Consider the following 230,686-nt stretch of genomic DNA (forward strand, 5'->3'; position numbering starts at 1 on the left):
GAGTCGTCGATCTACGGCTTTCTCAAACTCGTCGATACCCGCACGCGAGCAGTCGAGTCCTTCTTGTGCGAGGACCATGCGATCGGCCTGTGGGTCGACGTCTTCCCCCTTGAGCGCATCGATATGAGCACCCCCGGCATGGAACGATCGATTCGGCGGGCTCAGCGCCTCATCACTCTCCGCGGTCTGGCAGTCAGCACCCCGCGGTATGCGACGTCCCCCGCCGCTCGGATCCTCAAGACACTGCTGTATCCGTTCGTGCGCCTCCTCAACCCCTTCGCCATTGCGCGGCGCAGTGAATCATTAGCACTGCGCCTCAATACCGCTGAGGGCGCGACCGGGTCGACGATCCGCTATGCGCAGATCGTCGACGACGTATCGGATAAGACGTCGTTCACCCGCGAGCAGCTCTTCCCCCCGCGACGCGCATCTTTCGAGGGCGCGAGTTTCGCCGTGCCGCACCGCGCCGAGGAGGTCCTCGAACAATACTACGGGGACTGGCGCCGGGTTCCGCCCGCCCGGGAGCGCCCACCCGCTCATCTGCGATCGGTAACGTGGATCGACGGGGAGTGAGCATGTCTTCGGCACCGACCCTGTGCATCTTCACCCCCACCTACAATCGCGCCTACATCCTCGGGGTCCTGTACGAGACACTCCTCGCGCAGACGAACGGCGACTTCATGTGGCTGATCGTCGATGATGGGTCCACAGACGACACGGAATCACTCGTGCGCTCATGGATCGAGGAGAATCGGATCCGCATCGACTACATGAAGAAGGACAATGGGGGCAAGCCCCGGGCGATCAACACCGGCGTCGAGCGCTGCCCGTGCCCCCTCTTCTTCGTCGTCGACTCCGACGATCACCTCGTCCCCACCGCCGTCGAGCACATTCTCTCCGTCTGGTCCACGATCGAGGGCGACGACCGGTACGCGGGCATCGTCGCACTGCGGGGAACCGACGAGCACACGCCGATGGTGACGTGGATGCCGCCGGGCGCCCGCGACGTAAAATACTGGGATCTCTTCGAAACGATGGGGTTCGCCGGTGACACCTCCCTCATCCACCGCACGGAGGTGCTGCGGCGCTACCCCTACGATGTGGCGCCGGGGGAGATCTTCGTCGCTGAGACCAGCGTCTACTACCGCCTCGACGATGAATACGTGATGCTCGCCGATAATACGATCCTCACGATCTGTCACTACCTGCCGGACGGATTGACTCGTAACTTCTCAGCGAACGCGATGCGCAACCCTATCGGCTACTGGAAGCACAAGCGCTACTGCGCGAGCCGGGCGACCACTCTCACGAGCCGTGTGCGAGAGACGATCCTCTACATCGTCGGATGCAGGCTCGCCGGCCAGGGAGGAGTCATCGCAATGGCCCCCCATCGGGTCCTCGCGATATTCTGCTACGTACCGGCACTCATTGCGCGGTATACCCTTTTCAGATAGGACATGGAGTGAGTCGACGCGAAGGCCTGTCGCTGCGCGGCAACATGCTGTGGAACTCTGCGGGTTCGACGATTCGCCTCGTCTGCAACTACCTCATCACCATTGCAGTCGTCCGCCTCTCACACGGTTTCGACGCCGCGGGCACCCTGTCCCTCGCCATGTCGATCGCGAACCTCGTCCTCCCCTTCGCGGACTTCCGGCTCCGCACGCTGCATGTCACCGATGTCTCACAGGAGCGCTCCTCGGGAGCCTACGTCGGTCTGAGAATCCTCACCTCCGCGCTGTCCTTCCTCATAGGCGTCGTCTACTCCGCCGCGACGAACTCCCCCGGCTCCCTCCTCGTCATCTCCCTCTACCTCGTCTACTCGATCATCACGAACTTCATCGAAGTCTTCCACGCGATCGACCAGCGCGCCCTGAGGATGGACATCTCCGGCAAGTCCTACATGATGCAGGGCGCATCCAACCTGATCGCGTTCTCCGCAGTCCTGTGGCTGACCAATTCGCTCGTCCTCGCAGTGATCTCCCTGTCTCTGACGACACTCATGATCGGGCTCGTTTACGACATGCCGCGCGCGGCACGATTCGAGCCGATTCGTCCGATCGTCGAATGGCGACCCGCTGTCACGACCCTTGCCGCCCTATTGCCCCTTGTCCTCGCCCAAGTCGCATCAAGTGCTGTTCTCACCATCCCCAAGCAGCAACTCGCCCTTCTGGCGGGAGATTCCGCCCTCGGCATTTACTCCTCCGTCGCAGCCCCCGCCCTCATTGTGCAAATGGGGGCCACCTACGTCTACAGTCCCCTCATGGGGACCTTCGCGGAGCAATTCGCAACGGATAAGCGGGCCGCCGTGCGACTCCTCGGTAAGACGACCGCCGTGATCCTCGCAGTCACCGCGGCGCTGTCAGTCCTTCTCCTCCTCTTCGGCGGCCCCATTCTGCATCTCCTCTTCGGTCGCCAGATCCTCGAATACACGTATCTGCTCCAGCCGATGCTGTTGTGCACGCTACTCACCGCATTCGCATGGTTCATGAATGATCTGCTGCTCGCATTGCGCGATTTCAAAGCGAGTTTCTTCGGCAATATCGTCGCAGCCGCCATCACAGCCGCGGGATCGACGTATTTCGTCACGGCTTTCGGGATGAATGGTGTGAGCTGGGTGGGCATCGTGGCCTACGCCGTCGCCGTCGCGATCCTCGTTCTCTTCTTCATCCGCGACTACCGCAGACTCGACCGCTGAGCCCCTCGATCAGCCGCTGACGGTCTCAAGCGACGTACAACGATCGATGTCGACAGCAGTGCGAGTGCTTCTCCCCTCACCTCACGGCATCTTTGACGGCGAGGAGGAAAGTTCTCCCGAACTTCGTCGTCGGCTCGAGAATCGCACCCTCCGCCCATTCATTCCACGCGTTGATGAACACGATCCTCTCACTGCGCTCGCGCACCATGACGGAATTGATATGGGCTCCGAGCCATCGTCTGAATGTATACGGATTCGACCCGTACCAGACTTCGGGTTTCCACTGGCGCCGCGCAGTATTGTCGAAATTCACCATGACACCCGGGTAGCGGTCGTTGGCGCCCTCCCGCGCTTTGATGATCGATGCCTCGGCCGTCGCCTGGTAACTCATGAAGTTGCCCCTCCAACGAGAGTCGAAACCGACCGACTCCGCAGGTCCGGCAACCCAGGGGAGATTATGCGGCGGGAACTCCAGCGTCCCATCGATCTCATCGCGGGACTCTTTATCGACCGCGTCGAAATCCTGAGCGACCTCGACTGAAATCAGCAGGAGTTCACCGACCCCAGCTTCTCGGGCGCGTCGGCGCCATTCGTTGGCGACTGCGCCGAAATCCGCCATCTGCCCGGGGCGGTAGACCGCGAGCAGAGCCTGTCCATTCACTCTCATGTATCGAGGGTCGAGGAGGAACTCCATGATGTCGTCGATGAAGTCTTCTGCGGGAACCTTGTCGTAGTCCTGTCCGATGAGGATGTCCTGGGAGCGTCCGTCCCAGCGCCTCGTCCAGTTCTCATTGGCCCACATGATGCAGAAGGGGAAGTCGGTGTCAGACGCGAGCAGCGATTCGATGGGGACGTTGAGCAGGCGTTCTCCGGAGAACCAGTAGTAGTAGTACATGAAGCCCGCGATACCGTGCGAGGACGCGAGTTCCGCCTGCTCGCGGCGCACATCGTCGATCCTCAGATCGTAGAAGCCGAGGTCTGTGGGGATCTTGGGCTGGTAATGGCCCTTAAAGGTCGGCACAGCGCTGGCGACATTGGTCCACTCCGTGAAGCCCTTCCCCCACCAGATGTCATTGTGGGGCGAGGGGTGGAACTGGGGCAGGTAGAAGGGGACCACGCTGGCCCGCGGTTCCACCTGAGCCTCCGGCAGGAAGGACTCGATGAGCATGTCACGCCGATCGTCGAGCGGCTCGAGTTCATCGGTGCTCGCCATGCGCAGCCCCGCCTCGTCGGTAAGGATCCCGACGATCCTTTCAACGGCGTGAGCCGTTGTTCCATCGACTTGGCCAGCCTCTTCATCGAAGTCATCGGTAATGAGGCTGAGGCAGCGCAGCCCTTGGAGGACGAATCCCCTGCACCAGTACATCGACCCCGAGGGGAAGCGCAACTCGCTCGCAGTGACGCCGAGTTCGATCCTGCGCAGCAGTTGCCGCACGATGCGCTCGTCACCGCCCCAGAACTCTTTGCCCACGATCGAACCCGGGGCCGTGACGACGCCCAGATCGGGGTCATCGGCGAATGAGGCGATAATCCTAGCGATATTGTCCTCAGAAGCGAGGAGTGAGTCGAGGAACTCCCCCCTCCAGTTCTCCCCCGAACCGGACAGCTGCGCATGCTGTTCCCGCCAAGGGCTCTTCTTCGTATGGACCTTGAGGATGAGGTCGTACTGGTCGAGGACGCCGGAGTTGACGAGATGGATCATCGGGAGGATGTCGCGACCGCGGTTCTCACAGTCGACGACGACGCCGCGCCTCATATTCCCCAGGGTGGCGGGCAAGCGCACCTCCTGATCGGACACGTTCGTCACATACACGTCGAAGGGGATGGGGATGAGGCAGACCTGTTCGAGCAGTTCATCCATCAGGTCAACGTAGAAGCAATTGATGACTACGGCGATACGACTGGTCGTCCCCGTCTGCATCCAGTCATAGGTGCGCCACAGGTCGGGGAATCCGGAATCCTGCCGCCCGCCCTGGCGCGCGAGGTAGTTGACGAAATCAGCGCGGTGCTTGGCCCTAATGCCGTGAATACTCCCCGTCGTCAGTAGATCGACACCCATTTGACGAGCACGGAAGCCATAGTGCTTGGCACGGCGAATGGCCCCGTGAGCCGTAATCCTTCGCATTCTCTTTCCTACCATTCACGAATGTCAGTATGGAAACGTTGTTTGACGAATTGAATGACGGCAGGCGCCTGTTCGACCACCGCCGGATGCGTGAGCATCGTCCGCTTCACGAAGGGGATACCGGCTTCCACCAGTTCACGCCAGCCTTCGATAGTCGGATTGCCGTTCTCGAGCTTGAGCTCCGGCGCCGATACATATGAGTCCCAGGAGTACGCCTGCTCGAAGGCGTGTCGGCTCAATCCCAATTCATAGTTGATGACCACATCGTCCTTCGTCGGCTCGACGCGGATCTTATTGAAGAAGACGCGCCACGCGGCATCGTCGAGGATCCCATTGTGGAAGCACAAGAAGAAGCTCTGAAGGTGGCGGACGATCTGGTACGACGTCGTCATCGCTCGGATGTCCGGGCCGGGCGTGCACGCCCAGTCGAGAAGGAAGGCGATATCGGCGAAAGGCCCGAGCAATGAGTCATTCGTCAACAGGACGCGGTTGGCCCGACGGATCTGTGGAAAGGAGCCGAGGCCAGTCGCCCAGGAGCCGAAGTCGTAGCCGAGATTGGGGCGGCGCACGATGACCGTCGAGTCGGGCAGGCCGTAGGGGAATTCGAGGGGCTCGTCGGCTTCGCATGTCGAGATGATCACCGGGAGGAAGCCCGCTGCATCGAGTTGGTTCAGATACGCCGACAGGGACCGCGTCTGGGTCGCAGTTGTCGAGAACTGGGCGACGAGTGCCACCTTGTCGAGCCCCTTTAGCGGGATGGTTCCCCGCTCGGTGCGGATGTGGCCCTTGACGACATCCACGACCAGAGGACGGTCTCGAACTCCGGCGGTCATTGATTCCCTCTCGTTCCCAGACGGAGCGGCATGGTGACCCGCCATGACACGGAGTTCCTCAATGTGCGCAACTGATCCCACGACTCGTCGAGCTTGGTCTGCGTGATCGCGAGTGCCTCGTTCAAGCGCTGAATCTCGTGCTGTTTTGCGGCGATCTCGCGATTCGCGTTCCGCAATGCTGCGCGGAGGCGATGCAGTTCCATCTGTGCTGCGTCATGTTCGCTGCGTTCAGGCATGGTCGGCTCCATCGTGAGAAGACTTGCTGATGGCCGAGCCCGCCCAGACTCCCGGGGGGAGCGCAACGAGGCCGGGTTCGGTGATGACGTGGTCCGCGCGGACGATGAATTCTTCGAGTCTCTCCGCGTAGTCCAATGGACGGCCCGCGCGGTGGAGGGCACCGGTCATCCAATAGTGCCCCGGCTGGATGATGAGGTCGTCGATGCTGTAGTCAACTGCCCACGTGCCCGCGGGGAAATCGTACAAGACGCCGCCGTTCTTCGAATTCGGGCCCGCGACGACGACGCCCGCATCCGTGGCGAGGGCGATCCCGACCTCGACGCCGGACACATCCGCATAGGAATCGATGACGAGGCGAATCGTGGCGGGCTTCTTCGTCGACAGGAAGGACACTCGCTGTCCATTGGCGTCGTAGTATTCGACTCCCTGGATGCGACACTCCCCACTGCCCTGACGATTGTGGTAGTCGTCGGCGTTCCCCGCCGCGACCGCGTCGAAAGCAGCAACGCGCTTGGCGTTCTCCTGCTCGTTGACGTCCTCGAGGTAGGCGGAGACGACATCGCGCGAGGGGCCGATCTTACGGACCCTCCCGTGGTCGAACCACACGCACTCGTCGCACATGTCTTGCGCAATCGACAGCGAATGCGTGACGAGGGCGATCGTCGTGCCCTTGTCGCGCAGGACGCGCATGAACTCGAAGCACTTGCGCTGGAAGTTCTCATCACCGACGGCGATAATCTCGTCAACGATAAGGATCGTCGGAGTGACGGCGACTGCGACGGCGAAGCCGAGTCGGACCGCCATACCGGAGGAGTAGACCTTCACAGGCTCATCGATGAACGCACCGATGTCGGCGAAGTCGATGATCCACTCGAGGGAGTCGTCGATCTGCTTCTTCGTGCGCCCGAGGATCGCTCCATTGAGGTAGATGTTCTCGCGTCCGGTCAGCTCCCCGTGGAAACCGGCGCCCAACTCCAGCAGCGCATCGACTGAATTCGTCACATGGACGGCGCCGCTCGTGGGACGGTAGACGCCTGCGAGGATCTTGAGCATCGTCGACTTGCCGGAGCCGTTGTGTCCAATGAGGCCGAAGGTCGTCCCCTTGCGGATCTTGAAGGATACGTCGTCGAGCGCCTTGAATTCCGATGTCTTCTTCGAAAAACCTCGGACGAAGATCTCTTTTGCAGTCGAACGCTGATCCGAATGGACGCGGAATGCTTTGGAGACGTGCTCCACTTCAATGGCGTATTCGACGCCCTCTTCAGCCATCGCCACCATCAGATCCTTTCTCCAAGGTCGCCGCCCCATCGCCTGTTGACAAGAACAGCCGTGACGAGGGCGATCGCCGCCCACGTGAGGCAACCGATCCACAATGACGGGCTTCCCGCGGTGAGATCGTAGGTAATGGCCCTGAACAATGTGACGAACTGAGCCATGGGCATTGCCATGACGAGATTGTGCAACGGAATTCCGTAGAAATCCGTAGGAATGATCGACGGGTTGTAGATGATCGGGGTCGCATAGAACATCAACTGGAGGAATACTCCGACTAGATGCGCAAGGTCGCGGATGAAGACATTCCAGATCGACACGATCACCGCGAGGGAGCCGACGAATACGACGAGGATGGCGAGGACGACGGGGACGAGGAGCCATGTCCACGACACATTGCCGAGGAAGAGGAGCACCGCGAGCAGAATTCCGACCTCGATGAGGGATTGGACTCCGACTGCGAGGCTCGCGCCGAGGACCGGCGCATATGCGGGGAAGTACACCTTTTGGAGCAGGCCTCCGGTGCCCAGCAGGCCTGCGATCCCCGAATTGATGGAGTTCTGGAAGAAGCTCCAAATGGTGAGCCCGGCGAACATCCACACCGCGAAGATGCCGATGCCCGCGTGACGCGATGCGATCTCGGGGGGTGTCATCTTGAACAGCCCGCCGAATACGAGCGTATAGATCCCCAGCGTTGCCATGGGGACAACGAGGGACCAGAGCCAGCCCAGCGCAGTCCCATTGAATTTCGACTTGAGATCGCGCTGCCCGAAGGCGTTGATCAATGTCCATTGCTGACCGATGGGCTTGACGGGCCTCACGTTCGACCTCTGCGGTGCATCCACGTACAGTCCCCTTTCCTTGAAACGTATGCTAGCCGATCATCGGGGCACACCCCGCTATCGAACGCTCAAAACCCCTGTGCGGCCTCGACACCCGTCGACGATGCCATGCGCCATCATGCGGATGCGCTCCGTCCGCACATTGGCGAGCACGGCGTTGAAAGCGCAATACTTCATCAGCCACACCCCATAGCCAACGGTCCAGGCCGCCCCCAGTAGACCGGACTTCATGAGAAGGATCGTGTTGCGCGACAGGTAGTAGGTGCGGATGGGGCCGTGAACGTGGACGGGTTGTCTCCTCCCGGGCAGTAGAACGGTCTCGTCACCGAGGCTGTGACCCATGTGGATATCGGTCGCACAGATGAGCCCCCACCCGCGGCGGCGGGCGCGCAGACACCACTCGAGGTCGACATGGTCGATGAATAGGGAATCGTTCATCGGCCCGACATCGCTGATCGCATCCAGATCAATGAGGCACCCCGACGCGACGAGGAAGGCGACGGGCAGTGCCGACTTTTCGAGTTCGCTCGGGGTCGCCCGTCGCGGCCCCCATCGCCGAGCCACGTAGACGAGTTGGTCCCCCCCGGGCTTCAATTCGCCGACGAGCGGCCCCACCGCCGCCACCTTGTTGCCGCGTTGCTCGTGCCGCAGAGCATCGACGAGGCGGGGCACCATGTTGCCCGGCGGTACGGAGTCGTCATCGGAGAGCAGGGCGAGTGCGCAGCCGCAGTCGCGCGCGTAGTCAATGCCACGATTCTGAGCGTGCGCGATCCCCATGTTCGTGGGCAAGGGGATGAGATGAACGCCCTTCACAGTGCACGCACTCGTAATACGTGCCCGTGCCTCCGGCGCGGATCCATTGTCGACTACGACGACACGGTCGCACTGGGAGGCGAGGGTGGCGATGAGTTCGTCGATACCACCGGAGGTGTTGTAGGTGACGACGATTGCGCAGACCCGGTTATTCATGCCCGTCACTAACGGGGCATCACTGTTCGAGCAGGTCGAGCAGATACTGACCGTACCCGGACTTGACGAGAGGCTCTGCGCGCTGGCACAGACCCTCGTCGTCAATAAAGCCCATGCGCCAGGCGATCTCCTCGGGGGCGCCGATCTTCATGCCTTGGCGGGCCTCCACCGTTCGAACGAAATTCGTCGCGTCTGCGAGGGAGTCGAATGTGCCCGTGTCGAGCCACGCGGTGCCGCGGGGGAGCACTTCAACTTGAAGTTTGCCCGCTTCGAGATACGTGCGGTTGACGTCAGTGATCTCGTACTCACCGCGGGCGGAGGGGGTGAGGTTCCGTGCGATGTCAACGACGTCATTGTCGTAGAAGTAGAGGCCCGGAACCGCGTAGTGCGACTTCGGGTGCTCCGGCTTCTCTTCGATGGACAGCGCGGTGAAGTTCTCGTCGAATTCGACGACGCCGTATGCGCTGGCGTCGGACACCCAGTAGGCGAAGACTGCGCCTCCGTCGGGATTCGCGTGGCGGCGCAACTGCGTCCCCATGCCCGGACCGTAGAAGATGTTGTCGCCCAGGACGAGGGCGGCAGAATCGGTGCCGATGTGGTCCGCCCCAAGGACGAATGCCTGTGCCAGTCCATTAGGCACCACCTGCACCGTGTAGGAGATGGATACGCCGAGTTGTGAACCATCGCCGAGGAGGCGCTGGAAGTTGTCAGCATCGTGCGGGGTCGTGATGACGAGAACATCTTGAATACCTGCGAGCATCAGTGTCGACAGGGGGTAGTAGATCATCGGCTTGTCATAGACGGGCACGAGCTGCTTAGAAGTCCCAAGGGTAATGGGGTTGAGCCGTGTTCCCGCACCTCCTGCAAGAATAATGCCCTTCATATATTCCTCCCACGGGTGTCACCGATGCGAATGCTTCCAGTTCCACCATTATGCAGGGTATTAACCGATATGCGGGGCGAATGCCCGGCGCGGTTCTTCGCCCGGCGGCGATGGACATGCCACAGTGCGATGCTGCGGCGTTTCCCCCGCGTTCTACTACGATTGCCCGTGAAGTGATGCGCGTCGGCGCATGTCGCAGTCTGAGGGGGAACAGCCATGAGCACGCCAACTCCGAGGAAGAGTCTCGCCATCGAAGAGACGCCGATCCCCGGATTCTTGCGAATCGATCTGACGGTTCATGAAGACAACCGCGGCTGGTTCAAGGAGAACTGGCAGCGCGAGAAGATGATCGCTCTCGGGCTGCCGGACTTCGGCCCGGTTCAGAACAATATCTCCTTCAATGACGAGGTCGGGGTGACCCGCGGCATCCACGCGGAGCCGTGGGACAAGTTCGTATCAGTGGCAACAGGCAGCGTCTTCGGCGCGTGGGTCGATCTGCGCGAGGGCCCCTCCTTTGGAACGGTCTACACGACGATCATCGACCCCTCCGTCGCCGTCTTCGTTCCGCGCGGCGTGGGCAACGCCTACCAGACCCTTGAGCCGAACACCGCATACACCTACCTCGTGAACGATCACTGGTCGCCCGACGCACGGTACACCTTCCTCAACCTCGCCGATGAAACCGTCAATGTCCCCTGGCCGATCAGCCTCGATTCGGCGATCCTGTCGGACAAGGACGCCGCCCATCCGCGCCTCGCAGACGTCGTCCCCTTCGCAGCGCCCGAGGCCAGAGGCGCGCGCGTCCTCGTCACGGGCGCCAATGGCCAGCTCGGCCGCGAGTTGATGAGCCAGCTGCCCGCCGCGGGATTCACCGCAACCGGTGTCGACCTGCCCGATGTCGATATCTCCTCGCGCGAACAGATGGACCGCTTCGCCTGGTCGCAGTTCGACATCGTCATCAATGCCGCCGCATGGACCAATGTCGACGGGGCCGAGACGCCTGAGGGGCGCCGGGCCGCCTGGCGCGCCAATGCAACGGGGCCCGCGAACCTGGCGCGAGTGTGCGCCGATCGCGGCTTGACACTCGTCCACATCTCCAGTGAATACACCTTCGATGGAACGGCTCAGATCCACACCGAGGACGAAGACCCCTCCCCCTTGGGCGTATACGGCCAGTCGAAGGCGGGCGGCGACGCCGCCGTCGCCGCGACCCCGAAGCACTACCTGGTGCGCACGAGTTGGGTGGTCGGCGATGGGAAGAACTTCGCCAAGACGATGTTCTCCCTCGCCCAGCGCGGCATCAGCCCATCGGTGGTCGCCGACCAAACCGGTCGGCTCACCTTCACGAAGGATCTCGCCGCCGGGATCATCCACCTCCTGACATGCTCTGCCGAGTACGGGACGTACAACCTGTCCGGCGAGGGCCCCGTCGTCTCGTGGTGCGATGTCGCTTCCCGGGTCTTCGAGCTCGCAGGCCGCGACGCCACCGATGTGACACCCGTGTCCACCGAGGAGTACTTCGCGGGCCAGGAGGGGATCGCCCCCCGACCGCTCAATAGCGCGTTGGATCTGTCGAAGATCGAATCGACCGGCTTCACCCCGGGCGATTCCATGCAGCGCCTCGACGACTATGTTCGGACGTTGATGTGAGACTCCCATTCATGACCACCGATGACACAACCGCAATGCACTCATCGGACGCCGAGTCCGCCGTGTCGCCCGCGGCTGTGCCCCAGCATGCGGATCCCCGACAGTCCGGCGTGATCCGTTGGCTCTTGGGTGCCCTCCTCGTGTTGTCGACTGTCGTCGCCGGTCTCGGATGGGTGCTCGCCTCTCCCGTCGGGGGCTCTCCGGATGACGATTACCATCTCGCTTCGATCTGGTGCCCCCGTCCGGTGGAGGGGTCGTGCCGGACGCGGATCATCGACGGAGAGGTGAACGTCCTCGTCCCGGAGCCCATCGCGAAGGCCTCGACCTGCTACGCCTTCAAGCAGGAGGTGTCCGCAGCCTGCACCCTGCCGTATCTCAATGAGAACGACGGTTACACGCGCCGCTACGACGACGGCAACTATCCGAAAGGGTATTACCGCTTCCACCATTTGTTCATCTCGGAGAGCGTCAACCAGTCGGTTCTGCTGATGAGAACCGTCAATATGCTCATCTCCGTCGCCCTACTCGGCGCGATCGGGGCGCTCATCCCGGCACTGCAACGCCGGGGATACGCTGTGGCACTGCTCATCGCGTGGGTGCCCATGGGCATCTACTACGTGGCATCGAATAACCCCAGTTCGTGGGCTCTGACCGGAACCTTCGCCTTTGCGACGGGTATGCTCGGCGCCCTCAACTCGCGCGGGGTGCGCCGGTGGGTGCTGGTCGCCCTGGCTGCACTCGGAGGACTGCTGTGCATCTCCTCGCGCGGAGACTCGGCCTTCTTCTTGTTCGTCATCGCCATGGCGCTCGTGTTCGCCATTCAGTGGCGCCGCATGCTGTGGCCGTACATGGTGTTCCTCGCGGTCGCATCAGCGGTCGGCGTCTTTTCGATGTTCTCAACCGGACAGTCCACCGTTGTCACCAGCTCTGATGCGGAACTCGCGTTCACCCCGTCGGGCCCGGTGGAGACCCTCGTCCGAGCGACCCTGCAGGTCCCCCTCTATATCGCGGGCTTCTACGGTTACAACCGCGGTCCGGGGTGGTTCGACACTCCAATCAATGAACCCACCGTCCTCGTCATGCTCTTCATCTTCGGCGGCGCCCTCATCGTCGGACTCGCCGGGGGGACGTGGCGCAAATGGTTGTCCGCACTCATGATATTCGGCGCCCTCATCGGCGTTCCCATCGCCGTCACCGTTCGCGGCTACTACCCGACGCTGTGGCACTACCAGCCGCGCTATATGCTCCCGCTGCTCGCGGTGTTCCTCTTCATCCTCTTCGTCGTCGACTCACGCACACCGGCGGTGCTCTCGCGCGTACAGTCGGTCGTCGTCGGATTCGGGATCTCAGCCGCCTATTGCCTCGCCCTTCAAATGACCCTGTGGCGCTACACCGCAGGAGTCAACAGCGGAGACCCCCCGCTCAACCTCGACAGGTTCATGCAGTGGTGGTGGCCGATTCCGATGTCGCCGACAGTCGTATGGACGACGTCCTCACTGGCATTCGCTGCGACCGTCATCCTGGCTTTCGTCCTCACCCGTCCGCCCGCGCGCGAACCCGCCGACCGTTGACTCCCCAGCCCCGGCGCGCCCGCTCTTGCATCGGGTGCGCCAGTGGCGAGGCCGGTCACTCGGGCCGTATCGCTCGTCCCGTCCTAGCGGACTGCTGCATCGCCTCAACGACTCGCAGCACCGTGAGCCCCTCATCGGCCGAGACGTAGTCCGCCGTCTCCCCAGTGATCGCATCGCGGAAGCGCTCGTGCTCGATCGCGAGGGGTTCCCGCTTGACCAGCGCGTAGCGCGTCACCGTCCCCTCGCGCACGCCCCGCACATTGGCGATATGGTCCCAGGCGACCGGCGATGACCCGTTCTCGTAGAAGGTGAGATCGGAGAGCACAGTATCGGCGACGAGTGATCCCCTTTCCCCGGTGACGACCGTCACCCGCTCTTTGAAGGGGGTCAGCCAGTTGACGAGATGATTGACGAGGACGCCGTTGGACAGGCGCCCCGACGCGATGAGGACATCATCGTGTTCGCGCCCCGACTGGCACGCAGTCTGCGCGTAGATTGTCTCGTAGTCGCTTCCGGCGATCCATGCCGCCAGATCGACATCGTGGGTCGCCAAGTCCTTGATGACGCCCACATCTGAGATGCGCGCGGGAAAGGGCGACTGGCGCCGAGTCGCAATCTGGAAGACGCGTCCGAGCTGTCCGAGCTTGATCCTTCTGCGCATCTCCAATAGCGCCGCATTGCACCGCTCCACGTATCCGACGGCGCACACGAGTCCCGCGTCTGAGAATGCCCTGCAGATCCTTTCGCCCGAGGCGACGGACATTGAGAGGGGTTTTTCAATGAGGGCGTGCACCCCCGCGTCGGCGAGGGCGAGCGCCGCCTCCTCATGAAAGGCAGTGGGAGCGGCGACGATGGCGGCATCGATTCCCTGTGCCACGAGTTCGGCCACACCGGCGAGGACCTCGAGTTCGCCCGCGACGGAATACACGTCTCCCCTGGGATCTGCGACGGCGACAAGATCGAAGCCCTTGGTCGCGCGGACGTTGCGAACATGATGGCGGCCCATTGCCCCCAAGCCGAGGACACCGACGCGGATCGAGCCCATGATCACGCCCCCGCCCGGGCGATGGCGTTGACCGCTGTCACGATGCGCTCGAGGTCTGCCATTGTCAGCGCCGGGTGGACGGGCAGCGACACGACCTCACCAGCAGCCCGGTCAGTCTGGGCGAGATCCGCCGACGAGGCGAATCGCTGAAGAGGCAAGAGACGGTGAAGCGGGATCGGATAGTAGACGCCCGAGCCGATGCGCCACACATCCCGCAATTCCTCCACGAAACGATCGCGGTCACCTGCGCATCGGATCGTGTACTGGTGGAACACGTGGGCTGCTCCGGGCGCGATTGTCGGAGTGATGACTCCGCGCAGGTTCTCAGTCAAGAATGCCGCGTTTTCTTGACGCCGCCGCGTCCAGGCGTCAATATTCTGCAATTGCACACGCCCGATCGCCGCGTGAATATCCGTCATCCGGTTGTTGAGCCCGATGAGTTCATTCTCGTAGCGGGTCCGCATGCCCTGGTTGCGCAGCAGCCGCACCCGCCGGGCGATATCGGCGTCACAGGTCGATACCATTCCGCCTTCGCCGGAGGTCATGTTCTTCGTCGGATACAAGCTGAATGCGCCGAAGGCTCCGAATGATCCGGCTCGTCGGCCGTTGAGGGATGCGCCGTGGGCCTGAGCGGCGTCCTCGATGAGGAGCAGGCCGTGCGTCGCGGCGAGTGCCTCGAGGGCGTTCATGTCGGCGGGATGCCCATAGAGGTGCACGGGCATGATCGCACTGGTTCGGTGCGTGATGACCGCCTGTGCACTCGCCGGATCCATGCAGAATGTGGCGGGGTCGATGTCGGCGAACACGGGAGTCGCACCTGTCATGGCGACCGCATTCGCCGTCGCTGCGAAAGTGAAGGAGGGGACGATGACCTCATCGCCCGGCCCGATGCCCGCGGCGAGGAGACCAAGGTGAAGCGCGGAGGTTCCCGAGTTAACGGCGATGCACTCCCCCTGTCCGACGAGTGCGGCAGCGAACTCCTTTTCGAAGGCGGCGACTTCTGCGCCCTGGGTGAGCATTCCGGAGCGCAGTACGGTCGCCACCGCCTCGACTTCGGCTTCCCCGATGATGGGGTGCGCCGCGGGGATCATGTCGGGCATCGTCACAGATCCTTCACGAGGGTCTCGGAGTCGACAAGGCGGTACCGGGCGCCGGTTGTCGGGCAGGTGTAAAACTCGGGGGCGGCTTCGTCGCGAACGAGGGCGACTCCCGCTTCGCCGACCCACCCGATCCGCTTCGCGGGCACTCCTGCGACGAGTGCGTAGTCGGGGACGTCCCTCGTCACGACCGCCCCGGCTCCGATCATTGACCATGCGCCGATGCTCACCGGTGCGACGCACACCGCGTGGGCTCCGATCGATGCTCCCTCGTCGATGGTGACGCGCACCGGCTCCCAGTCCGCTGAGGATTTCAACGAGCCGTCGGGGGTGATTGCGCGGGGGTGATGGTCGTTGGTGAGCACCGCGTGGGGACCGATGAAGACGCCCCTGCCCACGCGCGCGGGCCCGTAGACGAGGGCGTAGTTCTGTACTTTGCACTGATCCCCCATATCGACGCCGACTCCGATATAGGCTCCGCGCCCGATGATACAGTCACGTCCGACTACGGCGCCGTCGCAGACCTGCGCGAGGTGCCAGATCGCCGTCCCCTCCCCGATGCGCGCGTCATCGCCGACATCGGCACTTGCATGGGTTCGTGTCATCGATCGATCTCCTTCTCGGAGGCAATCCTACGGCCTGGAATACTCCGACGGCCTCAGGCATCGCCAATGGGACGACGAGGGCGCTCTGTTATGATCGGCCCATGCACGACTACTCCGACACTTGGGCGATAATTCCCCTCTATAACGAGGCTCAAGTTATTGGCGACGTGGTACGAGATCTGCGAACACGCATCCCCAATGTTCTGTGCATCGATGACGGTTCGCGCGACGCCTCCGTCGAAGAGGCGAGAAAAGCAGGGGCGCATGTCGCTGTGCATCCCATTAATCTCGGCCAGGGCGCCGCACTGCAAACCGGATTCTCGTGGGTGCTCGCCAACACCGATGCGCGCTATGTCGTCACCTTCGACGCGGATGGACAGCATCAGAGCCAAGATGCGGCACATATGGTGGACGTCGCCCGCGAGGAGAACCTGGGATTCGTCCTCGGCTCACGCTTCATCGACGGGATGACCCTTGAAATGTCGGCAGCGAAAAGGGTCGTGCTCCACCTCGCGGCGACGTTCTCCCGGATGAGGTCGAAGATGAGCCTCACGGACGCGCACAACGGTCTGCGTGTGATCCGGCGCGACGCACTCGATAAGGTATTCCTCTCTCAGAATCGAATGGCGCACGCCTCCCAGATCATTGAGCAGCTAGGACAGACCGGGCTTGCGTGGCGCGAGGTCGGCGTCCACATCCGATACACCGATTACTCTCGCGCCAAAGGGCAGTCGATGCTCAACGCCATCAATATTCTCGTTGAATTGATGCTGGAGGACCGATGACAAGTTACTGGCTGATCAAGCTGATCCTGCTGATCCTGCTTCTCGGAATCGGTTATTGGATCATGCGCCCGGTTCACTCGCAGTCGCATCTTGCAATGCGCCGCCTGGGCATGTTGGCGCTCGTCGTCTTCTCAGCATTCGCCGTCCTATCCCCCAACATGCTCAATAGGCTCGCACAGTCGGTGGGCGTGTCACAGGGCGTGAACCTGCTGCTCTACGTCCTCTTCGTCGCCTTCTTCGCACAAGTCGTTACCGCCTATCGGCGCGAGGTCGCCATGGAGAAGAAACTGACGAACCTCGCACGTGCCATTGCGATCCAGAACGTGAAAGAACCGTTGAGCGCCGACGAGTCCGACGACGACTGAGGCTCCGCTGTTCTTCCGCTCATCGTCGTGCGGCACGATAGGCGGCGACGACTTCAGTTGCGATATCGGCGTATTGGCGCGCGCGGACCGGCCACGTCCACTCACTCATCATCGCCGCATCCGACTGTGCAGGGGGGTCGCTGAGCAGGTGCTTGAGCGCATCAACCACGGCGCCGACAGAACGCTCGGCGCAGATCATCACGGGGTGTCCCTGTGCGGCGAGCACTGATGCTCCGGGCACGTCGTAGGTGACGATTCTGCCGCCCTCCGCCAGCGATTCGAGCAAAGTCGTTTGGAATCCCTCGGACAGAGTCGTCGGATTGACGAGGGTCGCCCCGGCGAGGCTCTCTCGCACGCGGTCGGGCGAGACGCGCCCCCGCACTGCAACCGTCGAGTCGAGGCCGAGTTCTGTGACGCGATGGCGGGCCTCCTCTAGTTGCAGCCCCCCTCCCAGGAGTTCCCCCTCGACGCGGATGCCTTCAGCTGTGAGTCGTGCGATGGCATCGAGGAAGACGTCCCAGCCCTTGCCCTCGACCATCCTGCCGACGAAGACGAGCCGATGGGGCTGATCGGTGTGCTCTCCCGTTGACTTCGGCGGTGTGATCGCGTTGTAGAAGACGTTCGCGCCCCGAGCACCGAGGCGCTGAGCGAAGATGGCGGCATTCTCGGATACTGCGAGGACCTTGTTCGCACCGCGGAGGACGTATCGCCCGATCGTCATATCAACCATCCGCGAACCCGCGCTGATCAAGGGAGAGGCCGATGAGACATAGTCCGATCCGTGCTCGGTGTGGATGACCGGGATATGTGCCTTCTTCGCCGCCCGGAGCCCGACAAAAGTCATCGGGAAGAAACGAGTGTGAACGGATACGACATCGATCCGATTGGTTTCCAAGAAGGCTACGATCCTCCTGGTGGCACCGATGGTCGGGAAGGAGATGACATCGGCGATCGGACAGCACGACTTCGAGACGAGGACACGCACGCCGCCATCGTTACGCTGTTCCGGATGCTCCCCGATGGTCAGGACCCACACGTCGTGTCCGAGCTTGTTGAGCGATGATGCCAGATTCTGCGCATGGAACTCGACTCCGCCCTGGAGCGGCGGATAACGATTGACGATGATGGCATATCTCATGTGCGCCTCCTATTCGGACACTCATGCGCCCGGGGTGGCGCGCAACGATCGACACGTGACCATCGTGCGCGAATCCGGTGCGTACACGCTTCCAGCAGATATCGTACGGCCAGTGCGATGACTGAACGACGATTGCGCCGGGATGTCCGATTCAGTAGCCCTCGACTACATTGAGATCGGAGGGGGACACTGTTCCCGCGCGGACTTTCTCAAAGAACTCGGGGGCCGTGGTGTCCCGGAGCAGTACCGCCGAGCTTCCCGAATCCATCGTGTAGTCGAGGGACTCGATGGGCGGTGTGCCCATCAACCCGTCCGCACCCGCTGTGCGGAATGCGAGGACGAGCCTGACAACATCCGTGATCGACGAGTCGTCGTCGACGGTGAAGGCAGCAGAGCCCGCCCGTTCAAGTGTGAGGGTCTTCGACGGGTTGAGCAACGTCGACGGGGTCACTGCCTTCCCGATGACCTTCGAGATGACTTGCCGTTGGCGCAATGTGCGCCCGATGTCGCCCATCGGATCCGAGTAGCGCATGCGGGCGAAGGCGAGGGCAGTGTCCCCGTCGACATCGTGGCACCCGGCGGTCCATTCGAGTCCCGATAGGTCGTTCGTTACATCCGAGTCGTAGCAGACATTGATCCCCCCGATGGCGTCGACGATAGTGGAGACGCCACCCATGCCGACCTGCATGAAATGGTCGACTGTCAGGTCCGTCAGTCCTTCGACCGTGGCGACCAGCAGTTCAGAGCCCCCATAGGCGTAGGCGGAGTTGATCTTGTCCCATCCGTGACCAGGAATCTCGACATAGGAGTCGCGGGGGATCGACAGGGCGACTGTCTGGCCGTTGGGGGCGACGTGCACGAGCATGATCGAGTCGGATCTCTCCGAGTCATTGACGCCGTCCTGAACTGCGCCGTCGGCGCGCGAGTCGGACCCAGCGAGCAGATAAGTCGTTCCCGGTGTATTCGCAGCCCCGGATAGGGCACTGGTGCGTCCCAGATTCTGGTTGGCGTCCCACACCAGGAATACACCCCATGAGACGACGGCGAGGAAGCAGACGAGCAGCACGGTGATGATGGGACGCATGATCGAGCGCCTCCGTCTTTTCTTCGGTGCCGCCTCCGCCCGTTCGTGCACAGGTGGACGGGATTCTTGACGGGGAGGGAAAGCAGGTGGATGCGCCTGGGTTTCACCGGACATGGATGGCCTCGAAGCGCGCGTCGTCGGAGCGAAGGACGGCGGGACGGCTCCGCGCTGCTCATCCGCCCTAGGATGACGGGCAGAGTCTCTCCCCTGTCCCGCGTCGATATGCCATTGGCGCACCGATGCCTGATCCCGCGCGATGCCTTCACTCACGGGACGACGATCCGGTTGGGCGTCGCGCGGACGCCCAGATAGGGCCCTCCCCTTCAGCGGGGCCCTCGTCGAGTCCGATGCATGTGAGCCCTCGCCCATGTTCGAGGTGGTATGGATGTCGGCAGAGGATGGGCGGCGACGGGGCTGGTCGGGCTGGAACGACGGGGGTTGGGTGCTCATGATGTCGGCGGGCAGGTTTCGACAACGGGGGCGGCGGGCTCGGGTGCGACTTCGGCAGAGGTCGGACCCTGTCCGGGCGCATCTGCGGCGTCGCCGGATTGCTGGGCCTGGGCGGCCGCGATTTCAGCGGGGTCGGGTGCTACGAGGACGTTTCCCGTTCCGTCCGTGTATTCAATCCCAGCGGGCAGGTCTGCATCGTTCCTGAGGGAGAGCCACAATCGTGAGGCCATGGGCTCGCTTTCAATGACGCGGTTCTCGTCCCATGCGGGCGCTCCCCACGGCATTGTGACGAATCGGATGTTCGCCTTGTCGAGATCGAGCAGCGAGTACAACAGACCAGCGTCGGCGTTGATATCGGCGAGATTCGGTGAATAGTTCAGGGAGCTGATCGTCGCCTGGATGAAGGAGAGAAGCGCTGGGAAGTCAGTGAGGAAGTTCTTGGAGAGCACTTCGCGCAGCATCGCCGACACGAGTTGCTGCTGGCGCCCGATCCGGGAGATGTCGGATCCGTCGCCGACGTCATGGCGGGCGCGTGCGAAAGCGAGTGCCGTCGCCGAATCGAAGCGCTGGCACCCCGCAGGCACATTGAGACCCGCGTACTCGTCATACATGTCTTCGGGAACGTTGAACCATACGCCGCCGAGCGCATCGATCATGCCTTTGAATCCGGTGAAATCGACAACGACGAAGGCGTCGATGGTCAGGCCCGTCAACCGTTCGGCTGCGGCCTTCGTGCAGGCGATGCCGCCAGCGAGATTGTCGGTGACGGCCCCGGTGGAGAAGGCGGAGTTGAACATGCCCTCGTATTCGAAGGACTGGGAGCCGTCCGGGAGCGTACACGAGGGGATGTCTGTGATGAGGTCGCGGGGGATGGAGACGATGGTGATGGACGATCGGTCTGCCGACAGGTGGGCGATCATCGTGGTATCGGATTGGATCGTCGACAACTCATCGGAGGATCCGATACCCGTATCGTTTTGGTTGTAGCGCGAATCGACTCCGGAGACGAGGATGTTGATCGCCCGCCCCTCGAATTGGTCGATCAGCTCGACCGTCTTCCCCTCGGCAGCCGATTGAGGGTCGGTGGCGCCCAAACCGGAGATGTCGAGCGCCGACTCCCTCACCTGGGTCGCAATCGATTGGTAGACGAACCACGCCGAGGATCCGAAGAAAAGGACAACAGACATGAGCATTGCGAGTGCCGTCCGAAGAGCGCCGAACCGGAAGGGATTCGTCGCCGCGTGCTGGACCGGACGCAGCCCACGGCTGATTGCATATGTACTCATCGTCTTCGATCGTAGCGTGCGCGGAGACGAGAACCCCAGCGAACGCACGATGAAGTGACCATAGCAACGCGCTTCAGCCGTCTCGACGACCCCGATGATGCGGGGCCCATTCCCTATGGGAGTGGATCATCTCCACCCGTACGGGCCTATTGCTTGGGCACCTCGATGCGCCGCGGCCCTGCCTGCCAGCCCTCCCACGCGGAGTGGAGGATCTCCTCCACTCCGTTATTCGCCTTCCACCCTAGGTCGACGCCGATGGAGAGGGTGTCGCCGATGAGTTTGGGCGGGTCGCCCGCCCTGCGGGCCACAACATCGACGGGGAAGTCCCATCCGATCACTGTGCGCAGTCCGTCGATGATCTCGCGCACCGATGTACCGATGCCGGTGCCGACGTTGTAGGTGTGGTGGTCGGGCTGACGGCCCTCAGCCAGCACGTCCAGCGCGGCAATGTGCGCCTCGGCGAGGTCGAGGACATGGATGTAGTCGCGGATGCAGGTCCCGTCGGGGGTGTCGTAGTCGTCGCCGAAGATCTTCGCGGACTCCCCCTTCTCAATGCGGTCGAGGACCATGGGCACGAGGTTGAGTACCGCTCGATCTGCGAGGTCGGGCCATCCGGCTCCCGCAACATTGAAGTAGCGCAGACCGATCCACTTCAGATCCCATGCGACTTCGCAGTCCGCCATCATCCATTCGCCGATGAGTTTCGTCTCGCCATAGGGGTTGATGGGACGGCAGTCGATGTCTTCGCTGACTACTTCAACCTCGGGCATACCGTAGACGGCCGCCGACGAGGAGAAGATCATCTGGTCGACGCCCGAATCCCGCATCGCGTACAGGGTGTTTGTCAACCCGCCAATGTTCTGCTGGTAGTAGTACAGGGGATGTTTGACGGATTCGCCGACCTGCTTGCGCGCGGCAAAGTGGATGACCGCGGTGACATCCTCATCAACCATGATGTTGGCGAGTTCCGTTCGCGCGCTTTCGGCGGCGACATCCATCTCGACGAGATGCGCACCTGCGACTCGCGACGCATCGCCCGTCGACAGGTCGTCGACGACGACCACCCTGTCCCCGCGCTGGAGGAGAAGCCGGACCACATGAGCGCCGATGTATCCGGCGCCTCCACACACAAGAATGCTCATGCGGCCAGCATACGCGGTCACGTCCTCCAGGCACAGGGCCATTGTCATTGGGGAAACTGCGCGAAACGCCGCCGTACTCCCCCACTATGGCCGTATCCACGTGATCGGTCCCACTATGGACTGTCCGCCGATCGGACTACCGATGTGGTTGGGCGACCCTGTCGGCGAGGGCATCGCCCTTCGCTGAGGCCAGGTCTCTCAGGCTCTTCTGGAAGGAACGCATGCGGGTGCGCAACTCGGCAGCCTCATCGCCCTCGCCCGCACCGAGGATCCGCGCGGCGAGCAGGCCCGCGTTGCGGGCGCCCGCGATGGACACGGTCGCAACGGGAACCCCCGCGGGCATCTGCACTATCGAATGCAGAGAGTCGACTCCGTCGAGGTGCTTGAGGGGAACGGGGACGCCGATGACGGGCAACTCGGTGAGCGCAGCGAGCATCCCGGGCAGGTGGGCGGCTCCCCCGGCGCCCGCGATGATGACCCGCAGTCCCCTCGCTGAGGCGGAGCGTCCGTAGGCGACCATGTCTTCAGGCATCCGGTGGGCGGAGACGACTCCGACTTCGCAGGCGATGGAGAACTCGGCCAGAGCACTCGCCGCGGGCTCCATCGTCGGCCAATCCGAATCCGATCCCATGACTACTCCCACCAGGGGACGCTCCCCCGTGGCTGTGAGGCGGATGTCGAGGTCGAAGGTGTCGGTACTCATTCGAGTGTGCCTTTCAATAGGGGGATGTCGGTATCGCCGCGCAAGATCGCGACAACGGCTTCGGCCTCTTCGCGGGCGCGCGCCGCATCAGAGTCGACGACGGTGACGTGTCCGAGCTTGCGGCGGGGGCGTACCTCTTTGCCGTAGAGGTGGACGCGGGCGCGCGGATGCCCCTGGAGCGCCTGTCCGAGGGCGCGCGCCGGATCGGGCAGCGCCGACCCGAGGAGATTCACCATGACGGAGACGCTCCCCGGTGAGACGAGTCGTGTCGAGCCGAGGGGAAGATCGAGGACGGCCCGCACATGCTGTTCGAATTGGCTGGTGACGGCGCCGTCAATGGTCCAGTGCCCGGTGTTGTGGGGGCGCATTGCGAGTTCATTGACGAGGATGCGCTCCTCCTCGCCCACGACGAACATCTCCACCGCGAGAACGCCGGTGACGCCGAGCTCACTGGCAATGGTCTCCCCGATGCGACGCGCTTCAAGCGCCGTGTCCTCCCCGATCCCAGTGGCGGGAGCCGTCACGACCGAGCACACCCCGTCGACTTGTTCGGTGCGGGCGACCGGCCACGCCCGGATCTCCCCGGAGGGGCGCCGTGCGACGAGCGCGGCGATCTCACAGGTGAAGGGGACTTTCTCCTCCGCCAGGAGTGGGCCCGTGGCGAACCAGTCGGCGACCTCGTGGCTGTCGCCGACGATTTTCACGCCATGACCGTCGTATCCGCCCCTGGGCGTTTTGACGACGACGGGCCATCCGATGCGTTCACCGAAGGCGCACAGTTCGCCCTCGTGAGCGACTTCGGCCCACCTGGGGCATTCGATGCCGATCTCGGTGAGGCGTTCGCGCATGGCGAGTTTGTCCTGCGCGTAGAGCAGAGCGGATGCGGGGGGTTCGATGGGGATGCGCGGTGCGAGGAGATCGAGAAGGCTCGCAGGGATGTGCTCGTGTTCGAAGGTGAGGACGTCTGCGCCCTCGACGAGTTCCATGACGGCGTCGGTGTTGTGCGGCAGACCCACCAGCGCGGGGACGACGACTTGCCCCGTGGAGCCGTCGGCTGCTTCGACGAGAGGGCGCAACTCGACGCCGAGGGCGATGGCGCTCTCCTGCATCATGCGGGCGAGTTGGCCCCCACCAATGACTGCGACGACTGGACGATCTGTGCGCATCCGATCCATGGCGCTAACCTATCTCGTCCGCCGCTCCTCGGTGCAACTGTCCGCCTAGAAGCGGCGGGACCGGCGCCCCATGGACACGACCGGCCCTTGGGGCATCACCCTATCGGGGTCGAGGGAGGCGGGGATTGCAGCGAGGGAGACCGTGAATACCGGCGGGTGGTTGTTCGTCAATTCGAGGCGCCCTCCCATGGCTCCGGTCAGGTCTTTGGCGAGGGCGAGGCCGATGCCCGTCGATCCGTGTCCGGACACGCCCTTGACGAAGACGTCGGAGGCGATGTCGTCATTAATGCCGGGCCCCTCATCGGAGACGTCGATGAGCACTCCCCGCCGGTTCGCAGCCTTGCGCGCCACGACTCTCGTGGTACCCGCCCCGTAGCGCAGGGAGTTCTCAATGAGGGTGGCAAGCACCTGGGATAGTTTCCCGGCCTCTGCCAGGACGGGGAGTTCGGCCTCGTCGGTGAAAACGAGTTCGCGTCCTTCGGCCTCGAAAGCGGCTTCCCATTCTTCGCGCTGCGTATTGAATGCTTCAAGGATGTGGATCGCCTCTGTGAGCCCCGTCGCCCGGGCGCTGGCGTCGAGAAGATCGGTGACGACTGCGGTGAGGCGCTCGACCTGTTCGAGGCACGAGCGCGCCTCTTCTTGGACTTCCGGCTCCGCGGAGATGAGTTCGATTTCCTCCAGTCGCATCGACAGCGCGGTGAGGGGCGTGCGCAGCTGGTGGGAGGCGTCGGCCGCGAATTGTCGCTCCGCTGCGAGGCGGCCCGCCATGCGCTCCCCCGTTCGCACGAGTTCTTCTTGAACGAGGTCGATCTCCTCGATTCCCGAGGGTCGGACCTGAGCCCGCACCTGCCCCGACCCGACCTGTTCGGCCTGGGCCGCGAGGTAGATGAGGGGGGCGGACAGGTTGCGCGATAGGCGCATCGCCAATGCGGTCCCCACGAACATGCAGACGAACATCCCCGTGATGAATGCCGCGCAGACGATGATGACTTTTCGAATCGTGGGAGTCGCGGACACCTCCATGCGGACGGTAGTGCCGCTCGCTGAGGACGCCAGGGAGACGAGCGATGGCCCCTCGATGGGGTGTCCGACGGTGATGAGCTCTTGGTGGGCGACTTTGACGCGGGTGTGGGCGGGCAGCTGCGCGTAGCCCACGGGATCCGTCCAGATCTGCACGGATGCGGCGGTCACCGTCTCGCCCGCCTGATAGCGCCGGTCGATGTTGCTCAGGAGTGTCGCCGTACGCGAATCAAGACGAACCTGGTCGTCATTCCACGCGACATAGGAGGCCGCGAGTGCTCCGGGGATCCCCATGAGGAGGGCGACGACTGTCACCGCTGTGAGAATCATGCGGATCGCGCGTTTACGCATGGGGCGTCTGCCTTCCGGTGTCGATGGCGGTGGTCGCTGAAGAACACACTACCCGCGCGGCGCGGGGCCGTGCGGGTAGTGGAGGAGTCTATTGCGTAGGCGTCAACGCACTTCGAATCTGAATCCCATTCCCCTGACAGTGGTGATGTAATGGGGATTCGTCGCATCGTCGCCGAGTTTGCGGCGCAGCCACGAGACATGCATGTCGAGGGTCTTCGTCGAGCCCGTCGGATCAGAGCCCCAGACTTCGCGCATGAGGGTCTCGCGCTCGACGACCGAGCCGGCCTCGCGCAGGAGGACGCGGAGGAGGTCGAATTCTTTCGCGGTGAGCTGCAACTCCTTGTCGCCGGAGAAGGCGCGGTGAGCAGTGACATCGACACGCACATCCTGTGCGACGAGGTCGCCCTCTGAAGGATCGGTTCCTGTTCTGCGGAGCAGCGCGCGGACCCTGGCGAGGAGTTCAGCCAGACGGAAAGGCTTGGTTACGTAGTCATCGGCACCTGTGTCGAGGCCGACGACCATGTCCACCTCATCGGTTCTCGCAGTGAGGATGAGGATGGGAACAGTCCACCCGGAGCTGCGGATCTCGCGGGCGACGTCGAGTCCATCGATGTCGGGGAGTCCGAGGTCGAGGACGACGAGGTCGGCTCCGTCAACCTCTGCGAGGGCCCCGCGTCCGGTCCCGTGAGCACGCACTTCGTAGCCTTCACGGCCGAGCGCCCGTGCGAGGGGCTCGGAGATCGCAGGATCGTCTTCAACGAGGAGAACAGTAGTCACCGGGCAATCATATCCATTCAAAAGCAATCCTTGCACTTTTCTTGACCATCATGGGAGACGGAGGAACGTCTTTCAGGACAAGCACCTGCAGGACAAGCACCTGAGGAAACCGGATCGTGCTGGTCAATCCCTGACCGAGAGCACATACGGCGAGACCAAGCCGAATCCGCGCAGCTCAGCAGAGGGGAACTCCTCGAGGGCGTACCCCTCCCCTCCCTTGCCCGCGGCGATCGCCGCGGCGGTGGCGGGGTCGGTGAGGATCTGCCCCACGGGAGCGATGTCGACGAGGCGGGACGCGAGATTCACAGTCGGCCCGAAGACGTCTCCCGAGCGGGAGAACACATCGCCGCGGACGAATGAGGCCCTCACCGGGAGTATCCGATCATCGGCGTTGAGACGCTCGATGAGCGTGGTCGCCACCTGCAGTCCGGTCGCAAGGTCATCTGCGATGTACAGGACTGCGTCGCCGATGGTTTTAACAACTCGGCCGCCCGCTTCGCTGATCGCCTGGCGCGACTCTTCCTCGAATCTTTCGATAAGGTCGACGACACCGCCCCCAAGAATCGCTGAGGAGGATGTGTAGGACACCATGTCGACAAATCCAAGCGACCGGTTGAGTGGGAATCGCGCCTTCGCATTCTCATGTCCTCGCAGCGACACCTCGCGATCAAGGCGGGACAGGAGGGCCTCCATTTGGCGCCGCCAGGAGTGGAGGAACATGTTCTCGAAGGCGCTGACGCGCTCCCTCATATGGTCGAGGACGTACATGCGGGCGGTCGTATCATCTAATCCGAGCCTGCGCACGGCGTCTTCGACGAGCGCCTCGAACTGCCACAGGCTCAGCCTGTCCGCCAAATGAGAGTTCGCGCGCAGCAGGGACCTGCTGGTCGCAAGGTCAATGGCGCCCGACTCGACGAGCTCATTCCAGTTGCGGTACACATCGAGGTCGCGCTGGGTGAAGGCCAGGGCATCCGGTTCGGGGCGCTGGAAACCCATTGACGTCCAATAGTCGTTGACACACTCGAGAGTCGTGCCCGACTGGTCGGCGACCTGCCTGGCACTCAGCATCATCGGTCCGCCGAGGAGCCGGGGGGTGTAGCTGGGGACCGTTTCGAGCGCCGCCTCATTGGATGCGGCAGGTTCAGGGGAGGAAGCGTCGAGAGGATCAAAAGATACCAACGTCACCTCATCCTTTCCCTTGTCGGCTCTCATGCGGACGCGAAGCGGTCCCCATCGGGCAGGCTGCACCCATTGCCCGGTAAGGGACCGAAGACAAGTATAGTAGCGCACATCACGTTTGACAGATGCTTGATCACGATACTCGGCGTGCTCGGGCACAATTGACTCATGCGTTTCCTCCTCGCTTCGAAGTCCCCCGCCCGGCGCCTGACCCTCATCAATGCGGGTATCACTCCCCTCGTCCTCGTGTCGCACGTCGACGAGGGCGCCATCGTCGAGGCGCTTCATGCTGCCGGTAACCCGACGCCCGCCCAAGAGGTCGGAGCACTGGCCGCCGCCAAGTGCCGTGCCGTGGGAGGGCTGCTCACCAGCGCCGAAGGCGCCGAATCCATCCCCGACGATGACGAGTTGCTCGTCGTCGGCTGCGATTCAATGCTCGAACTCGAGGGGAGGATGCTCGGCAAGCCCCACACCCCCGCCCTCGCGAGAGAGAGGATCCGCCAGATGCGCTCCAAAGAGGGCGTGCTGTGGACTGGTCACTATGCGATGCGCCTGCGCCCGCTTCCCCGCCGTGAAGGCGGGCCCGCCTTCACGGCCGTCTCCGAAGCGGGGGCGAGCGCATCGACGACGGTGCGCTTCGGGGATATGAGCGACGCTGAGATCGACGCCTACGTCGATTCGGGAGAGCCTTTGAAGGTCGCAGGATCTTTCACCGTCGATGGCCTGGGCGGGCCGTTCATCACCAGCATCGACGGCGACTTCCATTCGGTCGTCGGATTGTCTCTGCCGCTGACGCGCCTACTCGCCGCTGAGCTCGGAGTGTTCTGGCCAGACTTGTGGGATCACCGCCGAGTGGCGGAATCGCGCTGACTCATCCGCCCCCGCCCTCTACAGTGAGATGCATGGATACGACGAAGGCTTGGGGCATCGGCCTCGCGACAGTGACGATGGACGGCGAAACCCTCGACGTGTGGTACCCGCGCCCCCACCTGGGCGTCATGCGTCCAAAAGACGATGCCGACCTATTGGAGACGCTGACGAGCATGCAGCGCCAGGATGATGCGCGGGGCGTGCGCACCGCGGTCGTCACCTGCAAATCGGATCTCACAGACCAGCCGAATTCGACGGCTGAGACCTATCTGCGCCTCCACCTGCTTTCCCACCGTCTCGTCCTACCGAATTCGATCAACCTAGACGGCATCTTCTCCCGTCTCCCCAATGTCGTATGGACTTCGCAGGGCCCATGCGCTGTCGAGGGTTTCGAAGAGACCCGCCTGCGCCTGCGCGCCGCCCTCGGTCGGCCCGTCAATGTCATCGGGGTCGACAAGTTCCCTCCCATGGTGAACTATGTCGTCCCCAAGGGCGTGCGCATCGCGGACGGAGCGAAAGTCCGGCTCGGCGCCTACCTGGCGGAGGGGACGACCGTCATGCACGCCGCATTCGTGAACTTCAATGCGGGGACCCTGGGACGCTCAATGGTCGAGGGCCGCATCTCGCAGGGCGTCATCATCGGCGACGGCTCCGATGTAGGCGGCGGCGCCTCAACCATGGGCTCCCTGTCTGGAGGGATGCTCCAGCGCGTCCGTTTGGGCGAGCGCTGCCTCTTGGGGGCGAACTCTGGTCTGGGGATCCCTCTGGGGGACGACTGCGTCGTCGAAGCGGGCCTGTTCCTCACGGCGGGCGCGAAGGTCGCCGTCCTCGAGTCGGGCGGCGTCGTTCCCGGGGCGCATGGCTTGTTCCGCGAACCGCGGACTGTTCCGGCGCGCGAACTCGCCGGAGCGTCGAATGTGCTGTTCCGCCGCAATTCCCAGTCGGGCCGAATCGAGGCCCTCGCCAGGGGTGGAAAGACCATGCGGCTGCCGTCGGATTCTGGAGCGTGACCGACGGCGCCACCCGGGATGCGGTCAATCCTCCCGGTGCATCATGGGGATGTAGTCGCGCTCGACCTCGCCGACGTAGACCTGCCGGGGCCTGCCGATACGGGTTGCGGGGTCGCGCGTCATCTCCACGTATTGCGCGATCCACCCCGGGAGGCGGCCCAGCGCGAATAGTGGCGTGAACATCTTCGTCGGAAAGCCCATCGCGGAGTAGATGAGCCCGGTGTAGAAGTCGACATTCGGGTAGAGCTTGCGCTCCTTGAAGTAGTCGTCCGAGAGGGCGATGTCTTCAAGTTCCATCGCAATGTCAAGCAGCTCGTCGCGCTTGCCGAGTCGGGACAGGACGTCGTGCGCGGTCTCCTTGACGAGGGCGGCGCGCGGATCGTAGTTCTTGTAGACGCGGTGACCGAATCCCATGAGACGCACGCCCTCGGTCTTCGCCTTCACCTTGTCGACGAACGACTGAACAGATTCGCCGGTGTCGCGGATCTGGTAGAGCATGCGCAGCACCGCCTCATTCGCCCCTCCGTGCAGGGGGCCCGCCAGGGCACCAACGCCGGATGCGACTGAGGCGTAGAGATTCGCCTGGGAGGATCCGACGAGGCGCACCGTCGACGTCGAGCAGTTCTGCTCGTGGTCGGCGTGAAGGATGAGGAGCATGTCGAGTGCCTTCACCAGCGCCGGGTCGATGTCGTAGACCTGGTAGGGCATCCCGAAGGTCATGCGGATGAAGTCCTCGGTGTAGGAGCGCTGCGAATCCGGATACAGCAGCGGCAGTCCCGCGGCCCGCTTGGCGATGTAGGAGATCATCGTCGGGACCTTGCCGAGCAATCGCACGAGGGCCGCGTCGAGTTGTTCGGGATTGCGGGGGTCAAGAGTCGACTCGTAGTAGGTGGCCAGTCCGGCGACACCCGCCTGGAGGATGGCCATGGGGTGGCCCTTGTGGGGGAAGGCGGTGAAAAATGCTTTGAAGTCTTCGTGGAGGAGGCGGTGATCCATCACCTCGTTGACGAAATGCGTGAGCTCCGACTGGGAGGGCAACTCCCCGTAGATGAGGAGGTAGGCGACTTCGAGGAAGGTGGAGTTCTTCGCGAGTTGTTCGATCGGGTACCCACGATAGCGCAGGATTCCGGCGTTGCCGTCAATGTAGGTGACCGCCGATTCGCATGATGCGGTGTTCGTGAAACCGGGGTCGAGAGTGACAACGCCGCCCTCGCCAAGCAGACGGTTGATGGCGATGCCGCCGGTGCCGACTGAGGCGGCGCGGCGCTTCAGGGCGAGTCGACGGTCGCCGACTGTCAAGAGAGCATCGGTGGTGGCTTGGGTGTCCGTCATGGCATCTCCTTCGGGTCGATGGCGCATTCACTCCTAGCGGGAGCCTAGCGATCATGGACGCGTGGTGCTGCGCGAGCCCACGATTCATTCATCGGCGAACGATGCCCCGGCAGCTTCGAGGCGCCGTGCTGCGGCCTCGATGCGCTCATCGGTTGCGGTGAGGGCGACTCGGACGCGGCCCTTGGCCGCCTCCCCGTAGAAGTCACCGGGCGCGACGAGGATCCCCTGGGCGGCGAAAGCGTCAACGAGCTTCCACGAGTCGGAGACTCCGGGGGCTGCGACCCACAGGTAGAGACCTGCGGCAGAGTCCGGGTCGTTGACGAGCCCGGCGGCTTCGATCGCTGTGAGCAGGCGTTTCCTGCGGGTCTCGTAGATGCGGCGCTGATGGTCGACGTGAGCGGGGTCGACGAGAGCGGCGGTCATGGCGTGTTGAACGGGGCCGGGCATCATGAGACCAGTGTGCTTGCGGATCTCGACGATGGCGTTGACGAGGGCCGGGTCCCCGTAGACGAGGGCGGCCCGGTATCCGGCCAGGTTCGACTGCTTGGACAGGGAGTACAAGACGAGTAGTCCCGTCGGGTCCGAGTTGCAGACCCTCTCGTCGAGGAGCGAGGGGACGCCGGAGTCGGTCCACGGCTCGTGCCAGGCGAGTTCGGCATAGCATTCGTCGGAGATGACGACGGCGTTGTGGGCGCGCGCCCATGCGACGACGGCGCGCAGTTCGTCGATGCTCATGACGTGCCCGTCGGGGTTCCCGGGGCTGTTGAGGAAGACGAGAGAGGCGTCGGGCCAGGTGTCCGGCCTCGTCGGGTCGACGGGAACGGGGATTGCGCCTGCGAGTCTGGCCCCGATGTCGTAGGTCGGGTAGGCGACGTTCGGGACGAGGACGGTGTCTCCGGTTCCCACCCCGAGCATGAGGGGGATCCACGCGACTGCTTCTTTCGACCCGATCGTGGGGATGATGCCCGTGGGGCCGACATCCACCATGGAGCGGCGTGCACCCCATGCGAGGATCGCGTCGCGGACCTCGGCAGTACCCAGGACAGTCGGGTAGCCGGGGGCGTCGGATGCTTCAGCGAGGGCGGAGCGGATGAAGGCGGGCGTGGGATCAACGGGGGTGCCGACCGACAGGTCGCAGATGCCCCCGGGATGCGTCTGGGCCGCGGCCTTCGCCGGGGCGAGAAGGTTCCAGGGGAATTCGGGCAGGGCGAGGGGCTTGGGCAGGCGGGGCATTGCGATGTGCTTTCGCTCAGTCGGCGTTCTGCGGGGGCAGGGCCGCGATCATCTCATCGTCGAAGTCCTGCGGCCCGGTCTTCTGGGCTCCGCCCGGGGAGCCGAGGGAGGAGAAGAAGTCGGCATTCGCTCGGAAGTAGTCGGACCATTCTTCAGGCAGGTCGTCCTCGTAGAAGATCGCCTCGGTGGGGCACACGGGTTCGCATGCTCCGCAGTCCACGCACTCTTCGGGGTGGATGTAAAGGCTGCGGACGCCCTCGTAAATGCAGTCGACGGGGCATTCGTCGACGCAGGCTCGATCCTTCACGTCCACGCACGGCTGCGCGATGACGTAGGTCATGGCTACTCCTCCAAGAGACGGGATGCGATTGAACTACCTCTATTATCGCTCTCATGAATTCATTCGCTCACCGTGCCGCTCCGAATGCGCCAGACGACGCGCGCGCTCTCTCCTCGCCCGGCGAGGAGACCCAGGCAGTGAGCGCGGGAATATCCCAAGCCCAGTGCCACGCAAATGCGGGAGGGGCCCCCCTCCCACCGCTTCCGTGGTTGGAGTGGACGCCGGGCGATCGGGTCGTCGTGAGGTATCGCCTCGATGATGGGCTGCACGATGCACTGGGGTATCTCGTCGAAACGGATGTGGACCATGTCGTAGTCGATACGCGCCGCGGAAGGGTGCGCATCGAGGCAATCACGATGGTAACCGGAAAGCGGGTCCCTCCCCCGCCCGCGTTGCTGTGATCGTCTGCCCACGCCCCTTCCATCAGCTTGAATACACATGCATTCACCCTCGGGCGTTCTGCCGGCGCTTCCTCCTCATCCCGGCTCCGTCGCAGGGCGTCAAGGAGTCCACTAGCCGTCGGCCGTTCACTGGAACCGCATATGGCCTCAGACGGCGGACCGCATAGAGGATGAGGCTCATGGCGTGTCCGCGGCAAAGCGCACGTCGGGCACGGCTCAGGGGTCAGGTGCCTGCGACCTCGTTCACCCAGACGATGAAGCTGGCCGTCCCATCGCCGCTGACCTCGGCCATCGTATGCCCCTGACCCACACGGTCGCGAAGTCGGCATCCGTGCCATCAGCGGCCGCAACAGCCAGCGCCCCCATCGATCCCACTAGGCCGATGCCGATCCATGCCGTACTCCCCCGTCGGACTCCATTCCCCACGCGATGCCATTTCGCGTCTCCTGCCCAGTCGGGCGGCGGTTGGAAACAGACTGTAGCGGGCTGGAACGGGCCGAGCGGCGAATGCGCCTGTGAATCTGCTGTGACTGTGAGTCCAGCGGAACAGGGAGGGCGCGCTCTCGCCATCGGGATCGGTGGGGACCTGTCAGAGTTGTCCGCGAGCACCCTGCAGCGGCTCAGGATTTATTCGCCCGGCGCTCGCGCGCCGCGATCTTGAAGCGCTCCTGCGCATCGAGGACGACCTTGCGGACGCGGACCGCTTCGGGCGTCACCTCCACGCACTCGTCATTCGCCGCGAACTCGAGTGACTCTTCGAGTGTGAGCTTGCGGGAGGGTGTGAGCGACTCGTACACATCCGCCGTCGCCGAGCGGGTATTCGTCTGCTTCTTCTCGCGGCAGATATTGACATCCATGTCCTCGCCGCGTGGGTTCTCGCCCACGACCTGCCCCTCGTAGACCTCCGAGGAGGGCTCGATGATGAAGGATCCCCGCTCTTGCAGGTTCGTCATCGCATAGGGGGTGGCCTGTCCGGCGCGGTCTGCGACGAGCGAGCCGGTGAGGCGCTGCTCGATGGTGCCCTGCCACGGCGCGTACCCATCAGCGATGGATGAGGCGATGCCTGTGCCGCGCGTTTCGGTGAGGAAACGAGTGCGGAAGCCGATGAGGCCGCGAGCGGGGACGACGAATTCGAGTCGGATCCACCCCGAGCCGTGATTCGCCATTGTCTCCATCCGGCCCTTGCGTGCGGCCATGAGCTGGGTGACGGAGCCGAGGTACTCCTCGGGGACGTCGATTGTCATGCGCTCCATCGGCTCGCTGCGCACGCCCTCGATATCCTTCGTGACGACCTGCGGCTTGCCGACCGTCAGTTCGAAGCCCTCACGGCGCATCTGCTCGACGAGGATCGCCAGTGCGAGTTCGCCGCGGCCCTGCACCTCCCATGCATCGGGCCGATCGGTCGGCAAGACGCGAAGGGACACGTTTCCGACGAGTTCGCGATCCAGGCGGTCCTTCACCTGCCTGGCTGTCATTTTCGCGCCCTTGACGCGCCCGGCCATGGGCGACGTGTTGATGCCGATCGTCATGGAGATCGCCGGATCGTCGACGGTAATGAGGGGGAGCGGTCGAGGATCGTCAAGGTCGACGAGGGACTCGCCGATGGTGATGTCCTCGATACCGGCGACCGCGACAATGTCGCCGGGGGCGGCGGACTCGGCTGCGACGCGTTCAAGACCCTCGGTGCGCAACAACTCGGTGACCCGGACTGGCTTGATCGTCCCGTCGTATCGGGCGAGCCCCACTGTCGCACCCTTGGTCAGCGTGCCGTTATGGATGCGCAGGAGTGCGAGGCGCCCGAGGAACGGGGAGGCGTCGAGGTTCGTCACATGAGCCTGCAGCGGGGCGTCCTCATTGTAGGAGGGGCCGGGGATCCTGGAGAGGATCGTCTCGAAGAGCGGTTCGAGGTTCTTTGTGGGCAGGTTGCCGTCCCCGGGGTTGTCCAGGGAGGACGCACCGGCCTTCGCGGAGGCGTAAATGACAGGGACATCGAGAAGGGAGTCGACGTCGGTGTCGACACCGTCATTCATGAGGTCTTCGCCCAGTGACAGAAGCAGGTCGATGGTCTCGGAAACGACCTCATCGATGCGTGAATCGGGGCGATCCACCTTGTTGACGACGACGATGACGGGCAGTTGTGCCTGTAGAGCCTTGCGCAGCACGAAACGGGTCTGGGGCAACGGCCCTTCGGAAGCATCGACGAGGAGGACGACTCCGTCGACCATGGACAGGCCGCGTTCGACCTCGCCTCCGAAGTCCGCGTGTCCGGGGGTGTCGATGACGTTGATGGTGACGCCCTCGGCGAGACCGAGAGCCTTCGCCGCCGGACCGCGGTAGTGGACTGCGGTGTTCTTCGCGAGAATCGTGATGCCCTTCTCACGTTCGAGGTCGCCCGAATCCATGACCCGCTCCCCCGTCTTCTCAACAGTGTCACGGTCGGAGAAAGCGCCGGACTGCCACAGCATCGCGTCGACCAGTGTCGTCTTGCCGTGGTCGACATGGGCGACGATCGCGACATTACGCAGGTCAGAGCGGATTGGCATAGGGGTACTCCTCAATTAGGCATCGGCCCGGATCATGACGTTGTACAACACCCGCGGGTCGCCGGACGCATGTGTGTCCGCTATTTCAGCGGTTTCCAGAATATCCGCTCCCCGGAAGCCCTCTGGGGTCCGGTCCTGCGAAGTTCGCCACGTTGACACCTGAAAGCGCCTGATCAAAATGATCGAATCCACACGAGGGGGCCATGCACTCGTACGATGCCCACAGGTCCACATTCGATTCGCCGCCTTCGCGCGGCACTCACCCCGGGGAGCACCATGCGCATCCGTCGCCTCATCGCCCAGACCTACTTGCGGTTCTCACGATGGACCTTCGTCTCAGAGCCGCTCGCCGACAAAACGATGGTGATTGGAGCGCCCCACACCTCGAATTGGGATGGTGTCTTCATGGCGCTGTCCTTTTGGAGCATTGAGCGCCCTTTTACCTTCCTTGTGAAGGATTCCGTCATCAACGTCCCCGTTTTCGGCTCCTTCATCAAATGGGTAGGGGGATTCGGCGTCGACAGGACGAAGTCCAATGGGATCGTCGGTCAGGTCGTCGACGCGGTGAAGGACTCGGATTCCTTCACCATTGTGCTGACTCCCAAGGGGACGAGGTCGCCCCGCGAGTACTGGAAGTCGGGCTTCTACCGGATCGCCCTGGGCGCCGATCTGCCCGTTCAACTCGGTTTCGTCGACGCGAAGACGCGCACCTTCGGGTGGGGTCCATCGATTCGCCTAACGGACGATATTGCGGCGGATATGGACAAGATCCGCCAGTTCTACGCCGATAAGGAGGGAGTCAATGCCGAAAAGGCGTCCGTCCCCCGTCTGCGCGCAGAGGACGAGGCTGACGACGAAACCCTATGACGGGTTCGGCCGCGTGCGCATTGCCCGCTTCAAACGCGATCGTTTGGACAGCGGCAGGGGCCTGTGAGCCAAAGTCCACAGCCAACTCGAATGGCTGGGACTCAGGCTCTTCGCTCTGCTTCGGGTCATGGGCATTCGGCTCGTCATTCGAATAGCAGAATCGTATTGATCGTGTCCGCCCGATTCGGCGGGCGGGATGCACCGTTGCCGCGCCCTCCCGGCGGAGAGTGCGACAACGACGCATAGAGATTCATGTCGGCCACCGTATTAGTCCCTGCTGAACATCCGCTGGGAGATTCCTCAAGGATCTGTGGCCGTCGGTCAGTGCTCGTCGCATCACCTGGGGCGCGGTCCTCCGATTCCCCCGGGTCCTCCCATGCGGCTGGCGATCTGATCGGCTGAGGTGATGTCCATTCCATTCGCCGTCACAGTAGCGCCGTCGAGTGTAACCTGGGCGTTCGCGTCGACCGCGTCGCCCTCGCCTGCCTGACCCGACCAGATGGTGATGGTCCCGCCGGTCAGAGCAATGGAGCCGTTCGAGTCGAGGCCGTCAGAGCCCGCAGTGATCGTCACTGTGCCACCGCTGATCGTGATGAGAGACCCGTCATCGTCTTCGGAGAAGGTGTTGTCGATGAACTCGGTGGCGTTGAGACCGTCATCGGATGCGACGATGTCGATGGTCCCGCCGGAGATGGTGAGCTGATGGGATTCGATGCCCTCATCAGACTGCGTGATCGCCACCGTGCCGCCGCTGATCTCCATCGCCTGTTCAGCGTCGATGCCATCGGATCCTGCGGCGATGGTGATGTCTCCGCCTCCGATGAGGACCCAACCGCGTTCAGCGTCCTCGATGTTGTCGGACTTGAGCCCGTCTCCTCCGGAGGTGGCGGTGATGGTCGCTCCGTCGACGACGATGTAGTCCTTGCCCCGGATCGCGTCGTCGACCGCGGAGACGGTCAGGCTGGCGGACGTGATGACGAGGCCGTCGGAGGTGTTGATCCCGTCATTCGTGTTGCCCGTGACGTTCAGCGCGCCGTCTCCGGCAATCGTGAGGTCGGACGCCGAGGAGATCGCGGCGACGGGCGTCGATTCCTCGTCGACCGTGTAGCCGCTTGCATCCGCGACTGAGTTCTCGGTGCCCGACTCGGTGTAGATCGTCACCTCATCAGCGCTGGTCACGGCGACGGCGGGGCCGGTGGATGAGGAGATGGAGACGCGGTCGAAGATGAGTGTGACGGTGTTGTCGTCAGGTGCGGACACAATGAGTCGCCCATCGGACAGCGAGCCCGAGATGCGGTAGACGCCGCCCTCGGTGATGGTCACCGTATTCGATGCGACCGTCACGCCCTCGGCATCACTGCTCGTTGCATTGTCTGCGAGGGTGATGACCCGCTCCTCGTTGCTCATCCACGTCAGGTCGTCCGTATCGAAGTGGGTGTCGTAGCCGGCGAGGGGGCTCGTCGATCCGACGCTTCGCCCCGTTCCGGATGCTGTGCTCGCGGTGGTGGCCGACTCGGGCGTTCGGGTGATCGGATCGGAGGATTCGGTGTTCGTGCTGCAGGCAGCGAGGACGATGGCGGTCAGTGCGGCGGCTGTTGTCAGCCGTGCGCCAATCGTGGTCTTTCCGGTGCGGATACTCATGGGTCTCCTTCAGTTGAGCGAGGCGTCTCCTCGTCGTCGGCATCTAATTCGACTCTGCCATCTTATGAATGCGCTGTGGAGGATCTGAAGGAGGGATATGGGAGGAGCGGATCGGGTCAGAGCCAGTGGACACGAAGCTCTTCGCTGGTCTTCGCCGACAGGTCGGCGAGGGTCACGTCGAAGACGGTGCGTGCGCCGACCTCTCCCCTGGCGGCCATCGTCGCAGCGGCGCGCCCCATGGCGACGACCACGGAGCCCGTGAATTCGGGATTGGAGTCGAGGTTAAGCTCGAAGTTGATCGTCTCCGCGATGCCCTCGGAGGTGGTGCCACGACGGATGACGGTACCGCCGTGGGGGATGCCCGAATGTTGCGAGGCCATGTCCTCTTCAGTGATGAAGGTGACGGTGGTGTCGTAGTCGGCGAAGTAATTCGGCATGGCCATGATTTCGCGCGTGATGCGTTCGCGATCCGCATCGGGCGCTGTCACAACATAACAGTCGCGCTTGTGCATGGAACGAGTCGTCAACTCGACGTCATCGCCGGTCTTCACTGCGGCAATGGTCTCTTCGACGGGAAGGGTGTACTGCTTCGCGTTGAGGACTCCGTCGATGCGGCGGAGGGCATCCGAGTGCCCCTGGGAGACGCCGGGACCCCAGAAGGTGGTGGTGGCGCCATCGGGCAGGACGGCATCGCCGAGAACCCGGAGCATGGAGAAGAGTCCCGGATCCCAGCCGGTGGAGATGAGGGCGAGGTGTCCGGCGGCGCGGGCTGCCTCGTCAACGGAGTCGAAGTAAGTGGGGATCTTCGCGTGCGTATCGAAGGAATCGACGGTGTTGAACAGGCGCGCCGCCTGGGGCCCCTGGGTGACCAGGTCGGTTGCCGATCCTCCGCAGTTGAGGCACACGTCCACCGAGTCGGCCCATTCGAGCATGTCGTCGATATGGGCGACGGGGGCTCCGAGCGTGGTTACTGTCTCCGGGTCCCGCCTAGTGAAGACGACGACCAGTTCCATATCGGCGTTCTTGATGATGGCCTTTTCAGCGCCTCGCCCGAGGTTGCCGTATCCATTGACCGCTACCCTGATCATGATCCACCTTTACCTGTCTTTTACATCTTGCGTCCGTCGGAATTGTGCACCGGTGGCGACTGCGTCTCTCGCGCATCTCATCTGGTGACACGCCGGCATCATGCCCGAGCGAGCGCCCCGAAGATGCCGTGGGAGACGATCTCATGAGCATCTGGCGATTCGGCGCGGACGATTCCCCCTCAATTCATCAAGCGCTCCCTCACCTCAGCGGGGAGACCAGCAAGGCATTCATCAACGGATGTCATGGCGTCAGCGTATTCGCCCGGTGTCGCTCCCAGCACGGTGTCGGAGATGCTCCACATACGGCATCAAAGTGCCGGAAATCGCTTGCGCGGGTGCGGAGGAAGGGGGTATGCTCCCCACATCACGGAAACTCAATAGGGAGTTTTTGGTTTCCACGAGGGGGTGGAGATGTCTCAAAAATCATCCGTTACCGCGCTCCGCGAGCGCTGTCTCAATGCCGCGATCGACCTGTGGACCGAACGGGGCATCCAATTCACCATGAGCGACTTGGCGACCCGCCTCTCCATGTCGAAGAAAACGCTCTACGTGCACTTCGATTCTAAGGAGGATCTGCTCGCCAGCGCCGTCGACTACTGGTTCACCCAGGTCAAGCAGGCGGAGCTCGACATCCTCGAGGACGACTCGCTCACCACCATCGAAAAAGTCCAGCGCATCATCATCGTGCAGCCGCCCGCACGACCCTCCATCGCCCGAGCCGACTTCCAATCCACCGCCGAGAAGTACCCGCGTGTGTACCGGAAAGTCCTCGACCATCTCGAATCCGGTTGGGAGCCGACTCTCGCCCTCCTCCAGCAGGCGATCGACGAGGGCGAACTGCGCACACTCGACCTCACCCTGGCCAGAAGCGTCATCGAAGGCGCTTTCGAGCACCTCCTCACCCGCCCCGAGGCCGCCCGCGACTGGAGCAGAACCCTGGAATCGATGATGGACCTGCTCATCTGGGGAATGGCCCCGAGGAATGAGCGATGACCCGAATCCCGTTCAACGACGGGTGGGCGTTCACACCGACATGGGACGACGCCCTCGTCACCGCTGACGGCACCGATGAACAGGAACTCACTGCAGTGCGACTGCCCCACACGGTCGCCCAGCTTCCTCTCAACTGCCTCGACGACTCCGACTACCAACTCGTATCCGGATACGTCCGCCGCCTCAATGCACCCGCCTCTTGGGAGGGCAAGACCATTCGCCTCACCCTCGACGGCGCCGCGCATCAGGCAGATGTCTATTGCAATGGCGTCCTCGCGGGGTCGCATTATTGCGGATGGACCGCAGTAACTGTCGACCTCAGCAAGCACCTGCACATCGGTGGCGACAATGTCATTGCGATCAGACTCGATTCGCGTGAAACCCTCGACCAGCCGCCCTTTGGAGGAGTCATCGACTACCTCACTTACGGAGGCCTCTATCGCGAGGCTCACCTCGACGTGACCTGCCCCTCCTATATCCGCGATGTGTTCGCGAAAGCGAATCATCTGGGCGGACTCGACACCGAAGTTCAGGTCGAAAGCGCGGCCCCCGGCCTCGTTGTGTGTGCCCGCGTCATGAGCGCAGACGGCGTCGAATGCGCGACGGCGACGGCTCCCGCCGACCACCCCCTCGTGCACCTGCACATGGATGTGCCCAACGCCCGCCCGTGGTCGCCCGACGACCCGGCCCTTCACGCACTCGTCGTCGACCTCGTTGACCCGGCACACGCGGATGAGCCGCTCGACGAATCCGCGACTCGCTTCGGATTCCGCAGCATCGACTGGCGATCCGACGGCCTCTACATCAATGAGCGCCTCACTCCCGTGCGCGGCCTCAACCGCCACCAGTCCTGGCCCCACCTGGGCTACGCCGCACCCGCGCGCGCCCAGCGCTTCGACGCCGACATCCTGCGCGACGAACTCGGCTGTACGATCGTGCGCACGAGCCACTACCCCCAGTCCCACCACTTCATCGACCGCTGCGATGAGATCGGCTTGCTCGTCATCACCGAGATCCCCGGGTGGCAGTACATCGGCGAAGGCGTGTGGAAGGACCGCGCCGTCGAAAACGCGCGGGATATGGTCGCCCAGTGGCGCAACCACCCCTCCATCATCGCGTGGGGCGTGCGCATCAATGAGAGTCCCGACGACGAGTTCTACGCCCGGACTAATGCCGTTGCCCGGGCGCTGGACGATACGAGGCCGACGACCGGGGTGCGCAACTTCGCGAAGTCGACTCTCCTCGAGGACGTCTATGCTTACAACGACTTCGTGCACTCCGGTGCGAACCGGGGAATCGACCCCAAAGCAAAGATCACGCCGGATACGTCCAAGGGTTACGTCATCTCGGAGCACACCGGGCACATGTACCCCACGAAGTCCTGCGACGACGAACCCCACCGCCTCTCCCAGGCGCTGCGCCATGCGCGAGTCCACGATGACGCCCAGGGCGCCGACGGCGTTGCCGGGGCGATCGGCTGGTGCTTCGCCGACTACCAGACGCACCGCGATTTCGGGTCGGGGGATCAGGTGTGTCACCACGGCGTCCTCGACATGTTCCGCAACCCCAAGCTCGCCGCCGCCGTCTACGCGAGCCAGGCGGAGCGCGACGTCCTCGTGCCCAGTTCGTCCATGGACATCGGCGAGCACCCCGGCGGGTTCATTGGAGATATCGCGGTGTTCACGAACGCCGATGAGGTCCGCCTCTACCGCGGCCCCGACCTCGTGGGGACCTACTCCCCCGACCGTGCGGTCTACCCGCACCTCGCCCACCCTCCCATTATCATTTCCGACACCGTCGGCGACCTGCTCGAACGCCATGAGGGGATGGATCGGCTCACCTCGCAATGGGTGAAGCAGATTCTGCGCGATGCCGCGAAGCACGGGGCGGCGGGGATGCCGCTCGCCACTCGCATCAAAGCGGGACTGCTCGCGGCAGCCAATCGCTTCGACTTCGACGACGCGACGCGCCTGTACAACACATGGGTCGCATCCTGGGGAGGGCAGGCGGTCGTCTGGCGCTTCGACGCGGTGCGGGGCGGTCGCGTCGTGGCTTCCATCGAACGCGCCCCGGGCAGGCGCTCCATCCTGCACGCTGATGTGGACTCGACCTGTCTCATTGACGCCGACACCTGGGATATGGCGAGCGTGCGCATCCGCCTCACCGACGAATACGGGGCGCCGCGCACCTACGCGCACAGGGTCATCCGCCTCGTCCTCGACGGGGACGCAGAACTCGTCGGACCGGATGTCATTTCCCTGAGCGGCGGCGCCACCGGCACCTATATCCGCACTCTGGGGCGCGCGGGCCACGCCCGGCTCACCATCTCGTGCGAGGGTGCAGACCCCGTCATCATTGACTTCACCATTGAGCGCGAGGAGGCGCCGACATGCTGAACCGGGCGACCCGAAGAATCGGATACGGTATGGGAGCCGTCGGCAAGGACATGGTCTACGCCTTCGTCTCGGGCTTCATCCTCTACTTCTACAACAATGTGCTGGGCGTGTCGGGAACATTCATCGGCATCATGATGATGGCCGCCCGCATTTTCGACGCAGTCAACGACCCGATCATGGGAGTCGTCGTTGAGAAGACCCGCACCCGCTGGGGACGATTCCGACCGTGGATCGTCACCGGCACCCTCACGAACGCCCTCGTCCTCTATGCGATGTTCGCCGTTCCCGAGGGTATGCAGGGCACGGGACTGCTCATCTGGCTCTCCATCTCCTATGTCGCGTGGGGCGTCACCTATACGCTCATGGATATCCCCTTCTGGGCGATGATCCCCGCCATCACCCGGCCGGGAAGAGACCGGGAGAATATGGCGGTCGTCGGTCGCACCGCCGCTGCAGTGGGTTTCGCGATCCCGACGATCGCAACGATGCTCGTCGTGGTGAGAGTCGTCTCCGGCGAGCGCGACGGATTCGTCCTGCTCGCCGCTGCGATCGCCGTGTTCTTCATCGTCGCGGAACTCATCATGGTGACCCTCGTCCGAGAGGACGACGGCGGCGCAGTCGCCCCCGAGCGAGCTCCGCGCATTTCGGAGATGTTCCGAGCACTGCTGGGCAACGATCAGGCGATGGTCGTCGTCATTGGGATCGTCGTCTTCAATGCTTCGCTGTACCTGACGACCCAGTTGGCCGTGTACTTCTTCAAGTACGACATGGGAAACTCCGACTTGTACTCCCTCTTCGGCGCGGTCGGCGGCGCCGGTCAGATCCTGTCCATGGCCTGTCTGCCCCTGCTGCGCACCACATGGACCTCCCGGCAGATCCTCACCGGCGCAATCTCGACGACGATCGGCGGATACGCGCTGCTGCTGGCCCTGTCCCTTGCAGGAGTCCACGCCGTCCCGGCGCTCGCTGTGTGTGCATTCATCATCTATATCGGCTTCGGCCTCGCGACTGTGTTGACGACCGTATTCCTCGCCGACACGGTGGATTATGGGCAGTGGCGTACGGGCAAGCGCAACGAAGCAGTCATCTTCTCCATGCAAACGTTCGTCGTCAAACTCGCCTCCGCATTATCGGTACTCATCGCAGGCATCGGCATCGACATCATCGGCTTGGATCCGGATGCCGCTTCTCAGAGCCGCGCGACCCTCATGGGGTTGCGCGTCCTCATGATGGTGGTGCCGGTCATCGGCTTCGTCTTCGCCCTCGTATTCCTGCGCCGCCGCTATATCCTCGATGAGGAGAAACTGGTTGAGGTCTCTGCGGCGCTCGTCGCGCAGACATCGTCCGCCCCCCGCACCCCGAATACCGGCACTGGCGTCTGAGGAGCCCATGATGAGTCGCGAGGTCGATGGAGTCTGGTGTGTGGAAACGCTCCGCTCGGGCTACTACCTCGCAGCCAGGGGCCGCTCGTTGAACACCTGCACTACGGGGCGCGAGTCTCACCGACGCTGGAGGCCATGCGCGCCCGCGTGGATGTCGCCATGAGCACCGATGTCGTCTACGACGAGGACACAGACCCCGCGCTGTCACTGCTCCACCTCGGCCTGGAGATCTCGCCCCTGGACAAGAGGGACTTCCGCGCGCCCGCGCTGATCATGAGGGGAGCCGATGGTAGTGGAATGCACGACCTGCGCCTCAATTCGATCGATGTCCTCGACGCCGCGCCCGACGCTGCGGGACTGCCCCGCGTTCACGGTGTCGGTCACACGCTGCGCGTGCAGACCGTTGCGGCCTCGGGCGTCGTGGTGGAGCGCTTCTACACTCCCCTGGACGCCTGCGATGTCATCGTCACGAGGACGCGCGTCACCAATGGGGGCGACGGGCCGCTAATGCTGGAGCGCATCATGTCCCGGCAGCTCGACCTGCCCGCAAGGGACTGGGACGTCGTGTCCTTCACGGGAGCATGGGCGCGGGAGATGACTCCGACCCGTCGGCGCGGGGGCGGTGGCCCTCGGGTCGCGCAGCGGCGTCTCCTCCCACTATTGCAATCCCTTCGTCTTGGTCTGCAACTCCGATACGTGCAAGACGCACAGTTCCGTCTACGGCTTCAACCTACTCTGGTCGGGCTCTCATACGACCGTCGTGGAGGCGGGCCCCTACTCCTCGACCCGCATCGTCAGCGGCATCCAGCCGGAGGGTTTCTCCTGGACGCTTGCACCCGGTGAGTCCTTCGACACTCCCGAGGCCGTGCTCACCTGGTCCGACACCGGTTTCGATGGCCTGTCAGCGCAGATGCACGCCCTCGTCCGTTCGCATGTGGTGCCGCAGCGGTGGGCGCGGGCGCCGCGTCCCATCCTCGTCAATAACTGGGAGGCGACGTACTTCGACTTCACCGAAAAGAAGCTCGGTGCCCTGGCGGGTGCCGCAGCGGACGTCGGCGCGGAACTCTTCGTACTCGACGACGGCTGGTTCGGGCGACGCACCAACGATTCACGTGGACTCGGGGACTTCGACGTGAATCAGCAGCGCCTCCCCCACGGGTTGGACGGCCTCGCCCGGCGCTTGTCCGCCCGCGGGTTGTCTTTTGTCCTGTGGGTCGAACCGGAGATGGTGAGCGAGGACTCCGCGCTCTTCGAAGCGCATCCCGATTGGATCCTCGCCTCCCCGGGCGTTCCGCCCTCGAAAGGCAGGCATCAGTGGGTGCTCGATCTGTCCCGCACTGACGTTCAGGACCACCTCATCGGCGCATTGACCGAGCTGGTAGGCTCCGCGCCGATCGCGTATGTCAAGTGGGATACGAACCGCCACCACACGGACCGGTGGAGCGCGAGCCTCGTCGAACAGGGGCGGCTCGACACTGCGTGGACCCTGGGACTGTACCGGGTGATCGACGCCGTTGTCCGCGCTCATCCGGATGTGCTCTTCGAGTCGTGCGCCTCAGGGGGCAACCGGGTGGACCTGGGGATGCTCGCCCACACGCCGCAGGTGTGGTTGAGTGACGACACGGATGCGTGGGAACGGGCGCGGATTCAGACAGGGGCGAGCTTCGGATACCCACAGAGCGTGCGGGGCTCGCATGCATCCGCCGTACCGAACCATCAGACTCTGCACGTGAGCCCGCTGAAGGCTCGATTCGATGTTGTCGCTTTCGGGCTACTCGGCTACGAACTGGATCTGTCAGCACTGTCCCCCGCTGAGCGCAGGGCCGTCGCCGCACAGATCGCGTTCTACCGCGAGCATCGCGAACTGTTGCAATACGGCAGGTGGCGCCACATGCGCGCCCCCTTCGACGGCGAGGAATGCGCGGGGATGATCGTCTCGCAGGACCAGTCCGCCGCAGCGGTAATGGAAATGGTGGGGCGCGTGACACCGAACTCGCATGAGGAGCCCTTGGTGCTGCGGGGCCTCAACCCAGGGTGGCGCTACCGGGTGTCGACCCGCGTCGAGTCCCTAGATCCGCGGATCTTCGGGTCGTTGATGAACGAGGCCCTGCCCGTGAAAGTGAATCCCGATGGGGCGCTGATCCGCACGGTGACCAGGCACAGGCTCTTAGCAACTGAGGCTTTCTCGGTGGAGGTCGCGGGGGATCTCTTGATGAGCGCGGGCTGCGACTCCCGCAGCGCTTCACCGGTACCGGCTGGGCGGAGGGTATGCGCGCTATGCCGGACTATTCGGCCAGGATTCATCTGCTTGAGCGCGTGTAAGCGGAGTGCGGCTCAATGGTGGGTAGAGCAAGGTTCGTGGCGTCCTACTCGTCGGCGCCCGTTGCTGTCACTGTGTCTGTGCCCGCTGTTTCGCACACAGTTTCTTGGTGCTGGTGTCCCGCTGATCCCACTTCTCCTATGGTGACCTGCATAAACGCGTGCGAGTGGTTGGTGTGTAACCGTGTACGATGGTGGAAACTGTGTGCGTTTATGCGGGCGTGGGGGTTATCCACAAGGGGGGTGGAGGGGGTAGCCATAGGCGGNACAACGACACGCTCACGGGCCTGGGGATCAAGGCGTCGACGGGGACCGTGGGGGATTCCTACGACAATGCGCTCGCCGAGACCGTCAACGGCTTGTACAAGACCGAGCTCATCTACACCGGGCAGTGGGAGTCCCTGGCCGAGGTGGAATTTGCGACCTTGTCGTGGGTGCACTGGTGGAACACCGCTCGCCTCCATCAGGCACTGGGCTACCAGACGCCCGAAGAGGTCATCCACACCTACAATCAACGCCGGACACCAACACCGGTGACCACCCACTAAAAGAAGCGGAACAAAACCTGGGGCGCTTCAAAGGTTCCTGTCCACGTGCATGAGCCGGAGCTTCAGTCCAATGCGTATACGTATTCGGCTTTTGGTGCAGAACAAGCCGCGAAGCATTACCTGGCGCTCATGGACTACGCGTGGGAGACCGGCGACACCACCTCTTTGAGAGAGTTTGTCAATACTGATGCGTGCATGCCGTGTGTTGAGTTCATTGAACGCATTGAAGACCTGTATGCATCTGGTGGGTGGTCGCATGGCGGCAAATACCGGGTCGTTAAGACACACGAAACGCTCGACGTGTCAGAGGTCACAGGTGTTCCCGACTCATTCGCTGTTCGGTTCACGGTCCAGACTGACGCGTATCAGACGTACCGAGATGGAGAGCTCAGCGACCACCCTGAAGTATCGTTCCTTCTTGATCTGTTGATGCAGTGGGATGGGCACAACTGGCACGTCTACGAACAGGAAGCATCCGATGTCCCTCAAGAGTAAAGCACTAACCGCCGCTCTCGCTGCTGCCACTGTCATTATGACAAGCCACGGAGCATACGCGAGTTCCGATACTGACTATGATTTTCGAACGAATACGAGCGGGTCAAACATCAACATGGATGCGTCTCGTACGACTGTGCAGGATTCTGGGGCGTCTGTTGATTCGTCTGTGGTTGAGTCGGGTGAGGTGCGTGTGGGGGTGGCTCCTGCGGTGGAGCGGAGGTTGTCGTGTTGGCAGAAGCGGGATGCGGGGAATTTGGATCTGGAGGATCCTACGTGCAAGAACGTGACGTGGACTGCGGGGGCGAATGGGGTTCCTGACGATAACCACGATCAGAGGATTCGCTTGCCTGTGCCCACCACTGATGAGGAGCCTGTTGACAGTGTTCCTGACGCTCGCGTGCTGTTGGAGTATGCGGTCGCCCGCGTGCAGGCTAGTGGCGCTGGCTTGGTGAAGCAGCCCACGTGGGACACGCTCATCGATGTGCCCACCCTGGTGTATGTCACTGCCCCGACGCAGACGCTGACCACCACCTTGTTCGGCGCACAGGTGACCCTCACCTTGGAGGCGACACGGTTCTCCTATGACTTCGGGGACGGGACTGCGCCGGTGGTGACCACAGACCCGGGTGCCCCGTATCCGGCCACGCGCGTGTATCACGTGTATCAGCGTAAGCAGCCGGATGTGGTGATCACGCTGACAACGACATGGCGGGGTAGTGTGACCAGTCCTTTTGACGGATCGACAGCCTCTTTGAATGGTGTGGTGACGACGGTAGAGTCCACACAGCCATTTAAGGTGTGTAAGGCGCATATTTACACGGTTCCTCTCCCAGAAGAACGCACCCGCGAAGAACAAGCCCACCTCGATGAGTTCGAGCGCCGCTCCACACAAGAATGCCACCTCTGGAACACCACCCCCACCCACTAAACACACACAACACAACAACAACCACACAACACAGACAACGGCTGCACCTGCATAAACGCACACAGTTTCTCCGTGCCTATCCCCCAACGCTTTCATCCCACCCGCGTGATCTGCGCAAACGTTTCTCACGGTTGGCGTGTAACGACGCGCGACGGTGAAAACTGTGTGCGTATTTGCGGCTGTCGAGTATGTCGCTGTCGAGTATGTTCCTGACTCGCACGGGAGGGAGTACCCGGTTAAGCGGCGGACAGGACGAGGTCGCTGACGCGTCGGTATTAGCCCCGTGCAGCTTTGAGGCGATTGAGCCGCTCCGTCATCACCAGACCGAGGATGGCGAGGACGAACAGGTAGTACGGCAACAGCCCCAGGCCCGTCCAACCGGCCAGTACGCCGAACAGCGGCGGCATCACGGTCGTGCCCGTATAAGCGGCGGCCATTTGGATGCCCACGATCGCCTGAGAGTTCTCGCGCCCGAAGTTCATCGGCGTGGAGTGGATGATCGCCGGGTACACCGGCGCAGCTCCGACGCCTGCGATGACGAAGCCCGCGAATGACACCACCGCAATCGGCACCGCCACGAAGACGGCACCGACCGCGGCGAGCACGAGGCCTCCTCGGATGAGCATGCGATCGCCGACCCTGTCGGCGGAGAAGCCGGAGAGGAAGCGCCCAGCGGTGAGTCCCAGAACGAAGAGCGCTCCGAAAGAGGCAGCGGACGACGGGTCGAATCCCCGGTCCGTGACGAAGAAGGTGGCGCCCCACAGCATCGCCGTCTGTTCGACGGCGCAGTACGCGAAGAATGCCAGAAGGATGAAAGGGACTCCGGGGATGCGGACTGCGGTTGTCAGCGGCACGTGCCCCCCGGGTGCAACCTCGTCGCAGGCGGCGCCGTCCGAGTCTCGCGACGACATCGCTGATACCTTGCGCCACATCGGCAGACTCGCGACGAGTGCTGCAGCTAGGACGATCTGCAGGATACCGATGGTCCGGTAGGCTGCGGGCCAGTCCCCTCCCAGGGTGAGCGCATAGCTCATGACGAAAGGGCTGATCGATACGCCCACTCCCCAGAAAGAGTGCAGCCAATTCATGTGGCGGGCGCTGTAATGCAGAGCCACGTAATTGTTCAGTGCAGCGTCGACGGCGCCCGCGCCCAGCCCGTAGGGCAGCGTCCATACGAGCAGCATCCAGAACTGGGTCGACACGGAGAATCCGAGGAGAGCCACCGCAGTCATCGCGACGGATACCGCTGTGACGAGGCCGGCACCGAAGCGGCGCGTGAGCCGTTCTGAGAGCAGGGAGGACACAATGGTGCCGATCGCGATGACGACAGTGACAATGCCCGCGAACGAGGTCGGCACCCCGAGGTCGACGTGCATGACCGGCCATCCGGAACCGACGAGGGAATCGGGCAGGCCGAGGCTGATGAAAGCCAGATAGATCACCGCGAGCAGCAGCATGTACATGGAAGACCTCTTCTGCAACGCAACTGGGAAAACGACACGAATCGTTCGGATACGAGGACCCTAACAGGCGGCTGGAATCGTAATCACGCCCGTCCGCCGTGGCTCTACAGCGGATGAGAGCGAAGCACAACGAGCCGGGCGTGCAAATGGGAGTGGCATATACGCATGTGGAGGAGCATGATGAGGTCATCGTCCTGATGAAGTGCGAGTTCATACTGACTAGCGTGAAGCATGTGGAGGTGCGACATGCGTCCGTGGAATGGAGGAATCAACCTGTGGGAGCCGCCTCAGAAGTGGTTCCGCCGCCACAAGCAATCGAAGGTCTACGCGGTCCGCGTTGTCTCCCAGCGCCACGTCATACGCCCGTAAGGGTGCGATGGAAGGCAGGGAGTGCGCGATCTCAAACATCGGCGAGGACGCACCCGATTGCATTCGTCATAGTGCGCATATCGGCGGCACAGGGGTCGCGCATCCGAAGCGAGGCTCGTCCTCGTTGTCGATCGAGGGCGACGGCTGGAACAGGCGAAGAGCTGTCAGCTTTCCCGAAGGATTCTCCATCGAGCGCCCTTTGGCGATCTCGTCGACGAGCTTGTCTAATTGGCGCACGAGTTTCATATCCGGTTCGTCGATATCTTGAATGCGTACGCCGCAGATGGAGCCGGTGATGAGGTTCCGATTCAGATTGAGGGCGGGCGCCGCGTCGAGGAACTCGCCGAGCGCGCGACCAGCCGTGTCATCAACGGCAGGACAACTGGTCGTTGCAACACTGGTTTGCTTGGTTGATTGTAGATACTCGTTGAAGGCTTCGGCTGGGGTTTTCCAGCCGAGGGTCTTGCGGGGCCTGGTGTTGAGGGCGTGAGCGACGGCGTCGATGTCTTGTGCCGCCCAGCAGGACAGGGTCTGTGCCTTTGGGGAAGTATTAGCGCAGTGTCAAGCCCTGGGTTTGATACTGTTGCTTAGACGCTATGACACCGCCGGTGCGCTGCGGCACTTTTATTTCTTATACGTAAGCCCCGTGCGGAACTCCACTGGGCCTCCAATAGATCTAGTTCCTTGTCACCGCGCCAGACGCATGCCCGCCGACTGGCGTCCACAAGCGGTCGATGGGGATCACATGCAGACGATCCTGGTAAGTATAGGAGCGCTTGCCTGCGGTCATCATGATGCCGCCCAGGAAACGGTCGCCGAGCAAATCACGAAGTTTGGCCATGCCGCGAAACTCCGACCCCGGCGCTCGCTCGCTCGCTTTGACCTCTATAGCCAGCACGCGTCCGTCATCACGCTCGATGACGAGATCGACCTCGTCGCCGTCACTGGTACGCCAATGCCCGAGCGCAACCGGCTCCCCCAGCCACGAAGCCTGTTTGCGGATCTCCCCCACCACGAACGTCTCCAGAAGATGACCGAAATCGGTCAACGCCGCCGGGTCGAGGCCTCGCAGCCTGTTGGGGGTGAGGCGAAGCAGCCGTGCGGCAAGTCCGGAATCGACGACGTGGGCCTTCGGCTTGACACTCACCCGGGAGCGCAGCGTCTTGCCCCAGGCAGGAAGCCGCACGACCAGGAACAGATCCTCCAACAGGCGCAAGTGATTCTCGGCGGTTGCCCTATTGATCCCCAGTTCCTCCGCTCCGGCGGAGACATTCAACAACTGCCCGGTCCGCGAAGCCACGTGACCCAGCAGATCGGCAAGGGCCTGACGCTCCCGAATTCGACTGAGCTCGACGGCATCGCGTTCGACGGAAGCACGGACGAAGTCGTCGAACCATCGCGCGCGCGACGCCTCGGTACGGCGCAGCGCTAACGGCATTCCGCCTGAGCAAACCCGATCCACATACTCGTCCCTAGAGGTCGTTGATGTGGGGAGCGCCGCCACCGTGTCCGCGACATCTGCGAGCAAACGCTCGAGGAAGTCCTCGCGAACGCCGACGATCTCCCCTTGCGACAAGGGCCAGATCACTTGCGAATGCAGGCGACCCGTGAGTGCTTGGGCCGTGCGCGGCAAGGCGTCTTGCCGCGTGGATCCCGTGATGACCGCAGTACCCGGGTTGCTTCCCTCTCGGTTCAGGCGCGCCTTGATCGCGTCCAGGACGTCCGGGAGGCGCTGGTACTCATCGACGCACAGCGTCGTAGCCGTCGATACAGCAGACGTCAGATTCCCTTCCACGGCCTCACGGACCTCGATATCGTCGAGGTCGATGACGCTACTGCCCACCTGCGCCGCGAACGCGCGCAGAACCGTCGATTTGCCGACCGATCGGGGACCGTGAAGTGCCACCACCGGCTCCACACGCACCTGTTCCACGAGGACCTCGCTCACCCGGCGCGGAACGACACTCGTAAGCTTCATGAACCTAACCTAGCATTCGCGAGCCGCTCTAGTAAGCAAACATGAGCACCTTAACAGAGCAAATATGATCGCTTGCCGACGCAAACAAACGCAGACCCTTCTAGCACACGCGGAACTCGCAGCCGAGGGCGGGTCCGGTCCCCGGGAGCTCGGGGAATCAGGCGCTGAGTTTGAGCCCCACTCCGTTCAATCTCTGCGACCTGCCGTAGCGTCACGCTATCTCGGACAAGGACTGATCCAGCGACACCACGACAAACTGGCGGAACCTCGCGAACCTGTCGGCGACCTAAGCGCTCTCCAGTTCACGATCAAGAGTCCTGCGACGATAGCCCTTCATCGTTTTACACTGCTATTCCCCGCTTTTCTCGCTACCGTTTTCAGATGTTCTTCGCTACCGTTTTCAGCTCTTATTCAGCATGATTCTCGCTGACAGGGGATTAATCCTTCTCTGTAGCACACCGGATGCGGAGGGGCTCCGTCTATTTCAGCTTCCGCTCTGTTCGACGCGAACCACCGAGCCCAGTCTCAGATGTGGAAGCGGATGTCGTTGAGCCTCGCATCCGACGCGATCCCCGGGTAGAGGCTGCGAAGATCCGCCTGATTGCGCGGATCGACCTCGGAGAGGAGAATCGGGGTGACACTGTCGATCACGCCCGGTACCGTGTCAAAGCCTCGCCGCTCGGCATCTTCGAGGACAAGAGTCGTCGGCCCGCATGTCACCGGATCGTGAGGGCGGAGGAGGCGGGCCCCGCGCCCAGCCAGCGCCTCATCGAGCTGGCGCCGGTCGATGCGCAGGAAACGGCGGGCATCCTCATCGGGCTGCAGGTATGAGTAGGGCAGGAGGCTGCAGATCGGCACCGATTCGATACCTCCGTTCCCGGCGTCGCCCGGGACGAGGACGCGGCAGTCGGGATGCTGGTCGAGGAGCACCTGACGGCACCTGCCGCACGGCGGGATCACTCCCCTGCCGCCGTCTCCGACGGCCACCATGGTCGCGATGGGGCCGACGTGCGCGCTCGCCGCCATTCCCAGCACGACCAATTCGGCACAGGGACCGCCGTTGAAGTGATAGTTGTTCACACCGGCGTGGATGGTGCCGTGAAGATCCATGGCCGCCGCCGCGACCGTGTGATTGGGATCCTTACCGAGAGTAGCGGCGAGTTCGGTAGCGGCGGCGATGATCGCATCATTGTTTGCCCAACCGGTCGGAGACGCCATAACGCAATACTCCCCGACTGGGCGGCGGCGTACAAGGTCGGCCACGAGGGTCGGACTCAATCGTGCGAAGTGCCCTGCCCTCGATAATCGAGGGCGGGGCACTTTCAGCCTCGTCGGTCTCACACGTTGAACTTCAACTCGACCTTGCCCGCAGATGCGCGTCAGGGCCAATCGCTGGCTACCTACCCTCCAGGGCGAGCCGATCTGCGTACCCAATAAGACTGGTCACGAGCATGAGGACTTGGACGCAGTTGCGCTTGTTGAACTGTCGCGAAGAGACGCCATGAACGCTCGTGTGACGTGAATAGTAGTACGGCACTTTGTCACCGTTTTTCTTCCAGAACTGCTCGTGGGCGTTCCAGATCGGAAGCCAGACAAATGCTTCGCGAACATCCATCTCGTCAATCACCTGCGGAACATCGGAGTCCCTCTCGCGATTAGTGATCGCGCACCGCTTACTGACGTCGGGGTTGAGCTACAGAATGAGAGAGTCCAGAGTCACGGTGAAGAGCGCTTGGGCCGACCGATAGTTCTCAGCCCGCATCGCGCCGATTCCGTCTCGAACGAACTCCACCACGTGGAGTATCTGTTCAGAGGACACCATATCGAGCATCACGGCACAGTCTTCGATAATAGTCGAATAGCAATTGCCAAGAATGCGTCGACGTTCTGCACGGTCATCAGCTCTCAGCAGCCGCAAGGCGGTTCGCCCGCGTGGCACAAGGTAAAGTGGGATGCCCTCTTCCTCGAGAAAGGTCCGCACCGCGCTGACGTCGATCTCGTCGGCTTGGTCACGCAGATTAGGAGGTAGGATCGAACGGTCGCTCCGCCGCAACAGCTCGGGATCAATGCCCTCCTTAAGCGCGGGCCCGTATGATGGCGACAACGGCCTTGCTCTGTTCCTGCGCCGACGTGACGGCCGCCTTTGCGGCCGAGCTGACGGGACTCAACCGCAACACGGTCAACCGCTACTACATGATGCTCAGGGCGAGGATCGCCGAGCTCTGCGAGCGGGACTCGCCGTTCAACGGCGAGGTCGACGAGAGCTCCGTCGGACCCAGGCGCGTCAGAGGCAGGCACGACCACGGCGCCGGGCGCAAGACGATCGTATTTGGCCTGCTCAAGCGGGGTGGCAAGGTCTACACACAGATAGTCCCTGACATCTCCAGGAGGACGTTGATGCAGGGCATCGAGAAAAAGGCGGACAAGTCGTCGACCATGTACACCGACGGCTTCAACTCCTCCGACGGCCTGGTCGACTGGGGCCACCATCACCACTACCGCGTGCACCACGGCGCGGACGAGCTCGTGGAGACGAGAACCCCCCGCACTCACATCAACGGCATCGAGAGCTTCTGGGGATACGCTACGAACCGGCTGGTAAACACCAGGGGGCTGCCAAGGAGGGCTTCCACCTCCACCTCACGGAGCGCGAGTTCAGGTCCAACACGCGCGAGCAGGACATGTACAGGTTCACGCTGAAGGAGCCTCGCAAGAAGGCACTAAACTAGACCAGCCCCTTAAAAAATACATATATAGAAGATTAAATCAGGCGTACCCGCCGGAGGCTGAAAACGCACTTTTCGTTGGAATTGCAGGAAAAACCGGGTACGCTTTTGCTTTTGCCCTGTTTCAGCCAGGCGGTGGCGCGCAACTTTACGCTTTCAGCCCGGCGTGGCATCGAGGCGGAACGAGACGGCCTCCCACGTAGCCCGGCGGCCCGGCTGGCTAGTCTTCCGCGCCTTCAGCGGGGCCAGCCGGACCATTACGGCGACGCGCCGGGGCATCATCATCATCGAAAGTCGTAATCAAGCTCGAATTGGAAAGGGGCATAAGGGCCCGGTACATTAAGCCATCGAGGAAACGTGCGCTGTTTGTAACCGAACCGCCCAACGCTCATCGTGATGGCTAGCTCTATCTCCTCGATCCATAACGGGCAGGAAACCCAAAACTCCACAGGTTCATTGGGAGCAAGATACTGTGGTTTGAATACGAATTCCTCATCCCGGATCTTTCGCTTACTGAGCGATCTCATCTCAGGGGCAGCGATTTGAGTTCGCCAGCCTTCGCCACCTTCGGGAATTTCTCGGGAGGCACGGGAGAGGGTAAGCACTGTTCACAGCACACGTCATGTACATACGCTCTCGCACTCGCGCTCTTCATCCACGCCTTTACCCAGCGGACACCGTCAGAATCAACCCAGTACTCTTCCATGAAGTCAACAAACGGCTTCTCCGGCAGCGCGGCGCGTCGCCTTATGAACCAGACAACCACCCCCACGACAACCGGGCCAACAACGAAGGGGAACCCAACAATCGTGGCTATAGCCGCCCAGTCCTGGAGCATTACTTCACCCCCAACGTTAATGCAGAGCGAAATTCGACTGTAAGTCCAATAGCCCTAGCCCCTTGACCTTGCACCTAACGTATGATCACCGATCATTATCCTCAAACGGGCGATGGGATAACATACAGACGAATCCGGAAAATTCAGAAACACAACCTGAACAAGAGGCACCGCGCATCATCGCCGTTTCTTCTTCGCCGTTTTACTTGCATTATGCGCGTTGTATTCAGCAACTGCTGCATCGACATCCAGTCCTTCATCCAACGCCCTGCGTGCGAGTTCTAGGGCACGAATGCTCAGCCCCTGCCATACAATGCTCTTTTTGGGGGTCACCTTGCACCTGTAACACGCCGGATCTGATTTAAGATCGAGGTGTTGAACCACGGCATACCCCTGGTATTGCGTTAGTCCGAGCTTCTCCCCAAATTTACTCAGCTTGATGGAGTACCGGTCGAAAGTATCTACTTCACGATAAGCAACAGCATCCTCCCCTTCGCGCGCCAGGCGGACAGGAAGGTCACCCCGTTTAGGATCAATCTTGAGACTTATCTCTTGCACTAGATCCGATGATTCGGAACCATCGGCGACACGGAGTCCGACCACACCCGGGAAAACCACCTTCCATTCTTTCCGTGCTTTGAGATCGTCCATCACCGTCTTGATTTCAGTTTCCGAAGGAGAGCCCTCTATCCCGCGTGCTGCACGATCTAAGGCCATAATGGGAAGAAGTCGGGCTCGCGCTTCAGCTCCGCGTCGCTTACTTGGTGTCAGCAATTCCATGATCTGTTCAACTTCCTTACCCACTACGAGCGCTACATCTGTCGGCGGCGTTGCCGAGACTGGAAGGACTCGTCCAGGCATGAGTTCGCCAAGGTCCTGTCCCGTCAGGCCGAGTAGAATTTTCCGGAAGATTGTGACGGCGGAGCGTAGCTGCAACCAGAGTACGTCATCACTAATCGTAATGAAGTCGTGGGTTGCATCGTTGCGCTCCTCCCTCAAGGTCCGTAGGACCACACAGTCACCTGCATCGATCACACCCAACCCAGACATGGCGACATCAATGCACTTACCAAGGCCGAAAGATCGGTCACCGCTCTTGAAACCCACCTTCTTCCGTTCCTCATAGATCACGGCTTTCAGCAGCATCTCAAAAGCATGCGCAGCCATCATCACAGTCGCATGCTCGCGGCCGAGCGGGCTAGGACGATTGAAAAGTTCAATTGCGAGCGTCAATGACTCAACGGCAGCATTGACGTACTGTTTCGTTTTTCGCGAAGTCATCTCACTCCTTCAACGGGCGGACGTCGATCTGCCACAAACACCTGCTTATTTGATGCCACATGCCACAGTCACGCACGAACAACGCCGCACGTCACCCAATGCGGCCCCCGTTAGTCAACCCTAGAATCGCGGCCCCCGTTAGTCAACCTTAAAATCTACGTGGCTGCTGCGTGTTATGCGCAGTCATATGGGCCGAGGAATCGTTCACCGTCGAGATGGATCATGTGCGTTGGGTCTGAAGCGCACCACGCTTCGGTCTCCCATGCGAGGTCAGCAAGGAACTTCCGCATGGTTGCCCTATCAGGGAAGCACGACACATAGACGAGACCAGCAGTGGAGCCGGAAAATAGCACTTGGAGTTCCCCATGCCGCTTTGCATCTACAGGCCCGTGGGTCGAGGCCGCTTCCATGAGGAACAACCAGTTCGTGCTCTTCTGATAAACAACGAGGTCTGGAAGCTTGCCATGGGTGTCAACCGTGACCCCGAGGGCGGCTAGTTTCGCCTCGTCGAAGTGCATGAGTTTCTCGTCAGCGTCGCCAATATAGAGCACTTCGCCACCGGGGATGAAGTAGGCGCAGAAGTCGTCGATCACCTGCTTGATGAGCACATTCTGACCACCGCCTCCAAGCGTGAGTTCTTGCCCTCCGGGAATACGCACTGGGATGCGAGTCAAGTCGCGTGCCGCTTGGTATTTTTCAAGCAATCCGGGTGCAACGGCTAGATAGTCACTGAGCGCCGTGTCGAAGCTCGGCGTGCCGTAGAGCCGAACAACTTTGAGCGCCTCCGGATTGATGCGGTAGTTATTCGCGGACGAATTGGTCGGGCGGGCGGGATTGTCGTCGTTGTAAATGACGAATCCCGCGTCGCGGAACTGGTGGAGGGTCTGACGGCGGTAGGTCTCTCGCGTATTCTCAGCGACATCGACACCAAGACGCTCTCGAATCCAGTCAAGAATGGCGCGCACTCCAAGCATCGGATTCACCGCATCGGCCCACTGCGACTGTTCATCGAGTTGCGTCAGCGCCAGCAGAGTGCGAGCCGCTCTCACATTGGTCCTGGCTTTGTCGAAGCCGAAAGCTTCGAGAATCTGCCGAGCTTCATCAAGACGTGTCATGCGCACACCGCCTCGCGAGTGAGGACACGCTCAACCAAGACATCGATATCCCGTTGATCGTCCACAGGGTTCTGGCCCAGTTCGCGGAGCTGTTCGAGCGACGGGAATCGCATCATCCGTAGATCCGTTGCATTGACTTGGGTGTGCCCAGAAAACACTCGGAAGTACTCATCAACCCGAGTCGAGTTTAGGAACAGGGCTAACCCAGCCGCGATTTCCGGGTCCAAGCCGTGCCCGTCGTGGTGTATGTAGTTGAGCTTGTTGTCAAAGGCGACGCTTCCCTCGGAACGCGATACCGCACTGACGATGCGGCGTTTCTCTTCTTTCGCCGAGAAACGTTTGACAAGCACATAGACCCCACCGGGAACCACAAGTTTCGCCATGGATTCCGGGGCGGAGTAGAACCACTCGGGCTTCTTAGTCCCGATTGGGTGGTGAACGACACCCCCGCGCAGGTGAGAGGCATTGACCATGGGCACCGCCCCTGTGACAGGTTCAAAGTGAAGCATTTCGCGCGAGCGGAAGTCCACCACACGGCCAGTCGAAACGGTCAGTCCGAGGTCGGCCAGCGTCGAAGTGACATACGTTGTCATCCACGCCACGGCCTCAGCATCTTTCTCCGTGGCAGGGACATGTATGAAGTCAGGCGTCACGATCTCTGAGTAATCCACGTGTCGCGACGACGGCTCGGCATTGTGGTCATACGACGCTTGAACCAGCACTTTGTCCGGGAAGGTTCCGCGAGTTGCGGCGACGATGATGGACTCCTGTAGCACTCCCAGGTCACCGAACACCCGAGAGCGACTCTCAAAGGTGTAGATCGCATCGATTCCAGCTTCACGGACGAACGCGTGACGGAAGTCTGAGTAGTAGGTGCCGTTCATCCATGAGCGGGGCGTGATCGCCACTTGCTGTCCACCCGGAACGAGTAATCGCAGGCCGAGAGCAAGAAAAGCGGTGTAGACATTCGGCACTTGGATGCCGTTTTCGCGCAGGAGCCATTGCGCCTCACTACCTGATCGGAGCTTCGCGTATGGCGGGTTCTGGACAACGATGTCAAAGCGCTCATCAGTTGAGAGAGCCCAAGGCAGGAAGTCCGCATCGATAAGCTCGGTCGTGACTCCCTCCACAACTCCGAGCTCAGCGAGCATCTCTGACAATGCAGGGTACAGGTGAGGGTCGTTCTCGACGGCCACGATATGAACTTCAGCATCAGGACACTCGATACGGAGCCGATCTACGAGTGCCGCCGAAAGTATGCCACTCCCAGCTCCGGGATCGAGCACGCGGATGGACCGACTTTCAGGCACTCGGAAGAGGCCTGCGATAATGCGAGCTACCGAACGCGGGGTGAAATACTGTCCTCGTTGAGCCCGGCTCTCAGCGTCGATGCTTGCCAGAGCCGCTGTTCGGCGCTGGTCAGCGGAGTCCAGAAGATGCAGGCTCATGGTTGTTACTTCTTGCCCCCAGACGTTAGTCCAGAGCGGAACTCCACGACATCGCCGTCGCGCATGATGTAGTCCTTGCCCTCCATGCGAACCTTCCCCGCAGCGCGGGCCTCCTGCATGCCGCCGAGTTCGACGAGGTCGTCGTAGGAGACGATTTCCGCTTTGATGAACCCCCTCTGGAAGTCCGTGTGGATGACGCCAGCCGCCTGCGGCGCCGTGTCGCCCTGGTGGATCGTCCAGGCGCGAGACTCCTTGACCCCTGCGGTGAGGAAGGTCTGCAGCCCCAGCGTGTTGAAGCCGACTCGGGCGAGCTTGTCGAGGCCGGATTCGCTCTGGCCAGATTCCTCCAGCATCTCGCGGGCATCGTCCTCGTCGAGTTCAACGAGTTCGGCCTCGAATTGGGCGTCGAGGAAGATCGCTTCAGCGGGGGCGACGAGGTCGCGAAGCCGCGCCTGCATCTCCTCATCCTCCATGCCCGCGCTATCCATGTTGAACACGAAGATGAACGGCTTCGTCGTCATGAGCTGGAAGGACTTCAGCGCATCCTGATCGAGGTCGGCCCCGGCAGGTCCGGAGAGCAGCTCCCCGCGCTCGAGTACCTCCACTGCTGCCTTCGCCGTCTCCAACACGATCGCCTCGGTCTTCTTGCCGCGCACTTCCTTCTCCAGGCGCGGGATCTGCTTCTCCAGGGTCTGCAGGTCCGCGAGGATCAGTTCGGTCTGGATCGTCTCGATATCGGAGGAGGGATCGACTCTCCCATCGACGTGCACGACGTCGGGGTCTGCAAATGCCCTCGTCACCTGGCAGATCGCGTCGGCCTCTCGAATATTCGCGAGGAACTGGTTGCCCAGGCCCTCGCCCTCGGACGCGCCGCGCACGATGCCCGCGATGTCCACGAAGGACACCGTCGCGGGGATGGTCTTCTCCGACTGGAACATCTGCGTCAAGACTGTGAGACGCGGATCGGGAAGCGGGACCACACCGACATTCGGCTCAATCGTAGCGAAGGGATAGTTCGCGGCGAGCACAGTCGCGCGAGTCAGGGCATTGAACAGGGTCGACTTGCCGACATTGGGCAGTCCGGCGATTCCGATGGTAAGAGACACGCCTGTCATTCTACAGACGCCACACACAGCCCACGCGGCGCGCCCGCGCCCTCAGCTCGTGTGATCGGGTCCGGCTGTACGCGGCGCGTGGGGGCGTGCGTCGGCAAGGCCGCGCGCGGTCAGTTCGGTCCTCAGATTACGGGGCAGGGCGAAAGTGGTCGTCTCGGTCTGCGTGCGCACGACCTCCACATTTGGAAAGCCCCGCCCCCCCAGCCAGTCGATGACGTCTTTGACGAGGATCTCCGGCACCGATGCGCCAGAGGTCAGGCCGACGGTCGCCGCCCCCTTGAACCAGGATTCCTCCAACTCGTCCGCCATGTCGACGCGGTGCGCCGCTCCTGCGCCCGCCTCGAGCGCCACTTCGACTAGGCGCACGGAGTTCGACGAGTTCGCCGACCCGACGACCACCATGACGTCGACTGACGGCGCGATGGTCTTCACGGCGACCTGGCGGTTCTGCGTCGCATAACAGATGTCATCCGAGGGCGGGTCGATGAGATTGGGGAATCGCCTGCGCAGGCGGTCGACTGTTTCGCGGGTCTCATCGACGCTGAGAGTGGTTTGGGAGATCCACACGACCCGATCGGGGTCTCGCACGACGACGGAGTCGACCTCGTCAGGAGTGCCGACGACTTGGATATGCGCGGGCGCCTCGCCGAAAGTCCCCTCGACCTCTTCATGGCCCTGGTGCCCGACGAGGACGATGTCGTAGTCCTCCTTCGCGAAGCGCACGGCCTCGCGGTGGACCTTGGTGACGAGCGGGCAGGTCGCATCGATGGTGGCGAGACTGCGCGACTCGGCGGCGGCGCGCACCTGCGGGGACACGCCGTGGGCGGAGAAGACGACGCGCGCCCCCTCGGGGACTTCGTCGGTCTCTTGAACGAAGATCGCTCCGCGCTTGGTCAGGGACTCGACGACGAACTTATTGTGAACGATTTCTTTTCGCACATACACGGGGGCACCGTACAGGTCGAGGGCCTTTTCGACGACGTCCACCGCCCGGTCCACTCCGGCGCAGTATCCGCGCGGCGCAGCCAGGAGGATGCGACCGCCCTCTGCGGAAGTCATGGCCCCGGCGATGGCATCGGCCGTGCCGCCGCGAAGATCCGACTTGTGTTCGCTCATGCCTTCAGCGTAGTGGGATTCGAGGGCGAGGGCGCGCTGTGGCATCATGTCCAGGTGTCAGCATTTCAGCCCAGCTCCGCAGCCCGGCAGCCCTCAGGCCCCGCCATTGACGCCGCACGACCCGCGCAGGCCCCGGCGGCGAAGGCCGCGGACACCACTCGGGAGAATCCATGGCCGCTGCGACGGCTGACGGAGAACATCAAGATCTACGTCGACCGCATGTCGATGCTGTGGGTGGAGGGCCAGGTCGTCGAGTACAAGCCCCGCCCCGGCACGAAAATGGCGTTCTTCGTGCTGCGCGACGTCGAGACTGATACCTCGATGACGGTCACCGCTTGGCCGGGGATCCTCACCGGTGCCGGTCCCGGCTTCGAAGAGGGCGCCCGCGTGGTCATGCGCGTCAAACCGGTGTTCTGGGAGCGGCGCGGCACCCTCAACCTCAAAGCCGAGGAAGTACACGTCGCGGGCATCGGCGACCTCTTGACCCGCATCGAGCAGGTGCGCCAGCGTCTGAGCGCTGAAGGGCTCTTCGATGCCGAGCGCAAGCGGCCCCTGCCCTTCCTTCCCCGCCGGATCGGCCTCATCTGCGGGCGCAATGCGAAAGCGAAGGATGATGTGCTCGTCAACGCTACGACGCGCTGGCCGACTGCCGATTTCGAAGTCCGCGAGGTCGCAGTCCAGGGGGAGCGCTGCGTCGCTGAGGTGACGCGGGCGCTCGCCGAGTTGGACTCGATCGACGAGGTCGACGTCATCATCATCGCCCGCGGCGGCGGCTCCGTCGAAGACCTGCTGCCCTTCTCCGAGGAGACGATGGTGCGGGCCGCTGCGAATGCGCACACGCCGATCGTCTCTGCGATCGGGCACGAGGGCGATGCGCCGCTATTGGACCTGGTCGCCGATTATAGGGCGTCGACGCCGACGGATGCGGCGCGCCGCATCGCGCCCGACTACAACCAGGAGATGGACGGGATCACCCGAGCGGTCCGATCTATTCGCACCTCCCTCGCCGCGCGAATCACCCGCGAGGAGCAGACTCTGCAGATGCTGGTCTCCCGCCCGGTCTTCCAGAGCCCGAGCGCTGTTGTCGACTCCCACCGGATGGTGATCGACACTGAAGTAATGCAGATGCGCCGCCATATCGAGCGGCGGCTCGCCCACGAGGCGCAGATGCTGAGCGAAGCGCGTGCCTCCCTCACCGTACTGTCCCCGCAGGGGACGCTCGACCGGGGGTATGCGATGCTCAAACTCCCCGACGGCACGCTCGTGCGCGATGCTCAAGACGTGGCGAAGGGCTCCCTCATCGAGGGCATCCTCGCGCGCGGCAGACTCGTCGCCCAGGTGGTCGGCTCAACCGCTTCAGCCCCTTCCGCTTCGGGTCGCGCGGACCCGTCGCCCCGCTCATCCGACGCCGACTGAACCTTCGCCCTCATCCCCACCGAACCCGAAGAAGGACGCATGACCACCGATTCCGCATCCCCCGACGTGTCGACCCTCAACTATGAGGAGGCACGTGATGAGCTCATTGCGATTGTGAGGGAACTTGAAGGAGGACAGGCCCCCCTCGAAGACACCCTCGCCCTGTGGGAGCGCGGCGAGGCCCTCGCCTCCCGGTGCCATTCGATTCTCAACGCGGCGCAGACCCGTTTGGCGCGTGCAACCTCCCCAGAGGACACCGAGGCTGACTAACATGGTGAGTACTGTGACGCGCAGGAGCGTCGCCCCACAAAAGGATGCGCTATGAACGTTGCCACTGAGCCTCATATCCTCACCATTGGTGAGGCACTGATCGACATCGTCACTCCGATCGCCCACCCTGAGGACGCCCGGGAGATTCCCGGCGGCTCGCCCGCGAATGTCGCGATGACCCTGGGGCGCCTCGGACGACCCGTCGTCTTGCAGTCCTGGTTCGCTGACGACGCCAGAGGTGTAGTCATTCACGATCACTTCACCGCGTCGAATGTCATCATCACGCAGGCCTCGCACGGCGCGCATCACACGACCACCGCCAACGCGCTCATCGACGAGAAGGGCGCCGCCACCTACACTTTCGACTTCGATTGGAACCCGACCCCTCCCATTGAAGTGGGCGAGGCTGCGGCGATCGTCCACGCCGGTTCCATTTCCGCGGCGCAAAAACCCGGCGCGCTCACCGTGCTCGAAGCCCTCAAGGCTGCACGCCCGCACGCACTCATCACATTCGACCCGAATGCGCGCCCCGCGATCATGGGGTCGCCCGAGCAGGCGCTCCCCCTCGTCGAAGAGTTCGTCGCTGTTTCCGATGTCATCAAGGTGTCCGACGAGGATGCAGAATGGCTGACCAATGGAGCCGATATTGAGCAGACCGTTGCACGGTGGCTGGCGTTGGGCCCCAAGATGATCATCGTGACCCGCGGCAAGAAGGGCGGTCTGGCGATCACGGAGAATGGCCTGCGCGTTGAGGCGACTCCTGCTGATGTCACCGTCGTCGACACTGTCGGTGCGGGGGATTCCTTCATGGGCGGGGTCATTGACGGCATGTGGGCTCTGGGATTCCTCGGCGCCGAAGGGCGTGAGCGCCTCGCTTCGATCAGTGCCGACGAGGTCGAGGCGATCCTGACGAGGGCGTCGCGGGTCTCGGATGTGACGGTCTCGCGTGCGGGTGCGAATCCGCCGTGGGCGCACGAACTCGACTGAGCCCTCGGAATCATTGACGAGGCGGCCGTGTGGCTGTGTTGCGGCGCCTGCCACGTGGCAGGCGCCGCACTCATTTGCCGAGCCTGCGCTCACGCTGGGCGTAGGAGCGCAGTGCGCGCAGGAAGTCGACGCGGCGGAAGTCGGGCCAGTAGGCCTCGCAGAAGTAGTACTCGGAATGAACCGACTGCCAGATCATGAAGCCCGAGAGGCGCTGCTCACCGGAGGTTCGGATCACGAGGTCAGGGTCGGGCTGGTCCTTCGTGTACAGGTGGGCGGTAATATCGGCGTCGGTGAGCGTATCGGCAACCTCGGCGCAGGTGCACCCGGTTTCGGAAGCATCACGCAGGATTGAGCGGACGGCCTCGGTGATCTCGTGGCGGCCCCCGTATCCGACGGCGACATTGACCCTCATCCCCGCGACACCGGCGGTTGAGTCGACGGATGCGCGAATCCTCTCGGCGACGTCGGCGGGGAGCAGCCCGAGGTCACCGACAATGGAGAGCTTCCAGCGCCCGCGCGATGCCAGGGCATTGACGGCATCGACGATGATGCCGAGCAATTGGTCGAGCTCTTCACTGGTACGCGAGAGGTTCTCAGTCGACAGCATCCACAGGGTGACGATCCGCACCCCCAGTTCATCCGCCCATTCGAGGAATTCTGAGATCTTGTCGGCGCCCGCCCGGTGTCCCTGGGAGGCTGTGGTGCCGATGGCTTTCGCCCATCTGCGATTACCATCGAGGATGACACCGATGTGGCGGGGAATCGAGTCGGCGGGGATCTCGGAGCGCACTCGCTTCTCGTAGAGGTCGTAGAGCAGATTCCACCGCATTGCCGCGTCCTCCTGGGGGTCTTTTTTGACGTGTCGTCGTCCCGGATGGTGTACGGGTAAAAGGGTATCGTCACTGTAGCCCGCTGGTGTGGCGCACTGGGCATGTCGTCGATGAGAATTGAAGTTGTCGCATGCAGCGCCTTAACCTACGCTGGAGTAACCTACGGTAACGTAACTAACTTGGTTCGACACTCGGAGACATTGATGAAGATCGCATCGCTTCGCCCGACATCATGGGTCCCCAACCAGCTCGTCGCGATTAAACCCCACCTGCGCGGTTGGCTTCACCTCATTGCGGCCCCACTGTCCCTCGCAGCATCGATCGTCCTCGTCGTCCTCGCACCCACGACCACCAACAAGTGGGCATCCGTGGTCTACCTCGTCGCTTCCTTGTTCCTCTTCGGAATTTCGGCGCTGTACCACCGCTTCTATTGGGCGCCGAAGTGGGAGGTCATGTGGAGAAGACTCGACCACTCCAATATCTTCCTGCTCATCGCGGGCACGTATACGCCGCTGTCGATCGCGCTCCTCGAACGGCGCGATGCCACAATCCTGCTGTCCATCGTGTGGACGGGCGCCATTATCGGGATCCTCCTCAACCTGTTCTGGCCGACGGCCCCCCGCTGGCTTTCCACCCTCATCTACGTCGTTCTCGGCTGGGTGGCGATCGCCTATCTGCCGCAGTTGTGGTCGGCGGGCGGCCCCATCGTCGTGCTGCTCATCGTGGCGGGCGGGGTCCTCTACACGCTGGGGGCGGTCGTCTACGGGATGAAGCGCCCGAACCCCTCCCCCGCCTGGTTCGGCTTCCACGAGATCTTCCACGCCTTCACTGTCGCCGCGTGGGCATGCCAATGCGTCGCCGTCTACTTCGCAGTGCTCTAGCAGCCCCGCCGCCCGGTACACCGCGTCACGGCCGGGCGGCGCATCGGCTCGGGGTGTACCGCCGCCGCTGACTTTCGCGGTGCCGATAGGGACTCTCATTGCTACACTGGCCACAATTCGCGCGCCGGCACCCCGCGGTGCCGGCGCTTCTCATTGGAGGAACAATGGCTGATACCCAGTGGCTGACGCAGGCCCAATACGACCTGCTGACCGAAGAGCTCTTTGAGCGAATCAACGTCAAGCGCGTCGAGATCGCCAAGCTCATCGATGCGGCGCGCCAAGAGGGCGATCTTCGTGAGAACGGCGGCTACCACGCCGCCCGCAACGAGCAGTCGATGAACGAGACCCGCATCCAGGCCCTGCAGGAGATGCTGGAGCACGCCGAAGTCGGTGAGACCCCCGCTGATGACGGAATCGTGGAGCCCGGCATGGTCGTCACCGCAATCGTCGCGGGACGCGAACAGACGTTCCTTCTCGGCTCGCGAGACGCGGGCGGCGACCTCGGAGTTCAGGTTTTCTCTTCTCAAGCGCCGCTGGGAGCCGCAGTCGTCGGCCATAAGCCGGGAGACACCCTCACCTACGAAGCGCCCAATGGGCGAATGATCGAAGTCGAGATCGTCGCAGCGAAGCCCTTCTCCGGCTGAGCGGGCGGCTTACAGACGAGGACGGGAGCGCTGATGCGCTCCCGTCCTATCCATTATCTGCTGCCCGCGTCGTCTCCAGCAGAGCCGTCCTCGTCCTCGCCGGGTGATGCCGCCTCCGAGGGGACTTCAGGCGCATCGCCGGTCGTCGCCCCGTCCTCGCGCGTCCCCTCTCCCGCCGTTGTCATCGTGCCCGAGTAGGAGGCTCTCACAAGGTCATCGAGCATCCCCGGAGGACCGCCCGGGCGGTCCTCCTGTATGGCCAGCTCCGGCATCGGGTCGTAGCCGTGCAGGTAGAGGAACGTGGAGTTGAGGAACGCCGCGATCGGCACGCCGAAGACCGCTCCGGGAATACCCGCGACTGAACCCGCTGCTGCGACGACGAGGAGCACCGCCATGGGGTGGAGCGACACGGCGTGCGCCATGAGGAGCGGCTGAAGCAGATTCGATTCGATCTGCTGGACCACGAGGATAATGACGAGCATGATGATGCCCGCCGTCACGCCCTGGTCGACGAGGGCGACGAAAACGGCGATCGCCCCAGAGACGAGGGCTCCGACGATGGGTACGAAGGACGCGAAGAACACAACGACAACGATTGGCAGCACGAGAGGAAGACCGAGGAAGAAGGCGCCTAAACCGATACCGACGGCGTCGATTGCAGCGACTTGGATCTGAGTGCGCACGTAGGAGCCGAGGGTCACCCAGCCGCGGATCGCGGACTCGTGGAGCGGGGTGCGAGCGGGAGCGGGGAAGAGCCTGACGACCCACAGCCAGATCTGACGCCCGTCTTTGAGGAAGAAGAACAGACAGAATAAGGAGACGAGCACACCCGACACGATGGTTGCCAGTGAGGACGTGACCGACAGAGCGGTTGTCGCCAGAGTTGAGGAGTTCGTTGTCAGCCAGTTGGGGAGCTTGTCTCGAAGCGTCGTCGTGGCCTGATCGAGGAATGTCGTGTCAAAGGCGATGGGGCTGTCGGTTTTAAGCCATTGAAGAAGGGTGTCGACGCCGTCAGTGACCTTCCTGAACAGGTCCGGCAGCTGGGAGAAAATGCTACTGCCCGCTTGCGATAGGGATACGACGACGAGACCGAGGAGGAATAACAGGCCGAAGACGGCGGCGAGTGTCTGAGGGAGGTGGAGGCGGCGCACTAACCAGCCGACGATCGGTTCGATCAGCACAGCGAGAAGGAGTGCAACCGCAACGGGCATGACGACGATGTAGAGCCGGATCGCGACCCACGCGATGCCGGCGGCGGCGATGGCAATGACGATGAGCCGCCATGACACCGCGGCGCCGACGCGCAAAACCCACGGGACTGCCCGCACTGCATCCCGATCAGCATCAAGGGTATCGCCGCGTCTGAACTCCATCGACTCGCCGCCCGTGTCGGTGGGTCTGTCGCTCATCTGCGCGGTAATGCGGTCGAAGAGCTCAGCGAACGGCCACTTCGCGTCCGAGTTCATGACATACCTCCGTCGTGGTTCACTGGGTTCAGGCTACCCGAACAGCTCTCGTGGCACTGCAAACGCCGTGGCGCCACCGGAATGACAATGTGGGCGGATGTGCACTCCCCCAACCCGATCCCGTCACACGAATCCACTCCTGGTCTGCGCAATCGCGCCGCGCCCCCATTGGTGGTCCAATGGAGTCATGAAGTCTGTTTTCGGATCCTTGCGCGCCAAGAACTCCTTCCTGCCCACTCCTGCAGCGCTCAGCGCACCGATCGACACCGCCCCCGGCGAGGGCGAAGAAGTCATGTACTTAGCGGCCGGGTGTTTCTGGGGAGTGGACAAGGCCTTCTGGAATGCTCCGGGGGTCGTTGCGACGGCGACCGGCTACATGGGCGGCACCCTGTTGAATCCGACGTACGAACAGGTCTGCACGAAGACGACCGGGCACGCCGAAACCGTTCGCGTCGTCTTCGACACGTCCCTCACCTCGGCCGCCGAACTCATCGCCCGTTTCTTCGAAATTCACGACCCCACTCAGGCCGACGGGCAGGGCAATGATCTGGGCCCCCAGTACCGCAGCGCGATCTGGACGACGACCCCCGAGCAATTCGATGTCGCACTGCGCGCCCGCTCTGCCTACCAAGGGGCTTTGTCGGTGCGCGGCTTCCCCACGATCACGACATCTGTGGAATCCGCTGACGAGGCCGATCGCTTCTGGTATGCCGAGGAGTACCACCAGAAGTACCTGTGGAAGAACCCGAATGGCTACGAGTGCCACGCCCGCACAGGCATTCCCTGTCCGATCGTGTGAGGTATGTTCAACGCATGCGCTCAGGCAACGCCGAGAATGTCAGTGACGAAGACGAGGGTGTCCCCACCGCCGATTCCGGCCTGGGGGACTCCGCGTGAGCCATAACCGTATTCGGAGGGAATGGACAGCAGGACGCGTGATCCCACGCGCTGACCGACGAGGCCGTCATCCCAGCCGCGGATCACCATGCCGACTCCGATCTGGAAGGACAGGGCCTGGCCGCGGTCGTAGGAATTGTCGAAGACCTGGCCGTCGAAGACCTGACCCAGGTAGTGGCAGTGGATGGTGTCCCCCGCTTCGACGACCTGGCCGTCGCCCTCTTTCAGAACTTCGACGAGCAGTTCATCCGAAGGGGTGTTGTCGAATGCGAGAGCGGGCTTTCGGCCGAATTCACCGGTGACGGTAATGTTCTCCATCAATGATTCTCCTGAAGCGGATCGACGCTCAGTGACACGAGCACGGGGGCATCAACTGTTGCGGAATGCGGCGATGATGCGCAGGATCTCGAGGTACATCCATACGACGGTCACGAGAATGCCGAAGGCGCACGCCCATGCGTATACTGCGGGAACGCCGCGGGCGACGCCGGTCTTGGCCTGGTCGAAGTCCTGAATGAGGCATGCGGCCCCGACGAAGACGGCGACGACTCCGACGACGAGTCCGAGCGGGAAGCCCATGATGGTGATCGAGTCGAAGCCGCCCGCGGTCAACACCCCGGTGAGGGTGAGGATCCAGGACGCCAGCCTGTAGATGATGATGCCGACGAGTGCGATGAGGGTGAAGCGCATGAGCTTCGACGAATTGCGGATCTTGCCCGATGCGAAGAGGGCGAGGGTCACGCCGAAGACGGCCGCCGTCGCGAGGACCGCCTGAATGACGATGCCCGGGTAGATGAACTCGAAGGTCGCGGAGATCGCGCCGAGGGCGAGGCCCTCGAAACCGGCGTAGGCGAGGATCAGGGCAGGACGGATGGTCTTTGAGAACGAGTTCACCATGGCGAGGATGAATCCGCCGATGATGCCGACCACGGACAGCATCATGCCGAGCGTCGGCGCGGCCGCAACGGCGGTCCACGAGACGACGCCGCCGATGAGGAGGACGCCGAGGGAGATTCCGGTCTTCATGATGACGTCGTCGTATGTCATGACACCACGGTCGACCGCATCAGCCGCAGGAGCCGCATAGGCGGCCTCCATCTGCTGGTAGTAGGCCTGGTCAGCGGCTTGCGCCCCCGTTGCCGCCTGGGATGCGGCGCCATAGGGGTTGCGCGGATCGTAGGAGCCGCCCGCATACGGCGAATTCTGGCCCGCAGTGCCGACCTGGTAGCCGGGCATGGTCGGGTAGCCGTTGGGGGTGCGTTGTTGTGTCCACTCCGTTTCGAGTTTGTTGAATACGGGGTTCGACATCGGTGCCTCCTCGGGTCGTAGTGTCTTCCGTTTGCACCATTGTCCCACGGGGTGGCCGCCTTGTCCGTGTGAGGCCCGCCTCCGGCGTCCAGCACCAGTTGTGCTCAGCGGGACTTGAAGTAGTCGAAGAGCTTCTCCTCCCTCACGATGAGAGCAGTCGCCAAAGAGGCTGTGATGAGGCAACCGAGCCCCACCCCCAATTCGATCGCCGCAAGTCGCCACAGGGACACGTGGTCGGGGCCGGGAGCGCGAACAATGATCGCAGCGACGACGGGTGCACTCAGGACGAGCGCGATCCCTGCGACGCTCGCCGCCTGTATCGCGACCTTCGCCGCGAGATCCACGCGCCATACACCCGCATGCAGGTCGGACGCTATTTCGAGTCGCCTGCGCCAGACGGCGCCGATACCGATGAGCGCCCCGAGAGCAGCGAGGATCCACACGATCGGCGCGGTGAGCCGATCGCGGTAGAGCGCGGCCCCGCTGAAGGTCGTGCCGAGTGTCGAATTGAGGGACGACATGTCGACGCGCTGTTGGCCGTTGCCGTCCGGAATGACAGCGAGCCGCATGTACGCGTCGATATCGGCGTTCATCGGCCACATCCTCACCCAACATTCGTCGAAGACGCCGGACGGAGGAACGGGGGCGAGGATGGTGTAGGCGAATCCGGATCTGCGCCCGTCGTTCTCATCCCAGGAGTACACGTGCGCGAATGGCACCTCGTCATCGTCGATGAGGACCTCCGCGGCATCGGCGGCCCCTACAGACTCGGCGAGTCCCTGCGAGACGACGATCCCGCTGGCGGAGTCCCCCGCGCGCCCGGGGATGACGTCGCGGATGCCGGGTGTCGTCTCATACACGTCGAGGCTCGTCGACGGCAGGACATTCACTCTCACCCGGCTGGTGGTGGAGCGCACGGCGGCCGCTCCCCTGACGCCGGGCAGACGCGACAGCGCATGACACGATGCTCCATCGATCGCCCGATTCGTCTGAATGACGCGGATGTTGGATGCCGATTCCTGGTAGGCGCTGGCCGAGTCGAGTGCCCGTGAAATCACCGCGAGGTCGAGACAGACGGAGCCGCCGATGAGGAGGACGGTGACGATGACCCAGATGCCGGTCCATGCCGTCCCCGTCATCATGTCGCGCCACGTTTCGCGTGCCAGCGCTGAGACCGTCATCGCTGCGCGGACAGGTCGTCGGCGGGCGTCGCGTCGCCCTCGCTTCTTAAACATCTGCGTCCATTCCCGTGTGGTCGGCGAGGTCGATGACGCGCGTGCACTGGTCGCGCACATGGGGGTCGTGGGTCGCGATGATGACGACGATGCCTCGGTCCTTCAACGCGGTGAGGGCGTCCGCCACGCGGCGCGCGGTGCGCTGGTCGAGCTGCGCTGTCGGTTCGTCAACGAGGAGGACCGCGGGATCCGAGGCGAGACCACGGGCGAGGAGCATCCTCTGGGCCTCTCCTCCGGAGAGGGTGTGGAAGGGACGGTGGGGCAATGCGTCGAGGCCGAAGTCCGTGAGCAGCCGCAATGCGCGCGCATCAGCATCGGCGGGCGCGAGTCCTTGCGCAAGCAGTGGAAGGGCGACGTGGTCGATAACGCTGCGGTGCGCATTGCCATGCGGGTTCTGGAAAACCCACGCGACATCGGCGGCGTGGGAATCCGCCTCGGCGAGGGCGACCGAACCCGCAGCGGGGGCGAGCCAGCCGGCAATGATCGCGAGGAGCGTCGACTTGCCCGAACCGGATGGGCCGACGAGGGCGACCACTTCTCCGGGGTTGATCGTCTGGGTGACGCCGGTAAACAGCCACGGCCCGTGCGCGTACCGGTGGCCGACCGAGTCGAGCTTCACGGACATGACAGTCCTTCGACGACGAGGTCGACCTGGGTGAAATCGTCCTCGGATATCACCATAGTCTGTCCGAGTTGCGATGCGACGATCTGCACCGCATGCACCTGTCCCTCGTCGGCGATGCACGCCGTCGACCCGTCGACTCCGAAGAGCGCGGCGGGCGGGATGACGCGCACGTCAATGGGGTCGGCGAGCGCCCAGGGGACGGTGAGGAGGCGCCCGGAGTCTCCCCCGCCTCCCGAGGTCGTCGCGAGGTACTCCTGATACTGGGTGGATTCCTTGATCCGCGCGATGGTCTGCGCGTCGGTGAGGATCCCGTCCTCGGGCACATCGAAGACCCCTGTGCTCACCGTGATGCGCCTTGCTCCTCCGATCGCCTCTTCGGGGAGGGTGAGGCGGGCGATGGCATGGTCCGCACCCGCGGTGAACAGCGTCTGAGTGCCGTCGATCGTGTCGCCGACGTGAAGGGGGACGTCGGTGACGGTCACCGTTGCCGCCGGGATCCACAAGAAGAGCCCGGTGGGGATCTCCAATGGGACTCCCCCGTGTCCGTCGTCAATGCCGATGAGGTCGGCGGCTGCCCATCGGGTCGCCCAGTTCATGGTCCCGGTTGTAGTGATGTCGTAGCCGAGGCGGGCGAGTTCGTTCTGCAATGCGGTGACATCGGCTCCTGTCGCCCCGTCGGCGAGGGGCCTCCACAGGGGCGTCGCCGTGGCGAGGGCGACCATGCGCGTGTCGTCCACGTCGACAGCGGCCTCACCGGAGGACAGTTGTGCACCCGGGCTGACGCGGATCGCCGTCACGCGGCCAGACACGGAGGAGGCGATGCCCGTGGATGAGGGTTCGACGATGGCGAGGGGGATATTGCGCGAGTCGTCGACTGTGCGGACTCCGACGGGAACAGAGGTGATGGGCGCGGCGGACTCGAGGGATGCCGGAACGGGCGGGGCAACGACGTAGACGCCGATGAGGATGCCAACAGAGCATGCGGCGAGCGCGCCGACCGTTGCGAGTCCCGCCACTCGCATCGATTTCCTCATCCCCGTCTCCTTCGGCTCGGCGTCATAGCCCGTCCCTACCGCTGGGCGGCTTGTTTACTCGTTCCCCCTGATCCGCACGCGCGTATCGGGGGTCGATGCCGCATTCTTTGAGGATCTCGACCCCTTCGTCGGGGTCGATGGCATAGGAGAAGGTGGAGCCGGGCAGCTCGCCCGGTGTCTGCCCCTTCACCGACAGCCACTCCTCGAATTCGCGCTTGTACTGCTCGACGGAGTAGGTCGGGTCCACTGCCCCATTCCTCACCATGCAGTCGACGGTCAGTTCCAGCTCATCGACCTTGTTCGGGTTCTGTGCCGTGGCTCGATAGAGGGCGACGATGTCATGAAATCCGGTGTCGTTGCCACAGCGCTTGAAATCAGCGTCATACTGCGTCCGCTCTTTGCCGTCATCGCGCACGCCGAAGGATCCCCACATGTCGTCGAAGGTGACGTCGGAGTACCCCGCATCGGTGAGACAGGCGGCGAATACCTTCTGCAGTTCCAGAATCTCGGCCTCGGTTAATCGGTCGTCTTCCAGCATCGTCGACATCGGCTCGCGCCCCTCGAATTGCGTTTTCAGCGCATGGAAGTCCTCGGCGTAGAGTTCGGCCGTCGTGGGGGTTGAGGGTTGCGAGCAGCCCGCAACAACAAGGAGAGAGCAGAACAGAGTCGAGAGGACACGGCCTCTCACGCGCATATTCATCGATAAATCACATGCAACCATGGACCGTCTGACACATAACCCTGTGAGGAGTAATCGTAACTGTTACTCCATTGAAGTAGGCCTCTGCGCGGCGAACTTTTCACCGAAGAATAGTCGGAATAGAAATAAACTCGAGCAGTTGCCCAATGCCAGCGGACAGGGCTCATGGCGTAACACATCGACCAGAACTGACCACCACTCGCGCCCACCCCGCATCCAGGAGTAGCGAGCGCAGCGGCTTGCAGATTCGAATTCAATGCCGGCGCGGCTGTAAAACCAGCAGCACCAAGGGCGACAGTGGCGAGCAGCGCTGCAATCTTCTTCATGACCACTCCTTTGAGTCGCTATGACAGGAAGCAGGGATGTCGGCCGATAATTCGAAGGTAGGCGGTCTGCGTTCGCTTGTCTATCGAGGAATATCAACTATTCAGCCAGCGCAGTCGGTCGCGTTGCTCGCCCGTCCGCACGTACAATGCCCCGATCGGTCAAGTCCTTTTGAGTGGTGTAAGGGTCTTTTGGGTTGTTTGTGGGGTTAGGTGGTGAGTGTTGGGAGGGGCTCGGGGATGGTTTCGGTGTTGTTGGTGGGGACGAGGTGGAGGCGGCAGGGGGTCAGGACGTCGAGGCTGAGGTAGCGGCGTCCTTTGGTCTATTCGTCGGTTTGTTCGGCTAGGACGGCTGCGACGAGGCGGGTGATGGCGTCTGGGTTGGGGAAGATTCCCACTGAGTCAGTACGGCGGTGGATCTTCTTGTTGAGGCGCTCGTTGGGGTTGTTGGACCAGATCTAGTGCCACACGTCTTTGGGGAAGGTGGTGAGCCGGTAAAGCGCATGAATAGCGGGGGCTGTTACTTCTTCCGGGCGGCCGCTCCGCGTACTCGCACGCGCAGGCGCATCCGCAGCGCGAGGGCGCCAAGGACCGCCGAGGCGAAAGTACCGATGATGACGCCGAAACGGGCGTGGAAGACCCCGGCCTCGTCGGTGAAGGCAAGCCCGCCGATGAGCATCGCAACGGTGAAGCCAATGCCGGCCAGCAGAGCCATTGCCGCGACATCCGGCAGGTCGACGCCGTGCCCCAGGCGTAGCTTCGTCCAGCGTGTGAGCGCCGCCACGGACCCCCAGATGCCGAGGAACTTGCCCAGTGGGAGCCCGATCGCGACCCCGATCGTCACCGGATCCTTCAAAGCGCCGACGACCCCGCCCTCGGCACCCAGGACGGGCACGCCCGCGGCGAAGAAGGCGAACAGCGGCAGTGCGAGTCCCGCCGACCAGGGGCTGAGGACGCGGACGAAGTCATGGGTCATCTGCCCCTCGCGGGTGCGCGTCGCGGGGACGACGAGGCCGAGTGCCACGCCTGCGATCGTCGCATGCACCCCGGAGTTCGCCATGAACGCCCACGCGACGAGGCCGATCGGGATGAGCAGCCGGGGCGAGCGGATTCCGTGGTTCACGAGCAGCGCAAAGAGCCCGATCGCGACGAGGGAGGCGGCGAGGGCGATGACGTTCAGCCCCGAGGAGAAGAACACGGCGATAACGATGATCGCGAGGAGGTCGTCAACCACAGCCAGCGTCAGCAGGAATGTTCGGGCTGCGGGCGGTAGGCCGTGGCCGAAGATCGACAAGATGGCAACGGCGAATGCGATATCCGTTGCGGTGGGGACCGCCCACCCGATCCATGCGTCAGACCCGACGACGATCTGGATGAGCGTGTAGACGAGCGCAGGGCCGATCATGCCGAAAGCGGCTGCGATCATCGGCAGTGCCGCCTCTTTCATATCCCGCAATGCGCCGGTGACGAACTCGGTTTTCAGTTCCAGTCCGACGACGAAGAAGAAGATGGTGAGCAGGCCGTCTGCCGCCCACTCGTGAACGCTCAGGTGCAGTCCGAGCACAGAGGGACCGAATTCGAGATGGGAGAGGTACTCGTAGGCCTGTTGTAGCGGCGAGTTCGACACGAGGATCGCGACTAGTGCGATTGAAATGACAAGGAGCCCGGACTTCATGTCGTCGTCGAGGAACTCTCGCATGTCGTCAACCAGTCGTCGCGCCCGTCCGCGATCGGGGCGGTGGTGTCTCTTCTTCTGTGTCCCGTGGTCGGGCGCGGGGCTCATAGGAGCGTCCTTCCGTCAGGAGTATCCCCACAGGGAGAACAATATGGATACGATGTCATCCGGTGGCCGGTTCCCGGCCCCGCCCCCATAGCCCAATTGGCAGAGGCAACCGACTTAAAATCGGTGTGGTGTCGGTTCGAGTCCGACTGGGGGTACGGTGTGCACGACGCGCTCGCGCGTCATGAGCGCGGCGGTCGTGTGGTGGCGCGCGGAAGATTCTCAATGGTGATTTCCAAGTTGGCGTCCGGCGCGGCGGTCGCCGCCGAATGACCCTCGTCATCGTCGGTTTCTTGTTCTTCCGGCATCTGTTGGATGTAGGCATCACTGCCGTACCCGTAGGCACCGAATGGGGTCTTCGCCGTTGGTACGCGGTTGAGGACGATGCCCAGTGTCTTCCCCCCGGCCTGCGCAACGGCATCGAGGGCGAGCGCCATCTCATCGGTCTTCGTCTTACCGGAACTGACGACGAGCAGCATCCCATCGGCGATCCTCGACAGGATCGCTGCATCGGTGACCGGCAGGAGGGGCGGCGCATCGAAGATGACGATGGACTCGCGCGACAGCGCCTGCGTGAGGGCTTCCATGCGCTTCGAGCTGAGCAACTCCGACGGGTTCGGCGGCACATGACCCGCAGGAAGCACGAACAGTCCAGGCTCCTCGGTCGTCACGACCGCCTGTTCAACGGGAATGGTCCCCGCGAGGACCTGGGACAGGCCGATCGGCGACTTGATGTGCAAACAGGAGTCGACCGTGGGCCTGCGCAGATCCGCATCGACGAGGACGACATTCTCCCCGGAGGCGGCGAGGACCTTGGCGAGTTGGATCGCCACGGAGGTCTTCCCCTCGTTCGAATTAGGAGAGGAGACGACGCAGATCTTCAACTCATGGTCGACATTCGCGTACATAAGGTTCGTTCGCAGTTTCCTCAGCGCCTCTTCGGCACGGAAGTCACCATCCCCAGCGTCGAGCAGCTCGCGCCCGATCATGTCCGACTGCGGGAGCACTGCGACCAAGGGGACGGGCGAGTGGGCTTCGACGTCCTCAGGTGTGCGGATCCTACGGTCGAGGAGCGCCAAGAGGATGGTGATGAGATAGCCAATGAACAGGCCGCCCGTCGTTCCCAGCGCGAGGGTACGCATGCGAGAGGGGGTGACGATCACGGCGGAGAGTTCGGCAGACGACAGAAGACGCAGCTGGACCGGCGATTCGCCCCCCTCGAGCTCGTTGAGCTGTTCGGCTGCGACGTCGATGACGGCGTCGGCGATCGCCTTCGCCGTGGTCTCCGTGTCGAAGGTCGCCGTCACATTGATGGTGGACGAGTTCTGAACGGGAGTGGCTTTCACCTTCGATGCGACCTCAGAGGCGGAGGCGGACAGGTGCAGCCTGGTGACGACGCTATCTGCGACCGCCGTTGAGGTGATGACGGAAGAGAACGCCTGGGCCTTCTGATTGGCGAGCTGGGACGCCGTGTAGAAGCTGCCCGTGTTCGCCGAGTTGTCCTCCGCCACCCGGACCGACACATACGCACTCGATGACGCGGTGTACGACTTCGGCGTGAACTGAAGGACACCGATGGCGACGCCGAGTCCGAGTACGGTGCACAGGAGGATCAGGCCTATGCGCCGTCTCGTCAGCTGTATCAGATCCTGAATAGTCACAGTGCTCCCATTCGATTCGAGACTCTCCTCCACCGGAAAGTATTCACCATATGGCGATTTGTTGACATAGAACCGGTACGTGATGATTCACACTGTCGACGGGTCGGTCCTCACCGACGGGCGCCCTCGAGCATGTCCCGTGTGATGACGGTATCGGCGGGGATAGCACATGCGGCGCGCTGACCGATCACCAGATTGATGTCCTTCGGGGAGATGCCCACGCCCGGGCGTTTGTAGGTCAGCATCTGCTCACTGAGCTCCTCCCCCGCCGCGATGTCCACGGCGGAGACGATCGAGCGTCTCGCATTCATCCGCGCTGCGGACTCCGACTCGGTAAAGCGCAGGCCTCCCGAACCCAAGAGGGTATCGACGAATGCGACGCCGTCGAGGATCGTGCGCGCATCATCGGGATCCATCGCGTGATAGTGGTCATTTCCCGTGAGTGTCTTGTCCAGGGTGAAGTGTTTTTCCACGACGCGGGCGCCGAGGATGTACGCCGTCTTGATGACATCCGCCGAAGCGTCGGGCTTGCAGTGATCGGAGTATCCGAGGATGACATCGGGGAATTCCTCTCCCAGCGACGTGATCCTGCGCAGGTTCGCATCCTTATAGGGAGTCGGGTACTCGAGGACGCAGTGGCACAGCACAAGCGGCTGGGTGTTCACCTCGCGGACGGCGCGGACGGCTTCCCGCATCTCGCCGAGATCTCCCGCGCCGACGGACATGATGATCGGTTTGCCCTTGGCCGCTTGATAGCGGATGAAGGGGGTATTCGTCAGGTCCGAGGAGGAGATCTTGTAGACGCTCATCAACGGTTCGAGGTAGTCGGCGGACTCGAAGTCGAAGGCGGTGGAGGAGAATTCGATACCGAGGCTGTCGCAGTACTGTGCGAGTTCCGTGTACTCGGCCTCGCCGAATGAGTCGAATTTCTTGAAGAGTTCACGCTGGCTCGTCGTCGGCTCCTCTGAGGTGTCCCAATACGAGGGCGAGTCCTTCGCCGCCAGAGTCTCGGCCTTATAGGACTGGAACTTCACGGCGTGGATGCCTACGGCGGCCGCCTCGGCGCACATGAGCTTCGCGGCCTCCATAGTGGAGATGCCCTGCGATGCGGCGATGTCGTAGTAGTTGACGCCGATTTCCGCGATGAGGGTGAAGGCCCCCGATTCGATGCGTTCGATGAGGTTCGTCATCAGTTCTCTCCCAATACGATTCGTTTGACCCGTTGAATGCCCGATGTCAGGTCGATGGAAAGCATGAGGCTCCTCATCTCCCGTCGGATGGACTCGGCGCCGATCAGCCACGCCAGGGTGGCTTCGATGTCATCGTCGCTGACTCTCGACCCGAGGCCGAGATTGATGAAACCATTGTTCATCTGTGCGAACTCATGGAGCTGTTCGCGTTCGTTCTGTGCGAGGACGATGGTCGGCACGCCCATGGAGGCGAGTTCGAATGTCGTCCTGCCCTGTGAGGAGAAGGCCGCGTCGGCGACGCTCATATAGTCGCTCACCCGCACGACATCGCGCAGAACATCGATATCGAGGTCGGGAATGGGGACGAGGTCGTCGTGGGCGTAGCCGGGGCCGAGGATGAAGTCGAAATGCACCGGGGACGGGCCCTCGTTGAAGCGGACGGCGAGGTCGTAGATGCGCTTCGACAAGTTGAGCGGATCAGTGCCCCCGAACATTACGAGGATCCTCTCGACGCGGGGCGAGAACCCCCTGTCGCCCCGGACCGTCATGAATTCGTCCCGCAGGGTCTCATAGGCCTTCCCCGTGTAAACATTCGGATAGGGGGAGGCGCCCTCGTAGAGCGCGTTGATCACCGCGTCGGCCTCCCGCGCACCGTCGCCGAGGTCCTCGAAGGTGACGACGCGCCCACACAGGGGCTTCACCGTTCGGATGAAGTCGAGGCTCGTGTCGAGGCAGTCGTGCACGTACACGTCGGGGCGGTTGCCGTCCAGCCATCGGAAGAGTTCGTCGTCGTCTGCGATTTCGACGACCTTCATATTCGAGTCCTTGAGTTTGGCGATCCCCTCGCGCCTCGAGGCGTTCGAGAGGAACACGACCTCGTGCTCCGTCATGGCGTAGGCGAGAGTCAGCGCCCGATACACGTGCCCCATTCCCAACTCCCCGTACCCGTCGACGCGGAACGCGATCCTCTTCTTCGACAGGAGGGCCTCGCAGGCCACCCAGTCCGTCGAGGAGTCGATGTCGATAGCCTCATCGTGGGGGACCTCGAAGACGGAGACATTATCGCCCAGGCGCGACTTCTCAGTGACGCAGGAGCGACGGGTGATGAGGAACGCCCCGGTCTCGAGGTAGTTCGCGGGGAGCTGTTGTCGGTTGAGGCGCTCGGTGTAGGAGGGGACGATCCGCCCACCGTCCGAATGCCAGCTCAAGTGCGGGGCGTTGACGACGGAGATGAGGGAGTCGTAGCCGTCGGCGTGGAAGCTCGCAAGGGCGGCGCTCAGCGTCGCTGGGGTGAGCAACGGCGATGTCGCTTGAAGCGTGATGACGGTGTCGACGCTCGTCCCGCTGCTCTCCTCGGTGCGACGTACGGCGTCGTAGATCACCGGGTCCAAGGTGACGGCGTCCCCAGCGAGGGACGGGTCGCGTTCGAGGCCGATGACCCGCTCGTACTGGCCGACGAAGGACAGGATCTCAGCGGAGTCCGTTGATACGACGACCATGTCGATGCCATCGACCGCCAGGGCGTTCTCAATCGCATAGGAGATGAGTGGGAGGCCCTTCATAAGCCGCATGTTCTTCCTGGGGATCCCCTTCGAGCCTTCGCGCGCCGGGATTACCGCGATTGTCGTCATGTCATTCTCCTGTCGCGCAGATGTCAATGGTGATTGATTCATAATGTCTCCTGTTGCGGCCGCATACTCAGAAGATCGAGCGTCGGGCGATGACGCGACCGGCGACGAATACGACGATGAGGATCCCGACCGCCCACCTCACCAGTGCTGCGGCCGCGAGCGGGTAGTACGACAGGCAGGCCACCACCACGACGATCAATCCCGTCAGGTAGATTCTCGCCGGGTAGTTCCGATCCTCGAGGCGATAGCGGGCCACGAGGAAGTGGAAGACGAAGAGGCCCATATACGCAACCGTTGATGCGACGGCGGCGCCCATTTGCCCGAGGCGGGGAATGAGAAGGGCGTTGAGGGCGATGGTGAGGGCAGCCGCCCCGAGAGTCCCCGCCGCGATCGATCTGGTTTTCATGCGGAAGAATTCGTAGTTCACGGGGAAGGAGTACAAGAAGATGAAGTACTGGGAGATGACGAGGACGGGCAGCAGGGAGAGGGCCGACCAGTACTTCTCGGGGGCCATGAGAGTGAGCACTTCCGGGGCCATCATCACGAATGCACAGGTGATGAGGGTGAAGAGCCAGAAGTAGCGGGAGAAGCGGCGCGCCTTCACCACGGGAGTCGTCTTGCCCGCGAGGTCGTCGTACATGAAGGGGACGAAGGCATTGTTGAGGGCGTTGTACACGGAGTTGAGGACGGAGACGATGACGATGGCGATCGAGTAGACGCCCGCCGCCGCATCGCCCTCGGCGTGCTGGATTCCGATCTTGCCGGCTTGGGACAAGACGAGCTGGGACAGTCCGTGGAAGATGAGCGGGATCGTCAGGGCGAGGCAGAAGCGCCAGTAGCGCAGGCGCACCTTCGTCAGTGTCCTCCTCATGAGGCTCCCCGCGAGGATCGAGCCGATGAGGAGGTTGGGCAGGCACAGGCCGAGGATCCTGCCCATATGGGGGTCGTGGTCGCTGAAGGGCCCCAGGATCAGGATGATCGAGGCGAGTGTGGTCGCGACGCTCACCCCGATGGAGAGGATGAGGTTCTTGAGCGGTTCTTTGAAGAAGATGAAGCGCATGGAGAACAGGGAGATGATGAAGGACCCGATGGACTGCAAGAGCATGCAGATGACAAGGGTCGCACTCATGGAGAGCCAGCGGCTCACCTGTCCCATGAAGATGACGGACGCCAGGGAGATCGCCAGGAAGGAGACGAGTGCGAGGACCAGGATGGACACGTGGTAGGCGTCCTGCTCGTCCTCGTCGAGATTCGCCTTCGCGCTGCCGATCGACCCGTCTGCCTTGAATCCCACGAGGATGCTCGTGATTTGGACCCACGAGGCGTAGACATTGACGATGCCGTAGCCGGATGTGTCGAGCAGACGGGTGAAGAGGGGGATCGTGAAGAAGTTGATCCCCGTGATGACGATCGTCGACACGATGTTGTAGAAGACCGTCTTGTTCTCGGAGTACTTGGTCACGCCGCCCCCATGAGCGAGTACGCCGCCGGGACTCCCCTGCGGGCGCTCCGACCGGTGCTGCCCTTCTCGTTTCTCTGGCCGCTCCATATGGGCGGGAAGGAGGCTTCGGAGGGCTGGGCGAGGACGAATGCGAGCATGAGGAGGCTCTGGGTGATGAACATTTCGTGGAGGAAGACGCTGCCGAGCATGTATCCGCCGACCATTGCGAGGTCTTCAAATGACCGGGCGAATCGGGACAGGAGGACGGCGAGCGCTATGAAGTAGACGATTGTGAACGCGGCTCCCTCCTTCACGAGCATGTTGAGGACTTCCTGGTGGGGCTGTACGAGCCGGTAGATGCCATCGACGTAGAAGGTCGAACCCGCCCGCGTGTCGCCGATATTGATGCCGAGGACTTCGAAGATTCGCGCATCGTAGCCGTAGAACAGGAAATGCGGGTTGTCCGCCACATGTGTCGCGATGAAGTCGATCGACACCGTCCGCAGCGCATTGGAATGGTCGTTGAGGCCGGTCTTGTATTCCACGAGCCCCGTCGGAATGACCTCGCGGATCCAGTAGCGGCTGAACGCCACCATGAGAACCATTACCACGGCGAAGAAGGAGAAGAACCAGATCGGGCTGATTCTAATGGAACGCTTGTCTGCGGGGACGCCGAGTATCTTCGCGAGGACGAGGAGGACGACCACGACCGCCATCATCATGAGGTATTGGCGGCCCGCATAGACCGCCGGGTAGAGGAGGGATAACCCGATTCCGAGAAGCTTCTTCTTCTTGAGGGAGAAGCAGAAGTAGAGGAAGACGAAGAGCGCCGTCCGGTTCTTATCCGCCGCGCCGTACAGCAGTGGAGACAGATCGTCCGCTGTTCGCTGGACGCCGGAGAAATCCGCGAAGAAGTCCGGGTTCGCGACATAGACGAGGAATGTCGCTGCGAGAACGACGGAGGACACCGCGTAGAACACTGCTGCGCCGACTGAGGAGTCGTCGGGGTCGCACACGGTGAGGAGGACAGCGACGGCGCACAGCACCAGTGCCAGCTTGGTGGCGTTCGTCGCGCCGTAGGGGCTGTACAGGCGGATGAGGACCGCCATGACCGGGACGAGGAGGATCATCCCGATCTGCCCCAGGGTCAAGTCGATGGCTCGTCCGCCGACGATGAAGGCGAGTGCGGCGACGATGAGGATCGACGAGAAGGCGAGGATCGATGAGGACCCGAAGCCGATCGGCGTCAAGAAACCGAGGCACAGGTACACCGACGTGAGGAACCACGCGACCTGGCTCATTGTGGCCGCGGGTAATAAGCGAGTCGGCGGCATGCGATTCACAGCCATCGGGACACGAACTCCCGCGTCTCGTCCGCACTGGTGGCGACATGCACCCTGGACGGGTCGTCGTACAGGGTTCGAGCCATATCGACGGCGCTTTCCAAGGTGGCCCTCCTCCCCTCGTCGAGGTCATCGATGAGGGGGAAGAGGAAGAGGATGTGCGGCTCGTAGCTGTAGATGAGTTTCGGCGTGATGAGCGCGGAGGAGGCGACGGCGACTAGGAGTGCGTCTTCGTATCCTCTCGCGCAGTTGACCTCCCAGAGCCCGGACCCGCGAGTGCCGAGCGCGCGAAGCACGTCGGAGTGCTGCGTGGAGCGAGGGTGCTCGTAGACCGCGCATCTGCCGCCGACGGGTTCGAGCCCCGCGAAGACGGCGTCGACGGTCTCCGCCCCGGCGTCCTTCTCGCTCGCGGTCCTCACGGCGTCGAAGACGACGAGGCGGGGCTGACGGTCCCCTGTCGCTGCGGGCGCGTCGAAGACCTGTGATGCGATATCAATGGACTCGTCGTCCGCTTCTATGCGCTGCACGTCGAATCGGGGAGAGATGGTGAGCAGGCGTGGTTGGAACAGGTGGAAGGACGTGGGCCGATACGCGCTCCTGCCCCTGTTGAGCAGGCGGAACAACGCCCTCTCGGCGTCGACCGCGCGGATATTGGGGGGCGTTCCCTCGGGCGGGTCGTCGAGGTAGCAGGCGCTGCGGAACACGTTGCCGTTGTACGAGCCGTTACCGTCCTCGTAGAAGCGGGTGCGCACATGCAGGTTGCGTCTGCGCAGCACATTGAGGGTCTGCGTGGACATGATGGTCGGACACGATAAGTAGAAGTCCGAGTAGGCGATATCGCCCCGGAGCGCTCGTGCGATGGTTCCGCGATCGCCCAGGTGGGAGGCGAGGAGTTTGAATCTGCGATAGTGGGCTCCGTCGAGCGGCATGGGATCGACGACGACGACCTCGTTGAAGACGCCGGAGCGGCGCAGGCGCTCAATAAGCCGGTCGCAGTCGAATTGTGCGACGACGAGGCAGTCCGCATGTGCGTCAGGGGCGAGCATCTGGCGTCTGAGCAGGATCGCATTGAGCAGCTGCAGGGGCGTGTCGACGAAGAAGAGAGCGGGACCCGTCGTCATGGCGTCACCCCCTGTGAGCGCGCGGCGATGAGGTCGATGAAGCGCTGCGCCTGCACATCGAGATCGTAGTCCTTCGACAGGTGCGGATGGCGTCGATCGTGCGTCTGAGCATGGGTGATGGCGTCGAGCCACGCGCCCCTATCCTCTAGGTCGAAGAACTCACAGTTCCCGGAGATGTCGGAATCTGTGGAGATCCGCGAGGAGAGCAGGCAGCGCAGTCCGGCGCTCTGCGCCTCGATGATGGAGACGGGAAGGCCTTCGAAGAGGCTCGGCATGACGAAGAGGTCGAAGGCGGAGTAGCACGCGGGCATGTCCGTCGATCGGCCGACGAGGAGGGCACTGTCCTGGCAGCCGAGGCGGGTGATCATCCGCTGGAGGTGGTCGTGCAACTCCCCCGCTCCGACGATCACGAGCCTGTAGCGCTCATCTGCGGCCGCGAGCTCGGTGAAGGTCTCGAGGAGCCATTGGTGGTTCTTCTGCACATCGAGGCGCCCGACGGCTCCCAGGAGGATCTCATCCTCCTCGATCCCCCAGGCTGCGCGTTGCGCGAGGCGCGCCTCCTCGTCGTAGGCGTAGTCGCGATAGGCGATGGCGTTGTTGAGAACGGTTGTGTCGAGACCGTTGAAGAAGCCGTTACCGGATTGGGCGGAGCACGCCCACAGTTGTGTTGGGAGCGTGTGCACCTGCGGCCGGTTGAATCGGCTGAAGAGTTTGTGCCAGGGCTTGCCCGCGATCGTATCCATATGGGCGTGGAGGATCCGCTGGGGGATCTTATGCTTCTTCGCGAGGGCGAGCGCATCGAGGTTCGCCAGGTGGCAGACGTTGTCCCAGATGGCGTCGTATTCGTGAGCGTGGTCGGCGAAGAGAGCCCGCAGTCCCCTCTCGTAACGCAGAGGGTCGCGGGTCTTCTTTGGGATGATGAAGACCCGGTTATTCGCGCTCGCGCCCTCGACGAGGTCGGAGTAGTTCGTCAGCTCCTCGTGCACGAGGAAGTCGAAGTTGATTCTGTCCGCGACTGCGCGCGCATAGTTCGCGATCACCGACTCCACCCCTGCGCGGGCGTTGGAGAATCCAATGACGAGCACGCGCGGAACGCTCGTGGGCGACTGTGCGGATCCGCTGCAGCCGGGTCGCCCTTCAGTAGTGCCGACCACTTCAAGCCAGCCCCTTCTTGTTCTTCTCGTAGGCGCGCATGAGCCGGATGTAGAGCTTGGGGGAACGGCACATGATCGCGAAACGGATCTTCTGGATCGCCGAAACCCGCCGATCTGCGAGGACGGTGTTCAGAACGCGTCTCGACTCGAGGAGTATCGCCTTCCTGATGTCCTTGACCTCCTGATCATCACCGGACACCTTTTCGAGGAGTTGGATGAGACGGGCGTTTTCAAGGAGGAGGCGGTAGGCGGTGCCGTCGATCGAGCCGAAAGTGTCTTTGACGGGTTGGAGCATCTGCCGGATCGCCCATTGGAAGTCCCGGGCCTGCGCAATCGACGACTGTTTGCGGTGGGAGATCGATCCCGAGTGGAGGATGTACCCGTAGACCTCCCGATCCACAGCCGCAACGGACTCGAGGTTCGTCAGCCATTCCCCTGCGATGGCGACGTCCTCGTAGTAGCGCCCCTCGGGGCAGGGATGTTCGAGGAGGAAGGAGCGCCGCAGGAGTTTCGCGAAGGGGCCCTCGCTGATCTCGTCATACATGAGCCGGGTCGTCGCCTCTTCGGTGGTCAGCATGGTGATCGCACCGTCCCCCTCCCATACGATGGGCTGAGTCGATGCCGCTTCGGTGAGGATCTTCTGCCCGCCGAATGCCGCTTCGGCTCCGGTGCGCACCAGCGTCGAAATGAGGGTGTGCGCCAGGTGGGGCGCGAGGATGTCATCCCCGTCGGAGAAGATGATGTAGTCGCCCGTCGCCAATTGCACCCCGGCATTGCGCGCGGAGGCGGGTCCCCCGTTCTCCTTCGAATGCACTGTGACCCGGTCGATCCGGGAGAACTCGGCGAGGAGGGAGCCGGTATCGTCGGTGGAGCCGTCATCGACGAGGATGATCTCGTCGAAGGGACGGGTCTGGTTCAGGAAGGATGCGACGCCCGCTTCAACGAAGGGAGCGCAGTTGTAGAAGATCGCGACGAGTGAGACGCGCGGTTCAAGGCGAGGGAGTCCCATGATGGAGTAGGTGTCCTATTCGGTTCGACTATCGGTGCTCATCGTGACCCGAGCGGTCACGTGACGCCGATCTTTCGTTTCAGGAAGGTGAGGATCTTCCTCCCCCAGTGCTGGTTCTCGAGGTTGACCACGGGCATCTGCGTGTAGGCGATGCCATTCGTTTCGATCCACGGGTCGAGGAGGCGCTCAGAAATGAAGCCGAATACCCGCTGGTCGTAGGCGGAGTACTCGGAGATGTCGAGACGCCGCTCCAATTCGAAGAGGATGTCGAAGAGCCACTGGCAGTACTGATCGAAGTAGTCGCGGCGCATGACGAACATGTTGAAGCGGTGCCCGTGGGTGCGCGCCATGGACGCGTCATATGCCTCGAGGTAGTCCGGGTACTTCTCCTCGATGATCCGACGGGTCATGTCGAGATCGATCTCGTGATGGGCGTGCACGTATTGGGAGCGGTTGGTCTCGATGTAGTAGTTGCGCTCCGTGGGCAGGACGATCGGCGCTTTCGCCAGGGCCGCCCGCAGGTCGTCGCCCGTGGCGATCCGCCCCTTCTTGTGGCCGTGAACACGCACCGCGAAGTAGCGGCGGTAGTGGACCAAGCCGATGAAGTCCGCCTGCAGATTCTTCCACGCCCAGTACACTCCGGTCAGCTCACAGAAGTGGGGATTGAGTCGGGAGATGTTCTCCCCCTCGTCGTCGCGCTGGAAACCATCGATGACGTCCTCGCCCTCGGCGCCGACGTGCAGCGGGAGGTAGGCGGGATCTGCGGGCATCCAATAGGGCTTATGGGTGGCAACGAGTAGCGTCGGACTGGTGGTCATTCGGTTGGCTCTTACTTCCCCGTCTTCGAGACGAGTGCGGAGAAGGTCTGGAAGAAGATGCGGGCGTCCAATGCGGCGCTGGATTCGCGCACATACTTCAATTCGAGCGCCTGACGACCGCCGCTCTTGAAGTCGACCGAGTTGCGGGGGCCTGCCTGCCACAGTCCGGTAATGCCGGGACGGACGGCGAGCAGCTCCGCCTGCTGCTCCCCGAACCAGAACAGTTCACCGTACGACATGGCGCGGGGGCCCACCAGCGACATTTTCCCAGTGAAGACGTCGAGGAAATTGGCGAATTCGTCGAGGGATGTGGCCCTGAGGATGCGCCCCAGTCGAGTGATCCTCGGATCGTCGTCGACCTTCTTCTCACGCTGCCAGGCTTTGAGCTGCTCCGGGGTGAAGTACTTCTCGACGTTCTCGGCGTCCACGACCATGGTGCGGAACTTGTGGATCTTGAAGGGCTCGCCGTAACGCCCGACGCGCAGCTGCGTGTAGATCGCAGAGCCGCCTGTATCGAGGCGGATGAGGAGGGCGAGGATGAGCCCGGGGATAAATCCGAAGAGTATGATGGCTCCGGAGATGAGGATGTCGATCGTCCGCTTGGCGAAGCGGAACGCAAGGGAACGGCGGTCCGATCCGATCGACTTCTCGATGAACTCCGGTGCCCCGGGCTCATATTCGTAGAAGGGGAACACCGCGTTATCGCGTAGTTCCATCTCAAGTCGAATCCACGCGCTGAGCTCTGCTTGCTCCGATGTGTTGAGGGTATCGTTCATCGGCCTGCCCTTCTCTCTCGGTTGGTGACGTGATGGGTGTTCAGCGTATCGGGAACCGGGGCGGACCAGCGAATTTCACAGTCTGCCAATCGTTCACATTCCCTTCAACTATTGAACCCATCGGCCGCAAGCAACCCTAGTTGGGGCCTCAGTGGAGATTCAAGGCATCCGCGGGATGACCCCGACCACATATGACGATTGACAATAATTACTCAGTAATGCTATACTACCCGTTTACTCGTCACTGAACCGACCCTCACCCGGTGGGACCAGCCCGTGTCCCCCTGTCGAACAATGCGCGCAGTTGTCACCGCACCGCCCGCCCCGGTGAATCCCACATCATCAAGGTCTCACGATACGGACCGATTCTCTCTTCTTCTGCCCGGCCTCTCAGGCTCCCCCTCAGCGAATGCATCACATTCACCGGTAACCGCCTTGAAGGGATCCTCTGCGCCTTCATAGCCTGACAGCAACGAACCTGGCGCGCACAACACACCGACACCCAGGAGGATTCCCAGATGTACAACTGGACGAGCGACCCGCCGCCCGCTTCCTCAGGCTGCACCATCCTCTACGTCTGCACCGGCAATATCTGCCGATCCGCATTCGCCTCGGAGTATTCGCAACTCATCCGGCCCGACTCGCAGTACACATTCGCCTCCGCCGGAGTCGCGGCGCTTCGCGGGGCCCCCATGGACCCCGCCATCCTCAGCGCCGCCCGCACCGTCGGTCTCGACCACTCCGCCCACCGCGCCAGGCAATTGACGGGGCGACTCATGAAAGACGCCCGCACCGTCCTCATCTTCGACCGCGAGCAGCTCCAATGGATCGCGACCTACCTGCCCGAGCACATCTCCAAGACCTTCGCCCTCGGCCATGTTGCCCGCATCCTGAGCACGCTCCCCGATGACGCACGGGTCGACGCGGAGGATCTCCTCCCCCTCCTCGGCGCCACCCCACTCGATCCCACCATTGACTGGATCGAGGATCCCTATGGCCGCGGAGAGGAGGCGGCGCGACGGGCCGTGGACGATATCAGCCGGGCGGTCCGCATCGTCACCGCCAGACTCGCATGAACCCGACGGCGTCAGGCGATCGATAGGGCAATCCCGTCGAGGATGTCGTGCTCCGAGGTGATGACCTCGTCGAGGCCCCTGCCCTGTGCTGCGGCCTCGTCATCGATTCGGCGCACGATGCGACTCCAGATGAGGGCGCCCGCCGCGATGACGTCCTCGCGCCCCTCCGGCATGAATCCGAGAGCCGCTTTGACTGGGACCGGCTGATCCACCATGAAGCGGACAGCCCGGTCGATCTGCTCCGGGGAGAGTCGGGCGGCGTGGATGAGTTCCGGCTGGTAGCTCGTCAATTCGAGGGCCTGAGCAGTCACAGTGGTCACCGTTCCCGCAACGCCGACGAGTGTTGCGACGCGGTCGAAGTCCACGCTCGTACGTGCATGCTCGAGTTGCTCATCGATCCACTTCGCAGCGCGGTCCTGGGCGTCGGCGGGAATACCCGCCGCCGGGTCGCAGTCGGAGAAGAACTTCTCAGTGACGCGAACCGCCCCCATGTCAATGGAAATGGCTTGGCGGACACGGGTATCGCCGAGGACCAGTTCCGTCGAACCGCCGCCGATGTCGACGACCAGCATCGGCGCGGGCGTATCGGCATCGAGTCCGCACACCGCTCCCATGAAGGAAAGCGCTGCCTCTTCGGTTCCCTCGACGACTTCGGGATCGACTCCGAGGACGGTGCGCACGGCGTCGACGAATTCCAGCCGGTTACTCGCATCGCGCATCGCCGAGGTGCCGACGAAGCGCAGCGCTGTCGCCCCCAGGCGGTGGATCATCCGCTCATATTCGACGACGGCATCAATGGTGCGGTCGATCGCAGCGGGGTCGAGACGGCCCGTACGATCGACTCCCTGCCCGAGTCGAACGATCCGCATCTGCCGCGTAATATCGATGAGCGTCGTCGCGCCGTTCCCGTCGGTATGCGCATCTGCTACGAGGAGACGGATGGAGTTTGTTCCACAATCGATTGCTGCTACTCGAGTCACCCGTCTATTTTCCCACAGGCGCCCGTCGTCTTCGCCGATGCCCGGCCCATTGATGGGCGATTCTCCCCGTCGCCACGCTTCAGCAGGAGCAGCGGTCGACGCTCCACATACCGCGCTCGGCCATCACCGCAAGCGCGAGATCCCCGATGGGATTGACGCCGGGGCCCGCCGCGAGGGCGTGGCCGACGAGGGCGTGAAGGCATTTGACGCGCGTCGGCATGCCCCCGGCTGACACCCCCGCGATCTCGGGGACGTCTCCGAGTCGTTGGCGTCGGGCGATGTAGTCGCGGTGCGCGGACTCGTAGGCGGCGGCAAGGCGCTCATCGTTGAGAAGAAGCGCATTATACTCCTCCATGAGGTGCTCGGCCTCCAGGGTGGAGCAGGCGCGCACAATGGGCGGGCACGTGAGGTAGAAGGTTGTGGGGAACGGGGAACCGTCTTCAAGCCTGGGCGCAGTCGTCACCACTGTCGGACGCCCGCACACGCAGCGGGCGCCGATCGCCACGACTCCTCGGGGCACGCGGTCGAGCTGCTCGTGCAGCACCTCGATATCGGAGGCGGTGGGGGCAGCGGGGTCGCGGGGCACGGATGTCACGGGGTCTCCTCGGGGGTCAGTGTCCGGATTATTCACCCGATTGGGCCGCCGAGTCGACGCCGGACTGCACGCCCGACTGAGAGTCGGCGACGGCGAGCGGCGCCTCATCGGCTTCGCGCAACAGGATACCGACTACCTGCACCCACGGTCGTGCGGGTCCCCGCACTTCGGCGGCGCTCACCTGCGCCTGATCGAGGTAGTCGTCTCCCGGGTCGACAACCGTGTACTGGGTTTCGCCGGGCTTGACGTATCCCAGGCGGGCCCTCGCCTGGGAGGCGATGTACTCGGGGTCCTCCCACAGTTCGAGTTGCTCGCGCATATTCGCATTGCGCTGCTCGGCCGCCGCCACGCGCGCCCGGATATCGCGGTAGTCCTGTTCCTGGCGCCACCAGTCGTACAGGTTCGGCACGAGGAGGAAGGCGAGGACCCCCGCCAGGAGCACGGTGGTGAATAGCCTCGTAGAGATCTCCAGGCCGCCGATCGTGAAACTCTTCGAATCGTTGATGCGCTTGGCGCGAGCCTCGTCACGACCCGCATCGTGACCGAGACGCGAGGTCGAGGTTCTCGGCCGCGATGCCGAGCGCCCGCGGTCGCGTTTGGCGCCGGATGCGGATGACGCCGCGGTGCGCGTCTCGCGGCTGGTCCTGTGGCTCTTGGCCTTCGCATCTCCTCCGCCTTTGCCCGCAGCGGATGCGGAGCGACAAGCGGACGACCCCGTGGTGCGCGAGGGTCGTCGGGGCGCATGGGGGCGTCCTGGGCGCTCGTTGGAAGACATGCGTCAATCGTGCCCCAGTCGACTGTCCGCCGCTCGCCGATGCGGCGGCATGTCGAACCGAGCCCCTGTGATCTTGTCGTAGACGCGCCTCGGAATACGCGGGTGCCCCGGGCCAATCGGCCCGGGGCACCCAGTGGTTCACGCGTTGGGACGCGCTGTCCTCAGCGCGTCAGAAGGAGGCGCGAGGGAAAGACGAGCGGCCTGCGTAAACCGCTGCATCGCCGAGTTCCTCCTCGATGCGGAGGAGCTGGTTGTACTTGGCGACGCGCTCGGAGCGGGCGGGGGCGCCGGTCTTGATCTGACCGGAGTTGGTCGCAACCGCGAGATCGGCGATCGTGGTGTCCTCGGTCTCGCCGGAGCGGTGCGAGGTCATCGAGCGGAAGCCGCTTCGGTGTGCGAGCTCAACCGCGTCGAGGGTCTCGGTGAGGGAGCCGATCTGGTTGACCTTGACGAGGAGGGCGTTCGCGGCACCAAGCTCGATGCCCTTGCTCAGACGCTGCGGGTTGGTGACGAACAGGTCGTCGCCGACGAGCTGGACGCTCGAGCCGATCTGCGTGGTGAGAGCCTTCCAGGCATCCCATTCGTCCTCGGAGAGCGGGTCTTCGATGGAGACGAGCGGGTAGTCCGAAATGAGCTTCTCGTAGTAGGAGACCATATAGTCGGTCGAACGGCCTTCGCCCTCGAAACGATAGAGGCCGTCCTTGAAGAACTCGGAGGAGGCGACGTCGAGGGCCAGCGCGACATCCTGGCCGGGCTTGAATCCCGCCCTCTCGATGGCCTCGATGATGAGGTCGAGAGCCGCAGCGTTCGAGTCGAGGTTCGGGGCGAAGCCGCCCTCGTCGCCCAGACCGGTAGACAGACCGCGATCCTTGATGACCGCCTTGAGGACGTGGTAAACCTCTGCGCCCCAGCGCAGCGCCTCGCGGAAGGTGGGAGCGCCGAGGGGAGCGATCATGAACTCCTGGATGTCAACGTTGGTGTCCGCGTGGGAACCGCCGTTGAGGATGTTCATCATCGGGACGGGCAGAACATGGGCGTTCGGGCCGCCGAGGTACTGGTAGAGGGACAGGCCCGCGGAGTCGGCGGCTGCACGCGCGACGGCGAGGGAGACGCCGAGGATCGCGTTCGCGCCGAGGCGGCCCTTGTTGTCGGTGCCGTCGAGGTCGAGCATGGCCTCGTCAATGTGACGCTGGTCAGCAGCGTCCTCGTCAATAAGTTCGGGTGCGATAATGTCGGTGACAGCGTCGACAGCGTCCTGAACGCCCTTGCCGAGGTAACGGTCCTTATCGCCGTCACGTCGCTCAACGGCTTCGAATGCGCCGGTCGATGCGCCCGACGGCACGGATGCACGCGACAGGGTGCCATCCTCGAGAAGGACCTCAACCTCAACGGTGGGGTTGCCGCGCGAGTCGAGAATCTCGCGAGCTCCAATTGCCTCAATCCTTGCCACGTCATTCTCCAATCGATCAATTTCGTGGACCATGGGTCAAGTCTAACGGTAGTACCTCAACGGCCTTGAGGCCTAGCCTAGCCGTAAGCGTGAGTCATTTGACCGACTTTGAGTCCGCCGATGACACATTTCCCGCGCAGTAGACATTGGTCCCGGGCGCGTCACCACTGCTCGAGTCGTCGGTCACTTCCAGCGGGAGAGGGCATGCGGCGGTTCATCCGCGCTCCGCCGAGCGCTCACTCGCCCTCGGCGGCGCTGAGCGACGCGGAGTCGACGACATCTGCGAAGAGTGGGAGCAGATTCGCCCCGGTGGTGGGGTCGACGGTGCCGTAGCGCGGATTGATGACGACGCTCTGATTCGCCAGGATCTGCTCATACGCCTCCGAAATGGCGGGCGCGGCGGAGGCGCCGAGTTCATTGAACTGACTGACGGCGATGGTCTGACGGAAGATGTCGCGCATGACGGTGCCGAGTTCTTCTTCGGGCGCCACAATGCGGCCCGCATCGACCAGTGTCTGGACATAGGCGTCAACAGCCTCGTCGGAGATGTCGAGACCGAGTTCGCGCGCGAGGTCGATCTGACTCACAGCACCGGGGATCGCATTGGCGAAGGTGGGACGTTCGAGACGATTACCGGTGAGCTCCGCGTACTGCTCCACGCCTTCGGTGATATCGGCCTCCGAGTAGGCGACGCCGTTGACGATGACGGCCGCGCCGGGATGGGCTGAGCACGCTCCCAAACCGCAGACTACCGTTACGACTGCGGCGGCCACTGCCGCTTTCTTCACACTGAACACGTGGTTCCTCCCTCATGGCGGCCACAACCGGCCGCGTCCAGTCTAGTCCCCGATCCCGCTGCCGTGGTGGAGTGATCATCGGGGCGCCCACACGGGTGATGCATTCGGCGGGCTACTCGCCGAAGGGGACGAGGACCTTCGTCACGAGGGTCTCCACCCATTCGAGGAGAGCCTCATCGGTGAGGGGGGCGCCCCCGATCCGCGCAGTAGTCGGAACGGGTACGAGGACTTGGCGCACCGCAGCCTTGATGACGCTGCCCGGGTGGAGGCGCTTGAGCCTCATCACCTGGGAATCGCGCAACTCCACCGGGTTGATGCGCACATACTTACCCTGCGTGACGACCTCCTCGAGGCCTGACGCCCGAAGCGTGCGCCTCAGCCGGGCAACGGCGAAAAGCAACTCGACCTCGCGCGGCGGTGTGCCGTAGCGGTCGACGAGTTCCTCGCGTACATCGGCCTCCTGCTCAGGTGATGAGACGGCGGCGATCTTCGCATACACCTCCAGACGCAGTCTCTCCCCCGGCACATAGGACTCCGGAATATGGGCGTCGACCGTCAGATCGAGGCGCACATCCTTCTTCTCCTCGGGGGCCTCCCCCCTGAAAGCGGCGACAGCCTCAGCGACCATGCGCACATACAGGTCGAAACCGACGCCCTCGACATGGCCCGATTGGGCCCCGCCCAGGAGATTGCCCGCTCCCCGAATCTCCAGATCTTTCTGCGCGACTGCGAGACCCGCCCCCAGATCCGTATTCGATGCAATCGTGGTGAGGCGCTCATGAGCGGTCTGCGTCAACGTCTTGTCGCCCGGGTAGAAGAAGTAGGCGTAAGCGCGCTCGCGACCGCGGCCCACCCGTCCACGCAGCTGGTGGAGTTGGGAGAGCCCGAAGACATCCGCGCGATCCACGATGAGGGTATTCGCATTCGAAATGTCGAGCCCCGTCTCCACGATCGTCGTGCACACGAGGACGTCGAACTCGTGATTCCAAAAATCAATGATCACCTGCTCCAACTGGTGCTCTGACAACTTGCCGTGGGCGACGCGGACCCTCGCCTCGGGAACGAGGGACTGGACGTGAGCGGCCACCGAATTGATAGAGTCGACACGGTTGTGGACGTAGAACACCTGCCCGTCGCGCAGCAGCTCCCTGCGGATCGCAGCGCTCACCTGGGCGTCGGTGAAGGCTCCGACGAAGGTGAGGACCGGCTGGCGTTCCTCGGGCGGAGTCTGCAGGATTGACATCTCCCGGATCCCGGAGACCGCCATCTCCAACGTCCTGGGGATCGGCGTCGCCGACATCGACAAAACGTCGACATCGGTGCGCAACGCCTTGAGGGTCTCTTTGTGCTCGACACCGAAGCGCTGCTCCTCATCAATGACCACGAGGCCGAGGTCCTTGAAGGACACCGCACCCGTCAGAAGCGAATGAGTGCCGATGACGAGGTCGATGGCGCCCGAGGCGAGACCCGCCTTCACTTCCTCCGCTTCCTTAACGGTGGAGAAACGCGACAGGGAGCCGATCGTCACGGGGAATCCCGCGTAGCGCTCCGTGAAGGTCTCGACGTGCTGGGTGACGAGCAGCGTCGTCGGGACGAGGACCGCGACTTGCTTGCCATCCTGGATCGCCTTGAATGCGGCGCGCACTGCGATCTCCGTCTTCCCATAGCCGACGTCGCCGGTGAGGAGGCGATCCATCGGCGTGGGCTTCTCCATATCCGCCTTCACCTCGTCGATCGTCACCAGCTGATCGGGAGTCTCCACGTAGGGGAAGGCGTCTTCGAGCTCGTGCTGCCACGGCGTATCCGGACAGAAGGCGTGCCCCTTGGTCGCCTGACGCGCTGCGTACAGGCGGATAAGTTCCTTCGCGATCTCATTGACCGCTTTCTTCGCGCGGGCCTTCGTCTTCGCCCACTCTGCGCCGCCCATCTTCGTCAGAGTCGGCTGATCGGAACCCGTGTAGCGAGAGATCTGATCGAGGCTGTCAGTCGGCACGTACAGCCGATCGCCGGGCTGTCCCCTCTTCGAGGGCGCGTATTCGAGGACCAGGTAGTCGCGCGTCACCGCGGCATCGCCCCGCCCCATGGTCCGCGACGCGAGTTCGATGAATCGTCCAATACCGTGCTGATCGTGAACGATGTAGTCGCCCGGGTGCAGGGACAGCGGGTCGATCCCCTTGCGCCGCCTCGATGGCATGCGCCGCATATCGCGGGTCGACGCGCCTGAGCGCCCCGTCAGGTCGCCCTCTGTGAGGATCGCGAACCTGAGAGCGGGGGCGATGAAGCCGCTTCCCGACTGCGCGGTCGTCACGGTGACGACCCCCGGATCGGGCGCGGAGTCGATGTCGTCGACAAGGGACGTTGCGACGCCGACGTCGGTGAGGATGGAAGCGATGCGCCTGCCCGGACCGGGCCCCTCTGTTGTGACGACGAGGCGCCATCCATCGCGCGCAAGAGAGGCGAGGTCACGGCACGCGGCCTCGAAGTCCCCCCGATAGGGGCGCACGTCGCGGGCGCCTGCCTTCATGAGCGTGGAGGATACGACGATCGGTGCGGCGTCGGCGCCCGCATCCTCGTCGGTGTTGGACAGGGCGTCCGCCAATTCTGCGGGCGGCAGAGCCGTGACCTGCCACCACGGCCTCGAATCGGACTCCCACAGCTCGGCGAAGTCGAGGAAGGAGGCGTCGCCCGCCTCAATGGGGACATCCGCTCCCCCGGCGGCGGCCGACCATGCGGCTGTGAGGAACTCCTGCGTCGTCGCGACGAGGTCGTCGGCGCGAGCCCGGATCCTCTCCGGTTCGATGGCGATGATGGGCGATTCGGCAGGGATGAGATCGATGAGGCGCTCCATGCCGCGCGACAGCACCGGTGCGAGGGATTCGATGCCCGGGGCGGCGATCCCCTCCGACGCGAGCGACAGCATCTGCGCAGCGCCCGGGAGGGTGTCGACGAGTTCTCGCGCCCGGATCCTTACCGCCCTCGTCAAGAGGAGCTCGCGACAGGCGGTCGCCCACACCCCCTGGCGCACATCGCCCAGGGTGCGCTGATCCTGGATGGAGAATGCACGGATCTCGTCGACCTCGTCGCCCCACAGTTCGATGCGCAGGGGGTGGGCCTCCTGCGGGGGGAAGACGTCGAAGATCCCGCCGCGCACGCTGAACTGTCCACGTCCCTCCACCATGTCGGTGCGCGTATAGCCGAGGTCGGCGAGTCTTGCCGCGAGGTCGGGCAGATCCACACGATCCCCGACTCGCACCCGCACTGGTTCGAGGTCGCCCAACCCCGCGATGACGGGTTGGAGGAATGCGCGGATGGGCACGACGAGGATGCGGATCGGCCCCGCATGGGCATCCCCGGCGACCGGGTGGGCAAGTCTGCGCAGCACCGCGATACGGCGCGCCATCGTGTCGACCTGCGGGGAGAGGCGCTCATGCGGGAGGGTCTCCCATGAGGGCAACATGTCGACGCCTTCGCTCCACGACCGCAGGGCCGCCGTCAGCTGGTCCGCCTCGCGGCCGGTCGCCGTCACCACGACGAGGGGGGTGCATCCCGCATGCGCGGCGAGCGCGCTGATCGCAGCCGCCCGCAGGCCGACGGGGGCGACGAGGACGCCGGAGCGGCCCGAGGCGATGGATCCGCTCGCCCGGTCGATCGCAACATCGGATGAGATGAGTGCTGAGAGTCCTGTCAGTCTCACGGCTTATCGCCCCGCGTTCGCACTGTGGAGGGTCTGTTGGGCGGTGGTGAATCCGCCGGTCACGATGTCTTCAACGACATCCGCCGCCTTCTCGAATGTCACATCCCACTCAGCGCGGTCCTTCAGTCCGATCGTGGCGAGCACGAAGTCGGCAGGATCCTGCCTGCCCGGCGGGCGTCCGATACCGATACGCAGGCGGTGGTAGTCCTTCGTGCCGAGGACGTGTGAGAGGGACTTGAGACCGTTGTGTCCGCCTTCGCCGCCCCCCCTCTTGAGACGCAGTTCATGGGCGGGAAGATCAAGGTCGTCGTGGATGACGAGGAGGCGGTCGGGGGTGATCGATAAGAAGCGCATGAGTCGGCCGATCGGGCCGCCCGAAGTATTCATATAGGAGTCCGACACCGCGATGACCGCCTTAGGTCCGGGTACTCCGCCCGCTCCGACCCCCAGGCGGATGTCTGCGGTGTGCGTACCCGAGCCGTGCGCCCGCAGCGACGCGCTTCCTCTGCGCGCGAGGACGTCCACCGTCAGGCGTCCGACATTATGCCGGGTGATGGCGTAGTGGGCGCCGGGGTTCCCGAGTCCGACGACGAGCCAGGGAGACGATGCACTCATGGCGTCGATTCTGTCACGACTGCCGCCCCGAGTACCCCATCGGAGCAGGACACAGGGAGGAAGTGTGGGGCATGGCATCATCGGGCGCCGATCCGCACCTGTGTGCCGCTACGATGAACGGACGACGTCCCAGATGTGAAGGTGCCCGATGTTCCTCCCGCAGCGCATGCCCGGCCACGATTGGCTGGGAGTCGTCGTCGCCATCCCGGAGCCGTGGGTCACCGAGCTCACCGACTTGCGCCTGCGCCTGGGCGACCTGCAGGGGGCCATGGTGCCCGCTCATATCACGATCCTCCCGCCGACCTCGCTGCCCACCGATCAGCGCCCCGATATCATCCGCCACCTGCGTGAAGTCGCCAAGCATCATCGTCCGTTCCGCATCACCCTCAAGGGGGCGGACTCCTTTCGCCCCGTCTCGCAGGTCGCCTTCCTCGAGTTGTCCGAAGGAGCGGCGCAGTGCACGCAGCTCGCCGACGATGTGCGCACCCCTCCCCTCGACGACGTTCGGCGATTCCCGTACCACCCGCATGTCACCCTCGCCCAGGATGTCGACGACCCCGCCCTCGACCTCGCCGTCGATGTGGGCGAGCAATTCGAGGCGTCATGGATGGTCCCGGGGTTCAGGCTCGACCGCGTCGACGAGAACGGCATGTATCAGACGATGGCGCTCTTCGACTTCGAAGCTACGACGCCCTGAGCCGCTGTTACACTCCGACCATGCGAGCACGCGACGCCTCCATCGACATCGTCAGGGGTGTCGCCATCATCCTCATCGTCGTCGGCCATGTCCTGCGCGGCCTCGCCAATGCCTCGGTCTTCCCCTCTGACGCGCCCCTCTTCCTGACTGCGGACCGGGGGCTGTACATGGTTCACCTCGCCCTCTTCGCTTTCGCCGCGGGACTCATGGTTCCCGGGAGCCTGTCGTCGCGCACGCCGGGAGCGTATCTTCGTCGTCGTCTCGTCGAATTCGCGTGGATTTACGTACTCTGGTCCCTGATCCAGGGGCTCATGCAATATGCGCTCGCCGGGTCGGTGAACACGGAACGCTCCCTCGCCTCGGTGTTCATGCTGTGGAAGCCCGCGAATCAGATGTGGTTCATCCCCTGGATCGCGCTCATGAGCGTGGGAGCGGCGCTCATCCAGCCGTGGCGCACTCGAGGGCGAACGGCGGCGACCCTCGTCGCTGCGATCGCGGTCAGCCTAGCAATGTGGGGGGTCTTCGGGCCGTTCATCTTCGCCCAGGGGCTGGGGCTGACGATCTTCTATTCGGTCGGCGCCTGCACGGGACTCGCCGGATATGCGAAGGCCCGCAGGCGCATCGGCGTCGTCGGCATGCTCGTACTCTCAGCTATCGCGCTCACCGCATACATCGCGATCATCGTCGTGACGGTGCCGAGTGCGCCCACGACCTCGCACATCGATCGGACGCCGCAGTCAGTCATCCTCGGATTCGTCGCCGCATGGCTGGCAGTCATCGGAATCGTCGCAGCCTCGATCCTTATCGAGCCATTCGTGCCGCTCGCCCGTCCGCTCGCGTATTGCGGGCGCCAATCAATGGTGATCTTCCTGGCACACACGATGACGCTCGCCGCGACGCGGATAGTCCTCCTCCGCCTTCACATCGACTCCGCCGCCGCCCATATCGTCCTCGGCATTGCGGGAGGAGTTATCGGCGCAGTCGTGCTCCACTGGGCGACGAGACGGTGGCTCCCCTGGCTGTGGGCCGCGCCAAGGGCTCTCCACCGGACGCTGGATCGTTCAACGCGTTCTCAGAGTCGGTAGTCGACGATGACGGGTGCGTGGTCGGAGAAGCGCCTGTCGTACGAGTCGGCACGTCCGATGGAGTAGTCAAGCGCAGCGTCAGCGAGTCGGGGCGTCGCATAGTGGTAGTCGATCCGCCAGCCCGTGTCATTGTCAAAGGCCTTGCCGCGCCATGACCACCACGAATACGGCCCCTGCACATCGCCCGCGAGATCGCGGACCACATCGCGCCAGCCCGCATCCACCCAATCGTTGAGGAACACGATCTCTTCGTCGAGCACGCCCGCCCTCTTATTGTGGTTCGGCGTCCAATTCTTGATGTCAGCCCGCGAGCGCACAATATTGAAATCGCCGCAGACCAAGGATTGCACACCCGATTCGGCGTCCGTGTACAGTTCGCTCATGCGCGCCCCGATGCGCGGCAGGTGCGCCATTTTCGCGTCCTGTTTCGCACTGTCCTTCTCGCCGGAGTGGAAGTAGGCGGAGACGAGGCGAATGGTCTCGCCCTCGCCCATGCGGGCATGGGCCTCCGCCCAGCGCCCCGAATCGGCGTCGGTCTCCGCGTCATCGAGGCCGAGGCGAATCGAGGCGATCTCGACGGCACCCGAGCGCACTGCAATGGCGACGCCCGCTCGCCCCTTGATGCGGCTCGGTTCGGCGACGAGGTCCCACGCGCCGCCGAGGATATCCGCCGTGATCGACGGCTCGGCGCGCACCTCCTGCATGAGGAGGACATCGGGGGAGGCCTGGTCGATCCAGTCGAGGAAGCCGCGCCTATGAGCGGCGCGGATGCCATTGAGGTTGATGCTCGCGACTCGCATGATCACTCCTGAAGGTTCGCGTCGGCTGCGGGCGCATCCCGGGGGTCGGGGATCACCATCGTGCCGGTGCCCTCGTCGGTCATCACCTCGATGAGGACGGAGTGCAACTGGCGGCCGTCAACGACGTGAACGGCTCCCACTCCCCCGCGGATGGCTTCGGTGCACGCCTGGACCTTGGGGATCATGCCCGAGGAGATGAGATCTCCCAGCGCCTCCAATTCGCCCACAGTCGTGTGGTGGATGAGTGAATCGCGCTCCGGGTAGTTCGAGTAGATACCCTCAACGTCGGTGAGCATGAGGAGCTTCGACGCCTTGAGGGCGACGGCGAGAGCGGTTGCTGCGGCGTCGGCGTTAATGTTGAGGACGCCGTGGGGATCGTCCTCGTTAAGGGCGATCGACGAGATGACGGGGATGCGCCCGGCTGCCAAGAGGTCGATGACTGCCCCCGGATCGACACCGCTAATATCGCCGACGAGGCCGAAGTCGACCGCGTTCCCCTCCTCGTCGGAGCCGCAGCGCCTCTTCGCCCGGAAGAGGGCGCCGTCCTCTCCCGAGATGCCGACGGCGAGATTGTCGCGCTGATTGAGCAGCGAGATGAGGCGGCGCTGGACCTGCCCGGTGAGGACCATGCGGACGATCTCCATGGCCTCGACAGTCGTGACGCGCACGCCGTCCCTGAACGGCGTCTCAATGCCGAGTCTGGCCAGCATCGCACTGACCTGCGGGCCGCCGCCGTGGACAACGACGGGATACATTCCGACGTGCTGGAGGAATTGCACGTCGGATGCGAACGCCTGCTGAGCGAGCCCATCGCTCATGGCGTGTCCGCCGTACTTGATGACGATGATCTGACCGCGGAATTCGCGCATCCACGTCAGCGCCTCCCCCAATACGTGTGCGCGCTGTTCATCTGTGAGGTCGAGGGGGCGATCCGGGTTCATCTCGAAGTGTCTTTCCTGAGCGGTCAGTCGCCGAGGGTGGCGACCATGACGGCCTTGATCGTGTGCATGCGGTTCTCCGCCTGGTCGAAGACGATAGAGGCGGGGCTCTCGAAGACGTCATCGGTCACTTCGATGCCGTTCATCCCCGTCGCCTCGTAAAGCTGCTCGCCGATCGCGGTGTTGCGGTCGTGGTAGGCGGGCAGACAGTGCATGAGCTTCGCCTGGGGACCGGCCTTCGCCATGAGTTCGGCATTAACCTGGTAGGCGCGGAGCATGTCGATCCGCTCATTCCACACCTCGCGCGGTTCCCCCATCGACACCCAGATGTCGGTGTGGATGAAGTCGACTCCCCTGACGCCGGAGTCGATATCTGCGGTCAACGTGATGCGCGCCCCCGTCTGCTCGCCGATGCTGTGGGCCTGCGCGATGCACTCCTCATCTGGCCACAGTTCTTTCGGTGCGACGATGCGGACATCCGCGCCAATGAGGGCGCCGTTGACGAGGAGTGACCTGCCCATGTTGAAGCGGGCGTCGCCGATATAGGCATACGACACGTCGCCCAGCGGCTTGCCAGCCTGCTCGAGCATGGTGAGAGAGTCGCACAGCATCTGCGTCGGATGCCAGTCGTCGGTCAGCCCATTCCACACGGGGACTCCGGACAGCTCCGCAAGGATCTCCACCTTGTCCTGGTCGTCACCGCGGTACTCAATACCGTCAAACATGCGCCCAAGGACGCGCGCAGTGTCGGCGACGGACTCCTTGTGCCCCATCTGAGAGCCCGACGGATCAAGGTAGGTGGTGTGCGCGCCCTGGTCATGGGCGGCGACCTCGAAGGAGCATCGGGTGCGCGTCGACGTCTTCTCGAAGAGCAGTGCAATGTTCTTGCCTGACAGGTGGCGGACCTCGGTGCCGTTCTTCTTCGCCGCTTTCAATTCGGCGGCGAGGTCGATGAGCGACAACCATTCTGCGGGGGTGAAGTCGATTTCACGCAGGAGGTGGCGTCCGTGCAGGGGGTGGGTCATTGCAGTCCTTCCGTCTGGTTCTCGCCTCATGCTACAGGGCGACGCCTCTTCGGCACCCGGAGTGCCAACGCCGTGTGACGTGATCTATGGCGGGAGGCGAGTCAGCGGTCGGAAACGCATTGATCCCGGAGTTGCCTCAACAAACCCCGGGCGGACTCGCGAACATCGCGGCCTTCCGACAGGGCGGACACCGCTGCGCCGTCGACAACGGCAATCACCAGTTCGGGGGCGACCGCAATGCCCAGGTGGGCAAGCACGCGCCCTACTGCGGCGTTGAGACGGTCACGGCCGGTGCGGTATGCCCGCGACACCGAGGAGGAGTCCCCGACGCCGATCAATTGTCCGTAGTGGCCCGCCAGGGAGACATCGGCCGGGAGGGTCGCTGCGAGGATGTAGTCGATCGAGTCATCAGAGCCGACCGATTCCTCTCGCAACTCGACCTCTTCGGCGACCCGTTCCGCGCGCGACGCCCAACGGGAGATGTTGAGTTTGCCCGCCTGGAAGAGCAGATCGTCGAGACCCGAGAAATAGTACGTCGTCGCCGACAGGGAGCATCCTGCGCGTGCGGCAACGCTGCGATGACTGACCGCGGCGGGACCCTCCTCACAGATCAGTGCAGCAGCGGCCTCGATGATCTGGCGACGGCGCTCCTCACCACGCGCCGTCGTCGCAGTCGAGTCCGGAACGGCAACGATGTTCATCGTTCCTCCTGGCAATCATCGGATGTCTAGATTCTACGCATCAGCATCCCTCTGACAACGCATTTCATATCATGGTCGCTGCTCTTCTATTTGGCGCTCTAATGAATGCCGACAGTTCACCTCCGCTTTCACTCATGCGATCCGCAACTGTTGTCATCCACTGATATCGTTCATATCCTTCCCCGCGTTATCGCGTGCGCACAGCATGGCCCCGAGCGCCCCGATCGCAACGACCGTGAGATACACGGCGGGCGCGAGGCGCGAGCCCGTCACCTGGATGAGCCATGTGGCGACAACCGGAGCCGTCCCGCCGAGCAGCGCATTCGCGCCATTGAACGAGAGGGCGAAACCGGAGTATCGGACCTCCGTGGGGAATGATTCGGCGAGGAATGTGGCAAGGGTGCCGTCATTGAGCGTCAAGATGCACGCGAACACTATTTCGCACAGAAGAATGACAATGATGTACTTGCTATTCATGAATACGAAAACGGGAATCGTCAAGACGATGAATGCGACCGATGCCGCGACCAGCATCGTCCTGCGCCCGAGTTGATCCGAGAAATGCCCCATCATTCCGATTGCGATGATATAGACGACGAGAGTCGCCGAGGAGATCGCCGTCGAGACGGTCTCCCCGATTCCCAACTCCTCATGGACATAGGTCGGCATGTAGCTCAACAGCAGGTAGAACGCTACCGCGTTGAGCGATGCGACTCCGAAGGCGATGGCCACACTCTTGGAGTGGTGCTTCATGAGGTTCGTCAACGGCGCCCGACGCTGGTCTGAACGCGAACTGGACTTGAGCTCCTGGAAGACCGGAGAGTCCTCCAAGTGCACTCGAATATAGCGTCCAATGAAGCCCAGCGGCAGGGCGAGGAGGAAGGGGATTCGCCACCCCCACCCGTGCATCGCCTCAGCGTCGAGGAGGGCATGCAGCATGGTCACCATAACAGATCCGCCGAGCAGGCCTGCAGCCGTGGAGGCGGGAACGAGGGCCGTGTAGCGCCCTCTGTGGCTGCAAGGTGCGAACTCAGCGAGGAATGTGGCGGCTCCCGCGTACTCCCCCGATGCGGAGAAGCCCTGAATGATGCGCAGCAGCAGTAGGAGCAGGGGCGCCGCCGCTCCGATCGTCCGGTACCCGGGGAGCAGGCCGACGAGGAACGTTGACCCGGACATGATGAGGATCGACCACGACAGTGCCCAGCGCCGTCCGAAGCGATCCCCCCACATCCCCCAGATGACGCCTCCAATGGGGCGCAGGATGAATGACATTGCAAAGATTGCGAATGCCGATATCAGCCTGACTGAGGGGTCGGAGTCGGGAAAGAAGACGACTCCGATCACTGTGGCAAGATAACCGTAGGAGGCGTAGTCGAACCACTCGATGAAATTGCCGATGAAGCTCGCACCCGCCGCCTTCTTCAGGACAGGCGCTTGTTCAGGGCGTGTGTCGTCATCCGACGGGGTGGTAGTCGCGCTCACTGTGGGCACCTCTTTCCTCGTTCATCGCATCGGCATCGAGATCAGAGCGCACCATTATGCCCTCTTGTGGCGACGGAACGAATATCGGAGCGAGTCCGCCGACAATGATGAGGAGTCCCCCGATGCCCGAGACGACGTCAAGCGACTCGTTGAAGATCACGATTCCGCAGATGATTGCGACGACGCACTCCCAGTAGGAGATGGTCGACATTTCAACGGCGGGAAGGTTGCGCCCGGCGACCACCAGCCAGCCCAGGGCGAAGAGGCCGCACACGAGGAACAGGCCTACTGCCCACACCCAGTTCCCCGGTGTGAAGGTTGAGATCCCCTCCCAGGGGCGCAGAACGATCGACATCGTCAGTGCCGCGATCGCGGCCCACAGGAAGTTCCAGACTCCGCGCACCACTGAATCCATATCCTTGCGGTATCCGTAGAAGAACAGGGCGAGGCCGTAGAAAACGCCGGACAGGAGTCCGAGGAGGTCGCCGACGGGCTTCATCGGGTACTCGGCGGAAGTTGCGGACAAGTCCAGTCCGAAACTGAGCGACCCGTCCTTCCACCCGATGACGCCGATCGTCATGAGCATTCCGATGAACACGAGGAACAGGAAGAACGCCGCAATCGGGGAGACTCTCTCCTTGCGGAAGATGCGCGCCAGCAGCGTGCAGAACAGCGGGCCCGTGTAGATGAGGAATACCGCGTTGGCGATTGATGTGAGCAGCGTGGAGGAGATATAGCAGCCGAGAGACAGGCCGATGGAGACACCGCCGAGGATGACAGCGGGGGTGATCTTCGCGCGGAACACATCCGCGAGCTTCTTCGTCGCGAAAGCAATAAGCAGGAATCCGATGAGTCCCGCGCTCATGCGGCCGAATGCGAGGAATGAGCCGATGACGGCCTTATGTTCGGGGGTGAGGCCTGCGGTCGCACCGCGCGAGAAGGTGCCAACCAGACCCATGCCCGTGGCGGACAGGATCATGGCGATAGCGCCGAGCCTCTTGTTCATCGAGTAGGTGGTGGCAGAAGAGTCGGACATCATTGTCCCCTGTCTGATGCTAAGGAGGAGATGTGGGCGCGGGGCCGCGCCGAGTCGCTCGGCGCGGCCCCGGATTCATGGTCGAAGCGTCGCTGCTCAGACCAGCGTCGGATCGTCGACCTGGTTCGGGAAGTAGTCCTCGCAGCCTCCCTCGCGGTACACGTCCGCGGTCGCACAGTGCAGGGCACCGCCGAACGGGTAGGCGTCGCGGAACGGCACCGGGATGACATTCATCCCGAGCTTATCCATCTGCTCCATCTGATGGACTTCCGATGCCTCGCAGATCACCGTCTTGTGATCGAGAACGAGACAGTTCATCGACAACCACACCGACGAGTAGCACAGCGGCGGCGGCGTATCGTGCGCGGGCTGAGCGGCGTCGACGATCTGCCAGTCATTCGCCTCGAAGATCGCGCGCTGCTCTTCGGGCAGGCGGCGCTGCGGATTGTTGATGATGAGTCCGGGCCGTAGCGGCACGAAGGTCGCGTCGATGTGGATCGGGTAGGGGTCGCCGGGGAAGTTGACGGCGTGGACGCGCAGATCGGGGTAGTAGCGCTTGAACCACTCCATGGCGGTGCGGTTCGTCGTGAGCCCGTGCTGGATGAAGAGGTCCTTGCCCAGGCGTAAAACGTCGGCGGCGTCCCACATGGGCTCGACCTCGGTCGTCACGAAGTCCTTCGCGGCGGTGCGCTCGAGCCTCTCCTCCAAGGAGATGCGCTCGTCGTAGTAGTTGTGCTTGTAGGACTTGTCCGTCAGGCGCGGGCGTGGGGCCTGCGTCCACTTGAACTCGGGGTCCTCATCGAAGTACTGCTTCATCAGCGGCCAATAGGCGAGGTACTCGAAGTAACGGCAGCGGAACGAATTCGCCGACGCCATGATCTCATTGCCGATGGTGAGCAGGATGTCGCGGGGCGGCATGCAGGTCATCATCGAATCGGTACGGAAGTCGGGTGTGATGACCGGCTGATTCCACTGCAACGGGGTCGGCCGGTCGACCCTGACGCCGTGCTCCTCGAGGGTCTTGACGAGGAAGTCGAGCTGTGCTGCAGCCTTCTCGACCGTTTCAAGGGGACGCGGTCCCCACATGCCGCGCATCTCGGAATCGACCGGGACCTTCTCCGAGGTGGCCGGTTCTTCCGGGGGGATGACCGAGTTCTCGACACGTCCGACGATGACGTGCTTGAGCGGATCGAAATCATTCCATGAGTTGACGATCTTCGCCATTGTTCTCACTCCTTCGTGATGTTGTGCGTGTGGTGTCAGTAGTGATGGGGTGTCATGGGAGGGGCTGGAGCGGCATCATCTCCTTCTCGTCGTTTCTGTCCGCACCATCGCTATGCGTGACGGATGCGTGAATCGTGGGATTCGGGCAGCGGGGGGCGGATGTCGTCCGGTCCGCCGTAGTCGCCTCCGGCGGTGACGACTGTTCCGGCGGTGCCCGCGATGATGTCGACTGCGTCTTCGAGTCGACCGATCGCCGCCGTTCCCCCGGTGAGTTCGACGAAGCGGCAGACAGCCTCGACCTTCGGTCCCATCGACCCGGCGGGCAGGTTCATGCCCCGCAGGGAGGCCGGTGTCGCACGGCGGACGGCGCGCGCCTCGGGTGTTCCGAAGCCCTCATGAACCCCGTCAACGTCGGTCAGGATGAGCAGTGCGTCCGCGTCGAGGGATTCGGCGAGGACGGACGCGGTGAGATCCTTGTCGATGACCGCCTCAATGCCCTGCAGTTTGCCCTGCTCGTTGCGGATGACGGGAATGCCCCCGCCGCCCGCGCAGATGACCACCGCTCCGGCGTTGACGAGGACCCTGAGCATCCGGGTCTCGATGATTCGCTGCGGTTGGGGCGAGGCGATGACGCGCCGGTAGTGCTCGCCGTCGGCCTTGATCGCCCAGCCTTTCTCCTGGGCGAGTGCTTCAGCCTGCTCCTTCGAGTAGACCTCGCCGATGAACTTCGTCGGGCGGTCGAATGCCGGGTCTCCCGCCAGGACCAGCGTTTGGTTGATGAGGGATGCGACATGGCGTCCGGGGAGAGCGTTCTGGAGGGCCTGGAGGAGCCAGTAGCCGATCATGCCCTGCGTCTCCGCTCCCAGTGTGTCGAAGGGATAGCACTCCGTCAGTCTGGTGTCTTGGGCGCTTTCGAGGGCGAGCACCCCCACCTGCGGCCCATTGCCGTGGGTGATGATGAGCTCGTGCTCCTCTGCCAGTCGCGCGAGGTCTTGGGCGGCGCGCTGAACATGTGCGATCTGCGTCGACGCGTCGGGGATGTCCCCGCGCCTCAAGAGGGCGTTCCCCCCGAGTGCCACAACGATGCGCATATCAGCTCCCCAGGGTGGCGACCATGACGGCCTTGATCGTGTGCATGCGGTTCTCCGCCTGATCGAAGACGATGGAGGCTTCGGATTCGAAGACGTCATCGGTCACTTCGAGCCCGTCGAGGCCGGTGCGCTGGAAGATGTCCTCCCCGACCGTGGTGAGCCGGTCGTGGAATGAGGGCAGGCAGTGGAGGAACTTCGCCTGCGGCCCCGCCTTTGCCATGAGCACCGCATTGACCTGGTAGTCGCGCAGCAGCGCGATCCTCTCATCCCACTTCTCCTTGGGCTCGCCCATGGACAGCCAGATGTCGGTGTAGATGAAGTCGACGCCGGCGACGCCGGTATCGATGTCATCGGTGACGAGGACCCTGCCGCCGTTCGCCGCGGCGAGTTCGCTCGCCCTGACGACGATCCCGGGGTCATTGTGCAATTCGGGAGGGGCGACCATGCGCACATCCATCCCCATCATCGCGCATGACACGAGCAGCGAGTTGGCGACGTTATTGCGGGCATCGCCGACGTAGGCGATGGAGATGTCGGCGATGTCCTTACCCGATGCTTCGATCATCGTCATCTGATCGGCGAGCATCTGAGTGGGGTGCCAGTCATCCGTCAAGCCATTCCATACGGGGACTCCGGACAGTTTCGCGAGCAATTCGACGTGCTCCTGTTTGGCTCCGCGGAATTCAATGGCGTCGAACATCCGCCCGAGTACGCGCGCCGTGTCAGCGACCGACTCCTTGTGCCCCATCTGCGATCCCGAGGGATCAAGGTAGGTGACATGGGCTCCCTGGTCATGGGCTGCGACTTCGAATGAACACCTAGTGCGAGTGGAGGTCTTCTCGAAGAGAAGGGCGATGTTCTTCCCCTTGAGGTGTTGCGCTTCGTGCCCTTCGCGCTTCGCCGCCTTGAGGTAAGCGGCGAGGTCGAGAAGCGAGCGCCACTCCCGGGGAGTGAAGTCCACTTCCTTGAGGAAGTGCCGTCCTTGTAGGGCATGCGCCATGGTGGATCCTTTCAATAGTGCGGTTGGGTGTCAGTTGACTGGGTCGCGGACGATCGGGCAACTCATGCAGCGCGGGCCACCGCGCCCTCGTCCCAATTCATTGCCCGGAATGGCGACGACTTCGATGCCGTTCTCCTCGAGGAAGGAGTTGGTCGCCGTATTGCGCTCGTAGGTGACGACGACGCCGGGCGAGATCGCCAAGACATTCGACCCGTCATTCCACTGCTCGCGTTCGTTGGTCAGCGAGTCGAATGGCGGTTCGAGCACCCTCAGGGAGTCCAGGCCGAGGGCTTTGGCGATGACGACGTGCATCTCTTCGGGGTCGTTGATCGTCACGTCCAATTCTTTCGGAGTATCGCCGGGTCGGATCGTGTGCGAGCGCAGCATTCCCAGGCCGGGATATTTGACGAAGGTGTCTGCGTCCGCCATGGTCATCACCGTGTCGAGGTGCATCTGCGCCCTCGTCTTGGGCATTTCGACGGCGATGACCTGGTTGACGCGATTGGAGGAGAAGAGGCGCGCAGCCAGCCGCTCGACGCCCTGGGGGCAGGTCCGCTCACTCATGCCGACGAGTACCGCACCGTTACCGATGACGAGGACATCGCCGCCCTCCACGGTGGGCGTTCCCGCTTCGGAGCCGTTGGAGTGGATCCTCGGGCCGTATTGCGAGAATCGGGGGTGATGGCGGTAGAGGATCTCCCCATTGATGGTCTCCCGGCGCCTGGCGCTCTTTCGCATCGCCGAAATGGAGACGCCGTCGTAGATCCAGCAGGACGTGTCCCGGGTGAAGAGATGGTTGGGAAGGGGCGCGAGCACAAAGTCGTCGTCCGCGATGGTCTCCAGCGAGACGGAGCGGGTGTAGGGGACCCGTTCGAAGAGCTCCTTCTTCGTCATGCCCGCGATGAGCAGTTCTGCAAGGTCGTGCGCCTCGAGCTTCTCCGCGTAGGACACGATGGCGTCGATGGCGCCCAGGCCGCACAGCTCCTCGGTGAAGACTTCTGACAGCGCCTGGAAGCGGGCTCTCGGACTCTCCAGCGCCTCCCCCAGCATCTGTTTGAAGTCGAGGACCTCGACCCCGCGCTGCAACAGACTCTCAGCGAAAGCGTCATGCTCTTCCTGAGCGCGTTCCAGCCACAGCACATCATCGAAGAGGAGTTCATCCTTATTCGAAGGAGTGAGGCGCAGCATTTCATTGCCGGGGCGGTGAAGCATCACCTGCTTCAAGGCTCCGACCTCTGAAGAAACACATGGTTTCATCAAAGACCCTCCTGTATTACATCGTTGCGAACATCACATGTTCGAGATGCGTACGAGCGTACCAATAGCACGTTCGTACCAAAAGAGGTTTCGTGAATTTCCAGACATTTTTCAGCTAGTACACATGTACCTTAACAACTTCTTCCAGTAAGAGGTACTTCCCTAGCGCCTCACTGGCCGTCATCGAGCGGAGCAGGAGCGCGCACAATCGGGCACGTCATGCAGTGGGCGCCGCCGCGCCCGCGCCCCAGCTCGTTGCCGGGGATGGTCACGACATCGAATCCGAGGGAGGAGAAGTACTCATTCGACACATGGTTGCGCTCATAGGCCATGACGACGCCCGGTTCGAGGGCCAGCAGATTCGACCCGTCGTTCCACTGCTCGCGCTCGGCGGTCAAAGAATCCGTCGGCACCGTGATCACGCGGATAGCATCGACGCCCAGGGCGCGGGCGATGACGTCGTGCATCATCTCCGCATCGAAGACGCTGATGTCAAGATCGCCATCGTCCCCGGGGCGAATCACCTGGGTTCGGACCTGCCCGAGTCCGTGGTAGACGGTGAAAGTGCGCTCGTCGAGCATGGTGAAGATCGTGTCGAGGTGCATCTGCGCGCGCTTCTTCTCGATCTGCAACACGATGACCACCTTCGCCGCATCACCCGCGAAGAGGCGCGTGGCGAGGCGCTCGATGCCCTGCGCCGTCGTGCGCTCAGATGCGCCGATGATGAGGGCGCCGTTACCCGCATTGATGATGTCCCCGCCCTCGATCGTCGCGGATCCGTCGAGGGTCCCGTGCTTCCAGAAGGGGATGTCTTCGGAGGCGAAGCGCGGGTGGAGGCGGTAGACGATCTCCTGATTGATGGTCTCGCGCCTGCGCGCGGGCTTGCGCATCGAGGAGACGGCGACGCCCGAGGAGATCCACGAGGATGTATCCCGGGTGAACAGATGGTTCGGCAAGGGGGCGAGAATGAACTCGTCGAGACCCATGCCGGAGATCCACGCGGATCTCGGCTCACTCACCTGGTTGAGCAACTCCCGCTTCGTCAACCCCCCGATGAGCATATCCGCCAATTCGCGCGCACCCAGAGCCGCACCGAATGCCCGCAGCGCATCAAGGGCAGCAGGACCGACGGTGCGCTCCGTGAAGACCAGTTCGAGGGCCTCATCGCGGCCGCCGGGCACTTCGAGGGCCTCGGTGAGCAGCTCATCGAAATAGAGCACCTCGATCCCGCGGGCACGCATTTGATCCGTCATCGCGTCGTGTTCTTCTTGAGCGCGTTCCAGCCAGATGAGGTCGTCGAAGAGCAATTCTCCCATATTGGAGGGAGTGAGCCTGGACATCTCACTGCCAGGGCGGTGGACCAGAACGGTTTTCAGCGGCTCGACTTCGCTGACGACATGGGGCTGCATTGAATCCTCCTCACAAGTGGGGCGGGGCATCGCCACCGCCCCGCAGTGTCACTGCGCCGCGCGCTCAGCGGCTTCGACGACATTGGTGACGAGGAGCGCCCTCGTCATTGGGCCGACGCCTCCGGGGTTGGGGGACAGCCACGAGGCGACTTCGTCAACCCCATCGGCGATGTCGCCCATGAGGCGGGAGCGCCCGCCCTCCCCCACGACCCGACTGACGCCCACATCGAGGACCACCGCCCCGAGTTTGACCATGTCGGCGGTGATGAGGCCCGCCGTACCCGCCGCACCCACCACGACATCCGCGCGGCGCACGTGATCGGCCAGGTCGCGGGTCCCTGTGTGACACACGGTGACCGTCGCATTGACCTCTTTTCGCATGAGCAGCAGACCGATGGAGCGCCCCACCGTCACGCCTCGGCCCACGACGCAGACCTCCGCGCCTGCCAAGTCGATGCCGTGGCGCTCGACGAGTTCGATGACGGCGCGCGGCGTGCACGGGAGCGGAGATTCGATGGGCCCTGAGCCGCGCAGCACGAGCCGCCCGAGATTCGTCGGATGCAGCCCATCCGCATCCTTGGCGGGATCGATCCCCTCGAGGACCTCATTCTGATCGATGCCCGTGGGCAGGGGAAGCTGCACGATGTAGCCGGTGCACGCGGGATCCGCGTTGAGGCGATGCACTGCGGCCTCGACTTCTTCCTGCGAGGCGGTCTCGGGCAGGTCGATGCGGATCGACTCGATGCCGACCTCGGCGCAGTCACGGTGCTTGCCCGCGACGTAGGTCACCGAACCGGGGTCTTCGCCGACGAGGATCGTGCCAAGACCCGGGATGATGCCGCGCTCACGCAGGGCGGCGACCCGATCAGCGAGTTCGGCCTTGATGCGTGCGGCGGTCGCCGTGCCGTCGAGGACCTTCGCGGGTCCGTTCCAGGGGGCCCTCATTCGCCGAGTCCTGCGTAGAGCGGGTGCGCATTGGTGAGAGCGGCAACGCGACGGCGCAGCCGCTCGACGTCGACCGATCCGCCGGAGGCACCCTGAACAAGGGTCGTGCCGATGATGTCCGCGACCTCGGCGAAGTCAGCGGCGTCGAAACCGCGGGTCGCCAGAGCGGGGGTGCCGATGCGCAGTCCGGAGGTGCGCATCGGGGGGCGCGGGTCGAAGGGAACGGCATTGCGGTTGACGGTGATACCGACCTCGTGGAGGAGGTCTTCTGCCTGCTTGCCGTCGAGGACGGAGTCGACGAGGTCCACGAGGACGAGGTGCACATCCGTGCCGCCGGTGACGAGTTTGACGCCCGCCGCTTTCGCATCATCGGCGCCCAGGCGCTCCGCGAGGAGCTGTGCGCCCTCAATGGTGCGGCGCTGGCGGTCCTTGAACTCTTCAGTCTGCGCGACCTTCATCGCAATGGCCTTCGCCGCGATCGCATGCATGAGCGGGCCCCCTTGCTGTCCGGGGAACACCGCGGAGTTGATCCTCTTGCCCCACTGCTCGCCGCGCGACGACAGGATCATGCCCGAGCGCGGACCACCGAGGGTCTTGTGGACGGTCGTCGTGACAACGTCCGCATAAGGGAGCGGGTTGGGGTGGAGGTCGGCGGCGACAAGGCCGGCGAAGTGGGCCATGTCGACCCACAGGGCGGCGCCCACCTCATCGGCGATATCGCGGAATGCCTGGAAGTCAAGATGGCGCGGATAGGCGGACCAGCCTGCGATGATGACCTTCGGGCGTTCACGCAGAGCAGCTTCGCGCACCGCGTCGGGTTCGATACGCATGGTATCGCGGTCAACCTCGTAGGCGACGGCGCGGTAGTTCTTGCCGGAGAAATTGATGCGCATACCGTGGGTGAGGTGGCCTCCGTGGGCGAGGGACAGCCCGAGGATCGTGTCGCCGACCTCTGCCATCGCCATGAGGGCCGCGACATTCGCCTGTGCACCCGCGTGGGGCTGAACATTGACGAAGTCTGCGCCGAAGACCTGCTTGGCGCGCTCGATCGCAAGAGACTCCGCAACGTCGACCGCTTCGCAACCGCCGTAGTAGCGACGTCCGGGATAGCCCTCTGCATACTTGTTCGTCAGCACCGAGCCCTGCGCTTCGAGTACGGCGCGGGGCACAAAGTTCTCCGACGCGATCATCTCGAGGGTGGTGCGCTGGCGCTCCAGCTCTTGATCGAGGATGGCTCGGATCTCGGGATCCAATTGAGCCAGGGGCATGTTGTTAAGGGAATCCATCGGGTTCTCCTGTTTCTTCGAACTCACCGAGTCATCGGTCGGCACCACGGCCCAGGCGGGCGGCCGTCATGCCAGTTCATCGCTCCCCGGTGGTCGCCCACCTATTCGCCAGTCACGACGCAGCCACTGTATCGCGTCGCACCGGCATGTGCATCACCCGATCACGCGCCGGAGGACCCGCTCGTGATGCGGACCCCCAGAGGGGTTGGGCTTCCCATGGACTCGAGACGCGCGACCAGCGCAGAACCCTCGACGACGAAACGAAGAGCGTCCACCGTGTATCTTCCGATGAGTCGGCGCGGCTCGTGAGCGATCCGCCACGCCCACCCCAGGCGGAAACGATGGATCCACGCCGGGAAGTACTGCTCAGCGGCTGCGAATTGATCAATCCATCCGCCTGCCGTCATGACAGAGGCCCTGGGGAGCCATGCGCGGACGCCGACGGCAATCCGATCCTGCAGTCCCGCGCCCAGGCCGACGATAACGAGCCGGGGATCGAATGCGATGAGCTGACCGGGGTCGGCGCGAAGCTGCGCGAGCCCCTCATATCCGTCGATACACATCGTCTCGAAGTCGCCGAGGCGTTCAGCCGCCTTGAGCGCGACCCCCGGCCCAGCGCCGATAAGCGCGATTTTCGCGCCCTTGTCAAGCAGGCGGAAGACGTGCGGGGCGACGAGATCCGCCGAGGAGCGCTCAATGGAGTGGCCCGCGCGCGCGAGCGCCATCTGCAAGAGCGTTCCGTCGATCCCAACGAGGTCGACCCTTGCGAGCTGTTCCCAGTCGGCGTTCAGCAGCGAATAGTGGTTGAGCCAGGTGACGACCCGTCCGGGTTGCATCACCTGCCGGGCGCATTCTTCGAGGGGATCTTCATGAGCGGGGGCCGTCATGCGTTCACCATGTCACAAATCATGACCGTAGATTCGATCACTCGCGCGTGATGCTCACGGTCGCGTCGAATGTCATCGACGGCGTGGACCTGTAATTGAGGTGCTCCTCAACACTGATCCGGTTACTCCCCTCGCGAAGGACGGAGGCGGGGATCTTGATGACCAGAGGATCTGCAATCGCCTTCGCCGTCGAAATCGCCGCATTCGCGAAGGTCGAGTGCGTGACCGGCCCCTCGCTCATGCGTTGACGCCCGACTTCGACGCCATTGACATAGACCACTGCACCATCGTCGGCCCTCACGCTCAACGTCATGACCGTCGATTCCGTCAGATTCATCACTTCGACATCCCGGCTGAAGTAGTACGCGGCAGCACGGTCTGCGGATGGGATCGACAGCGGCGTCGCCAACTCCGCACTCCCCCACCCGATCGGAGTCTTCCCCCGCTCCCAGGAAGCGAGGTCGAACTCGGTCATCCAATCGGCGCTCGGAGCCTCCTTATTCGTCCAGTACGACCACACGTCTCCCGTCGAAATGATGTCCTCAGCGGGTTCTAGGGGCTCCTCGGGCGTCGGTTCCTCGGGCGTCGGCTCTTCAGGGTCGGCACCGATCGCATCATCAGGAACTTCGGTGATGCCGACGGTCGTCACCGTTGCCTGCATCGTCATCGAAGGGCTCGATCGATAGTTAACGTGGGTCTCCACCGCAATGGTGTTAGCGCCAGGGGTCAACAGGGAGGAGGCGACGACCACGGATGAGCGTTGAGCGCGGGCACGGGCGGTATTGACGGGCGCGTCGGCGTAGAAGCCGTGGTGGAGCTGCGCCCCCTCGGTCAGTCGCGTGCGCTGGACTTCTCGCCCGTTGATGTAGACGGCGGCGCCGTCGTCTGCGGTGTAGGAGATCTCCACACCACCAATCGATGATGGGTCGTCAACCGTGAAAGTCGTACGGAAGTACGTCGTCACCGGACGAGGCGCAATCGAGGAGGCGTCGATGAGCGTGTGGATCTGGGAAGCCCCGTAGCCGATCGGCGCTTTGCCCTGCTCCCATTGCGAATCGTCGTAGTCCGGGGTTGCCCATGACGCGTCAGGAGCCTCAGCAGACCACCGGAACTTCCAGGTTGCGGTGTCGGTGAGGAGTTCTTGGCTTTCGATGACCGGTCCGGGCATGTACACGGCCGTCGACGCGGACCTATTGCCCGCGGAGTCGACTGCTCGCACGAAGAAACGATTCGCCCCGCCCAGCGGCACCTCGACGGTGGTCGTTGCCGTCGATGCGATCACGCGGTCATCGCGGAGGATCTCGTACGATGCGGTATCCTCGGCGCCGCGCCATGTGAGTGTGACCGTGGTGTCGTCGACGCCGGTGGCGCGCAGTCCTGACGGCGCGGCGGGGGGTGTCGCATCCTGAGCGGGGTAGATCGCGAATCCGCCGTTCCACTGCGACGAGTACTTCGAGGTGAAGGACCTCGTGAAGTCACCGCCGACCCACAGGGCTCCGTTCGAGGAGAGTTTGAGGGCCCACGCGCCAGTCGAGCGCCGCGAGGACAGCCGGTAGGGTGTCCAGCCAAGATGCTCTCCGGTCACGGCATCCCATCCCCCCACCCAGAGGATCTCGTCGGCTCTGGTCCACCCCTCGCCGATGTAATCGAAGTTGTCGGCATCCTGGTAGGAATAATCCGAGCAGTGACACGACGCGTACAGAACTCCGTTGTCGGAGTGGGTGATCGCCTGGAGGTCGCCCCCATTGTTCAGCGTGATCGACGCGGAGGTCCGTCGATGCGAGGAGGTGTCGTATCCGAAGAGGTTGTGCTCGGATCCTCCGAAGTACACGCGGTCGCCCGCAACGTCCACCGCCTGTTGATACGTGCGCTTGACCGAGGATCCGACGAACTGGAATGAGGGGTCGAGCGCGGCGGTTTCGGTGGAGATGGCCGCCGCATTGTCGGCCCGACCGGTCGCCGTCCTGGCGAAGTGGCCGCCCGCATAGTAGTGCGAGGTCGCTGTGTCGACGGTGGAGGCGACGACGGTGCCGAAGAACTCGGGGTTCCACGAGCGGTCGGGTTTTCCGGTCATTGACACTCGGGCAGCGGCACGACCGTAGACCCTCATCGCGCCCTGCCCGGACAGGTGGGTGAATCTGCCCCCGAAGTAGATGAAATTACCATCCGTAGAGACGCTGGTGACCGAAACCCTCCCGTTCGACAGTCCGTTCTCGATGAGGAGGTCCCACGATTGGTCGATCGAACCGTCTGCAGGGTTGATGACGACTGTTCCGCTGTGTCGTTCGCCCCCCACCCGGGTGAAGTCCCCGACGACGAGGAGGCGCCCATCGGGAAGGGCGAGGAGATCCTTCACTTGGTTGTTGAAATCGAAGGTGAGGGAGGAGATCCATTCCCCCGAGGTCGCGTTGAACGCCGCGAGACCGGCACTCGGTTGAACGGCCCCGTTTGTGCCTCTCTTGACGCCGGTGAAGTTGCCGCCGACGAACATGGTGTCCCCCACCTGTTCAATGGCCTGGACTTGGATATTGCCCTCTGCCACCGAGCCGTTGAGGTTTCCCTCGACCCCCCAGCCCGTGCGCTGGGCGTAGGGGGAGACGGTGCGGGCGCCGACGGGCTCAACGGTTCCGGAGTCGGGGATGGGTGAGAATCCCGCGTCGGTCGATGTGATACGCGGGCGGACGTAGACCTCCGAATAGGGCATGTATCCGCGCCCGGAGTCGATGATGAACGAGGACGAGTGGAGACTGCCGGACACGTGGGCCTTGGAGCTGTAGGCGAAGCCCATCGCGTAGTTCTTCGACGCACTCGTGTGCATGTTGACATATTCGAGCCCACCCGGGCCAAAACCCGAGCGGATAATGCTGGTTCCCTGCCAGCTCCCATTGTTGAAACGGTAGGACACGGGTATCAACGACTTGAAGGGCCACGTCCAGTGCGGCATGATGTGCGGCTTGATGTCGACGCTCTGCCAGCTGGTGCCGTGCCTGTCGTAGGCTCGCACGACCCTGAATCCCTCGTCGAGCGCGGAAGGGGCGCCCCCGTTGAGGAGGGCGTCGATCGTTTCATTCGACAGCTGGACGGGATTGAAATCGTCGGGCGTGCGGTTGCGCGTGACGAGGGCGGAGGCCTCGCCTTTCCCGACGGACCATGTCTCCCACCCCTCGCGTCCGCGACCGATGAGGACCCAACCTCCCCCGTCCATTGTCTGATCGCAGAAGAACTGCTGCGGAGTCTCCATCTGGGGGGTGAGCAGCCAGTAGGCACCGTCTTCGGCAGCAGGGTTCTGCTCCTTGACGTCCCAGCATGAGGCGGCGGCTCTCGCCGCGGAGGACCCGTCGCGGACGCTCGAAACATCGGGGTCATCGGCCGTGGCGTCAGGCGCCCAGGGGAATCCGATCACAAGGGCCACAGCCAGCGACAGGGCACAGAGGGAGCGCAGTTTCATCGTCATTCTTTCACTGACCCGACGGGATGAGGGATAAATCGAAACAACCTAAACAATTCATTTAATCACACCGGTAGCGACTATCAAAAACTATTACCGCAGGACCTCGAGCCCCCTTCCCCGAATCGCACGGCGAACGAGGACCCGTCGTGAACGGCCGACGCGTAACGATAATGCTGCCGTCGATGACTGAGCGCACAGCAGTGGAGCTGGACAGTGCCTCCGCAGCCCCCGGACGCGTCAGCCCGGGTATTCGCTATCGCGTGATGCTCACGGTCGCGTCGAATGTCATCGACGGCGTGGACCTGTAATTGAGGTGCTCCTCAACACTGATCCGGTTACTCCCCTCGCGAAGGACGGAGGCGGGAACCTCAATGAGCAGAGGATTCTCACTCGCCTTTTGGGTCGATATCGGAGCAGTCGCATATGTCGAGTGGGTAACCGGCCCCTCGTTCATGCGTTGACGCCCGACTTCGACGCCATTGACATAGACCACTGCACCATCGTCGGCCCTCACGCTCAACGTCATGACCGTCGATTCCGTCAGATTCATCACTTCGACATCCCGGCTGAAGTAGTACGCGGCAGCACGGTCTGCGGATGGGATCGACAGCGGCGTCGCCAACTCCGCACTCCCCCACCCGATCGGAGTCTTCCCCCGCTCCCAGGAAGCGAGGTCGAACTCGGTCATCCAATCGGCGCTCGGAACCTCCTTAACCGCCCAATACGACCACTCGTCACCTGAGGAGACGAGGTTCTGAGCTCTCGGGTTCGGCGGTTCTATCGGTTCAGGTCGTCCGGAGTCGTCGGGTTGCACAGTACCGGGATCCGATGGCGTCTCGTCTACGGCAGCAGGAATCGCGTTGCCTGGCAGGGCGGCAGCGTCGATTGTCGTCACCGTTGCCTGCATCGTCATCGAAGGGCTCGATCGATAGTTGACATGGGTCTCCACCGCAATGGTGTTAGCGCCAGGGGTCAACAGGGAGGAGGCGACGACCACGGATGCGCGTTGCGTCCGCGCTTGAGCAGTCGTAACCGCCTTATTCGCGTAGAAGCCGTGATGAAGCGGAGCCCCCTCGGTCAGGCGCGTACGTTGAACCTCTTTGCCGTTGACATAGACGGCGGCACCATCGTCTGCGGTGTAGGAAATCTCAACACCACCGATCGCAGTGGGATCATCAACGGTGAATGTCGTGCGGAAGTAGGTTGCCACCGGACGGGGAGACAATGCAGAGGCGTTGATAACAGTACCCAACTGCGAATCCCCATAGCCGATCGGCGCCGCGCCCCGGTCCCACTGAGAATCGTCATAGCCGGGCGTCGCCCATGACGCGTCAGGAGCCTCAGCAGACCACCGGAACTTCCACGTCGCAGAGTCGGCCAGAAGCTGTGTGTCCGATGCGATCCCACCGGGAGTGAAGACCGGTGTCGACGCGGAGCGATTGCCCGCGGAGTCGACTGCTCGCACGAAGAAACGATTCGCCCCACCCAGCGGCACGCGAAGAGTCGTCGTATCCGCAGTGGCGATCGGACGATCATCGCGCAGGATCTCATATGCGACAGCATCCTCGACACCGCGCCAGTTCAACGTCACCCCCGCTGCGTCGATCGCGGTGGCTTTGAGCCCAGACGGGGCGATGGGGGGAGTCGTATCCCTGGCGGGGTAGATCGCGAATCCGCCGTTCCACTGCGACGCGTGCGTCGAGGTGAAGGACCTCGTGAAGTCCCCGCCCGCCCATAAGGCGCCATCTGCAGCGATCTTCAGGGCCCACGCGCCAGTCGAGCGGAGCGAGGACAGACGGTAGGGCGTCCATTCGAGGCGGTCCCCCGTTGCGGAGTCCCATCCGCCGACCCACTGGATCTCGTTGGCCCTGGTCCAGTTCTCGCCGATGCGATCGAAGTTATCGGCATCCTGATAGGAGTAGTCCGAACAATGGCATGATGCGTAGAGCACGCCGTTGTCGGAGTGGGTGATCGCCTGCATGTCGCCTCCATTCGTCATGGTGATGGAGCTCGAGATCCGTCGATTCGACGACGAGTCGTATCCGAAGAGGCTGTGTTGAGCACCCCCGAAGAAGAATCGGTTTCCAACGACATCAACGGCCTGCTGGTACTGACCTCTGTGCGAGGAGGGGACGAACTCGAACGATTGGTCGAGTCGCGCTGTTCGAGTCGAGAGGATTGCAGCATGATTCGCATAGCCCGACTTGGTTCTCTTAAAGTGCCCGCCCGCGTAATAACGCTCCGAATCGACGTCAACGTCGGCGGCCAGAACACTCCCGAAGACCTCCGGATTCCACGAGCGATCCGGTTTTCCTGCGAGCGAGACCCTTCCCGCACTCCTCGCATAGACGCGGTTGGCGCCCTGACCGCTCAAATGGGTGAAGCGCCCGCCGAGATAGACGAAATCCCCACCGAGGACAGCAGTCGTCACCGACATCGGCGAAGAGGCGATCCCCGACTCGACGTGCAGGTCCCAGTTCGGGTCGATCGATCCGTCCCGGGGGTCGATGACGACGGTGCCCGCATGGCGTTCGCCGCGCACTCGGGTGAAATCCCCGACGACGAGGAGACGCCCATCGGGAAGCGCGAGAAGATCCTTCACCTGGTCGTTGAAGTCGAAGGTGAGGGAGGACTTCCATGCGCCGCTCGACGCATCGAAGGCAGCGAGTCCAGCGGTGCGCTGAATAGCGCCATAGGCACCGTTCTGAACGCCGGTAAAATTGCCGCCGACGAACATGGTGTCACCCACCTGCTCAAACGCTTGTACTTGAATGTTGCCCTCTTTGATGGAGCCGTTGAGGTTCCCGGCGACGCCCCATGCGGTGCGTCTGGCGAATTCGGACACTGCGGTAAGTCCCGTCGAAGCCTGCGTCCCGGCATCGGCAATCATTGCGAATCCGGAATCGGAGGATATCCTCGGACGGATATAAGCCTCTGCGTAGGGCATGTAGACCCTGCCGGATCTGATGATGTATGAGGACGGTGAAGAACCGTGGAACGAGTTGCCCTTGCCATAACCGAATCCCAGTTTGTACCCCGTCAGATGGGACGACATCATGTTGATGCTGGTCCACGTGCCCGAGCCCAACCCATCGTCGATTATGCCCTCGCGCCGCCAGGAGCCGCCGTCGATGCGATACATCGCCGGCGTCAGCGATTTAAACAACCACGTCCAGGACGGCATGATCGACGGTTTGATATCGACGCTCTGCCACCTCGACCCGGAGGTGTCGTAGGCGCGGACCACGCGCAAGCCCTCCGCCAGCGATGCGGGAGCGGTATTGTTGAGCAGTCCGTCAATGGCGGAGTTCGAGAGTTGAACCGGATCGAAGTCGGCGGGCGTGCGGGTGCGGGTGGTGAGCTTCGCCGCGTCACCTTTCCCCTGCGACCATGTCTCCCAACCTTCGCGCCCCCGGCCGATGAGCACCCAGCCCCCGCCATCCATCGTCTGGTCGCAGAAGAACCGCTGAGGCGCATTCATTGCGGGGGTCTGCAACCAGTAGACGCCATCCTTCGACGAGGGGTTCTGCTGTTTGATGTCCCAGCACGACGCAGCCGCAGTCGCCGCACTCGAGCCGTTGTGAGCGCTCGGAGTCGCCGCGGGCTGCGCATTCGCAGCCGCCGGGATGACACACGCACCCAGAACGACGGCCAGAGCGACAACACCTGAACAGAGCGATCGAGGATTCATCTGCATTCTTTCACTGCTCGAGCGGGTCGCCCCGCAAATAGACATCGTCAAATTGAATCACAGCGACACCGGAAAGAAGAAATTCGCGCGATGTCTCATTAACGAGATCGGAAGAGTTCGCGCAGTCCTGACAAGTGGAGTGAACGCGCCATCAGTCGGCACATGAGGAGGAAGCCCACAACACCGAGTCCGATCCCCAGCCCCATGGCGACGAAAGAATCCCGGTTCAACCCCCAGGCGACGCCCCCCGCTGGAATGCCGACGAAGAGGAGCACGGACATCAATGGTCGGGCAACGTCTCCGATCCGTGGGGACAGACCGATGAACACCCTGACCTGGATGAGCGCCATGCCTGCATCAATCACCATGCAGCCCGCCCAAACGGCGGCGGCTGCGAGAATCCCCCAGCGGGGCACCAGGACGAGGTTCCCAATGGCGTTCAGCACGACGACGACGGTCTTGTTGAGGGCCGCCCACGTCGATCTGCCGCTCATGATGAGCAGTGAATGAATATTGCCGGCGCAGAACGTCACCGTTGCGCCTCCGCACAGGATGACGAGAACCCCTGCGCCGGACGCGAAGTCCTCTCCGAGGATCCTCATGAGTGCAGGAGCGAAGATCGCCATGAGTAGATGAATCGGTGTAGCGAAGAGCACGAGCCAGATGGTCGCCGTCGAATACAACGATGACAGCCGTTCGTGCTCTCCGAGGTGGAGCAGGCGTGAGAACTGTGGTGAGACGACGATCCTCAATGCGGTGTCGACGATCATGCCCGCTTGAATGAAGCGGATTGCACCCCCGTACACGCCCGCGGCGGCATTGCCGACGAGCATCCCCACGAGAAGCACATCGAGCCAGGTGAGCATCTGCTCCAAACCTGCTGACAGCGTCCTTGGAAGGGCGAAGGCAATGATGGAGCGCCGACGGTCTCGATCCGGCAGGAGTCCCGCCTGTTCATCAGCCTCGGGCAGTCGGGGAATGAGGAGGATGACGGCGGCGACGAAGGCGAGGAGGAAGGGCAGCGCCCAGGCGACTGCAGCGGCTGTGTATGACGTCGTGACGCCGATGATGCCCGCGACCAGGAGGAGACGGGACGTCGGCAGGAGAATGTTCTGCACGAATACGTAGTGGCGCATCTGCCCGACAGATCGCAGTGCCGCGGACACAATGAGGGACCCGGCGCCGATGGGCACAAACCACAAGACGATATTCGCCGCCTCGAGAACAAGGCGATTCGTCTCACCCCACACGAAACCGAGCGTTCCACGCACGACGAGCACGGCTGCCAGAGAGACACTCGCCGACAGCAGAATCATATATCTGAGAGAGGGGCGGATCGCCCGGGGAGCATCGATGCGCAGCCTCGGGAAGAGATAGATCGCGGTGGAATCGAGACCGAGTTTCGTCAATGCCATGACGAGAGCGAAGACGCCGGTCGCCTGGGTGACGACGCCCGCCCCCTCAGAACCGAGCAACCGCGCCAGCATGATCGAAAAAGCGAAGCCGAGAAGGGCGCTCGTCGCAGCACCCGCGAATCCGACGATGCCGCCTCGTGCGAGGCTCTTTCGCGGGAAGTCACCACTGGTCACTGCGTCTCTCCTGGAGTATTGTCGACAACTGCCCATGAATCCGTTGACAACCGTGTGAGGGTCGTATGGACACACACATCTTGCCCCGCCGCATCCAGCTGGCGATCGTTTCCGCGGGCGCACTCGTGCTCGTCGTCGGCGCTTCAGTGGCCGTGTGGGCGCTCTCGTCCGCACCCGCACAAGACGCCGCTGCACAGTCGGGCATGTCGTCGAGCGCCCAATCCGCAGTCGTCGCCGCACAGTCCGCTTCCCGATCCTCCGACCCGTCGAACGCGGTCGACGGGGGCGCCGCCGATGCGAGCGCACGGGTTGAAGCGGTATTGACAGCAATATCGGAACTGCTCGCCGATCCTGCCGCCGCCCGGAAGGCGGATGTTTCCACGATCTTGTCGGGATACGCCCTGGATGAGTTCAACGCCCAAGTCGACGAGTGGGAGAAAGAGGGGGTGCACCAGGAGGGCGTCGCCACTGTCGAGTCGGCAAAGATCGTCGAGTCGGCGGATGACGGCTCGTCCTTCGTCCTCGAGGCGTGCGTCGACTCCGCCGACGTGAGAGTCCTCAACGAGGCGGGGATGGATCTGCGCCACGACCAGACGACCCGATGGCTCACGGATTTCACCTTTGTCCGCGCCGACGGCGCATGGAAGCTTGACAAACAGTCCTTCCCCGACGATCCGACCTGCTGATCCTGCCCCATCGCCGCCTCACGCGCCCCGAGGGGGAGTCGCCGGTCGGCGGCGCGCGGCGCGCACGGCGCGCGCGTAGAGCAGCGGCCCTTCGAGGAAGCCCTTCACCTCGTTGCGCGTCAGCGACGCGGGGACGTCCTCGTCCGCACCTGCTGTTCGCTGCGATCCGGGCCGGATGCGCATGAGGACGCGCGGCACCCTCCCTGCGAGACTGAGCAGATTCGCCGGCCTGGTGATAACGGATTTCGTGAGCAATGCCGCCATTCCGGACCCATTGCCGCGGATCTGAGTCTCAAGCCCCGCCAGATCCACGCGGTGGCGGTGGAACACCACAGCATCGGGAGTGTGGATGATCGCGTAGCCCGCAGCAAGCATGCGGGCAAAGAGGTCGAGATCCTCGCCCCCGCGCGTTGGGGTACCCGCGCCGAGCGCATCATCGAAAGGGCCGATCTCGTCGAGGGCGGAGCGTCGGAAGGCCATACACACTCCGGCGCCGACGCGCGCCGTCGTCATCGGATACAGAGGGCCGCCCTCGACGCGCGATCCCAGTTCCGCGAGCGCCGACTCGGGCTCACCGGTGTACCACAGCTGCACGGACGTGCTCTTGGGGAATCCTCCTCGCGACTCGAACCAGCGTTGCGGTGCGAAGGACAGCTGGGAGGGCAGTGCGATACCTGTGGCGCCTCCAACGAGGCGGTGCGCGAGGATCGGGTCGATGAGGGCGGTGAGCCAGTGGGAGTCGACGCGCGCATCATCGTCGGTGAATGCGATGATCTCGCCGCGGGCCGCGCTGACGCCGCGGTTGCGGGCGCGCGACAGCCCCGGCTCCGGCTCGTCAACGATGGTGAGCCTCTGGTCATCAATGCCGTTCAGCGCCGTGCGGGTCAGGCCCGTTGCGGGGGCGTTGTCGACGACAACGACATCGAAATCGGCGTGATCCTGAGCGAGAACCGCTCTCACCGCGTCTGCGAGCAGTTCGCAGCGTCCAGTTGTGCATATGACGACAGTGGCGCTCGTACGAACTCCACCGCCCTCGACCCATGGGCGCGCCGGGGCCTCGGGGAGGGTCATCACCTGCGGTGCGCAGAGGGGAGCCGGAGTCGGGGCCGTCGTCACGATCCCGGCACTCCTCCCCCCGTCGGCGACGAGAACGAGTGCGCTCACATAGTCGGCGGGGCCGGAAATCAGGATTTCCTCGCCGCTCATGCGGTCGACGCGCCAGATGGCGCTCGCTCTAGGGTCGAGTCCAGATGCTCCTTCGTGTACGAGTGTTCCGGTGGTCATCGGATGCCCTCGTGGTGGGCGCGCACCCAGTCGATGCGCTGTCGAAGCCGGTTCTTGAGCAATGCCGTGGAGACTCCGCCGAGGGAGTCGATCCCGGGGGTGACGGCTGTGAGGAAGCGCTCAATGGCCTCCTCCTGGTAGGTGCGGGGCAATCCGGCGAGGCTGACCAGTCGATTGAGCCTCACCCCTGTGAGCGACTCGGCCAGATCCGCATAGGCCACGGCCTGATCCCCATCCGTCCATGAACGCGAGCGCCACAGCGGCGACGCGGAGACTTGAGTCGGATGGAGCCGGTAGACTAGCCCCCAGCGCCGAAGACGCCGCAACGCGACCCCACGAGTCGCGGCGCGGATCCACAGGTCGTAGTCCTCCGCGGGAACGGCCCTGTATCCGCCCAGGTCGTTCAGGACTTCACGGGTGGCGACCATGGTCGGGTGACACACCGGATTGGTGAGCAGAAGGTGCCACGGCATCTCCTGCGGCGTGATCGAGTAGGGCACGCGCGGCATCACACCGGCACCGACGAGTTCAATGATCTGCGTGAATACGATATCGTCGCCGCGATTGATGGAGCGCAGGGCGGCGGAGAATCGACCGGGCATCGAGACATCGTCGGCGTCCATTCTGCCGACGTAGCGCGAGTCAGATGCTTCGAGGAGCTGATTGAGGACTCGGCTCACTCCCCCCTCCCCCGGCTTCGCCTTCAACACCCTCAGGCGCGGGTCGAGCGCCCCATTGCGGGTCGCGCCCTCGAGCGCGCGTTCGGCGGTGTCGTCGGTGGAGCCGTCGTCGGCGACGATGAGTTCAGCGTCGGCGGACATGGCGGCCAATGTGGAGGATACGGCGCGCGCAATCGTGTCCTCGGCATTGCGCGCGGGGAGAATGACTGACAGCTCAGGCATGCGGAGTCTTCCGTGAAGCGGCATCCAGCGCCTTCAGGTCGCGGTATCGGCGCGTCAGCGACACTGAGGAGTGAAGAACGGCCACGACGGCGAGGAGGGTGTAGACGCCCGCGAAGACGGGGGCGAAGCCCCACAGGGCGAAGGACCAGCACAGGACGCCAGGGTCGGTGGGGAGCAGGATGAAGGACCTGAGCGTCCCCCCGCGGGTCTGGGCGCGCCCCGCTGCGCGGACGAATTGTTCGGCGAGGATCTGGGAGAGGAATTGGGCGGAGGTCACCCAGGCGTAAACGAGGGCGACGAGGGCGAGCCACGTCATGTCCGGGCGGTGCCACCACAGTGCTACGGCGGTGACGAGGTGGATGGCCGGGGAGCGGAAGGCGTCGGCGACGTGGTCCACCCATTCTCCGGTCTTCGAGGAGGCGTGGGTGACGCGAGACACCTGGCCGTCGGCGGAATCGAAAAGGAAGCCGAGGGCTAGGAGCAGCCCGACGCACAGTCCTCCGATCACTGACGGGGGCGCCGAGGCGAGGATGACGAGGCCCATGGCCGACAGGCAGACGGACAGGGTGGTCACCATATTCGGCGTCCAGCCGACGGCTGCGGCGAAAGCGGCAACGACGCGGGCCCCTCCCCTATTCACCCAGCGCATATATGCGGGGACGCCGCCGCCGGGCTTCTGCGCGGCATTGAGGCGCCGCAGATAGGTGGCGTAGCGCTGAGTCCATGTCCCCTCAATCTGGGGGGGAGTCGCTCCCCGTGTCACTGTGCCTCCTCGACATCGCAGAAGTCCTGGGGGGAGATGAAGCGCCGCAGCGCCGTCGACGAGGTCGACGGGGTGTAGGGAAGGTAGACGACTTGCGCGCCGACTTCAGCCATTTCGGCCTCGAGTCTGGCGCCCTTGTCCGTGCCCTTCCAGTCGTCCCCCTTGAAGAGGATGTCGAAGGGCTGAAGGCGCCACGCCAGGCGCTTGTCCTGGTCGAGGTCCACGACGACCGCGTCGACGAATCGCAGCGAGGAAATGAGGTCGCAGCGCTCTTTAAGGGGGATGACTGGCGGGCGACCCTTCATTCGGGTCAGTGCCTCATCGGTGACGACGCCGACGACGAGCCTGTCGCAGCGCTCGCGCGCTGCGCGCAGGATATTGAGATGCCCCTGGTGGAACATATCGAAACCGCCGGGAACGTATCCCGTCATCCGCTTACTGCAATCGCTGCTCATCTCCACCGCTCCAGTGTGCCAGACGGGATGCGGGAATCGAAAAACGCGTGACCGGTCAATCATCCGGAGAGGACCGGGATTTTCGTCAACGGTACTAGCGGGAGAAGACGACCGTCCTCGTCCCGTCCATGAGGACGCGGCGCTCGGCATGCCAGCGGACCGCCTGGGCGAGGACCCGGCGCTCCACGTCCTGTCCAAGCGCGACCATGTCCGGCGTCGAGTCGGCGTGGGTGACGCGGGTGACGTCCTGCTCGATGATCGGACCCTCATCCAGATCGGGTGTCACATAGTGGGCAGTCGCGCCGATGAGTTTGACGCCCCGGTCGTGTGCCTGGGCGTAGGGGCGGGCCCCCTTGAAGGACGGGAGGAACGAGTGGTGGATATTGATGACGCGCCCGGCCATCTCCTGGCAGACCTGTTCGGACAGGATCTGCATATAGCGGGCGAGGACGATCAATTCGACATTCTCGGAGCGCACGAGGTCGAGCAGTTCGGCCTCCGCCTTGTCTTTCGTGTCCTTCGTGACGGGGATGAGAAGGAAGGGGATCCCGTAGAACTGGGCGACGGGCGCCAGATCGGGGTGATTGCCGACGACGGCGACGACTTCGATGGGCAGCCCCTGGCTGCGCTGGCGGTACAAGAGGTCGGTGAGGCAGTGTCCCTCGCGCGACACCATGATGACGGTCCTCAGCGGGCGCCCCAGAGCATCGATGGCCCACGTCGCTCCGAAGCGCTCGCCCACCTTCGACAGGCCCTCCTCGACGGGGCCCCGCCCCACGGGGGAATCCACCTCGACCCTCATGAAGAACAGCCCCGAATCGGGGTCGCCGAACTGCTGGGATTGAATGATGTTGCCGCCGACAGAGCCGATCACACCGGACACGGCGTGAACGATTCCCGGCTGGTCCGGGCAGGACAGTGTGAGGACGAGTTTCGTCGTGGTGGCAGCTGCTTCAGTCATGGGGACAGGGTAGCCGAGTCCGGGCCGTCAGCGGTCCTCGGACCGTTTTCCGTGCTCGGCGAGGATCACGAGCGCCGCCTCCTCATCGATGATGAGTCCTTTCGCAATCCGACCCCGCAGCGACGCGTAGAGGGGGAGGGCCTTCGCCCCGCCCCAGCCGATCGCCACGCAGCGCTTCGCCGCGCGTATCGCATCGAGCGGGACTGCGATCGTCCTCGCCTCGAGCTCGGCCGACACCGGCTCCCCATTGATGTCGACGAAGTGCGAGAAGACGTCGGTGACCGCCCCCATCGAGCGGAGCCTCTTCAAACCGTTCTCAGTGAGGTACCCCGAACGGACCAGGACGGAGTTCGGCTCGAGGATGCCCGGGGAGAAGAGGAGGAGATCCGATCTGGGGCCCGCCGCGAGCGACCGGGCCACCGAGGGCTCGTGGCGCAGGCGTCGTCCCAATTCCGAATCCGTGACGATCGCAGGGGCGGGGAGCGTGTGTCCGATGCCCCTGCCCTTCCGGGCCATCAGGCCGATGGAATCGGCGACCTCATCATCATTCGAGCGGACCAGTCCGCCGTACATCTGGTAGATGTCAAGACTCAGCGTCCACCGGTCCGGCATCGCCCTGGCGATGGCTGTAAGGGTCCGCCCCCACGCGATGCCCATCGAGGAGGGGCGCGGGCGCAGCGACGTGATGTAATCCGCGGCGGATGCCGCGACGAGTGCCCCGGTGGCGGCATCCGACTCCTGCGAACTCATGACGATGATGGTGTCGATGCCGAACGCCGCTGCGAGCTGCTTCTCGAGCGGGCGGACGCGGGCCTGGGGATGGGTGATCGTGATCCGCACGATCCCCGACTTGCGCGCCTCCTCCAGGAGGCGCCCCACCGTCCAGCGCGTACACCCCATACGATCCGCGATCGCCCCTTGCGTGAGGTTCTCGTAGTAGTAGAGTTGTGCCGCGCGCAGGACCTGCGATTCGCGAGCGCCTTCCATGGAAATCCCCCGTGCTTCCTGTTGCGAGTCCGATTGAATCGGGCACCTCAGCGGCGGGCCAGCGCGTTCGCGCGGATCCTTTTGAGACGGTGCATGACGGCATCCTCATGACCGAAGTGCTCGTAGAGACGCGTGTACTCAGCGTAGAGTTCGTCGTATTCCGCGCTCGCCTCCGCCCGCGGTTCGTACACGGTCTGGGAGACTCCCGCCATCGCCCCAACCGCCGTTTCGACATCCGCGTAGACCCCCGCGGCGACGGCCGCGAAAATCGCCGATCCGTGGGCGCCCGCCTGCATGGTGCGGGCGGTGCGCAGCGGGCGGCGCGTGATGTCGGCGTACATCTGCATGAGGAACTCGTCCTTGAGGAGGCCGCCGGCGATGCGGATCTCCGTGACGGGGACGCCGTGCGCCTCGAAGTTCTCAATGATCCGACGCGCCCCGAAGGCCGTCGACTCGAGGTGGGCGCGGTACTGGTCCTCGGGTGTCGAGGCGAGAGTCTGCCCGATGATCATTCCCGTTGCCTTCGGATCCATGAGGATCGATCGATTGCCGTTCCACCAGTCGAGGGCGACGAGGCCGTGCTCGCCGATCCGCTGATCGGCGGCTTTGGCGCCGAGGATCCGGTGGACCGACACGTCCTGCGACCGCGCCTGTTCGAAGTAGTCGGCGGGGACGCAGTTGTCGATGAACCAGGCGAAGATATCGCCGACGGCGGACTGGCCCGCCTCGTAGGCCCATGCGCCGGCGCTGACGCCCCCGTCGACGACTCCGAAGACCCCGGGGACGTCCTCGAGAGTCGCCGACGGGAGGATCCAGCAGCTCGATGTGCCCAGGATGCCGGTGAGCTGGCCGGGTTCGACCGCTCCGACGGACACGCACTGCACGTGGGCGTCGATGTTACCGGTGGCGATCGCCACTCCGGCGGGAATACCGAAGACTGCGGCGTAGTCATCGGTGAGTCCGCCGATCCGATCCCCCAGCCGGGCGATCGGGTGGCTCATCTTCTCGACGAAGACGGAGCCGAATCCCGGGGCGAGCGCTTCGAGGAAGTCGGCGCTCGGATAGGCCCCGTCCTGATACATGCGCTTGTAGCCGGAGTCGGACGCCGAGTACGCGAGGGTGCCGGACAGTTCCCACGTGATCCAGTCGACGAGGTCGACGAACTCACCAGTCGCCGCATAGAGCCCTGGAGCCTTCTCGAAGGTCTCGAGGACTTTCGGGAGGAGCATTTCGGGTGAGAGGACGCCGCCGTATCTCGACAACCACCCCTCGCCCCGCTCACGGGCGAGGGAGACAATGCGGTCGGCCTGCTCAACGGCCCCGTGGTGCTTCCACAGCTTAAGGTAGGCATGGGGCTCATTGACGAACTCGGGGTATTCGCACATCGCAGTGCCCTGGTCATCGGTAGCGATCACGGTCGCCGAGGTCGCGTCGATGCCGATGCCGACGATGGAGGCGCCGCGCACGCCCGCCCTCTCGATGGCCGTCGGCACGGCCTCGCACATGGCGGCGAGATAGTCCCGGGGGACTTGGAGGGCGAAGTCGGGGGGCAGTGCCCGGCCGTCGCCGACAGTCAGGGAGCGATCCATGATGGGGGTCGCGTATTCGCTCACCGCATCGGCGATGACGCAGCCGTCGCTCACGCGGACGACGGCGGCGCGCACGGAGAGGGTGCCGAAGTCGAGGCCGAGGGTGTATGTCTGAGTGCGATCGTCATTGACCATGAGTCTTCCTTCATCAATGCCCCGGAGGGGCTCTTCCTGCATGCGCAGGCGGAGGGTGCGCTGTTGTGCGCCGTTGAGCGGGGCCCGTGGGCTCCGCTCGTATCAGGACTGTTCCGGGTGCGGGTGGGCGCCCCAGTAGCCGTCCGGGGCGAAGAGGCCGTCAACGACCTCCTCGAACATGCCCAGGTCGGTGAGGAGGTCGATGATCGTGTAGCGGGGGCGGATCATCTGAGCCTTGAAATGGGTCTGGCGGAAACGGTCCATATCGATCCCGATCATCTCGGGGTGATAGGGGGCTCCGACCGCTTTGAGGCGCGCCGCCGCCTCATCAGCGGTGATGAGCTGCGGGCGGACTCGTTCGACGATGCGCGGCCATGACTCACGGATCGCCCGCACGCGCTCACGCAGCTCATCGCCCGTGAGGTTCTTGAACACGGAGTGAGTGACCGCCTCCTGTGCGATCCGAGGGATGAGGAGGGCCCGCACGCGCGCCTCGATCTGCTCATCGGACTTCGCGGCGGCGACGATCGCCTCCGCGTCGACGGCGTCCATGTCGATGGCGAGTGCCCTCTCCCAGATCGCACATGATGCGACGGTGCCGATGCCGACCTTCATGCCGTGCGACAGGGGCGGCTCCCAGTCGAGGCCGTGACCCTCCATCTCCCACACGTGCGAGAACTGATGCCCCGCGCCCGAGGCGGGGCGCGACGATTGAGCCGCCTGCATTGCCAGGCCTGACATGATGTTGCCCTCGGCGAGGCCCCGGATCGCTTCGGGATCTCCCTCGCCGATCCTGCCCGGTTCTTTGAGCGCATCGGCGAGCGGGCCTTGCACGAGTCCCCACACGTAGTCGTCAATCGGTTCGATGCCCAGTTCATCGGCGATGATCCAGTCGGCGCCTGCGGGGATCTTCTCGATGAGATCGCCGTATCCGGTGGCGATGAGCCGTTTCGGGCAGGCTGCGATGACCCCCAGATCGGCGACGAGGGCGGCCGGGGCCGGGCAGTCACGCGTGATCTTGAAGCCGTCCTTGGAAATGGAGGCGCCGAAGGAGGCGTAGCCGTCGACCGAGGGCGCGGTGCACACATTCATATACGGGCGCCCCAACTCGCCCGAGGCGAGCTTCGCGATATCGTTGAGCGTGCCGGCCGCGATGGAGCAGACGACGGTGTTGTCCAGGGGGCGGATGTGCTCGCGCAGGATCTCGACATTGTCGTAGTCGGCGTACAGCGTCGGCGTCCCCGGGAAGATGTACGGCTCCTGCACCGACTCGACTCCCGCAGCCGCGAGCGAGGCGACGACTGCCCGGCCGGCGGCCGCGAATGTGTTGTCATCGGCAACGACCAGCGCCCTCGCTCCGGGGAACACCCGGGCGAACAGGTCGCCGGTCCGTTCGAGCACATTCATGCCGAAGATGATGTCCCTCGTGTCGGTCGCCGTCTCGAGGGCCCGTGTGATCAATGTACTTGACATGCGTCTTCGCCCCCCGTCACGCGACGTGATCGACCATCTCGTGGGAGAGGTCCCGCATCTGCGGGTACGTCTCCATGTACTTCTCGAAGTAGAACCGGTACTCCTCGTGGACATCCGCGCGTGGCTCGATGCGGTCCGTTTCACGCACCATGTACGCCGCCGCCTCCTGGATGCTGGAGTAGTGTCCCGCGCCGACCGCGGCGAGCATGCAGGATCCGAGGACCACTGCGTCGCCGACCTCGGTGAGTGTCACGGGCAGCCCAGTCACGTCGGAGTGCATCTGCATCCAGTCGCGGGACTTGGTGGCGCCGCCGCAGGCGACCAGTTCGGTCGATGTGAAGCCGGCGTCTTCGAAGGTCTTGAGCACGTGCGCGGTTCCGAAGCAGACTGCCTCCTCGATCGCGTGGTAGACCTGCTCCGGCGTGGTCCCCAGCGTAAGGCCCCACATGATGCCTCGGGCCTTGGAGTCGGTGTACGGCGTGCGGTTGCCCTGGAAGTACTCGTTGATGATGAGACCGTTCGATCCGGGGGGCATGTCGGCGACGCGTTCGTCCAAGATCTTGTAGGGGTTCATGCCGAGGCGCTCGGCTGCGCCGGTGAGATCGCGGCAGAAGTTGTCCTTGAACCATTTGAGCGTGGAGCCGGAGGATACGAGGCCGCCCTCGCAGGTGTACTGCCCGGGCAGGACGCCGTCGGTGTAGCCGCCGAAGAATCCCTCGCCGTGGAGGGGATGCGCGCTCTGACCGGTGATGACGTGGGAGGAACCGGTGATGATAGCGGTCTTGCCGGGCGAGACCACGCCGAGCCCGATCTGCCCCGCCCAGGCATCGGCGCACCCCTGTGCGACGGGTGTGCCGGGCAGAAGGCCGAGGTCGTGTGCGGCGGAGGGCGACAGCCCTCCGATCGGCGCGCCGAGGTCGACGACGCGTTCGGGGATCTTGTCGAAGACGTCGCCGCACCCGATGTGCTCGTAGAACTCGATCGGCCAGCCGCCCTCATCGCGGTTGTAGTACATGCGCAGCGCGGCGGAGTTGATATTGGCGGTCCACTCGCCGGTGAGCTTGTAGGTCAGCCAGTCCGGGGCGTCGACGAGGCGGTGGGCCCTCCTGTAGGTCTCGGGGTCGTTCTCGCGCAGCCATGCGGCCTTGAAGGGGTACCATTCCGCGGTGGCGGGCATCGTTCCGCCGCCGTTGTACAAGCGCGCCCAGTGGTCGATGGTCTCAGCGCGGGCGACCTGCTCAGTCGCCCGCACATCCATCCACATGATGGCAGGGCGCAACTCGTGTCCGCTCTCATCCATGGCCACGACGGTCATGGTCGTGGCGTCGTAGGAGATGCCCGCGATCTCGTGCGGCGCGATGCCTGTGTCCTCGAGGACCTTGCGGCTGGAGGCGATGATGGCGTCCCACCAGTCGGTCGGACTCTGTTCGGCCCATCCCGGGCGCGGGTGGTGCGTCGTGTACGGGGTCGCCGCGAATGCGATGGGGTGTCCTGCGAGGTCGAAGAGCGCGGCTCGGCACGACTCGGTGCCGTAGTCGAATCCCATCAGATACGGGCCTTCGTAGCCGGGAACAACCATGAGTGATCTCTTTTCGTCGGGCCACTGCGTCGTGGCGAATCGAAGTGTTTCATCGGGAGGATCAGATGAGGGGGTCGTTGTCCTCGGTCCAGCCGAGCTCATCCCAGATCCTCTTCGGGATGAGTCGGTCGACGCGGTCGAGGACGTGTGTGGGTCGCTGGCCTTCGGGCAGCGCGAGTGCCTCCTCGAGGGTCGATTCACCGGTGAGGGGCATGGCGGAGAACATCCCTGTGTTCACGGCCATCCGGATGTCGGTCATGATCCGGTCGCCGATCATGATGCAGTTGCGCGGGTCGACGCCGGCAGTGCCGAGGGCGGCTTCGGCCATCACGGGATTCGGCTTGCCCGCGACCATCTCGCAGGTGGTTCCCGTGCACGCTTCGATCGCTGCGACGATGGACGCGCAGTCGGGCTCTCCGCGTCCGCCCGGGAAGGGGCAGAAGCGATCGGGATTCGTCGCCACGAGGATGGCCCGCTTGTGGAACCAGATGGCGTCGAAGGCGATCTGGAGCTTGCGATAGTCGAAGGTCCGGTCATAGGACGCGACGACGATGTCGATCGTCTCAGGGTCGTCGCTCATCGGAATGCCCGCCTCGGTGAACGCGCGGATGAGCGGCTCTTCGGCGATCGGGAAGACGACCTGCCCGGGTTTGTTCTCGGTGAGCCAGCGGGTCATCGTGACAACGGTGTTGACGATCTCCCCGATCGGCGTGGGCATGCCCAGTCTCGCCAGTTTCTCGACGTACTGGGCGGGGTCCCTGGTCGGGTTGTTGGACAGGAAGCGTACGGGGATCGACCGGCGCCGCAGCTCCTCCACCAGGCGCTTCGCGCCCGGAAGGATATGGTCTCCGAGGTAGACGGTCCCATCCATGTCGAAGACGTATCCGTCGTAGAGGCGTTCGGGCCATGCGGTGAGGGCGACTGCGGCGGTCATGTCGTTGCCTTTCAGCGGGAGTGCGGGTCAGGCGATGAGGATCGCGCAGGAGACGACGAGAGTGTTCATCAACCAGATGACCGCGGCGGGCGGATCAATGTGAGTATCGCCGTGGGCGTAGGCGAGTCGGGCTGCGTACTCGCCGGCGAACCCTGCGATGACGCCGAAGAGGGCTCCGACGAGGACGGCGATGAACCCGGAGCCGGTCGCATTGAAAAATAGGACGGCCGCCAGGCCCGCGGTAATGGTCATGTGGTGAGTGACCGGGAACTTCATGCCCATTGCTACGAAGAAGATGCACACTGCGGAGATCGCGAACGGAATGACCTGCGCATTGGCGACGATGGCGGCCGGATTGGCGGAGTTGGGCGCGACGTAGCCGACGAGCATTGTGGCGATTCCTGCTGCGAGGAGCCCCGAAAAGCCAGAGACTGCGAGCAGCTGGCCGGGCCTCTCCTGCCAGTCGAGCCAACGAGTCGTGCCCTCGGGCTCGGTGATCGAGTGGAAGACGCCCGTCTTGCCGAACATGATGCGCACGAGGATGCCGGAGCAGACGACGGTGAAGGCGACGGAATCGGTGTGAGACCCGAACCAGGGGATGAGCGCGACGAGCTTCTGGAAGATGTAGCCGCCTGCGCCGAAGGCAGCGCCGACGAGGAGGACATCCGGGCGTCCGAGGCCGGCAAGGGGGCTGTTGACGTCCTTGCCGCCCGCTGTGAGGTAGCCCTTCTTCGCGGCGTAGGCCGCTGCTGCAACGCCGCCGGCGAAGGCGATATGAGGGCCGAACACCGGTCCGAAGGACACGTAGTCGAGGGCCGCGGTGGATCCTGTCGCCGCTGCGACGCCGAATCCGAGGAGGATGGTGACGCCGGTGAAGGAGAATGCGAAATTCGCGCCGATCATAGCGCCGAAAGCGCCTCCGGCCAAGGCGAGCAGGAGCCAGAAGGCGTCCATATTCGCGAAGGTGATCAATGCATCAGGTGTCATGTCTTCGTCCTTGAAGATCGGGGCTGGGGATCGGTCCCATCAGCTCATTGGGATGGTGCGAGCCGTCCTCCCGCGGGAGGGGTCGGGCGCCGTCCGTGCTCGCATTACGAACGGCACCCATGATCAGGGTCCGTCAGCGGTCGACGGGCGAGGAAGGCGCGCGACCGGAGTCGTACGCATCGAGGGCGGCCACCTTCGGAGCGGACGGGGACGACGGATCGAACTCGTATCCGAGCCATTCCTTGGTGAGGCGCCGAGCGAGTTCGATGCCGATGACGCGCTGGCCGAAGGTGAGGACCTGCGCGTCATTCGACAAGACAAGTCGTTCGACGGAGAAGGAATCGTGGGCGACGGACGCGCGAATCCCGGGCACCGTGTTGGCGGCCATGGCCACGCCCATTCCCGTTCCGCAGACGAACAGGCCGCGATCGGCCGCCCCGTCGGCGATCATCCGGGCGGCCTTGACGGCGACGTGCGGGTAATCGATATCCTCGCCGGGGGCGACGCCCGCATCGATGACCTCATCGACACGGGGATCGGCCTCAAGGTCCTTCTTGAGTATGTCTTTGTAGTCCACTCCCGCAGAATCGGCTGCGACAACGATCCTGAATCCCATGGCGCCTCCTTGTCGGCTCGTGTCGCGAGCCGTTGGAATCCGGCTCGTCGTCACGCGATGACGTCCAGTCTTCCAAAGGAATCGGCGCCGACGAGTGCCGTGCACCCAGGTGCGGAGCGCACTCCCGCGCACTTTTGTTGCACGGTCGTACCGGGAGCGGAATGAGGCTACGCTGTGCACCCCGTGCGATCCCCTTCGCGTCCCCGCGGATCGCCGCTGCGGGCAACCGGGGCGCGGCGCCCTGCAGGCCGACGACCCCGGTCACGTAAATCAGTGAATGCGCAGGGGCCCCGCGGGTGAGTTCCCGCGGGGCCCCTGCGCCTCAATGCCGCCGCAGCGACTCAGGCCCGATTCACTTGATGAAGCCGAGCTCCTTGACAGCGTCGTACTCTTCCCGGAGGGCCTTGATGTTGTGGTCAATGCCGCCGCGGGTCGCCTCGGAGATCTCCAGTCCGTCGACGATCTGCCACTCGCCGCCGTCAGAGGTGACGGGGAAGCCGTAGCACAAGCCTGCGGGGACACCGTAGTGCGTACCATCGGACATGACGCCGGCGGTCACCCACTCGCCTTCGGACGTACCGTGAATCCACGAGTACATGTGGTCGATCGCAGCATTCGCAGCGGAGGCCGCCGAGGAGGCGCCTCGCGCCTCGATGATGGCGGCGCCGCGCTTAGCGACGACCGGACGATAGGTCTCGGTGAGCCACGCCTCGTCGACGAGCTCGGCGGCGGGTGTGCCGGCGACGGTCGCGTAGGACACATCCGGGTACTGGTCGGCGGAGTGGTTGCCCCACACGACGACGTTCTTGATGTCAGCGACGGCGGCGCCGGTCTTGTGGGCGAGCTGCGCGACGGCGCGGTTGTGGTCGAGGCGCATCATCGCGGTGAAGCGGCCTGCCGGGACATCCGGGGCCGCATTCTGGGCGATGGTGGCGTTGGTGTTGGCAGGATTGCCGACGACGAGGACGCGCACGTCATCCGCAGCGCCATCATTGATCGCCTTGCCCTGTGGGCCGAAGATGCCCGCATTGGCTTCGAGCAGGTCAGCGCGCTCCATTCCCTGGCGGCGCGGCATCGCACCCACGAGGTAGGCGACGTTGCTTCCCTCGAATGCCTTGGTGGCGTCGTCGAAGATCTCCACGCCTGCAAGGGTTGGGAATGCGCAGTCGTCGAGCTCCATTGCGGTGCCCTCTGCAGCCTTGACCGCCTGGGGGATTTCAAGGAGGTGGAGTTTGACGGGTACATCAGGACCGAAGAGCTGTCCGGATGCGATACGGAACAGCAGGGCGTAGCCGATATTGCCGGCCGCGCCGGTGACGGTGACGATGCGGGGTTCTGCCATGATGCGGCACTCCATTCATAGTGATCAACGGCGCCGGGCATCGGCGCCGACTAGTGGCGGTATCGACCGCTCACTGTTGTTCTAAGCCTAAAGCCGAGGGTGCCCGGGATGCACGGCTAGCAGTCCCAATGGCCATTAGTGCTGCGCGTGATCTGGGCCATGGTTAAAGTTGATCCATCTGCTCATATCATTCGCCGGGTTCTTTGAAGGGGCTGTCACATGGGCGCGAAGAAGGATCGTAAGAGGGCGAAGGCCGAAGAGAGGGCTCGTGCGAAAGCAATCGCCCGCTCGAAGAGGATCAGCGAGGATGCGCGGTCGTCCTCGAAGAAGCCGGGCGGCTGGATCCAAGATCCGCGCGAGGTGCTGTCCATCGGCCCCGACTTCACTCTCACCGGTTTCACGCGGGATGCGACACCAGGATGGTCCGGGTCTGAGAAGAAGAGCCTGAAGGTTCTCGCGGCGCGGGGAGCCGAGTTCTCCGAGCTTCAAGAGCGCCTCTACGCCGCATCCAAAGAGGGCGCATCCGATTCCGTCCTGCTCATTCTGCAGGGACTCGATACTGCCGGAAAGGGCGGTATCGTCCGCCACGTCATCGGGCAGGTTGATCCGCAGGGCATCGCCCTCGCCGCTTTCAAGGCTCCCAGCGAGGAGGAGCGGGCCCACGACTTCTTGTGGCGTATCCGCCCCCGCCTGCCCCGCGCGGGGTACATCGGCGTCTTCGACCGCTCGCACTATGAGGACCTCCTCGTGCCGACTGCGCTCGCCCTCACCGGCGAGGAGTCCGCGTTCATCGCCTCCGAGGACGAACTCAACCGCCGATACCACGATATCTACGAGATGGAGGCAGAGGCGACCCGTACGGGCATGAGGATCGTCAAAGTCTGTCTCGTCGTCTCCTACAGGGAACAGGGGAAACGCCTTGCCGAGCGCCTCGAGAGGGCGGATAAGCAGTGGAAGTTCTCAATGGGCGATCTCGATACGCGCACGCACTGGGATTCCTACCAGGAGGCGTATTCGGAGGTGTTGCGCCGCACATCGACCCGTGTGGCGCCATGGTATGTTGTCCCCGCGGATCACAAGTGGTACGCGCGCCTTGCAGTGCAAGAACTCCTCGTTCGCACGTTGGAGGACGTCGACCCGCAGTGGCCCGCAGCAGATTTCGATGTGGACGAGGCGAAGCGCCGCCTTGCGACCACGACCTCTCCCGAGGCGCTGCGCCTCCATTCCGATGAGCACCTCGCCGCAGCGCGGGTCGCTGCGAAAGGAGAGCGCGGCACGGACGATCACATCGCCGTCGAGGCGATGAGTCCCCTCACCGACTTCGTCCCCTGACGGGGCCGCGCGATCGCGGGCCCCGTCAGTTGATGAGTCAGGCGCGGTTGGCGCGGTAGAACTCGATGAGACTGCGCGTCGAAGAGTCCTGAGCGTCCAGCGCGTCTCCATTGCCCTCGATCGCAGGGAGGATCTGCTTGGCGAGGACCTTGCCGAGCTCGACGCCCCACTGGTCGAAGGAGTCGATGCCCCACACGGCGCCCTGGACGAAGGTGATGTGCTCATACAGGGCGATGAGTTGGCCGAGCACCGACGGCGTCAGACGGGCGGCCATGAGTGACGTGGTCGGGCGATTGCCGTCGAAGACGCGTGCCGCGACGATGTGCTCGGGCGTGCCTTCGGCGCGAACCTCGTCGGAGGTCTTGCCGAAGGCGAGGGCCTTCGTCTGCGCGAAGAAGTTCGACAAGAACAGCTCATGCATATCCGCGCCCCCATCCGACAAAGGCCACGTCGGATTCGCGAAGGCGATGAAATCGCAGGGGATCATCTTCGTGCCCTGGTGGATGAGCTGGTAGAAGGCGTGCTGACCATTCGTGCCGGGCTCGCCCCAGAAGACCTCGCCGGTGTCGTAGGTGACGGGGGCCCCGTCCCTGCGCACCGACTTGCCATTGGACTCCATGGTGAGCTGCTGGAGGTAGGCGGGGAAACGGTGGAGGTACTGCGAATACGGCAGGACCGCGTGGGTGTCCGCGCCGAGGAAGTTCGAGTACCACACGTTGATCAGGCCCATGAGGAGGGGAACATTGTCCCGGGCAGAGGCCTGGGCGAAGTGGCGGTCCATCGTGTGGAAGCCGTCGAGGAACTCGGCGAAGCGATCGGGTCCGATCGCCACGGCCAGCGATGCGCCGACCGCGGAGTCGACGGAGTAGCGGCCCCCGACCCAGTTCCAGAATCCGAAAGCGTTATCGGGGTCAATGCCGAACTCCGCGACCTTGTCGAGGGCGGTCGACACGGCGACGAAGTGCTTGGCGATCGCCTCCTTTACGCCCGCCTCATCGGCGATGATGCCACGGTCGCGCAGGACGGAGAGGAACCAGTCGCGCACAACCTTCGCGTTGGTAATGGTCTCCAGGGTCGTGAAGGTCTTGGAGGCGACGATGACGAGCGTGGTCTCGGGATCCAGGTCCTTCGTGGTCTCCCCGGCATCCGTCGGGTCGATATTGGAGATGAAGCGGCATTCGAGGCCGGAGCGCACATAGGGCTTGAGGGCCTCATACGCCATGACGGGGCCCAAGTCGGAGCCGCCGATTCCGACGTTGACGATCGTTGCCACCGGCTTGCCGGTGATGCCCGTCCACTCCCCCGAGCGGACGCGCTCGGCGAAGTCGTAGACCTTCGCGAGGACGTCGTGGACGTCCTCGATGGCGTCGTGTCCGTCAACGACGAGAGTGTCGTCGCTGGGGCGGCGCAGCGCCGTGTGCAGGACCGCCCGATCCTCGGTGACGTTGATGTGGGCGCCTGCGAGCATCTGGTCGCGCAATTCGAGCACCCGGGTCTGTTCGGCAAGGGCGAGCAGGTCTTCGAGGACATCCTCGGTGATGAGGTTCTTCGACAGGTCGACGTGCAGGTCGCCCGCAGTCCTTGTCCACTTCGCCGCGCGCTCGGGGTCGGCGTCGAACCATGCGCGCAGGTCGGGGTCGAATTCGTCGGCGTGTGTGTCCAGTGCCTCCCAGGCTGGGGTCATTGTCGGGTCGATCGCGGGGAATTCACTCATTATGCGTGTCTCCTTGTCAGTCAGCGTCTGTCACGCATCGGCGTCGGCGATAGAGATCGGTAGGGCCATTGTCCCACTATTGCGCATGGAGACAATCCGCTGGATCGGAGTGAGCTCGCGCCACCACTGGTCGAAGGGCCTGCGGTTGGAGATATCGAGGTCGTCGAACATGTTCTTCACCAGCCTGGCCTCGATCTTGTTGCGGACCTGTCCGATGTACACCCCCTCGGCCTCGCCGCGTGTGAACTGGTTCTGAAGGTGGTCGAGTGCCCGGTTGGCCAGCCGTGTGGCCAACAGGCGATCGAAGGGGCTCGGTGCGCCGCCCTGCTGGAGGTGCCCGAGGGCGGAGTTGCGCACGTCGTACTTGCCGTCGGCCTCGGCCTCGTACACGGAGGCGAGGAACTCCCTGTTGTAGAACTTCGACATTGCCTCGTTGACGAGGACGAGGAACAGCCTGCGGCCCTCATCGAAGCTGTCGACCATGCGGGAGGTGTCTTCCGCAATCTGCTCAAGGGTGACGTCGTCCTCGTTGAGGTACATGTACTCAGCGCCGGAAGCGAGGGCGGACATGAGGGTGAGGTAGCCGCAGCGGCGCCCCATGAGTTCGGCCACGAAACAGCGCTTAGTCGCAGCCGCGGATTCCTTGATCCTGTCGAGGGCCCACACCGCGTTGTTGAGAGCGGTGTCGGCGCCGATGGACAACTCCGATCCGGGCAGGTTGTTGTCGATTGACGCCGGGACGAGGACCATGGGGATGCGGAACGCGGGGTACCGGTCCCTTTCGGAGGTCATCGCATGAACCGCGAGGTAGGCGTTGAGACCTCCGATGACGATGAGCGCATTGATGTCGTTGCGCTCAATAGCGCGCCCGAGGGCGTAGAACTGCTCAATCTCGGGGACCTCCCTCTTGGTGCCGAGTTCCGCACCGCCCTTGAACGCCCATCCCTCGACGTCGCCCCAGGTGAGTTCCCGGACGCGGTTATCGGCGAGGCCCTTCCAGGACCCGTCGATTCCGAGCATCGTCCAGCCGCGGGCGATGCCCAGGCGCACGGCCGCCCGTGCGGCCGTATTCATACCCGGTGCGAGGCCGCCCGCGTGCAGGATCGCGATGCGCTGCGGGGTGCCCGAGGGTTCGGGAGTGAGTTGAGGAGGGGTGGAGAGGATGTCGTTGACTCCGACCATCGCGGAGAAGGAGGGGCCTCGGGATGCCTGAGCAGCGGAGAAGTCCCCGGCGGCGATGAAGTCCTTGACGGCGCGGGTATCGGCGACCGCCTTCATCAGTGGAATGCGGGTGACGCGGTTGTGGCGCACTCCGAGGATGAAGGGCACATCGTCGGCTGTACGGGTGAGGATCTCCTGGACGGCCGCATAGCCGAGCAGCGAGGACATCCACCGGTCGTAGGCAGAGGGCGAGCCGCCGCGCTGTACATGGCCGAGGATGGTGACGCGCGCATCTTCACCGGTCTTCTCAGTGATGGCGTCGGCGATGTGCTGAGTCGTGAGAAGGTTGCCGTCGCGGTCGGTAGCACCCTCAGCGACGAGGACGATCGACTCGCGGCGCCCCGCCTCGCGTCCGAGGCGCAGATGTTCGGCGAGGTCGTCCTCCCAGCCGGGTCCCGCGGGATTCTCGGGGGTGAAGACGTAGTCGGCTCCGCCCGCCACGGCCGCCATGAGCGGCAGGTATCCGCAGTGGCGCCCCATCACTTCAACGACGAATGTGCGCTGGTGGGATGCGGCGGTGGATGTGAGTTGGTCGAGGGCGTCGACGATGCGGTGAAGGGCGGTATCCGCGCCGATTGTCATATCGGTACCGACCATGTCGTTGTCGATGGAGCCGACGAGGCCGACGACAATGAGCGCGGGGTGTGCTGCTGCCTCTTCTTCGCTGATGACGCCCTCGTCGACGAGCTCACGCACGTGCTGGGGCCATTCCGTGCGGAACTCGTTGGTGCCGGAGAGGGAGCCGTCGCCGCCGATGACGACGAGCCGGTCTATTCCGTGTTCGAGCAGGTGCTTCGCCGCCGCGTGCCGCCCCTCGTATTCGCGGAATTCCGGGCAGCGGGCCGTGCCGATGACCGTTCCCCCTTCGGAGAGGATCGATGAGACGTCGGACCATCCGAGCTTCTTGACCGAGTCCCCGCCCTTAACGGCCCCTGCCCATCCTTCGAGGACGGCGTAGGGCTGGGCCCCGACGGCGAGCGCGGTGCGGACGACTGCGCGCACCGCTGCGTTCATGCCCTGTGCATCGCCGCCGGATGTGAGGACGCCGATCCGAAAGTCGCTGGTCGCGGTGAGTGTCGCTGGTATCGTCATGGGAAGTCGCTCCATTCTGCGAGTGCGCGCCCCCATGCGCGCACTATGCCCCTAGTCTATTGCGCTACGCTCACAGGTCCAGTGCCATATGCGGGTGCCCGGCTGCGATTGCAGCCGGGCACCCGGGAGTCTCACGGCATCGGGCACGACGTACCCGCTGTCCGCTGCCCTCTCATCGAAGGGGGATATCGACGAATTGACCCGTTTCATCGCCCACTCGCAATGCCGTGAATGTCTCATCGCGGGGCACCTCGTAGACGATGTTCCCGGTCACGCTCTGCCCGGGTGATATGACGGTGTCGCGCGCGAAGATGTCGTCGGGGCCCAAGACACTCGCGCTGCCTTCGAACCAGCCGCGGGTTGTACCGGATTCGGATACGAGGTCGAGGTCCATGGAGAGGTAGTTCCCGTTAGCCCCGCTGGTTCCCCGGTATGTCACTGTCAGGTGAACCATCGTGTAGACATTGCCGGTCCCCGCAGGCTCGTTCCCGACATAGGCGGCGGCCACGTCGGCGGTGGCGTCCGGCGTGTAACCGTCGACGTGCACCTCCCAATCTCCGACGCTGGCCGTCTGATCCAGAGAGATCTTCTCGCTGATCGAGGGCAATGCAGTCGAGGGATCAGTCGTCGACGGCGAGGTGGTCGGGGGGTTGGATGTGAAGGGATCAGTCGTGGTCTCGACTGCCTTCATGATCGAATTGACGACGAAGCCGAGCGCCACGAACCCGCCGATCAAGACCACTGCGACGGCGATCAGGATCCCGACAATCAGGCCCGTATTGCTCTTCTTCGCAGGAGCGGCTCCCACCGGCGGAACGACGCCCATCGGTCGCCCCTGCGCATGGGGCTGCTGGCCCTGAGCGTAGGGCTGTTGGCCGGGGAGCGGCACCTGCTGGGCGGAACCCGGGACGGGCGCCTGCTGAGCCGATGCGGACGACACCTGGGAGGGCTGTGCCCAACCGGGTTGCGGCACAGCATAGGGATTCGTTGGAACTGCGGGCTGCGATGACGGCTGCCCCGTCGGGGGTTGCATCGGTTGTTCGGGGGATGACACGGGTTGCGACCACTGCATCCCCTCTGGTCCTTGAGCGCCAGACTGGGAGCCGTAGCGCGGATCATTCGTCGACATTGTTTTCCTCATCTCGATCACAATTGACGCATCCCTACGATTATCCCTTGTCAAGGGGCTTTCCGGCTGCGATTCGGAACGCGCGATGTCCGGGTAGCACTCTCGGATGCGCCGACCGCCCCCGTTGCGCCTTCAACGGCGCCGAGGGCGGCGTGTGAAGCGGTCAGTCCGTCTGGTTCGCTGCCGCGGAGGCGGAGAGTTCCTCCTGGGAGACGACGCCCTCAACGGAGACCTTGTCGAGGTAGGCCATGCCGTCGAAGGAGAGCTCGCGGGTGTTCTCAGGATCTGCCTCTGCACCGATCTTGCCGCCGGCGAGACGATCGACGACGATTGCAATTGCTCCGTCGCCCGTGACATTGGTGGCTGTGCCGAAGGAGTCGAGAGCGATGTAGGTGGCGATCATGAGCGCGACCTGCGCATCGGAGAAGCCGAGCATGGAGGACAACAGGCCCGTTGCCGCCATAATCGCACCGCCGGGGACGCCGGGCGCGGCGACCATGGTGATACCGAGCATGAAGATGAAGCCGACCCACTGGACGAGGGAGACGTTGATCCCCTGGGTGAAGGCGATCGCGAAGGCGAAGGCGAAGATCTTCGAGGTCGAGCCCGCGAGGTGGATGGTGGCGCACAACGGAACCGTGAAGGATGCGACGGCGTCAGACACGCCGTTCTTCTTCGCCTGGCGCAGGGTGACGGGGATCGTCGCCGCCGAGGAGGATGTGCCCAGAGCCGTCAGGTAGGCGGGCATCATCGTCACGAGTGCCGTGAAGGGATTCTTCCTGCCGATCGCACCGGCCGTGAGGTACTGGCTGAGGAGGATGACAACCTCGAGAAGGAGGACGACCACGACGACACGGACCAGGGTCTTCATGATCTCCCACGCCTCACCGGTATAGGTGAGGTTGAGGAAGATGCCAAAGATGTGCAGCGGCAGGAGTGGGATGATGATGCGCTCAATGAGCTTCGTGATGATGGCGCGGAACTCGATGAAGCCCTTGCGCAGCACGCCGCGGGGCACCATGGCAAGCCCGATGCCGACAACGAAGGAGAGCAGCAGCGCCGTCATTACGGGAACCGCGGCCGGCATCTCCACCGTGAAGTAGGTGTCGAGAGCGGATCCGGGTTCTGCGACATCATCGAGAGTCGAGCCCGTCAACAGAACAGGAAAGACGGATGCGCACGCCAGGTAGGTGATGAAACCGGAAAAGAGGGTCGATCCGTAGGCGATCGCCGCGGTGACCCCCAGCCACTTGCCAGCGCCGCGACCGAGGTCGGCAATGGCGGGGGTGACGAGGCCGATGATGATGAGCGGGATCGAGAAGGAGAGGAACTGGCTGAACAGCGTCGAGAAGGTCGCGAAGACGCGCCCGACGGACTGCGGAACCAGATGGGTGTCCCCAATGGTGATCGAGCCGAGTACAAGGGCGAGGATGATCGCGGTCAGCACCCAGAAGAGAATGCCGGTCTTTTCGATAAACGTGCGCATGTGAAGTCCTTGCGTCAAAACGACGGATGGGTACGGTCAAGAATGCCTAATGTCCAAATTATGGCGCTAACGAGCCCACATCGCGGGCACTGGGCGCCCGTTCAACAGATGATGCGGGGTGCGGTGGGAGCCCACGGCACCCCGCATCACGCGGGCTCAGGCAAGTGCCGCCGCGAGGTTCTCGTCGAGAACGGTGAGGAACTGCTCGGTGGTGAGCCACTCGGTGTCGGGGCCGATAAGGATGGCAAGGTCCTTCGTCATCTGTCCGCCCTCGACGGTCGAAATGACGACATTCTCAAGGCTCTGGGCGAAAGCAGCGACCTCGGGGGTGTTGTCGAGCATCCCCCTGTGGGCGAGCCCGCGCGTCCACGCGAAGATCGACGCGATCGGGTTCGTCGACGTCGGGTTGCCCGCCTGGTGCTGACGGTAGTGGCGGGTCACCGTACCGTGGGCGGCCTCGGCCTCCATGGTGCGCCCGTCCGGCGTCACGAGGACGGAGGTCATGAGCCCGAGAGAGCCGAAACCCTGGGCGATGGTGTCGGACTGCACGTCGCCGTCGTAGTTCTTGCACGCCCACACGTAACCGCCCTCCCACTTGAGGGCGGAGGCGACCATGTCGTCAATGAGGCGATGCTCGTAGGTGAGGCCCGCCGCGTCGAAGCGCTCCTTGTATTCGCGTTCGAAGACGTCGGCGAAAATGTCCTTGAATGCGCCGTCGTAGGCCTTGAGGATCGTGTTCTTCGTCGACAGGTACACGGGGTATCCGCGTTTGAGGCCGTAGGCGAAGGAGGCGCGGGCGAAGTCGGCGATCGACTCGTTGAAGTTGTACATGCCCATGGTAACGCCCCCGCCCTCGGGAATGCGCACGACCTCGTGCTCGATCGGCTCGGACCCGTCATCGGGCGTGAAGGTGAGGGTGACGGTCCCTGCGCCCGGGACCTTGAAGTCGGTCGCCTTGTACTGGTCGCCGAATGCGTGGCGGCCCACCACGATGGGTTTCGTCCAGCCGGGGACCAGGCGGGGTACATTGCGCATGATGATCGGCTCGCGGAAAACCACGCCGCCGAGGATATTGCGGATAGTGCCATTGGGGCTTGTCCACATGCTCTTGAGGCCGAACTCTTCGACGCGCGCCTCATCGGGGGTGATGGTCGCGCATTTGATGCCGACGCCGTGCTCCTTGATGGCATTCGCGGCGTCGATCGTCACCTGATCGTCGGTGGCGTCGCGGTTCTGAATCGACAGGTCGTAATAGCGCAGGTCGATATCGAGATAGGGGTGGATGAGTCGCTCTTTGATGAACTGCCAGATGATCCGCGTCATTTCATCGCCGTCGAGTTCGACGACCGGGCCTTCAACCTTGATCTTCGACATGAGTCCTCCGCTGTGATCCGGGCGAGGGTCCGCCCGGGGCATTATTCGTCACTCGCAGAGTACTGGAAAGAGGCGCCGGAGGCTGGGCTCATCCATGATGCCGGGGCGACGATCAGGTGAGCCCCATCGTTGCCGTGTATTCGGCGAAGTACCAGATGAGCAGGGAGAGGGCCGTGTAGACGGCTGCGTCGAGGAGGCGATTGCGGGAGGCGAACCAGGGGCGGCCTGGGATTGCGAGGCGCGCGACGGCCAACACGATGAGAGTCCCCGAAATGACGAGGACCGCCCGGTGCGGGTGGTTAAGCGCCGCACTGATCGCAGCCACCGCGACTGAGACGACGGCGAGGACGAGCGTCGCCCAGTGCCACCACGGCGTCGGCGCTTCGACTGTGTTGTTGTCGCTCACGCATTCAAGGGTAGTTGTTGGGAACATTCATCACATCTCTGGCTGGCACCCGCGAGTCCCAGCAGCGTTACGATGTTCATGCGGCGAGACGAGCCGCGAACGTTTTCATCAAAAAGGAGCCTCCGTGACTTCCCGCTACATCGTTGTAGGGCCCGGTTCAGCTGATGCCGCACGCGCCTTCGCAGATGACCTCACTGAACTACTCGCACAGTCCGGCACTGTCGCCCGTCTGGGAGCCCTCGAGTCGCAGAGCGCCTCCGCAGTAGCGGCCTCTCCTCTCACTGCTCTTCCCGCGGTCCTCGAAGCCGTCCGCGCGGTCGATGCCGATGCAGTCGTCATTGACGGAGTGGACGAGATCGACGCTCGCACCTTCGACGCCATCGGCTGGGATCTCGATCTCGCAGCGAGCGCGCAGACGGGCGTGATCCTCGTCCTTGACGCCGAAGGCGTCTCCGCTGATCTCCTCTCCCACGAGATCAGCGTTTTTGCATCCCGCGCACGCGCACACGAGGCGACACTCAGCGCCGTCGCGCTCCCCCGCGCCATCGCCGGCCTCGTCGAGTCTGAGGTCCCGGTCATCGCATTGCCCGCCGACGACGCCCCCGCGATCCTCGCCGATGCTCCCAAGGCGCGCGCCGTCACTCCCCTCGCCTTCCAGGCGGACCTTATCGACCGCGCACGGGCCGACCGCAAGCGCATCGTCCTGCCCGAGCCCGAGGACGACCGGGTGCTCCTCGCCGCAGCCGAGGTGCTCGCCCGCGGCATCGCCGATGTCATCCTCGTCGGCGACGCCGATCAGGTGGCCGACCGCGCCGGGGAACTCGGCATCGATCTGAGCGCCGCGCGCATCGTCTCCGTCGACGACCCCGAGCTTCGCGTCAAGTACGCCGAAGAGTTCGCGCGCCTGCGCGCCAAGAAGGGCGTCACCCTGGAGCAGGCGCACGCCAAAGTCGCCGATGTCTCGTACTTCGGCACGATGATGGTGCATATGGGCGACGCCGATGGCATGGTCTCGGGTGCCGCGCACACGACAGCGCACACGATCGTCCCCTCCTTCCAGATCATCAAGACCGCTCCGGGCGTGTCGATCGTCTCCTCGATCTTCCTCATGCTCATGAAGGATCGTGTCTGGGCTTTCGGCGATTGCGCCGTCAACCCGAACCCGACGCCCGAGCAGCTCGCCGATATTGCGATCTCCTCGGCGAAGACCGCCGCCCAATTCGGCGTCGCCCCGAAGGTCGCGATGCTGTCCTATTCGACCGGCGACTCGGGTTCCGGCCCGGACGTCGACGCCGTCATCGAGGCGACCCGCCTCGCCCGGGAGAAGGCCCCCGAGCTCGCGATCGAAGGGCCGATCCAGTTCGACGCAGCCGTCGACGCAGCCGTTGCCGCGAAGAAGCTGCCCGACTCCGCGGTTGCCGGACGGGCCACCGTATTCGTGTTCCCTTCGCTCGAAGCTGGCAATATCGGCTACAAAGCGGTACAGCGCTCGTCCGGCGCAGTCGCAGTCGGCCCCGTCCTCCAGGGCCTCAACAAACCGGTCAACGACCTGTCGCGCGGCGCCCTCGTCGACGACATCGTCAACACCGTTGCCCTCACCGCCGTCCAGGCGCAGGGCTGACCGCCCGGCGGGGGCCTGGGCAGGCCCCCGCTCTTCCATCCCCTCGCTCACTCGTCCCGCTCTGAAAGGCCTCAGCGTGTCCCAGACCGTCCTCGTCATCAACTCCGGCTCCTCCTCCATCAAGTACCAGCTCGTCGACCCCGCGACCGGCGACGCCCTCGCCAAGGGTCTCGTTGAGCGCATCGGCGACCCGATGGGGGCTATCAAGCACGCCAATGGTGCATCTGTCACCGAAGAGGACCTGCCCGTTCCGGACCACACCGTCGGCATGCGAGAGGTCCTGCGCTGTTTCGACGAGCAGGGCCCCGCCCTCGATGAGGCGGGCATCGTGGCCGTCGGCCACCGCATCGTTCAGGGCGGCAAGTACTTCGACGGCCCCGCCCTCATCACCGATGAGATCCGCGACCGCATCGAGCAGCTCTGCCCGCTCGCCCCCCTGCACAATCCCGCCCACCTCAAGGGCATCGACGTCGCACGCGCACTCATGCCCGACATCCCCCACGTCGCCGTCTTCGACACCGCCTTCTTCCAATCCCTCCCGGACAGGGCCGCGACCTACGCGATCAATACCGAAGTCGCCGAGAAGTACTCGGTTCGCCGCTACGGCGCGCATGGAACGTCTCACCAGTTCGTGTCGAAGGAGATCTCGGCGATGCTGGGCCGCGGTGATCTCAAGCAGATCGTCCTCCACCTCGGCAACGGCGCCTCGGCCTCCGCGATCAAGAACGGCAAGGCCATTGACACGTCGATGGGCCTCACTCCCCTGGAGGGGCTCGTCATGGGCACCCGCACCGGGGATATCGACCCGGCGACGGTGTTCCACCTGGCGCGCCAGGCCGATATGTCCATTGATGAGATCGACACCCTGTTCAACAAGAAGTCCGGCATGAAGGGCATGACCGGTGAGTCCGATATGCGCTCCGTGTGGGCAATGATCGCCGACTCGTCGGATCCTCAGCGCCAGCACCGCGCCCGCGTCGCCATGGATGTGTACATCAACCGTCTCCTCAAGTACGTGGGCGCCTACACCGCTGAACTCGGGGGTCTCGACGTCATCACATTCACCGCCGGGATCGGCGAGAACGACTGGAGAGTCCGTCGTGAGCTCGCCGAAGCGCTCGCACCCTTCGGCGTGAAGATCGACGTGGAAAAGAACGAGGGGCGCATCGGCGAGCCCCGCATCGTGTCGGCATCGGATTCGACGGTGACGCTCGTCGTCTTCCCGACGAATGAGGAACTCGCGATCGCCCGCCAGGCCCTCACCCTCGTGTGAGCGCCCCTCGACGCGCTATTGCCCCGCCGCCCCCGCTGAGCGTCCCGCTTGTCGCGCAGTTCAGCGGGGGCGGTGGGCGATAGGGGCGAATCCTTCGCACACTGCCGCGTGCCTTTGTCGGCGATAATGGCACCGACCCCATGAGGAGGAACCGTGAACTTCCATTCGCTCTACGACCAGGGCTTCGCGCGCGTCGCCACCGCAACTATTCCCGTTCACCCTGCCCAGCCCGATCTCAACGCCCGCGAGGTGATTTCGGTGGCGCGCGAGGCCGATGAGTGCGGCACGGCCCTCGTCGTCTTCCCCGAACTGTGCCTGTCCGGGTATGCGATCGACGATCTCCTCCTCCAAGACGTCCTCCTCGACGAGGTCGACGCCGCGATCGGGCGGATCGCGGCCGCGAGCGCCGAGTTCGCGCCGATCCTCATCGTCGGCGCGCCGATCCGCCATGGCGGCGCCCTGTACAACTGCGCGGTGTCGATCCACCGCGGCCGGGTCCTCGCACTGAGCCCCAAGCTCCATCTGCCGAACTACCGGGAGTTCTACGAGAAGCGCCACTTCACCACCCCCGGCCCCTCCACCCCCGCCAGCATCGACGCCTCCGCGTGGAATCGCGCATCGCACGGCGCCGACGCTCCCATCCCCTTCGGCCCGGTTCTCATCGAGGCCGGGGACGTGCCCGGCCTCGTCATCTCCCCCGAGATCTGCGAGGACATGTGGGTGCCGGTGGCCCCCTCATCGATCGCGGCCCTGAGCGGTGCGACCGTGATCGCGAATCTGTCGGCCTCGCCCATCACGGTGGGAAGAGCGGAGGATCGCCGTCTCATGGTCCGCTCGGCTTCTTCGCGTCTTCACGCCGCCTACCTGTACTGCGCGGCTGGCGAGGGCGAGTCGACGACGGACCTGGCGTGGGACGGCCAGACGATGATCTACGAGTGCGGGGATCTGCTCGCCGAGGGAGAGCGCTTCGTCGCGGGGGCCCGCCAGATCACGATCGCGGATATCGACCTCGACAGGCTCGTATCCGAGCGGATGCGCCAGGGCTCTTTCTCAGACAATGCAGACCGCTTCGCATCTCGCACGACGGATGTTCCGGCGACGGTCCGCGTGCGGCTCGACCCGCCGCGGGGCGATCTGGGGCTCATGCGCCCCGTCGATCGTTTCCCCTTCGTCCCCGACGATCCCGAGCGCCTCGCTCAGGACTGCTTCGAGGCCTACAGCATCCAGGTTGCGGGCCTCATCCAGCGCCTGCGTGCGATCGGGAATCCGAAGGTGGTCATCGGCGTGTCCGGAGGCCTCGATTCGACCCATGCACTCATCGTCGCAGCCCGCGCCATGGACCTACTCGGCCGCCCTCGTACCGACGTCCTCGCGTACACGATGCCCGGATTCGCGACCTCGGACCATACGAAGTCCAATGCGCTCGCCCTATGCGAGTCCCTCGGCATCCCCTGCGAAACCATCGACATCCGCCCGGCAGCCCGCCAGCTCCTCGCCGATATGGGCCACCCCTATGCTGAGGGCGCCGATGTCTACGACGTGACCTTCGAGAATGTGCAGGCGGGCCTGCGCACCGACTACCTCTTCCGCATCGCGAATCATCGTGGCGGCATCGTCGTGGGAACGGGTGACCTGTCGGAGCTGGCGCTGGGCTGGTGCACCTACGGGGTCGGCGACCAGATGAGCCACTACGCGGTGAACACCGGTGTCCCGAAGACGATGATCCAGCACCTCATCCGATGGGTCGTCTCGTCGGGTCAGTTCTCCGCTCAGGCGGGCGAGGTCCTGAACCGGATCCTCGACCAGGAGATCTCCCCCGAGCTGGTCCCCGTCAAGCCCGGCGAGAAGATGCAGTCGACACAGGACATGATCGGCCCCTACAACCTTCAAGACTTCACGCTTTTCCACGTGCTGCGCCGCGGCGCGCGCCCCTCGAAGATCGCCTTCCTCGCCGAGAAGGCGTGGGCGGATGCAAGCAGGGGCGAATGGCCTCAGGGTTTCCCCGAGGCCGAACGGGTCTCCTACAGCCTGGAAGAGATTGTGAAGTGGGAGAAGCTGTTCCTCAGGCGCTTTTTCTCCCAGCAGTTCAAACGCTCCGCGTTGCCGAACGGCCCGAAGGTTATAGCGGGTGGCTCGCTGTCGCCGCGCGGGGACTGGAGGATGCCTTCGGATGCGTCGGCGAGCCGCTGGATTGCAGAATTGGAGGCGTCGCTCACGGGCGTGCCATCTTCTGGGATCGACGCACGCGATGAGGGGGCGGGCGCATGAGTCTGCTCGGAGTGCTCGGCGCCGTTGTTTTCACCGTCCTGGCACTTCTCAACGCCTATGCGGCGGTGGCGGGGCGCAATAGGAGGATGCCTCCGGGCTCGGTACTGGGGATGCGCTCCCCACGATTTCAGACCTCGCGTGAAGCGTGGGATCTCGCGCATGAGGCGGCGTGGCCGATTCATGCGATGGCGGCGGCCGTCGCCGCGTTCCATGCCCTGGGCTGCGTCATTGCGGGGGTCCTTATGGGCGCCGATGGCATCGCGTTCGTGAGGATCCTCGTCGTCATGGGGGCGCTTGTCATGATCCTCTTGCGCATTGTGGCGACGAGGGCGGCCACGGCTCAGGTGGCGCGTCTCGACGACGAGGACGAGTCCGCAGACGAGGAGGAGTTCTCAGGCTGATGCGCTGCATCGGAGGGGTACTGAGACTCCCACAAAGAGGCGTTCACACTGGTCACGCTCTATTTTGATAAACTTATCAGCACTTCGCCAACTTGATAAGTTTATCAAGGTTGCGTCATTTTGATAAACTTATCACCATGCGGCTTCCAATCGACTCGCCTTTCAGCCCCGGCTCCGACACCGTGCCCCTGGTCTGGGCGGGGCGCACCTCCCACCTCAGCGACTGGAGCGACATCCTGCGCCCCAGGCGACTGGCAGGAATCCACGAGAGGGGGCGCACCATCCTCGGCGAAGCAGGCTCGGGGAAATCCTCCCTCGTCCGCCGCATCGCCCGCGACGCGGCATCCCGCGGCGACTGGGTAACCCCTCAATTGCGCATCCCCACTGGAACCGATCCTCTCAAAGCGGTTGCGCGGGCGCTCCTCGATCTCGCCGATCGAGCCGGTCTCGCCTCGGCGAGGGAGGCCCGCATCGCGGAACTCCTCAACCGCGTGGAATCCGTCGCCGTATCGGGAGTCTCCATCGCCATGCGCGCCAGGAGCGAGGCAGAACCCTATGCGGCGCTTCGCGATGTGCTCATCGAAATCGGTCGGGTTGCGATGCACACCCCGGCGATGATGGTGCTCATCCACATCGACGAGGTTCAAAACATCACCGACTCATCGGCCCTGTCACAGCTGCTCATCGCATTGGGGGACGCCCTCGTCCACGAGGAGCCGGTCGAGGCGCCGGGCGGCATGCGGATCATCCGCGCCCTCCCCCTCGCCGTGTACCTCACCGGACTGCCGGAGTTCGCCGACATGGCGGGAGCGCGCAGCGGCGCGACCTTCGCCCGCAGATTCCAGGTGACGACGCTGCGCTCGATTGACGACGATGCTTTCCTCACCGCACTGCAGCCCTTTGTCACACAGGGTTGGCCGATCACCACTGACACCGGCGAGACCGAGCACATCGTGATGACCCCGGACGCGCAGCGGATGATCGTCGAGTTGGCGTGCGGCGAGCCCTTCCTCTTCCAACTCGCCGGGCAGAACGCCTGGTATGCGGGAACCGATAACACCATCACCGCCGAGCAGGTGAGAAAGGGCTGGCGACTCGCAGCGGGCGAGGCGGAGACGCACGTCCAGCGCATCCTCGACAGGCTGCCGACACGGGAGCGGCAATTCCTCGATGCGATGGCCGCCCTCGCCCCGAATGAGAGGACGCTGTCGACGATCTCCTCCGCAATGGGCTACCACAGCCCCACCGCCGCAGGAACGACTGCGCAGCGACTCGAACTCGCGCGCGGCATCATCGACAGGGGGCGGCTCTACTCCTTCACGAACCGCGCGGTCGAAGCGATGCTCACATCGGCGTGGCCGCACGTGGAGGGCTAGGCGCGTTCCCTGGGCGCCGTCAGTTCATCGGCGCGGACACAACCCCCGCATCGCCCAACGACGCCGTTTGCACGGGGACGATGGGCACCTGGGGCAGGACCTGGGGAGTCGCGGAGCGCGCGACAGCCCGGCGCAGGAGCACTTCGAAGGGGCCGCGCACATGGCCGCGCTTCTCCAACACCCAGCACACGACGACCGTTGCGCCCCAAACTCCGACGCCGATGAGCAGCCCCGCGACCGCTCCGACCTGTCGGACGCCCGCAAGCCCCGCCAGAGCGAAGATCGCGATGAACAGGATTGTCTGAGTGAGGTAGGCGGTCATCGACCGCTTCCCCACTGAGGACAAGAGGTGGCGTATGCCGGTGATCGACTCGCGCGGCGGACCCGCGAAAAGGACGAGGAGGGCGAGCCATCCTGCTGCGCCGAAGAGCCCGCCGAACTCGTGAAGGGCATGGGAGCCCAGGAAGTTCCAATCCGCGAGGCCCACGTCGGCGAGTGCCTTCGGTGCGCCCATTGCGGCCCCGAGGCCGAGGCCCGCAACGGCGACGATCGTCAAAGCGCCGCGGTGCAGATCGGGCCGCGACACGATGTCCGTTGCAGTGAGGCGCGCTCCGATGAAGGACGCGGGAAGAACCGTTGCGAGCAGGATCGTCATCACGGTAGAGGGGATCCATGAGAAGAAGGAGGCCAGTGGGTAGTACCAGCGGACGAGGCTGTTCAGACCGTAGGATATTGACGAGGAGCCGACCATGTGTTCGATGCTGTACTGCTGCCAGATCATCATGAGAATCATGACGACCGTCTGAATAACTCCGACGACGGCCATGAGTCTCCAGCGCCTCTTGGCGATGATTCCGGCGAAGATGATGCCGACGAGGGCGTAGGCGCCGATGATGTCGCCGAAGAAGAACAGGGCGTGCACCGCCCCGAAGAGCAGCATCCAATAGCCCCGACGGCGCACGAGTGTGCGGCCCGCCGCATATGCTTCCTCCTCGAAGCCCGCGAGCCACCCCTGGCGCGCTTGGGGGACGAGCCCGGGCGCCTTCGCATCCAATTCCGCGGTCCGCGTCGCGACATGCGAGTCGTGGCGCCGCATCACCATCGTCATGAGGCCGAAGCCAAAGAGCATGGAGAACAACGGATAGGCGCGGTGGTCGACGAAGAGGCTGCGGATGAGGATCCACACTCGGTCGGCCGTACTGGTATCGGCCGTGTCCGGGAACAGTTGGATCCAGATCGGCGCATTCGCCACTGCGATGAGCACGAGCATGAAACCCCGTGCGACATCGGGTGCGGGATAGCGCACCAAGTTCGAGCCTGTGAAGGATGCTGATGTCGACATGGGCTCATCCTAGTGCCGCCTTTCCCGACTCCTCCATGGCGGAACCACTGGGTGAAATCCGACTGCACTGGCATTCCACGGCCGTGTCAGGCTGTCTATATGTCACACAGGTGAGCCTTGTTGAAATGCGTGACACCATCGCGCGGTATTCCCCTCGTCTCGTCAACATCCGCTCGCCGCTGAGACCGCGAACTTCCCCACTCCCCCGCTCTTCAAGACCCGAGCAGCCCCCGTTCTTCCGCAGGATTTCAACGCAGCGCGGCGCCCATCGGGCTGAGAGCTAACGGGGTCGACGAGTGCGGGACCCCGGTCCCCGCGCACGGCCGACAAGGACTCTAACGTGACCGTGAATCAACCGATAGGCGAAGGAGCCCCACCGTGACCGAGTTCTTCTACGAGGACATGCTGCCTCTAGGCGACGACACCACCGAGTACCGTCTGCTCACCACCGAAGGCGTTGAGACCGTCGAAGGACCCGACGGCTCCACTTATCTCAAAGTAGCGCCGCAGGCCCTCGAACTTCTCGCCAAGACCGCCTACCACGACATCTCCTATTACCTGCGCACCGCCCACCTCGAGCAACTCGCATCAATCCTCGACGATCCCGAGGCATCCGCAAACGACAAGTTCGTCGCCCTCGATCTGCTCAAGAACGCCACTGTTGCCTCTGCGGGAGTCCTTCCCATGTGCCAGGACACCGGCACCGCCATCATCAAGGGCGAGCGCGGTCAGCGCATCATCACCGAGGGAGTCGACGAGCGTCCCCTGTCGCAGGGCGTGTACGAGGCCTACACGGAACTCAACCTGCGCTACTCGCAGAACACCCCCCTGTCGATGTATGAGGAGGCGAACACGGGGTGCAACCTCCCCGCACAGATCGAGCTCTACGCCGACACCCATGTCGGCCATGAGACCGACTACCGTTTCCTCTTCATGGCCAAGGGCGGCGGCAGCGCGAACAAGTCCTACCTGTATCAGATGACGAAGGCGATCCTCGATCCCGAGCACATGATGCAGTTCCTCGAGGAGAAGATCCGCTCGCTCGGCACCGCTGCCTGCCCGCCCTATCACCTCGCCATCGTCATCGGCGGGACCAGCGCGGAGTTCGCGCTCAAGACCGCGAAGTACGCATCCGCTCATTATCTCGATTCAATGCCGACCTCGGGTTCGCCGCTCGCCCACGGCTTCCGCGACGTCAAGATGGAAGGGGAAGTCCTCGACCTCACCCGCCGGATGGGCATCGGCGCCCAATTCGGCGGCAAGTACTTCTGCCACGACGTTCGCGTCATCCGCCTGCCCCGCCACGGCGCATCCCTACCGGTTGCCATCGCGGTGTCCTGCTCGGCGGATCGCCAGGCGAAGGCGAAGATCACTCCTGAGGGCGTCTTCTTGGAGAAGCTCGACACGAACCCGGGCCGTTTCCTGCCGGCCACCGATCCGGCGGAGCTCGGCGAAGACACGGGCGCCGTGTCGATCGACCTCAACCGTCCCATGAGCGAAGTCCTCGCCGAACTGTCCAAGTACCCGGTGAAGACCCGCCTGTCCCTCAATGGCACGATGATCGTCGCCCGCGACATCGCCCACGCGAAAATCCGCGAGCGCATCGAAGCGGGCGAGCCGATGCCCGAGTACATGCTCAAGCACCCCGTCTACTACGCGGGTCCGGCGAAGACCCCCGAGGGCATGCCGTCGGGCTCCTTCGGGCCGACAACGGCGGGGCGCATGGACGCCTACGTCGATCAGTTCCAAGCGCTCGGCGGCTCGATGATCATGGTCGCCAAGGGCAACCGCTCCCAGGCGGTCACCGATGCCTGCGCGAAGCACGGGGGCTTCTATCTCGGCTCTATCGGCGGTCCGGCCGCCGAACTTGCGGCGAATTGCATCAAGAAGGTGGAGTTGCTCGAGTATCCCGAGCTCGGTATGGAGGCCGTGTGGAGGATCGAGATCGAGGACTTCCCGGCATTCATCGTCGTCGACGACAAGGGCAATGACTTTTTCGCCGGCACGCAGGAGGTCACTTTGACGATCGGCAAGCGCCCCGGCCTGTGAGCCCGGTGCCATCGCGGCTCCGTTCGGTGGATGGATTCCGCTAGGCGGAGCCGCGTCATTCGCCGAGCCGTCCAGAGTCCATGACGAGGACGCGGTCCGCGAATCCGCGCGCCTCGTCGTCGTGGCTGACGACGAGGACGGCGGCACCCTCGTCGGCCGTGCGCCGCAGCAGCGACAGCACTGCGACCGCATTGTCGTCGTCGAGGCCGGAGGTCGGTTCATCGGCGAGGACGATGTCGGGGCTCATGATGAGTGCGCGGGCGACCGCCATGCGCCGCAGCTCGCCTCCCGACAGTTCCTGGGGCTTGGCCTGCGCTAGCTTCCCGATCCCGACCTCGTCGAGCAGTACTCCTGCCCGCTGTTCATCCGCCTCGTGGTAGAGGATCGAGGGCAGAAGGACGTTCTCGACGACACTGAGGCTGCGCAAAGCGGTGTGGCCCTGGGGGACAAGGCCGATGCGCTCGTTGCGCAGCCGCGAGAGGCGGGGCTCGTCGAGGAGTGCGAGATCGACGCCGTCGAGGAGGATGCTTCCGCGCGTGGGGGCGAGCAGCCCGGCGAACATGTTGAGCAGGGTGGACTTGCCCGAGCCGGATCTCCCGGTGATGACGGTGAGGCTCGAGGGCTCGAGCCGCAGGTCCACCGGTTCGACAGCCGTGAACACCGGGGTGGTCTTCGAGCGCTGGAAGTCCTTCGATGCGCCTGCCGACTCGATGGTCATGTCATTCCCCTTCCGTGAGGATCGCTGCCGCATCCGCCCGACGGATCCGCCCGATTGTGATCCATGATGATGCGGCGGCCACTGCAGCGGCACCGATCGCGGAGGCGACTGCGATGATGAGCGTCGTATACCAGGGCGGTATGATGAGGCCAACGCCCAGGCCCTGCCCGATCGCCGTTGCGAAGCCGAAGAGCAGTGCTCCCGAGGCGAGGATCCCCGCGCCCGCACCTACCCCGTTGACGAGGAGCGCCTCGTTCCCGACGATTCGCAGGATCTGTCGGTCGGCGGCGCCGATCGCCCGCAGCGATGCGAACTCCCACCTGCGCTCGTTCATCATAAGTGTGAAGATCAAGAGGATCATCGCCGCTCCGACCACCCACACGAGAGCGATGAAGAGGCCGATGGTTCGCGACGCCGAGTCGATGGTCGATGCGATCGACGAGACCATCGTCTTCGAGGTCGCGGCATTCACCCCGGCGACGCTGTTCTCGATGCGGGCCGCGACCTCGTCGACATCGGCACCGGGGCTCGTCTTGACCATCACGGAGGAGATGACCCCTCCCGTGTCGAACTCCCGGTACTGATTGAGGTTCTTCTTGAAAGAGGAGCGCAGCAGGGTCTTCGCCGTATCGAAGTCCATGTACACGGCATTGTCGAGGGTGGAGCCCGTCGAGTCGAATTGGCCGACGACCCGCAGTTCCTCGCCGAAGAGTTGGAAACGCTCGGTGTTGAACACTGTGACATTGGAGCCGACGATGACCCCCATGGATCCCAGGTCGACGGGTCCGACGGAGTCGGCGATCCACGGCTGGATCACGAAATCCGTCGCGGGGTCGAAGGCGATGATCTGGAAGCGGCCCGAGCAGCAGCTCGCCCTCGCCGATGCGAGGAAAATCTGCGGTGATGCGGTCTCAACCCCCTCGATCCCGGCGACCCGGTCGAGGATGCTCGACTCCATGTAGAAGTAGCTGGGCTCTGCTTCGATGAGGAATGTCTGGGCGTTGAATTCGTCAGCGGCTTCGATCGGGGTGACCATGATGTCGGCGCCGAGGCGGGCCTTGACGGTGTGCAGCCCGTGGCGCAAGCCCATGATGGTCATGGTGCCGCCGAAGGTCGCCACCGTCATGAGCGCTGCGACGAGCGCCAGCGCGATGGTCCGGCCCGGATACCCCTTCAGGTTCTTGAATGCGAGCGCATTGAGCGTCATTGGTTCCTCCTACACCATTGTCGGCGCGCGCCGCCGTGATCGTCCGTTGATCCTGTGTGCGGCGAGAGCCGCCGACGCACATCCGATGCCCACCGATACGAACCATGTCAGTCCCATGAGGAGCGCGGTCTCGGCGGTGTCGAGCCGCCCGAGGGAGCGGGGGGCTCCGAGTGCGAGGCCCCCCGTCCCGATGGCAATGCCAATGGCGGCGCCTGCTGCGGCAAGGATGAGCGCCTCGATGAGGACGAGCCGGGTGATGATGCGCCGCGACGCCCCGATCGCGCGCCAGATCTCGAACTCGTGGCGCCGTTCGTTCATGAGCAGCGTGTGGGCGGCCCCCAGCGCGATGAGCATGATGAGCCAGGTTCCCACTGCGATCGCGCCCACCGCCGTCGCATTAGACCCGATGGCCGATGCGGTTGAGGAGAGGGTGTCGGAACTGGTGACGGCGCTGACTCTGCGCACGTAGAGGTTGATCCAGTTCGCGACCGACACCGCCTTCGCGGGGTCTGCGACTCGGATGAGTGCTGCGGAGTAGTCACGATTCGGGTCGATCGAGGCGTAGTCGTTGACGCCGTGGGCGATGGAATCCTCGATGACGTCTGAGAGGGCGTCGATGGGGACGAAGACGGCGCGGTCGAGTTCGGAGCCGGTCTCCTCCAGGCGGGCCCCGACCCCGTGCTCCACTCCGAAGAGGACGACGCCGCCCGTATTCGATGTGTCGACTGCGCTTCCCGCGATGATCTGCCCATCGTTGAGGTCGAGGCTATCGCCTGCGCGCAGCCACGGGGTGATGGCGAAGTCGGTCGCCGGGTCGATGCCGATGATCCACTGCTCCGCGCCGCTCGGATGGGTCTCCTTGATGTAGATCTGGTAGCTCAGCGCCGCGATGTCCTCATTCGATTCCATGCGCGACGTGGTGGAACGCTGCCGATGGTGGTCGACGGGCGTGCCCTGCATGAGCAGGCGATCCTTATGGAGTTGGTTGAACCCCGCCGTGGGGTAGACGAGGATGTCGGCGCCGAGGCGCAGGCGCGCCTGGGCGAGTTCGCGGTTCATGGAGTCGACGATGATGATGCCGACGATGACGCTCGCGGCGTGCGCGATCATCACGATGACGAGGATGAGGGAGCGCACCGGGTGCGCCCGTATCGTCATCTGCGGGATGCGTCCGAGTGTGGGAGGACGCATCATCGGCCCCGCTCCGGCGCATCAAGTGAGATCCACAGCGCCGGGCGCACCCCGTATTCGGCGTCGACATTCGCGCCCGTGGTGAATCGATCGCCCTCGGCGGTCATGAATTGTGCGGTGAACTCGTACGTTCCGGGGCTGCGCAGCCACCAGTCGACCTTTTCTGAGTCGTCGACGCGCAGTGCGCCCGCGGCTCCAACAGCGCTCACCCCTGCTTTCGCGATGAGTTCACGGTCGATGGCGTCTCGGATGTACACGGTCGTCTCCGTTTCGGACAGGGCGAAGACCCGGTCACGGGTTGCGGGACCCGCGGGCGTGGCCGCGATCGACTGTTCGGCGTTCTCATTGGTGACGATGGGGATGATGCCCCGCTGGGCGGGTGTGAAAGCCTCGTTGAGGAACTCGGTGTTCATCCATGCGCGCAGGTCGGAGCGCTCCCAGGTGATCGGTTCGAACGGCTGGGCGTGGTAGGGGCGCGAGGCGAGGCAGTCGACGGCGAGGAGCAGTAGTTCGTCGTCGATCCTGTCGAGGACGATCCAGCGGATGTCCTCGGAGCCGTTGGAGGGGTCCCCGTCCTGCTCGAAGGCCCCGAAGACGACGACATCGCCCTTGTGTGCACCCCGGTAGGGCAGCGCGGGGTCCGCATTGACGAGGGCGTCCGCCCGGGAGGCGGCGTCGGCGTAGCTGCCGGACGCTTGGAAGCGCTCGTAGGCGCCGTAGGAGTCTCCCGACTGTTCCAGCCGGATCGCTTCGTCGTAGGCCGCCTTCGCCCTCGCATGGGTGAGCGCGGTGACGGTCGCGACTGCAATGCCGATGAGGAAAAGTGCGACAGCAACGATGCGAAGTACTCGATGACGGTGGATGTCGCCCATTGCTCAGGCGTCGACCGGCTTCTTCTTCACGGAGGCGACGATGGCGCCGATGCCCCCTGCGGCAATGAGCGGGGTCATGATTCTCACGAATGGCTGGAAGACGGTGTAGCAGCGCATGGTCCGCATCATGCACATGGGACAGAGCCCGCCGGGGATGAAGAAAACGATGATGGAGGCGAGGACTGCGAGGACCTGGAGTGCAATCCGCGTCGGGCGATTCGTGATGAATGCGGAGGCGGCGAGGGCGGCGGCGATGCCGACCCCACTGGCGACGACGGTGTTCTGGCACTGGTGGCAGTGCATCCAGGTTCCGTCGGGCCGCTGGTCGCAGGCGGAGAATGCGGTCGCCGCGCCGACGACGAGCAGTGCGCTGAGAGCCGCTGGAACGAGTGGCACGATGATGGTGCTCTTCGACATGTAAGTGTCCTCACTGAACCTACTGAGTAATGATGACCGCAAATAGTTAAGTCTAACCTTACTTAATAGTCAAGCGGTGAAAACGCCGATCGTGGAGTGATGATAAGGGGTTCAGCCCTGCGTCTCGGTTCACGCCCCCCGCAACGAAGAACCGCCCGCGGGGACACGGCGTTCCCCGCGGGCGGGATTACCTACGGACGGGCCCCGGTCGATCATGTGTGTGAGCACTCGATCAGCCGGGGTCCGCCTCGTCAGATGCCGATCGCGGCGGCGAACTCCGCTTTGATCCGCTCGAGGCGCTTCCGGGCCGCATCCCACGGCACGGGCTCGCCCTCATCGACCCCGAGGATCACCTCGAGGTAGCACTTGAGTTTCGGCTCGGTGCCCGACGGCCGGGCGATGACCCGGTCATTCGCCTCGGTCGTCACCATGATGGCGTTGGTTCCGGGCAGCCCGTCGTACCCATCCGACAGATCGACGACGGAGGCGACCGGTGAGCCCGCGAGTTCGGCAGGGGGCGCCGAGCGCAATCGCTCCATCCCCTGCCCGATGAGTTCAAGATTCTCGACGCGGAATGTCAGCGGCATGGTCTTGTACAGGCCATAGGCGCGCGCGAGGCGATCGAGTTCGTCGAGGCCGGTGCGCCCCTGAGTCTTGAGGGCGGCGAAGAGGGATGCGGCGAACACCGCCGTCGAGATCCCGTCCTTGTCGAGGACGTGGGCGGGGTCGGGGCAGTAGCCGATCGCTTCTTCGTAGCCGAAGCACAGGTCCGGCGCGCGGGAGATCCACTTGAAGCCCGTCAGGGTGTGGTGGTAGTCGAGGCCGTGCTTTGCAGCGATCGCCTTGAGCAGTCTGCTCGACACGATCGAGTTGGCGAGAGCCGTCCCCTCGGGCGCACGAGAGGCCGCGTACTCGCCAAGGATCGACCCCGTCTCGTCTCCCGACAATTGGCGCCAGCCCGTCTCAGATGACGCATCGGGGACCGCGAGCGCACACCGGTCAGCATCCGGATCGACAGCGATGATGAGATCCGAACCGTTCTGCCTCGCATGACGCATCGCGAGGTCAAGCGCGCCGGGCTCTTCCGGGTTCGGGAACGACACCGTCGGGAAGTCCGGGTTCGGCTCCGCCTGCTCGGCGACAAGTCCGGTGTTGACGAATCCCGCCTCGGTGAGGACTCTCCTGGTGAGAGCCCCCCCGACACCGTGCATCGCCGTGAGGGTGATGCGCAGATCGCCCTTCACCGCCTCAGTACCGCTGGCGAGGGCGACGGCGGTAGCGACGTAGTCGTCGCGAGGATCCACGTCGTCAATGCGCTCGCCGTCCTGGGGGATCTCATCGGCGGGCGGCATTGCCGCGATCGCCGCCGCGATCTCAGCGTCATACGGGGGCACGATCTGCGCGCCACAGCCGATGCCCGAGACGACGGTGCCACCGAGGTAGACCTTGTAGCCATTGTCCCGGGCGGGGTTGTGCGATGCGGTGATCATGATGCCCGCATCCGCGTCGAGGCTGCGCACCGAGAAGGACGTCAGCGGCGTCGGGTTCTTCACAGGCAAGGCGAGTGCACGGCACCCGGCCGCTGAAACGACGCGCGCGGCAGCTCGGGCGAAATCGACGGAGCCGTGCCTGGCGTCGCATCCGATGACGACGCGGGGGACGCGGGTCGCCCTCTCTTTGAGGAACGCAGCCAGTCCCGCAGTGGCGCGGATGACGACAGCGAGATTCATCCTCGATTCACCCGGTCCGATCTGTCCGCGCAGCCCCGCAGTGCCGAATTCGAGGGGACCGGACATAGCGGCCCTCACCTCGGACAGGGCTTGCCCGTCGCCATCCTCGGCCGCTGCGACCGCGTCGAGGAGGGCAGTGCGGGTGTGTTCATCAGGGTCGTGCTCGGCCCAGTGTCGAGCCTGTGAGAAGAGTTCGTCCCTCATCGGTCGAACCCGTCGAGGATGGCGAGGGTCGCCGAGACGCCGAGGCGGCTGGCACCGGCCTCGATCATGGCACGTGCGGTCTGCGCATCACGAATCCCTCCCGAAGCCTTGACTCCGAGGGCATCGCCGACGGTGGCGCGCATGAGTTCGACGGCGTGGACGGATGCTCCGCCTGCGGGGTGGAAGCCGGTGGAGGTCTTGACGAAGTCGGCTCCCGCGGCCATTGACGCCTTGCACGCCATGACGATCTCTTCGTCGGTGAGGGCTGCGGATTCGATGATGACTTTGAGGATCTTCGGCGCGGGGACCTCATTGCGCACGGCCCGAATCTCCGCCTCGAGATCATCGGCTCGACCCTCTTTGGCGAGCGAGATGTCAATGACCATGTCGATCTCGTCGGCTCCGTCCGCAATGGCGCGGGCGGCCTCGAAGGCCTTCACCTCGGGCTTGACCGCGCCGGAGGGGAAGCCGACGACGCACGCGACTTTGAGGCCCTCGGGGACGGTGAGCGGGAGCTGGGAGGGGGACACGCACACCGAGTAGGTGCCGAGCCTTGCCCCCTGCTCAACGAGGGCGGCGACGTCGGCGCGAGTGGCCTCCGGCTTGAGGAGGGTGTGGTCGATCATCTGGGCGACTGCTGCTGCATTCATCGAAATGTCCTTATCAGATCTGTGCGAGGGAGAGGGCGAGTTCCATCATCTGCGTGAAGGCCGTCTGGCGCTCCTCAGCGGTGGTCACTTCGCCGGAGACGAGGGAGTCGGAGACTGTGAAGATGCCGAGCGCTTCGACGCCCGCTTCAGCGGCGGTGGCGTACAGGCCCGCGGACTCCATTTCGATCGCGAGGATGCCCATCTTCTGCCAACGCTCATTGAACGTCGGATCGGCGTTGTAGAAGGTATCGGAGGAGAGGATATTGCCGACGTGGGTGGTGATGCCGTTCTCCTTGGCGCGCTCGCGGACCGCTTCGATGAGGCGATAAGAGCCGATTGGCGCGTATGTGCCGGGCAGGTTGTACTGGTCCATGAAGGAGGAGTTCGAGCAGGCGGCCTGCGCGATGACAACGTCGTAGAGGTTGATACCGGGCTGTAGGGCGCCGCACGTGCCGACGCGGATGAGCTTCTTGCATCCGAATACGTGGATGAGTTCCCAGGCGTACAAGGAGATGGATGGGATGCCCATGCCCGAGCCCATGACGGAGACTTCGGTCCCCTGGTAGGTGCCGGTGAATCCGAGCATATTGCGCACGGAGTTGAATTGGCGCGCGTCATCGAGGTAGTTTTCGGCGATGAATTTGGCTCGCAGGGGGTCTCCTGGCAGAAGGATGGTTTCCGCGATGGGAGCCTGGGGATCAATGTGCGGTGTCGATGTCATGTCTACTCCACTGGTAGCGGACGCGATGAAGTGTGGGGCGCCGTCGCCCCGTGAGGCAGAGTCTAGTCAAAACATAACCAATTGTCAATGCTTGAATTGACAATTGTTCATCTGGCTTGTGCTTCGCGTCGTCGGATATGAGGGATGAGGAGCGGAGCGTCAGCGCGGCGATTCCTCGGCGAGCAGCGCGCGCGCCGCCCGGTTATCAGTAACGAGATGGGTGGCCAGACCCATCTTCAATGCGGTGCTCAGGGCGGCCGTCTTGTGCTGGCCCCCTGCGACGAGGACGCGGATCGACCTCGACGCGAGTTCGTCGAGTGCGATCCCCGCTGTGCGCTCGTCGATATCCGGCACAGCGATGGCCCCCCGGGCTGTGAAGAAGCGTGAACACGCATCCCCCACGGATTCGGCGAGCAGTCGCTCGATATCGGATTCGCTGAGGTGGCCGAGATTGAGCAGCAGACTCTCGCGGGCCACGGAACCGACGGTGAAGATCACCATGTCGGTCCGCCTGCCCCGCTCGAGGATGTCGGCGATATGGGGATCGCGCTCCACGATCCTCAGGGTCCGCACATCCTGGAAGATGACGGGCAGGGGCAGGTAGCAGGCGCGGGCGTTGAAGGCCTCGCAAAAGGCCCGCATGACCTCGAAGTCGTTCGTCGCCAGTTCCGAGTAGGAACTTCCGCCCTTGAGCTGGACGATCTCGACGTCGCGGCGCACCGTATGCGGCAGGTGGGTCGCCAGTGCCCTCATGGTGCGCCCCCAGGACACGCCGACGCTCATGCCGTCGCGCACCTGCGAAGTGACGAGGTCGGCGCCTGCGCGTCCCAATTCGTCGAGCAATTCCTGCTCGTTCGACACCATCATGTGAACGACTCGCGCCTCCGTGAGGCCGAAGCGCTCTTGAAGGCGATTGGCGAGTTCGGACGACGTCTCCCTCGGATCGTGGATCTCAACCGTGACATAACCGGCGTCCTTGCCCCGCTGGATGAGCTTGGCGACAGTCGGTCGGGACAGCCCCATCTCGGAGGCGACCTCGGTTTGACTCAGACCGCGTTCGAAGTACAGCTTGACGGCGGTGATCGCCTGTTCATCACGCTTGTCCATCACAGTCCTCTTCCATAAGAAAGATTGCTCTCCGCCGAGGGAGGAGCCCGCCGGTCACTCTACGGCACCGGTGCCGAACGACGACGAGCCCCTCCGTCTATGAGATCAGTCGACGCAGTCGAGGATGACAGTCGAGGAGGCGACGGGCCCATCTCCGATCACGATGCCACCATCGAGGGATTCCAGTGCTCGCGGGATGCGCCACTCGTCATCCGTGTGCAGGGTGAGCAGCGGCTGACCCTTGCGGACCGTTGCTCCGGGCTTGGCGTGGATCTCAATGCCCGCGCCCGCCTGCACCGGATCGTCTTTGACGGCGCGACCGGCCCCCAATCGCCACGAGGCGACGCCCACCGACAAAGCGTCGAGGGTCGTCAGGACGCCATCGGCCTCGGCGGTCACTGTGTGAGTAACCGCCGCTGTCGGAAGCCGGGCATCCGGGTCGCCGCCCTGCTCGCGGATCATGGAGCGCCATGTGTCCATCGCACGTCCGTCCTTGAGCGCGGCCTCGACATCGGCGTCGGGCTGTCCCGCCATTTCGAGCATCTTGCGCGCGAGGGCGACCGTCAATTCGACGACGTCGTCGGGTCCGCCCCCTGCGAGGACCTTGATCGACTCTTCGACTTCAAGGGCGTTTCCGACTGTCAATCCGAGCGGAGTCGACATGTCCGTGAGGAAGGCGATAGTCTTCACCCCGGCGTCCGCGCCGAGATCAACCATGGCGCGCGCCAGTTCACGGGCAGTGTCTAGGTCCTTCATGAAGGCGCCGGATCCGACTTTGACGTCGAGGACGAGGGAGTCCGTGCCCTCGGCGATCTTCTTCGACATGATCGACGATGCGATGAGGGGGATGCACTCGACGGTGGAGGTGATGTCCCGCAGCGCGTAGAGCTTCTTATCCGCAGGGGCCAGTCCCGCGCCCGCCGCACAGATGACGGCACCGCAGCCCTCGCGGAGCTGATGCATGATCTCGTCATTCGTCAGATTCGCCCGCCATCCGAGGATGGATTCGAGCTTGTCGAGGGTGCCGCCCGTGTGCCCGAGACCGCGGCCCGACAGCTGCGGGACGGCGACCCCGAAGGAGGCGACGAGGGGTGCGAGCGGCAGGGTGATCTTGTCACCCACTCCGCCGGTGGAGTGCTTGTCCGCGGTGAGGCGGCCGATGCCGGAGAAGTCCATGCGCTCGCCCGAGGCGATCATGGCGTTCGTCCACCGGGAGATCTCATCGCGATTCATGCCGCGCAGGAAGATCGCCATGGCGAGGGCGGCCATTTGTTCGTCGCCCATCGCGCCATTGGTGTAGGCGTTGATCGTCCACTTGATGGCATCGTCGGACAGCACTCCCCCGTCGCGCTTGGTCCGAATGACGTCGACTGCGTCGAAGATTTTCATGTCACTGTCCTTCCGGGGGCTCGTAAGCTCCCCGATCTGAAGATGGTGCGAGGGCTGTGGGGACCTCGCCGAGGTTGAGCGGCCCGAAGGCTCCGGGCAGGACGTCCCTCATGGCCATGACCCCGTGAGGCATCTTCACGAGGCAATCGTCGCCGCCGTGCTCGTAAATCAGCTGACGGCATCTGCCGCAGGGGGCGACCGACTCGCGGTTGCCGTTCACGCAGGCGACGGCGATGAGTCTGCCGCCGCCCGATGCGATGAGGGCGGACACCATTGAGCATTCGGCGCACAGGCCGCATCCGTAGGACGCGTTCTCCACATTGCTCCCCGACACCGCGCGCCCATCCGCCGTCAACCCGGCTGCTCCCACGGGGAATCCCGAGTAGGGGCAGTAGGCGCGGGTCATGGCGTCGATAGCGAGGGACGAGAGCTCCTCCCAATCGATTGTCTGATCCATGGCGACTATCACTTCACGTAGGGGATGTTCTCGGCCGCAGGAGCCTTCGACTTGCCGACGAATCCGGCGACGGCGACGATCGTCACCGCGTAGGGGATCATCGACACGAGGTCGGAGGGGATCGCCGGTGCGATATTCGGCAGGAGCCGAGCCACAGCCTGGGCGAAGCCGAACATCACGGCTGCAGCGGTTGCACCGAGGGGGTGCCACTTGCCGAGGATCATCGCCGCGAGGGCGATGTAACCATTGCCCGCGGAGATGTTATCGGTGAAGGCCAGGCCCGATCCGATGGTGAAGAATGCGCCTCCCAGGCCCGCCAGCGCCGATCCGAGGATCGTATTGCGGCTGCGCGTGCGGTTGACGTTGATGCCGACGGTGTCGGCTGCGCGCGGGTGCTCGCCGCATGCCCTCAGACGCAGTCCCCATCGCGAGCGATACAGGAAGATCGTCAACACGACGACGACCGCGTACATGGCGTAGACGAGGATGGTCTGGTTGAAGAACACGGGGCCGATGATCGGGATCTCCGCGAGTCCGGGGATCTTGATCGGTGTGAGCGAGAACTTGTTCGTATTGAGAGAGGCAGGATCGACCTTCATGAGGGTTCCGTAGAAGAAGGTCGTCAGCCCCAGGGCGAGGACATTGAGGACGACGCCGACGATGATCTGATCCACGCCATAACGAACCGAGAACAGTGCGAGCAGGCTCCCCAGCAATGCGCCCGCGATGGGGGCGACAATGAGCCCCGCATAAGGCGTATTGAAGAAGGAGGCCGCCATGACGCCCGCGAAGGCGCCGACGAGGAGGTCGCCCTCGATTGCGATATTGACGACGCCGACGTGCTCGGAGACGACACCTGACAAGGCTCCGAAAATGAGCGGCGTCGAGATGGCGACAGTGGAGACGAGGGTCGAGGTGAGGGTGACGACGCCCGTGGATCCTGAGCCCGCGTAGAAGAGGAACGCGAGGACCGTGGAGATGCCCGCGATCGCCATCATGATGATGTCGATGATCCGGTTGGGCGTCGAATTCTTGGCAGTCATCGCAATCGACCAGGCGGCCGCAATGGCGACGAGGATGAAGAGAACCCACAGAACACCCGATCCTGCGAAGACGAGGTCGGGGATGGACATCGCCTGAGCCTTGTCATTGAGCCTCAGGGTGACATCGCCCTTCGCTGTCGCCGCGAAGAATGCGAGGAGAAGAGTGGCCAGGCCGTAGACGATCGGCATCTTCCATGATCGTTTACGCTGCACGTCATCGAGAGTGGAAACTGTACTCATCGTGCTGCTCCTTTCGACTCGTCGGCCGCTTCATCGCCGGACGCTGTGGTATGAGGCTCCGACACTGCCCCTGTGCCCGCCGCAGCGGGAGTGGTGCCGCCAATGGCGGCGAATTGTGCGCGCAGGGACTTCCCCGTCGGTTTGGGCAAGTGGAAGAGCCAGCGCACAAGTGCGGGTGCCGCGATGAGCAGGACGATGACGGACTGAAGGATGAGGATCATATCGATCGGCACGCCCTTCGATTGCATGATGTAGCCGCCCGCTTTGAAGGCTCCGAAGAGCAGGCCCGCGAAGAAGGTCCCCAGGGGCTTGTTCCGTCCCAGCAGCGCCACGGTGATGGCGTCGAAGCCGATCGATCCGGCGACGTTGCGCGAGACGTAGCCGATCGTTCCAAGCGCCTCATTGGCGCCCGCCAGGCCCATGAAACCGCCGGAGATGATCATGGTGAGGGCGGTGATCCTCGCGACGGAGATCCCCCCGGTGCGCGCCGCATCCGGGTTGGCGCCCACCGCTCGCACCTCGTATCCGAGAGTCGAGCGGTCGAGAAGCCACCAGTACACAAGGACCGCGAGAACGACCACAAGGATGCCCGCGTGGAGTTTGAAGGGTGCGGGGAGCAGGCGGATCAGTTCCGCCGTGTCTGCGACCTCGGGAGTCTGCGGCTGGTTTGATCCGGGGACCTGCCAGGACTTCTTCGTGAGGATGTATCCCAGTGCGAGGCCTGCGATCGAGTTGAGCATGATCGTGACGATCACTTCATTGGCTCCGGTCTTCGCCTTGAGGACGCCGGCGATTCCCGCGTAGAACGCCCCGGCGAAGATCGCCGCGCTGATGGCGACGAGGGTGTGGATCACCGGGGGCATTTCGAGGGCGAATCCCACCCAGACGGCGGCGAGTGCGCCGAAGATGACCTGGCCCTGTCCGCCGATGTTGAACAGGCCTGCGCGGAATCCGAAGCCCAGTCCGAGTCCGCCAATGATGAGCGGGATCGCATAGAAGAAGGAGTCGGTGAGCGGCTTGATCTGGCGCTGGAAAGTCGTCGCCTCCGGATCGAAGATCGCTCCGCGGAACATGGCGTAGTAGGCATCGGTGATAGATGCGCCTGCCATGACGATGAGGATCGCTCCGAGTGCGAAGGCGATGAGGACTGCGAGGATCGAGACGAACCACGACGAACTCAGAGCCTGGCGAAGGACGATCATCGCTTTCGAGGGCTGTTTCTCGGTACTCATCGTGTCACCTCCTTGGGTGTATCGGAATCGGGTGCGGTCGATTGCTGGGCCATGGCCTCCTCCATCGGGACGCCCGCCATCATGAGGCCGAGGACCTCGCGGGAGGTGTCCGCAGGGACGATTCCCATGATGCGTCCCCGGTACATGACGGCGATCCTGTCGGCGAGTGCAACCACCTCGTCCAATTCGGAGGAGATGAGCAGTACCGGGGTCCCGTTGTCGCGCACGTCGACGATGCGCTTGTGAATGAATTCAATGGAGCCGACGTCGACGCCTCGGGTCGGCTGGTTGGCGACGAGGAGGCGGACATCGCGTGAGATCTCGCGGGCGACGACGACCTTTTGCTGGTTACCGCCCGACAGCGTCGAGATCGGATCGGAGATACGGGTGAGGCGAATGTCGTACTCGTCCCTCTTGTCGTTGGCGTTCTTGTCGATGACTCCGAGGCGGAGCATCGGGCCCGCGGAGAAGGGGGCCTGGTTGTACTGGTCGAGGATGAGGTTCTCCGCGATGGAGAAGGATGCGATGATGCCGTCGCGCGAGCGGTCCTCGGGGATGAATCCGACTCCCGCGTCGAGCGACTTGCGCGGATTCGAATGGGTGATGTCGGACCCCTCGAGGGTGATGGTGCCCGAGTCGGGGGTTTTCAGGCCGAGGATCACTTCGGCGAGTTCGGTCTGGCCATTGCCCTGGACGCCGGCGATGGCGACGACTTCGCCGCGCTCAACCGTCAATGTGATGTGATCGAGGAGGGGGGTGCCCGAGTCGGACAGCAGTGAGACTGCGTCGAAGGAGAGTCCGCCGCCGCTGGGGTTGGCGGGGCCCTTCTCGACTTTCATCATGACGGGGCGGCCGACCATCTTCGTGGCGAGTTCGGCCTCGCTGGCCTGCGGAGAGGCGGTGCCGACGACGGCTCCGCGGCGGATGACCGTGATGTCGTCGGCTACGGCGCGGACCTCGCGGAGTTTGTGGGTGATGAAGACGATGGAGGTCCCGGCGTCTGCGAGCTGGCGCATGATCACCATGAGTTCGTCGGTCTCCTGCGGGGTGAGGACCGCGGTCGGCTCGTCGAGGATGAGGACCTTCGCGTCTCGAGACAGGGCCTTGACGATTTCGACTCGCTGCTGGGCGCCGACCGGCAGGTCTTCGATCTTCGCATCGGGGTCGAGGTCGAATCCGAAGCGCGCAGAGACTTCCTTGACGAGCGCTCTGGTTTTGGCGACGTTGATGAGCCCGGCCTTGCCTGTGGGCTCGTAGCCCAGGGCGATGGACTCGGCGACGGTGAACACGGGGATCAGCATGAAGTGCTGGTGGACCATGCCGATGCCTGCGGCCACCGCGTCGCCGGGGCCCTTGAACGAGACGGGCGCGCCGTCGATGAGGATCTCGCCCTCATCGGGGTCGTAGAGCCCGTAGATGACGTTCATGAGGGTCGACTTGCCGGCGCCGTTTTCTCCGAGGAGGGCGTGGATGCGGCCCTCTTCGATCGTCAAATCGATCTTGTTATTCGCGACGAGAGGGCCAAAGCGTTTGGTGATCCCTCTGAGTTCCAATTTCACTGCAAACCGTCCTTAGGCTCACGTAATTGATGGCGGGCGGGGTATCGGGTGACACTGAGGGCGTGGCGAAGTAGCCTCCACCACGCCCTCAGAGCAACTGAATCACGGAGCGTTCGGGGTTTCGACCTTCAGTTTGCCGGACTTGATCTGTTCGGTGAGCTTGTCGACCTCGCCCTTGAGCTCGTCGGAGACCTTCGAGTCGAAGTCATGGAATGGGGCGATGGACACGCCGTCATTCGCCAGGGAGCCGATGTAAGGATCCGAGGAGAACTTGCCTGCAACCGAATCGGAGATGGCCTGCGTAACGGAGTGGCCGATTTCCTTTTTCACCGAAGTGAGGATGATCGACGCATAGTCGGGGTTGGCCTCGTACCAGTCGGAGTCGACGCCGATGATCAGGGTGTTGCCGTCGGCGAGGGCGGCTGCGGCGGCTCCAAGGCCGACCGGGCCTGCAACCGGCATGATGATGTCTGCGCCCTGGTCGATGAACTGCTGCGCCTGCTGCTTGCCGAGCGACTGATCATCGAAGGAATTGGTGAAGGAGCCGTTTTGGGTCTCCTTGTTCCAGCCGAGCAGCTGGACATCGGTGCCCTTCGCCTTGTTGTAGGCGTCGACGCCGTCGGCGAAGCCGTCCATGAAGATGGAGACTGAGGGGATCTGCATGCCGCCGAAGGTGGCGACCTTGCCCGTCTGGGTCATGCCCGCGGCGACGTAGCCGGCGAGGAATGCCGCTTCAGCGGTGTTGAAGAGCAACGGACGACCGTTGGCGACGGTGACGACATTGGAGCTCGAGTCGGAGAAGGACGAGTCGACGAGGGCGAAGTGAAGATCCGGGTTCTCTTCCGCGGCCGAGTGGATGGCCTTTTCGAGGTTGAAGCCCACGCCGATGGTGAGATTGCAGCCATCGGCGATCATGGCTTCGACATTCGGCTTGAAGTCGGCGTCGGAGGAGGACTCCGCGGTGTTGACTTTGACGCCGAGTTCGTTCTTCGCGGCGGTCAGGCCCTCATATGCGGATTCGTTGAAGGACTTGTCGTCCCAGCCGCCGGCGTCGGAGACGGCGCAGGCCTTGAATGATGCGCTGTCGGTAGCGCCAGCGCCGCCGGATCCCGCATTGTCGGTCTTGGCGCCGCAGGCGCCCAGTGCGAGCGCAGCGACACCCGCCACTGCAATGCACTTCGTCAGGGTGTTCATGGTTTTCCTCCAGATCAGTCGTTCACCGTTGAACTGCGCATGCGCGCACCCTATGTGTTGATGATCGTCATCCGCGGCCGCCCATCACCAGTGATGAACTTTTGTAAAACCGCAAATTGACGCTTGATCAAATTGTGGTGCGCCGTTCGCAGAATGTCAAGCCTCTATTTCGCGCGTATCCCGAACGAGCCTCTCGTTGATGAGCGAGAACCCCTGGCTGACGAAATAAGAGGGGTCAGAAGTGGCATCGGCGGCGATGACCAGCCGTTCCACCCCTTCGGTAACGATTGTCGAATCAGCGTAGAGCGTTTTCCCGGGTTTGAGGTCACGGAAGCGATCTGTTACGAAGTCGAGACGAATCAGCCCCTCTCCCCCGTCAACACTGTAGGCGAAGAGACCGATGATCTCGTCCTCGTGCAGGGTGACGAAGGCGCGCGACCCCTCCAATTGCCCACTCTCGAAGCCCGGATACGCCTGCGAGATCGACTGCCCGTGACGGGTGACGAAGTCCGCGACGAGCGCGGACGCAGAGTCGACCGGGGTGACCCGGTAGTGGCGCGAGTCCTCGGTGCGCAGCTTGTACAGCCAGTAGGAGTCGATGACGGTGATGATGGCATTCATCGCCGCATACGGCCAGATCCCGAAGACGATGTTGTACACGGTCGCGATCAGGCTCCCTGCGAGGTTCATCCGCCTGAATCTGCGGACCGAGGGGACGATGAGTGAGATGACGACGAGGGCGGATCCGATCCACCCGATGATTTCCCACCACGGCATGGCGGCCTCCTGACTGTATTCTCGACTCGCGCACCGCCGACGGGGATCGTCGGCAATGCACCGATGCTCCCCGAATCCTGCGATCCGTGGCGACGATGGCGATGTCTCACCACAGACAACTTCTTGACATTTCGTCAGCTTCGGGATTTGCAAGTGTAAAGTGTAATGAGAACGGGAGACGAATACCAGAGCCTTTAGCAAATCGTGACCCGACGGTTCCACGGCGCGACGCCCGATCCGCAGGCAAGTCCGGCATAACGGCGCCACCGTAGGGGGCGCGTTCGTCGCCCCTCGATCTGGTTGTTCATCGCCGGCATCTCCTGCTCACAGGCGGGGCCGGGTTTCGACCCGGCCCCGCCTGTGAGCGGTGTCCTTCACTCAGAGGAGAAGGAACGAGGATGCGCCGACGCTCACGGCGCCACTCCCCTTCTCAGGCCCGCTTTCGGGAAAGCAATCCCGCCCCTGCGAGTGCGAGGAGGATCGCCGCGCCCGCGGCCAGATCGGCAGAGGAGCCGGTCTTGGCGAGTTTCGCCTCCGGGGCATTCCCGGGCTGCGCCTGCGGCTGGGGCGCCTCGGGGGCCGGAGCAGCCGCCGGGCAGATCACCGGGACGCTCAGCCCCTGGGTCGCGGTGACGACCTCGGCGAAGTCCGTGGACACGGAAACGGGGACCTTGACGGTCTCACCTGCGGGGAGTCCCTCGCAGCGCTTCCCGGCCGTGACCGCGACCTCGACGCTCGCCCGTCCGGCGCCGTCGGTGGTGATGATCGCGGCTTCGTCGGAGGCGTGCTCGTCGACGAGGTCGTTGTTCACCGGCGCGCTCGCCTTCGCTCCGTCGAGGGAGAGGGTGACGTTCTGCGTGATCGAGGGGCCCTCGGAGAAGGAGAGGCCGCGCAGGGGGATCGTCACGGTCGTGCCGTCGGCGACGGGCTCGGCGGGCAGGCTCAGGCCGATCGCGGACTTGGCCGCGCGAGGCGCCGCGCCCGAGTGGGCGGCGAGGAACTCGTTGAACTTGTCGCGATCGAGGTTGCCGTTCGTCTTCGCCGGGCCGCCCGCGGTGAGGGCGTCGAAGGAGTCTCCGCCGTCGAGGAGGAAGGTCACCGAGCCGACGGTGTAGGTCTTCGCCGGATCGAGGGGCTCGTCGTTGACCATGACGGAGGTGATGCGCTCGCCGTAGGGCTTGGCCGGGTCGTAGGTGTAGCGCACGTTCGAGGAGATCCCGAGCTTGAGCAACGGCCGGGAGTTCTGGGAGTTGAGGTCGGTCTTCCACTGCTGTTCGAGCGCCCGCTTGAAGTCGGCGCCGGTGATGGACACGTAGCCGAGCTCGTTGGAGAAGGGCATGACTGAGTAGGACTGGGCGTAGGTGATGCTCCCGTCCTCGTTCGGGATGAGGTCGTCGCGCAGTCCCCCGGCGTTGATGATGCCGATATCGACGGGGGTGTTGCCCTCAACGAGGATGGTCTCCCTCATGGCGTCGGCGACGAAGTCCCCGAGACTCGATTCAATGCCGCGGTTGGACCCGGGGTCGGTGGCCCCGGAGGGGGTCGTGAAGACGCCGCGCTTGAAGGACTGCGTGTAGCCGGTTCCGACGACTGCCTTGCCCGCCTCCTGCGAGTCGGCGACCGCCTGGTCGACGACCGCCTGGGTGGCGGGGTCGGTGCCGCATTGCGCGACCGTGGATGCGGGGATGAGCTGTGTATCGGCGGAGACAACCGTGTTCGTCGCGGTGTCGTAGGAGATGCGGATCAGGCCGAGGTTGTCGGTGTAGGAGCCGGAGGCGACGCCCGCGAGGAGCGGGTTCTTCGAGTCGAGCCTCTCGGCGGAGTCAACCTTGTCGAACTCGTAGGGCACGTGGGTGTCGCCGCCCATGATGCCGTCCACGTGCTCGCTGACCTTCGGATAGTTGTTCTTCACGTCGTCGTCGAGCATTGCGATGACGATCTGGGCCTCGCCCTTCTCCTTGATGCTCTTGGCGAGGGCGTCGATCTTCGCGAGGGGATCGGTGAAGGTGAGTCCCGAGGTCGTGCCGGGGCTGAGCTTGTAGGGCACATCCTCGGCGATCGCGCCGATGAAGGCGACCTTCACACCCGCAGGCGACTCCCAGACCTCGTAGTCGCCGAGGTAGGGGGTTTGCACCCCTCCCTTCGACCAGGAGCCCATGCCCTCGATGTTCGCGCCGAGGTAAGGGAAGCCCACCTGCACGAATTCACCGGGGTTGGATCCGTCGACTCGCTGCTTGAAGACGGCCTGCCCCATGTCGAGCTCGTGGTTGCCGATGGTCGAGGCGAGCGGGTTGAGTGTGTTGAGCGCCGCGATCGTCGGATTGTCCTTCAGGGAGCCCGAGGTGTAGGGGGAGGCCCCGATGTTGTCGCCGAGGAGCGTGAAGGAGGAGTTCGGGTTCGCGGCCCTGGCCTGCTTGAGGTAGCAGTTCATCGCAGGCAGGCCCGCCTCGCGGACGACGCCCTTCTTCACGACTTGTTCAATGTGCCCGTGGACGTCCGTGAGATTGTACAGGTCGAGGGTGACGACCGATGAACGCGTCTGCCCGGTCGCAGGCGCGAGGGCGGCATCCGCCCCATCAGCGCCGGGGGCCGGCGGTGCCGCTTCCCCGGCCTCGTCGGCGCCGCCCGCGTCAGATGGGGCGGGCGTTTCATCGACTGCCTCCACTGCGGGTTCCCGCTCTGCACCGCCTCCGCCGTCGCCCGCGGGCTGTGCGAGCGCTGCGCTCGGGGCGGCCATGAGGATGCTCGCGGTGGCGATTCCCACCGCTAGTCGGCTCTTTCGCGTGGTCATGTGCTGTGTCATGTGTTCCTCTCGAATCACTCGGCCGCATCGTCTCCGACCCGGCCGACCGTCGGCGCCGCGGATGATCCGATCGGCGCCGACGGCGTTCACCGTGTGCGGGGGCCCGTCGCCCCCACGAGTGTTGATGGGGTGTCTGTTTGAGTGGGGGTGGTTCGGTCAGCCGCGCGATTTTTTGCGCGCGCGCACTGCGACCAGGCCACTGCCTAGGAGCACGATACCGATGAGGGCAACGGCGTCCGTATTCGCGCCGGTCGCTGCAAGCGTCGGCGTTGCAGTGGGCGTCGCCCCGCCATCCGTCCCGCCGGGCGTCGGCTCCGGGGAGGGTTGGGGCGCGGGCGCGACCTCGCTGATGAGCGCGAGTCCGACGATCTCCGGGTTGTGGTCCGAGGATCGGTAGGGGTTGTCCGACTCGAACTTCAGATGAGCGTTATAGTTCGCGCGCGAATACTCGAAGGACACGGATTCTTGGGCGTTGAGCGCCCAGGATGCGACCTCGACGACTCGACCATCGCCCGCAGCGTTCGCGAAGACATGGTCGAGGGAGCCCGAGCGTCCGCCATAGACATATGAGGCGTCGGCGCCGCCCGACTTGTGCACCCATCCCTTCTCGCGCAGAACAGTGAGGGGGTCCTCCATGGTGTAGGCGTTGAAGTCCCCGACGAGCAGTGTTGGCGTCTGTTCGAACTGCGTGGCGAAGTCGGCGAGGGCGCGCGCCTGCGCGACGCGGATCGCATTCGAGTTGCCCTGACCATCGCCGGTGTCCGTGTTGCCCTCTTCCATTCCCTTGGGCACCGAGCCCTTGGACTTGAAGTGATTCGCAATGACGACGATGTTCGTCCCCGTGTGCTGATCATCAACGACCGGCGCGAACTCCTGGGCGAGGGGCTGGCGGGCCAGACCCGTGAACGCCGGATCGTCGAGGATGATCGACTCTCCGACGGCCGTGATCCGTGCAGGCTGGTAGATGAAGGCGGTGCGGATGGCATCCTCCTTATCGGGGACTGCGGCAGGGCTCGGCACGAACGCCCACTTGGCATCGCCGTGCGAGTTCGCATTGAGGGCGTCGACCAGTTTTTTCAGGGCCGCATCCCGGTCGTCTCCGACGCCCGCGCCCACAGGGTTCTCGATCTCTTCGAGGGCGACGACATCCGCGTTGATGGTGTTGATGGCCTGGACGATCTTCGCCTGCTGATTGGCGAATGCCTGCGCGGAGTATGCGCCGCGAACCGGGCACTTCCACGAGACATTCTTATCCTGTTTGACTGTGACCTTATTCTTCTCGCGATCCTCGTAGGCCTTCGGGCAGTCATCAGGAAAATCCTCGCCGAGGTCGGTGAAGTAGTTGAGGACGTTGAAGGTGGCGATAGTGACGTCTCCCCCCACGCTCGGCGCCCCGGGGCGCTCACCGCTGATGGAGACGGGAGACAGGTTGCGGTGCCCGGCGACCATCGTCGTCGGTTGGAACACGAACGCCTGGTTGCGCGAATCGAGGAGGACGGGGCTGGTGAAGCTCAGGCGGTATCCGACGCGGGCGGGCGACCCATTGGCGAGGTAGGCGAGTTCCGCATTCGTCGCGGCCCCGCTGTGCAGGTAGGTGTTAGTCCCGTCGTCGAGGACGATCTGCTTGGCGGCGTTCTCCTCCTCCATTGTCTTCGCAGCATCTCCGGGGGCGACGACATCCGTTGCCGAGCGCAGGGGCGCATCCCCGGGAGTGATGCTAAGGGTTCCCGATTGGCCCGCAGCGTAGTTGTCGGTAATGGTCCACGTCCCCCCGGGTGCGACGAGCATACCTTCGAGCGCCTCCATCTGCTCCGCGGTCGGCACGCCGGGCAGGGGAACCGGGGCAACGTCGAGGCATTCGCCGTCGAACGCCTCGATCGAGGGCGAGGCGATCTGCGTGAGGCTGAGGATCCCGGGCGAGTCCTCGTCCTTCTTCTTACCCGAGTACTCGTTGACATAACCCGTGACTTGCACGCACTGTCCGACCTCAGGGAATGAGAGGTCCTTCTTCCCCGCGTACACGAAGACGGCGTCGGAGGACTCGCGCGTGGGATCCCACGCGCCGCCAGTGCCCGGGGTCTGGATGTAGAAGCCGTCGAAGGTGCCGGACAGACCGTCCTGCTTCGTCGGGAATACGGCGGTCACCCGCCCCATCGTTGTGACCTTCGTCTTGAGCATCGCGGAGTCATCGTCGGTGCCGTTGGTCTTTTGGATCTCGGCGATCGGGGTGATCAGTGAGGACGGCGCACGCTGGGCCTGCGGAGCGGTCGGCGCTACCTCCCCACCGCTCATCGCTGCGTCGCTCACAGCCGAGGCGTCCTCGGATTCGGGCGCTGCAGCGCTCTGAGCGCCGCCATCGGGCTGTTCGTGGGCGGCGGGCGCAGGAGCGTCTGTGTCATCGGTCGCGGCGCCCGAGTCGGCTCCCGCTGCGATTTCGCCGGGAAGGGCACCGGTGCCGTTGGTCGGCGCGTCGCCCTCCGGTGCGGCATATGCCGTCAGGGGCATGCCAACGAGCGCGCATATCGCGAGTGCACCGAGAGCTGTCCGCATTGTCACTGCGTGCAATGGAATGTCCTCTCATCAAGGGTCACCACTTCACCGTGGTGATGGGAAAGTCGAATCATTTTCAACAACCTTGTCTTATTGCAAATTCGACTTTTACAAATGTATCAAGTTGAGAGGAGGATTACCAGACCTTCGTCGAAACACTTCCCATATCCGCCCATCGGGGCGCGTCAGTACACGACGACGCGGGCGCCCGAGGGGACGTTCGTGTTAATTCACCGGGCATCCTCGATCCGCATGCGGATGCAGTCGTGTGACACATGGCCGCCGAGAGTCCCGTCCTTCACCGAGAGGCTGCCCTGGTGGTACAGGATCGAATGGAAGAGGTAGTCGTCGGAGAACTGCGTCCAGTAGTAGGCGGTATACCCGGAGCCGAAGGAGTACCCGCGCGATCCGATGGAGAAGGAGCCCCTCACCGTCGGAATCGATGCCTTGCCGACGGAGCACGGCCACTCGTGATGCAGTTGCCATCGCCCAGCGTCCACGAGCCGGAATCCGCATGCAACGACTCTTGCCGGGCAGCCCCGGCTCAGCTCGGACGATAGGGGTTGACGACGACGCCCACCTTCTGCAGGTCCTTCACCTCGGAGTACCCGGTCGACGCCATGGTCCGTTTGAGCGCCCCCACGAAATTGAGGGACCCATCGGCCCGTGTCGACGGGCCGTAGAGGATCTGCTCGAGGGTTCCCGTCGTTCCGACGCGGACCCGCTGTCCGCGCGGCATATCGGGGTGCGTCGCCTCCGAGCCCCAGTGCCATCCCCTGCCCGGCGCCTCCTCGGCGCGGGCGAGGGCGGCGCCCAGCATGACGGCATCCGCACCGCAGGCGATCGCCCTCGACAGGTCGCCGGAACGGCCGATGCCGCCATCGGCGATGACGTGCACGTATCGCCCGCCCGACTCATCCATGTAGTCACGCCTGGCCGCCGCGACATCCGCGATCGCCGTCGCCATGGGCGCATGGACCCCGAGGGACTGGCGCGTCGAATGCGCTGCTCCCCCGCCGAAACCCACGAGGACGCCGGCCGCGCCGGTCCTCATGAGGTGCAGGGCAGCGGTATCCGTGCACACCCCTCCGACGACGACGGGAACGTCGAGCTCGTAGATGAAGCGCTTGAGGTTGAGGGGCTCGCGGCGACTCGACACGTGCTCGGCGGACACGGTGGAACCGCGGATCACGAAGAGGTCGACCCCGGCGTCGACGACTGCCCGCCAGTACTGCTGAGTGCGCTGGGGCGAGAGTTTGCCCGCGACGACGACCCCCGCGTCTCTGAGCTGCTTGAGGCGCGCCGTGATGAGGGAGGGTTTGATCGGTTCGGAATAGATGCGCTGGAGCCTCGCGATCGACTCCTCCTCGCCGAGACGGGAGATCTCGTCGAGGATCGGCTCGGGATCCTCGTAGCGGGTCCACAGCCCGTCCAGGTCGAGGACGCCGATCCCGCCGAGCCTGCCGAAGGCGATCGCCGTTTCGGGGCTCATCACCGAATCCATGGGGGCCGCCATGACTGGGATGTCGACGTGATAGGCATCGATCTGCCAGCCGACGTTGACGTCTTTGGGATCACGGGTGCGCCGCGAGGGCACCAGCGCGATGTCATCGAGCGTATAGGCGCGCCTGGCGCGTTTACCCCGGCCGATTTCGACTTCGTCACTCATGGGCCGATCCTACCGGTGATCCGTGGGGACGATGGCGGCTCCGGCTCCGTTTCGCCTCGCGCCGACAGTCGCATCGGGTGATCGCGCGTACGCACATGCCCGCGCGATGGTGGACACTGGTCCTATGACTTCTCCAACGCCGTGGCATGAGCTCCCGTGGATGGGTTTCGATACGGAGACGACGGGAACCGATCCAGCGCGCGACCGTCTCGTGACGGCTGCGCTCGTCCTGCGCCTTGATGGCGCCTCCCCCTCGCGCCCCGATCAGGTCCGCACCTGGCTGGCAGACCCGGGCGTTGAGATCCCCGAGGCCGCGGCCCAGGTCCACGGCATCACCACCGACTATGCGCGCGCCCACGGCGCACCCGTCGAAGGGGTCCTCGATGAATTCGCCTCCGCCCTGGTGGAGCACTGGCGCCGGGGATATCCGGTCGTTGCCTTCAACGCGTCCTACGACCTGACTCTGACGAATGCGGAGCTTCGCCGACACTGCCTCCCCTCCTTCGAGGATCGGCTCGCGGATGCTCCGATGCTCGTCATCGACCCCCTCGTCCTCGACAGGAGATTCGACCGCTTCCGCAAGGGGAAGAAGACGCTGACGCTTATGGCGCCCGTCTACGGAGTCGACGCCTCACCCGATGCTCACACCGCGGAAGTCGACGTGCAGATGACTCTCGACGTCCTAGCCGCCATGTCCTCGCTCTTCACGGATCTGCGCTCGATGTCCGCGCTCGACCTGCACCGATTCCAAATCGACGCGCACCGCGAGTGGGCCGTCGACTTCGAGTCGTATCTGCGCAGGGCCGGACGCGACGCCCATATCGACCCGTCGTGGCCGCAATCCGCCATCGGCTGACGGGACCGCGCGTCATGAGGATGACGCAGGTGCGCGTGCGCCATCCAGTCGTCACTGGACGAGCGCTGTGAATCGACTGCCGTCAGCGGTTGGCGCCCGACGAGTGGTAGTTCGGCGCCTCCGACGTCATCCGCACGTCGTGGGGATGTGATTCGCGCAGGCCCGCCGAGGTGATGCGCACGAAACGGCCCTTCGCCTTGACCTGTTCGATGGTCGAGGCGCCCAGATAGAACATCGTCTGGTGCAGGCCTCCGACGAGCTGGTAGATGACCTGGGCGAGAGAACCCGTGTAAGGCACTTGGCCCTCGATGCCCTCGGGGACGATCTTGTCGTCGCTGGAGACATCGGCCTGAAAGTAGCGGTCCTTCGAGTAGGAGGTGCGCCCGCGCGAACTCATCGCCCCGAGTGAGCCCATGCCGCGGTAGCGCTTGTACTGCTTGCCATTGGTGAAGACGACTTCACCCGGGGATTCCTCGCAGCCCGCCAGGAGCGAGCCCAGCATGACGGTGTCCGCGCCTGCGACGAGGGCCTTTCCGATATCGCCGGAGTACTGCAGGCCGCCATCTGCGATGAGGGGGACGCCGGCCGACCCGCAGGCCTTCGCGGCGAGATGGATCGCGGTGATCTGGGGGACTCCGACGCCCGCGACGACACGGGTCGTGCAGATGGAACCGGGGCCGACGCCGACCTTGACGGCGTCGACTCCCGCGTCGATGAGCGCCCGGGCGCCCTCAGTGGTGGCGACATTGCCGCCGATGACCTCGATGCCGTCGAAAGCGGAATCGGACTTGATGCGGCGGATCATGTCGAGGGCGAGGTGGGCTCCCCCATTCGCGGTGTCGACGACGAGGACGTCGACACCCGCCTCCGCGAGCGCCGTGGCGCGCTCCCACGTGTCCCCCCAGTAACCGACTGCCGCGCCGACGACGAGGCGGCCGCGGTCATCCTTCGTCGCATTGGGGTACTGCTCGGTCTTGACGAAGTCCTTGACGGTGATGAGCCCGGTGAGGTGGTCGTCCTCGTCGACGATGGGCAGCTTTTCGACGCGGTGCTCCGCCAGGAGGGCCTTGGCGTCCTCGCGGGAGATGCCGACGTCGCCGGTGACGAGGCGCTCGCGGGGCGTCATACAGTCGCGGACGGTAAGGGTCGCCCACTCCTTCTCGGGGACGAAACGCAGGTCGCGATTCGTGATGATGCCGAGGAGGGTCCGCTTCTCATCAACGACGGGCAGGCCGGAGACCCGATAGTGACCGCACAGGGCGTCGAGCTGTTCGATCGTGGCATCGGGGCCGACGGTGACGGGGTCTTCCACCATGCCCGATTCGGAGCGCTTGACACGGCGCACCTGCTGGGCCTGCTCCTCGATGGGGAGGTTGCGGTGGAGGATGCCGATGCCGCCCTGGCGCGCCATGGCGATCGCCATGCGGGCTTCGGTGACGGTGTCCATTGCGGCCGACAGGAGCGGCACGCGCAAGGAGATCCTCTTGGTGAGTCGGGACGTGGTATCCACTGTGGAGGGGACGACATCGGTGAGCTCGGGGAGCAGCAGGACGTCGTCGTAGGTCAGTCCGAGGAGGCCGAAGGCATCGGTCGCAGAAAAGTCACCCATGGGGGAAGTGTAGGCGCCGGAGTCCCCCGATTCGGACCGGGCTGCGGTTTTTGAACGGCTTTGGTGGGGTGTCTCACGGGCCCGTTAGAGCAGGTGCGCCGCGGTCCCGATTCTGCTCGCGGTCCTCATCGCGGCGAGTGCCGCAGCGAACCCCGGGGCGAGTCCGATCGACGGCAGGAGCAGCATCTGTGCGACGTGGTAGGCATCGGGCTTACCGTTCCACACGGTATGGGACACCCGCCCCTCGGCGTTGAGTTCGTGGAACCATCGTCCAGGCGCTTCGTGGAGGTATTGGTCCGCCCAGGCGACGTAGCGGGCGAATCTCTCCGACTGGGTCCGCACCCCCTCCTTATCATCGAGTTCTTTGCAGACCCTGCCCAGGGCGAGCACCGCGTTGACCGCTTCACAGGCAACCCAGTGCATGCGCGTGGGCACGACGGTGCGCCCGTCGAAGTCCGTCGTATAGACGAAGCCGCCGCAGCCGTCATCGTCCCAGGCGTCCGCATCCGCGCGATCGACGAGGGCGCGCGCCACATCGACCATCCAGGGCCCTGGCGTGTCGCCAATGGCTACGAGGGCGGCTCGGCCGTGGAGGATGAGCCTTGCCCATTCGAAGCCGTGGCCGGGGGTCGCACCGTAGGGGCGGAACGGGTCGGTGGGGTTGTCGGCGAACATGTCCGGCTGCGCGGTCCAGTCCGGCGCGTAATGCTCAGGCAGGCGCCAGCCGAAAGCGGCCCCCGTTTCGGCGACGAAGCGCATCATTTCGCGAGCGCGATCGAGCCACATGCGTTTCCCGGTCGCATCCCATGCGGCCAGGTACGCCTCCACGGTATGCATGGTGGCGTTGAGGCCGCGATAGGGCTCGCATTCGCTCCAGTCGCGATTCCAGGAGTTCTTAACGCGCCCGACCCCGGGCTCCCACCAGTGCAGGTCCTGATCTTCAAGGGCGATATTGAGCAGGTGCGTACCGCGCTCGTGTCCGGCGAGCGAGGCCGCCGCCGCCGCAAGAATGACGAAGGCGTGCGAATAGGCCTCTTTGCGGGCATTGTCCGCCGGTTGGGCGTGTTCGTCGCGGGTGGCGAGGGCGGAGTGCCATCCGCCGCATTCGTCGTCGAAGAAGGGGCCGGACAGGGAGTCGAGTCCATGCTCGACGAGGTCAAAGACGGAGTCGATGCCGCGCAATTGTGCGAGTGCGAAGACGTAGGTCATACGGCAGGCGATCCACAATTCGACGGGTTTGGACTCGTCGATGACTCCATCCGCGTCAAGTGAGGCGAAACCCGCGGGGCACTTCGACGCCTTTGCGAAGTCGACGAGTGCGCGGAAGTCTTCATCGAATGCGTCATGCAGTGCGGGATCATTCCAGGGCGTTTGCATATCGACTCCCAAGTGCGTCTTCGCGTTCGGTGGTGGCTGGTTCACGTTAGCACTGTTCGCCCTGTGAGTGCGACGAGGCAGTGCGCCGTCGGGGCGGGTATCCGTCCCGATTCAGCGCGCTCCGGCCTCAGCGACGAGGGCGGCGGGGGCGAGGAGGGCGAGGGTCTCTTCAACGCAGGCGGCGGGGGTGCGCACACGGGTCACATGTCCGTCGATGACGATCGGGGTATCCGCCCCGACGAGCATGACCTCACGGTCGAATTCACGGGTGATGACAGAGGTGAAGCGCTCGCAGGAGGCACCGATCCCCATGATGATCGCGAGGTCGACCTCGTTGTCTGCAATATGTCTCTCGAATCGATCCGCCCCGGCGTCCGAGTCGATGCAGTCAGTCATGAGGATCCGCACGTCCAGGCCGTACCACCTGAGGGCGACTCCGATGACGTGGGCGACGAGTTCATGAGCGACATCGGTGAGGACGAGGACCGATGGGGATTGGGAGTCGGCGTCGGGACAGCGGGCGGCAAGAGATTCGAGGATTTCGAGGACCGCCGCGGTGAGCTTGGTCGCCGGGGAGCGGCCGGGCAGATGGCCCGCGTTCGCGCCGTGGAGAGAGTCGAGCGCGGGACTGATGATGCGGCTCCACGAATAGATGAGCCCATGAGCGGAGATCGCCGCATTGAGTGCGTCGACGAGTCGGGGTATCGCGCAAGTCGATGCCGCTTCGATAAGATCCTTGGAGCAGCGGGGCACGGACTGTTCGGCGGTGATCGTAGGGGCTGTGGCAATGATGGAGGCCGCCGCATCGGCAGGACTGACGCCCTGGCGGACGAGGGCGACCATCCTGGAGAGCCTGGCGATGTCTCCCGGCCGGTAGCGCCGGTGAGATCCGGCTTGACGCTCCTGAGGGCCCAGGCCGTATCGGCGTTCCCACGTGCGGATAGTCGAGGGCGAGACCCCGAGCCTCATGGAGACTGCGGTGACGGTGAGCGGGGCCTCGACGGATGATGCACTCAGTGGCGCCCGCGGCATATCGGCTCCTCTCCTACATCTATCGCCATAGCGTTGAACGGCTCCCCGCATTGATTCTCACCCGGTTACGCGCTCGGCGCCACCGGAACGGACAGGATCGTCCATGCACGAGCCGCACACCAACCCACACGAATCTATTCATTAGTTATTCATATGCGTGCACGTAGTTGTTCACATGCGTGCACGCTCAGCTCTCAGGATTTTCACAGCAAAGAGACCTTAGCTGGCACTTTCCTGAGAAGGAGTGAACGGATCTTGAATAAGTAACGCGTAATCTTCTACACTAGTCGAGGTGTCACGGGGACGGACCCCGCCGATCACCGCCGAATGTGAGGAACACATGACTGATGTCTCTCGTCTGCCCGGCCCCGTCTCCGACGCCTGGGAATGGCAGTACGACGGCGCATGCCGCGACTTCGACACCGAGCTGTTCTTCCACCCCGAGGGCGAGCGCGGCTCGACCCGTCGTCGTCGCGCAGCGAATGCAAAGGCGATCTGCGCCACCTGCCCTGTCCTCGCTCAGTGCCGCGAATACGCCCTCGCCGCGCAAGAACCCTACGGGATCTGGGGCGGTATGACGGAAGAAGAGCGCCGCGAGGAGATCCGCTCCTCGACCAGAATCCGTCGAGCATCCTGACGACTTCCACCGGGCGCCGTACTCACGTGCGGCGCCCTTTCCATATCCGTGCCACACTGTGTGCGAACCATTCACACGCCAGAGAGCCCAGACGTGACCACCTCTACTACTTCCACATCCAAGCGCAGCGCCCGTTCGCCGCTCATCGCCGTCCTCTTCGTCATCATCGCCGCGCTACTGCTCACCGTCGGGGTGCTCGTCGCCGACCGGAATCGCCTCCTCGCGCAGATCAACACCCCCGCCCCGGCGCAGGCACAATCCGCTCAGACCGCCGATTCAGCGGAGTTCGCGCCCTCGGAGACCAATGCCGACCTCCTCGCACTGATCCGCGATCAGCCCCGACGCGATGCGAATGATCCGCAGGCGAAGGGCAACGTCGACGCGACCGTGGTCCTCACGCTGTACTCGGACTTCGCCTGCCCCTACTGCACGCTGTTCGCGCAGAGCGTCGAACCCGGACTCGAGGACCTCGTCAAGGAGGGGACGCTGCGCATCGAGTGGCGCGACCTCGCCCAGATCACCGAGACCTCGCCGCTCGCCGCGCAAGCCGGCATCGCCGCCGGCGAACAGGGTAAATTCTGGGAGTTCCACGACGCCCTCTACCATGCGACCGACCCGCAGTCGCACCCCGAGTACTCGCAAGAGTCCCTCATCTCCTTCGCCCGCCAGATCGGCATCACCGACATCGACAGGTTCACTGCGACGATGAACTCCGAGGAGACCGCCGCGACGATTGCGAATGCGAAGACCAGCGCCTATCGCATCGGCATCACGGGCACCCCTTTCATGTTCATCGGCGACTCCTACATCTCCGGCTACCGCGACCTCGACTACGTGCGCGCCACCATCCTCAAACAAGCCGAGTCGGCCCAATGACCCTCGCCCCGCTCGCAGCACTGCTCGGCGGTGCGCTCACACTCTTCGCGCCCTGTTCGGTGATGCTGCTCCCCGCATTCTTCGCATACGCCTTCGCGTCGCGCACGACGCTCGCGGCGCGCACCCTCCTCTTCTGGGCAGGTCTCGTCACCGCCCTCGTCCCCCTGGGCGTACTCGCGGGGACGGCGGGCGCCGTCCTGTCCTCGCACACGGATCTGCTGACGAGGGCCGCCGCAGCGCTCATCATGATCCTCGGCATCGTCCAGGTCTTCGCCGTCGAATTGCCGCGCCCCCGTCTCGTCCGGCGCCCCGCCCCTTCAACGCGCGGCGATGAGCGCGACAGCGCCCACCCCCTGTCGGTCTTCCTGCTCGGCACCACCTACGGTTTCGCAGGCGCGGGATGCGCCGGCCCGATCCTGGGTGCCGTTCTCGTGACGGCCGGGCTCGGCGGCTCCCCGGTGACTGCGGGCGGTCTCATGGTGCTCTACGCGACCGGCATGGCCCTCCCCCTGGGGCTCCTCGCCCTCGTATGGCGGGGCCTGTCGATCTCGGAGCGGTCATGGTTGCGCCCGCGCCCGCTCCGCCTGCTCGGGCGCGACACGACGTGGACGAATGTCCTCTCCGGGAGCCTGTTCGTGATCCTCGGCATGCTCCTCCTCGTCGCAGGGGCGTCGAATCCCCTCGGCTCTCTCATCGGCGCCGAGAGACTCGCCTCGTGGGAGGAATCGATTATGAGGGTGTCGAGCATCGTCCCGTGGTGGGCGCTGCTGGCAGCCGTCGTCTGCATCGGCGTCGCCGTCTTCTTCATCCTCCCCCGCTCCGGGCGCCGCTGATCGGCGCCCCACCACCTGCACCTGGCAGCACCAATCCGAACGCTGCGCACGCCATCGGAACAATCCGCACATGATCCGAACGTCGCACCGTTCGAAAACAGGCCCCAATGCATGGAACGAGGCCGTATCGTTCGGATGCGCGCAACGCGTCCGGGAGACGACAGTGGCTGACACCCGAGGGTGTCGGCCACTGATGCGTCAGTTGAAGCGACTGAGTGTTCAGCGCTCCACGACTGCGAGGACGTCGCGCGCGGACAGGATCTGGAATTCCTGGCCGTCGTACTTCACCTCGGTGCCGCCGTAACGGCTGTAGATGACCACGTCGCCGACCTTCACGTCGACGGGCACGCGATTACCGTTGTCATCGATGCGGCCGGGTCCGACTGCAATGACTTCACCCTCTTGCGGCTTCTCCTTGGCGGTGTCGGGGATGACCAGCCCGGAGGCGGTGGTCTTCTCAGCCTCGACCTGTCGGATGACGACGCGGTCCTCGAGGGGCTTGATGGAGATCGACATTGTCGCTCCCTTTCTTCTCTCAGAAGTTGATCGTCCCTTCCCTGCCGTCGCGGGGGTCAGGTGTGGGACCTGACCGCGGCCATGGCCGCGCTCCACAAAGAAGGATATTCCCCCTTTGGCACTCGAGCAAGCCGAGTGCCAAAGGGGGATCCTTCCCGGCGCACGCCACGACCCCGCCGTTCACAAGGGGGAGCGCACCGGCACCAACCGCACCCGCCCCCCGGGGTGAAGGACCCGATGAACGACACATCATGGCACAATGGCGAAGTGCCGTCATCACTCGCCCCGATCCTCGACTCCCCCGGCTGGGAACTCCTCGAAACCCTTCAGGCCAGAGTCGACGCCGGCGGAGTCGACCTCGCCCTGCTCAATGCGGCGCTGCGCACACAGGGGGCGGCGCCCGAACTGGCAGCGGCGCTGCTGACTCAATTGGACTTGCGCATGCACGCGGCGTCGAAGTTCGGAGACTTCGCCCGCCATATGGTGCTCACGCGCGACGGACTCGAACAGGCGACGCGGCTCATCGTCGCCGCCCGCCACGCGAAGCGCTTCCGCGACGGCGGCGCCACATTCGTCGCGGATCTGGGCTGCGGCATCGGCTCGGATTCCATGGCGATCGCAGGGCTGGGAATGCGGGTCCTCGCCATCGACCGCGACGAGGACGCCGCTGCGGCGGCCGCCGTCAATCTGCGGGCCTTCCCCGATTGCACGGTTCAACTCGGAGACGTGGCCGACATCGACCTCGCTGATCTGACAGCCCGAGGTGTCGACGCGATCTTCGCCGATCCGGCCCGCAGGAGCGGGCGGGCAAAGGGAGGGGCGCGCCTCATGGACCCCGAGTCGTGGTCTCCCCCGCTTTCCCTCGTCCTATCCTGGCGCAGCGCCTTCGACGCGATCGGCATCAAGCTCGCTCCGGGTATCGCCCATAGTGCTCTTCCCGGGGACTGTCACGCCCAGTGGACGAGCGTCGACTCCTCCCTCGTCGAAGCAACCCTGTGGACGCCGCTGCTCGCACCCGAAGGGCCGGGGCGCTCTGCTCTCGTCATTCGTGGCGACGAAGCGCACGTGCTGATCAGCGGGGAGATTGCCTCCGCCGATGCGCCGACTGTGCATGCCGCCACCGGCCCCCTCGGCGCTTTCATCGCAGAGCCCGATGATGCGGTGATCCGCGCGGGACTTGTGAAGGAGCTCGCCGATCGTGTCGACGCCCGCCTCATCTCCGAGCGCATCGCCTACCTCAGCGCCGACGAGCCGACGCCGTCCCCCTTCGCAACCTGGTTCGAGGTTCTCGACGTCACCGCGCTGCGCCCCAAGGCGATCAACCGTGCTCTCCGGGCGTACGACGTCGGCCGCCTCGAAGTGAAGAAGCGGGGCGCAGAAGTCGATCCCGCGCGCCTGCGCGCCTCCCTATCGTTGTCCGGCGCCGATGAGGCGACGCTCATTGCGACGCGCGTCGCGGGGCGCCACCAGGCGGTCCTGGCGCGCAGAGTGTCCTAGGTCGTGTTGCGGGCCCGACGCGCCCGCCGCTCCGAGCGCACGTACTGCCCCTCTTATGCGACGGACACCCTCGTCAGTTCCATCCCCGATTCGGGGGAGAACCCCCAGTCGGACGGGGCGACCCCTGCGCGCACGAGTTCGGATCCGAGCGCCGCGATCTGCGCACCATTGTCCGTGCAGAACCGCAATGGGGGCAGGCGCACCTCAATGCCCTCCGTGCCCGCCCTCTGCTTCAGCAGTGTTCGCAGACGGGAATTCGCGGAGAACCCCCCTCCGACGACAATGGTTGAGCACCCGGTGTCGACGGCGGCACGGACGGCCTTCGCGGTCAAAGAGTCATTCACCGCCTCGGAGAAGCTCGCGCACACGTCCTCGGGAGCGATCGTCTCCCCCCGTTCCTTGGCCCCTTCGATATAGCGGGCGACCGCGGTCTTGAGTCCGGAGAAGGAGAAGTCGTACTTGTAGCGCTCCTTATCCTTCCCCGCTCCCAGGCCACGGGGGAATCGGATCGCTGCGGGATCGCCCGACTGCGAGAGGCGGTCGACATGCGGGCCGCCCGGGTAAGGCAGGTCGAGAAGGCGCCCGACCTTATCGAAAGCCTCCCCCGCGGCATCGTCGAGGGTGCCGCCGAGTTCGACGATGTCGGTGGCGATATCGCGAACGAGGAGGATATTCGAATGGCCGCCGGATACGACGAGGCCGATGAACTTCTCGGGCAGCTTCCCGTCGGCGAGGGCGTCGACGGCGAGGTGCCCGATGACGTGATTGACTCCGTACAGGGGCTTGCCCACAGTCGAGGCGAGCGCTTTCGCGGCGCAGATCCCGACTGTCAGAGAGCCGACGAGGCCGGGGCCCGCCGCCACCGCGATCGCGTCGATAGCGTCGAGGCTCACGCCCGCCTCATCGAGGGCGGCGTCGAGGGTGGGCAGGAATGATTCGAGGTGTGCCCGCGATGCGATTTCGGGGATGATGCCGCCGTATCGGGCGTACTGGTCCATCGACGTGGCGGTGCGGTCGACGAGCAGTTCGCTTCCGCGCACGAGGCCGATGCCGGTCTCATCGCAGGTCGATTCGATGCCGAGGACGAGTGGTTCTTTCACACTGCCAGTGTAGACGCGGCGTCTGGCGGCCACGAATGAGCAGGGGTGTCAGGATTGGGGGTCGTCCTCGTCCGCGGCATTCGGTTCGCACCTATTCGCGATGAGCATGGCGACCCCGGCGACTGCGAGGGCGAGGAGCGACCAGGGGAACAGCGTGTCGGCGAGGGGTTTGATGGACTCCGACCCGAACATCATCCCCCCGAGCAGAAGGAGGGAGAGGATCGCGAAGACGACCATCGCGGTGATGCCGATCGTTGAGGCCACCCAGTAGCGGCGGGTGCGCGTATTGGGACCATTGACGTCGTATTCGACCATGATCGTCTCCTTCGTCGTACTCATCGATCTGCATGTATTTTATCTGCGCCTTTAGCCCCGAGAACCCGGTTTCGCCGGGTGGAGCACATACGCATGCGGGCCCCGGCACGTTGCCGGGGCCCGCACTGCGCCGAGGAGATCAGACGCCCAGGAGATCAGACGCCCTTGAGGGCGGCTTTCCCGAGCTGGCGGTTGAGGGTCGAGATCACGTCGAGCGGGATCTGCTTGGGGCAGACCGCCGCACATTCGCCGATGTTCGTGCAGGTTCCGAAGCCCTCTTCGTCCATCTGGTTGAGCATGTTGACGACGCGGCGGTAGTTCTCCGGCTTGCCCTGGGGCAGGAGCTGGAGGTGAGTGACCTTCGCCGAGGTGAAGAGCATCGCCGAGGCATTCGGGCACGCTGCAACGCAGGCGCCGCAACCGATGCAGGCGGCCGCTTCGAATGCGCGGTCGGCGTCCTGCTTCGGGACGGGGGTGGCGTGCGCGTCGGGGGCCGCGCCGGTGTTCACCGAGATGTAGCCGCCCGCCTGGATGATCCGGTCGAGGGCGCCTCGATTGACGACCAGGTCCTTGATGATCGGGAATGCTTCAGCGCGCCACGGCTCGATGGTGATGACATCGCCATCGTTGAAAGTGCGCATGTGGAGCTGACAGGTGGTGGTGACCTCCGGCCCGTGGGCGACGCCGTTGATGACGATGCCGCACTGGCCGCAGATGCCCTCGCGGCAGTCGGAGTCGAATGCGATCGGCTCCTCGCCGCGGGCGAACAGCTCCTCGTTGAGGATATCGAGCATCTCGAGGAAGGAGGATCCTTCGGAGATCCCCTTCACCTGGTACTCGTGCATCGCGCCGCGGTCCTCGGGACCATTCTGGCGCCAGATCTTCAGTGTGAGGTTCACTTGTAGCTCCGCTGCTTCAGCTCGATGTTGTTGTAGATGAGGTCTTCCTTGTGGAGGATCGGCGGCTGATCTTCGCCACCCCACTCCCACGCGGCGACGTAGAGGAACTGGTCGTCGTGACGCAGTGCCTCGCCCTCGGGGGTCTGTGACTCGCCACGGAAGTGGCCGCCGCAGGACTCCTCGCGGTGGAGAGCGTCGATGCACATGAGTTCACCGAGTTCCATGAAGTCGGCGACGCGACCGGCCTTCTCGAGGGACTGGTTGAGTTCTCCGATGGACTTGCCGGGAACGCGCACGTTCTTCCAGTAATCCGCGCGCAGTTCGCGGATCAGTCCGATCGCCTTCTTCAGGCCCTCTTCGGTGCGCTCCATACCGCAGTACTCCCACATGATGTGGCCGAGTTCCTTGTGGAAGGAGTCGACGGAGCGGGAGCCGCCCACCGCCATGAGGGTGTCGATGCGCTTCTGGGCGTCGGCGAGGGTCTGGATGACGACCGGCGAGGACTCGTCGAGCTTGGGCAGGTCGAAGCACTTCGCCAGGTAGTCGTTGATCGTGTTCGGCAGGACGAAGTAGCCGTCCGACAGGCCCTGCATGAGTGCGGATGCGCCCAGGCGGTTGGCACCGTGGTCGGAGAAGTTCGCCTCGCCTGCGACGTACAGGCCGGGAAGGTTGGATTCCAGGTCGTAGTCGACCCACAGGCCGCCCATCGTGTAGTGGACCGCCGGGTAGATGCGCATCGGCACCTCGTAGGGATTGTCGCCGGTGATGCGCTCGTACATGTCGAAGAGGTTGCCGTACTTGGCGGACACGGCGGCCTTGCCCATGCGCCCGATCGCCTCAGCGAAGTCGAGGTAGACGCCGCGGGCGACGCCGTCGATCTTCGGGCCGACGCCGCGGCCTTCGTCGCACATGTTCTTCGCTTGGCGGGACGCGATATCGCGGGGCACTAGGTTGCCGAATGCCGGGTAGATGCGCTCGAGGTAGTAGTCGCGGTCCTCTTCGGGGATGTCGCGTGGATCCTTCTCGCAGTCCTCTGCCTTCTTCGGCACCCAGATGCGTCCGTCGTTTCGCAGCGACTCCGACATGAGGGTCAGCTTCGACTGCTGGTCGCCGTGCTGGGGGATGCAGGTCGGGTGGATCTGCGTGAAGCAGGGGTTTGCGAAGTAGGCGCCCTTGCGGTAGGCGCGCCAGATCGCGGTCGCGTTGCAGCCCATGGCGTTGGTCGACAGGAAGAAGACGTTGCCGTAGCCGCCGGTCGCGAGTACCACCGCGTCGGCGATGTAGGTCTCGAGCTTACCGGTGGACATGTCGCGGGCGACGATGCCGCGGGCGCGCCCCTCGTCGACGATGATCTCGACCATCTCGTGACGGGAGTGCTCGGTGACGGTGCCGGCTGCGACCTGGCGCTCGAGCGCCTGGTAGGCGCCGATGAGGAGTTGCTGACCGGTCTGGCCGCGCGCGTAGAAGGTACGGGAGACCTGGACGCCGCCGAAGGAGCGGTTGTCGAGCAGGCCGCCGTATTCGCGGGCGAAGGGGACGCCCTGGGCGACGCACTGGTCGATGATCGCGGCGCTCACCTCGGCGAGGCGGTAGACGTTCGTTTCGCGGGCGCGGTAGTCGCCGCCCTTGACGGTGTCGTAGAAGAGGCGGTAGACGGAGTCGTTGTCGTTGCGGTAGTTCTTCGCGGCGTTGATACCGCCCTGCGCGGCGATGGAGTGGGCGCGGCGTGCGGAGTCCTGGTAGAAGAAGCAATCGACGTTGTAGCCCATTTCGCCGAGCGATGCCGCGGCGGCGCCGCCTGCGAGGCCGGAACCGACGATGATGACGCGGAGTTTGCGGCGGTTGGAGGGGTTGACGAGAGCTGCGGAGAACTTGCGCTGTTCCCAGCATTCGGCGATCGGAACATCGAGGGGGGCCTTCGTGTCGGCGATCTTCTCGCCCTCGCGGTACATGCCCTTGATGAGAGTGTCAGTCATTGGTATTCAGCCTTCCTCAGGAGATGAATCCGGCGACGATGGCGAGCGGCGGGGCCATGAACATCACGAAGATGATGGCTCCGACGAGGCCGGAGAGAACGAGCATGAAAGCGCGCGTCGCGGGGCGAATCCATCCGAGGGTCTGGAACGCCGACCAGAAGCCGTGGGACACGTGGACCGTTGCGAGGCACACGAAGAGCGCGTAGACGAGGACGAGGAGCGGCGACTGGAACGAGGCGACCATGCGCTCGTAGGGGGTGGCGTCCGCACCGAATCCGGTTCGAATGGTGCCGGTGGTGAAGTGGAGGATGTGGAGGACGAAGAGAAGGGCGATGAGGATCCCGGACAGGCGCATGGTGCGCGCCGCATACGAGTCTGTCACCGGCTTCTTCACGACGTAGCGCGTGCGGCGGGCGCGGCGCGACCGGTTCCACGTGTAGACGGCTGCGAACAGGTGGATGACGAGCATGAGGATCATTGCGGCGCGGAAGACCCAGATGAAGCCGCCGTGCGGGAAGATCGGCACGAATGCGTCCTGCTTCAGCCATTCGGCGTAGTGGTCGTACGCCTCTTGCCCCAAGAACATCTTGAGGTTGCCATAGGAGTGGAAAAGAAGGAAGAAGACGAAGACGAAGCCCGAGACGGCCATCAGCTGCTTGACGAACACGCTGGTGGTCCACGCACGGCGCTTCTTCGCTGCGACATTTGTTGTGGCCATGGGGCAAGGATATCCACAGGGGTGTGCGCTTCGTGGGACCCCCGACTGGGTCTGCACCGATCAGCGTCCTCGATGATGTCCCTTTGCCGCGGGATCAAGCCCTTTGCGCGCTCGTCGTACGGATGGGGCGATCATTCGGGGGCGTCCGCGACGGGGCCCGAGTCCCTCAGGCGACGCTTCTTTTTCTTAAAGCCCTCGTTATCAATTATTGCGGCGCGCGATAGGCGTGCGGAGAAGCGCCGGGTCTCGTCGCCGTCCGCTGGAAGGTCGGAGCGCACTACGAGGGCCGCCGCGAGCATCGACACCATGAGCCCCGTCGTCATCCCGTAGAAGAGCATCTCGACGAGAGTCGCCGCAATGGCGCCCCCGGCGACGGCGCCCGCCAGGTCCGTCCTGCGCCACGCCTTGACGAGGACGACCGCGAAGAAGGCGATGAACAGTCCGAGCCCGATGAAGCCGTGGGAGTACATGAGCAGCCAGAACTGCCCCTGCGTCCCCAATGAGGGCAGCCAGGCATGGGGCGAGGGACGGGGCGAGCCGTAACCGAGAAGGGGGGATTCAAGAGCGGCTGTCGCCGTCAGGCGATACAACTCGAATCTGTCCGAGGTCGACGCCGAGACGGCGAGACGCTGTTCGAGGGAGCGCGCCGCCGGGGATCCGAACCAGACGAGCCCCGCTCCCCCGGCGGCGACTGCGCCCGCGGCGACAACGCCGTATCGCCCGTTCCGCAGCTGGATGAGCGCGACCCATGCGACCACGACGCCGAGTCCAATGAGCATCCCCCGGTTGAGCGTCGCCGCCGCGGGAACGACCGAAGCCGCGGCGATGAGCACGGTCGCGATCCTGCGCCAGCGCTGCCTCGCGACGCTGACGTTGAGCAGGGCGAGTGGGAGGACCATTGAATACACATTGCCCCACGTGTTCGTGTACAGGAAGGGGGCCGATGGCCTGGGCGCGGTGGCGACCCATGAGTCCGCGTTCCACTGCGTCACCCGCCTGATCACCATGTCATGGATCACTTCATTCGACAACAGCCCTCCGGGCACGATCGACGCCAGGGGCGTGCGGATCTGCAGTTCGGGGGCGAGTATCCCCAGATAGCCGCCGATCGTCATCGCCATCAGGTGCCACGTCATCGTCGAGGCGAGGACCCGGAGGGTGAAGCGGCGAGACGAGTTACACGTGTGGATGAAGAGGATTCCGGCGCTCGCGTAGAGCACGAGGCGGAACAGGGCGCCGATGAACCTCCCCGTCGTATCGGTCATGACGAGGGTCACCGCGCACCACAGGATGAACAGGGCCCACAGGGAGAGGACCGGGGGGAGCCGCAGATTCGACATCCCGACCCAGCTGAGCATCATGACGACGGCGAAGAGTGGCCAGATCATGTCGCCCAATCCGAGCGCCCAGCCTACGAGGTAGCCGGCGAAGGGGAGGACGAGGGGCCAGGCGGGCAGGGTGCGCACCAGCAGTCCCCTGTCGGAGCGCGTCGGGGACGGCTCGGATGCGGGGACGCCTCGCCCCGACAGGAGCCATCGGATGTCTGTCGGTCCGAGGTACTTCACATGACGCCCGCGTCGGTCGCGAAGTGTGCCGGCGCCTCGAGGAAGAAGGCGCCCAGACAGGTGCAGCCGGTCGCCTCGAGCTCGTCGACGAGTTGGGTGATGTGGGAGCGCTTGGAGTGGCGCGTGACGGTGATGACGCATGCGGGCGAGGCCGATGCGGCCCGGATGAGTTTCCACCTGGGGCCGTCGATCTCTGCGACTTCCAGAAACCCGCTGTCGGCACTGCCGTGACGATTCGTCATTGATGACTTCATCGTATTGAAGAGCTCATCCGCATCCGGTGAGCGCGGGTCGAGGACGAGCAGGAGGGGGAATCGCGAGCACGCGCTGAGAACGAGTTCCACTGGCGCGGCCCATCGTTCGGGCGCCTCTTCCCTGTCGAATGGGGTCACCGTGCGGGTCTGATGTAGGGACTCCGACCACTGGACCCCGGCCTCGGAATCCTCCGCCTGACCCGGCTCTGCGCGCCACACGGGAAGTCTGAGAAGCTCAGCCAGCTCAGATGCGGAAAGGATCGTGTTCGATACCGCCCTGCGCACGAATAACAGCAAGATCCCGATGAAAGTGCCGACGAGCATTCCCGCGACGATGATCATCTTGGGAGCGGGCGAGGGGTAGACGGACGCCTCCGAGGCGGAGGTGATGATCTGCCCCGCCTTATCCGTCGGGTCCATGAGGGTCGTGCGCTGCGAGACGAGGTCGTCGATGCGGGCCTGGATCGAGCGCCCCCGACCGTCCTCGGTGGAGGCGAGTTGCTTCTCCAGTTCTTGGATCTGCTCATCGATACTCGACCGCTGCTGCTCGACGCGCTCCCTGACGAGGGCGACGCGCTCTTGGAGGTATGCCGCCGCGAGGGCGTCAGCGCCTCGTCGGGCACGATCCTCGTCGACGTCCTGGTAGGAGATCTTGACGACGGTACCGCCCGTATCACCGCGGGCACCGGCCCCCTTCATGAGGGCGGCGCGGCTCCACCCATCGCCGAGGGCGTTGGCCGCGGACTGAGCGGTCAGGGCGGAGCGCGCGAGCTCGATCTCGGTCGGCATGTCAATGATCGAGGCCGCCGACCGCGCCGACGACTCGGCGCGGACGGAGGTGACAGCGACGATGTTCACCGTCGTCGTGGCGACGATCACGCTCGGTGCGAGAAGGATGTACAGGACGGCTCCGAGCGTTGTGACGACCGTGGAGACGACGATCCAGTGCCAGCGGGAACGGAGCTCGCGGAAGATGAGCTCATGACTCGACGAAGCGGGGAGTGTCAGGGTTCTCACGCGGGGCTGCTCCAGAAGTATCGATCGGATGACGGCGCGCCCCATCTGAACTGGCCGAGCCGCGCCATGGACTCATCATATCGCCGCATCCCGCCTGTGCGACGGTAAGAAATGTGACCTGCACCAGTCCCACTCCCCTTCACTCGACATCTTGGATAGTATTGAACGTCTCTGATCTTTACCCGCTATCCATTGAGGAGCGGCTGCAATGCCGTCTCCCGCTCAGCACACCAAGGAGGACGCGACCCGTGACATCGCTTCACGTCGTCGGCATGCGCACACACACTCTGCCCTCGTTCGGGGTGGATTCGTGGCAGCAGTTCAGGCGCCGCCTCGTCATGCGCTCGCGCCTCACCGACCTCGTGATCCTTCTCATCATCAGCGCAGGCTGCGGTCTCATCGCGTGGCGATGGGCGAACTCGGCGGCTGCGGCGCTCCTCCTGCTCGTTCTCGTCGCCCTCGTCCGCCTCGTCGACGGACGCCACCCGCATCTGGTGGACACCGCGGCGACGGCGACCGCAACCCCTGTCGCCATTGCCCTCATCCTCACGCCCCTCACACTGATCGCAGCGTCGTGGTCCTCCGCGCCCGTGGACTCCGTCTGGCTCATCGCATCCCTCGGGGTCGGCGCAGCGGCAATGGTCGTCGCGCGGCTCATGAGCGACGCGGGTCTTCGCCGCGCGCGCCTTGACGGACACGGCCTGCGGCGGACACTCGTCATTCTCGGCGAGGGCTCCGACCCGATCCTCCTGGGGCTCCGCCGTCATCCCGTTGACGGATTCAACACCATCGGCTACTTCTCCTCCGGCCTCGATGTGCGATCTGCCGCATCACCGACCCCCGTCCGTTCTACGCGGCAGATCGCGCGCGCCGTCCTCAAAGAGGACGTCGACGTCGTCCTCGCGGTGGGCGCCGTCATCCCGGAAGATCTGGTGACGGTCATGCGGGGAATCGAAGGATCCGGCGTCTCCCTCATCGTCATGCCCGGCCTCAGGGACGTCGTGCCCGACAGGATTCGACCACTCACCGTGTCACAGGGGTGGACCGCTGCGCTCGAGGTCCGCACGCGCCGCACGCGCGCCTTCATGAAGTCCGTCATCGATCGCGTCGTCGGCTCCGTCCTGCTGCTCATCGCCGCGCCGATCCTCGCAGCGGCCGCCATCGCCATCCGCCTCGACTCGCCCGGCCCCGCGTTCTACACGCAGACGCGGGTCGGCCTCAATGGCACTCACTTCAAACTGTTCAAGCTGCGCTCGATGTACACCGATGCGGACGCCAAGCGCGCGGCGCTCGTCGAGAGGGGCGGCGACTCAGGCAACACCGTCATGTTCAAGGACTCGAATGATCCGCGCATCACGAGGGTCGGCAAGTTCATCCGCCGCTACTCGATCGATGAACTTCCCCAACTCCTCAACGTCGTCACGGGGGACATGAGTCTGGTGGGACCGCGCCCCGCGCTGCCCGAAGAAGTTGCGAAATACGATAGCGAGGCCGACCGGCGCCTCCTCGTCAAGCCCGGGTTGACGGGATTGTGGCAGGTATCGGGCCGCTCCGACCTGTCGTGGGAGTCCACCGTGGCCCTCGACCAACATTACGTGGACAACCGGGGGGCGCGCCTCGACTCGAGGATCTTCGTCAAGACCGTCGAAGCGGTCCTCAGCGGCCGCGGGGCGCGCTGATGACCGCCCCGTGCCCGTACCGCACCAGTCGGGAGTCAGTGTGACAGCGGCGAAGCACTGGTCCACCATCACCGCCGTCGTGTCGGTCCTCGCCCTTGCGGGGGCCGCCCTGATTCACGACGGCGTCCACCGCACCGACGCGGATCTCAACGACGGCGGAATCTGGATCACGAACCGATCCGAGCACCTCGTCGGTCGACTCAACTACTATTCGCGCGAAGTCGATACCGCTCTGCGGACGGCCTCCTCCAGCTTCGACGTGACGCAGAACGGGACCGACGTCCTCGTCCCCGACATGGACGTGACCGCAGTGTCCGTACTCGACACCCTGACCGTGGAGTTCTCACAGCAGCTCTCCCTCGCCGCCGGAACCCGCGTCTATCAGGGGGGCGACCGCGTCGCCCTCGTCGATTCGCGCGGCGGGACCATCAAGGCGGGGCGCATCTCCTCCCTCTCCGCCGCATCGGAGATCCCCCCACTGGTGACCGATGAAGAGGGCATCGTCGCCAATGTCGGCGTCGACGGCGCTATCCACACCGCGAATGCGCGCACGGGCACCGTCACCACGATCCCGATGACGCCGACGGGCTGGACGAATGGGTCGTCGACTCCTGTGAAGGTCGATCCTTCAGCCGATCTGGCCGTCACAGCGGTCGGCGGGCACACCATCGTCCTCGACAAGGGCAACGGCGTCGTCCACCTGCCCGGCTCCAAGAGCGTCGCCCTCAAAGAACAGGGACTGACGCTGCAACAACCGGGCGCCGAGGCCGACCACGTCCTCGTCGCATCGCGCACATCGCTGATCTCGGTCCCGCTCGACGGGTCTGAGCCGAGCATCCTGTCGGCATCCGACGGGGACGCCCCGACCGGCGTCCCCGCGGCCCCCGTCCGCCTCAACGGCTGCGACTACTCGGCGTGGGCGGGTGCGGGGACTTTCCTGAGGGCGTGCGACGGGGCATCCGTGGAGCGTCGGCGCGACGAAGTCCTCGCGTCCTCGACACAGCCGGTGTTCAGAGTCAACCGCGACCTCATCGTCCTCAACGACGTCCAGTCCGGTTCCATCTGGCTCCCAGACGAGCAGCTCGTCCTCGTCGACGACTGGACCACGGCGACCGCGCAGACCGATGACAATGCGGATACCCGCGACGATTCGGCCAACACCTCCGAGACGACCTCACCGCCCGAGCGCACCGAGGAGAATCACCGGCCGGAGGCGAATGACGACGAGTTCGGCGTCCGCCCCGGACGCGCCACGACCCTCGCCGTCACGGCGAATGACTACGACCAGGATGGGGACATCCTCACCGTCGTCCCCGGCGACCACGGCACCCTGGGGGAGGTCACCACTGTCAGATCCGGCAGGGCGATGCAAGTCGACATCCCCGCTGACGCCGTCGGTTCCTTCGCCATCCCCTATTCGGCGGAGGACGGGCGCGGCATGGCGGATTCTGCGATCGCGACCGTCACGGTGCACCCCTGGTCCGACAACACCGCCCCCGTCCAGAACGAGATCCCCTCATTGACGCTCTCGGAATCCGCATCGGGCTCGATCGACGTCCTGGGCGGCTGGTCCGACCCCGACGGGGATTCCCTCGTCTTGTTGTCGGCAGAGGGGACCGGCTTCGACTTCCACACGACCCCCGAGGGGAGGGTCACCATACGTGAGACTTCCGGCGGAGTCGGCCCCCGGACGGTGTCCATCACGGTGTCCGACGGGTTCGAGACAGCTACCGGGCGGTTGACGGTCAATGTCGTCTCCTCGTCGGAGGCGACTCCCGTGGCCAATGCCGACCACGTGAGGGTGATCGCGGGCACCCCCACCACCATCTCCCCTCTCGCGAATGACGCCTCCCCGTCGGGCAGGAGGCTCCAACTCGCTCAGATCCAGGACCCTCCTGCCGGCACTCGCATCGACATCCACCAGGACGCCGGTTCTATCGAGTTCTTCTCCGACATATCGCAGACCTACTACCTCGACTATGCGATCACGGACGGCCCCGGCGTGGCGCGCAGCATCATCCGCATCGATGTCGTCGAGAAGGCGGACGCGTCGGTGCCGCCCAGCGTTGAGAACGACGCAGCGACTCTGCGCAACGGCGGTTCCACGACCGTCGCCCCCCTCGCCAATGACTTCGACCCTGCGGGGGGCGTCCTCGTCCTCCAATCCGTCGATGTTCCCGACGGCACCCCACTGACGGCGACGATCACCGATCATTCGCTCATCCAGCTCTCCACCGCCGATACGATCACCGATCAGGTGTCCCTCACCTACACGGCGACCAACGGCACCGCCTCGGCGACGGGCACCATCTCCGTCACCCCCCTGGGAGTCACCGAGTTGCAGACGCCGCTCGTCGAGAACGATACGGCGGTGGTGCGCGTCAACGACATCGTCACCATTCCGGTCCTCGACAACGACTCCTCCCCCTCGGGGTTGAACCTCGGTCTCGGACAGACCGTCGAGTCGACCGATCCGGAGCTGGGCGAAGCATGGGTGTCGGATTCCGTCGTGCGCTTCAAGGCGCACGGCACCGCCGGGCGCACCACGCTCTCCTATTCCGCGGTGGACGACCGCGGACAGGCGTCGATGGGGACCGTCGAGGTCGAGATCACCGCGCGCAATGACGACCAGAACTCCGCGCCCCAGCCCAAGGACCTCGACGCGCGCGCCCTCGTCAATTCCCCCGCCACGATCGCCATCCCCCTGGACACCATCGACTCCGATGGGGACTCCGTCACCCTCATAGGCGTCGATCAGGCGCCCTCAATGGGCACGGTCAAGGTGGAGACCACGTGGCTGACGTACACGCCCGCACCCGGCGCATCGGGTACCGACACCTTCACCTACATGGTCGAGGACAGGTTCGGACTCAAGGCGACAGCCACCATTCGCGTCGGCGTCGCCCCCGCATCGACGATCAACTCCGCGCCCCAGACCGTCAATGACGTCGTCACCGTCAAACCCGGTCGGACGGTGTCCATCAACGCCGTCTCGAATGACACCGATCCGGACGGCGACCCTCTGACGCTCGTCGGCATTCCCACCAGCGCGGACGGCCTGGCCGTGTCGACCCGCGGCGGCCAGGTGCTCCTCACCGCGCCAGGGGACGAGGGGGTCTACGCGCTGCAGTACACGGTCGCGGACTCTCATGGGGCCACCGATATCGGCACCATCACCGTCCAGGTGAGCAATGAGGCTCCCTCGCTCGCCCCCATTGCGGCGGATGACACGATCTCCCTTCAGAACATCGATACTGATGGTCGCGTCACCGTCGACGTCCTCGCCAATGACACGGATCCCGACGGCTCCTCCTGGGATCTTGCGATCGCGACGGACGACCCCACTGCGAGGGTCGTCGACGAAGGCATCGAGGTGAGCGTCGAGGACGAGTGGCGGCTCGTCGTCTACACGGTGACCGACGTCGATGGACTCGTCGGCAAGGCCGTGATCATCGTTCCGGGGCGCACAGGACTCAAACCCCGCATCGACGCGGCCTCCGTCCCCGTGCGCATCCCCGCGGGGACGAGCACGGATGTCGATATCGCGAACCACATCATCACCCGGTCGGGGACGAGCCCCCTCATCACGGACCAGTCGACGCTGCGCACAGGAGTGGGGTTGTCCACCTCGGCATGGCGAGACTCCGACACCGTGCGGCTGACACCCGTGCAGGACTTCCAGGGGGCGACCTCCGTCACGTTCGAGATCGCCGACGGAACCGGATCGGATGCGCTGAAGGCGACACTCACTCTTCCGATTCTCGTCGTCTCCGACACGAACACCCCCCCTGTCTTCACCCCCACGAGCATCGCCCTGTCCCCGGGTGAAGACCCCACCGTCGTCGATCTGGCCCCCATGGTCCACGACGAGGACGGCGACGAGATCCACTACGCGATCGGCGCGGTCCCCAACGGCTTCACCGCATCATTGTCCGGCTCTCGCCTCACTCTCACCGCCCAGCCCGACGCATCGGCGGGGACGACCGGCCCACTCCCCATCACCGTCGACGACGGGGTGAACAGCGCAGTGACCGGGAGTCTAAAGCTCTCCGTCACCGAGTCGACGTACCCGCTGATGACCGCCGCCCCCGCCTCCCTCACGTCGGATGGCGGGCCGGTGAGCGTCAATGTCGCCTCCTTGGTGACCAATCCCTTCCCCGGCAAGGAGATCTCCATGTACGGCTCGCCCCGCGTGACCTCCGGATCGGGAGGCGTATCCGTGGCGGGGACAGAGGTGACGATCACGCCGCAGGCCGACTACCACGGGCGGATCGTCGTCGAATACCGTGTGCTGGACGCGACGGCGAATCCCTCGCGCGCCGTCACAGGGACCATCACCGTCGCAGTCGTCGCGGTTCCCGCGAGCCCCACAGGGGTGCGCGCCGCACCGAGGGGGGCGACTTCGATGAGCGTCAGCTGGGTCGCAGGCGCCGACCACGGCTCCCCCATCACCGGTTACACGGTGACGGAAGTCGGGGGTGCGGGCACATGGCGATGCACGGCCTCCCCGTGCATCGCCGATGGGCTGACCGCCGGCCGGAGTTACTCCTTCACGGTGACGGCGTCGAATGCCGTCGGCGACTCCGCCCCCTCGACGCCCTCATCCCCCGTCATCTTGACGGTGACGCCCCAGACCCCCTCGACGCCGAAGCTCGAGGGCGGCGAGGGGAGGGTCACCGCCTCATGGGTCCCGGTGCCCCCCATCGAGGACGCTTCCATCGTCTACGACGTGTCGCTGTCGAACGGCTCGTCCCGCACCGTCGCGGGACCGCCCGTGGACTTCGCCGTACCGGCGGGCTCGTACACGGTGAGGATCCGTGCGCGCGTCGACGGCGGGGGCGGAGAATCCGAATGGGTCACCTCGAACAATGCCAATGCCTACGGGGCGCCGGGCGCTCCGGGCACCCCTGTCGTGGCCTCCCAGCCCGGCGGATTCACGGTGTCGTGGGCCCCGGCCGATCCCAATGGCGATCCCGTCGCCTACACCGTGTCCGTGTCGGGCGCCGCCGAACGGACAATCGATGCGGGGACATCCACCTCTGTTTCCGTCTCCTCCCTCTCCCCGGGCGACTACACGATCGTCGTCACCGCGACGAATAAGGCGGGGAGCACCCAGTCCGCGCCCGTCCAGCACCGGCTGACTCAGACGCCGCTCGCCCCGTCCACTCCGGCGCTGGCGGCGACCGGCGTCTTGGGCGCCCTGTCGGTGACGACACCGGCATCGCCGAGGGCCGGAAACGGGTGGACACTCGCCGATCTCTCTATCGAATACCGCGTCGTCGCCCAGTCTGGCGATGAGGCCTCCCCCTGGGGGGCGGTCTCCCACTTCTCCGGCCTCACGAATGGCCACCCCTTCACCGTGCAGGCGCGCGCCGTCGCCACGAGCCCGGACGGAACCGTCCTCTACTCCTCCGTCGTTGAGTCGAACGCGGCGACCCCCTATGGTCCGCCATCCCAGCCGACGGTGGAGTGCACGGTAACGTCGGCGCACCAGATCGACTGCTCGTGGACTCCGGGGGCCACGGGAGGGCTGCCCAACTCCTACGAACAGGCGACGACCGCATCGGGCGCCGATGCCGAGGCCGTGTCCGTCGGGCAGACGCGCACGTTCACCACCGCCGCGGGAGGGTCTGCGACATGGTGCATCAACGCGACGAATACCGCCGGGCAGTCATCGGGGTGGACATGCGCCACCGCACAGACGGCGAAGACATCGGCAGAGTTCTCCCCCGTCACGGACGTGCCCGAGGCCGTCTGCACCGAACAAGACCTGTCTGAGACGAACTGGTCGGCGGACATATGCCGCCGCATCGTCCTCGACATCACGGGTTTCGAGCCGAACTCAACGGTGAGGTGCGAATATAAATATAAGCAACTCATCCCCCCGTATGCGACCGTCGACTACTCGGAGTCCGTCGGGCTCGACGCCACTGGTTCGAAGCGCCACCGTTTCCCCCACCGGATAAAGGTCACGGTAGCGCCCTTGCTCAAGGTCACGTGCACCCAGGAGTAGCCGGTGCCGCCACAATTCAGGAGAATCCCCCCCATGTCCATGACACAAGACGACGCCCAGTGGTTCGCTGACGCCTTCAACAAGATCGTCGACTCCATCGGTCTTGCGATCCTCGGCAAGCGCGACGTGATCGCCCTAGTCGTGACGACCCTGCTCGCCGAGGGGCATCTCCTCCTCGAGGACGCCCCGGGAACGGGCAAGACCGCCCTCGCCCGATCGCTCGCAGCAACGATCCAGGGCACCGATTCGCGCATCCAATTCACCCCCGACCTGCTTCCGTCCGATATCACCGGCGTCACCGTCTTCGACAACAAGAGCGGGCAGTGGGAGTTCCACCCCGGTCCCGTTTTCGCATCCATCGTCCTGGCCGACGAGATCAACCGTGCCTCTCCTAAAACGCAGTCGGCTCTGCTGGAGGTGATGGAGGAGTCCCATGTCACCGTCGACGGCGTCCGCCACGAGGCGGGTCGTCCCTTCATGGTGATCGCCACCCAGAACCCCATCGAGCAGGCGGGCACCTACCGTCTGCCCGAGGCCCAACTCGACCGCTTCCTCATGAAGACGTCGCTGGGCTATCCGGACCGCAACTCGCTGACAGTGCTCCTGCGCGACAGCGCCCGCCCCGACCGTTCAACCCGTCTGGAGCCGGTCATCGCGTCCCACGCCCTGATCTCCATGGCCGAGGGGGCGGCCGTTAACCACGTCGATGATGCGGTTCTCGACTATATCGGCACCCTCGTCGAGGCAACACGCTCCACGGATGAGACCCGTTTGGGCGTGTCGACGCGCGGCGCCATCGCGATGACACGGGCCACGCGGGTGTGGGCGGCTGCGCAGGGGCGAGAATTCGTCCTCCCCGACGATGTCAAAACCCTCGCCCATGTCGTGTGGGATCACCGCATCGTCATGGATCCCGATGCCGAGTTCATAGGCGCCACCGCCGCCGGAGTCGTGTCGAACGCCCTCAAGGCAGTGCCCGCGCCTCTTGGGGGGGAACTGACCCGGTGGGACGACTGAGGGGCCTCGCATCGCGGTGGCGCGCGCGCGCATCCCAGGGGGCGGATGCGCTGCGCGGGGCTGCGCGGACACTCGCCTCCCATCCGTTCGTGCACGCCGTCGTCCGTGTGGCGCGGATCATCACGCCCCTGGGACGCGCCACCGCGGCACTGATGCTCGTCACGGCGGGGGTCGGCATCATCGCGAAGTGGCAGGAGATGCGGGCCGTCGCACTCTTCCTCGCCCTCAGCCTCGCACTCGCCTCGCTGTGGTTGTTCTCGCGCCCCGCGTGGCGGGTTGAGCGCACCCTTCTCGAGCATCGGATCACGGTCGGTGACAGGGTCCTCGTCCATGTGAAGATCACCAATGCCGCACCGCGCCCCGCGCCCCCGACGATGATGCGGATGAGTGTCGGCACTCGCATCGTCTCCCTTATGGTGCCCCCGCTCGGACCGGGGGGCTCCCACGAGGAGGGTTTCGTGCTGCCCACCTACCGCCGCTCCATTGTCGTCCTCGGACCCGTGTGCTCCGTCGTCGGAGACCCCCTGGGGCTGGCGCGCATCGAGAAATCGTGGACCGGCCCCCTCGAGGTGTACATCCAGCCGCGCACCATCCGCCTGAACGCGCTGCTCAAGGGATTCATCAAAGATATCGAGGGACACATCACCCGGGACCTGTCGAGTTCGGACGTGTCCTTCCACGCGATTCGCGACTACGCGGTCGGAGACGACAGGCGCAACATCCACTGGCGCTCCACCGCCCATTCGGGGTCGCTCATGGTGCGCCAATTCGAAGAGACCCGCCGCGCCAGCCTCATCGTCATCCTGTCGTCATCGCCCGGGGACTACACGACTGAGGAGGACTTTGAGACCGCGATTTCGGTCGCCTGCTCCCTGGCCCTCAAGGGCATGAGCGAGGGCACCTCGGTTCACCTCCTCGCAGGCGGCGAGGCGCTCCCGACGTCATCACCCATGAGTCTGCTCAACGCCTCATGTTCGCTCGACCTGCACGGGGACGACCCCGTCGACGTCCTCGTTCCCCGTGCACTCGCGGCCTTCCCCTCCTCCTCCGTCGTCGTCATCGTCACCGGTCAAGAGGTGCCGGATGAACGGCTCGCTCGGGCCCGTTCAGCACTCCCCCCGAGCATTGCGGCCCTCGCCATCGTCTGTGGACCCAACGGGCTGGTCAGGCGCCATATCCGTTCCACACCGCTGTTCGCCCTCTCTGCGCTCGAACAGCTCCCTCGCGCATTGGGGGCCCTCGACTGATGACTCCACTGCGCCAGATCCGTTCCACTGCGTGGGACCTTCTTCTCCTCGGAGTGCTCCTCGCACTCGCCTCCACGCCCTTCCTCCCAGTATTCGGCGACTACACGGGTGTCGGCGCCGCCGCCTTCGGCATCGTCGCAGGGCTCGGCGCCGCCTGCGTCTCAGGGAGTCGATCGTGGGGGCCCGCCCCTACGACGGCCTTCGTCTTCGGCGTCCATCTCGCGGGGGGGACGATCCTCCTGACCCCCACTCTCGGCCTCGCGAGCGCCGCCCAGCACGCAGCGACGGGGACTGTGACGGTCTGGAAGGACTTCCTCACCGTCTCCCCACCGGTGTCGGCCTACGACGGGATGATGCTCCTGCCGTGGATGCTTTCCCTGATCGCCTCTGTGAGCGCCGGTCGGCTCCTCATCGCCTCGCGCCCCACGGCGGCGGGGGTCCCCTCGTTCGCGCTCCTCGCCTGTGCGATCCTGTGGGGCTCCTCCGCATCGCGCTTCGCCCCCCTGACGGGGATCCTCCTCGGCGTCGGCACCCTCGTCCTGTGGTGGCGCGGCACAGCCCGGCGCGAACGGGCGAACCTCATCGGCTCCGCCCACGAGGACGTCCGGGCGAGTCGGAGCACCCGCGTCCGCACCGTGGCCGCCCTCACCGGCGTCCTCGCCGTCGCCGCCCTCGCCGCGCTCCCCGTGTCCATGACGCCCACCGCCGGACGGCAGGTCCTGCGCAGCGCCATGACTCCGCCGCTCAACCTCGCCGAATACGCCACCCCCTTGTCGCTCATGCGCCATTTCGAGACGGACCTCGCCTCGACCCAGCTCATGCATGTGGACTCCCCCTCAGAGGATCTGCGCCTGCGCATTGCGACCATGGACTCTTACGACGGACGCAATGCCCTGATCGGCGAGAACTCCGCCCGAGCGCGCTTCGAGCTCCTCGGGCCACGCTCACGGCTCCTCGAGGGGACCGCGCAGTCGAGTGTGACGGTCACCATCGACGACTACGCCTTCCCCTGGATCCCCGCCGTCGTCTCCACTCATTCGCTCGACTACCGCTCGCCCCGCGGCGCGGACATCGGACAGGGCCTGTATTACGATCCGGTGTCGGCGACCCTGCTCCTGCCCGCGGGAACCGCGTCCGGCGATGTCATCGCCGAGGCGGCGACCGTGGAGGGCGCGGCCTCCGACGCCGCTCTCTCCGCCTCTTCCATCGGAGACCCCTCCGACGGGACGATCACGAATATTCCGACGACGGTGTCGAATCTCGCTGCGAAGATCGTCGGCTCCGAATCGGATCCGCTGCGCCAGATCCGCGCCCTTCAGCAGGCCCTCAGGCTCAGCTACTACTCGGACGGCACGCAGTCGCCATCGCTGCCCGGACACGGTGCGGTGCGACTGTCGACAATGGTGAGGGCGGATGACCTCATCGGGGATGACGAGCAGTACGCCGTCCTCATGATGCTCATGTGCCACTCGTTGAAGATCCCCGCCCGCGTCGCGATGGGCTTCATCCCGTCGACTGACGGCGACGCCCGTGACGTCACCGGTGAGGACGTGCACGCCTGGGTCGAGATCCCCTTCACCGGCATCGGATGGGTGCCCTTCGACGTTACCCCCGATCGCGATCAGATCCCCCAGCAGCAGACGACTCAGAAGGTGTCCAATCCGGAGCCTCAGGTCCTCCAGCCCCCTCTGCCGCCCCCCGACTCGGCGCGACTGCCCCCCTCCTCCCCAACCCACGACGCCCCCCGCACGGCACCCCATCACCCGGCGGTCCTACGAAAGCGAGGACGACCCCCGCAAGGATGCTGATGACCGGGCGTCGTCCGTCGCGTGGATCCTCGCCCTCGGAGGATCACTGATCCTCCTCCCTCCGACTCTCATCGTCGCCGCGAAGGCGTTGAGGCGATCAACTCGGCGTTCACTTCGTACCCGGGCGGAGCGGGCGCGAGCGGCGTGGGATGAGATCGTGGACCGCGCATTGGATTTCGGCCACCGCACGACCCCCGGGGCGACGCGACGCGAAATGGCCGCCCGACTCGACGAAGTGTTCCCCGGGGCGAGCCTCGCGCCCTTCGGAGACGCAGTCGACAGGTGCGTCTTCTCCGATTCGGAGGTTTCCTCATACGGGGATCTGTGGGATTCTGTTGATGTCATCCTTCCCTCGATGTCCGTGGGGCGCCCCTGGTGGCAGCGCATCCGCGCCCGCGTGTCCCTTCGTTCGCTCCTGCACCCATCGGGGGTGCGGATTCGAGTCCACCCCAGGAGAAAGAACTGATGTCCGTGTCATCTTCCATCCCTTCGCGTTCCGGGCGCACGAAGAAGCACCTAGTGTTCCAGCCGGCGCCCGTGATGGCCCGATTCGTCGCCGCCCTCGTGGATCTTCTCCTCATCGTCCTCTTCACCGGCGCCGTGTCGGGAGCGTGGGCAGTCGGGGTGGGTACGTCGCCCGTCCGCGCCGCAGTCGTCGCTGTTCTCGCGGCGATCGTCGTCCGTGAGGCGATTCTCGCCCGGGCGGGCATCACGCCCGGAATGGCGGTGATGCGCATCCGCATGGTCAACCGTTTCACCGGTGGACGCCCCGGGCTGCGGGCCCTCGTCCACTCGACGATCACTGCGGGCGTCACCTGTTTGAGCGTCGGCATCGGTGCGATCATCCTCTTCAGATCGATGCTCCGCGATGCCCATCGCGTCGGGTGGCACGATCACATGTCAGATATCCGTGTGATCTCCACGAGTGCATCGATCCCCCGAGCGGCTCAGCGTCCCGTCTCCCCCTCGCGTGCGGCCCCCCCGGCGGCAGCCCCCGCCTTCGATACGAGCACGTCAAGTCACCAGCGCGGCCAAGTCATCATCGACTCCGTTCCGTGGTCGAGGGCGCCCGTCCCCGTGGATCCACCGGCCGGGAACACGTGCCGTTCGTCGTCGATCGTCTCCCCTTCGTTCGCCGCGCCGCAGCCTGTCTTCGATTCCGCAGACCGTGATGATGTGCTGGTCGACGAGGTCGGCGCCCCGCAGGCGCCCGCAACCGACGGGGGCATCCCGTCGGCTCCGTCGGTTGATTCCACCGGTGAATTGCCCGTCATCGACACCGATGCCGTCACGGAGACTCCCCCTGAGAAGATCGCCGATTCAGCGGGCGGAGAGCCCCCCCACGACCGGCCAGAGTCGCACTCCCCCGACGATGTTCTTCTCCCAGAGCCTGTGGAGGATCCGCGCACTGAGGTCTTCGAGATCTCTCATGAGGCGGCGATTCGACTCGCCGCAGCCGAGGGCAGTGGTGAGACTCCCACGATCCGGCTGATCCCCCTGACGGGAGGAGAGCCCTTGACGATCTCGACTGTCACGGTGGTGGGTCGTCAGCCTGAGAACATCTCCGAGGTCGCGCAGGCGCAGTTGTGCGCGATCCACGACGATGCGAGATCCGTGTCGAAGACCCATGCGCTGCTTATCCCCGCAGAGACGAGCCTGTGGGTCATGGATCTGCATTCGACGAACGGCACGTACATCACGATCAATGGCACGACGAAGCGCGTCGAGTCGATGCTCCCCGCCCCACAGGGGGCCGTCATCGCGATGGGCAGGGCCTCATTCCGAGTCGAGTGACCGGAGAATAGGACGATAGCCGCACGCTACGGCGTGTCCGCGCAGATCGACACGCCCTTCGAGGAGCGTCCATCGCTCCTGACGGCGATGACTTCGATGCATGTGCGTCCCGGCCGCTTCCCGACGGTCACCGTCGGTTCGAACAGGGTCTGGAAGGTGGTGTTCGTTCCCGGAAGATCCTCCCGGTACAGATATTTCCCCTGCCAGTCATCATTCGGCGGGCTCCACGTGAATACGACGTCATCGCCCTCGATGCGCCCCCGGCCATCGCGCGGCTCCGCAATGGCGGTGCTCAGAGGGTCTGCGGGTTGGACGCCGCCCGGTGACAGATCATCGACAGTCTGGGATTGAGTCCACAAGAAGGTAGCGGCGATGACGATCACAGCGAGAATTGCGACGAGGACGCCCCACGCCCACGACGTCTTCTTCTTCACGGGTTGTTCGCCGACCGGTTCGGCTGCAACGGGATCGGGCTGAACCGGCTCGTCTTCGTCCTCGTCGATTCGTCTGAAGACTCCGACCCGCGTCGCCTCATCCGAGTCTTCCTCTTGCACGGGATCGGCGATGAGATCCGACTGAGTGGACGAGCGGAGAAGATCAACGGGGGTGACATTGACGCCCAACTCGACTTCGACCTGTTGAAGCGCCCTGGCGAATGCGAGTGCGCTCGGATATCTGTTCTCGGGGTTCTTCGACAAGGCGATTGTGAGGATGCGGAACAGCGACGGGGGGATGTCCTCGCGTTCGATCTGGGGAACGGGATTGTTGATGATCCGCCGGGACACCTCATAGATTCCATTCGGCCCGCCGGGGACTTCGAAGGGGGAATGGCCCGCCAGCATCGCGTACATGCTCGCCGCAAGCGAATAGATGTCGACGCCGGGGTGCGCACCGCCCGTCCCGGACAGCTGTTCCGGGGGCGCCCAGGGGATGCTCATGCCGCGCAGATCGGTGGAGGATCCCCTGCCCGTCATTGCAGAGATGCCGAAGTCGGACAGGACCGGACGGTGATAGACCGTCATCAGAATATTCGACGGTTTGATATCACGATGAATGATGCGGACCCTGTGTGCGGTCTCCACCGCACCCGCAATCTGGATTGTCGTCGTCAGTGAGTCGATGATGCTCATCGGCCCCTGCGCGAGGATCGCGCCGAGGTGGGGAGGAGGGCAGTACTCGGTGACGATGAAGGGGCGTCCGTCCTCTGTCACGCCCGCCTCATAGACGGACAGGATTGCGGGATGCGACGACAGCATCGCCATCCGGTTGGCCTCGGACTCAAAGGCCGCGGTCTCCTCTTCCCCCACGTCCCCGTCCATGACTTTGACGGCGACGTGACGGCGCGGCAGGTGCCGCTCGTACAAGTAGACGTGAGAGTACCCGCCGCTTCCGAGGTCCTTCAGGTAGGTGAACCCGGGAATGAGCGGCGGGCCGCTCACTCGCGGCTGGCTCACGGAAGATCATCGAAGGACAACAGGACGTTGTCCCCGAGGTCGAGGACGTCGCCGGATCTCAGCAGCGTCGGATGCGTGTCGGACAGCCGCTTGGGAGCGACTCCCCGCCTGCGCAGGAAGGTTCCGTTATTCGTCTTGAGGTCCTGCGCGAGGACGGACCACCCCTCCAATGTGATGAGAACGTGATTGCGGGAGATCATGCGCTCCGGGCTGGGCACGCTGATGAGGCGGTGCGCTGTGATTCCGTCCTGCAGCGTCGGGGCCCGGCCGATGAGGAGCGGTTCGCTGAGCTCAGTCGTGTCTCCAGTGGATGATGTCATGCGTCCAAGCGTCGGCTGAGGGATCTTGACGACGGGCTGAGTGAGCCTTGCACCGCATTGACGGCACTCGATGCACGTCGTCGGATTGTCGTGCCCATCGGGGCAGCGGGCGGACAGAACCATCCCCTCGGTGTCGGTCTGTGATGAAGAGGGGGCATCGACGCGGGAGCGGATCTCCGCGAGGAGCTCATCGGGCAGCTCCGCCACGGTCCGTCCGTCATGATCCCCGGCGTCCGATCGGGGCGGCTCGGCGACGGGCGGCTTGGCGACGGGGGCCGTCCCATTCTTCCGGGCGGCGTCGGGGTCTGCGTCATCCTCTTGCAGATCAGAGGACGCAGTGCCGCCCTCAACGGGCTCGTCGCCGATCCGCATGGACCCGACCTGCAGAATCGCATCCTTGGCGACGAAAACCGATGGTGCGGCTGGCTCCGGGCCCCTCACGATGAGGAATGCCGGCTCATGGATGGTGGTCTCCGACCACGTAGTGGCACCGTCGGAATCGACGGTCCGTCCGTCTGCCTCCACGATCGCGCTGCCGCGCACGGCGATACGGACGAACCCGTCTTCTTGATTGAGCACGACCGCAAAATCGCACAGGGACCGTATATCGCCCTCGTACGAGACAAGGATGGTGTTGAGCACCGCGGGAAGCGGAGTGTCGCCGTCCTCGTGGAGAAGGCTCCACAGCCTCTCCAACAGCAATGGTGAAACGCCGGGGGACATGAGGATGCGCCCCTTGGGCGTCACCACCGAAGACCAGTTGCCCGGCACCCACCGGGTCGTTTCCTCCAGTCGCGCAATCGATCCCATCATGTACTCCTCAAGACAGTCGGTGAGCGATGAACCCGTGCAGCGATCACTCATGAACAACTCAGTAACCATAATAGTCAACACATATACTTATTATCGAATCGACGACGCAGCAGTAGATCACCGTTCGCTCCGCCCTCGCACGACCTCCCTGAGAGCGTTGCGCATGCGTCTGCGAGTGCGCCTCCCGCACTCGCCTGCGTCGTTCGAACGACTCTACCCGCTGGATTATCATTCTCAGTGTCATGCGATAGGAGCACACCTGTTGAAAATTGCAGTCGAGCCGGATCCCCACCGGTGGATCACCGTGCCGAGATTCCCCCCGCCGGGTTGGGCGCGTAAAACGGCTGAGCTGTCGAGCGCCCTTGCCGGCGCGCCCGCCTCCAACGTCGACACCCTCGCCGAGCTCCTCTCGTCACTGGCCTCGACCCACGATGCGGCAAACTGTGTGCGACTCGTTCACATCGCCCCCGTTGACCCGTGCTTCATCGCCGACATCCGCTTGGAGGCGGCGATGGACGACGGCAGTCGGCCCGAGCGCCTCAAAACCCAAATCGCCCTTATCGAGTCCCTCCTGCCCAATGGGGCGGCCGCAGACGTTTCGAGTTTCCGCCCGCTGCCCGAAGCAGCGGGCCTGATCGCGCTGCGCAACCAGAGCCCGTATGCAGTGGCTGGCAGTGCCGTGCAGGGCGTCCTCGTCGTGCGCATGGGCACGAGCCTGCCGACCAGTCCCGTTGACACGGTAATGCGCCTATGGGGGGCTCCGTCCAATGTGGTCCGCAAATACCTGGACGACATCGGGGCGCTATTCTCAACGATCTCCCCGCTGCGCACATAAGACCCTCAGCCGAGTTCGGCGCGCATGAGCACCGCGTCCTCATTCGGGTTGCGGAAGTAGTTGCGGATGCGTCCGAGTTCCACGAATCCGGCGCCCTCGTAGAGCCTGCGCGCCGCCTCATTCGACTCGCGCACTTCGAGGAATACCCGTCGAGCGCCCCGCAGTTTCGCTTCGTTGGTGAGCGTGGCGAGAATCTGTGCGCCCGCTCCCCTTCCTCTGGCGGATTCGACGACTCCGATCGTCATGATGTCCGCATCGTCCCCCACCGTCTTGACTCCCCCGTATCCGATGGGGTCGGAACCGTCTGCCTCGTCCTCGTATGCGAGGACGAAGTGGGACCACTCCGAGACGAGTTCCTCTCGGATCATGGCGAGCGTCCACGCATCCTCGGGGAACAGCGCCTGTTCGAATCCCGCAAGCAGGAGCGCGTCATCGTCCGACGCGGCACGCACGACGATCGGAATCACATGCGCTCCGTCGGGTGCCCGTGAATCTCGGGGCGTCGCAGATACAACGGCTCCGTTCCGACTTCCGCTCCCCGGGCGAGCCTGGATGTCACGAGCCGGGAGAGCACCGCGGGGTCTGCCGACACGACGGGACCGAGGGGGGCTGGTGCAAGCGCCGTCTGGGAGTGGGCGGGCAGCGGCCCCGCGGACACGATGAAGGCATCCGTGTCGCGCATCGAGTTCATGAGGCTCTGCGCCGACCCCACTTCGAGGCGCCCGATGAGACTCACATCGTCCGGGCCATCTGCTTCGTAGTGGCCCCAGTACAGTTCCTTGCGCCTCGCATCGAGAACCGCGAACACATGCGCATGGGGGGAGAGCACGTCGAGGGCTTCACGTGCAATGAGGGCGAGACTCGACGCCCCGTAGACGGGGGCGCCCGTTGCGCGGCCAATGACCCTCGCCGACACGAGCCCTGCGCGCAGGCCGGTGAAGGGGGCCGGGCCGGTGCCCACGCACACGCGTTCAATCCCCGCTCGCGCCGCTTGAGGGGGCATCCCCGCCGCTTCGAGGGCCTCGCGGATGAGGGGGGTGATCGATTCGGCGTGATGACGAGGCGAGTCCATCCGAGCCTGGCCGACTGTGATGGAGTCGCGCACGACTCCGATGCGAGTGGCGGCGGAGGTATCGAGGCACAGTTCAATCACGACGTTGATCCTAACGTCTCATGGGCTCTCGCCCGCTGAGCGATCCCATCGAGGACCCCGTCCCATCGCTTCCCGTGCGCTGTCAGGGTCAGTATGCGGCGTCCGTCGTCCATGAGTTCCAGGTTGATCGTCTCATCGTCGTAGGCGATGTCGCCGCCGTGTTCGCGTCCGATCTCGATCTCTAGACGCTCATCCGACAGGGCCTCCGTCTTACCCCGCCCCCATTCGACAACGGTGACGGACTCGTCGAGCGTCGAATCCAAGTCGAGGGTCTCGAGGTCATCGAGGTCACGGATCCTGTAGGCGTCAACGTGAATGAGGTCGGGGCCTCCGGCGCGATTCGCGTGGACGCGGGCGACAATGAACGTCGGGGATTGGACGCGCCCGCTCACCCCCATGCCCTGGGCGATTCCCTGAGTGAAGGTGGTTTTCCCTGCGCCGAGTCCTCCATTCAGCATGACGAGGTCGCCCGCCGCGAGGACGCGTCCGAGCGCCTGTCCGAGGGCCCGGGTCTGATCGGCTGACGAGGTCACAACCGTGAGTGCGATGCGTGTCACCGGCTCTGCTCCTGCGGTGCGGCGGCGGACTCGTAGACGCGGGGGATACGCTCGCCGAGGCGGGACACTATCTCATAGTTGATGGTCCCCGCGGCGTCTGCCCAGTCGTCGGCGGTCGGGGTGGGGCCGCTCCCATCGGAGAAGAGGACGGCGGTGTCTCCGACGCGGGCGGGCGGGCTCGGGGTCCTTGCCGTGGGGGTTCCGGCCTCGTCGTCGGCGGGCCCGAGGTCGACGATGAACTGGTCCATGCAGACGCGGCCGACGATCCTCGTGCGGATCGCCCCCGCCGCAGCGTCGACGAGGACGGGCGCAGCATTGGAGGAGGCGCGCAGTATGCCGTCAGCGTAGCCGAGTGGAACGAGTCCGACCCATCTCCTGCCCGGTGACCTCCACGTGCCGCCGTAGGAGGCGGGGGTGTCGGCTTCAATGACTTTGACGGAACTGAGCGGGGCGCTCAGCGTCATCGCGGGGCGCAGTCCGAGTTCAGCGGAGGAGGCGCGCGTCGGGTCCGGGCTCAGTCCGTACACGCCGATCCCTGCCCTCACCATGTCGAAGTGCGCCTCGGGGTGCCAGATGATCCCCGATGTGGCGCTGAGGTGGCGGATGCGCGGCTCGACTCCGGCAGAGTGGAGGATGTCGAGGCCGCGGGTGAAGTTGTCGATGTGGGCAGCAGTGGAGGCCTCGCCCTCGTCGGTGGGGTCCTCCCCGCGCGAGAGGTGGCTCCAGGCGCCGACGACCTCAACGAGCCCCTCGTCGACTGCCATACGGACTGCGGATGCGAGGGCGGGCAAGTCGGCGAGGGTCGATCCCGCTCGCGACATGCCCGTGTCGATCTTGATGTGGATTCGGGCGCGGATACCGGTGCTCCGCGCGGCGGCGCAGATTTCGGCGAGAACCCACGCCCATGAGACGGACAGGTCGATCCCTGCTTCGAGGGCGGCCGCCCAATCGGCGCCGCTCGGCGCGATCCACGCGAGGATGGGTGCGTCCTCGCGCGCGATCCCCTCCCGGTCGAGGCCCTCGCGAAGAGTGCGGGCCTCTGCCACTTGGGCGACTCCGAGCCAGTGGGCCCCGGCTCTCAGGACGGTCAGGGCCACGGGGAGGAGCCCGTGTCCGTAGGCGTCTGCTTTGACGACGGCCATGAGGAGGGCATCGGACGCGTATTCGCGCAGGCGCGCGAGGTTGGCCGCAATGGCGTCGAGGTCGATGAGGGCGCGCCCGGGATAGTCGGCGGCGGACTCAATGTGAGAGGTCACCCCCCTAGTATCCCACCGCTCGCATACGGTCGCGTCATGCTCGGCCGTCGAGGGCGCGTCCGATGACTCCGGGGATGGCGAGGGCGATCTGGTCGGCGCTGATGGGTCCTCCTGCGGACCCGAGGCCGCGGGCGGCGGCCATTCCCGCCTCGGCGTGGATCCACGCGCCTACGCCGATGAGTTCCGCGAAGGGGACGACCTCGATGCGCTGTTCGCGTCTGGCCTGCCAGGTCGCACTTAGGGCGACGAGGACGCCGGCGAGGACATCGCCGGAGCCTGCAACTGCGCTCCACCCGCTGCCCTGGTGGGAGACGATGATCGACCCGTCGGGCGATGCGATGAGGGTGCGGGCGCCTTTGAGGAGCACGGTCGCGCCGGTCGACTGCGCGAGTTCACGGGCGGCTGCGACCGGGCGCTCCTCCACCCGCCATCGGGGGCGCGTGTCACCGAGGGTGGACAGCATCCGCGCGGCCTCGCCTGCGTGCGGTGTGAGCACTGTCGTTTCTGCGAGGCCGTCCGCGGCCATCGGCGCCACGAGGTCGAGTCCACCCGCATCGACGACGAGCGGAAGGGACTGCGCAATGCAAAATCCCGCGAGTTCACGCGCTGAGGCGCGCGTCTTATCGTCCATGCCCGGACCGATGAGCCCGGCCTGGATGCGCCCGCCCACTGCGACGATCCCCGGAACGCGCGCGAGGGCAAGGTCGCAGACCCTGCGGGGCGCGTCGAGTCGGATCATTCCGCATCCGGCGCCGTTGGCGCCCATGGAGGCGAGGATGCCCGCGCCCGGGTAGGTGTCAGAGCCTACGACGAGGCCGGCGACACCGCGCGTGTACTTGTGGTCCGCCCAGCCCGGCGCGCGCACCACCCGGGGCACATCCGCAGATTCGACGACGTGCACGCGTGTATCGGGCAGATCGATACCGAGGTCGCAGACGCTCACCCGTGTCGAGTGGTAGGCGGCGGGAGGCAGTACCAGCGGCGTTTTGAGGGCGCCCATGGTGATGGTGTGATCCGCGCGCAGGTGCGGGAGGTGGGCCTCGCCGTCCTCGTCGGTGAGGCCGCTGGGGCAGTCGACGGCAACGATGAACGGCGTGTGCTGAACGTCGATGTCCGCGAGTGCGCGGATGATGGCGGCGAGTGGGTCGCGGACGGCGCCCGCCAGTCCGGTGCCGAGGACCCCGTCGATCCACACGGGCGCTGTCAGCGCTTGCGCCGCCTCACCCTGGCTCAGCCAGTCTGCGGGGTCGTCGGCGTTCGGGGACGACAGGGGGGCGCGCAGGATCGCAACGCCCGCCTTCTTACAGGCGGCGGCCGCGCCCTCGTGGATCTGTGAGCCGACGGCCAGCGCGCTCGCCCTCACTCCGTCTTCGGCGAGGAAGGCGGCGGCGTAGAGGGCATCGCCTCCGTTGTCGCCCCCTCCGGCTATTGCGCACACCTCGATACCGCCGGTCGGGGGTTCGCGGCGCCGGTGTTCTTCGACCGCGTCGGCGACGGCGCGCGCGGCGATCCGCATGAGGCGATCGGGGTCGCCCTCGTGCGCGGCTCGCGAGACGGTGTCGGCTTCAGCGGCTCTGACGATTTTCGGGGCGTATGCGGGGATCATCCTCCCATCTTCCCACCCCTGCGGCGGGCCCGTGCAGATCCGGGGCTCCCCCGGTTTCCGGCCGGCAGTGGCCGGGAGTATTCGCGTGCGGCGGGGAGCCGTAGACCCCGTCGCGGATCTCCTTCCATTCCTCGAACCGCTCCGCCTCTCGACGGATCTCGTCGTCGCGGACCCGGATCCGTTCGGATGCGATAGGGACGGGGGGCAGTCCCGCGAGCAATGCCGCGCCGAGCGCTGACGCCTCGGGCATGTTCAGGCGTTCGACCCCGCATCCCATCGTCGACGCGATGATGCGGCACCACGGGGCGCTTCGGGCGCCTCCGCCGAACACGCGGAGCGAGGCGCCGTATAGTCCCATCCGCTCCCACCAGGCGGCGATCTCGAAGGCGATCCCCTCATAGACGGAGCGCGCAAGATCCGCCGTATCGGTGCCGAGGCGGATCCCCCAGAAGAGCCCCCCGGGCGCGGTCGGCCACTTCCCGGCGCTCGTGTCGGACAAGCGGGCGAAGAAGTAGGGGGCGTTCGCAGAGGGCCCCGTCGCCGACATCTCATCGCTGAGGTCGTATCCGCCGCCCGGGAGTGCATTGTTCACATACCAGCGGTGGGCGGCGCCCGCTGTGGGGATCGCCGCTTCGCGGACGTATTCGCCGGGCCCGAGGAAGCTGAACACCGGGCCGCCCCAGAAGGTGGGCGAATCCGCGAGGGATTCGAGGGCGCCGGACGTTCCGAGGCACAGCGTCGCAACCCCTGGGGCGATACCGGCACCGAACGCCGCAAGTTTCTGGTCCTGTCCTCCGACGCGGACCGGGATCCTCCGGATGCCCAACTCGGCTGCGATCGGCTCTCTCAGCGCTCCCGCACAGGAGCCGGAGTCTCGGATCGTCGGGAAGAGATCGGGACTCACCCCGATCGCCCCGAGCGACTCCCGATCCCATGTCCCGTCCCGGAGCGAATAGGCCATTGATGCCGATGCGAGCGTGTGATCGGTGATCGCCTCGCCGACGAGGCGCAGGTGCAAGTAGTCCATCGGCTGAAGGAAGGCGTCGGCCTCTTCGAATATTTCGGGTTCGAATCGTTTGAGCCAGTACACCTTGGGGAGCGTGTAGACACCGGACCAGGGCTTGCCGCTTCTCTCAGTGACCGAGTCCTTGTCGATTAGGGCGCCCAGTTCATCGAGGACGGCGTTCCCGCGCTCATCGAGCCAGATGATCGCGTTCCTGAGCGGCCTTCCCGTCCGATCGACGGGGACTACTGAAATGCCTTGGGAGGAGATCGACAGCGCCTGAACCGCATCGGCCCCGACTTCGTTGATCACCGTGCGCAGAACGCGCATGGATGCGGTGAACCACGACTCCGGATCCTGCTCGACCCTCCCGTCCGCACTGTAGACGGGAGGGTTCTCCACGTAGGCACTCGCAGCGACCGTACAATCGGCGTCGAAGGCGAGGCAGCGCACGCCGGTCGTGCCTGCGTCGAGACCGAGCCATACGGGGGCCATCGGGGCTACTCGCCGATGATCTGAATCTGGCACTGCCGCGGACGGTCGCGAATCTGATCCCAATCGACGAAGTAGATGTAGCCGAATTCTCCGAGATCGAGAGCGCCGTCCATTGCGACGATCGTCTCCGATCTTCCGAAGAAGACGCTGCGCAGGTGCGCATCGGTATTGAGGCTCGTCCATTCGCCCACTTCCTTTGCCTCCTCCATCGCGAAGCGGATATGGGCGGGGCCGGGATGCATGTACTGATTCTCGACTAGGCACTGCGGGGCGATGCGCTCCATGATGTTCACCAAGTCCTGCTGGAGGAACTCGAGACCGTAGTAGGTCTTGTCGTGCGAGCACTCCTGGGTCATCACGGAACAGGTCGTGTGATGGCTGTAGACGACGACGATGCCGTTCGTGATTCCGGAGCGTTCGAGCGCCGCCTTCACGTCCTTCGTCACGTCGTGGAAGGTCGGGTGGTTCTTCTCCGACTGCAGGTCGATCGTCTCCCTGTACACCTTCATGGTTGTTCCTTTCTCATTCCTGGTTGTTCTTCAAGGTTTTCTCGCGCGCGTCCCATCCGCGCCGGGCTGCGGCGATCATGTCAATCGCCATGTCGGGGGGACTGGGCGCCTGTGCGATCGCGCTCGACGACCCCGTGGCATTCGCGCCGTGAGCAATGACATCGAACACGTCTTCGGGCGTCGAGATGCCGGCTCCCTGGAGGACTCGGATCCTCGGGTCGATCTCGCCCGCCGCGCGGTTCGAGGCGTCGACGTACGCGAATCCGGAGGGCTTCCCGGTGCCGATGAGTTCAGTCGGCTCGGCGACGAGGACCTCGGGATGCAGTGATGCGACTGCGCGCACCTCGGCCAGGGAACTCGCGCATACAGCGGTGGCGAGGCCGACTTCGCGCGCTCGGCGCATCGTCTGTTCGAGGACGGAGAAGGTGATGGGGCGCTCGGCATGATTCAACATGACCATTCGGATACCGGCATCGGCGAGCGCCTCCGGCAGGATGTCCGTGATCCCCCGCCCCGGACGAATCGGGTCGAGATGCGGGACGCAGACGATCAGATTCTCGACGCCCTCAACGACCTTTCGGGCCTCGAGAATCGGCGAGGTGAAGACGACTGTCACTTCATGGTCCGCTGCGGCGAGGTCGGCGGCCCGGGCGAGTGCGAGCACATCATCGCCGAAGAGATACGATTTCGGTCCGATCTCGAACAGGGGGCGGTCCTCGGGGATCCACTCGCTCATCGGTTCCCCTCCCCTGCGATTCGCGCGCCGACGGCGCCGCCCGGATGAATGATGCCGAATTCCGCTTCGGTGAATCCGGACAGGGCGATCATCGCCGCCAGGACCGCATCGAACAGGGCGCCGATCACCGTGTTCGAGGTCGTCGCCATGGTGCCGAGGGGATCCGATTCCTTCGTGATGTACAGCGGTATAAGGATGTCCGAAAGCCTCGCCAGCTCCGAATCCATGTTCTCGGTGACCCCGATGAGGAGGGCCCGCCGCTCGCGCACGACGCGCATGATCGGCAGCAGCTCGCTCGTCCCACCGCCCCTGGTCACCATGACGACGGCGTCACCGGCTTGCACGGCCCCGAGGCCGCCGTGAATCGCATCCGCCGGCGGCATGAACTTCGCGGGGTTGTCGACGCAGCACAACGAATGAGCGAATTTCGCCGCCGCGTATCCCGAGGAGCCGCTTCCGACTGTGACGATCCTCGGAGCCGCCAGGAGCGCCTCGGCCGCTTCGACGACGCGCCCGATCGGGGCGTGCGCGGCGAGCGCGCCGAGCGCATCCGCTTCGATCTGCAGGGCCTGGCGCGCCGCCGCGCTCGCCGACTCCCTCGTCTCCTCAGACATGTCGCCCTCCTGTGGACACACCGTCAATCCATACGTCTCGAATAGTGAGCGATTCGCCGTCCCAGGCCGCGAACACGAGGTTCGCACGGAAACCCGGAGCGATATCGCCGAGGTCGGAGCCCCCCATGAGGCGGGCGGGCACGAAAGAGCCGAGCCGCCACGCTTCGGCGAGACCGATGCCCGTGTGGCGCGCGAAATTGGCGACCGCCCGATCCATCGTCAATGAGCTTCCCGCCAGCCCTCCCGAACGATTGAAATTCACGTCCGGCGGGCCCCCGGCGATGCGGCTCCCGCTCTCAGCCGTGCAGTCGGTGACCAGAACAGTCCGATCCCGGCCCTTCACCCGGTAGATGAGTCTGAGGTGATCGGGGCGGACATGGCATCCCTGCGAATCGGCGATGACCTCGGCCGCTATCGACGGCTCCACGAGGACCGACTCATCGACTCCGACTTCCCGGGTCCCCTCGTACTCGGGCGGATCGATGGGGGCGCCCGTTGCGTTCATCAGATGGGTGGCGATCCGCAGCCCGTTCGGCAGGAGGGCGCGAATCTCCTCGTGGCGCGCTCTCGAATGGCCCACGGAGAAAGTGATTCCTCCTCGCGTGGCCGCCTGAAGGTCGTCCACCATCCTGGCGACGCCGCAGACCTCCGGGGCGATCGTCATCCACCGCAGCGCTCCGCGCCCCACGCGGACGTATTCGAGGTACTCGCCCCTTTCAGGGGGCCGCGAATACTCCTTATACGCCCCGAGGTCGGGGTTGAGGAAGGGGCCCTCCATATTGACGCCCACGACGTTCGGGATAGCCGGGTCGAGCGCTGCGGAGGCGACCGATTCAACGGCATCGATCTGTTCACGAGCCGTCGCGTGCAGGATCGTTGTCCCAAGGAGGGACGTGGTTCCGTGATCGAGGTGGAAGCGGGCGGCCCTGCGCGGGTCGTCGTGGAACCACCGGCCGTCGCCGCCGTGGCAGTGGATGTCGACGAAGCCGGGCCCGACGACCATGCCCGTCGCATCCACGATCTCCGCATCGTATTCCCGGGCGAGCTGATCGCGGGGGCTGATCACGGCGATGCGCCCGTCGACGATGAGGATGTGATGGTCCTCGAGAAGGCCCTCAGCGGTGACGATCGTCGCTCCGCAAATGCAGGTCCTCATCATCAGTACTGGCTTTCAAAATCGCAGACCACCGGCGAGGCGATCTTGTCCGATACGTAGAAGTCGGCCCCCAGGAGCTGCATGATGGACGTCGGCACGAGCGGCGTCACCGGACCGTGGATGGCGAGCCTGGAAGCGGTTCTCTGCCAGCTCGACGGGGTCCCCCTCGTGGTGATCCCGTGCATCTCGACTCTCCGCTTCGCCCGGGAGACGTCGAGGGGGCCGATCGTGGCGGCCCGCGGGGGCACCGATGCGACATTCCCGGACGCCCCGAAGGACCCGTGAAGCGAGTTTTGGGCGATGGTCAGGGGGTGGAGCGTGACGATGCGCGCCCCTTGAGTCAGGAATTCTTCGAGTTCGGAGGAGAACTCCGAATCGGGCTCGATGAATGCGAGGTGCCCGGTCCATCCGGGCCCGGTGTAGACCGCATCGGCGTCCCCCGCGTCGCGAATGAGGTCGGAATAATGCTCGATATTGTCGGTCGTCGGATAGACGAACTGCTCCGACGGCATTCGGAGATCCGGTTCGAGTTCGTCCCAGAAGAATCTCTTCGTCGCCGCGATGAAGCTCTGCGCGTACTCCGGGCCGGCGACGTTGCCGTCCTCATCCGCCCATTCGTCCATATTGAACGTCGTCACATGCGCGAGATCCATCCGCATCGCGTTGAGGATCCTCGCGACTTCCCGGTATGCCGGATTCGGATTCGGCAGGATGAGGACGCATCGCCTGCCCTCGGCCTTGGCGCGGACGATCTCGCCGACGATGTCGGCGACGAGCATCGCATTCATCTCGGCGTCGGAGACGACACGGATCGTCACCGCGGGATTCGGATGCGACAGAAAGTCTTCCCCCGACAGCGCATTGACCCGATCGATCACATCGCGATCACGGAATGGGACGAAGGCCGCCGGAGCGAACCTCTCATTGAACAGCATCGAATGCACCTTCCTCTTCGAATAGATCCACAAGGACGTCGAGCGCCCCTGCGACGAGCCGCGCACCGCCCGTCACTTCGAGCAGCGAATTCCCCGGCTCGTAGCCGCCCTCCTCCCTGGCTCGCGCCGTCACGCAGTAACCGGGAAGATCACCATTGCTCATCGTGACGACGAAGGTTCTCGTGAACGGGGAGGCGGTCCTGATGGCCGCGCCGAATTGGCAGAACAGTTCCCCGGGGAGGAAAACGATCGCCGTTCGCCGATCGAGCGCGATGCCCAGGACCTCGAAGGGGGAGCACGCGGCGAATCGTTCGTTCGCATACGCCGCTCCCCGCCGGGCGTTGTTCACCTCGCATTCTTTGCCGAGGACCGCAAGATTCGCGTTCTGCAGGTCCGTGCGGGACGCTCCTGAGCGTTTCAGGGCCCCCTCGCGCGCTTTCAACGCCTCGAGGTCGCTTTCGATCGCCTCGATCGGGGGATACGTCCTCGGTTCGAGGACCACTTGGCGGGTGGCGACGGCGAGGCGCCCGCAGCCGAGGGGCGCTGCTTTCGACGCGCTTTCGATCAGGGCGCGTGAAAGCGCGGCCCCGAATCGGTCGGCTTGTGCAAAGTCTTTGGACTCCGCGAAATATCGGGGACTCTGATCCCCGGCCGCGCCCATCGAGTAGAGCAGCGTCGACTCGGGGATCTTTGCGCCGAGCCGGCGCCTCAAGGCGCCGGGGAAGTCGGCGCTGACCGCCGTGCTCTCGCCGTGCAGGATGGTCGGATGCAGGGAGTACTTCGTCCAGATCGCGCGAACGGTCCCGCTCTCGTCCTTGACGACGAGGGCCGGAAGCTCCTCGTCGACGATACCGCCGTCGGGCATCCGCCTGTTCCCGCCGATTCCCTCGTCTGCGCCGCACCGGCCGAGACCGACTTCGATCGAGGCCGCGAAAGAGGATCGGGCGGCCCGCTCGGCGGCGCGCACGCATTGATCCCGAACGAAGGCGATGTATCCCTTATCGATCCGGGTCACGAAGTCGGGCTGTTCGTCCGACGCTTCGAATACGACGCTCATCCACGGCGCGCTGTGCGTATGCGAGCACGTGATGACGACCGACTCCGCCGGGATCCGTGTTTTCCGCTCGATCTCGGATCTGATCGAATCGGCTTGAGATCGCGTGATCCAGAAGAGATCTGTTGCGATGATGAGCGCGCTGGCACCGTCCTCCTCGAGGAAGAGGGCCGAGGCGATGAGAGGGTCGTGGGGTCCGGTATTCGGTCGATCGAAGTACGGGTAGCCCCCGAGTTCGACCCCCTTCTGCGGAGTGATGTCCATGAGAGCAACACCCGCTCGTATTCTTCGTCCCATTATTCCAATCCCCTTCCAGCGAGTCCGTCGCCGACGTTGAGCACGGCGTCCACTAATTCCTTCGTCTCTTCGGCAGTCGGTTCGATGAAGAGCGTCGAAGGGGGTCCCGCCTCCACCACGCGTCCCTTGGACATCACGTACACGCGCTGCGTCGTGTATCCCACCACGGAGAGATCGTGTGCGATCATCACGAGCGAGAGCCCGAGATCGCGAACGAGGTCCTTCAAGAGGTTCAGCACCTGTGCCTGGATCGACACATCGAGCGCCGACACCGGCTCGTCGGCGACGAGGACCTCCGGATTCGGCATCAGCGCCCGGGCGATCGCGAGGCGCTGAAGCTGTCCCCCCGAGAACTCGTGCGGAAATCGATCGACCGACTTCGAGTCGAGGCCGACTTGATCGAGGACGCTTGTCACCCGTCGCTTCGGATCGCCCTCGATTCGAAGCGACTTCATTGGCTCCTGCAGCGCATCGAAGACGCTCATTCTCGGATCGAACGACGACTTCGGATTCTGGAACACCATTTGAACGCGGCGGCGGAAGGCGCGCTTATCGAATCCTCTGTCCCAGATGTCCCGGGAGCGGTAGAGGATCTTCCCGCCCGCAGGTCTCTCCTGCCCGACCAGCATTCGGCACAGGGTCGTTTTCCCCGATCCGGATTCTCCGACGATTCCCACCGATTCGCCGGCGGCGACATAGAAGTCCGTCGGGAATACCGCCGTCAATTTCTCAGACCTCTTGAGGGGATTGGTACGGGGGATGGGGTACCTCTGCTCCGCGGAAACCGCGGACAGCAGGGATTCAGAAGCCTCTTTCACGATTCACCCCCGCATTCATCGGTATCGGCATCTCGTACGGAGTTCCAGCATGCGATCCGCACTCCTGCTCGTTCGATCACCGGCGGTCTTCGTCGGCACAGGGCGCGCGCCTCGTCGCAGCGATTGGAGAAGGCGCATCCCTCCGGCATGTCTTTGAGACTGGGGACGCTCCCCGCGATGAAGGGGAGGCGCGAGTCGGGGCGGAAGTTCTCCTCGCTCAGCACGGGCTGCGATCTCAGGAGCGCCCGAGTATAGGGGTGCTGCGGGCGTCCGAGGACGTCTTGGACATCACCGAATTCGACGATCGTTCCGCCGTACATGACCCCGACTTTCTCGCACATCGCAGCCACGACGGGAAGCGAGTGGGTGATGAGGAACAGAGCGCTCTCGTGTTCTTCCACCGTGCGGTTGAGGAGCTTGAGAACGCGCTTTTGAACCGTGACGTCGAGCGCCGTCGTCGGCTCGTCGGCGATGATGAGGTCGGGGGAGCAGGCGACAGCCGTCGCGATCATCACTCGCTGGCGTTGGCCGCCGGACAGCTGGTGGGGGTACGCGTCTGCGAGCTGGTGCGGTCTGGGCAGTCCCATCTCCTCGAACAGCTCCACGACTCGATGGTCGGCCTGCGTTTTCGACAGACGCTGGTGGCGCCGAAGGACATCCGCGACCTGTTTTCCGACGCGCCTGACGGGATTGAGGGCGAGCATCGGATCCTGGAACACCATCGAGATGGTCCTGCCGCGGCGATCCGCGAGTTCCTTCTCGCTCATTGTGAGGAGTTCGTCGTCTCCGTGCACAACGCTTCCCGAGGCCCTCCACCCCGCGGGGAGGAGTCCCATGATGCTCAGGGCGGTCATGCTCTTGCCCGAACCGGATTCGCCGACGAGGCCGACCCTTTCGCCTCTGAGGATCTCGAAGCCGACGCCGCGGACTGCTGTTCGATCGCCGTGGGACACATACAGGTCGGATACGCGCAGAATTGACTCGGATTTCATCATTCAGCCTTCTGAAGCTTCGGATCGAGAACATCCCGGATTCCGTCTCCGAGGACGTTCAGCCCTAGAACCGTCACCATGATCGCGATGCCCGGCCACATCGCGAGGGGAGAATCAATCCCGACCGTCCATTGCGCTTCTTTCAGCATCATTCCCCACGAGACCTCAGGACGGTTCACGCCGACTCCGAGGTATGAGAGTCCCGCCTCGGTCAGAATGCCCACCGCATAGTATTGACTGGCTTGAACTAGGAGAATCGAGAAGATATTCGGGAGCACGTGCCGAACGGCGATGAATGCTGTGCCCCGCCCGTACAGCTCGGCGGCCTTCGGGAAGTCCTCGGAGAGGACCCGAAGGGCATTCGCCCGCACCATTCGTGTGAACGCCGGAGTGAAGAAGAAGAGCAGCGCGAAGATCGTCGATCCTATTCCGGAGCCGACCGTTGCGGCGAGGACGAGGGCGATGACGACTCCGGGAATCGACACGCAGACGTCCATCGCTCTCATGATGAGTTCATCGACGATGCGTCCGGTCGAAGCGGCCACGAGTCCGAGGACTGTTCCGAGGACGACGCTGAGTCCGCACGCCCCTGCCGCGACGGCCGCAGAGTTCTTCGCACCGGAGAGGAGGGCACTGAGGACGTCCCGGCCGAGGGAGTCCGTTCCCAGGAGGTGGCCCGGTGAACCGGCAGGAGCGAGCCTGTTCATCGGATCGATGGCATTCGGATCCATCGGAGTCCAGACGAGCGAGACCGCGATGATCACCACGTACGTCAAGACGATGATTCCGCCGACGAGGATCGAACCGTTCCGGAGCCATCGGCTGCTCCCCCTCCCCGCGCTGTCGGGGCGGGGGGTCTCGTCCTCGAGCAGGTTCTTCTCGGCTCTCATCGTGCGCCTCCCAGACGAATCCTCGGATCGAGGAGCCCGTAGAGCAGGTCGATCACCAGGTTCACCATTAGAACGAAAAGGATGATCAGCATGACCGTGCTCTGTACGACGACGACTTCGCGCGCGGCGACGGCCGTGAGGAGCATCCTGGCCAGACCGGGCAGCGAGAAGACGGTTTCGACGAGCACCGTCCCCGAGATCAGATCGATGATCTGGATGCCGATCACGGTGATCACGGGGAGGATCGCGTTTCTGAGCCCGACTTTCATGAGCGCTTCGGTGCGCGTCATCCCCGTCGCCCGCGCGGTTCGAATGTACTCCTCGTTCATGATGTCAAGGACCGCGGTCCGCACGTAGCGCGTGAGGCTCGCGCTGAGTGTCAGCGAGATCGCGACCGCCGGTAGGATCAGCGACTTGAACGCCGCGACCGGGTCCTCGCTCCAGGGGGTCCATCCGCCGGTCGGGAGGAGATGCATGCGGACCCCGAAGAGGAGCGCGAGGAGGACGCCGGCCCAGAACACGGGGATGGCGATTCCGATCTGACTGAAGAAGGCGATGATCGTGCCGATGATGGAGTCTTGTTTCACCGCCGCGTAGGTCCCCAGGGGCACTGCGATGATGAGGGAGAGGGTCAGCCCCATGGTCGCGAGCGGAACGCTGACGGGAAGCGCTGCCGCGACCATGTCGATCACCGGTTGCTGGGTGCGGAAGGCCCGTCCGAGATCCCCGGTGAGCAGGTCCGCCATCCATGAGAAGTACTGTTCATGGAAGGGGCGGAGCAGGCCGAGTTCGCCCTGGAGCTGAGTGATCGCCTCCGC

At 64.3% G+C, this 230,686-nt stretch carries 196 protein-coding genes, 1 tRNA gene, 5 pseudogenes and 1 riboswitch (2 of these 203 only partly in view); of the genes and pseudogenes, 52 read left to right on the top strand and 150 right to left on the bottom strand.

Annotated elements, in window-relative coordinates; translation table 11 throughout:
• The 3 genes in view from BQ7471_RS02655 to BQ7471_RS02665 are tightly spaced (at most 8 nt apart) and all read left to right on the top strand, a layout consistent with a single transcriptional unit that may run on beyond the window.
• Positions 1 to 573, top strand: partial view of a LicD family protein gene (locus BQ7471_RS02655; RefSeq protein WP_076464004.1) — the 3' portion only. It extends 261 nt beyond the left edge of the window; only the last 573 of its 834 coding nucleotides appear in the window; the start codon falls outside the window, past its left edge; the stop codon is at positions 571 to 573.
• A gap of 2 nt (positions 574 to 575) precedes the next feature.
• Positions 576 to 1,454 carry a glycosyltransferase family 2 protein gene (locus tag BQ7471_RS02660; protein ID WP_076464005.1) on the top strand — a complete coding sequence of 293 codons (879 nt, stop codon included), beginning with the start codon at positions 576 to 578 and terminating at the stop codon, positions 1,452 to 1,454.
• 8 nt (positions 1,455 to 1,462) lie between these two features.
• Positions 1,463 to 2,695 (top strand): lipopolysaccharide biosynthesis protein, encoded by a 1,233-nt coding sequence (locus tag BQ7471_RS02665; protein WP_076464007.1) that lies wholly within the window; start codon positions 1,463 to 1,465, stop codon positions 2,693 to 2,695.
• A gap of 76 nt (positions 2,696 to 2,771) precedes the next feature.
• Here BQ7471_RS02665 and BQ7471_RS02670 read toward each other — a convergent pair whose 3' ends face one another.
• From BQ7471_RS02670 to rfbA, 7 genes are all read right to left on the bottom strand, one after another.
• Entirely contained in the window at positions 2,772 to 4,754 is a 1,983-nt protein-coding gene (locus BQ7471_RS02670) for a glycoside hydrolase family 99-like domain-containing protein (protein ID WP_076464405.1), read from the bottom strand.
• Between the two features lie 74 nt (positions 4,755 to 4,828).
• The gene (locus BQ7471_RS02675; RefSeq protein ID WP_083663207.1) at positions 4,829 to 5,653 is read right to left on the bottom strand and encodes a rhamnan synthesis F family protein; all 825 of its coding nucleotides are present in this window, start codon (positions 5,651 to 5,653) and stop codon (positions 4,829 to 4,831) included.
• Positions 5,650 to 5,889, bottom strand: a complete 240-nt coding sequence (locus BQ7471_RS10730; RefSeq protein ID WP_083663208.1) for a hypothetical protein — start codon at positions 5,887 to 5,889, stop codon at positions 5,650 to 5,652. The genes BQ7471_RS02675 and BQ7471_RS10730 overlap by 4 nt, the downstream gene beginning before the upstream one ends.
• On the bottom strand, positions 5,882 to 7,159 hold the full coding sequence (locus tag BQ7471_RS02680) for an ABC transporter ATP-binding protein (RefSeq protein ID WP_076464406.1): 1,278 nt from the start codon (positions 7,157 to 7,159) through the stop codon (positions 5,882 to 5,884). Before BQ7471_RS02680 ends, BQ7471_RS10730 begins: the two co-directional genes overlap by 8 nt.
• Positions 7,160 to 7,167: 8 nt before the next feature.
• A complete protein-coding gene (locus BQ7471_RS02685) occupies positions 7,168 to 8,007 on the bottom strand; it encodes an ABC transporter permease (RefSeq protein WP_205408237.1) in 840 nt (279 codons plus the stop codon).
• Positions 8,008 to 8,061: 54 nt separating this feature from the next.
• Entirely contained in the window at positions 8,062 to 8,973 is a 912-nt protein-coding gene (locus tag BQ7471_RS02690) for a glycosyltransferase family 2 protein (RefSeq protein ID WP_076464010.1), read from the bottom strand.
• A 19-nt stretch (positions 8,974 to 8,992) separates the two neighbouring features.
• The gene (gene rfbA, locus BQ7471_RS02695; protein ID WP_076464011.1) at positions 8,993 to 9,856 is read right to left on the bottom strand and encodes a glucose-1-phosphate thymidylyltransferase RfbA; all 864 of its coding nucleotides are present in this window, start codon (positions 9,854 to 9,856) and stop codon (positions 8,993 to 8,995) included.
• 216 nt (positions 9,857 to 10,072) lie between these two features.
• Between rfbA and BQ7471_RS02700 the strand changes: the two genes are divergently transcribed.
• Both BQ7471_RS02700 and BQ7471_RS02705 read left to right on the top strand, forming a co-directional pair.
• Positions 10,073 to 11,506: a sugar nucleotide-binding protein gene (locus tag BQ7471_RS02700; RefSeq protein ID WP_076464013.1), complete on the top strand. Its 1,434-nt coding sequence runs from the start codon at positions 10,073 to 10,075 to the stop codon at positions 11,504 to 11,506.
• An 11-nt stretch (positions 11,507 to 11,517) separates the two neighbouring features.
• Positions 11,518 to 13,077, top strand: coding sequence for a DUF2142 domain-containing protein (locus BQ7471_RS02705; RefSeq protein ID WP_083663209.1), 1,560 nt, complete (start codon positions 11,518 to 11,520; stop codon positions 13,075 to 13,077).
• Between the two features lie 55 nt (positions 13,078 to 13,132).
• Here the strand turns inward: BQ7471_RS02705 and BQ7471_RS02710 are convergent, their stop codons facing one another.
• The 3 genes from BQ7471_RS02710 to BQ7471_RS02720 are packed head-to-tail and all read right to left on the bottom strand — an operon-like array spanning position 13,133 to position 15,824.
• Positions 13,133 to 14,122 (bottom strand): Gfo/Idh/MocA family protein, encoded by a 990-nt coding sequence (locus BQ7471_RS02710; RefSeq protein ID WP_076464410.1) that lies wholly within the window; start codon positions 14,120 to 14,122, stop codon positions 13,133 to 13,135.
• Between the two features lie 2 nt (positions 14,123 to 14,124).
• Positions 14,125 to 15,222: a DegT/DnrJ/EryC1/StrS family aminotransferase gene (locus BQ7471_RS02715; RefSeq protein WP_205408238.1), complete on the bottom strand. Its 1,098-nt coding sequence runs from the start codon at positions 15,220 to 15,222 to the stop codon at positions 14,125 to 14,127.
• 2 nt (positions 15,223 to 15,224) lie between these two features.
• Entirely contained in the window at positions 15,225 to 15,824 is a 600-nt protein-coding gene (locus tag BQ7471_RS02720) for an acyltransferase (protein WP_076464017.1), read from the bottom strand.
• 101 nt (positions 15,825 to 15,925) lie between these two features.
• Between BQ7471_RS02720 and BQ7471_RS02725 the strand changes: the two genes are divergently transcribed.
• Both BQ7471_RS02725 and BQ7471_RS02730 read left to right on the top strand, forming a co-directional pair.
• Positions 15,926 to 16,609 (top strand): glycosyltransferase family 2 protein, encoded by a 684-nt coding sequence (locus BQ7471_RS02725; RefSeq protein ID WP_076464018.1) that lies wholly within the window; start codon positions 15,926 to 15,928, stop codon positions 16,607 to 16,609.
• Positions 16,606 to 16,974 carry a DUF2304 domain-containing protein gene (locus tag BQ7471_RS02730; RefSeq protein WP_076464020.1) on the top strand — a complete coding sequence of 123 codons (369 nt, stop codon included), beginning with the start codon at positions 16,606 to 16,608 and terminating at the stop codon, positions 16,972 to 16,974. The genes BQ7471_RS02725 and BQ7471_RS02730 overlap by 4 nt, the downstream gene beginning before the upstream one ends.
• A 19-nt stretch (positions 16,975 to 16,993) precedes the next feature.
• On the opposite strand, the gene BQ7471_RS02735 is transcribed toward BQ7471_RS02730, so the two are convergent.
• The 9 genes from BQ7471_RS02735 to BQ7471_RS02775 form a co-directional block, all read right to left on the bottom strand.
• A complete protein-coding gene (locus BQ7471_RS02735) occupies positions 16,994 to 18,112 on the bottom strand; it encodes a glycosyltransferase family 4 protein (protein ID WP_076464021.1) in 1,119 nt (372 codons plus the stop codon).
• Positions 18,113 to 18,263: 151 nt separating this feature from the next.
• On the bottom strand, positions 18,264 to 19,196 hold the full coding sequence (locus tag BQ7471_RS02740; RefSeq protein ID WP_328586642.1) for an LCP family protein: 933 nt from the start codon (positions 19,194 to 19,196) through the stop codon (positions 18,264 to 18,266).
• Between the two features lie 446 nt (positions 19,197 to 19,642).
• Positions 19,643 to 20,932 carry an LCP family protein gene (locus tag BQ7471_RS02745; protein ID WP_076464024.1) on the bottom strand — a complete coding sequence of 430 codons (1,290 nt, stop codon included), beginning with the start codon at positions 20,930 to 20,932 and terminating at the stop codon, positions 19,643 to 19,645.
• 146 nt (positions 20,933 to 21,078) lie between these two features.
• Positions 21,079 to 22,074, bottom strand: coding sequence for a UDP-glucose 4-epimerase GalE (gene galE, locus BQ7471_RS02750; protein WP_076464411.1), 996 nt, complete (start codon positions 22,072 to 22,074; stop codon positions 21,079 to 21,081).
• A gap of 136 nt (positions 22,075 to 22,210) precedes the next feature.
• Positions 22,211 to 22,777: a 5-(carboxyamino)imidazole ribonucleotide mutase gene (purE, locus tag BQ7471_RS02755; RefSeq protein WP_076464026.1), complete on the bottom strand. Its 567-nt coding sequence runs from the start codon at positions 22,775 to 22,777 to the stop codon at positions 22,211 to 22,213.
• Positions 22,774 to 23,952 (bottom strand): 5-(carboxyamino)imidazole ribonucleotide synthase, encoded by a 1,179-nt coding sequence (locus tag BQ7471_RS02760; protein ID WP_235821211.1) that lies wholly within the window; start codon positions 23,950 to 23,952, stop codon positions 22,774 to 22,776. Before BQ7471_RS02760 ends, purE begins: the two co-directional genes overlap by 4 nt.
• 45 nt (positions 23,953 to 23,997) lie before the next feature.
• Positions 23,998 to 25,323: an ATP-binding protein gene (locus tag BQ7471_RS02765; protein ID WP_076464027.1), complete on the bottom strand. Its 1,326-nt coding sequence runs from the start codon at positions 25,321 to 25,323 to the stop codon at positions 23,998 to 24,000.
• A 102-nt stretch (positions 25,324 to 25,425) separates the two neighbouring features.
• The gene (locus BQ7471_RS02770) at positions 25,426 to 26,100 is read right to left on the bottom strand and encodes a response regulator transcription factor (RefSeq protein WP_076464029.1); all 675 of its coding nucleotides are present in this window, start codon (positions 26,098 to 26,100) and stop codon (positions 25,426 to 25,428) included.
• 123 nt (positions 26,101 to 26,223) lie between these two features.
• Complete coding sequence (locus BQ7471_RS02775; protein WP_456236390.1) at positions 26,224 to 27,171, bottom strand: adenylate/guanylate cyclase domain-containing protein; 948 nt, start codon at positions 27,169 to 27,171, stop codon at positions 26,224 to 26,226.
• Positions 27,172 to 27,447: 276 nt separating this feature from the next.
• On the opposite strand from BQ7471_RS02775, the gene BQ7471_RS02780 reads away from it, so the two are divergent.
• Positions 27,448 to 28,149: a Maf family protein gene (locus BQ7471_RS02780; protein WP_076464031.1), complete on the top strand. Its 702-nt coding sequence runs from the start codon at positions 27,448 to 27,450 to the stop codon at positions 28,147 to 28,149.
• Positions 28,150 to 28,181: 32 nt separating this feature from the next.
• A complete protein-coding gene (gene dapD / locus BQ7471_RS02785) occupies positions 28,182 to 29,159 on the top strand; it encodes a 2,3,4,5-tetrahydropyridine-2,6-dicarboxylate N-succinyltransferase (RefSeq protein ID WP_076464033.1) in 978 nt (325 codons plus the stop codon).
• Positions 29,160 to 29,183: 24 nt separating this feature from the next.
• Here the strand turns inward: dapD and BQ7471_RS02790 are convergent, their stop codons facing one another.
• From BQ7471_RS02790 to fdxA, 3 genes are all read right to left on the bottom strand, one after another.
• Positions 29,184 to 30,491, bottom strand: coding sequence for a citrate synthase (locus tag BQ7471_RS02790; RefSeq protein WP_076464034.1), 1,308 nt, complete (start codon positions 30,489 to 30,491; stop codon positions 29,184 to 29,186).
• 84 nt (positions 30,492 to 30,575) lie between these two features.
• Positions 30,576 to 31,724 (bottom strand): succinyldiaminopimelate transaminase, encoded by a 1,149-nt coding sequence (gene dapC / locus BQ7471_RS02795; RefSeq protein ID WP_076464036.1) that lies wholly within the window; start codon positions 31,722 to 31,724, stop codon positions 30,576 to 30,578.
• 16 nt (positions 31,725 to 31,740) lie between these two features.
• Complete coding sequence (fdxA, locus tag BQ7471_RS02800; RefSeq protein WP_076464037.1) at positions 31,741 to 32,064, bottom strand: ferredoxin; 324 nt, start codon at positions 32,062 to 32,064, stop codon at positions 31,741 to 31,743.
• Positions 32,065 to 32,117: 53 nt separating this feature from the next.
• On the opposite strand from fdxA, the gene BQ7471_RS11605 reads away from it, so the two are divergent.
• Positions 32,118 to 32,465 carry a hypothetical protein gene (locus BQ7471_RS11605; protein ID WP_076464039.1) on the top strand — a complete coding sequence of 116 codons (348 nt, stop codon included), beginning with the start codon at positions 32,118 to 32,120 and terminating at the stop codon, positions 32,463 to 32,465.
• A 620-nt stretch (positions 32,466 to 33,085) separates the two neighbouring features.
• On the opposite strand, the gene typA is transcribed toward BQ7471_RS11605, so the two are convergent.
• The gene (gene typA / locus BQ7471_RS02810) at positions 33,086 to 35,008 is read right to left on the bottom strand and encodes a translational GTPase TypA (RefSeq protein WP_076464040.1); all 1,923 of its coding nucleotides are present in this window, start codon (positions 35,006 to 35,008) and stop codon (positions 33,086 to 33,088) included.
• Positions 35,009 to 35,284: 276 nt separating this feature from the next.
• Here typA and BQ7471_RS02815 point away from each other — a divergent pair, with 276 nt between their 5' ends.
• Entirely contained in the window at positions 35,285 to 35,875 is a 591-nt protein-coding gene (locus BQ7471_RS02815; protein WP_076464042.1) for a 1-acyl-sn-glycerol-3-phosphate acyltransferase, read from the top strand.
• Positions 35,876 to 36,211: 336 nt separating this feature from the next.
• Here BQ7471_RS02815 and BQ7471_RS02820 read toward each other — a convergent pair whose 3' ends face one another.
• Together BQ7471_RS02820 and BQ7471_RS02825 are read right to left on the bottom strand one after the other, a co-directional pair.
• Positions 36,212 to 37,516 (bottom strand): carbohydrate-binding domain-containing protein, encoded by a 1,305-nt coding sequence (locus tag BQ7471_RS02820; protein ID WP_076464044.1) that lies wholly within the window; start codon positions 37,514 to 37,516, stop codon positions 36,212 to 36,214.
• Between the two features lie 116 nt (positions 37,517 to 37,632).
• Positions 37,633 to 38,604, bottom strand: coding sequence for a diaminopimelate dehydrogenase (locus tag BQ7471_RS02825; protein ID WP_076464045.1), 972 nt, complete (start codon positions 38,602 to 38,604; stop codon positions 37,633 to 37,635).
• 411 nt (positions 38,605 to 39,015) lie between these two features.
• On the opposite strand from BQ7471_RS02825, the gene BQ7471_RS02830 reads away from it, so the two are divergent.
• From BQ7471_RS02830 to BQ7471_RS02865, 8 genes and pseudogenes are all read left to right on the top strand, one after another.
• Positions 39,016 to 39,597, top strand: a complete 582-nt coding sequence (locus BQ7471_RS02830; RefSeq protein WP_129583322.1) for a TetR/AcrR family transcriptional regulator — start codon at positions 39,016 to 39,018, stop codon at positions 39,595 to 39,597.
• Positions 39,594 to 41,993 carry a glycoside hydrolase family 2 protein gene (locus BQ7471_RS02835; RefSeq protein ID WP_076464048.1) on the top strand — a complete coding sequence of 800 codons (2,400 nt, stop codon included), beginning with the start codon at positions 39,594 to 39,596 and terminating at the stop codon, positions 41,991 to 41,993. Before BQ7471_RS02830 ends, BQ7471_RS02835 begins: the two co-directional genes overlap by 4 nt.
• Positions 41,987 to 43,375, top strand: coding sequence for a glycoside-pentoside-hexuronide (GPH):cation symporter (locus tag BQ7471_RS02840; protein WP_076464050.1), 1,389 nt, complete (start codon positions 41,987 to 41,989; stop codon positions 43,373 to 43,375). The genes BQ7471_RS02835 and BQ7471_RS02840 overlap by 7 nt, the downstream gene beginning before the upstream one ends.
• 135 nt (positions 43,376 to 43,510) lie before the next feature.
• Positions 43,511 to 45,242 (top strand): annotated as a pseudogene (locus BQ7471_RS11610) (alpha-galactosidase); the annotation flags it as partial.
• 60 nt (positions 45,243 to 45,302) lie between these two features.
• Positions 45,303 to 45,842: a GH36 C-terminal domain-containing protein gene (locus BQ7471_RS11615; RefSeq protein WP_268874460.1), complete on the top strand. Its 540-nt coding sequence runs from the start codon at positions 45,303 to 45,305 to the stop codon at positions 45,840 to 45,842.
• Positions 45,843 to 45,993: 151 nt separating this feature from the next.
• Positions 45,994 to 46,242: pseudogene (locus tag BQ7471_RS02855) on the top strand (integrase core domain-containing protein); the annotation flags it as partial.
• A gap of 45 nt (positions 46,243 to 46,287) precedes the next feature.
• Positions 46,288 to 46,737, top strand: a complete 450-nt coding sequence (locus tag BQ7471_RS02860) for a DUF6318 family protein (RefSeq protein ID WP_076464054.1) — start codon at positions 46,288 to 46,290, stop codon at positions 46,735 to 46,737.
• A 352-nt stretch (positions 46,738 to 47,089) separates the two neighbouring features.
• The gene (locus BQ7471_RS02865) at positions 47,090 to 47,668 is read left to right on the top strand and encodes a hypothetical protein (RefSeq protein WP_129583323.1); all 579 of its coding nucleotides are present in this window, start codon (positions 47,090 to 47,092) and stop codon (positions 47,666 to 47,668) included.
• A 275-nt stretch (positions 47,669 to 47,943) separates the two neighbouring features.
• Here the strand turns inward: BQ7471_RS02865 and BQ7471_RS02870 are convergent, their stop codons facing one another.
• Positions 47,944 to 49,131: an MFS transporter gene (locus BQ7471_RS02870; protein ID WP_076464057.1), complete on the bottom strand. Its 1,188-nt coding sequence runs from the start codon at positions 49,129 to 49,131 to the stop codon at positions 47,944 to 47,946.
• Positions 49,132 to 49,377: 246 nt separating this feature from the next.
• On the opposite strand from BQ7471_RS02870, the gene BQ7471_RS11780 reads away from it, so the two are divergent.
• The gene (locus BQ7471_RS11780; protein ID WP_268874456.1) at positions 49,378 to 49,500 is read left to right on the top strand and encodes a hypothetical protein; all 123 of its coding nucleotides are present in this window, start codon (positions 49,378 to 49,380) and stop codon (positions 49,498 to 49,500) included.
• A 66-nt stretch (positions 49,501 to 49,566) separates the two neighbouring features.
• Here BQ7471_RS11780 and BQ7471_RS10740 read toward each other — a convergent pair.
• The 4 genes and pseudogenes from BQ7471_RS10740 to BQ7471_RS11030 form a co-directional block, all read right to left on the bottom strand.
• A pseudogene (locus BQ7471_RS10740) lies at positions 49,567 to 49,842 on the bottom strand (DUF2200 family protein); the annotation flags it as partial.
• A gap of 42 nt (positions 49,843 to 49,884) precedes the next feature.
• Positions 49,885 to 50,050: pseudogene (locus tag BQ7471_RS02880) on the bottom strand (IS30 family transposase); the annotation flags it as partial.
• 126 nt (positions 50,051 to 50,176) lie between these two features.
• Positions 50,177 to 51,448, bottom strand: a complete 1,272-nt coding sequence (locus BQ7471_RS02885; RefSeq protein ID WP_205408239.1) for an ATP-binding protein — start codon at positions 51,446 to 51,448, stop codon at positions 50,177 to 50,179.
• Positions 51,449 to 52,003: 555 nt separating this feature from the next.
• Positions 52,004 to 52,696, bottom strand: a complete 693-nt coding sequence (locus BQ7471_RS11030) for a cytidine deaminase family protein (protein ID WP_076464060.1) — start codon at positions 52,694 to 52,696, stop codon at positions 52,004 to 52,006.
• An 873-nt stretch (positions 52,697 to 53,569) separates the two neighbouring features.
• Here BQ7471_RS11030 and BQ7471_RS02905 point away from each other — a divergent pair.
• Positions 53,570 to 54,178 (top strand): IS1595 family transposase, encoded by a 609-nt coding sequence (locus BQ7471_RS02905; RefSeq protein ID WP_129583324.1) that lies wholly within the window; start codon positions 53,570 to 53,572, stop codon positions 54,176 to 54,178.
• Positions 54,179 to 54,727: 549 nt separating this feature from the next.
• Here BQ7471_RS02905 and BQ7471_RS02910 read toward each other — a convergent pair.
• The 6 genes from BQ7471_RS02910 to BQ7471_RS02935 form a co-directional block, all read right to left on the bottom strand.
• On the bottom strand, positions 54,728 to 55,042 hold the full coding sequence (locus BQ7471_RS02910) for a hypothetical protein (RefSeq protein WP_076464065.1): 315 nt from the start codon (positions 55,040 to 55,042) through the stop codon (positions 54,728 to 54,730).
• A 177-nt stretch (positions 55,043 to 55,219) separates the two neighbouring features.
• Positions 55,220 to 56,323, bottom strand: coding sequence for a DUF3644 domain-containing protein (locus tag BQ7471_RS02915; RefSeq protein ID WP_076464066.1), 1,104 nt, complete (start codon positions 56,321 to 56,323; stop codon positions 55,220 to 55,222).
• Positions 56,324 to 56,496: 173 nt separating this feature from the next.
• Positions 56,497 to 57,438, bottom strand: coding sequence for a BsuBI/PstI family type II restriction endonuclease (locus tag BQ7471_RS02920; RefSeq protein WP_076464068.1), 942 nt, complete (start codon positions 57,436 to 57,438; stop codon positions 56,497 to 56,499).
• The gene (locus BQ7471_RS02925) at positions 57,435 to 58,886 is read right to left on the bottom strand and encodes an Eco57I restriction-modification methylase domain-containing protein (protein ID WP_076464069.1); all 1,452 of its coding nucleotides are present in this window, start codon (positions 58,884 to 58,886) and stop codon (positions 57,435 to 57,437) included. The genes BQ7471_RS02920 and BQ7471_RS02925 overlap by 4 nt, the downstream gene beginning before the upstream one ends.
• A gap of 5 nt (positions 58,887 to 58,891) precedes the next feature.
• Positions 58,892 to 59,992: a redox-regulated ATPase YchF gene (ychF, locus tag BQ7471_RS02930; protein WP_076464071.1), complete on the bottom strand. Its 1,101-nt coding sequence runs from the start codon at positions 59,990 to 59,992 to the stop codon at positions 58,892 to 58,894.
• A gap of 51 nt (positions 59,993 to 60,043) precedes the next feature.
• Positions 60,044 to 61,060, bottom strand: coding sequence for a 4-hydroxy-3-methylbut-2-enyl diphosphate reductase (locus BQ7471_RS02935; protein ID WP_076464416.1), 1,017 nt, complete (start codon positions 61,058 to 61,060; stop codon positions 60,044 to 60,046).
• A 111-nt stretch (positions 61,061 to 61,171) separates the two neighbouring features.
• Here BQ7471_RS02935 and xseA point away from each other — a divergent pair, with 111 nt between their 5' ends.
• From xseA to BQ7471_RS02950, 3 genes are read left to right on the top strand one after another with little or no spacing between them, the layout of a single operon-like run.
• A complete protein-coding gene (gene xseA, locus BQ7471_RS02940; protein ID WP_407922674.1) occupies positions 61,172 to 62,533 on the top strand; it encodes an exodeoxyribonuclease VII large subunit in 1,362 nt (453 codons plus the stop codon).
• A 39-nt stretch (positions 62,534 to 62,572) separates the two neighbouring features.
• The gene (locus BQ7471_RS02945) at positions 62,573 to 62,803 is read left to right on the top strand and encodes an exodeoxyribonuclease VII small subunit (protein WP_076464072.1); all 231 of its coding nucleotides are present in this window, start codon (positions 62,573 to 62,575) and stop codon (positions 62,801 to 62,803) included.
• Positions 62,804 to 62,854: 51 nt separating this feature from the next.
• Entirely contained in the window at positions 62,855 to 63,790 is a 936-nt protein-coding gene (locus tag BQ7471_RS02950; RefSeq protein ID WP_076464074.1) for a carbohydrate kinase family protein, read from the top strand.
• Positions 63,791 to 63,860: 70 nt separating this feature from the next.
• On the opposite strand, the gene BQ7471_RS02955 is transcribed toward BQ7471_RS02950, so the two are convergent.
• Entirely contained in the window at positions 63,861 to 64,619 is a 759-nt protein-coding gene (locus BQ7471_RS02955) for an isoprenyl transferase (RefSeq protein ID WP_076464076.1), read from the bottom strand.
• Between the two features lie 204 nt (positions 64,620 to 64,823).
• On the opposite strand from BQ7471_RS02955, the gene trhA reads away from it, so the two are divergent.
• Together trhA and greA are read left to right on the top strand one after the other, a co-directional pair.
• Positions 64,824 to 65,501, top strand: coding sequence for a PAQR family membrane homeostasis protein TrhA (gene trhA, locus BQ7471_RS02960; protein ID WP_076464078.1), 678 nt, complete (start codon positions 64,824 to 64,826; stop codon positions 65,499 to 65,501).
• Positions 65,502 to 65,665: 164 nt separating this feature from the next.
• A complete protein-coding gene (greA, locus tag BQ7471_RS02965) occupies positions 65,666 to 66,145 on the top strand; it encodes a transcription elongation factor GreA (protein ID WP_076464080.1) in 480 nt (159 codons plus the stop codon).
• Positions 66,146 to 66,198: 53 nt separating this feature from the next.
• On the opposite strand, the gene BQ7471_RS02970 is transcribed toward greA, so the two are convergent.
• Positions 66,199 to 67,611, bottom strand: coding sequence for an AI-2E family transporter (locus tag BQ7471_RS02970; protein ID WP_076464082.1), 1,413 nt, complete (start codon positions 67,609 to 67,611; stop codon positions 66,199 to 66,201).
• Between the two features lie 187 nt (positions 67,612 to 67,798).
• On the opposite strand from BQ7471_RS02970, the gene msrA reads away from it, so the two are divergent.
• Positions 67,799 to 68,410 (top strand): peptide-methionine (S)-S-oxide reductase MsrA, encoded by a 612-nt coding sequence (gene msrA / locus BQ7471_RS02975; RefSeq protein WP_076464084.1) that lies wholly within the window; start codon positions 67,799 to 67,801, stop codon positions 68,408 to 68,410.
• Between the two features lie 20 nt (positions 68,411 to 68,430).
• Here msrA and BQ7471_RS02980 read toward each other — a convergent pair whose 3' ends face one another.
• From BQ7471_RS02980 to nhaA, 9 genes and pseudogenes are all read right to left on the bottom strand, one after another.
• The gene (locus BQ7471_RS02980) at positions 68,431 to 68,826 is read right to left on the bottom strand and encodes an FKBP-type peptidyl-prolyl cis-trans isomerase (RefSeq protein WP_076464086.1); all 396 of its coding nucleotides are present in this window, start codon (positions 68,824 to 68,826) and stop codon (positions 68,431 to 68,433) included.
• 51 nt (positions 68,827 to 68,877) lie between these two features.
• The gene (locus BQ7471_RS02985; protein WP_076464087.1) at positions 68,878 to 69,816 is read right to left on the bottom strand and encodes a Bax inhibitor-1/YccA family protein; all 939 of its coding nucleotides are present in this window, start codon (positions 69,814 to 69,816) and stop codon (positions 68,878 to 68,880) included.
• Positions 69,817 to 69,920: 104 nt separating this feature from the next.
• Positions 69,921 to 71,051 carry a hypothetical protein gene (locus BQ7471_RS02990; RefSeq protein ID WP_129583325.1) on the bottom strand — a complete coding sequence of 377 codons (1,131 nt, stop codon included), beginning with the start codon at positions 71,049 to 71,051 and terminating at the stop codon, positions 69,921 to 69,923.
• Entirely contained in the window at positions 71,044 to 71,676 is a 633-nt protein-coding gene (locus tag BQ7471_RS02995) for an ABC transporter ATP-binding protein (protein ID WP_076464091.1), read from the bottom strand. The genes BQ7471_RS02990 and BQ7471_RS02995 overlap by 8 nt, the downstream gene beginning before the upstream one ends.
• Positions 71,667 to 72,710 carry a peptidoglycan-binding domain-containing protein gene (locus BQ7471_RS03000; protein WP_076464092.1) on the bottom strand — a complete coding sequence of 348 codons (1,044 nt, stop codon included), beginning with the start codon at positions 72,708 to 72,710 and terminating at the stop codon, positions 71,667 to 71,669. The genes BQ7471_RS02995 and BQ7471_RS03000 overlap by 10 nt, the downstream gene beginning before the upstream one ends.
• Positions 72,711 to 72,732: 22 nt before the next feature.
• Positions 72,733 to 73,398, bottom strand: a complete 666-nt coding sequence (locus tag BQ7471_RS03005; RefSeq protein WP_205408240.1) for a hypothetical protein — start codon at positions 73,396 to 73,398, stop codon at positions 72,733 to 72,735.
• A gap of 8 nt (positions 73,399 to 73,406) precedes the next feature.
• The gene (locus BQ7471_RS11035) at positions 73,407 to 73,736 is read right to left on the bottom strand and encodes a hypothetical protein (RefSeq protein ID WP_129583327.1); all 330 of its coding nucleotides are present in this window, start codon (positions 73,734 to 73,736) and stop codon (positions 73,407 to 73,409) included.
• 206 nt (positions 73,737 to 73,942) lie between these two features.
• Positions 73,943 to 74,221, bottom strand: a pseudogene (locus BQ7471_RS11880) (transposase); the annotation flags it as partial.
• Between the two features lie 32 nt (positions 74,222 to 74,253).
• The gene (nhaA, locus tag BQ7471_RS03015) at positions 74,254 to 75,516 is read right to left on the bottom strand and encodes a Na+/H+ antiporter NhaA (protein ID WP_083663213.1); all 1,263 of its coding nucleotides are present in this window, start codon (positions 75,514 to 75,516) and stop codon (positions 74,254 to 74,256) included.
• Between the two features lie 81 nt (positions 75,517 to 75,597).
• Between nhaA and BQ7471_RS03020 the strand changes: the two genes are divergently transcribed.
• Positions 75,598 to 75,671, top strand: a tRNA-Leu gene (locus BQ7471_RS03020).
• A 24-nt stretch (positions 75,672 to 75,695) separates the two neighbouring features.
• Here the strand turns inward: BQ7471_RS03020 and BQ7471_RS03025 are convergent.
• The 10 genes from BQ7471_RS03025 to BQ7471_RS03070 form a co-directional block, all read right to left on the bottom strand.
• The gene (locus tag BQ7471_RS03025; protein WP_129583328.1) at positions 75,696 to 77,174 is read right to left on the bottom strand and encodes a tyrosine-protein kinase domain-containing protein; all 1,479 of its coding nucleotides are present in this window, start codon (positions 77,172 to 77,174) and stop codon (positions 75,696 to 75,698) included.
• A 110-nt stretch (positions 77,175 to 77,284) separates the two neighbouring features.
• Positions 77,285 to 78,364, bottom strand: a complete 1,080-nt coding sequence (locus BQ7471_RS03030; protein WP_076464097.1) for an N-acetylneuraminate synthase family protein — start codon at positions 78,362 to 78,364, stop codon at positions 77,285 to 77,287.
• Positions 78,364 to 79,995 carry a cytidylyltransferase domain-containing protein gene (locus BQ7471_RS03035; protein WP_076464098.1) on the bottom strand — a complete coding sequence of 544 codons (1,632 nt, stop codon included), beginning with the start codon at positions 79,993 to 79,995 and terminating at the stop codon, positions 78,364 to 78,366. The genes BQ7471_RS03030 and BQ7471_RS03035 overlap by 1 nt, the downstream gene beginning before the upstream one ends.
• A 67-nt stretch (positions 79,996 to 80,062) precedes the next feature.
• Complete coding sequence (locus tag BQ7471_RS03040) at positions 80,063 to 81,457, bottom strand: lipopolysaccharide biosynthesis protein (RefSeq protein ID WP_076464100.1); 1,395 nt, start codon at positions 81,455 to 81,457, stop codon at positions 80,063 to 80,065.
• Positions 81,454 to 82,737 (bottom strand): hypothetical protein, encoded by a 1,284-nt coding sequence (locus BQ7471_RS03045; RefSeq protein ID WP_129583329.1) that lies wholly within the window; start codon positions 82,735 to 82,737, stop codon positions 81,454 to 81,456. Before BQ7471_RS03045 ends, BQ7471_RS03040 begins: the two co-directional genes overlap by 4 nt.
• 38 nt (positions 82,738 to 82,775) lie before the next feature.
• On the bottom strand, positions 82,776 to 83,900 hold the full coding sequence (locus BQ7471_RS03050; RefSeq protein ID WP_076464103.1) for a hypothetical protein: 1,125 nt from the start codon (positions 83,898 to 83,900) through the stop codon (positions 82,776 to 82,778).
• Positions 83,897 to 84,985 (bottom strand): glycosyltransferase, encoded by a 1,089-nt coding sequence (locus tag BQ7471_RS03055; protein WP_076464104.1) that lies wholly within the window; start codon positions 84,983 to 84,985, stop codon positions 83,897 to 83,899. Before BQ7471_RS03055 ends, BQ7471_RS03050 begins: the two co-directional genes overlap by 4 nt.
• A 70-nt stretch (positions 84,986 to 85,055) precedes the next feature.
• On the bottom strand, positions 85,056 to 86,063 hold the full coding sequence (locus BQ7471_RS03060) for a glycosyltransferase family 2 protein (RefSeq protein ID WP_076464106.1): 1,008 nt from the start codon (positions 86,061 to 86,063) through the stop codon (positions 85,056 to 85,058).
• 56 nt (positions 86,064 to 86,119) lie between these two features.
• Complete coding sequence (locus BQ7471_RS03065; RefSeq protein WP_076464107.1) at positions 86,120 to 86,881, bottom strand: DUF4422 domain-containing protein; 762 nt, start codon at positions 86,879 to 86,881, stop codon at positions 86,120 to 86,122.
• An 11-nt stretch (positions 86,882 to 86,892) separates the two neighbouring features.
• The gene (locus BQ7471_RS03070; protein WP_076464109.1) at positions 86,893 to 87,657 is read right to left on the bottom strand and encodes a sugar transferase; all 765 of its coding nucleotides are present in this window, start codon (positions 87,655 to 87,657) and stop codon (positions 86,893 to 86,895) included.
• 518 nt (positions 87,658 to 88,175) lie between these two features.
• Between BQ7471_RS03070 and BQ7471_RS03075 the strand changes: the two genes are divergently transcribed.
• Positions 88,176 to 88,733, top strand: coding sequence for an arsenate reductase/protein-tyrosine-phosphatase family protein (locus BQ7471_RS03075; RefSeq protein ID WP_076464111.1), 558 nt, complete (start codon positions 88,176 to 88,178; stop codon positions 88,731 to 88,733).
• A gap of 11 nt (positions 88,734 to 88,744) precedes the next feature.
• Here BQ7471_RS03075 and BQ7471_RS03080 read toward each other — a convergent pair whose 3' ends face one another.
• From BQ7471_RS03080 to pth, 7 genes are all read right to left on the bottom strand, one after another.
• Complete coding sequence (locus tag BQ7471_RS03080; protein WP_076464112.1) at positions 88,745 to 89,713, bottom strand: Ppx/GppA phosphatase family protein; 969 nt, start codon at positions 89,711 to 89,713, stop codon at positions 88,745 to 88,747.
• 79 nt (positions 89,714 to 89,792) lie between these two features.
• Complete coding sequence (locus tag BQ7471_RS03085) at positions 89,793 to 90,308, bottom strand: DUF501 domain-containing protein (protein ID WP_076464114.1); 516 nt, start codon at positions 90,306 to 90,308, stop codon at positions 89,793 to 89,795.
• A 28-nt stretch (positions 90,309 to 90,336) separates the two neighbouring features.
• Positions 90,337 to 91,083, bottom strand: a complete 747-nt coding sequence (locus tag BQ7471_RS03090; protein WP_076464115.1) for an FtsB family cell division protein — start codon at positions 91,081 to 91,083, stop codon at positions 90,337 to 90,339.
• A 169-nt stretch (positions 91,084 to 91,252) separates the two neighbouring features.
• Positions 91,253 to 92,533: a phosphopyruvate hydratase gene (gene eno, locus BQ7471_RS03095; RefSeq protein ID WP_083663244.1), complete on the bottom strand. Its 1,281-nt coding sequence runs from the start codon at positions 92,531 to 92,533 to the stop codon at positions 91,253 to 91,255.
• A 236-nt stretch (positions 92,534 to 92,769) separates the two neighbouring features.
• Complete coding sequence (locus BQ7471_RS03100) at positions 92,770 to 93,330, bottom strand: hypothetical protein (RefSeq protein WP_076464118.1); 561 nt, start codon at positions 93,328 to 93,330, stop codon at positions 92,770 to 92,772.
• A 112-nt stretch (positions 93,331 to 93,442) separates the two neighbouring features.
• A complete protein-coding gene (gene mfd, locus BQ7471_RS03105; protein ID WP_076464120.1) occupies positions 93,443 to 97,024 on the bottom strand; it encodes a transcription-repair coupling factor in 3,582 nt (1,193 codons plus the stop codon).
• A 3-nt stretch (positions 97,025 to 97,027) separates the two neighbouring features.
• On the bottom strand, positions 97,028 to 97,639 hold the full coding sequence (gene pth / locus BQ7471_RS03110) for an aminoacyl-tRNA hydrolase (RefSeq protein ID WP_076464122.1): 612 nt from the start codon (positions 97,637 to 97,639) through the stop codon (positions 97,028 to 97,030).
• A gap of 148 nt (positions 97,640 to 97,787) precedes the next feature.
• Between pth and BQ7471_RS03115 the strand changes: the two genes are divergently transcribed.
• Positions 97,788 to 98,336 (top strand): 2'-5' RNA ligase family protein, encoded by a 549-nt coding sequence (locus tag BQ7471_RS03115; RefSeq protein ID WP_076464124.1) that lies wholly within the window; start codon positions 97,788 to 97,790, stop codon positions 98,334 to 98,336.
• A 20-nt stretch (positions 98,337 to 98,356) separates the two neighbouring features.
• A complete protein-coding gene (locus tag BQ7471_RS03120; RefSeq protein WP_076464125.1) occupies positions 98,357 to 99,421 on the top strand; it encodes an acyltransferase family protein in 1,065 nt (354 codons plus the stop codon).
• Here BQ7471_RS03120 and BQ7471_RS03125 read toward each other — a convergent pair.
• The 17 genes from BQ7471_RS03125 to BQ7471_RS03205 all read right to left on the bottom strand — a co-directional run bounded on the left by BQ7471_RS03125 (position 99,409) and on the right by BQ7471_RS03205 (position 123,233).
• Complete coding sequence (locus BQ7471_RS03125) at positions 99,409 to 100,227, bottom strand: exodeoxyribonuclease III (protein ID WP_076464127.1); 819 nt, start codon at positions 100,225 to 100,227, stop codon at positions 99,409 to 99,411. The two genes, BQ7471_RS03120 and BQ7471_RS03125, sit on opposite strands and share 13 nt — an antisense overlap.
• Complete coding sequence (argB, locus tag BQ7471_RS03130; protein ID WP_076464129.1) at positions 100,224 to 101,162, bottom strand: acetylglutamate kinase; 939 nt, start codon at positions 101,160 to 101,162, stop codon at positions 100,224 to 100,226. Before argB ends, BQ7471_RS03125 begins: the two co-directional genes overlap by 4 nt.
• A 23-nt stretch (positions 101,163 to 101,185) precedes the next feature.
• Positions 101,186 to 102,184 carry an ornithine carbamoyltransferase gene (gene argF / locus BQ7471_RS03135; RefSeq protein ID WP_076464130.1) on the bottom strand — a complete coding sequence of 333 codons (999 nt, stop codon included), beginning with the start codon at positions 102,182 to 102,184 and terminating at the stop codon, positions 101,186 to 101,188.
• Between the two features lie 101 nt (positions 102,185 to 102,285).
• Positions 102,286 to 102,885 (bottom strand): TetR/AcrR family transcriptional regulator, encoded by a 600-nt coding sequence (locus tag BQ7471_RS03140; RefSeq protein ID WP_076464132.1) that lies wholly within the window; start codon positions 102,883 to 102,885, stop codon positions 102,286 to 102,288.
• Positions 102,886 to 103,038: 153 nt separating this feature from the next.
• The gene (locus BQ7471_RS03145) at positions 103,039 to 104,376 is read right to left on the bottom strand and encodes an MFS transporter (RefSeq protein ID WP_076464134.1); all 1,338 of its coding nucleotides are present in this window, start codon (positions 104,374 to 104,376) and stop codon (positions 103,039 to 103,041) included.
• Positions 104,339 to 105,406, bottom strand: coding sequence for a DMT family transporter (locus BQ7471_RS03150; RefSeq protein WP_235821212.1), 1,068 nt, complete (start codon positions 105,404 to 105,406; stop codon positions 104,339 to 104,341). Before BQ7471_RS03150 ends, BQ7471_RS03145 begins: the two co-directional genes overlap by 38 nt.
• Before the next feature lie 93 nt (positions 105,407 to 105,499).
• A complete protein-coding gene (locus BQ7471_RS03155) occupies positions 105,500 to 106,627 on the bottom strand; it encodes a serine/threonine protein kinase (RefSeq protein WP_076464135.1) in 1,128 nt (375 codons plus the stop codon).
• 110 nt (positions 106,628 to 106,737) lie between these two features.
• The gene (locus BQ7471_RS03160; protein WP_076464137.1) at positions 106,738 to 107,718 is read right to left on the bottom strand and encodes a carbamate kinase; all 981 of its coding nucleotides are present in this window, start codon (positions 107,716 to 107,718) and stop codon (positions 106,738 to 106,740) included.
• A gap of 1 nt (position 107,719) precedes the next feature.
• The gene (gene argF / locus BQ7471_RS03165) at positions 107,720 to 108,718 is read right to left on the bottom strand and encodes an ornithine carbamoyltransferase (protein WP_076464139.1); all 999 of its coding nucleotides are present in this window, start codon (positions 108,716 to 108,718) and stop codon (positions 107,720 to 107,722) included.
• Between the two features lie 30 nt (positions 108,719 to 108,748).
• Positions 108,749 to 109,975 (bottom strand): arginine deiminase, encoded by a 1,227-nt coding sequence (locus BQ7471_RS03170; protein WP_076464140.1) that lies wholly within the window; start codon positions 109,973 to 109,975, stop codon positions 108,749 to 108,751.
• Positions 109,976 to 110,145: 170 nt separating this feature from the next.
• A complete protein-coding gene (locus BQ7471_RS03175) occupies positions 110,146 to 111,384 on the bottom strand; it encodes an arginine deiminase (protein WP_076464142.1) in 1,239 nt (412 codons plus the stop codon).
• Between the two features lie 48 nt (positions 111,385 to 111,432).
• Positions 111,433 to 112,329: a bifunctional methylenetetrahydrofolate dehydrogenase/methenyltetrahydrofolate cyclohydrolase gene (locus BQ7471_RS03180; protein WP_076464143.1), complete on the bottom strand. Its 897-nt coding sequence runs from the start codon at positions 112,327 to 112,329 to the stop codon at positions 111,433 to 111,435.
• Positions 112,326 to 113,615, bottom strand: a complete 1,290-nt coding sequence (gene glyA, locus BQ7471_RS03185) for a serine hydroxymethyltransferase (protein WP_076464421.1) — start codon at positions 113,613 to 113,615, stop codon at positions 112,326 to 112,328. Before glyA ends, BQ7471_RS03180 begins: the two co-directional genes overlap by 4 nt.
• Positions 113,616 to 113,657: 42 nt before the next feature.
• Positions 113,658 to 113,741, bottom strand: a riboswitch (ZMP/ZTP riboswitch).
• Between the two features lie 35 nt (positions 113,742 to 113,776).
• On the bottom strand, positions 113,777 to 114,502 hold the full coding sequence (locus BQ7471_RS03190) for a WecB/TagA/CpsF family glycosyltransferase (protein ID WP_076464145.1): 726 nt from the start codon (positions 114,500 to 114,502) through the stop codon (positions 113,777 to 113,779).
• A gap of 37 nt (positions 114,503 to 114,539) precedes the next feature.
• Positions 114,540 to 117,950 carry a delta-60 repeat domain-containing protein gene (locus BQ7471_RS03195; protein WP_076464423.1) on the bottom strand — a complete coding sequence of 1,137 codons (3,411 nt, stop codon included), beginning with the start codon at positions 117,948 to 117,950 and terminating at the stop codon, positions 114,540 to 114,542.
• A gap of 256 nt (positions 117,951 to 118,206) precedes the next feature.
• Positions 118,207 to 121,644, bottom strand: coding sequence for a fibrinogen-like YCDxxxxGGGW domain-containing protein (locus BQ7471_RS03200; RefSeq protein ID WP_129583331.1), 3,438 nt, complete (start codon positions 121,642 to 121,644; stop codon positions 118,207 to 118,209).
• A gap of 98 nt (positions 121,645 to 121,742) precedes the next feature.
• Positions 121,743 to 123,233, bottom strand: coding sequence for a flippase (locus BQ7471_RS03205; protein WP_076464148.1), 1,491 nt, complete (start codon positions 123,231 to 123,233; stop codon positions 121,743 to 121,745).
• A 65-nt stretch (positions 123,234 to 123,298) separates the two neighbouring features.
• On the opposite strand from BQ7471_RS03205, the gene BQ7471_RS03210 reads away from it, so the two are divergent.
• Entirely contained in the window at positions 123,299 to 123,919 is a 621-nt protein-coding gene (locus BQ7471_RS03210; RefSeq protein WP_076464149.1) for a hypothetical protein, read from the top strand.
• 18 nt (positions 123,920 to 123,937) lie between these two features.
• Here BQ7471_RS03210 and BQ7471_RS03215 read toward each other — a convergent pair whose 3' ends face one another.
• The 13 genes from BQ7471_RS03215 to BQ7471_RS03275 form a co-directional block, all read right to left on the bottom strand.
• Entirely contained in the window at positions 123,938 to 125,203 is a 1,266-nt protein-coding gene (locus tag BQ7471_RS03215) for a glycosyltransferase family 2 protein (RefSeq protein ID WP_076464151.1), read from the bottom strand.
• A complete protein-coding gene (locus BQ7471_RS03220; protein ID WP_076464152.1) occupies positions 125,200 to 126,105 on the bottom strand; it encodes a glycosyltransferase family 2 protein in 906 nt (301 codons plus the stop codon). Before BQ7471_RS03220 ends, BQ7471_RS03215 begins: the two co-directional genes overlap by 4 nt.
• Positions 126,098 to 126,868 (bottom strand): CDP-alcohol phosphatidyltransferase family protein, encoded by a 771-nt coding sequence (locus BQ7471_RS03225; RefSeq protein ID WP_076464154.1) that lies wholly within the window; start codon positions 126,866 to 126,868, stop codon positions 126,098 to 126,100. The genes BQ7471_RS03220 and BQ7471_RS03225 overlap by 8 nt, the downstream gene beginning before the upstream one ends.
• A complete protein-coding gene (locus BQ7471_RS03230; protein ID WP_235821213.1) occupies positions 126,865 to 127,299 on the bottom strand; it encodes an FAD synthase family protein in 435 nt (144 codons plus the stop codon). Before BQ7471_RS03230 ends, BQ7471_RS03225 begins: the two co-directional genes overlap by 4 nt.
• A gap of 118 nt (positions 127,300 to 127,417) precedes the next feature.
• On the bottom strand, positions 127,418 to 128,284 hold the full coding sequence (gene purU / locus BQ7471_RS03235) for a formyltetrahydrofolate deformylase (protein WP_076464158.1): 867 nt from the start codon (positions 128,282 to 128,284) through the stop codon (positions 127,418 to 127,420).
• Positions 128,285 to 128,311: 27 nt separating this feature from the next.
• Positions 128,312 to 129,271 (bottom strand): sugar-binding transcriptional regulator, encoded by a 960-nt coding sequence (locus BQ7471_RS03240; protein ID WP_076464159.1) that lies wholly within the window; start codon positions 129,269 to 129,271, stop codon positions 128,312 to 128,314.
• 47 nt (positions 129,272 to 129,318) lie between these two features.
• Entirely contained in the window at positions 129,319 to 130,995 is a 1,677-nt protein-coding gene (locus BQ7471_RS03245; protein ID WP_076464161.1) for a ribulokinase, read from the bottom strand.
• Positions 130,996 to 131,097: 102 nt separating this feature from the next.
• Positions 131,098 to 132,468 carry a sn-glycerol-1-phosphate dehydrogenase gene (locus tag BQ7471_RS03250; RefSeq protein ID WP_076464163.1) on the bottom strand — a complete coding sequence of 457 codons (1,371 nt, stop codon included), beginning with the start codon at positions 132,466 to 132,468 and terminating at the stop codon, positions 131,098 to 131,100.
• Between the two features lie 16 nt (positions 132,469 to 132,484).
• Positions 132,485 to 134,047 carry an FGGY-family carbohydrate kinase gene (locus BQ7471_RS03255; RefSeq protein WP_076464164.1) on the bottom strand — a complete coding sequence of 521 codons (1,563 nt, stop codon included), beginning with the start codon at positions 134,045 to 134,047 and terminating at the stop codon, positions 132,485 to 132,487.
• Positions 134,048 to 134,108: 61 nt separating this feature from the next.
• Positions 134,109 to 134,981, bottom strand: coding sequence for an HAD-IIA family hydrolase (locus BQ7471_RS03260; RefSeq protein ID WP_076464166.1), 873 nt, complete (start codon positions 134,979 to 134,981; stop codon positions 134,109 to 134,111).
• Positions 134,982 to 135,008: 27 nt separating this feature from the next.
• A complete protein-coding gene (locus BQ7471_RS03265) occupies positions 135,009 to 135,968 on the bottom strand; it encodes a DUF7973 family transport facilitator (protein WP_076464168.1) in 960 nt (319 codons plus the stop codon).
• 133 nt (positions 135,969 to 136,101) lie between these two features.
• Complete coding sequence (locus BQ7471_RS03270; protein ID WP_076464169.1) at positions 136,102 to 136,584, bottom strand: ribose-5-phosphate isomerase; 483 nt, start codon at positions 136,582 to 136,584, stop codon at positions 136,102 to 136,104.
• Positions 136,585 to 136,936: 352 nt separating this feature from the next.
• Positions 136,937 to 137,926, bottom strand: a complete 990-nt coding sequence (locus BQ7471_RS03275; RefSeq protein WP_076464424.1) for a malate dehydrogenase — start codon at positions 137,924 to 137,926, stop codon at positions 136,937 to 136,939.
• Positions 137,927 to 138,145: 219 nt separating this feature from the next.
• Here BQ7471_RS03275 and BQ7471_RS03280 point away from each other — a divergent pair, with 219 nt between their 5' ends.
• Positions 138,146 to 139,258 carry a PPK2 family polyphosphate kinase gene (locus BQ7471_RS03280; RefSeq protein ID WP_076464171.1) on the top strand — a complete coding sequence of 371 codons (1,113 nt, stop codon included), beginning with the start codon at positions 138,146 to 138,148 and terminating at the stop codon, positions 139,256 to 139,258.
• 37 nt (positions 139,259 to 139,295) lie between these two features.
• Here BQ7471_RS03280 and pgi read toward each other — a convergent pair whose 3' ends face one another.
• From pgi to BQ7471_RS03310, 6 genes are all read right to left on the bottom strand, one after another.
• A complete protein-coding gene (gene pgi, locus BQ7471_RS03285; protein WP_076464173.1) occupies positions 139,296 to 140,972 on the bottom strand; it encodes a glucose-6-phosphate isomerase in 1,677 nt (558 codons plus the stop codon).
• Positions 140,973 to 141,002: 30 nt separating this feature from the next.
• Positions 141,003 to 143,285 carry a 6-phosphofructokinase gene (locus tag BQ7471_RS03290; protein WP_407922675.1) on the bottom strand — a complete coding sequence of 761 codons (2,283 nt, stop codon included), beginning with the start codon at positions 143,283 to 143,285 and terminating at the stop codon, positions 141,003 to 141,005.
• A gap of 172 nt (positions 143,286 to 143,457) precedes the next feature.
• The gene (locus tag BQ7471_RS03295; RefSeq protein ID WP_076464174.1) at positions 143,458 to 144,414 is read right to left on the bottom strand and encodes a DUF4352 domain-containing protein; all 957 of its coding nucleotides are present in this window, start codon (positions 144,412 to 144,414) and stop codon (positions 143,458 to 143,460) included.
• 163 nt (positions 144,415 to 144,577) lie between these two features.
• A complete protein-coding gene (locus BQ7471_RS03300; protein WP_076464176.1) occupies positions 144,578 to 145,900 on the bottom strand; it encodes a dicarboxylate/amino acid:cation symporter in 1,323 nt (440 codons plus the stop codon).
• A gap of 156 nt (positions 145,901 to 146,056) precedes the next feature.
• Positions 146,057 to 147,274 (bottom strand): NADP-dependent isocitrate dehydrogenase, encoded by a 1,218-nt coding sequence (locus BQ7471_RS03305; RefSeq protein ID WP_076464177.1) that lies wholly within the window; start codon positions 147,272 to 147,274, stop codon positions 146,057 to 146,059.
• A gap of 112 nt (positions 147,275 to 147,386) precedes the next feature.
• Positions 147,387 to 147,680: a DUF3017 domain-containing protein gene (locus BQ7471_RS03310; RefSeq protein ID WP_076464179.1), complete on the bottom strand. Its 294-nt coding sequence runs from the start codon at positions 147,678 to 147,680 to the stop codon at positions 147,387 to 147,389.
• Between the two features lie 124 nt (positions 147,681 to 147,804).
• On the opposite strand from BQ7471_RS03310, the gene pta reads away from it, so the two are divergent.
• From pta to BQ7471_RS03335, 5 genes are all read left to right on the top strand, one after another.
• On the top strand, positions 147,805 to 149,301 hold the full coding sequence (pta, locus tag BQ7471_RS03315; RefSeq protein WP_076464180.1) for a phosphate acetyltransferase: 1,497 nt from the start codon (positions 147,805 to 147,807) through the stop codon (positions 149,299 to 149,301).
• A gap of 76 nt (positions 149,302 to 149,377) precedes the next feature.
• Positions 149,378 to 150,574 carry an acetate/propionate family kinase gene (locus BQ7471_RS03320; protein WP_076464182.1) on the top strand — a complete coding sequence of 399 codons (1,197 nt, stop codon included), beginning with the start codon at positions 149,378 to 149,380 and terminating at the stop codon, positions 150,572 to 150,574.
• A 153-nt stretch (positions 150,575 to 150,727) separates the two neighbouring features.
• Positions 150,728 to 152,842, top strand: a complete 2,115-nt coding sequence (locus BQ7471_RS03325) for an NAD(+) synthase (protein WP_076464183.1) — start codon at positions 150,728 to 150,730, stop codon at positions 152,840 to 152,842.
• Positions 152,839 to 153,243: a hypothetical protein gene (locus BQ7471_RS03330; protein ID WP_076464185.1), complete on the top strand. Its 405-nt coding sequence runs from the start codon at positions 152,839 to 152,841 to the stop codon at positions 153,241 to 153,243. Before BQ7471_RS03325 ends, BQ7471_RS03330 begins: the two co-directional genes overlap by 4 nt.
• Positions 153,244 to 153,380: 137 nt before the next feature.
• Positions 153,381 to 154,619 carry an ATP-binding protein gene (locus BQ7471_RS03335; protein ID WP_076464186.1) on the top strand — a complete coding sequence of 413 codons (1,239 nt, stop codon included), beginning with the start codon at positions 153,381 to 153,383 and terminating at the stop codon, positions 154,617 to 154,619.
• Between the two features lie 19 nt (positions 154,620 to 154,638).
• On the opposite strand, the gene BQ7471_RS03340 is transcribed toward BQ7471_RS03335, so the two are convergent.
• A complete protein-coding gene (locus BQ7471_RS03340) occupies positions 154,639 to 155,961 on the bottom strand; it encodes a DUF418 domain-containing protein (RefSeq protein WP_076464188.1) in 1,323 nt (440 codons plus the stop codon).
• A gap of 378 nt (positions 155,962 to 156,339) precedes the next feature.
• Here BQ7471_RS03340 and BQ7471_RS03345 point away from each other — a divergent pair, with 378 nt between their 5' ends.
• Entirely contained in the window at positions 156,340 to 158,010 is a 1,671-nt protein-coding gene (locus BQ7471_RS03345; RefSeq protein ID WP_076464189.1) for a fumarate hydratase, read from the top strand.
• A gap of 55 nt (positions 158,011 to 158,065) precedes the next feature.
• On the opposite strand, the gene BQ7471_RS03350 is transcribed toward BQ7471_RS03345, so the two are convergent.
• From BQ7471_RS03350 to BQ7471_RS03445, 20 genes are all read right to left on the bottom strand, one after another.
• Positions 158,066 to 158,728 carry an ABC transporter ATP-binding protein gene (locus BQ7471_RS03350; protein ID WP_076464191.1) on the bottom strand — a complete coding sequence of 221 codons (663 nt, stop codon included), beginning with the start codon at positions 158,726 to 158,728 and terminating at the stop codon, positions 158,066 to 158,068.
• 1 nt (position 158,729) lies between these two features.
• Positions 158,730 to 159,935: an ABC transporter permease gene (locus tag BQ7471_RS03355; protein WP_076464193.1), complete on the bottom strand. Its 1,206-nt coding sequence runs from the start codon at positions 159,933 to 159,935 to the stop codon at positions 158,730 to 158,732.
• Positions 159,936 to 159,944: 9 nt separating this feature from the next.
• The gene (locus BQ7471_RS03360; RefSeq protein WP_076464194.1) at positions 159,945 to 161,129 is read right to left on the bottom strand and encodes an FtsX-like permease family protein; all 1,185 of its coding nucleotides are present in this window, start codon (positions 161,127 to 161,129) and stop codon (positions 159,945 to 159,947) included.
• Positions 161,126 to 161,998 carry a DUF6273 domain-containing protein gene (locus BQ7471_RS03365; protein WP_076464196.1) on the bottom strand — a complete coding sequence of 291 codons (873 nt, stop codon included), beginning with the start codon at positions 161,996 to 161,998 and terminating at the stop codon, positions 161,126 to 161,128. The genes BQ7471_RS03360 and BQ7471_RS03365 overlap by 4 nt, the downstream gene beginning before the upstream one ends.
• A gap of 3 nt (positions 161,999 to 162,001) precedes the next feature.
• Complete coding sequence (locus BQ7471_RS03370) at positions 162,002 to 162,415, bottom strand: DUF4418 family protein (protein ID WP_076464197.1); 414 nt, start codon at positions 162,413 to 162,415, stop codon at positions 162,002 to 162,004.
• A gap of 251 nt (positions 162,416 to 162,666) precedes the next feature.
• Positions 162,667 to 164,349 (bottom strand): phospho-sugar mutase, encoded by a 1,683-nt coding sequence (locus tag BQ7471_RS03375; RefSeq protein WP_076464199.1) that lies wholly within the window; start codon positions 164,347 to 164,349, stop codon positions 162,667 to 162,669.
• Positions 164,346 to 164,999: a deoxyribose-phosphate aldolase gene (deoC, locus tag BQ7471_RS03380; RefSeq protein WP_076464200.1), complete on the bottom strand. Its 654-nt coding sequence runs from the start codon at positions 164,997 to 164,999 to the stop codon at positions 164,346 to 164,348. The genes BQ7471_RS03375 and deoC overlap by 4 nt, the downstream gene beginning before the upstream one ends.
• 13 nt (positions 165,000 to 165,012) lie before the next feature.
• A complete protein-coding gene (gene deoD, locus BQ7471_RS03385) occupies positions 165,013 to 165,720 on the bottom strand; it encodes a purine-nucleoside phosphorylase (RefSeq protein ID WP_076464202.1) in 708 nt (235 codons plus the stop codon).
• 159 nt (positions 165,721 to 165,879) lie between these two features.
• Positions 165,880 to 166,827 carry a sugar-binding transcriptional regulator gene (locus tag BQ7471_RS03390; RefSeq protein WP_076464203.1) on the bottom strand — a complete coding sequence of 316 codons (948 nt, stop codon included), beginning with the start codon at positions 166,825 to 166,827 and terminating at the stop codon, positions 165,880 to 165,882.
• 105 nt (positions 166,828 to 166,932) lie between these two features.
• A complete protein-coding gene (locus BQ7471_RS03395; protein WP_076464205.1) occupies positions 166,933 to 168,216 on the bottom strand; it encodes a thymidine phosphorylase in 1,284 nt (427 codons plus the stop codon).
• Between the two features lies 1 nt (position 168,217).
• On the bottom strand, positions 168,218 to 168,673 hold the full coding sequence (locus BQ7471_RS03400; RefSeq protein ID WP_076464206.1) for a cytidine deaminase: 456 nt from the start codon (positions 168,671 to 168,673) through the stop codon (positions 168,218 to 168,220).
• Positions 168,674 to 168,681: 8 nt separating this feature from the next.
• A complete protein-coding gene (locus tag BQ7471_RS03405) occupies positions 168,682 to 169,956 on the bottom strand; it encodes an ABC transporter permease (protein ID WP_076464208.1) in 1,275 nt (424 codons plus the stop codon).
• Positions 169,953 to 171,188: an ABC transporter permease gene (locus BQ7471_RS03410; RefSeq protein ID WP_076464209.1), complete on the bottom strand. Its 1,236-nt coding sequence runs from the start codon at positions 171,186 to 171,188 to the stop codon at positions 169,953 to 169,955. Before BQ7471_RS03410 ends, BQ7471_RS03405 begins: the two co-directional genes overlap by 4 nt.
• Positions 171,185 to 172,747, bottom strand: a complete 1,563-nt coding sequence (locus BQ7471_RS03415; RefSeq protein WP_076464211.1) for an ABC transporter ATP-binding protein — start codon at positions 172,745 to 172,747, stop codon at positions 171,185 to 171,187. The genes BQ7471_RS03410 and BQ7471_RS03415 overlap by 4 nt, the downstream gene beginning before the upstream one ends.
• Positions 172,748 to 172,849: 102 nt before the next feature.
• Complete coding sequence (locus BQ7471_RS03420) at positions 172,850 to 173,941, bottom strand: BMP family lipoprotein (protein WP_076464212.1); 1,092 nt, start codon at positions 173,939 to 173,941, stop codon at positions 172,850 to 172,852.
• Between the two features lie 156 nt (positions 173,942 to 174,097).
• Positions 174,098 to 174,718 (bottom strand): hypothetical protein, encoded by a 621-nt coding sequence (locus tag BQ7471_RS03425; RefSeq protein ID WP_076464214.1) that lies wholly within the window; start codon positions 174,716 to 174,718, stop codon positions 174,098 to 174,100.
• A 430-nt stretch (positions 174,719 to 175,148) separates the two neighbouring features.
• Positions 175,149 to 177,509 carry a bifunctional metallophosphatase/5'-nucleotidase gene (locus BQ7471_RS03430; protein WP_076464427.1) on the bottom strand — a complete coding sequence of 787 codons (2,361 nt, stop codon included), beginning with the start codon at positions 177,507 to 177,509 and terminating at the stop codon, positions 175,149 to 175,151.
• A 168-nt stretch (positions 177,510 to 177,677) separates the two neighbouring features.
• Complete coding sequence (locus tag BQ7471_RS03435; protein ID WP_083663219.1) at positions 177,678 to 180,071, bottom strand: ExeM/NucH family extracellular endonuclease; 2,394 nt, start codon at positions 180,069 to 180,071, stop codon at positions 177,678 to 177,680.
• 230 nt (positions 180,072 to 180,301) lie between these two features.
• The gene (locus tag BQ7471_RS03440; RefSeq protein ID WP_076464216.1) at positions 180,302 to 180,571 is read right to left on the bottom strand and encodes a L,D-transpeptidase; all 270 of its coding nucleotides are present in this window, start codon (positions 180,569 to 180,571) and stop codon (positions 180,302 to 180,304) included.
• Between the two features lie 44 nt (positions 180,572 to 180,615).
• Positions 180,616 to 181,740 carry a GuaB3 family IMP dehydrogenase-related protein gene (locus tag BQ7471_RS03445; RefSeq protein WP_076464217.1) on the bottom strand — a complete coding sequence of 375 codons (1,125 nt, stop codon included), beginning with the start codon at positions 181,738 to 181,740 and terminating at the stop codon, positions 180,616 to 180,618.
• A 124-nt stretch (positions 181,741 to 181,864) separates the two neighbouring features.
• On the opposite strand from BQ7471_RS03445, the gene BQ7471_RS03450 reads away from it, so the two are divergent.
• Positions 181,865 to 182,596, top strand: coding sequence for an exonuclease domain-containing protein (locus tag BQ7471_RS03450; protein WP_235821214.1), 732 nt, complete (start codon positions 181,865 to 181,867; stop codon positions 182,594 to 182,596).
• A gap of 82 nt (positions 182,597 to 182,678) precedes the next feature.
• Here the strand turns inward: BQ7471_RS03450 and guaB are convergent, their stop codons facing one another.
• From guaB to BQ7471_RS03465, 3 genes are all read right to left on the bottom strand, one after another.
• On the bottom strand, positions 182,679 to 184,205 hold the full coding sequence (gene guaB / locus BQ7471_RS03455) for an IMP dehydrogenase (RefSeq protein ID WP_076464219.1): 1,527 nt from the start codon (positions 184,203 to 184,205) through the stop codon (positions 182,679 to 182,681).
• Positions 184,206 to 184,289: 84 nt separating this feature from the next.
• Positions 184,290 to 185,582, bottom strand: a complete 1,293-nt coding sequence (locus tag BQ7471_RS03460) for an AGE family epimerase/isomerase (RefSeq protein WP_076464220.1) — start codon at positions 185,580 to 185,582, stop codon at positions 184,290 to 184,292.
• Between the two features lie 111 nt (positions 185,583 to 185,693).
• Positions 185,694 to 186,614, bottom strand: a complete 921-nt coding sequence (locus tag BQ7471_RS03465; protein ID WP_076464222.1) for a MerR family transcriptional regulator — start codon at positions 186,612 to 186,614, stop codon at positions 185,694 to 185,696.
• A 340-nt stretch (positions 186,615 to 186,954) separates the two neighbouring features.
• On the opposite strand from BQ7471_RS03465, the gene BQ7471_RS03470 reads away from it, so the two are divergent.
• The 3 genes from BQ7471_RS03470 (at position 186,955) to BQ7471_RS03480 (ending at position 188,960) form a co-directional block, all read left to right on the top strand.
• Positions 186,955 to 187,251, top strand: a complete 297-nt coding sequence (locus BQ7471_RS03470; RefSeq protein ID WP_076464223.1) for a WhiB family transcriptional regulator — start codon at positions 186,955 to 186,957, stop codon at positions 187,249 to 187,251.
• A 93-nt stretch (positions 187,252 to 187,344) separates the two neighbouring features.
• Entirely contained in the window at positions 187,345 to 188,127 is a 783-nt protein-coding gene (locus tag BQ7471_RS03475) for a DsbA family protein (RefSeq protein WP_076464225.1), read from the top strand.
• Positions 188,124 to 188,960 (top strand): cytochrome c biogenesis CcdA family protein, encoded by an 837-nt coding sequence (locus BQ7471_RS03480; protein WP_076464226.1) that lies wholly within the window; start codon positions 188,124 to 188,126, stop codon positions 188,958 to 188,960. The genes BQ7471_RS03475 and BQ7471_RS03480 overlap by 4 nt, the downstream gene beginning before the upstream one ends.
• A gap of 219 nt (positions 188,961 to 189,179) precedes the next feature.
• On the opposite strand, the gene groES is transcribed toward BQ7471_RS03480, so the two are convergent.
• Positions 189,180 to 189,476: a co-chaperone GroES gene (groES, locus tag BQ7471_RS03485; protein ID WP_076464228.1), complete on the bottom strand. Its 297-nt coding sequence runs from the start codon at positions 189,474 to 189,476 to the stop codon at positions 189,180 to 189,182.
• A 237-nt stretch (positions 189,477 to 189,713) separates the two neighbouring features.
• Between groES and BQ7471_RS03490 the strand changes: the two genes are divergently transcribed.
• Complete coding sequence (locus BQ7471_RS03490; RefSeq protein ID WP_076464229.1) at positions 189,714 to 190,973, top strand: THUMP-like domain-containing protein; 1,260 nt, start codon at positions 189,714 to 189,716, stop codon at positions 190,971 to 190,973.
• A gap of 53 nt (positions 190,974 to 191,026) precedes the next feature.
• Here the strand turns inward: BQ7471_RS03490 and tsaD are convergent, their stop codons facing one another.
• The 7 genes from tsaD to BQ7471_RS03525 form a co-directional block, all read right to left on the bottom strand.
• On the bottom strand, positions 191,027 to 192,073 hold the full coding sequence (gene tsaD / locus BQ7471_RS03495) for a tRNA (adenosine(37)-N6)-threonylcarbamoyltransferase complex transferase subunit TsaD (RefSeq protein ID WP_076464433.1): 1,047 nt from the start codon (positions 192,071 to 192,073) through the stop codon (positions 191,027 to 191,029).
• Positions 192,074 to 192,121: 48 nt separating this feature from the next.
• A complete protein-coding gene (locus tag BQ7471_RS03500) occupies positions 192,122 to 192,412 on the bottom strand; it encodes a hypothetical protein (RefSeq protein ID WP_235821215.1) in 291 nt (96 codons plus the stop codon).
• Between the two features lie 131 nt (positions 192,413 to 192,543).
• Positions 192,544 to 193,287 (bottom strand): succinate dehydrogenase/fumarate reductase iron-sulfur subunit, encoded by a 744-nt coding sequence (locus BQ7471_RS03505; RefSeq protein WP_076464232.1) that lies wholly within the window; start codon positions 193,285 to 193,287, stop codon positions 192,544 to 192,546.
• Positions 193,284 to 195,263 (bottom strand): fumarate reductase/succinate dehydrogenase flavoprotein subunit, encoded by a 1,980-nt coding sequence (locus tag BQ7471_RS03510; RefSeq protein ID WP_076464234.1) that lies wholly within the window; start codon positions 195,261 to 195,263, stop codon positions 193,284 to 193,286. Before BQ7471_RS03510 ends, BQ7471_RS03505 begins: the two co-directional genes overlap by 4 nt.
• 16 nt (positions 195,264 to 195,279) lie before the next feature.
• The gene (locus BQ7471_RS03515; protein ID WP_076464235.1) at positions 195,280 to 195,981 is read right to left on the bottom strand and encodes a succinate dehydrogenase cytochrome b subunit; all 702 of its coding nucleotides are present in this window, start codon (positions 195,979 to 195,981) and stop codon (positions 195,280 to 195,282) included.
• A 131-nt stretch (positions 195,982 to 196,112) separates the two neighbouring features.
• Positions 196,113 to 197,546: an O-antigen ligase family protein gene (locus tag BQ7471_RS03520; RefSeq protein WP_076464237.1), complete on the bottom strand. Its 1,434-nt coding sequence runs from the start codon at positions 197,544 to 197,546 to the stop codon at positions 196,113 to 196,115.
• Positions 197,543 to 198,817 carry a GumC domain-containing protein gene (locus BQ7471_RS03525; protein ID WP_129583335.1) on the bottom strand — a complete coding sequence of 425 codons (1,275 nt, stop codon included), beginning with the start codon at positions 198,815 to 198,817 and terminating at the stop codon, positions 197,543 to 197,545. The genes BQ7471_RS03520 and BQ7471_RS03525 overlap by 4 nt, the downstream gene beginning before the upstream one ends.
• A gap of 248 nt (positions 198,818 to 199,065) precedes the next feature.
• Here BQ7471_RS03525 and BQ7471_RS03530 point away from each other — a divergent pair, with 248 nt between their 5' ends.
• The 7 genes from BQ7471_RS03530 (at position 199,066) to BQ7471_RS03560 (ending at position 212,375) form a co-directional block, all read left to right on the top strand.
• On the top strand, positions 199,066 to 200,496 hold the full coding sequence (locus BQ7471_RS03530; RefSeq protein WP_235821216.1) for an exopolysaccharide biosynthesis polyprenyl glycosylphosphotransferase: 1,431 nt from the start codon (positions 199,066 to 199,068) through the stop codon (positions 200,494 to 200,496).
• Positions 200,497 to 200,506: 10 nt separating this feature from the next.
• Positions 200,507 to 206,509: a fibronectin type III domain-containing protein gene (locus BQ7471_RS03535; protein ID WP_076464239.1), complete on the top strand. Its 6,003-nt coding sequence runs from the start codon at positions 200,507 to 200,509 to the stop codon at positions 206,507 to 206,509.
• 33 nt (positions 206,510 to 206,542) lie between these two features.
• Positions 206,543 to 207,526 carry an AAA family ATPase gene (locus BQ7471_RS03540; protein WP_076464240.1) on the top strand — a complete coding sequence of 328 codons (984 nt, stop codon included), beginning with the start codon at positions 206,543 to 206,545 and terminating at the stop codon, positions 207,524 to 207,526.
• Positions 207,514 to 208,773 (top strand): DUF58 domain-containing protein, encoded by a 1,260-nt coding sequence (locus BQ7471_RS03545; protein ID WP_083663220.1) that lies wholly within the window; start codon positions 207,514 to 207,516, stop codon positions 208,771 to 208,773. Before BQ7471_RS03540 ends, BQ7471_RS03545 begins: the two co-directional genes overlap by 13 nt.
• Positions 208,773 to 210,581, top strand: a complete 1,809-nt coding sequence (locus tag BQ7471_RS03550; RefSeq protein ID WP_076464241.1) for a transglutaminase-like domain-containing protein — start codon at positions 208,773 to 208,775, stop codon at positions 210,579 to 210,581. The genes BQ7471_RS03545 and BQ7471_RS03550 overlap by 1 nt, the downstream gene beginning before the upstream one ends.
• A gap of 157 nt (positions 210,582 to 210,738) precedes the next feature.
• Complete coding sequence (locus BQ7471_RS03555; protein ID WP_076464242.1) at positions 210,739 to 211,047, top strand: hypothetical protein; 309 nt, start codon at positions 210,739 to 210,741, stop codon at positions 211,045 to 211,047.
• Positions 211,047 to 212,375, top strand: coding sequence for an RDD family protein (locus BQ7471_RS03560; protein WP_076464244.1), 1,329 nt, complete (start codon positions 211,047 to 211,049; stop codon positions 212,373 to 212,375). Before BQ7471_RS03555 ends, BQ7471_RS03560 begins: the two co-directional genes overlap by 1 nt.
• A gap of 26 nt (positions 212,376 to 212,401) precedes the next feature.
• Here the strand turns inward: BQ7471_RS03560 and BQ7471_RS03565 are convergent, their stop codons facing one another.
• On the bottom strand, positions 212,402 to 213,829 hold the full coding sequence (locus tag BQ7471_RS03565) for a serine/threonine protein kinase (protein ID WP_076464245.1): 1,428 nt from the start codon (positions 213,827 to 213,829) through the stop codon (positions 212,402 to 212,404).
• Positions 213,826 to 215,013, bottom strand: coding sequence for an FHA domain-containing protein (locus BQ7471_RS03570; RefSeq protein WP_129583337.1), 1,188 nt, complete (start codon positions 215,011 to 215,013; stop codon positions 213,826 to 213,828). Before BQ7471_RS03570 ends, BQ7471_RS03565 begins: the two co-directional genes overlap by 4 nt.
• A gap of 211 nt (positions 215,014 to 215,224) precedes the next feature.
• Between BQ7471_RS03570 and BQ7471_RS03575 the strand changes: the two genes are divergently transcribed.
• Positions 215,225 to 215,797, top strand: coding sequence for a hypothetical protein (locus BQ7471_RS03575; RefSeq protein ID WP_076464248.1), 573 nt, complete (start codon positions 215,225 to 215,227; stop codon positions 215,795 to 215,797).
• Positions 215,798 to 215,802: 5 nt separating this feature from the next.
• Here BQ7471_RS03575 and rimI read toward each other — a convergent pair whose 3' ends face one another.
• The 16 genes in view from rimI to BQ7471_RS03655 are tightly spaced (at most 34 nt apart) and all read right to left on the bottom strand, a layout consistent with a single transcriptional unit that may run on beyond the window.
• On the bottom strand, positions 215,803 to 216,264 hold the full coding sequence (gene rimI, locus BQ7471_RS03580; RefSeq protein WP_083663222.1) for a ribosomal protein S18-alanine N-acetyltransferase: 462 nt from the start codon (positions 216,262 to 216,264) through the stop codon (positions 215,803 to 215,805).
• Positions 216,261 to 216,950 (bottom strand): tRNA (adenosine(37)-N6)-threonylcarbamoyltransferase complex dimerization subunit type 1 TsaB, encoded by a 690-nt coding sequence (gene tsaB, locus BQ7471_RS03585; RefSeq protein ID WP_076464252.1) that lies wholly within the window; start codon positions 216,948 to 216,950, stop codon positions 216,261 to 216,263. The genes rimI and tsaB overlap by 4 nt, the downstream gene beginning before the upstream one ends.
• Positions 216,947 to 217,507, bottom strand: a complete 561-nt coding sequence (gene tsaE / locus BQ7471_RS03590) for a tRNA (adenosine(37)-N6)-threonylcarbamoyltransferase complex ATPase subunit type 1 TsaE (protein WP_076464254.1) — start codon at positions 217,505 to 217,507, stop codon at positions 216,947 to 216,949. Before tsaE ends, tsaB begins: the two co-directional genes overlap by 4 nt.
• Positions 217,504 to 218,763 (bottom strand): alanine racemase, encoded by a 1,260-nt coding sequence (alr, locus tag BQ7471_RS03595; protein WP_076464256.1) that lies wholly within the window; start codon positions 218,761 to 218,763, stop codon positions 217,504 to 217,506. The genes tsaE and alr overlap by 4 nt, the downstream gene beginning before the upstream one ends.
• A gap of 34 nt (positions 218,764 to 218,797) precedes the next feature.
• Positions 218,798 to 220,369 (bottom strand): bifunctional ADP-dependent NAD(P)H-hydrate dehydratase/NAD(P)H-hydrate epimerase, encoded by a 1,572-nt coding sequence (locus BQ7471_RS03600; protein ID WP_083663223.1) that lies wholly within the window; start codon positions 220,367 to 220,369, stop codon positions 218,798 to 218,800.
• Positions 220,329 to 221,867 (bottom strand): xylulokinase, encoded by a 1,539-nt coding sequence (locus BQ7471_RS03605; RefSeq protein ID WP_076464258.1) that lies wholly within the window; start codon positions 221,865 to 221,867, stop codon positions 220,329 to 220,331. Before BQ7471_RS03605 ends, BQ7471_RS03600 begins: the two co-directional genes overlap by 41 nt.
• Positions 221,868 to 221,872: 5 nt before the next feature.
• Positions 221,873 to 222,376 carry a YjbQ family protein gene (locus BQ7471_RS03610; RefSeq protein WP_076464259.1) on the bottom strand — a complete coding sequence of 168 codons (504 nt, stop codon included), beginning with the start codon at positions 222,374 to 222,376 and terminating at the stop codon, positions 221,873 to 221,875.
• Positions 222,377 to 222,389: 13 nt separating this feature from the next.
• Positions 222,390 to 223,112, bottom strand: a complete 723-nt coding sequence (locus BQ7471_RS03615) for a triose-phosphate isomerase (RefSeq protein WP_076464261.1) — start codon at positions 223,110 to 223,112, stop codon at positions 222,390 to 222,392.
• Positions 223,109 to 223,726, bottom strand: coding sequence for an SIS domain-containing protein (locus BQ7471_RS03620; RefSeq protein ID WP_076464262.1), 618 nt, complete (start codon positions 223,724 to 223,726; stop codon positions 223,109 to 223,111). Before BQ7471_RS03620 ends, BQ7471_RS03615 begins: the two co-directional genes overlap by 4 nt.
• Entirely contained in the window at positions 223,719 to 224,885 is a 1,167-nt protein-coding gene (locus BQ7471_RS03625; RefSeq protein ID WP_076464264.1) for an N-acetylglucosamine-6-phosphate deacetylase, read from the bottom strand. Before BQ7471_RS03625 ends, BQ7471_RS03620 begins: the two co-directional genes overlap by 8 nt.
• Positions 224,885 to 225,817, bottom strand: coding sequence for a sugar phosphate isomerase family (locus BQ7471_RS03630; protein ID WP_076464265.1), 933 nt, complete (start codon positions 225,815 to 225,817; stop codon positions 224,885 to 224,887). The genes BQ7471_RS03625 and BQ7471_RS03630 overlap by 1 nt, the downstream gene beginning before the upstream one ends.
• Complete coding sequence (locus BQ7471_RS03635; RefSeq protein WP_129583338.1) at positions 225,804 to 227,168, bottom strand: hypothetical protein; 1,365 nt, start codon at positions 227,166 to 227,168, stop codon at positions 225,804 to 225,806. Before BQ7471_RS03635 ends, BQ7471_RS03630 begins: the two co-directional genes overlap by 14 nt.
• A complete protein-coding gene (locus tag BQ7471_RS03640) occupies positions 227,168 to 227,986 on the bottom strand; it encodes an ABC transporter ATP-binding protein (RefSeq protein ID WP_076464268.1) in 819 nt (272 codons plus the stop codon). The genes BQ7471_RS03635 and BQ7471_RS03640 overlap by 1 nt, the downstream gene beginning before the upstream one ends.
• Positions 227,983 to 228,981: an ABC transporter ATP-binding protein gene (locus tag BQ7471_RS03645; protein WP_235821217.1), complete on the bottom strand. Its 999-nt coding sequence runs from the start codon at positions 228,979 to 228,981 to the stop codon at positions 227,983 to 227,985. Before BQ7471_RS03645 ends, BQ7471_RS03640 begins: the two co-directional genes overlap by 4 nt.
• Complete coding sequence (locus tag BQ7471_RS03650; RefSeq protein ID WP_083663224.1) at positions 228,978 to 229,868, bottom strand: ABC transporter permease; 891 nt, start codon at positions 229,866 to 229,868, stop codon at positions 228,978 to 228,980. The genes BQ7471_RS03645 and BQ7471_RS03650 overlap by 4 nt, the downstream gene beginning before the upstream one ends.
• Positions 229,865 to 230,686: the 3' portion of an ABC transporter permease gene (locus BQ7471_RS03655; RefSeq protein ID WP_235821233.1), read on the bottom strand. Its footprint extends 129 nt past the window's final position; 822 of the gene's 951 nt are visible here — the last part of the coding sequence; its start codon lies beyond the right edge, outside the window; it ends in the stop codon at positions 229,865 to 229,867. The genes BQ7471_RS03650 and BQ7471_RS03655 overlap by 4 nt, the downstream gene beginning before the upstream one ends.

Source organism: Actinomyces mediterranea (assembly GCF_900155595.1).
Taxonomy (GTDB): Bacteria; Actinomycetota; Actinomycetes; order Actinomycetales; family Actinomycetaceae; genus Pauljensenia; species Pauljensenia mediterranea.

Bases quoted from the DNA above. Each gene is read 5' to 3' on its own strand.
- BQ7471_RS03070 (WP_076464109.1), bottom strand. From the start codon at position 87,657: ATGAACGATACCCTCAACACATCGGAGCAAGCAGAGCTCAGCGCGTGG.
- BQ7471_RS02980 (WP_076464086.1), bottom strand. From the start codon at position 68,826: ATGGAGAACATTACCGTCACCGGTGAATTCGGCCGAAAGCCCGCTCTC.
- BQ7471_RS02705 (WP_083663209.1), top strand. From the start codon at position 11,518: ATGACCACCGATGACACAACCGCAATGCACTCATCGGACGCCGAGTCC.
- BQ7471_RS03290 (WP_407922675.1), bottom strand. From the start codon at position 143,285: ATGACGATACCAGCGACACTCACCGCGACCAGCGACTTTCGGATCGGC.
- BQ7471_RS03620 (WP_076464262.1), bottom strand. From the start codon at position 223,726: ATGTCTGAGGAGACGAGGGAGTCGGCGAGCGCGGCGGCGCGCCAGGCC.
- BQ7471_RS02720 (WP_076464017.1), bottom strand. From the start codon at position 15,824: ATGACACGAACCCATGCAAGTGCCGATGTCGGCGATGACGCGCGCATC.
- purU (WP_076464158.1), bottom strand. From the start codon at position 128,284: ATGACTGAAGCAGCTGCCACCACGACGAAACTCGTCCTCACACTGTCC.
- BQ7471_RS03360 (WP_076464194.1), bottom strand. From the start codon at position 161,129: ATGATGCGTCCTCCCACACTCGGACGCATCCCGCAGATGACGATACGG.
- BQ7471_RS03190 (WP_076464145.1), bottom strand. From the start codon at position 114,502: ATGACGGCCCCCGCTCATGAAGATCCCCTCGAAGAATGCGCCCGGCAG.
- BQ7471_RS11030 (WP_076464060.1), bottom strand. From the start codon at position 52,696: ATGGCGTCTCCGACCGGTTGGGCAAACAATGATGCGATCATCGCCGCC.
- BQ7471_RS03460 (WP_076464220.1), bottom strand. From the start codon at position 185,582: ATGCAAACGCCCTGGAATGATCCCGCACTGCATGACGCATTCGATGAA.
- BQ7471_RS03510 (WP_076464234.1), bottom strand. From the start codon at position 195,263: ATGACTGACACTCTCATCAAGGGCATGTACCGCGAGGGCGAGAAGATC.
- galE (WP_076464411.1), bottom strand. From the start codon at position 22,074: ATGAGCATTCTTGTGTGTGGAGGCGCCGGATACATCGGCGCTCATGTG.
- BQ7471_RS03275 (WP_076464424.1), bottom strand. From the start codon at position 137,926: ATGGCAGAACCCCGCATCGTCACCGTCACCGGCGCGGCCGGCAATATC.
- argB (WP_076464129.1), bottom strand. From the start codon at position 101,162: ATGAACCCGGATCGCCCCCTCGACCTCACAGATGAACAGCGCGCACAC.
- BQ7471_RS02950 (WP_076464074.1), top strand. From the start codon at position 62,855: ATGAACGTTGCCACTGAGCCTCATATCCTCACCATTGGTGAGGCACTG.
- BQ7471_RS02660 (WP_076464005.1), top strand. From the start codon at position 576: ATGTCTTCGGCACCGACCCTGTGCATCTTCACCCCCACCTACAATCGC.
- BQ7471_RS02955 (WP_076464076.1), bottom strand. From the start codon at position 64,619: ATGCGGTGGAATCTGCTCTACGACCTCTACGAGAAGCGAGTGCGCTCC.
- BQ7471_RS03280 (WP_076464171.1), top strand. From the start codon at position 138,146: ATGGGCGCGAAGAAGGATCGTAAGAGGGCGAAGGCCGAAGAGAGGGCT.
- BQ7471_RS03075 (WP_076464111.1), top strand. From the start codon at position 88,176: ATGTACAACTGGACGAGCGACCCGCCGCCCGCTTCCTCAGGCTGCACC.
- BQ7471_RS02765 (WP_076464027.1), bottom strand. From the start codon at position 25,323: ATGCGTAAACGCGCGATCCGCATGATTCTCACAGCGGTGACAGTCGTC.
- BQ7471_RS03065 (WP_076464107.1), bottom strand. From the start codon at position 86,881: ATGACCACCAGTCCGACGCTACTCGTTGCCACCCATAAGCCCTATTGG.
- BQ7471_RS03300 (WP_076464176.1), bottom strand. From the start codon at position 145,900: ATGCGCACGTTTATCGAAAAGACCGGCATTCTCTTCTGGGTGCTGACC.
- glyA (WP_076464421.1), bottom strand. From the start codon at position 113,615: ATGGATTCCCTTAACAACATGCCCCTGGCTCAATTGGATCCCGAGATC.
- BQ7471_RS02680 (WP_076464406.1), bottom strand. From the start codon at position 7,159: ATGGCTGAAGAGGGCGTCGAATACGCCATTGAAGTGGAGCACGTCTCC.
- BQ7471_RS03370 (WP_076464197.1), bottom strand. From the start codon at position 162,415: ATGTCGAAGAGCACCATCATCGTGCCACTCGTTCCAGCGGCTCTCAGC.
- BQ7471_RS03115 (WP_076464124.1), top strand. From the start codon at position 97,788: ATGTTCCTCCCGCAGCGCATGCCCGGCCACGATTGGCTGGGAGTCGTC.
- BQ7471_RS03060 (WP_076464106.1), bottom strand. From the start codon at position 86,063: ATGGGACTCCCTCGCCTTGAACCGCGCGTCTCACTCGTCGCGATCTTC.
- BQ7471_RS03265 (WP_076464168.1), bottom strand. From the start codon at position 135,968: ATGACACCTGATGCATTGATCACCTTCGCGAATATGGACGCCTTCTGG.
- BQ7471_RS03045 (WP_129583329.1), bottom strand. From the start codon at position 82,737: ATGAGCCAGGTCGCGTGGTTCCTCACGTCGGTGTACCTGTGCCTCGGT.
- BQ7471_RS02945 (WP_076464072.1), top strand. From the start codon at position 62,573: ATGACCACCGATTCCGCATCCCCCGACGTGTCGACCCTCAACTATGAG.
- BQ7471_RS03430 (WP_076464427.1), bottom strand. From the start codon at position 177,509: ATGACCACGCGAAAGAGCCGACTAGCGGTGGGAATCGCCACCGCGAGC.
- trhA (WP_076464078.1), top strand. From the start codon at position 64,824: ATGAAGATCGCATCGCTTCGCCCGACATCATGGGTCCCCAACCAGCTC.
- BQ7471_RS03405 (WP_076464208.1), bottom strand. From the start codon at position 169,956: ATGAGTACAGTTTCCACTCTCGATGACGTGCAGCGTAAACGATCATGG.
- BQ7471_RS03635 (WP_129583338.1), bottom strand. From the start codon at position 227,168: ATGGGACGAAGAATACGAGCGGGTGTTGCTCTCATGGACATCACTCCG.
- pth (WP_076464122.1), bottom strand. From the start codon at position 97,639: ATGAGTGCATCGTCTCCCTGGCTCGTCGTCGGACTCGGGAACCCCGGC.
- BQ7471_RS03200 (WP_129583331.1), bottom strand. From the start codon at position 121,644: ATGAATCCTCGATCGCTCTGTTCAGGTGTTGTCGCTCTGGCCGTCGTT.
- BQ7471_RS03470 (WP_076464223.1), top strand. From the start codon at position 186,955: ATGACTGATGTCTCTCGTCTGCCCGGCCCCGTCTCCGACGCCTGGGAA.
- BQ7471_RS03170 (WP_076464140.1), bottom strand. From the start codon at position 109,975: ATGAAACCATGTGTTTCTTCAGAGGTCGGAGCCTTGAAGCAGGTGATG.
- groES (WP_076464228.1), bottom strand. From the start codon at position 189,476: ATGTCGATCTCCATCAAGCCCCTCGAGGACCGCGTCGTCATCCGACAG.
- BQ7471_RS03570 (WP_129583337.1), bottom strand. From the start codon at position 215,013: ATGAGTGATCGCTGCACGGGTTCATCGCTCACCGACTGTCTTGAGGAG.
- BQ7471_RS03625 (WP_076464264.1), bottom strand. From the start codon at position 224,885: ATGATGAGGACCTGCATTTGCGGAGCGACGATCGTCACCGCTGAGGGC.
- typA (WP_076464040.1), bottom strand. From the start codon at position 35,008: ATGCCAATCCGCTCTGACCTGCGTAATGTCGCGATCGTCGCCCATGTC.
- BQ7471_RS03490 (WP_076464229.1), top strand. From the start codon at position 189,714: ATGAACGACACATCATGGCACAATGGCGAAGTGCCGTCATCACTCGCC.
- BQ7471_RS02710 (WP_076464410.1), bottom strand. From the start codon at position 14,122: ATGGGCTCGATCCGCGTCGGTGTCCTCGGCTTGGGGGCAATGGGCCGC.
- BQ7471_RS03160 (WP_076464137.1), bottom strand. From the start codon at position 107,718: ATGCGCATCGTTGTGGCACTCGGGGGGAACGCCCTCTTGAGGCGCGGG.
- BQ7471_RS02840 (WP_076464050.1), top strand. From the start codon at position 41,987: ATGCTGAACCGGGCGACCCGAAGAATCGGATACGGTATGGGAGCCGTC.
- BQ7471_RS02990 (WP_129583325.1), bottom strand. From the start codon at position 71,051: ATGTTTAAGAAGCGAGGGCGACGCGACGCCCGCCGACGACCTGTCCGC.
- deoD (WP_076464202.1), bottom strand. From the start codon at position 165,720: ATGACATCGACACCGCACATTGATCCCCAGGCTCCCATCGCGGAAACC.
- BQ7471_RS02935 (WP_076464416.1), bottom strand. From the start codon at position 61,060: ATGACTTCCGCAGAGGGCGGTCGCATCCTCCTGGCTGCGCCGCGCGGA.
- argF (WP_076464139.1), bottom strand. From the start codon at position 108,718: ATGGCGCATGCCCTACAAGGACGGCACTTCCTCAAGGAAGTGGACTTC.
- BQ7471_RS03615 (WP_076464261.1), bottom strand. From the start codon at position 223,112: ATGAGCGAGTGGATCCCCGAGGACCGCCCCCTGTTCGAGATCGGACCG.
- BQ7471_RS03330 (WP_076464185.1), top strand. From the start codon at position 152,839: ATGAGTCTGCTCGGAGTGCTCGGCGCCGTTGTTTTCACCGTCCTGGCA.
- BQ7471_RS02740 (WP_328586642.1), bottom strand. From the start codon at position 19,196: ATGCGTCCCATCATCACCGTGCTGCTCGTCTGCTTCCTCGCCGTCGTC.
- BQ7471_RS03650 (WP_083663224.1), bottom strand. From the start codon at position 229,868: ATGAGAGCCGAGAAGAACCTGCTCGAGGACGAGACCCCCCGCCCCGAC.
- BQ7471_RS02775 (WP_456236390.1), bottom strand. From the start codon at position 27,171: ATGATGCTGAGTGCCAGGCAGGTCGCCGACCAGTCGGGCACGACTCTC.
- BQ7471_RS03515 (WP_076464235.1), bottom strand. From the start codon at position 195,981: ATGGCCACAACAAATGTCGCAGCGAAGAAGCGCCGTGCGTGGACCACC.
- BQ7471_RS02700 (WP_076464013.1), top strand. From the start codon at position 10,073: ATGAGCACGCCAACTCCGAGGAAGAGTCTCGCCATCGAAGAGACGCCG.
- BQ7471_RS02915 (WP_076464066.1), bottom strand. From the start codon at position 56,323: ATGACTTCGCGAAAAACGAAACAGTACGTCAATGCTGCCGTTGAGTCA.
- BQ7471_RS03030 (WP_076464097.1), bottom strand. From the start codon at position 78,364: ATGACGAACCTCATCGAACGCATCGAATCGGGGGCCTTCACCCTCATC.
- BQ7471_RS03090 (WP_076464115.1), bottom strand. From the start codon at position 91,083: ATGTCTTCCAACGAGCGCCCAGGACGCCCCCATGCGCCCCGACGACCC.
- BQ7471_RS02910 (WP_076464065.1), bottom strand. From the start codon at position 55,042: ATGCTCCAGGACTGGGCGGCTATAGCCACGATTGTTGGGTTCCCCTTC.
- BQ7471_RS02670 (WP_076464405.1), bottom strand. From the start codon at position 4,754: ATGGGTGTCGATCTACTGACGACGGGGAGTATTCACGGCATTAGGGCC.
- BQ7471_RS03215 (WP_076464151.1), bottom strand. From the start codon at position 125,203: ATGACCACCGGAACACTCGTACACGAAGGAGCATCTGGACTCGACCCT.
- purE (WP_076464026.1), bottom strand. From the start codon at position 22,777: ATGAGTACCGACACCTTCGACCTCGACATCCGCCTCACAGCCACGGGG.
- BQ7471_RS02985 (WP_076464087.1), bottom strand. From the start codon at position 69,816: ATGTCGAACCCCGTATTCAACAAACTCGAAACGGAGTGGACACAACAA.
- BQ7471_RS03240 (WP_076464159.1), bottom strand. From the start codon at position 129,271: ATGGAAGGCGCTCGCGAATCGCAGGTCCTGCGCGCGGCACAACTCTAC.
- BQ7471_RS03350 (WP_076464191.1), bottom strand. From the start codon at position 158,728: ATGACCATCGAGTCGGCAGGCGCATCGAAGGACTTCCAGCGCTCGAAG.
- BQ7471_RS02815 (WP_076464042.1), top strand. From the start codon at position 35,285: ATGCGCATCCGTCGCCTCATCGCCCAGACCTACTTGCGGTTCTCACGA.
- BQ7471_RS03605 (WP_076464258.1), bottom strand. From the start codon at position 221,867: ATGGCCCCCGTATGGCTCGGTCTCGACGCAGGCACGACCGGCGTGCGC.
- BQ7471_RS03480 (WP_076464226.1), top strand. From the start codon at position 188,124: ATGACCCTCGCCCCGCTCGCAGCACTGCTCGGCGGTGCGCTCACACTC.
- BQ7471_RS03175 (WP_076464142.1), bottom strand. From the start codon at position 111,384: ATGCAGCCCCATGTCGTCAGCGAAGTCGAGCCGCTGAAAACCGTTCTG.
- fdxA (WP_076464037.1), bottom strand. From the start codon at position 32,064: ATGACCTACGTCATCGCGCAGCCGTGCGTGGACGTGAAGGATCGAGCC.
- BQ7471_RS02825 (WP_076464045.1), bottom strand. From the start codon at position 38,604: ATGATCAGGGTAGCGGTCAATGGATACGGCAACCTCGGGCGAGGCGCT.
- BQ7471_RS02715 (WP_205408238.1), bottom strand. From the start codon at position 15,222: ATGCCCGACATGATCCCCGCGGCGCACCCCATCATCGGGGAAGCCGAA.
- BQ7471_RS02790 (WP_076464034.1), bottom strand. From the start codon at position 30,491: ATGACGGACACCCAAGCCACCACCGATGCTCTCTTGACAGTCGGCGAC.
- BQ7471_RS03375 (WP_076464199.1), bottom strand. From the start codon at position 164,349: ATGAGGGACGAACTCTTCTCACAGGCTCGACACTGGGCCGAGCACGAC.
- deoC (WP_076464200.1), bottom strand. From the start codon at position 164,999: ATGAATGCAGCAGCAGTCGCCCAGATGATCGACCACACCCTCCTCAAG.
- BQ7471_RS11615 (WP_268874460.1), top strand. From the start codon at position 45,303: ATGATCGTCTCGCAGGACCAGTCCGCCGCAGCGGTAATGGAAATGGTG.
- BQ7471_RS02970 (WP_076464082.1), bottom strand. From the start codon at position 67,611: ATGAACTCGGACGCGAAGTGGCCGTTCGCTGAGCTCTTCGACCGCATT.
- BQ7471_RS03645 (WP_235821217.1), bottom strand. From the start codon at position 228,981: ATGATGAAATCCGAGTCAATTCTGCGCGTATCCGACCTGTATGTGTCC.
- BQ7471_RS03410 (WP_076464209.1), bottom strand. From the start codon at position 171,188: ATGAGTACCGAGAAACAGCCCTCGAAAGCGATGATCGTCCTTCGCCAG.
- argF (WP_076464130.1), bottom strand. From the start codon at position 102,184: ATGACCCACCCCCTGCACGGACGCCACCTCCTGCGTGAAATCGACTTC.
- guaB (WP_076464219.1), bottom strand. From the start codon at position 184,205: ATGGGTGACTTTTCTGCGACCGATGCCTTCGGCCTCCTCGGACTGACC.
- BQ7471_RS03400 (WP_076464206.1), bottom strand. From the start codon at position 168,673: ATGGATCAGACAATCGATTGGGAGGAGCTCTCGTCCCTCGCTATCGAC.
- BQ7471_RS03120 (WP_076464125.1), top strand. From the start codon at position 98,357: ATGCGAGCACGCGACGCCTCCATCGACATCGTCAGGGGTGTCGCCATC.
- BQ7471_RS03230 (WP_235821213.1), bottom strand. From the start codon at position 127,299: ATGACGGGATACGTTCCCGGCGGTTTCGATATGTTCCACCAGGGGCAT.
- BQ7471_RS03180 (WP_076464143.1), bottom strand. From the start codon at position 112,329: ATGAGGGCCCCCTGGAACGGACCCGCGAAGGTCCTCGACGGCACGGCG.
- BQ7471_RS02835 (WP_076464048.1), top strand. From the start codon at position 39,594: ATGACCCGAATCCCGTTCAACGACGGGTGGGCGTTCACACCGACATGG.
- BQ7471_RS02820 (WP_076464044.1), bottom strand. From the start codon at position 37,516: ATGAGTATCCGCACCGGAAAGACCACGATTGGCGCACGGCTGACAACA.
- BQ7471_RS11605 (WP_076464039.1), top strand. From the start codon at position 32,118: ATGAATTCATTCGCTCACCGTGCCGCTCCGAATGCGCCAGACGACGCG.
- BQ7471_RS03465 (WP_076464222.1), bottom strand. From the start codon at position 186,614: ATGCCGCGGGCGCCACTGAGTGCATCATCCGTCGAGGCCCCGCTCACC.
- BQ7471_RS03035 (WP_076464098.1), bottom strand. From the start codon at position 79,995: ATGACGACAATCGCGGTAATCCCGGCGCGCGAAGGCTCGAAGGGGATC.
- BQ7471_RS02830 (WP_129583322.1), top strand. From the start codon at position 39,016: ATGTCTCAAAAATCATCCGTTACCGCGCTCCGCGAGCGCTGTCTCAAT.
- BQ7471_RS11780 (WP_268874456.1), top strand. From the start codon at position 49,378: ATGCGTCCGTGGAATGGAGGAATCAACCTGTGGGAGCCGCCTCAGAAG.
- BQ7471_RS03500 (WP_235821215.1), bottom strand. From the start codon at position 192,412: ATGAGTACGACGAAGGAGACGATCATGGTCGAATACGACGTCAATGGT.
- BQ7471_RS10730 (WP_083663208.1), bottom strand. From the start codon at position 5,889: ATGCCTGAACGCAGCGAACATGACGCAGCACAGATGGAACTGCATCGC.
- BQ7471_RS03600 (WP_083663223.1), bottom strand. From the start codon at position 220,369: ATGATCCCCGCATACGCCCCGAAAATCGTCAGAGCCGCTGAAGCCGAC.
- BQ7471_RS03195 (WP_076464423.1), bottom strand. From the start codon at position 117,950: ATGAAACTGCGCTCCCTCTGTGCCCTGTCGCTGGCTGTGGCCCTTGTG.
- BQ7471_RS02920 (WP_076464068.1), bottom strand. From the start codon at position 57,438: ATGACACGTCTTGATGAAGCTCGGCAGATTCTCGAAGCTTTCGGCTTC.
- BQ7471_RS03420 (WP_076464212.1), bottom strand. From the start codon at position 173,941: ATGAACACCCTGACGAAGTGCATTGCAGTGGCGGGTGTCGCTGCGCTC.
- BQ7471_RS02870 (WP_076464057.1), bottom strand. From the start codon at position 49,131: ATGTACATGCTGCTGCTCGCGGTGATCTATCTGGCTTTCATCAGCCTC.
- BQ7471_RS03365 (WP_076464196.1), bottom strand. From the start codon at position 161,998: ATGGGCGACATCCACCGTCATCGAGTACTTCGCATCGTTGCTGTCGCA.
- BQ7471_RS02690 (WP_076464010.1), bottom strand. From the start codon at position 8,973: ATGAATAACCGGGTCTGCGCAATCGTCGTCACCTACAACACCTCCGGT.
- BQ7471_RS03255 (WP_076464164.1), bottom strand. From the start codon at position 134,047: ATGGTTGTTCCCGGCTACGAAGGCCCGTATCTGATGGGATTCGACTAC.
- nhaA (WP_083663213.1), bottom strand. From the start codon at position 75,516: ATGAGCCCCGCGCCCGACCACGGGACACAGAAGAAGAGACACCACCGC.
- BQ7471_RS03270 (WP_076464169.1), bottom strand. From the start codon at position 136,584: ATGGGATTCAGGATCGTTGTCGCAGCCGATTCTGCGGGAGTGGACTAC.
- BQ7471_RS03295 (WP_076464174.1), bottom strand. From the start codon at position 144,414: ATGTCGACGAATGATCCGCGCTACGGCTCCCAGTCTGGCGCTCAAGGA.
- BQ7471_RS03630 (WP_076464265.1), bottom strand. From the start codon at position 225,817: ATGCTGTTCAATGAGAGGTTCGCTCCGGCGGCCTTCGTCCCATTCCGT.
- msrA (WP_076464084.1), top strand. From the start codon at position 67,799: ATGAAGTCTGTTTTCGGATCCTTGCGCGCCAAGAACTCCTTCCTGCCC.
- dapC (WP_076464036.1), bottom strand. From the start codon at position 31,724: ATGCCCCGCCTGCCCAAGCCCCTCGCCCTGCCCGAATTCCCCTGGAAC.
- greA (WP_076464080.1), top strand. From the start codon at position 65,666: ATGGCTGATACCCAGTGGCTGACGCAGGCCCAATACGACCTGCTGACC.
- rfbA (WP_076464011.1), bottom strand. From the start codon at position 9,856: ATGAAGGGCATTATTCTTGCAGGAGGTGCGGGAACACGGCTCAACCCC.
- BQ7471_RS03540 (WP_076464240.1), top strand. From the start codon at position 206,543: ATGTCCATGACACAAGACGACGCCCAGTGGTTCGCTGACGCCTTCAAC.
- BQ7471_RS03395 (WP_076464205.1), bottom strand. From the start codon at position 168,216: ATGAAAATCTTCGACGCAGTCGACGTCATTCGGACCAAGCGCGACGGG.
- BQ7471_RS11035 (WP_129583327.1), bottom strand. From the start codon at position 73,736: ATGAAGAAGATTGCAGCGCTGCTCGCCACTGTCGCCCTTGGTGCTGCT.
- BQ7471_RS03260 (WP_076464166.1), bottom strand. From the start codon at position 134,981: ATGACCGCCGCAGTCGCCCTCACCGCATGGCCCGAACGCCTCTACGAC.
- BQ7471_RS03610 (WP_076464259.1), bottom strand. From the start codon at position 222,376: ATGAAGGTGTACAGGGAGACGATCGACCTGCAGTCGGAGAAGAACCAC.
- BQ7471_RS03445 (WP_076464217.1), bottom strand. From the start codon at position 181,740: ATGAGTGACGAAGTCGAAATCGGCCGGGGTAAACGCGCCAGGCGCGCC.
- BQ7471_RS03335 (WP_076464186.1), top strand. From the start codon at position 153,381: ATGCGGCTTCCAATCGACTCGCCTTTCAGCCCCGGCTCCGACACCGTG.
- BQ7471_RS02760 (WP_235821211.1), bottom strand. From the start codon at position 23,952: ATGGATCGGATGCGCACAGATCGTCCAGTCGTCGCAGTCATTGGTGGG.
- BQ7471_RS03305 (WP_076464177.1), bottom strand. From the start codon at position 147,274: ATGTCGAAGATCAAGGTTGAAGGCCCGGTCGTCGAACTCGACGGCGAT.
- BQ7471_RS03425 (WP_076464214.1), bottom strand. From the start codon at position 174,718: ATGCCGTGGTGGGAAATCATCGGGTGGATCGGATCCGCCCTCGTCGTC.
- BQ7471_RS03000 (WP_076464092.1), bottom strand. From the start codon at position 72,710: ATGAGGAAATCGATGCGAGTGGCGGGACTCGCAACGGTCGGCGCGCTC.
- BQ7471_RS03210 (WP_076464149.1), top strand. From the start codon at position 123,299: ATGGACACACACATCTTGCCCCGCCGCATCCAGCTGGCGATCGTTTCC.
- BQ7471_RS03250 (WP_076464163.1), bottom strand. From the start codon at position 132,468: ATGTCAAGTACATTGATCACACGGGCCCTCGAGACGGCGACCGACACG.
- BQ7471_RS03245 (WP_076464161.1), bottom strand. From the start codon at position 130,995: ATGGTCAATGACGATCGCACTCAGACATACACCCTCGGCCTCGACTTC.
- BQ7471_RS02735 (WP_076464021.1), bottom strand. From the start codon at position 18,112: ATGAGATATGCCATCATCGTCAATCGTTATCCGCCGCTCCAGGGCGGA.
- BQ7471_RS02925 (WP_076464069.1), bottom strand. From the start codon at position 58,886: ATGAGCCTGCATCTTCTGGACTCCGCTGACCAGCGCCGAACAGCGGCT.
- BQ7471_RS02745 (WP_076464024.1), bottom strand. From the start codon at position 20,932: ATGAGTACATATGCAATCAGCCGTGGGCTGCGTCCGGTCCAGCACGCG.
- BQ7471_RS03140 (WP_076464132.1), bottom strand. From the start codon at position 102,885: ATGAACATCGTTGCCGTTCCGGACTCGACTGCGACGACGGCGCGTGGT.
- BQ7471_RS03340 (WP_076464188.1), bottom strand. From the start codon at position 155,961: ATGTCGACATCAGCATCCTTCACAGGCTCGAACTTGGTGCGCTATCCC.
- BQ7471_RS03355 (WP_076464193.1), bottom strand. From the start codon at position 159,935: ATGACGCTCAATGCGCTCGCATTCAAGAACCTGAAGGGGTATCCGGGC.
- BQ7471_RS03435 (WP_083663219.1), bottom strand. From the start codon at position 180,071: ATGCGGACAGCTCTCGGTGCACTCGCGATATGCGCGCTCGTTGGCATG.
- pgi (WP_076464173.1), bottom strand. From the start codon at position 140,972: ATGAGTGAATTCCCCGCGATCGACCCGACAATGACCCCAGCCTGGGAG.
- BQ7471_RS03550 (WP_076464241.1), top strand. From the start codon at position 208,773: ATGACTCCACTGCGCCAGATCCGTTCCACTGCGTGGGACCTTCTTCTC.
- BQ7471_RS02995 (WP_076464091.1), bottom strand. From the start codon at position 71,676: ATGTCCGTGAAGCTCGACTCGGTCGGCCACCGGTACGCGCACGGGCCG.
- BQ7471_RS03560 (WP_076464244.1), top strand. From the start codon at position 211,047: ATGTCCGTGTCATCTTCCATCCCTTCGCGTTCCGGGCGCACGAAGAAG.
- BQ7471_RS02725 (WP_076464018.1), top strand. From the start codon at position 15,926: ATGCACGACTACTCCGACACTTGGGCGATAATTCCCCTCTATAACGAG.
- dapD (WP_076464033.1), top strand. From the start codon at position 28,182: ATGGATACGACGAAGGCTTGGGGCATCGGCCTCGCGACAGTGACGATG.
- BQ7471_RS03050 (WP_076464103.1), bottom strand. From the start codon at position 83,900: ATGACGACGGGTCCCGCTCTCTTCTTCGTCGACACGCCCCTGCAGCTG.
- BQ7471_RS03155 (WP_076464135.1), bottom strand. From the start codon at position 106,627: ATGGCGAAGATCGTCAACTCATGGAATGATTTCGATCCGCTCAAGCAC.
- BQ7471_RS03450 (WP_235821214.1), top strand. From the start codon at position 181,865: ATGACTTCTCCAACGCCGTGGCATGAGCTCCCGTGGATGGGTTTCGAT.
- BQ7471_RS02905 (WP_129583324.1), top strand. From the start codon at position 53,570: ATGATGGCGACAACGGCCTTGCTCTGTTCCTGCGCCGACGTGACGGCC.
- BQ7471_RS03150 (WP_235821212.1), bottom strand. From the start codon at position 105,406: ATGATGTCCGACTCTTCTGCCACCACCTACTCGATGAACAAGAGGCTC.
- BQ7471_RS03220 (WP_076464152.1), bottom strand. From the start codon at position 126,105: ATGCCTGAGCTGTCAGTCATTCTCCCCGCGCGCAATGCCGAGGACACG.
- BQ7471_RS03390 (WP_076464203.1), bottom strand. From the start codon at position 166,827: ATGGACAAGCGTGATGAACAGGCGATCACCGCCGTCAAGCTGTACTTC.
- BQ7471_RS02730 (WP_076464020.1), top strand. From the start codon at position 16,606: ATGACAAGTTACTGGCTGATCAAGCTGATCCTGCTGATCCTGCTTCTC.
- BQ7471_RS02675 (WP_083663207.1), bottom strand. From the start codon at position 5,653: ATGACCGCCGGAGTTCGAGACCGTCCTCTGGTCGTGGATGTCGTCAAG.
- BQ7471_RS02780 (WP_076464031.1), top strand. From the start codon at position 27,448: ATGCGTTTCCTCCTCGCTTCGAAGTCCCCCGCCCGGCGCCTGACCCTC.